At 65.1% G+C, this 224,782-nt stretch carries 211 protein-coding genes, 1 pseudogene and 1 riboswitch (1 of these 213 cut by a window edge); of the genes and pseudogenes, 105 read left to right on the top strand and 107 right to left on the bottom strand.

The genetic code is table 11. The features are described 5' to 3' along the window. The 4 genes in view from glgX to AC1RQP_RS07860 are tightly spaced (at most 11 nt apart) and all read right to left on the bottom strand, a layout consistent with a single transcriptional unit that may run on beyond the window. Positions 1–43, bottom strand: the start of a protein-coding gene (glgX, locus tag AC1RQP_RS07875; protein WP_492936530.1) for a glycogen debranching protein GlgX. Its footprint begins 2,036 nt before the window's first position; the window shows 43 of its 2,079 coding nt (coding positions 1–43); it begins with the start codon at positions 41–43; its stop codon lies off the left edge, out of view. A gap of 3 nt (positions 44–46) precedes the next feature. Next, complete coding sequence (gene glgB / locus AC1RQP_RS07870; protein WP_492936529.1) at positions 47–2,185, bottom strand: 1,4-alpha-glucan branching protein GlgB; 2,139 nt, start codon at positions 2,183–2,185, stop codon at positions 47–49. Further along, entirely contained in the window at positions 2,178–5,471 is a 3,294-nt protein-coding gene (gene treS / locus AC1RQP_RS07865; RefSeq protein ID WP_492936528.1) for a maltose alpha-D-glucosyltransferase, read from the bottom strand. The genes glgB and treS overlap by 8 nt, the downstream gene beginning before the upstream one ends. 11 nt (positions 5,472–5,482) lie before the next feature. Continuing rightward, positions 5,483–7,429 carry a maltotransferase domain-containing protein gene (locus tag AC1RQP_RS07860; RefSeq protein WP_492936527.1) on the bottom strand — a complete coding sequence of 649 codons (1,947 nt, stop codon included), beginning with the start codon at positions 7,427–7,429 and terminating at the stop codon, positions 5,483–5,485. 205 nt (positions 7,430–7,634) lie between these two features. Between AC1RQP_RS07860 and malQ the strand changes: the two genes are divergently transcribed. Both malQ and AC1RQP_RS07850 read left to right on the top strand, forming a co-directional pair. Continuing rightward, on the top strand, positions 7,635–9,596 hold the full coding sequence (gene malQ, locus AC1RQP_RS07855; protein ID WP_492936526.1) for a 4-alpha-glucanotransferase: 1,962 nt from the start codon (positions 7,635–7,637) through the stop codon (positions 9,594–9,596). Between the two features lie 30 nt (positions 9,597–9,626). Continuing rightward, entirely contained in the window at positions 9,627–11,426 is a 1,800-nt protein-coding gene (locus tag AC1RQP_RS07850; protein WP_492936525.1) for a glycoside hydrolase family 15 protein, read from the top strand. A 189-nt stretch (positions 11,427–11,615) separates the two neighbouring features. Here AC1RQP_RS07850 and AC1RQP_RS07845 read toward each other — a convergent pair whose 3' ends face one another. From AC1RQP_RS07845 to AC1RQP_RS07820, 6 genes are read right to left on the bottom strand one after another with little or no spacing between them, the layout of a single operon-like run. Beyond that, positions 11,616–12,428, bottom strand: coding sequence for an HAD family hydrolase (locus tag AC1RQP_RS07845; protein WP_492936524.1), 813 nt, complete (start codon positions 12,426–12,428; stop codon positions 11,616–11,618). Then, positions 12,425–12,967 (bottom strand): gluconokinase, encoded by a 543-nt coding sequence (locus tag AC1RQP_RS07840; protein WP_492936523.1) that lies wholly within the window; start codon positions 12,965–12,967, stop codon positions 12,425–12,427. Before AC1RQP_RS07840 ends, AC1RQP_RS07845 begins: the two co-directional genes overlap by 4 nt. Next, the gene (pgl, locus tag AC1RQP_RS07835; RefSeq protein ID WP_492936522.1) at positions 12,954–13,703 is read right to left on the bottom strand and encodes a 6-phosphogluconolactonase; all 750 of its coding nucleotides are present in this window, start codon (positions 13,701–13,703) and stop codon (positions 12,954–12,956) included. The genes AC1RQP_RS07840 and pgl overlap by 14 nt, the downstream gene beginning before the upstream one ends. Beyond that, complete coding sequence (gene zwf / locus AC1RQP_RS07830) at positions 13,703–15,214, bottom strand: glucose-6-phosphate dehydrogenase (RefSeq protein ID WP_239626683.1); 1,512 nt, start codon at positions 15,212–15,214, stop codon at positions 13,703–13,705. Before zwf ends, pgl begins: the two co-directional genes overlap by 1 nt. Positions 15,215–15,251: 37 nt before the next feature. Continuing rightward, positions 15,252–16,250 (bottom strand): phosphogluconate dehydrogenase (NAD(+)-dependent, decarboxylating), encoded by a 999-nt coding sequence (gnd, locus tag AC1RQP_RS07825; RefSeq protein ID WP_492936521.1) that lies wholly within the window; start codon positions 16,248–16,250, stop codon positions 15,252–15,254. A 13-nt stretch (positions 16,251–16,263) separates the two neighbouring features. Then, positions 16,264–19,113, bottom strand: a complete 2,850-nt coding sequence (locus tag AC1RQP_RS07820) for a bifunctional transaldolase/phosoglucose isomerase (protein ID WP_492936520.1) — start codon at positions 19,111–19,113, stop codon at positions 16,264–16,266. Between the two features lie 187 nt (positions 19,114–19,300). On the opposite strand from AC1RQP_RS07820, the gene AC1RQP_RS07815 reads away from it, so the two are divergent. The 4 genes from AC1RQP_RS07815 (at position 19,301) to AC1RQP_RS07800 (ending at position 24,834) form a co-directional block, all read left to right on the top strand. Then, the gene (locus AC1RQP_RS07815; RefSeq protein ID WP_492936519.1) at positions 19,301–19,585 is read left to right on the top strand and encodes a hypothetical protein; all 285 of its coding nucleotides are present in this window, start codon (positions 19,301–19,303) and stop codon (positions 19,583–19,585) included. Between the two features lie 462 nt (positions 19,586–20,047). Next, on the top strand, positions 20,048–21,991 hold the full coding sequence (locus tag AC1RQP_RS07810; RefSeq protein WP_239626676.1) for a PrkA family serine protein kinase: 1,944 nt from the start codon (positions 20,048–20,050) through the stop codon (positions 21,989–21,991). Between the two features lie 30 nt (positions 21,992–22,021). Next, positions 22,022–23,299 (top strand): YeaH/YhbH family protein, encoded by a 1,278-nt coding sequence (locus tag AC1RQP_RS07805; protein WP_239629379.1) that lies wholly within the window; start codon positions 22,022–22,024, stop codon positions 23,297–23,299. After that, a complete protein-coding gene (locus tag AC1RQP_RS07800) occupies positions 23,296–24,834 on the top strand; it encodes a SpoVR family protein (protein ID WP_492936518.1) in 1,539 nt (512 codons plus the stop codon). The genes AC1RQP_RS07805 and AC1RQP_RS07800 overlap by 4 nt, the downstream gene beginning before the upstream one ends. Before the next feature lie 231 nt (positions 24,835–25,065). On the opposite strand, the gene AC1RQP_RS07795 is transcribed toward AC1RQP_RS07800, so the two are convergent. From AC1RQP_RS07795 to AC1RQP_RS07770, 6 genes are all read right to left on the bottom strand, one after another. After that, complete coding sequence (locus AC1RQP_RS07795) at positions 25,066–25,497, bottom strand: DUF1801 domain-containing protein (protein ID WP_492937115.1); 432 nt, start codon at positions 25,495–25,497, stop codon at positions 25,066–25,068. After that, positions 25,497–25,715, bottom strand: coding sequence for a hypothetical protein (locus AC1RQP_RS07790; RefSeq protein WP_492936517.1), 219 nt, complete (start codon positions 25,713–25,715; stop codon positions 25,497–25,499). The genes AC1RQP_RS07795 and AC1RQP_RS07790 overlap by 1 nt, the downstream gene beginning before the upstream one ends. 42 nt (positions 25,716–25,757) lie before the next feature. After that, entirely contained in the window at positions 25,758–26,189 is a 432-nt protein-coding gene (locus AC1RQP_RS07785) for an SRPBCC family protein (RefSeq protein WP_492936516.1), read from the bottom strand. Beyond that, entirely contained in the window at positions 26,186–26,509 is a 324-nt protein-coding gene (locus tag AC1RQP_RS07780) for an ArsR/SmtB family transcription factor (protein WP_028177515.1), read from the bottom strand. The genes AC1RQP_RS07785 and AC1RQP_RS07780 overlap by 4 nt, the downstream gene beginning before the upstream one ends. 468 nt (positions 26,510–26,977) lie before the next feature. Next, on the bottom strand, positions 26,978–27,427 hold the full coding sequence (locus tag AC1RQP_RS07775) for a DsrE family protein (protein WP_492936515.1): 450 nt from the start codon (positions 27,425–27,427) through the stop codon (positions 26,978–26,980). 40 nt (positions 27,428–27,467) lie between these two features. Further along, entirely contained in the window at positions 27,468–28,091 is a 624-nt protein-coding gene (locus tag AC1RQP_RS07770) for a hypothetical protein (protein ID WP_239626646.1), read from the bottom strand. 307 nt (positions 28,092–28,398) lie between these two features. Between AC1RQP_RS07770 and AC1RQP_RS07765 the strand changes: the two genes are divergently transcribed. Both AC1RQP_RS07765 and AC1RQP_RS07760 read left to right on the top strand, forming a co-directional pair. Continuing rightward, a complete protein-coding gene (locus tag AC1RQP_RS07765; protein ID WP_492936514.1) occupies positions 28,399–29,928 on the top strand; it encodes an SUMF1/EgtB/PvdO family nonheme iron enzyme in 1,530 nt (509 codons plus the stop codon). Between the two features lie 118 nt (positions 29,929–30,046). Beyond that, a complete protein-coding gene (locus AC1RQP_RS07760) occupies positions 30,047–30,496 on the top strand; it encodes a DUF4399 domain-containing protein (protein WP_239626642.1) in 450 nt (149 codons plus the stop codon). On the opposite strand, the gene AC1RQP_RS07755 is transcribed toward AC1RQP_RS07760, so the two are convergent. From AC1RQP_RS07755 to pqqA, 10 genes are all read right to left on the bottom strand, one after another. Next, on the bottom strand, positions 30,497–31,552 hold the full coding sequence (locus AC1RQP_RS07755) for a 2-oxoacid:ferredoxin oxidoreductase subunit beta (RefSeq protein ID WP_239626640.1): 1,056 nt from the start codon (positions 31,550–31,552) through the stop codon (positions 30,497–30,499). 130 nt (positions 31,553–31,682) lie between these two features. After that, a complete protein-coding gene (locus AC1RQP_RS07750; protein ID WP_239626638.1) occupies positions 31,683–33,530 on the bottom strand; it encodes a 2-oxoacid:acceptor oxidoreductase subunit alpha in 1,848 nt (615 codons plus the stop codon). Further along, a complete protein-coding gene (locus AC1RQP_RS07745; protein WP_492936513.1) occupies positions 33,500–35,299 on the bottom strand; it encodes an FAD-dependent oxidoreductase in 1,800 nt (599 codons plus the stop codon). Before AC1RQP_RS07745 ends, AC1RQP_RS07750 begins: the two co-directional genes overlap by 31 nt. Positions 35,300–35,538: 239 nt before the next feature. Further along, complete coding sequence (locus AC1RQP_RS07740) at positions 35,539–36,216, bottom strand: hypothetical protein (protein WP_492936512.1); 678 nt, start codon at positions 36,214–36,216, stop codon at positions 35,539–35,541. A 152-nt stretch (positions 36,217–36,368) separates the two neighbouring features. Continuing rightward, positions 36,369–37,355 carry a prolyl aminopeptidase gene (gene pip / locus AC1RQP_RS07735; RefSeq protein WP_492936511.1) on the bottom strand — a complete coding sequence of 329 codons (987 nt, stop codon included), beginning with the start codon at positions 37,353–37,355 and terminating at the stop codon, positions 36,369–36,371. Then, entirely contained in the window at positions 37,345–38,526 is a 1,182-nt protein-coding gene (gene pqqE, locus AC1RQP_RS07730) for a pyrroloquinoline quinone biosynthesis protein PqqE (RefSeq protein ID WP_492936510.1), read from the bottom strand. The genes pip and pqqE overlap by 11 nt, the downstream gene beginning before the upstream one ends. Then, a complete protein-coding gene (gene pqqD, locus AC1RQP_RS07725; RefSeq protein WP_126255155.1) occupies positions 38,523–38,834 on the bottom strand; it encodes a pyrroloquinoline quinone biosynthesis peptide chaperone PqqD in 312 nt (103 codons plus the stop codon). Before pqqD ends, pqqE begins: the two co-directional genes overlap by 4 nt. A 10-nt stretch (positions 38,835–38,844) precedes the next feature. Further along, complete coding sequence (gene pqqC / locus AC1RQP_RS07720; RefSeq protein WP_492937114.1) at positions 38,845–39,600, bottom strand: pyrroloquinoline-quinone synthase PqqC; 756 nt, start codon at positions 39,598–39,600, stop codon at positions 38,845–38,847. A 20-nt stretch (positions 39,601–39,620) separates the two neighbouring features. Continuing rightward, positions 39,621–40,550, bottom strand: a complete 930-nt coding sequence (gene pqqB / locus AC1RQP_RS07715; protein ID WP_492936509.1) for a pyrroloquinoline quinone biosynthesis protein PqqB — start codon at positions 40,548–40,550, stop codon at positions 39,621–39,623. 135 nt (positions 40,551–40,685) lie between these two features. Further along, on the bottom strand, positions 40,686–40,766 hold the full coding sequence (pqqA, locus tag AC1RQP_RS07710; RefSeq protein WP_007595659.1) for a pyrroloquinoline quinone precursor peptide PqqA: 81 nt from the start codon (positions 40,764–40,766) through the stop codon (positions 40,686–40,688). 248 nt (positions 40,767–41,014) lie between these two features. On the opposite strand from pqqA, the gene AC1RQP_RS07705 reads away from it, so the two are divergent. The 5 genes from AC1RQP_RS07705 (at position 41,015) to AC1RQP_RS07685 (ending at position 45,011) form a co-directional block, all read left to right on the top strand. Further along, positions 41,015–41,272 carry a DUF6894 family protein gene (locus tag AC1RQP_RS07705; protein WP_028177529.1) on the top strand — a complete coding sequence of 86 codons (258 nt, stop codon included), beginning with the start codon at positions 41,015–41,017 and terminating at the stop codon, positions 41,270–41,272. Between the two features lie 205 nt (positions 41,273–41,477). Continuing rightward, positions 41,478–42,878, top strand: coding sequence for an amidase family protein (locus AC1RQP_RS07700; RefSeq protein WP_492936508.1), 1,401 nt, complete (start codon positions 41,478–41,480; stop codon positions 42,876–42,878). A 2-nt stretch (positions 42,879–42,880) separates the two neighbouring features. Further along, positions 42,881–43,357, top strand: coding sequence for a glutathione peroxidase (locus AC1RQP_RS07695; protein WP_239626623.1), 477 nt, complete (start codon positions 42,881–42,883; stop codon positions 43,355–43,357). An 11-nt stretch (positions 43,358–43,368) separates the two neighbouring features. Then, entirely contained in the window at positions 43,369–43,611 is a 243-nt protein-coding gene (locus AC1RQP_RS07690) for a DUF3297 family protein (RefSeq protein WP_029674077.1), read from the top strand. 230 nt (positions 43,612–43,841) lie between these two features. Further along, on the top strand, positions 43,842–45,011 hold the full coding sequence (locus tag AC1RQP_RS07685) for a mandelate racemase/muconate lactonizing enzyme family protein (RefSeq protein WP_492936507.1): 1,170 nt from the start codon (positions 43,842–43,844) through the stop codon (positions 45,009–45,011). A gap of 182 nt (positions 45,012–45,193) precedes the next feature. Here AC1RQP_RS07685 and AC1RQP_RS07680 read toward each other — a convergent pair whose 3' ends face one another. Next, positions 45,194–46,546, bottom strand: a complete 1,353-nt coding sequence (locus AC1RQP_RS07680) for a malonyl-CoA decarboxylase (protein WP_492936506.1) — start codon at positions 46,544–46,546, stop codon at positions 45,194–45,196. A 203-nt stretch (positions 46,547–46,749) separates the two neighbouring features. After that, positions 46,750–47,625, bottom strand: a complete 876-nt coding sequence (locus tag AC1RQP_RS07675) for an AraC family transcriptional regulator (protein WP_492936505.1) — start codon at positions 47,623–47,625, stop codon at positions 46,750–46,752. 50 nt (positions 47,626–47,675) lie between these two features. On the opposite strand from AC1RQP_RS07675, the gene AC1RQP_RS07670 reads away from it, so the two are divergent. Together AC1RQP_RS07670 and AC1RQP_RS07665 are read left to right on the top strand one after the other, a co-directional pair. Further along, positions 47,676–48,848 (top strand): MFS transporter, encoded by a 1,173-nt coding sequence (locus AC1RQP_RS07670; RefSeq protein WP_239626615.1) that lies wholly within the window; start codon positions 47,676–47,678, stop codon positions 48,846–48,848. A 304-nt stretch (positions 48,849–49,152) separates the two neighbouring features. Then, entirely contained in the window at positions 49,153–51,420 is a 2,268-nt protein-coding gene (locus AC1RQP_RS07665; RefSeq protein ID WP_492936504.1) for a cation:proton antiporter domain-containing protein, read from the top strand. 205 nt (positions 51,421–51,625) lie between these two features. Here AC1RQP_RS07665 and AC1RQP_RS07660 read toward each other — a convergent pair whose 3' ends face one another. The 6 genes from AC1RQP_RS07660 to AC1RQP_RS07635 all read right to left on the bottom strand — a co-directional run bounded on the left by AC1RQP_RS07660 (position 51,626) and on the right by AC1RQP_RS07635 (position 60,545). Further along, a complete protein-coding gene (locus AC1RQP_RS07660) occupies positions 51,626–54,784 on the bottom strand; it encodes an efflux RND transporter permease subunit (RefSeq protein WP_492936503.1) in 3,159 nt (1,052 codons plus the stop codon). Positions 54,785–54,797: 13 nt separating this feature from the next. Next, positions 54,798–55,991, bottom strand: coding sequence for an efflux RND transporter periplasmic adaptor subunit (locus AC1RQP_RS07655; protein ID WP_492936502.1), 1,194 nt, complete (start codon positions 55,989–55,991; stop codon positions 54,798–54,800). 273 nt (positions 55,992–56,264) lie between these two features. Continuing rightward, positions 56,265–57,260 carry an NAD-dependent epimerase/dehydratase family protein gene (locus AC1RQP_RS07650; RefSeq protein WP_492936501.1) on the bottom strand — a complete coding sequence of 332 codons (996 nt, stop codon included), beginning with the start codon at positions 57,258–57,260 and terminating at the stop codon, positions 56,265–56,267. A gap of 66 nt (positions 57,261–57,326) precedes the next feature. Beyond that, a complete protein-coding gene (locus tag AC1RQP_RS07645) occupies positions 57,327–58,397 on the bottom strand; it encodes a hypothetical protein (protein ID WP_492936500.1) in 1,071 nt (356 codons plus the stop codon). Between the two features lie 99 nt (positions 58,398–58,496). Then, on the bottom strand, positions 58,497–59,990 hold the full coding sequence (locus tag AC1RQP_RS07640; RefSeq protein WP_492936499.1) for a flavin-containing monooxygenase: 1,494 nt from the start codon (positions 59,988–59,990) through the stop codon (positions 58,497–58,499). 105 nt (positions 59,991–60,095) lie between these two features. After that, on the bottom strand, positions 60,096–60,545 hold the full coding sequence (locus tag AC1RQP_RS07635) for a cupin domain-containing protein (protein WP_061027189.1): 450 nt from the start codon (positions 60,543–60,545) through the stop codon (positions 60,096–60,098). 188 nt (positions 60,546–60,733) lie between these two features. On the opposite strand from AC1RQP_RS07635, the gene AC1RQP_RS07630 reads away from it, so the two are divergent. Further along, positions 60,734–61,759: an AraC family transcriptional regulator gene (locus AC1RQP_RS07630; RefSeq protein ID WP_492936498.1), complete on the top strand. Its 1,026-nt coding sequence runs from the start codon at positions 60,734–60,736 to the stop codon at positions 61,757–61,759. Between the two features lies 1 nt (position 61,760). Here AC1RQP_RS07630 and AC1RQP_RS07625 read toward each other — a convergent pair whose 3' ends face one another. Then, positions 61,761–62,402, bottom strand: coding sequence for a cupin domain-containing protein (locus AC1RQP_RS07625; protein ID WP_492936497.1), 642 nt, complete (start codon positions 62,400–62,402; stop codon positions 61,761–61,763). A 218-nt stretch (positions 62,403–62,620) separates the two neighbouring features. On the opposite strand from AC1RQP_RS07625, the gene AC1RQP_RS07620 reads away from it, so the two are divergent. The 10 genes from AC1RQP_RS07620 (at position 62,621) to AC1RQP_RS07575 (ending at position 74,208) form a co-directional block, all read left to right on the top strand. Next, positions 62,621–64,312: a peptide ABC transporter substrate-binding protein gene (locus tag AC1RQP_RS07620; protein ID WP_492936496.1), complete on the top strand. Its 1,692-nt coding sequence runs from the start codon at positions 62,621–62,623 to the stop codon at positions 64,310–64,312. 27 nt (positions 64,313–64,339) lie between these two features. Further along, positions 64,340–65,290, top strand: a complete 951-nt coding sequence (locus AC1RQP_RS07615) for an ABC transporter permease (protein WP_492936495.1) — start codon at positions 64,340–64,342, stop codon at positions 65,288–65,290. A gap of 2 nt (positions 65,291–65,292) precedes the next feature. Next, on the top strand, positions 65,293–66,168 hold the full coding sequence (locus tag AC1RQP_RS07610; protein ID WP_131869642.1) for an ABC transporter permease: 876 nt from the start codon (positions 65,293–65,295) through the stop codon (positions 66,166–66,168). Positions 66,169–66,208: 40 nt separating this feature from the next. Then, complete coding sequence (locus AC1RQP_RS07605; RefSeq protein ID WP_492936494.1) at positions 66,209–67,537, top strand: NAD(P)/FAD-dependent oxidoreductase; 1,329 nt, start codon at positions 66,209–66,211, stop codon at positions 67,535–67,537. 13 nt (positions 67,538–67,550) lie between these two features. Next, a complete protein-coding gene (locus tag AC1RQP_RS07600; RefSeq protein WP_492936493.1) occupies positions 67,551–68,477 on the top strand; it encodes a 2-hydroxyacid dehydrogenase in 927 nt (308 codons plus the stop codon). 201 nt (positions 68,478–68,678) lie between these two features. Continuing rightward, the gene (locus AC1RQP_RS07595; RefSeq protein ID WP_492936492.1) at positions 68,679–70,547 is read left to right on the top strand and encodes an ABC transporter ATP-binding protein; all 1,869 of its coding nucleotides are present in this window, start codon (positions 68,679–68,681) and stop codon (positions 70,545–70,547) included. A 350-nt stretch (positions 70,548–70,897) separates the two neighbouring features. Further along, on the top strand, positions 70,898–71,401 hold the full coding sequence (locus tag AC1RQP_RS07590; protein WP_492936491.1) for a DUF305 domain-containing protein: 504 nt from the start codon (positions 70,898–70,900) through the stop codon (positions 71,399–71,401). Positions 71,402–71,410: 9 nt separating this feature from the next. After that, on the top strand, positions 71,411–72,865 hold the full coding sequence (locus AC1RQP_RS07585; protein WP_492936490.1) for a YncE family protein: 1,455 nt from the start codon (positions 71,411–71,413) through the stop codon (positions 72,863–72,865). A gap of 42 nt (positions 72,866–72,907) precedes the next feature. Then, a complete protein-coding gene (locus AC1RQP_RS07580) occupies positions 72,908–73,438 on the top strand; it encodes an RNA polymerase sigma factor (RefSeq protein WP_239626582.1) in 531 nt (176 codons plus the stop codon). Beyond that, positions 73,435–74,208, top strand: a complete 774-nt coding sequence (locus tag AC1RQP_RS07575) for an anti-sigma factor family protein (protein ID WP_492936489.1) — start codon at positions 73,435–73,437, stop codon at positions 74,206–74,208. The genes AC1RQP_RS07580 and AC1RQP_RS07575 overlap by 4 nt, the downstream gene beginning before the upstream one ends. Positions 74,209–74,229: 21 nt before the next feature. Here AC1RQP_RS07575 and AC1RQP_RS07570 read toward each other — a convergent pair whose 3' ends face one another. Further along, positions 74,230–75,453 (bottom strand): polyhydroxyalkanoate depolymerase, encoded by a 1,224-nt coding sequence (locus AC1RQP_RS07570; RefSeq protein WP_492936488.1) that lies wholly within the window; start codon positions 75,451–75,453, stop codon positions 74,230–74,232. A 157-nt stretch (positions 75,454–75,610) separates the two neighbouring features. Between AC1RQP_RS07570 and AC1RQP_RS07565 the strand changes: the two genes are divergently transcribed. Then, positions 75,611–76,267 (top strand): glutathione S-transferase family protein, encoded by a 657-nt coding sequence (locus AC1RQP_RS07565; RefSeq protein ID WP_028179881.1) that lies wholly within the window; start codon positions 75,611–75,613, stop codon positions 76,265–76,267. Positions 76,268–76,546: 279 nt separating this feature from the next. Here AC1RQP_RS07565 and AC1RQP_RS07560 read toward each other — a convergent pair whose 3' ends face one another. After that, on the bottom strand, positions 76,547–76,771 hold the full coding sequence (locus AC1RQP_RS07560) for a hypothetical protein (protein WP_024339451.1): 225 nt from the start codon (positions 76,769–76,771) through the stop codon (positions 76,547–76,549). Between the two features lie 184 nt (positions 76,772–76,955). On the opposite strand from AC1RQP_RS07560, the gene AC1RQP_RS07555 reads away from it, so the two are divergent. Then, a complete protein-coding gene (locus AC1RQP_RS07555) occupies positions 76,956–77,309 on the top strand; it encodes a hypothetical protein (protein WP_492936487.1) in 354 nt (117 codons plus the stop codon). Positions 77,310–77,318: 9 nt separating this feature from the next. Here the strand turns inward: AC1RQP_RS07555 and AC1RQP_RS07550 are convergent, their stop codons facing one another. After that, positions 77,319–78,422, bottom strand: a complete 1,104-nt coding sequence (locus tag AC1RQP_RS07550; protein WP_492936486.1) for a mandelate racemase/muconate lactonizing enzyme family protein — start codon at positions 78,420–78,422, stop codon at positions 77,319–77,321. On the opposite strand from AC1RQP_RS07550, the gene AC1RQP_RS07545 reads away from it, so the two are divergent. From AC1RQP_RS07545 to AC1RQP_RS07520, 6 genes are all read left to right on the top strand, one after another. Further along, entirely contained in the window at positions 78,421–78,582 is a 162-nt protein-coding gene (locus tag AC1RQP_RS07545; RefSeq protein ID WP_492936485.1) for a hypothetical protein, read from the top strand. The two genes, AC1RQP_RS07550 and AC1RQP_RS07545, sit on opposite strands and share 2 nt — an antisense overlap. Positions 78,583–78,594: 12 nt before the next feature. Then, on the top strand, positions 78,595–79,440 hold the full coding sequence (locus tag AC1RQP_RS07540; RefSeq protein WP_492936484.1) for a GyrI-like domain-containing protein: 846 nt from the start codon (positions 78,595–78,597) through the stop codon (positions 79,438–79,440). Positions 79,441–79,682: 242 nt separating this feature from the next. Further along, positions 79,683–80,621: an SMP-30/gluconolactonase/LRE family protein gene (locus AC1RQP_RS07535; RefSeq protein WP_492936483.1), complete on the top strand. Its 939-nt coding sequence runs from the start codon at positions 79,683–79,685 to the stop codon at positions 80,619–80,621. Between the two features lie 199 nt (positions 80,622–80,820). Next, complete coding sequence (locus AC1RQP_RS07530) at positions 80,821–81,414, top strand: GNAT family N-acetyltransferase (protein WP_492936482.1); 594 nt, start codon at positions 80,821–80,823, stop codon at positions 81,412–81,414. Positions 81,415–81,628: 214 nt separating this feature from the next. Beyond that, positions 81,629–83,275 carry a GMC family oxidoreductase gene (locus AC1RQP_RS07525; protein WP_492936481.1) on the top strand — a complete coding sequence of 549 codons (1,647 nt, stop codon included), beginning with the start codon at positions 81,629–81,631 and terminating at the stop codon, positions 83,273–83,275. Between the two features lie 12 nt (positions 83,276–83,287). Next, positions 83,288–83,734, top strand: a complete 447-nt coding sequence (locus tag AC1RQP_RS07520; RefSeq protein WP_492936480.1) for a hypothetical protein — start codon at positions 83,288–83,290, stop codon at positions 83,732–83,734. A 985-nt stretch (positions 83,735–84,719) separates the two neighbouring features. Here AC1RQP_RS07520 and AC1RQP_RS07515 read toward each other — a convergent pair. Next, positions 84,720–85,562 carry an AAA family ATPase gene (locus AC1RQP_RS07515; RefSeq protein ID WP_024339458.1) on the bottom strand — a complete coding sequence of 281 codons (843 nt, stop codon included), beginning with the start codon at positions 85,560–85,562 and terminating at the stop codon, positions 84,720–84,722. Between the two features lie 106 nt (positions 85,563–85,668). Further along, positions 85,669–85,914, bottom strand: coding sequence for a GlsB/YeaQ/YmgE family stress response membrane protein (locus AC1RQP_RS07510; RefSeq protein ID WP_028179892.1), 246 nt, complete (start codon positions 85,912–85,914; stop codon positions 85,669–85,671). Between the two features lie 164 nt (positions 85,915–86,078). Between AC1RQP_RS07510 and AC1RQP_RS07505 the strand changes: the two genes are divergently transcribed. The 3 genes from AC1RQP_RS07505 (at position 86,079) to sseA (ending at position 88,786) form a co-directional block, all read left to right on the top strand. Then, positions 86,079–87,254 carry a vWA domain-containing protein gene (locus AC1RQP_RS07505; RefSeq protein ID WP_492936479.1) on the top strand — a complete coding sequence of 392 codons (1,176 nt, stop codon included), beginning with the start codon at positions 86,079–86,081 and terminating at the stop codon, positions 87,252–87,254. A 126-nt stretch (positions 87,255–87,380) separates the two neighbouring features. Then, positions 87,381–87,794 (top strand): rhodanese-like domain-containing protein, encoded by a 414-nt coding sequence (locus AC1RQP_RS07500; RefSeq protein WP_492936478.1) that lies wholly within the window; start codon positions 87,381–87,383, stop codon positions 87,792–87,794. A 137-nt stretch (positions 87,795–87,931) separates the two neighbouring features. Continuing rightward, positions 87,932–88,786: a 3-mercaptopyruvate sulfurtransferase gene (gene sseA, locus AC1RQP_RS07495; RefSeq protein ID WP_492936477.1), complete on the top strand. Its 855-nt coding sequence runs from the start codon at positions 87,932–87,934 to the stop codon at positions 88,784–88,786. Between the two features lie 58 nt (positions 88,787–88,844). Here the strand turns inward: sseA and AC1RQP_RS07490 are convergent, their stop codons facing one another. Beyond that, complete coding sequence (locus AC1RQP_RS07490) at positions 88,845–89,633, bottom strand: hypothetical protein (protein WP_492936476.1); 789 nt, start codon at positions 89,631–89,633, stop codon at positions 88,845–88,847. A gap of 367 nt (positions 89,634–90,000) precedes the next feature. Between AC1RQP_RS07490 and AC1RQP_RS07485 the strand changes: the two genes are divergently transcribed. Further along, entirely contained in the window at positions 90,001–91,185 is a 1,185-nt protein-coding gene (locus tag AC1RQP_RS07485) for a L,D-transpeptidase (RefSeq protein ID WP_492936475.1), read from the top strand. 57 nt (positions 91,186–91,242) lie between these two features. On the opposite strand, the gene AC1RQP_RS07480 is transcribed toward AC1RQP_RS07485, so the two are convergent. Further along, positions 91,243–92,205, bottom strand: coding sequence for a D-2-hydroxyacid dehydrogenase family protein (locus AC1RQP_RS07480; protein WP_492936474.1), 963 nt, complete (start codon positions 92,203–92,205; stop codon positions 91,243–91,245). A gap of 129 nt (positions 92,206–92,334) precedes the next feature. Further along, positions 92,335–92,550: a hypothetical protein gene (locus tag AC1RQP_RS07475; RefSeq protein WP_028179899.1), complete on the bottom strand. Its 216-nt coding sequence runs from the start codon at positions 92,548–92,550 to the stop codon at positions 92,335–92,337. Positions 92,551–92,783: 233 nt separating this feature from the next. On the opposite strand from AC1RQP_RS07475, the gene ettA reads away from it, so the two are divergent. Continuing rightward, positions 92,784–94,433, top strand: coding sequence for an energy-dependent translational throttle protein EttA (ettA, locus tag AC1RQP_RS07470; RefSeq protein ID WP_492936473.1), 1,650 nt, complete (start codon positions 92,784–92,786; stop codon positions 94,431–94,433). A 7-nt stretch (positions 94,434–94,440) separates the two neighbouring features. Beyond that, positions 94,441–95,667, top strand: a complete 1,227-nt coding sequence (locus AC1RQP_RS07465) for a lytic murein transglycosylase (RefSeq protein ID WP_492936472.1) — start codon at positions 94,441–94,443, stop codon at positions 95,665–95,667. A gap of 80 nt (positions 95,668–95,747) precedes the next feature. Here the strand turns inward: AC1RQP_RS07465 and AC1RQP_RS07460 are convergent, their stop codons facing one another. Then, positions 95,748–96,032: a hypothetical protein gene (locus tag AC1RQP_RS07460; RefSeq protein ID WP_028179902.1), complete on the bottom strand. Its 285-nt coding sequence runs from the start codon at positions 96,030–96,032 to the stop codon at positions 95,748–95,750. A 215-nt stretch (positions 96,033–96,247) separates the two neighbouring features. Beyond that, positions 96,248–96,568 carry a hypothetical protein gene (locus tag AC1RQP_RS07455; protein ID WP_239626549.1) on the bottom strand — a complete coding sequence of 107 codons (321 nt, stop codon included), beginning with the start codon at positions 96,566–96,568 and terminating at the stop codon, positions 96,248–96,250. A gap of 131 nt (positions 96,569–96,699) precedes the next feature. Here AC1RQP_RS07455 and AC1RQP_RS07450 point away from each other — a divergent pair, with 131 nt between their 5' ends. The 3 genes from AC1RQP_RS07450 to bfr all read left to right on the top strand — a co-directional run bounded on the left by AC1RQP_RS07450 (position 96,700) and on the right by bfr (position 98,065). Further along, the gene (locus AC1RQP_RS07450) at positions 96,700–97,008 is read left to right on the top strand and encodes a hypothetical protein (RefSeq protein ID WP_239626547.1); all 309 of its coding nucleotides are present in this window, start codon (positions 96,700–96,702) and stop codon (positions 97,006–97,008) included. A 163-nt stretch (positions 97,009–97,171) separates the two neighbouring features. Continuing rightward, a complete protein-coding gene (locus tag AC1RQP_RS07445) occupies positions 97,172–97,444 on the top strand; it encodes a (2Fe-2S)-binding protein (protein ID WP_028182392.1) in 273 nt (90 codons plus the stop codon). Positions 97,445–97,576: 132 nt separating this feature from the next. Next, the gene (gene bfr / locus AC1RQP_RS07440; RefSeq protein ID WP_024339472.1) at positions 97,577–98,065 is read left to right on the top strand and encodes a bacterioferritin; all 489 of its coding nucleotides are present in this window, start codon (positions 97,577–97,579) and stop codon (positions 98,063–98,065) included. Between the two features lie 117 nt (positions 98,066–98,182). Here the strand turns inward: bfr and AC1RQP_RS07435 are convergent, their stop codons facing one another. Then, complete coding sequence (locus AC1RQP_RS07435) at positions 98,183–98,785, bottom strand: MSMEG_1061 family FMN-dependent PPOX-type flavoprotein (RefSeq protein ID WP_492936471.1); 603 nt, start codon at positions 98,783–98,785, stop codon at positions 98,183–98,185. A 173-nt stretch (positions 98,786–98,958) separates the two neighbouring features. Next, on the bottom strand, positions 98,959–99,312 hold the full coding sequence (locus AC1RQP_RS07430; RefSeq protein ID WP_454644191.1) for a hypothetical protein: 354 nt from the start codon (positions 99,310–99,312) through the stop codon (positions 98,959–98,961). Positions 99,313–99,594: 282 nt separating this feature from the next. On the opposite strand from AC1RQP_RS07430, the gene AC1RQP_RS07425 reads away from it, so the two are divergent. Together AC1RQP_RS07425 and AC1RQP_RS07420 are read left to right on the top strand one after the other, a co-directional pair. Beyond that, positions 99,595–99,864, top strand: a complete 270-nt coding sequence (locus AC1RQP_RS07425; protein ID WP_239626542.1) for a DUF2277 domain-containing protein — start codon at positions 99,595–99,597, stop codon at positions 99,862–99,864. 94 nt (positions 99,865–99,958) lie between these two features. After that, on the top strand, positions 99,959–100,174 hold the full coding sequence (locus AC1RQP_RS07420; protein ID WP_239626541.1) for a hypothetical protein: 216 nt from the start codon (positions 99,959–99,961) through the stop codon (positions 100,172–100,174). Positions 100,175–100,183: 9 nt separating this feature from the next. Here AC1RQP_RS07420 and AC1RQP_RS07415 read toward each other — a convergent pair whose 3' ends face one another. Further along, positions 100,184–100,699: a collagen-like triple helix repeat-containing protein gene (locus AC1RQP_RS07415; RefSeq protein WP_492936470.1), complete on the bottom strand. Its 516-nt coding sequence runs from the start codon at positions 100,697–100,699 to the stop codon at positions 100,184–100,186. Between the two features lie 158 nt (positions 100,700–100,857). On the opposite strand from AC1RQP_RS07415, the gene AC1RQP_RS07410 reads away from it, so the two are divergent. After that, positions 100,858–101,127, top strand: a complete 270-nt coding sequence (locus AC1RQP_RS07410) for a hypothetical protein (RefSeq protein ID WP_492936469.1) — start codon at positions 100,858–100,860, stop codon at positions 101,125–101,127. Positions 101,128–101,136: 9 nt separating this feature from the next. Here AC1RQP_RS07410 and AC1RQP_RS07405 read toward each other — a convergent pair whose 3' ends face one another. Further along, a complete protein-coding gene (locus AC1RQP_RS07405; protein WP_492936468.1) occupies positions 101,137–101,382 on the bottom strand; it encodes a helix-turn-helix domain-containing protein in 246 nt (81 codons plus the stop codon). 338 nt (positions 101,383–101,720) lie between these two features. Next, positions 101,721–102,488: an SDR family NAD(P)-dependent oxidoreductase gene (locus AC1RQP_RS07400; RefSeq protein WP_492936467.1), complete on the bottom strand. Its 768-nt coding sequence runs from the start codon at positions 102,486–102,488 to the stop codon at positions 101,721–101,723. Between the two features lie 111 nt (positions 102,489–102,599). Here AC1RQP_RS07400 and AC1RQP_RS07395 point away from each other — a divergent pair, with 111 nt between their 5' ends. Further along, complete coding sequence (locus AC1RQP_RS07395) at positions 102,600–103,085, top strand: J domain-containing protein (protein WP_492936466.1); 486 nt, start codon at positions 102,600–102,602, stop codon at positions 103,083–103,085. A gap of 74 nt (positions 103,086–103,159) precedes the next feature. On the opposite strand, the gene AC1RQP_RS07390 is transcribed toward AC1RQP_RS07395, so the two are convergent. The 3 genes from AC1RQP_RS07390 to AC1RQP_RS07380 all read right to left on the bottom strand — a co-directional run bounded on the left by AC1RQP_RS07390 (position 103,160) and on the right by AC1RQP_RS07380 (position 104,446). Further along, on the bottom strand, positions 103,160–103,411 hold the full coding sequence (locus tag AC1RQP_RS07390) for a hypothetical protein (protein ID WP_492936465.1): 252 nt from the start codon (positions 103,409–103,411) through the stop codon (positions 103,160–103,162). Positions 103,412–103,653: 242 nt separating this feature from the next. Further along, positions 103,654–104,010, bottom strand: a complete 357-nt coding sequence (locus tag AC1RQP_RS07385) for a twin-arginine translocation signal domain-containing protein (protein WP_492936464.1) — start codon at positions 104,008–104,010, stop codon at positions 103,654–103,656. Positions 104,011–104,062: 52 nt separating this feature from the next. Further along, positions 104,063–104,446 (bottom strand): RidA family protein, encoded by a 384-nt coding sequence (locus AC1RQP_RS07380; protein ID WP_492936463.1) that lies wholly within the window; start codon positions 104,444–104,446, stop codon positions 104,063–104,065. Positions 104,447–104,919: 473 nt separating this feature from the next. On the opposite strand from AC1RQP_RS07380, the gene AC1RQP_RS07375 reads away from it, so the two are divergent. Next, complete coding sequence (locus tag AC1RQP_RS07375; protein ID WP_061879483.1) at positions 104,920–105,354, top strand: hypothetical protein; 435 nt, start codon at positions 104,920–104,922, stop codon at positions 105,352–105,354. A gap of 90 nt (positions 105,355–105,444) precedes the next feature. Here AC1RQP_RS07375 and AC1RQP_RS07370 read toward each other — a convergent pair whose 3' ends face one another. The 3 genes from AC1RQP_RS07370 to AC1RQP_RS07360 all read right to left on the bottom strand — a co-directional run bounded on the left by AC1RQP_RS07370 (position 105,445) and on the right by AC1RQP_RS07360 (position 107,749). Continuing rightward, a complete protein-coding gene (locus tag AC1RQP_RS07370) occupies positions 105,445–106,140 on the bottom strand; it encodes a glutathione S-transferase family protein (RefSeq protein WP_492936462.1) in 696 nt (231 codons plus the stop codon). 136 nt (positions 106,141–106,276) lie between these two features. Beyond that, positions 106,277–106,927 (bottom strand): glutathione S-transferase family protein, encoded by a 651-nt coding sequence (locus AC1RQP_RS07365; RefSeq protein ID WP_492936461.1) that lies wholly within the window; start codon positions 106,925–106,927, stop codon positions 106,277–106,279. A gap of 312 nt (positions 106,928–107,239) precedes the next feature. Next, positions 107,240–107,749, bottom strand: a complete 510-nt coding sequence (locus AC1RQP_RS07360; protein ID WP_492936460.1) for a mismatch-specific DNA-glycosylase — start codon at positions 107,747–107,749, stop codon at positions 107,240–107,242. Positions 107,750–108,113: 364 nt separating this feature from the next. Here AC1RQP_RS07360 and AC1RQP_RS07355 point away from each other — a divergent pair, with 364 nt between their 5' ends. After that, complete coding sequence (locus AC1RQP_RS07355) at positions 108,114–108,617, top strand: GTPase (protein ID WP_492936459.1); 504 nt, start codon at positions 108,114–108,116, stop codon at positions 108,615–108,617. Positions 108,618–108,707: 90 nt separating this feature from the next. Here the strand turns inward: AC1RQP_RS07355 and thiC are convergent, their stop codons facing one another. The 6 genes from thiC to AC1RQP_RS07325 form a co-directional block, all read right to left on the bottom strand. Continuing rightward, a complete protein-coding gene (gene thiC / locus AC1RQP_RS07350; RefSeq protein WP_492936458.1) occupies positions 108,708–110,606 on the bottom strand; it encodes a phosphomethylpyrimidine synthase ThiC in 1,899 nt (632 codons plus the stop codon). Between the two features lie 184 nt (positions 110,607–110,790). Then, positions 110,791–111,399, bottom strand: coding sequence for a thiamine phosphate synthase (locus tag AC1RQP_RS07345; protein ID WP_492936457.1), 609 nt, complete (start codon positions 111,397–111,399; stop codon positions 110,791–110,793). Further along, positions 111,386–112,168 carry a thiazole synthase gene (locus tag AC1RQP_RS07340; RefSeq protein WP_492936456.1) on the bottom strand — a complete coding sequence of 261 codons (783 nt, stop codon included), beginning with the start codon at positions 112,166–112,168 and terminating at the stop codon, positions 111,386–111,388. Before AC1RQP_RS07340 ends, AC1RQP_RS07345 begins: the two co-directional genes overlap by 14 nt. A 192-nt stretch (positions 112,169–112,360) precedes the next feature. Beyond that, positions 112,361–112,558, bottom strand: coding sequence for a sulfur carrier protein ThiS (gene thiS / locus AC1RQP_RS07335; protein ID WP_492936455.1), 198 nt, complete (start codon positions 112,556–112,558; stop codon positions 112,361–112,363). A gap of 24 nt (positions 112,559–112,582) precedes the next feature. After that, on the bottom strand, positions 112,583–113,605 hold the full coding sequence (locus AC1RQP_RS07330) for an FAD-dependent oxidoreductase (RefSeq protein WP_492936454.1): 1,023 nt from the start codon (positions 113,603–113,605) through the stop codon (positions 112,583–112,585). Beyond that, positions 113,593–113,721, bottom strand: a riboswitch (TPP riboswitch). Its footprint overlaps the gene before it by 13 nt. Positions 113,722–113,922: 201 nt before the next feature. Then, complete coding sequence (locus AC1RQP_RS07325; RefSeq protein WP_492936453.1) at positions 113,923–114,465, bottom strand: transglycosylase SLT domain-containing protein; 543 nt, start codon at positions 114,463–114,465, stop codon at positions 113,923–113,925. A gap of 231 nt (positions 114,466–114,696) precedes the next feature. Here AC1RQP_RS07325 and AC1RQP_RS07320 point away from each other — a divergent pair, with 231 nt between their 5' ends. Further along, positions 114,697–114,912 carry a hypothetical protein gene (locus AC1RQP_RS07320; protein WP_028178064.1) on the top strand — a complete coding sequence of 72 codons (216 nt, stop codon included), beginning with the start codon at positions 114,697–114,699 and terminating at the stop codon, positions 114,910–114,912. 6 nt (positions 114,913–114,918) lie between these two features. Here the strand turns inward: AC1RQP_RS07320 and AC1RQP_RS07315 are convergent, their stop codons facing one another. Together AC1RQP_RS07315 and AC1RQP_RS07310 are read right to left on the bottom strand one after the other, a co-directional pair. Continuing rightward, the gene (locus tag AC1RQP_RS07315; protein ID WP_492936452.1) at positions 114,919–116,241 is read right to left on the bottom strand and encodes an ATP-binding protein; all 1,323 of its coding nucleotides are present in this window, start codon (positions 116,239–116,241) and stop codon (positions 114,919–114,921) included. Positions 116,242–116,252: 11 nt separating this feature from the next. Continuing rightward, positions 116,253–116,993 (bottom strand): response regulator, encoded by a 741-nt coding sequence (locus tag AC1RQP_RS07310; protein ID WP_061877526.1) that lies wholly within the window; start codon positions 116,991–116,993, stop codon positions 116,253–116,255. Between the two features lie 180 nt (positions 116,994–117,173). On the opposite strand from AC1RQP_RS07310, the gene AC1RQP_RS07305 reads away from it, so the two are divergent. Together AC1RQP_RS07305 and AC1RQP_RS07300 are read left to right on the top strand one after the other, a co-directional pair. Then, on the top strand, positions 117,174–117,734 hold the full coding sequence (locus AC1RQP_RS07305; protein ID WP_492936451.1) for a hypothetical protein: 561 nt from the start codon (positions 117,174–117,176) through the stop codon (positions 117,732–117,734). A gap of 226 nt (positions 117,735–117,960) precedes the next feature. Then, a complete protein-coding gene (locus AC1RQP_RS07300; RefSeq protein WP_239626505.1) occupies positions 117,961–118,482 on the top strand; it encodes a PRC-barrel domain-containing protein in 522 nt (173 codons plus the stop codon). Between the two features lie 108 nt (positions 118,483–118,590). Here AC1RQP_RS07300 and AC1RQP_RS07295 read toward each other — a convergent pair whose 3' ends face one another. The 7 genes from AC1RQP_RS07295 to AC1RQP_RS07265 all read right to left on the bottom strand — a co-directional run bounded on the left by AC1RQP_RS07295 (position 118,591) and on the right by AC1RQP_RS07265 (position 127,037). Then, positions 118,591–119,421: an ABC transporter permease gene (locus tag AC1RQP_RS07295; RefSeq protein ID WP_492936450.1), complete on the bottom strand. Its 831-nt coding sequence runs from the start codon at positions 119,419–119,421 to the stop codon at positions 118,591–118,593. Next, the gene (locus tag AC1RQP_RS07290) at positions 119,418–120,680 is read right to left on the bottom strand and encodes an ABC transporter permease (RefSeq protein WP_239626502.1); all 1,263 of its coding nucleotides are present in this window, start codon (positions 120,678–120,680) and stop codon (positions 119,418–119,420) included. The genes AC1RQP_RS07295 and AC1RQP_RS07290 overlap by 4 nt, the downstream gene beginning before the upstream one ends. Before the next feature lie 268 nt (positions 120,681–120,948). Further along, positions 120,949–122,007, bottom strand: coding sequence for an ABC transporter substrate-binding protein (locus AC1RQP_RS07285; protein ID WP_239626500.1), 1,059 nt, complete (start codon positions 122,005–122,007; stop codon positions 120,949–120,951). A 64-nt stretch (positions 122,008–122,071) separates the two neighbouring features. Further along, positions 122,072–123,211, bottom strand: a complete 1,140-nt coding sequence (locus tag AC1RQP_RS07280; protein WP_239626499.1) for an ABC transporter ATP-binding protein — start codon at positions 123,209–123,211, stop codon at positions 122,072–122,074. Between the two features lie 133 nt (positions 123,212–123,344). Further along, positions 123,345–124,913 (bottom strand): DUF4403 family protein, encoded by a 1,569-nt coding sequence (locus AC1RQP_RS07275; RefSeq protein WP_239626497.1) that lies wholly within the window; start codon positions 124,911–124,913, stop codon positions 123,345–123,347. Between the two features lie 237 nt (positions 124,914–125,150). Then, positions 125,151–125,789: a Vgb family protein gene (locus AC1RQP_RS07270; protein ID WP_492936449.1), complete on the bottom strand. Its 639-nt coding sequence runs from the start codon at positions 125,787–125,789 to the stop codon at positions 125,151–125,153. A 27-nt stretch (positions 125,790–125,816) separates the two neighbouring features. Then, positions 125,817–127,037, bottom strand: a complete 1,221-nt coding sequence (locus AC1RQP_RS07265; protein ID WP_492936448.1) for a helix-turn-helix domain-containing protein — start codon at positions 127,035–127,037, stop codon at positions 125,817–125,819. A gap of 147 nt (positions 127,038–127,184) precedes the next feature. On the opposite strand from AC1RQP_RS07265, the gene AC1RQP_RS07260 reads away from it, so the two are divergent. Beyond that, a complete protein-coding gene (locus AC1RQP_RS07260; RefSeq protein WP_492936447.1) occupies positions 127,185–127,979 on the top strand; it encodes a DUF899 domain-containing protein in 795 nt (264 codons plus the stop codon). Further along, a complete protein-coding gene (locus tag AC1RQP_RS07255) occupies positions 127,976–128,254 on the top strand; it encodes a hypothetical protein (protein ID WP_239626490.1) in 279 nt (92 codons plus the stop codon). Before AC1RQP_RS07260 ends, AC1RQP_RS07255 begins: the two co-directional genes overlap by 4 nt. A gap of 51 nt (positions 128,255–128,305) precedes the next feature. Here AC1RQP_RS07255 and AC1RQP_RS07250 read toward each other — a convergent pair whose 3' ends face one another. Both AC1RQP_RS07250 and AC1RQP_RS07245 read right to left on the bottom strand, forming a co-directional pair. Then, a complete protein-coding gene (locus tag AC1RQP_RS07250) occupies positions 128,306–128,800 on the bottom strand; it encodes a GNAT family N-acetyltransferase (RefSeq protein WP_492936446.1) in 495 nt (164 codons plus the stop codon). Beyond that, complete coding sequence (locus tag AC1RQP_RS07245) at positions 128,797–129,282, bottom strand: Lrp/AsnC family transcriptional regulator (protein WP_028178078.1); 486 nt, start codon at positions 129,280–129,282, stop codon at positions 128,797–128,799. Before AC1RQP_RS07245 ends, AC1RQP_RS07250 begins: the two co-directional genes overlap by 4 nt. Before the next feature lie 132 nt (positions 129,283–129,414). Between AC1RQP_RS07245 and AC1RQP_RS07240 the strand changes: the two genes are divergently transcribed. Then, entirely contained in the window at positions 129,415–129,810 is a 396-nt protein-coding gene (locus AC1RQP_RS07240) for a nuclear transport factor 2 family protein (protein ID WP_492936445.1), read from the top strand. Here AC1RQP_RS07240 and AC1RQP_RS07235 read toward each other — a convergent pair. Both AC1RQP_RS07235 and AC1RQP_RS07230 read right to left on the bottom strand, forming a co-directional pair. Further along, complete coding sequence (locus tag AC1RQP_RS07235) at positions 129,807–130,247, bottom strand: c-type cytochrome (protein ID WP_492936444.1); 441 nt, start codon at positions 130,245–130,247, stop codon at positions 129,807–129,809. The genes AC1RQP_RS07240 and AC1RQP_RS07235 overlap by 4 nt on opposite strands. A gap of 97 nt (positions 130,248–130,344) precedes the next feature. Next, positions 130,345–131,061 carry a L,D-transpeptidase gene (locus AC1RQP_RS07230; RefSeq protein WP_492936443.1) on the bottom strand — a complete coding sequence of 239 codons (717 nt, stop codon included), beginning with the start codon at positions 131,059–131,061 and terminating at the stop codon, positions 130,345–130,347. A 273-nt stretch (positions 131,062–131,334) separates the two neighbouring features. Between AC1RQP_RS07230 and AC1RQP_RS07225 the strand changes: the two genes are divergently transcribed. The 6 genes from AC1RQP_RS07225 to AC1RQP_RS07200 all read left to right on the top strand — a co-directional run bounded on the left by AC1RQP_RS07225 (position 131,335) and on the right by AC1RQP_RS07200 (position 136,928). Then, a complete protein-coding gene (locus AC1RQP_RS07225) occupies positions 131,335–132,387 on the top strand; it encodes a glycosyltransferase family 4 protein (RefSeq protein WP_492936442.1) in 1,053 nt (350 codons plus the stop codon). A gap of 33 nt (positions 132,388–132,420) precedes the next feature. Further along, complete coding sequence (locus tag AC1RQP_RS07220) at positions 132,421–133,110, top strand: class I SAM-dependent methyltransferase (protein WP_492936441.1); 690 nt, start codon at positions 132,421–132,423, stop codon at positions 133,108–133,110. Positions 133,111–133,376: 266 nt separating this feature from the next. Continuing rightward, positions 133,377–134,036, top strand: a complete 660-nt coding sequence (locus tag AC1RQP_RS07215; protein ID WP_492936440.1) for a hypothetical protein — start codon at positions 133,377–133,379, stop codon at positions 134,034–134,036. Between the two features lie 742 nt (positions 134,037–134,778). Beyond that, on the top strand, positions 134,779–135,474 hold the full coding sequence (locus tag AC1RQP_RS07210; RefSeq protein ID WP_492936439.1) for a transglutaminase-like domain-containing protein: 696 nt from the start codon (positions 134,779–134,781) through the stop codon (positions 135,472–135,474). Between the two features lie 61 nt (positions 135,475–135,535). Then, complete coding sequence (locus AC1RQP_RS07205) at positions 135,536–136,363, top strand: AraC family transcriptional regulator (RefSeq protein WP_492936438.1); 828 nt, start codon at positions 135,536–135,538, stop codon at positions 136,361–136,363. A gap of 130 nt (positions 136,364–136,493) precedes the next feature. Further along, the gene (locus tag AC1RQP_RS07200) at positions 136,494–136,928 is read left to right on the top strand and encodes a VOC family protein (protein ID WP_492936437.1); all 435 of its coding nucleotides are present in this window, start codon (positions 136,494–136,496) and stop codon (positions 136,926–136,928) included. Between the two features lie 91 nt (positions 136,929–137,019). Here AC1RQP_RS07200 and AC1RQP_RS07195 read toward each other — a convergent pair whose 3' ends face one another. Further along, positions 137,020–137,352 carry a PRC-barrel domain-containing protein gene (locus AC1RQP_RS07195; RefSeq protein ID WP_492936436.1) on the bottom strand — a complete coding sequence of 111 codons (333 nt, stop codon included), beginning with the start codon at positions 137,350–137,352 and terminating at the stop codon, positions 137,020–137,022. Positions 137,353–137,413: 61 nt separating this feature from the next. Here AC1RQP_RS07195 and AC1RQP_RS07190 point away from each other — a divergent pair. Next, positions 137,414–137,683, top strand: a pseudogene (locus AC1RQP_RS07190) (glutamine synthetase); the annotation flags it as partial. A 631-nt stretch (positions 137,684–138,314) separates the two neighbouring features. Here AC1RQP_RS07190 and AC1RQP_RS07185 read toward each other — a convergent pair. The 7 genes from AC1RQP_RS07185 to AC1RQP_RS07155 all read right to left on the bottom strand — a co-directional run bounded on the left by AC1RQP_RS07185 (position 138,315) and on the right by AC1RQP_RS07155 (position 143,623). Continuing rightward, positions 138,315–139,028, bottom strand: a complete 714-nt coding sequence (locus tag AC1RQP_RS07185) for an ABC transporter ATP-binding protein (RefSeq protein WP_239627985.1) — start codon at positions 139,026–139,028, stop codon at positions 138,315–138,317. Further along, complete coding sequence (locus AC1RQP_RS07180; protein WP_492936435.1) at positions 139,021–139,788, bottom strand: ABC transporter ATP-binding protein; 768 nt, start codon at positions 139,786–139,788, stop codon at positions 139,021–139,023. Before AC1RQP_RS07180 ends, AC1RQP_RS07185 begins: the two co-directional genes overlap by 8 nt. Continuing rightward, positions 139,781–140,725, bottom strand: a complete 945-nt coding sequence (locus AC1RQP_RS07175) for a branched-chain amino acid ABC transporter permease (protein ID WP_028179512.1) — start codon at positions 140,723–140,725, stop codon at positions 139,781–139,783. Before AC1RQP_RS07175 ends, AC1RQP_RS07180 begins: the two co-directional genes overlap by 8 nt. Continuing rightward, on the bottom strand, positions 140,722–141,639 hold the full coding sequence (locus AC1RQP_RS07170; RefSeq protein ID WP_036042790.1) for a branched-chain amino acid ABC transporter permease: 918 nt from the start codon (positions 141,637–141,639) through the stop codon (positions 140,722–140,724). Before AC1RQP_RS07170 ends, AC1RQP_RS07175 begins: the two co-directional genes overlap by 4 nt. Before the next feature lie 293 nt (positions 141,640–141,932). Then, complete coding sequence (locus tag AC1RQP_RS07165; RefSeq protein WP_239627990.1) at positions 141,933–142,151, bottom strand: hypothetical protein; 219 nt, start codon at positions 142,149–142,151, stop codon at positions 141,933–141,935. Position 142,152: 1 nt separating this feature from the next. Then, entirely contained in the window at positions 142,153–142,812 is a 660-nt protein-coding gene (locus tag AC1RQP_RS07160; RefSeq protein WP_492936434.1) for an acyl-homoserine-lactone synthase, read from the bottom strand. Positions 142,813–142,894: 82 nt separating this feature from the next. After that, a complete protein-coding gene (locus AC1RQP_RS07155; RefSeq protein ID WP_239627994.1) occupies positions 142,895–143,623 on the bottom strand; it encodes a helix-turn-helix transcriptional regulator in 729 nt (242 codons plus the stop codon). A 167-nt stretch (positions 143,624–143,790) separates the two neighbouring features. Here AC1RQP_RS07155 and AC1RQP_RS07150 point away from each other — a divergent pair, with 167 nt between their 5' ends. The 9 genes from AC1RQP_RS07150 to AC1RQP_RS07110 all read left to right on the top strand — a co-directional run bounded on the left by AC1RQP_RS07150 (position 143,791) and on the right by AC1RQP_RS07110 (position 152,918). Beyond that, positions 143,791–143,967, top strand: coding sequence for a hypothetical protein (locus AC1RQP_RS07150; protein ID WP_492936433.1), 177 nt, complete (start codon positions 143,791–143,793; stop codon positions 143,965–143,967). 371 nt (positions 143,968–144,338) lie between these two features. Next, positions 144,339–145,277, top strand: coding sequence for a LysR family transcriptional regulator (locus tag AC1RQP_RS07145; protein WP_239627995.1), 939 nt, complete (start codon positions 144,339–144,341; stop codon positions 145,275–145,277). 132 nt (positions 145,278–145,409) lie between these two features. Beyond that, on the top strand, positions 145,410–146,288 hold the full coding sequence (locus AC1RQP_RS07140; protein WP_492936432.1) for a shikimate dehydrogenase: 879 nt from the start codon (positions 145,410–145,412) through the stop codon (positions 146,286–146,288). 56 nt (positions 146,289–146,344) lie between these two features. After that, positions 146,345–147,475 (top strand): ABC transporter substrate-binding protein, encoded by a 1,131-nt coding sequence (locus AC1RQP_RS07135; protein WP_492936431.1) that lies wholly within the window; start codon positions 146,345–146,347, stop codon positions 147,473–147,475. A gap of 215 nt (positions 147,476–147,690) precedes the next feature. Further along, positions 147,691–148,566 (top strand): branched-chain amino acid ABC transporter permease, encoded by an 876-nt coding sequence (locus tag AC1RQP_RS07130; RefSeq protein ID WP_239628000.1) that lies wholly within the window; start codon positions 147,691–147,693, stop codon positions 148,564–148,566. After that, positions 148,563–149,561 carry a branched-chain amino acid ABC transporter permease gene (locus AC1RQP_RS07125; protein WP_492936430.1) on the top strand — a complete coding sequence of 333 codons (999 nt, stop codon included), beginning with the start codon at positions 148,563–148,565 and terminating at the stop codon, positions 149,559–149,561. Before AC1RQP_RS07130 ends, AC1RQP_RS07125 begins: the two co-directional genes overlap by 4 nt. Continuing rightward, the gene (locus AC1RQP_RS07120) at positions 149,558–150,301 is read left to right on the top strand and encodes an ABC transporter ATP-binding protein (RefSeq protein WP_492936429.1); all 744 of its coding nucleotides are present in this window, start codon (positions 149,558–149,560) and stop codon (positions 150,299–150,301) included. The genes AC1RQP_RS07125 and AC1RQP_RS07120 overlap by 4 nt, the downstream gene beginning before the upstream one ends. A gap of 11 nt (positions 150,302–150,312) precedes the next feature. Next, positions 150,313–151,050, top strand: a complete 738-nt coding sequence (locus tag AC1RQP_RS07115) for an ABC transporter ATP-binding protein (RefSeq protein WP_492936428.1) — start codon at positions 150,313–150,315, stop codon at positions 151,048–151,050. Next, positions 151,047–152,918: a bifunctional sugar phosphate isomerase/epimerase/4-hydroxyphenylpyruvate dioxygenase family protein gene (locus tag AC1RQP_RS07110; RefSeq protein ID WP_492936427.1), complete on the top strand. Its 1,872-nt coding sequence runs from the start codon at positions 151,047–151,049 to the stop codon at positions 152,916–152,918. The genes AC1RQP_RS07115 and AC1RQP_RS07110 overlap by 4 nt, the downstream gene beginning before the upstream one ends. 175 nt (positions 152,919–153,093) lie before the next feature. Here AC1RQP_RS07110 and AC1RQP_RS07105 read toward each other — a convergent pair whose 3' ends face one another. Further along, entirely contained in the window at positions 153,094–154,266 is a 1,173-nt protein-coding gene (locus AC1RQP_RS07105) for an ABC transporter substrate-binding protein (protein ID WP_492936426.1), read from the bottom strand. Between the two features lie 323 nt (positions 154,267–154,589). Between AC1RQP_RS07105 and AC1RQP_RS07100 the strand changes: the two genes are divergently transcribed. Then, complete coding sequence (locus AC1RQP_RS07100; RefSeq protein ID WP_492936425.1) at positions 154,590–155,852, top strand: NAD(P)/FAD-dependent oxidoreductase; 1,263 nt, start codon at positions 154,590–154,592, stop codon at positions 155,850–155,852. A gap of 165 nt (positions 155,853–156,017) precedes the next feature. Here the strand turns inward: AC1RQP_RS07100 and AC1RQP_RS07095 are convergent, their stop codons facing one another. From AC1RQP_RS07095 to AC1RQP_RS07085, 3 genes are read right to left on the bottom strand one after another with little or no spacing between them, the layout of a single operon-like run. Then, a complete protein-coding gene (locus AC1RQP_RS07095) occupies positions 156,018–157,229 on the bottom strand; it encodes an ABC transporter substrate-binding protein (protein ID WP_492937113.1) in 1,212 nt (403 codons plus the stop codon). Positions 157,230–157,288: 59 nt separating this feature from the next. Next, the gene (locus AC1RQP_RS07090; RefSeq protein ID WP_061879696.1) at positions 157,289–157,612 is read right to left on the bottom strand and encodes a 2Fe-2S iron-sulfur cluster-binding protein; all 324 of its coding nucleotides are present in this window, start codon (positions 157,610–157,612) and stop codon (positions 157,289–157,291) included. Positions 157,613–157,622: 10 nt separating this feature from the next. Next, positions 157,623–158,831: a cytochrome P450 gene (locus AC1RQP_RS07085; protein ID WP_492936424.1), complete on the bottom strand. Its 1,209-nt coding sequence runs from the start codon at positions 158,829–158,831 to the stop codon at positions 157,623–157,625. Between the two features lie 83 nt (positions 158,832–158,914). On the opposite strand from AC1RQP_RS07085, the gene AC1RQP_RS07080 reads away from it, so the two are divergent. Continuing rightward, positions 158,915–159,421, top strand: coding sequence for a MarR family winged helix-turn-helix transcriptional regulator (locus AC1RQP_RS07080; protein ID WP_492936423.1), 507 nt, complete (start codon positions 158,915–158,917; stop codon positions 159,419–159,421). 408 nt (positions 159,422–159,829) lie between these two features. Here the strand turns inward: AC1RQP_RS07080 and AC1RQP_RS07075 are convergent, their stop codons facing one another. After that, a complete protein-coding gene (locus tag AC1RQP_RS07075; protein WP_492936422.1) occupies positions 159,830–161,680 on the bottom strand; it encodes a feruloyl-CoA synthase in 1,851 nt (616 codons plus the stop codon). A gap of 150 nt (positions 161,681–161,830) precedes the next feature. Between AC1RQP_RS07075 and AC1RQP_RS07070 the strand changes: the two genes are divergently transcribed. Both AC1RQP_RS07070 and atzF read left to right on the top strand, forming a co-directional pair. Beyond that, complete coding sequence (locus AC1RQP_RS07070) at positions 161,831–162,337, top strand: MarR family winged helix-turn-helix transcriptional regulator (protein ID WP_492936421.1); 507 nt, start codon at positions 161,831–161,833, stop codon at positions 162,335–162,337. A gap of 195 nt (positions 162,338–162,532) precedes the next feature. Continuing rightward, positions 162,533–164,338 (top strand): allophanate hydrolase, encoded by a 1,806-nt coding sequence (gene atzF / locus AC1RQP_RS07065; protein WP_492936420.1) that lies wholly within the window; start codon positions 162,533–162,535, stop codon positions 164,336–164,338. A gap of 128 nt (positions 164,339–164,466) precedes the next feature. Here the strand turns inward: atzF and AC1RQP_RS07060 are convergent, their stop codons facing one another. From AC1RQP_RS07060 to ugpB, 10 genes are all read right to left on the bottom strand, one after another. After that, positions 164,467–165,189 carry a GntR family transcriptional regulator gene (locus AC1RQP_RS07060; protein ID WP_239628033.1) on the bottom strand — a complete coding sequence of 241 codons (723 nt, stop codon included), beginning with the start codon at positions 165,187–165,189 and terminating at the stop codon, positions 164,467–164,469. Beyond that, the gene (gene hpxZ, locus AC1RQP_RS07055) at positions 165,186–165,581 is read right to left on the bottom strand and encodes an oxalurate catabolism protein HpxZ (RefSeq protein WP_492936419.1); all 396 of its coding nucleotides are present in this window, start codon (positions 165,579–165,581) and stop codon (positions 165,186–165,188) included. Before hpxZ ends, AC1RQP_RS07060 begins: the two co-directional genes overlap by 4 nt. Before the next feature lies 1 nt (position 165,582). Further along, the gene (locus AC1RQP_RS07050; protein WP_492936418.1) at positions 165,583–166,977 is read right to left on the bottom strand and encodes an AtzE family amidohydrolase; all 1,395 of its coding nucleotides are present in this window, start codon (positions 166,975–166,977) and stop codon (positions 165,583–165,585) included. Between the two features lie 7 nt (positions 166,978–166,984). After that, positions 166,985–167,164, bottom strand: coding sequence for a DUF4089 domain-containing protein (locus AC1RQP_RS07045; protein WP_492936417.1), 180 nt, complete (start codon positions 167,162–167,164; stop codon positions 166,985–166,987). A 22-nt stretch (positions 167,165–167,186) separates the two neighbouring features. Next, entirely contained in the window at positions 167,187–169,010 is a 1,824-nt protein-coding gene (locus AC1RQP_RS07040) for a dipeptide ABC transporter ATP-binding protein (protein ID WP_492936416.1), read from the bottom strand. A gap of 325 nt (positions 169,011–169,335) precedes the next feature. Next, complete coding sequence (locus AC1RQP_RS07035) at positions 169,336–170,235, bottom strand: ABC transporter permease (protein ID WP_239628040.1); 900 nt, start codon at positions 170,233–170,235, stop codon at positions 169,336–169,338. Between the two features lie 215 nt (positions 170,236–170,450). After that, a complete protein-coding gene (locus AC1RQP_RS07030; protein WP_035677556.1) occupies positions 170,451–171,464 on the bottom strand; it encodes an ABC transporter permease in 1,014 nt (337 codons plus the stop codon). A 115-nt stretch (positions 171,465–171,579) separates the two neighbouring features. Beyond that, on the bottom strand, positions 171,580–173,202 hold the full coding sequence (locus AC1RQP_RS07025; RefSeq protein WP_492936415.1) for an ABC transporter substrate-binding protein: 1,623 nt from the start codon (positions 173,200–173,202) through the stop codon (positions 171,580–171,582). A gap of 233 nt (positions 173,203–173,435) precedes the next feature. Then, complete coding sequence (locus AC1RQP_RS07020) at positions 173,436–174,488, bottom strand: aminoglycoside phosphotransferase family protein (protein WP_492936414.1); 1,053 nt, start codon at positions 174,486–174,488, stop codon at positions 173,436–173,438. Positions 174,489–174,541: 53 nt separating this feature from the next. After that, complete coding sequence (gene ugpB, locus AC1RQP_RS07015) at positions 174,542–175,864, bottom strand: sn-glycerol-3-phosphate ABC transporter substrate-binding protein UgpB (protein WP_239628045.1); 1,323 nt, start codon at positions 175,862–175,864, stop codon at positions 174,542–174,544. Positions 175,865–176,068: 204 nt separating this feature from the next. Between ugpB and AC1RQP_RS07010 the strand changes: the two genes are divergently transcribed. From AC1RQP_RS07010 to AC1RQP_RS06975, 8 genes are all read left to right on the top strand, one after another. Continuing rightward, positions 176,069–177,064: a TRAP transporter substrate-binding protein gene (locus AC1RQP_RS07010; protein ID WP_239628047.1), complete on the top strand. Its 996-nt coding sequence runs from the start codon at positions 176,069–176,071 to the stop codon at positions 177,062–177,064. A gap of 6 nt (positions 177,065–177,070) precedes the next feature. Beyond that, positions 177,071–179,149, top strand: coding sequence for a sensor histidine kinase (locus AC1RQP_RS07005; RefSeq protein ID WP_239628048.1), 2,079 nt, complete (start codon positions 177,071–177,073; stop codon positions 179,147–179,149). Continuing rightward, positions 179,119–180,864 carry an ATP-binding response regulator gene (locus tag AC1RQP_RS07000; RefSeq protein ID WP_239628050.1) on the top strand — a complete coding sequence of 582 codons (1,746 nt, stop codon included), beginning with the start codon at positions 179,119–179,121 and terminating at the stop codon, positions 180,862–180,864. The genes AC1RQP_RS07005 and AC1RQP_RS07000 overlap by 31 nt, the downstream gene beginning before the upstream one ends. 10 nt (positions 180,865–180,874) lie before the next feature. After that, entirely contained in the window at positions 180,875–181,609 is a 735-nt protein-coding gene (locus tag AC1RQP_RS06995) for a response regulator (protein WP_239628051.1), read from the top strand. Positions 181,610–181,921: 312 nt separating this feature from the next. Continuing rightward, a complete protein-coding gene (locus AC1RQP_RS06990; protein ID WP_197968692.1) occupies positions 181,922–182,533 on the top strand; it encodes a sigma-70 family RNA polymerase sigma factor in 612 nt (203 codons plus the stop codon). A gap of 478 nt (positions 182,534–183,011) precedes the next feature. Next, positions 183,012–183,986, top strand: coding sequence for a hypothetical protein (locus AC1RQP_RS06985; protein ID WP_492936413.1), 975 nt, complete (start codon positions 183,012–183,014; stop codon positions 183,984–183,986). 273 nt (positions 183,987–184,259) lie between these two features. Next, positions 184,260–184,853 carry a L,D-transpeptidase gene (locus tag AC1RQP_RS06980; protein WP_239628057.1) on the top strand — a complete coding sequence of 198 codons (594 nt, stop codon included), beginning with the start codon at positions 184,260–184,262 and terminating at the stop codon, positions 184,851–184,853. A gap of 130 nt (positions 184,854–184,983) precedes the next feature. Further along, a complete protein-coding gene (locus AC1RQP_RS06975) occupies positions 184,984–186,021 on the top strand; it encodes an amino acid ABC transporter substrate-binding protein (RefSeq protein ID WP_239629431.1) in 1,038 nt (345 codons plus the stop codon). Positions 186,022–186,504: 483 nt separating this feature from the next. Here the strand turns inward: AC1RQP_RS06975 and AC1RQP_RS06970 are convergent, their stop codons facing one another. Continuing rightward, positions 186,505–187,644, bottom strand: a complete 1,140-nt coding sequence (locus AC1RQP_RS06970; RefSeq protein WP_492936412.1) for an acyl-CoA dehydrogenase family protein — start codon at positions 187,642–187,644, stop codon at positions 186,505–186,507. 126 nt (positions 187,645–187,770) lie between these two features. Beyond that, positions 187,771–188,970: an acyl-CoA dehydrogenase family protein gene (locus tag AC1RQP_RS06965; protein ID WP_492936411.1), complete on the bottom strand. Its 1,200-nt coding sequence runs from the start codon at positions 188,968–188,970 to the stop codon at positions 187,771–187,773. Between the two features lie 135 nt (positions 188,971–189,105). Here AC1RQP_RS06965 and AC1RQP_RS06960 point away from each other — a divergent pair, with 135 nt between their 5' ends. Together AC1RQP_RS06960 and AC1RQP_RS06955 are read left to right on the top strand one after the other, a co-directional pair. Continuing rightward, positions 189,106–189,651, top strand: coding sequence for a carboxymuconolactone decarboxylase family protein (locus AC1RQP_RS06960; RefSeq protein WP_239628066.1), 546 nt, complete (start codon positions 189,106–189,108; stop codon positions 189,649–189,651). An 89-nt stretch (positions 189,652–189,740) separates the two neighbouring features. After that, a complete protein-coding gene (locus AC1RQP_RS06955) occupies positions 189,741–190,235 on the top strand; it encodes a VOC family protein (RefSeq protein WP_239628069.1) in 495 nt (164 codons plus the stop codon). A 225-nt stretch (positions 190,236–190,460) separates the two neighbouring features. On the opposite strand, the gene AC1RQP_RS06950 is transcribed toward AC1RQP_RS06955, so the two are convergent. Together AC1RQP_RS06950 and AC1RQP_RS06945 are read right to left on the bottom strand one after the other, a co-directional pair. Next, positions 190,461–191,696, bottom strand: a complete 1,236-nt coding sequence (locus AC1RQP_RS06950) for an MFS transporter (RefSeq protein ID WP_492936410.1) — start codon at positions 191,694–191,696, stop codon at positions 190,461–190,463. Positions 191,697–191,908: 212 nt separating this feature from the next. Next, on the bottom strand, positions 191,909–193,156 hold the full coding sequence (locus tag AC1RQP_RS06945) for an MFS transporter (RefSeq protein ID WP_492936409.1): 1,248 nt from the start codon (positions 193,154–193,156) through the stop codon (positions 191,909–191,911). Between the two features lie 224 nt (positions 193,157–193,380). Here AC1RQP_RS06945 and AC1RQP_RS06940 point away from each other — a divergent pair, with 224 nt between their 5' ends. Next, on the top strand, positions 193,381–195,450 hold the full coding sequence (locus tag AC1RQP_RS06940) for a prolyl oligopeptidase family serine peptidase (RefSeq protein WP_492936408.1): 2,070 nt from the start codon (positions 193,381–193,383) through the stop codon (positions 195,448–195,450). A 247-nt stretch (positions 195,451–195,697) separates the two neighbouring features. On the opposite strand, the gene AC1RQP_RS06935 is transcribed toward AC1RQP_RS06940, so the two are convergent. Next, positions 195,698–196,369, bottom strand: coding sequence for a DUF938 domain-containing protein (locus tag AC1RQP_RS06935; protein WP_239628075.1), 672 nt, complete (start codon positions 196,367–196,369; stop codon positions 195,698–195,700). A 231-nt stretch (positions 196,370–196,600) separates the two neighbouring features. Here AC1RQP_RS06935 and soxX point away from each other — a divergent pair, with 231 nt between their 5' ends. The 11 genes from soxX (at position 196,601) to AC1RQP_RS06880 (ending at position 206,428) form a co-directional block, all read left to right on the top strand. Beyond that, positions 196,601–196,951 carry a sulfur oxidation c-type cytochrome SoxX gene (gene soxX / locus AC1RQP_RS06930; RefSeq protein WP_492936407.1) on the top strand — a complete coding sequence of 117 codons (351 nt, stop codon included), beginning with the start codon at positions 196,601–196,603 and terminating at the stop codon, positions 196,949–196,951. 25 nt (positions 196,952–196,976) lie between these two features. Continuing rightward, positions 196,977–197,468 carry a thiosulfate oxidation carrier protein SoxY gene (soxY, locus tag AC1RQP_RS06925; protein WP_492936406.1) on the top strand — a complete coding sequence of 164 codons (492 nt, stop codon included), beginning with the start codon at positions 196,977–196,979 and terminating at the stop codon, positions 197,466–197,468. Between the two features lie 15 nt (positions 197,469–197,483). Further along, entirely contained in the window at positions 197,484–197,795 is a 312-nt protein-coding gene (gene soxZ, locus AC1RQP_RS06920; RefSeq protein WP_492936405.1) for a thiosulfate oxidation carrier complex protein SoxZ, read from the top strand. Next, entirely contained in the window at positions 197,795–198,658 is an 864-nt protein-coding gene (gene soxA, locus AC1RQP_RS06915) for a sulfur oxidation c-type cytochrome SoxA (RefSeq protein WP_239628085.1), read from the top strand. Before soxZ ends, soxA begins: the two co-directional genes overlap by 1 nt. Then, positions 198,655–198,960: a hypothetical protein gene (locus AC1RQP_RS06910; protein WP_239628087.1), complete on the top strand. Its 306-nt coding sequence runs from the start codon at positions 198,655–198,657 to the stop codon at positions 198,958–198,960. Before soxA ends, AC1RQP_RS06910 begins: the two co-directional genes overlap by 4 nt. A 54-nt stretch (positions 198,961–199,014) precedes the next feature. Beyond that, positions 199,015–200,766, top strand: a complete 1,752-nt coding sequence (gene soxB, locus AC1RQP_RS06905) for a thiosulfohydrolase SoxB (protein ID WP_239628089.1) — start codon at positions 199,015–199,017, stop codon at positions 200,764–200,766. Continuing rightward, complete coding sequence (locus tag AC1RQP_RS06900) at positions 200,763–201,221, top strand: DsrE family protein (RefSeq protein WP_239628091.1); 459 nt, start codon at positions 200,763–200,765, stop codon at positions 201,219–201,221. Before soxB ends, AC1RQP_RS06900 begins: the two co-directional genes overlap by 4 nt. Positions 201,222–201,512: 291 nt before the next feature. Next, complete coding sequence (locus AC1RQP_RS06895; protein ID WP_239628093.1) at positions 201,513–202,550, top strand: MBL fold metallo-hydrolase; 1,038 nt, start codon at positions 201,513–201,515, stop codon at positions 202,548–202,550. 83 nt (positions 202,551–202,633) lie between these two features. Then, positions 202,634–202,807, top strand: a complete 174-nt coding sequence (locus AC1RQP_RS06890) for a hypothetical protein (protein ID WP_239628095.1) — start codon at positions 202,634–202,636, stop codon at positions 202,805–202,807. A gap of 483 nt (positions 202,808–203,290) precedes the next feature. After that, on the top strand, positions 203,291–204,499 hold the full coding sequence (locus AC1RQP_RS06885) for an MFS transporter (RefSeq protein ID WP_492936404.1): 1,209 nt from the start codon (positions 203,291–203,293) through the stop codon (positions 204,497–204,499). A 213-nt stretch (positions 204,500–204,712) separates the two neighbouring features. Then, positions 204,713–206,428: an N-acyl-D-amino-acid deacylase family protein gene (locus AC1RQP_RS06880; RefSeq protein ID WP_492936403.1), complete on the top strand. Its 1,716-nt coding sequence runs from the start codon at positions 204,713–204,715 to the stop codon at positions 206,426–206,428. Between the two features lie 58 nt (positions 206,429–206,486). Here the strand turns inward: AC1RQP_RS06880 and AC1RQP_RS06875 are convergent, their stop codons facing one another. After that, positions 206,487–207,824: an MFS transporter gene (locus tag AC1RQP_RS06875; RefSeq protein ID WP_492936402.1), complete on the bottom strand. Its 1,338-nt coding sequence runs from the start codon at positions 207,822–207,824 to the stop codon at positions 206,487–206,489. Positions 207,825–207,967: 143 nt separating this feature from the next. On the opposite strand from AC1RQP_RS06875, the gene AC1RQP_RS06870 reads away from it, so the two are divergent. From AC1RQP_RS06870 to AC1RQP_RS06855, 4 genes are read left to right on the top strand one after another with little or no spacing between them, the layout of a single operon-like run. Next, positions 207,968–208,621 carry an ABC transporter ATP-binding protein gene (locus AC1RQP_RS06870; RefSeq protein WP_492936401.1) on the top strand — a complete coding sequence of 218 codons (654 nt, stop codon included), beginning with the start codon at positions 207,968–207,970 and terminating at the stop codon, positions 208,619–208,621. Next, positions 208,618–211,080, top strand: a complete 2,463-nt coding sequence (locus tag AC1RQP_RS06865) for an FtsX-like permease family protein (RefSeq protein WP_492936400.1) — start codon at positions 208,618–208,620, stop codon at positions 211,078–211,080. The genes AC1RQP_RS06870 and AC1RQP_RS06865 overlap by 4 nt, the downstream gene beginning before the upstream one ends. After that, on the top strand, positions 211,070–212,152 hold the full coding sequence (locus AC1RQP_RS06860; protein ID WP_492936399.1) for a lipocalin-like domain-containing protein: 1,083 nt from the start codon (positions 211,070–211,072) through the stop codon (positions 212,150–212,152). The genes AC1RQP_RS06865 and AC1RQP_RS06860 overlap by 11 nt, the downstream gene beginning before the upstream one ends. 27 nt (positions 212,153–212,179) lie before the next feature. Next, on the top strand, positions 212,180–212,566 hold the full coding sequence (locus AC1RQP_RS06855) for an MAPEG family protein (RefSeq protein WP_492936398.1): 387 nt from the start codon (positions 212,180–212,182) through the stop codon (positions 212,564–212,566). Between the two features lie 97 nt (positions 212,567–212,663). Here AC1RQP_RS06855 and AC1RQP_RS06850 read toward each other — a convergent pair whose 3' ends face one another. The 3 genes from AC1RQP_RS06850 to AC1RQP_RS06840 all read right to left on the bottom strand — a co-directional run bounded on the left by AC1RQP_RS06850 (position 212,664) and on the right by AC1RQP_RS06840 (position 218,526). Continuing rightward, complete coding sequence (locus AC1RQP_RS06850) at positions 212,664–213,854, bottom strand: ABC transporter substrate-binding protein (protein WP_239628108.1); 1,191 nt, start codon at positions 213,852–213,854, stop codon at positions 212,664–212,666. 305 nt (positions 213,855–214,159) lie between these two features. Next, a complete protein-coding gene (locus AC1RQP_RS06845; RefSeq protein WP_492936397.1) occupies positions 214,160–217,324 on the bottom strand; it encodes an efflux RND transporter permease subunit in 3,165 nt (1,054 codons plus the stop codon). After that, positions 217,321–218,526 carry an efflux RND transporter periplasmic adaptor subunit gene (locus AC1RQP_RS06840; RefSeq protein ID WP_492936396.1) on the bottom strand — a complete coding sequence of 402 codons (1,206 nt, stop codon included), beginning with the start codon at positions 218,524–218,526 and terminating at the stop codon, positions 217,321–217,323. Before AC1RQP_RS06840 ends, AC1RQP_RS06845 begins: the two co-directional genes overlap by 4 nt. 494 nt (positions 218,527–219,020) lie before the next feature. On the opposite strand from AC1RQP_RS06840, the gene AC1RQP_RS06835 reads away from it, so the two are divergent. From AC1RQP_RS06835 to AC1RQP_RS06820, 4 genes are all read left to right on the top strand, one after another. Then, positions 219,021–220,175, top strand: coding sequence for an iron-containing alcohol dehydrogenase (locus tag AC1RQP_RS06835; RefSeq protein ID WP_492936395.1), 1,155 nt, complete (start codon positions 219,021–219,023; stop codon positions 220,173–220,175). An 18-nt stretch (positions 220,176–220,193) separates the two neighbouring features. Continuing rightward, positions 220,194–221,744 (top strand): AMP-binding protein, encoded by a 1,551-nt coding sequence (locus AC1RQP_RS06830; protein WP_239628115.1) that lies wholly within the window; start codon positions 220,194–220,196, stop codon positions 221,742–221,744. Positions 221,745–221,951: 207 nt separating this feature from the next. Beyond that, positions 221,952–223,550 (top strand): ABC transporter substrate-binding protein, encoded by a 1,599-nt coding sequence (locus AC1RQP_RS06825; protein ID WP_239628117.1) that lies wholly within the window; start codon positions 221,952–221,954, stop codon positions 223,548–223,550. Between the two features lie 42 nt (positions 223,551–223,592). Next, a complete protein-coding gene (locus AC1RQP_RS06820; protein WP_194390406.1) occupies positions 223,593–224,540 on the top strand; it encodes an ABC transporter permease in 948 nt (315 codons plus the stop codon). Positions 224,541–224,782 lie beyond the last annotated feature (242 nt).

Here is a 224,782-nt window from a genome sequence, read left to right as displayed (position 1 = left end):
AGCTTGCGCCGAGGCGTGCGGGCGATCCACCAGTCAGACGCATCAGTCAGCTTTCCGGAACGAGGAAGATCGCAGCGAGCGGTGGAATGGTGAGGCGGAGCTCGCCGTTCTCGGCAAGAACTTCGCCGATATTCCCGACATTGCTGCCGCCATAATGGGCGGAATCCGAGTTGAGCACTTCCTTCCACTTGCCGCCAAGGGGCACGGGAACGCGATAGTTCTGGTAGACGTTCGGCGAGAAGTTGACGATCACCAGGCACCGCGCGTGCTCGTCGAATCCCTTGCGCAGCCAGGCGAACACGTTGCGGTTGGCGTCATCGGTGACCAGCCATTCGAAGCCGGCCTGGTCGCAGTCCATCTGGTGCAGCGCCGGCACCGCGCGATAGAGCCGGTTGAGATCGCGGATCAGCGCCTGGACGCCGGAATGGGACTTGTATTCGAGCAGGTGCCAGTCGAGCGACTGGTCGTGATTCCATTCGCGGCTCTGCGCGATTTCCGCGCCCATGAACAGCAGCTTCTTGCCGGGATGGCCGAACATGAAGCCGTAATAGGCGCGCAAATTGGCGAAGCGCTGCCACTCGTCGCCGGGCATGCGGCCGAGGATGGAGCGCTTGCCGTGCACGACCTCGTCATGCGACAGCGGCAGGATGAAGTTTTCCGAGAAGGCGTAGTGCAGGCCGAACAGGATCTCGCCGTGATGGTGCTTGCGGTGGATCGGATCCTTGCTGATGTAGCTCAGCGTGTCGTGCATCCAGCCCATGTTCCACTTGTAGCCGAAGCCGAGCCCGCCGAATTCGACCGGGCGCGAGACCTGCGGCCAGGCGGTGGACTCCTCGGCGGCGGTGGTCGCCTGCGGGAAGCGGGCGAACACTTCCGTGTTGAAGCGGCGCAGGAAGTCGATCGCCTCGATGTTCTCTCGGCCGCCATACTGGTTCGGAATCCACGCGCCGGGGGGCCGGCTGTAGTCGAGATAGAGCATGGACGCGACCGCATCGACGCGCAGGCCGTCGATCGCATAGCGCTCCAGCCAGAACAGCGCATTCGACACCAGGAAGTTCGTCACTTCGGTGCGGCCGTAATTGTAGATCAGCGTGCCCCAGTCGAGGTGGCGCCCCTGCAGCGGGTTGGCGTGCTCGTAGAGCGAGGTACCGTCGAAATGGCCGAGCCCGTGCGGGTCATCGGGGAAATGACCGGGCACCCAGTCGAGCAGCACGCCGATGCCTTCGCGGTGGCAGGCATCGATCAGTGCCGCAAACTCGTCGGGTGTGCCGAAGCGGCTGGTCGGCGCATAGAGTCCGGTCGGCTGGTAGCCCCACGAGCCGTCGAAGGGATGCTCGCTCACGGGAAGGAATTCGAGATGGGTGAAGCCCATGTCGCGGGCGTAGGCCGGCAGCTGCTCGGCCAGCTCGCGATAGGTCAGCCATTCATTGTCGTTCTTGCGCCGCCACGAGCCGAGATGGACCTCGTAGATCGACATCGGCGCCGACAGTGAATTGATGCCGTCGGGCGCCGGCCGCGGCCGCGGCAGGTGCGCTTCGTCGAACACGATGGACGCCGTCTTCGGCCGTACCTCGCTCGCGAATGCCAGCGGATCGGACTTCAGCGGAATCAGATGACCATGCGGGCCGATGATCTCGAACTTGTAGTGATCGCCGGTCTTCGCATGCGGGATGAACAGCTCCCAATAGCCGCTGCCGCGCACCCGCATCGGATGGCGCCGACCGTCCCAGAAGTTGAAGTCGCCGACCACGGACACGCGGCGCGCATTCGGCGCCAGCACCACGAAGCCGATGCCGTCGACGCCGTCGAGCTGCACCGGATGCGCGCCGAGCTTGTCGTAGAGGCGCTGATGCGTGCCTTCGCCGAGCAGGTACAGATCAAAATCGGTCAGGATCGGCGGAAAACGGTAGGCATCCTCGAACTCGAAGACGTCGTTGCCGAACTTTGCGCGAAGCTGGTAATGCTTCGAGCCATTGGGCAGGGCGCCGATGAACAGGCCAGCGTCGTGGACGCGGTCGAGCGGGGCGACCTCGCCATGTTCGCCGACCGCCTCGACGTTGACGGCCTCGGGTAGAAACGCGCGCACCACGCTTCGACCACCCTCGGGATGCAGCCCGAGATAGTGGAAGGGATCGGAATGGCGGCCCTCGATGATCGCATAGGCCTCGGCAGGCAGTTTAGGCATGGGCTTCGCTCTCGGCACTGGACAGAATGCGAAGCAGTCCGGTCAGCGGCGCATGCAGCCCCTCAGGCCGGTAGGACAGCTCGTACTCTACTTCGTTGAATGCGTGATCAAGCAGGAAGAACCTCAACAGGCCTTCCGCGGCTCGCCGATCTTCCGGCCATAACCGCCGATCGGTCATGGTTTCGTGATAGGCCGACAAGAAGGTCGCGGTAGCACGCTCGCGCCATTCGTCGAGCGCCGCCGTGAGCCGGCCCTGCTCGTCGGAGCCGCCCTTGAGCGCGCGATTGAGGGCCGTGTCAATCGAAACTTCAATCGAGTGGATCAGGCCCGCGACGTCGCGCGCCGCCGGCGCCTTGCGCCGCTTGTCGGCCAGCGGCACACGCGGATCGCCGTCGAAGTCGATGATGAAGATATCGTCCTTCACGATCAGAGTTTGCCCCAGGCGGAAGTCGCCATGATGACGGATGTTCAACCCGCCGATCCCGGAAGGCAATAGCGCATTCAGTCGGTCGGACAGGCTCGCACGGGCCTCCGCGAGCTGATCGATCAGCGGGCGGTCCGCCTCCCGCAGTCCGTCGCGGCTCTCGGCCAGCCGGTCCAGAACCCGTTCGGCGCGTGCTTTGAGGTCGGATACCTGGCGCCTGATGTATGCGGAGCCGATCGGCTCCGGAGCGAGATCGTCCGGCTTTGCCGCCGCGAGAGCGACATGCAGCTCGCCGAGCCGCCGGCCGATCTGCGCGACGAAGTGCAGGTAAGGCGCCTGCTCCTGGGTCTCGCGGAGCTTCTCGCCCGCCGGCAACACGCGCTGCTCGTCGATATAGCGATCGAGATACCCCGTGGTCACGGTCCAGCCGTCGCCCTGGTTCTCGACATAGGCGTGCAGCACGCCGAGCGCGCTGCGCTGGTCACCCTCGACCAGTTCGACGCTGCCGAGCAGCGCCGGCGTATTGGCGAAGCGCGCGACCTCCGTGAGATAGTAGCCGATCTCGATCTCGGGGCTGATGCCGCTTTCGAGCTGGCGATAGATCTTGGCGACGTACTGGTTGTCGACCAGTGCGGTGCTGTTCGACTGCTCGATTGCGCGGATGCGTTCGGGCTCCTTGATGGTGTAGTCGGCGAAACGGCTGGTGGGCTTGAACTCCAGCCGCAGATTGTTCTCTTCGACCACCAGGTGCTGCGACAGATTGCGCAGGAACAGGCCGATGAAGATCTGGTCGGTCGCGACGTCGAGCAGCGTGCCCTCGCGTGCGCCCTGGCGCACGGCAGCGAGCGCCCTGGGATTGAAGCGCTCGCGGTCGAAGCGGACCCATTCGATCTGCAGCGGCAGAACGTAGCGCGCGGCCGCGTCCCCTTGCCCGGTCTCGAAGAACGCGATCCAGGGCCTGTTGTCGCCGATGTCGCAGAACGGCACCGCCGAGGTCAGCGCGGTCTTGATCTGCTTGGGATTATGCTCGGGGTACCACCGCGTCCGTGACAGGAATCCCGGCAGCACGTCGCGCTCGAACACGCCGCGCTCGCGGGCGAGGGAGACCCAGTTCGAATTCACCGGCACGACCAGCGTTTCGAACTCCGGCACCGCGCGCGGCGTCACCGGCTCGGACTTGTCGCGTTCCAGCAGCTGGAACCAGTAGAAGCCGTAGGGCCCGAGCGTGATCATGTAGGGCAGTTCGCCGATCGCAGGGAAGCGCGTGCGGCCGAGCATCTCCTGTGGGACGCGGTCCTTCCATGGTGACAGGTCGAGCTCGGTCGCCTGCGCGGCGCGCGAGAGATTGGCGACGCAGAGGATCACCTCGTCGCGGTATTGCCGGACATAGGCCAGCACGGCGCGGTTGGCCGGGCGGATGAAGGTCATGCTGCCGCGGCCGAAGGCGAGCGTCGACTTGCGCACGGAGATCAGCCGTTTGGTGGCGCTGAGCAGCGAGGACAGGCTGCGCGACTGCGCCTCCACGTTCACGGATTCATAGCCGTAGACGGGATCCATGATCAGCGGTGCGTAGAGGCGGGCCGGGTCGCAGCGCGAGAAGCCGCCGTTGCGGTCCGGGCTCCACTGCATCGGCGTGCGCACGCCGTTGCGGTCGCCGAGATAGATGTTGTCGCCCATCCCGATCTCGTCGCCGTAATAGATGATCGGCGTGCCCGGGAACGACAGCAGCAGCGAGTTCATCAGCTCGATCTTGCGGCGGTCGTTGTCCATCAGCGGCGCAAGGCGCCGGCGGATGCCGACATTGATGCGCGCGCGCGGATCGTTGGCGTAGGTGGTCCAGAGATAGTCGCGCTCGACGTCGGTGACCATCTCCAGCGTCAGCTCGTCATGGTTGCGCAGAAACAGCGCCCATTGGCAGGTCGCGGGAATATCCGGCGTCTGGCGCAGGATGTCGGTGATCGGGAAGCGGTCCTCCTGCGCGATCGCCATGTAGATGCGCGGCATCAGCGGGAAATGGTAGGCCATGTGGCATTCGTCGCCGCGGCCGAAATATTCCTGCACGTCCTCCGGCCATTGATTGGCCTCGGCCAGCAGCAGCTTGCCCTTCGAATACGCGTCGAGCTCCTGGCGCAGCCGCTTGATGATGGTGTGCGTCTCGGGCAGGTTCTCGTTCGAGGTGCCCTCGCGCTCGCAGAGATAGGGAATGGCGTCGAGCCGGAAGCCGTCGACGCCGGCATCGAGCCAGCGCTTCATCACCTGGATGATGGCGCTGACCACGCGCGGATTGTCGAAATTGAGGTCCGGCTGGTGCGAGAAGAAGCGGTGCCAGTAGAACGCGCCGGCCTCGGGGTCCCAGGTCCAGTTCGATTTCTCCGTGTCGGTGAAGATGATGCGCGTGCCCTGGTATTTCTGGTCGGTGTCGCTCCAGACATACCAGTTGCGGGCGCTGGAGCCCGGATGGCTGCGGCGCGCGCGCTTGAACCATTTGTGCTGGTCCGAGGTGTGGTTGACGACGAGCTCGGTGATGACGCGCAGGCCGCGCTTCTGCGCTTCCTGGATGAAGCGCTTGAAATCCTTCATCGTCCCGAAATCGGGATTGACCGAGCCGTAATCGGCGATGTCGTAGCCGTCGTCGCGGCCGGGCGAGGGGTAGAACGGCAGCAGCCACAGCGCCGTGACGCCGAGCTCCTGCAGATAGGGCAGCTTCTCGGTCAGTCCGGCGAAGTCGCCGATGCCGTCATTGTTGCTGTCGGCGAAGGCCTTGACGTGGAGCTGGTAGATGATGGCGTCCTTGTACCACAGCTCATCCACGATCTCGGCAACCTCGGCCTTCTTGGTGTCGACGGAAGACAGAACATTCATGGCGTGAACCTTTACGCCAGGCAGCGGAACAGGAGCGCCGGATCGCGGTCGGGATCAATACGCAACCTGATCCCGCCCCATTCGATGCGGGACCGTTCGCCGGTGAGAAGGTCTTCGAGTGCCGTCACATGGTGGCGCCGTCCACCGGCGTCAATGGTGACGTCGCCGAGCGGCAGCCAGCATTCACGCACATGACGCGAGAGCGCGATAACGATGACGACAGTGTTGGCCGGATCAGCCGCCTCCTTCGCGAAGGCGATCGTCTCGCCGTCCTCGATGCCGAGGAAGCGCAGATTGGCCGTCTGCTGCAGCGCCGCGTTCTCGTTGCGGACGCGGTTGAGCTCGGCAATGTAGGATTTGATGTTGCCGGGCTTGTCCCAGTCGCGCTGCCTGATCTGGTACTTCTCGGAATCGAGATATTCTTCGCGGCCGGGAATCGCTTCATGCTCCAGCAGCTCGAATCCGCCAAAGATGCCGTAATTGCCCGAGAGCGTCGCCGCCAGCGCGACGCGCGACTTGAATGCCCAGGCCTCTCCGCTCTGAAGGTGATAGGGCAACAGGTCGGCCGTGTTGACGAACATGTGCGGACGATAGAAGTCGCGTTCGGGATAGCGCGTCAGCTCGCCGAGATATTGCTCCAGCTCCCACCGCGAGGTGCGCCAGGGGAAATAGGTAAAGGACTGCGCAACGCCGAGCTTGGCGAGGCCCTTCATCAGCTTCGGCCGTGCGTAGGTCTTGGAGAACAGGATCACCTCGGGGTGACGGTGGCGGATGTCGCGGATCAGCCACTCCCAGAATGCAAGCGGTGCGGTGTCGTGATTGTCGATGGCGAAGATGGTCACGCCATGGTCGATCCAGAACAGCATGGCATCGCGAAACGCGTTCCACAGGCCGGCCCGATCCACCGAGCCGAAATCGGGGATGACGATGTCGGAATAAGGGCCGTCCGCCGTCCGGACCGAGCGGTCCGGCCGCCATTTGAACCATTCCGGATGCTGCGTCAGCCAGGGATGGTCCGGCGAGCACTGCACGGCGAAGTCGAGCGCAAGCTCGAGGCCGTATTCGAGGCAGGTCGCAACCAGCGCGCGGAAATCCTCGATCGTGCCGAGCTCGGGATGCAGGGCATCGTGGCCGCCCTCGGCCGAGCCGATCGCATAGGGCGAACCGGGATCGCCGTCACGCGCCACCGGCGCATTGTTGCGGCCCTTGCGGCGGGTATGGCCGATCGGGTGGATCGGCGTGAAGTAGAGCACGTCAAAGCCCATGGCGGCGATGTCAGGCACGCGCGCGATGCAGTCGCGCAGCGTCCCATGCCGGCCCGGCAATGCGCTCTGGCTGCGCGGCATCATCTGATACCAGGCGCCGAAGCGCGCCTTGTCGCGGTCGACCGTCAGCGGGAAGAGCTCCGAGCGCGTCAGGTCGGGCCGGGACTGGCTCTCGGCCATGGCTTCGCCGAGCTCGGTTGCGAGCAGCGAATTGACGTCGCCGTTCCTGAGATAATCCTCGCACTGCCTGATGATGACCGCCGCTGCGTCCTGTCGCGCGCCATGCGCCTTGGTCAGGAGTCCGGCGCCCTCGATCGCATCGAGGCTGACATCGGCTCCCGCGCGCTGCTTGCGCGCGACCGCGTGAGACCAGGTGGCGAACTCATCGGTCCAGGCTTCGATCGCGTAGACATATTGGCCGGGCTCAACGGGCGTGAACGCACCGGACCAGCGGTCATTGCCGTGATGGGTCATCGGTTCGCTCCGCCATTCGCGCTCCTGCTCGCGGCGCCAGATCAGCGCGGCAGCGATCACGGCGTCGCCGCCGCGATAGATGTCTGCCCAGACCTCGACCGGTTCGCCCACGATCCGCTTCACCGCGAAGCGGCCGCCATCCACCGAGGGATAGACGTCCTCGATCAGGAAAGCGCTGCCGGCTGCGGCACTTTCGACAGTTTGAATTGTCTTGTTCACGGTGATGCCATTGACAAGAAAGCAGGGGCCCGTTTCCCTTGTCGGGAACCTACGCTTGATACCTATATAGAAAGCCGCTTGTGTGTCATTAGTTCCCCCCGGGAACGGCAGGCATGACTCGTGAGTTGAGCCCGACTAACGTCTTCCGCGACCTCGTTAAAATCGATGCCCTTGGCCAAACAATGGCCTGCAAGCTGCGTGCCGAATGGATCTTTTAGCTCAAGCCCGGATCAAGGGCGTTCAGTCCGAATTCGTTGACGCCCTCGGCAAGCTGCGCATCACCGCGCCCGAGGCGCTCAAATCCATCCTCGATGCCCTGCCGGAGAGGCGGGTCTACCGCTTCGTCAGCGGGCCGGTCGTGGTCCGCGCATTGGGACATCCGCGCACGGAATTGGCGGCGATCGGCGCGCCGCCGCTGCAATGGAAAATCCTTGGCAACGGCAATGTGATCGCCCAAGGCGAGACGCGCGAGCCCGTCATCGCCTGGCCCGCCGGCCTGGCGCTCGGGTACCACCGCTTGACGCTGACCGATGCCGAAGGCGTGACGGAAGAGGTGCCGATGATCGTGGCGCCCGAGCGCGCCTTCGGCGGCGATTTTGACCGCGGCTGGCTGCTCGCCGTCCAGCTCTACAGCGTCCGTTCGGACCGCAACTGGGGCATCGGCGACTTCACCGACCTCGCAGGGCTGGTCCGGCTTGCCAAGCAGCTCGGGGCCGACGGCGTCGGGCTCAATCCGCTGCATGTCCTGTTCGACGACCACCCGGCCGATTGCAGCCCCTATTCGCCGAACAGCCGGCTCTTCCTCAACCCGCTCTATATCGACGTCGAGGCGATTCCCGAATTCTCGGCAAGCCTCGTGCCCGGCGCGGCGGCGACGGCCGCCCGCCTGCGCGAAGGTGACCGCGTCCCTTATGCCGACATGGCGGCGTTGAAATGGCGGGGTCTTCGCACCGCCTTTGACAGCTTCGTGACAAGCGCGAGCGAGGCGCGCCGCAAGGCGTTTAACGCCTTCCGTGCCGCCCGCGCGCCGCTGCTGTCCCGCTTTGCCTGCTTCGAGGTGCTGCGCCATCGCTTCAACGCCCCCTGGTGGGAATGGCCGGTGGAATGGCAGCAGCCGAATGAGGCGAAATGCGCCGAGCTGCGCAATGGTCCGGACAAGCGCGAGGTCGAGTTCGTCGAATTCGTGCAATGGACCGCCGATAGCCAGCTGCATGCTGCCAAGGAGCTCGCCAGCCGGCTCGGCATGCGGGTCGGGCTCTATCTGGATGTCGCCGTCGGCGTGCAGTCCAACGGCTTCGATGCCTGGAACGAGCAGACGGCGATCTCCCGCCATCTCGCCGTCGGCGCGCCGCCCGACGTGCTCAACACCATCGGCCAGGACTGGGGTCTCGCCGGCTTCAACGCCGGGGGGCTCGAAGCGCAGTCGTTCGTGCCGTTCGCGGACATGCTCGCAGCGTCGATGCGCCATGCCGGCGCCATCCGGCTCGATCACGTGCTCGGCCTGAAACGGCTTTATCTGGTGCCGCGCGGCTTCAAGCCCGACAACGGCGCCTATGTGCAGATGCCGTTCGAGGCGCTGCTGGCGGCCGTGGCGCGCGAGAGCGCGGCCCATCAATGCATCGTGATCGGCGAGGACCTCGGCACCGTGCCTGAAGGTTTTCGCGAGATGATGCAGGATTTCGGCATCTGGTCCTATCTCGTCATGATGTTCGAGCGCGACGATGCCGGCCATTTCCGCAATGTCGACCACTACAGGCCCAATGCGCTGGTCACGCTGAACACGCATGACCTGTCGACCTATGCCGGCTGGCGCTCCTTCAGCGACCTCAAGATGAAGCGCTCGCTCGGGCTCGATCCCGGCGAGAACGAGCAGGCGCGCTGGGATGCGCTCGGCAGGCTCGACGAGATCCTGCGCCAGAACGGGATTCGAGCGAACGACCTCTATTCGGTGCTCGCCTTCCTGTCGCGCACGCCGTCCCGGCTGCTCGCGGTGTCAATGGAAGACCTGCTGGGCGTGATCGACCAGCCCAACATTCCCGGCACGATCGACGAGCACCCGAACTGGCGCCAGCGCCTTCCTGTTGCCCTCGACAAGATCGCGTCCAGGATCGATCTCGCGGCCTTGAAGGCCGCGACGCGGGAACGTTCATTGCCCGGCGGGAGTTGAACGGCCGGGGTTTCCCAGGGTTGCACGACATTGTCTCAGAGGATCGAGGACTATGCGCTGATCGGCGATTGCGAGACCGCGGCGCTGGTCGGGCGCAACGGCTCGATCGACTGGCTGTGCTGGCCTGCCTTCGATTCCGACGCCTGCTTTGCCGCCATCCTCGGCACGCCCAAGAACGGACGCTGGCTGATCGCGCCGAGCGAGACGGAGAACCGCATCACGCGGCGCTATCTCGGCAATACCCTCATTCTCGAAACGCGTTTCGAGACGAAGAGCGGCACCGTCGCGCTGATCGACTTCATGCCGCCGCGCGGCAAGGCGTCGGACATCGTGCGGCTGGTCCGCGGCGTCAGCGGCACCGTGAAAATGCGGATGGAGCTCGTCATCCGCTTCGGCTTCGGCGTGGACATTCCCTGGGTGCGACGGATCGACCATTCCTTGATGGCCATCGCCGGCCAGGACATGACGGTGTTGCGCACGCCGGTCGAGACCCGCGGCGAGGACCTGACCACCGTCTCCGACTTCGAGGTGAAGGAAGGCGAGACCGTGCCCTTCGTGCTGACCTACGGCCCCTCGCATATCGAGCCGCCCGGGTCGATCGATCCGGAGGTCGCTCTCCAGGAGACCGAGAAGTTCTGGCAGGACTGGTGCAGCCATTGCACCCGCGACGGCGAATACCAAGATCTCGTCTTGCGCTCGCTGATCACGCTGAAGGCGCTGACCTTCGCCCCGACCGGCGGCATCGTCGCGGCACCCACCACCTCCTTGCCGGAAAAGCTCGGGGGCAGCAGGAACTGGGACTACCGCTTCTGCTGGCTGCGCGACGCCACCTTCACGCTGCTGGCACTGATGAACTCGGGCTACACCGAGGAAGCCTTGGCCTGGCACAATTGGCTGCTGCGCGCAGCCGCGGGTTCGCCGGCGAACATGCAGATCATGTACGGCATCTGGGGGCAGCGGCGGCTCTTGGAATGGGAGGCGGGCTGGCTCGACGGCTACGAGGGCGCCCAGCCCGTGCGGGTCGGCAACGCCGCGCACGCGCAGCTCCAGCTCGACGTCTATGGCGAGTTGATCGATGCCTTTCACCAGTCGCGCATGGCCAAGCTCCAGCTCGACGACGAGACCTGGGCGCTGGAATGCGCCGTGCTCAATCATCTGGCCGAGGTCTGGGACCGGCCCGATCACGGCATCTGGGAGCGGCGCGGACAGCCCCAGCACTACGTCTTCTCCAAGGTGATGACCTGGGTCGCATTCGATCGCGGCATCAAGAGCGCCGAGACCTTCGGCTTCAAGGCGCCGCTCCTGCATTGGCGCACCTTGCGCGATGCGATTCATCGCGACGTCTGCAACAGGGGCTTCGATGTGGAGGAGAACGCCTTCGTCGAATCCTACGGCTCGAAGCTGCTCGATGCCAGCGTCCTGCTGCTGCCGGCCGTCGGCTTCCTGCCGGCATCGGATCCGCGCATCCGCGGCACCATTGCTTCCGTCGAGACATGCCTGATGCGCGACGGCTTCGTGCTGCGGCATGATCCGCGCGAGCTGCCGGCGGACCAGCCGCCGCTCGAAGGCGCGTTCCTGGCCTGTAGCCTGTGGCTCGCCGATGCCTATGTGCTGTCGGGCGATCTCGACAAGGCGCAAGCCTTGCTCGATCGCGTGGCCGGGATTGCCAACGACGTCGGCCTGCTGGCCGAGGAATATGATTCAGTCGCACGGCGCCAGACCGGCAATTTCCCGCAGGCGCTGACCCACATCGCGCTGATCAACACGGCGCAAAATCTGTCGGCGGCAAGGCAGGAGAGCGAGAAGGCGGCGGTGCAGCGGTCGAAGTAAGCTGGTGCTCCGAGGGAGGTGCGCTCCCTCTCCCGCCTGCGGGAGAGGGTTGGGGAGAGGGTATCTCCACTCGCGAGACCCCCCAAGAGGAGAGAACCCTCACCCGCCGCGGCGCGGCGACCTCTCCCGCAAGCGGGAGAGGTTACAGCGAGCCCGCGGCTTGATCCGCCCGTTCAAGGCCAATTAGCTCTAGCCCACCCCGTTCCGCTTCAGGATCATCTCCATCGCCTCGGCAAAACCGTCCTGCTCATTGCTCGCGGTGACGTGGGTGGCCTGGTCCTTGACGTTGTCGGCGGCGTTGCCCATGGCGATCGAGGTGCCGCTGACGCGGAACATGGCAAGGTCGTTCTGCATATCGCCGATGGTGGCGACCGCGTCGGTGGCGATGCCGAGGCGCTTTGCCATGGCCTCGACGAAGGTGCCCTTGTCGAACCCGGGTGGGGTGATGTCGAGATAGTAGGTCTGCGAGCGCACCGCGGTGGCTTCGCTGCCGAGCGCCTCCTGCATCGCCTTCTCGCAAGCCGCGAGCCCGGCGGCATCGGCACTGGCGCCGACGATCTTGCAGGCGCTCGAAAGGTAGGGCGAGAAATCGGACACGATGGTGGGGTCGGCACGGATCGTGTGCTGCTCGTGGGCGACGTAGCTGCCGCTGGGATTGTCGATCAGCCATTTGTCGGTGGTGAAGAGCCAGATGTCGGCGCCGAATTCGCGGAGGATCTGCAAGGACCGCTCGGCCGCGCTCGCGGGGATCAGGTGCTGCTCGACCGGCCTCATCTCGGGATCGACGATCGAGGAGCCGTTGAAGGGACCAACCGGCAGCCACAGCGCCAGCGGCTCGATCAGGAAGCGCATGCCGATCGCGGGGCGGCTGGAGGTGATGGTGAAGCCGATGCCGGCCTGGTGCAGCCGCTGCACCGCGCCTCTCGCGCGCTCGGTCAGCGTCTTGTCCTTGGTCAGCAGCGTGCCGTCGACATCGGAGACCACGAGTGAGATTTGCGTCATGGCAGGACCTTGGGTATTGCGCTGCCCAGCTTCAATTGGCGCACCACGCCGTCCACGATCGCTTCGACGGATTCGTCGATCGAGACGGTGACGACGTGCTCGCTGGCCTCGGGCGGCTCCAGCGTGTTGAATTGGCTCGCGAGCAGCTCGGGCGGCATGAAGTGCCCCTTGCGATGGGCCAGCCGTTCGGCGATCAGCTCCTTCGTGCCCTTCAGGAAGACGAAGCGAACGTCGTCGCGACCGCGCAGCAGCACGTCGCGATAGCCGTGCTTCAGCGCCGAGCAGGCGATGATGACGTGCTCGCCGCGTCCGCACACGCGCGCGATCTCGTCGGCGATGGCGTTCAGCCAGGGCCAGCGGTCTTCGTCGGTGAGCGGATGGCCGGCCCGCATCTTCTCGACGTTGCTGGCGGGATGGAAGCTGTCGCCGTCCTCGAAACGCCAGCCGAGCCGCTCGCCGAGCGCCTTCGCAACCGTGCTCTTGCCCGAACCCGACACGCCCATCACGATCAATGCACAAGGTGCTTCAGCGCGGCCCACGAATTTCCTCCGGAAGCGCGGCCTGGTCGACCAGCCAGACGGTCTCGCCATTCGAGCGCGCGCGCAAGGCCGGCAGATTCTCGCCATTGAGGAGGCGCGTCAAGATCGGTCGCTTGTCGTGCCCGGCAATCTCGAACAGCATCTCGCGGCAGGAGGCCAGAACGGGCAGGGTGAGCGAGACCCGCGGCACGAAGGGCGCGACATTGGCCTTGGCGACGCCGACGACCCAGCGCCGGGTCTCTTCGATCTCGGGATAACCCGGAAATAGCGAGGCGGTGTGGCCGTCCGGCCCGGCGCCCATCAGGACGAGATCGAACAGCGGGCGCTGCGGATCGAGCCGGTCTGCGCCATAGAAGGCCTGCAGCTCGTTTGCATAGGCGTCCGCGCTGGCATCCGGAGTCTCGGCCGTGGTCGGAATCGGGTGGATGTGGCCGGCGGGCGCATTGCGATCGAGAAACGCCGCACGCGCGATCGCCATGTTGTTGAGGGGATCGCTCTCGGGCACGAACCGCTCGTCGCCGATGAACCAGTGCACGCGGTCCCACGGAATCCGGCCGCGCCAGGCTTCGCTGCCGAGCAACTGATAGAGCTTCTTCGGGCTGGAGCCGCCGGTGAGGCAGATCGCGATCCGTCCGGGATTGGCCGCGAGCCGCATCATCACCCGTTCGGCCGCGGCGCGGGCAAGAGCTTCGGCATCAGCTTCGACGATCAGCTTCGGCTGGTCGGCCGCCGCCATCACGAGTACTTCCGCCAGCTTCGCCCGTCGCGCCGCAGCAGCTCATCGGCGCAGGCGGGGCCGTCGCTTCCGGCTTCATAGGTTTCGATGCCGTTGGTGCCGGCGCTTGTCCAGGCGTCCAGGAACGGCTGCACCGCCTGCCAGCCGGCCTCGACGCCGTCGGCGCGCTGGAACAGGATATTGTCGCCGATCATGCAGTCGTAGATCAGCGTTTCGTAGCCGGTCGAGGGATCGACGCGGAAGTAGTCGCCGTAGCGGAACTTCATCTCGACGCCGTCGATGGTGATGCTTGGCCCCGGAATCTTGGCGTTGAACTGCAGCTCGATGGTCTCGGTCGGCGCGATGCCGATGGTCAGGAAATTCTGCGACAGGCGGTCGATGTCCGTGCCTGAGAACATCGACAGCGGCGCCTGCTTGAACTTGATCGCGACTTCCGTGCGCTTGTGCGCCAGCGCCTTGCCCGTGCGCAGATAGAACGGTACGCCGGCCCAGCGCCAATTGTCGATCATCAGCTTGAGCGCGACATAGGTCTCGGTGGTGCTGCCGGGCTTGATGTCCGCGGTCTTGCGGTAGTCCGGAATCTCCTCGTCGCCGATGCGGCCGGCGAGATATTGCGCGCGCACCGAGCTCCTCAGCGCTTCCTCCCGGCTCGGCCGCTGGATCGCGGTGAGCACCTCGGCCTTCTCGGAGCGGACCGAATGGGCATCGAAGCGCGTCGGCGGCTCCATCGCGACGAGGGACATCAGCTGGAACAGATGGTTCGGCACCATGTCGCGCAGTGCACCGGTGGCATCATAGAAGCCGCCGCGATGGCCGACGCCGAGCTTCTCCTCCACCGTGATCTGGATGTGGTCGATGTGGTTGCGATTCCAGATCGGCTCGAACATGCCGTTGGCGAAGCGCAGCACCAGGATGTTCTGCACCGTCTCCTTGCCGAGATAGTGATCAATCCGGTAGATCTGGTGTTCGTCCATGATCTTCAGGAGCTCAGCGTTGAGCGCGCGGGCCGAGGCGAGATCGGTGCCGAACGGCTTCTCGATCACCAGCCGCCGCCAGGCGCCGTTCTCCTTCATCAATCCGGTGCGGCCGAGCTCCCGCGCGGTCGGCGCGAATGCGGCCGGCGGAGTCGCGAGGTAGAACAGGCGGTTGCCGCCGGTGCCTTGCGAGCACTCCAGAGAATCCAGATGCTCGCGCAAGCGGTCGAACGACGGCGGGTCCTTCGGATCGGCCTCGACGAAGGTGACGCATTGCAGCAGCTGCCTGGCGATGTCATCGTCGACAGGCCGCGTCGCAAATTCGCGCAGGCCCTTCATCAGGCCGTCGCGCAGCTCGTCATCCGACTGGCTCTTGCGGGCGACGCCGACGACGCAGAATTTTTCCGGCAACAGATTCTCGGCCGCCAGATTGTACAGCGATGGCATCACCAGCCGATGGGTCAGGTCGCCGGTCACGCCAAAGATGACGAAGGCGCAATTTTCCGGCTTGCGCTTTGGCTGCGGGTCTTTTGTCACGAATGGTCGGCCTTCGCTTGTTACGTCCTGCTTGATCTCATTTGGGCTTCGCCGCGCCCGGCTGCTTCGGCTCCTTGTGGCCGCCGAACCCTGCACGCATCGCAGAGAGAATTTTTTCGGCGAATGTGTGTTCCTTGCGGGAACGGAAACGTGTGTAGAGCGCCGCGGTCAAGACTTCGGCCGGCACCGCCTCGTCGATCGCAGCATTCACGGTCCAGCGGCCTTCGCCGGAATCCTCGACGAAGCCTGAATATTCCGACAGCTGCGGGCTGTCGGCGAGTGCAGTCGAGGTGAGGTCGAGCAGCCAGGACGGAATCACGCTGCCGCGCCGCCACACTTCGGCGATGTCGGCGAGATCGAAATCGTAGCGGTGATCCGCCGGCAAGGCCTCGATATTGGCATTCTTGAGAATGTCGAAGCCTTCGGCATAGGCCTGCATCAGGCCGTATTCGATGCCGTTGTGGATCATCTTGACGAAGTGGCCGGCGCCCACCGGACCGGCATGGATGTAGCCCTGCTCGATGCGGGGATCGCGGCCCTCGCGTCCCTCGGTGCGCGGAATGTCGCCGGCGCCGGGCGCGAGCGCGGCGAAGATCGGATCGAGCCTGTCGACCACCTGCTTCTCGCCGCCGATCATCATGCAATAGCCGCGGTCGAGGCCCCAGACGCCGCCGGAGGTGCCGACGTCGACATAGTGGATGCCGCGCGCCTTCAATGCTTTGCCGCGGCGGACGTCGTCCTGCCAGAAGGTGTTGCCGCCGTCGATGATGACGTCGCCGGGCTGCATCACGCCCGCGATCGTGTCGATCGTCGTCTCGGTGATGTGTCCCGCAGGCAGCATCACCCAGGCGGTGCGCGGCCGCTCGAGTTTCGAGACGAACTCTTCCAGCGTCGCCGAACCTGCCGCACCGTCGGCGGCAAGGCCGGCGACGGCCTTGGCGTCCTTGTCGTACACCACGGTCGAATGTCCCTGTCGCATCAGGCGGCGAACGATGTTGCCGCCCATCCGGCCGAGGCCGATCATGCCGAGTTGCATGTGAGAGATTCCCTTAGTTCAGCGCGTCGTTGAGCGCCGCATTGAGCGCCGCGAGGCCTTTCTTGACTCCGCCCTTCAGGTGCACACGCAGCGCACGCCGGCCGCGTTCGGTGAGCACGTCGAAATCGCCGCGTGCCTGCGCCGCCTTGATGACGCCAAAGCTGGCCTTCTGCCCCGGCACCGGCAGATCCCTGGCATCGTCAGCCGTGATCTGGAGGAACACGCCGCTGTCGGGGCCACCCTTGTAGGCCTGTCCGGTGGAGTGCAGGAAGCGCGGTCCGAACTCGGCGCAGGTCGCGACGTGCCGCTTCTCGCGCACTTCGAGCCGCATGGCCTGGAGCGCGTCGATCGTCGCCTTGTCACGCGCGATATAGCCGAGCAGGGCGACATAGTCGCCATGGTTCGAGCGGGAGAGATGCGCCTTCAGCCAGGAGGTGAGGTCGCCATTGGCGCCGGCGGCGCGCAGTGCGGTGGCGTTGGCTTCGTCGGTGTAGAGATCGGCCTCGTCGGTGCTGACCACCGGCTGCTCTTCCGGCAGCGCGCCGGTCTTCTCGAACGCGGCGGTGAGCTCACGGGTCTTGATCTTGGCCGCTTCCACGTCCGGCTGGTCGAACGGGTTGATGCCGAGGATCGAACCCGCCACGGCGGTTGCCATTTCGAAGCGGAAGAACTCCTGGCCGAGATGCTCGATCGACTTCATGACGATGCGCACGACGGGATGGCCCGCCGCCTCGATCGCGGCAAGCTTGGAGTCATGGGCAGCGTCCGCTTCGCCGTCGACACGGATGTCGATGAAGAACCGGTCGTTGCCATAGACGCTGGGATCGCCGAGCGGCTCACCCTCGATCGGGATCAGGCCCTTGCCTTCCTTGCCGGTGGACTCCGCGATGAGCTGCTCGGCCCAGGCGCCGAAATCGGCGATCTTCTTCGACGCCAGGATCGTCACCTTGTCGCGGCCCTCGAGGCCCGCGAGGCCCATGGCGAGGCCAAGCTGCACGCACGGGTTCTCGGAGGGCGGCACGTCCGGCCCGCAGGAGCGGGCCATCGCCAGCGCATGCTTGATGAAGGTCTTGACGTCGACGCCCGCGGTCGCCGCCGGCACGAGGCCGAAGGGCGATAGCACCGAATAGCGGCCGCCGATCGAGGGCTCGCCATGGAAGATGCGGGCATAGCTCAGCTTCTTAGCCGCCTTCTCCAGCGACGAGCCGGGATCGGTCACCGCGATGAAGCGATGGCCGGTCTTCACCTTCGGCCCGACGGCCTCGGCAACCCGCTCATGGAAATAGTCCTTCATCGCGTTCGGCTCTGTGGTGCCGCCGGACTTGCTGGAGACGATGAACACGGTGTTGGCGATGTCGATCTTCGCCTCCATCGCCCGCACCTGCGCCGGATCGGTGGAATCCAGCACATGCAGTTTCGGGAAGCCGGGCTTCTTGCCAAAGGTCTCGGCCAGCACCTCGGGCCCCAGGCTCGATCCGCCCATGCCGAGCACGACGGCATCGGAGAATTTCTGGCCCTTCACGCGGCCCGCATAGTCCTCGTAATCGGCAATGTCGGCCTTGGCCGCGCTGTCGAGCCAGCCCAGCCATTTGTCCTCGTCCGCACCGGTCCAGACCGACTTGTCGCGCTGCCACAGCCTGCGGATCTTGGCGGCCGCCCGCCAGTCCTCGGTGCTCTTGGCCACGGCTTTGCCCAGCCCGTCGCCGAGCGAGAGAAGCTGGCGGTCGAGTGCGGGCCCGAGCACGACCGCGCGCTTGTGCGCGACGGCGCCGTAGAGCTTGTCGGCGGCATCCGCAAACAGCTTGACGCCGTCCTTGACCAGCTCCTCGGTGATCGCCTCGAGCGAGATGCCGGAGCGCTCCAGCTCCTCCAGCACGCGCCTTGCGTCCTCGATGTTCTCCTCCAGGCTGTCGCGCGGCTTGCCATGGTCGCGGAACGCATCCAGCGTCGCCGGCGGCACGGTGTTGATGGTGTTGGGACCGATCAGCTCCTCGACGTAGAGGACGTCGCTGTAATCCTTGTTCTTGGTGCCGGTGGAGGCCCACAGCATGCGCTGCGGCCTGGCGCCCTTGGCGGCGAGCTTCTCCCAGCGGGGACCCGAGAACAGGCGCTTGTAGTCCTGATAGGCGAGCTTGGCATTGGCGATCGCGACCTTGCCCTTGAGTGCGGCGAGCCGTTCCTTCTCGGACGGATCGTTGGCGCGCGCGATCTTCTCGTCGAGCTGCTTGTCGACCACCGAGTCGATGCGGCTGACGAAGAAGCTCGCCACGCTCGCGACATGCGAGGGGTCACCGCCGCCTGCGACGTATTTTTCGAGGCCGGCGATGTAGGCTTCGGCCACCTCGAGGTATACCGCCTTGGAGAACAGCAGCGTGATGTTGATGCTGATGCCGTCGCCGATCAGCTGCTCGATCGCCGGCAGGCCCTCCGGCGTTGCCGGCACCTTCACCATCAGGTTCTTGCGACCGACGTCCTTCCAGAGTCGCCGCGCCTCGGCGACCGTGCCGGCGGTGTCCATCGCGAGATAGGGCGAGACCTCCAGGCTGACATAGCCGTCGCCGCCCTTGAGGCGGTCATAGACCGGGCGGAGCACATCGGCGGCGTTCTGGATGTCCTCGACCGCGACGGCCTCGAACAGGTCGGCCACGTTCCGGTCGCCGCGCTTCAGCGCCTTGCCGATCGGGGCATCGTATTCGTCGGAGCTGCCGATCGCCTTCTCGAAGATCGACGGATTGGAGGTGACGCCCTTGACGCCGTCGGTGTCGATCAGCCGCTTCAGGTCACCCTTGGCGATGAAGCCACGGGCCAGGAAGTCCAGCCAGACCGCTTGTCCGTGCTTTTCCAGTTCTTTGACGGGATTCATGATGCTTATTTTCTCCAAGCCTGCGGACGAGGGGGTTTCCGCGCCGGTCCTGACGCGCTATCCTCTAGCTTACATGCTCCCGGGAGGGAACCAATCAAGGGTATGTGCGTCATACCCTCCGGTGTAACTCCGTCGCGATCATGGCGATCCAGGCGGGTGTTGTGATGTCGTGTGGCCGCGAAGGGCCATGCTGAAAACACATGTTCCCCGTCATGAAGATTTGGCGCTGGCCGTTGCCGACAGCCAGCGATGGGGTGCGTCTGCGGTCAGCGCCGACGGATTGCGTGATCTCAAATTCCAGTCGATGCGCGACGCGACTGCGGCTGCTGGTCGCGACGGGCCTTGCCATGATCTTGCTCAGCGCAAGGCTTGCCATCGACTGGTGGGATGGTCTCAGCGACGACGAGACGACGATGGCAATGTCGGCATCGCGCCGACATTTCGGTTGAAGCATGCCGCAGCCGCGGGATGATCGCATCGTCATCCGGTCGGAGGGCCTGGCGACCGATTTTGATACACTGCTGCGCGCTTGCCGCGACTGTCACGCTGCCAGCAGCCCGCGCACTGCATTGCAGCAGGAAGATGAACGCGGTCCCCAAGGCTCGGCGTACAAGGCTTCGCCGTACAAGTGTCATAAGATCGCCGCGCCCGGATCGCTATGCTGCATTGCCGGATGGACGTATCCCCGGGAATGCCCGGATGTTGCGACCGAGTGACATTTTCTGGAAATGAGCCAATATAGACAAAGATTCGCACAAATTACAGGCATGTGCCTGTTCGTAACTCAGAGAGTGCCTACGTTGTGCGTTGCGTCGAGTTGGCACCCGGGTGTCCAATGATCGTCATGTGCTCACGCTGATTCGAAACGGCCTGAGGAACGGTCCGGTAACTGCTTTCGTTTCAGCTTGTAGCGGAACTCACGCGGAGAGGGATCATGTACAACGATTCTTTATTCAACGCTTTCGCTCGGTCGTTCGAGGCGAGAAGCCAGCACGACATGTCGATGGCGGAATATCTGGAGTCGTGTCGAAGCGATCCCATGAAATACGCGAACGCGGCCGAACGACTGCTAGCGGCGATCGGTGAGCCCCAGACGATTGACACGGCCAAGGACCCACGCCTTGGCCGTATTTTTTTGAACCGCACGATCCGCACCTATCCGGCCTTCGCCGGCTTCTACGGTATGGAGGAAACGATCGAGCGCATCGTCGGTTTCTTCCGTCATGCGGCGCAGGGCCTGGAGGAGCGCAAGCAGATCCTTTATCTGCTCGGCCCGGTCGGCGGCGGCAAGTCCTCGCTCGCCGAGCGGCTGAAGTCGCTGATGGAAGTGCATCCGATCTACGTGCTCAAGGCCGGCGACGAACTCTCGCCCGTGTTCGAAAGCCCGCTCAGCCTGTTCGATCCCGATCAGCTCGGCCCGATGCTGGAAGAGAAGTACGGCATTCCGCGCCGTCGTCTCACCGGCCTGATGAGCCCATGGTGCTACAAGCGGCTCGAGGCCTTCGGTGGCGACATTTCCCAGTTCCGGGTCGCAAAAATCCAGCCGTCGCGGCTGCGCCAGGTCGCGATCGCCAAGACCGAGCCCGGTGACGAGAACAACCAGGACATCTCCTCGCTGGTCGGCAAGGTCGACATCCGCAAGCTCGAGACCTACGCCCAGAACGATCCCGACGCCTACAGCTATTCCGGCGGCCTCAACCGCGCCAACCAAGGCGTGCTCGAGTTCGTCGAGATGTTCAAGGCGCCGATCAAGATGCTGCACCCGCTGCTGACCGCAACGCAGGAAGGCAACTACATCGGCACCGAGAACATCGGCGCGATCCCGTTCACCGGCGTCATCCTGGCGCACTCCAACGAAGCGGAGTGGGCGAGCTTCAAGGCCAACAAGAACAACGAAGCCTTCATCGACCGCATCTGCGTCATCAAGGTGCCGTACTGCCTCAGGGTCACCGAGGAGCAGAAGATCTACGAGAAGCTGATCCAGGGCTCCGAGCTCGCGGCTGCGCCCTGCGCACCCTCGACCCTGGAGACGCTGGCGCGGTTCTCGGTGATGTCGCGGCTGCGCAAGCATGAAAACTCCACGATCTACGCCAAGATGCGGGTCTATGACGGTGAAAGCCTGAAGGAATCCGATCCGAAGGCGCGCAGCGTCCAGGAATATCGCGATGCCGCCGGTGTCGATGAGGGCATGGACGGCGTCTCCACCCGCTTCGCCTTCAAGATCCTGGCCGCGACCTTCAACCACGATCCGCAGGAGGTCGCCGCCGACGCCGTGCATCTGATGTACGCCCTGGAGCAGTCCATCAAGCGCGAGCAGTTGCCCGAGGAGGTCGAAAAGCGCTATCTCGAATTCATCAAGGCGGATCTGGCACCGCGTTATGCCGAGTTCATCGGTAACGAGATCCAGAAGGCCTATCTCGAATCCTACTCGGATTATGGCCAGAACCTGTTCGATCGCTACGTCGACTATGCCGACGCCTGGATCGAGGACCAGGACTTCAAGGATCCCGACACCGGCCAGCTGCTCGATCGCGAGCTTTTGAACCAGGAGCTGACGAAAATCGAGAAGCCGGCGGGGATTGCCAACCCCAAGGACTTCCGCAACGAGGTCGTCAAATTCTCGTTACGGTCGCGGGCCCAGAACGGCGGCAAGAATCCGACCTGGACCTCCTATGAGAAGATTCGCGATGTGATCGAAAAGCGGATATTCTCCCAGGTCGAGGACCTGCTTCCGGTCATCTCCTTCGGGTCGAAGAAGGACGGCGAGACGGAGAAGAAGCACGGCGAGTTCGTGGCACGCATGGTGGAGCGCGGCTACACCGAGCGTCAGGTTCGCCGGCTCGTCGAATGGTACATGCGCGTGAAGCAGGCCGGTTGAGGCGCCTGGGAGGCGAATGGAAAAGTGCCCATCCACATCATTGACAGGCGCCTGAATCCAGGCGGCAAGAGTCTTGAGAACCGTCAGCGGTTCTTGCGTCGGGCCAAGTCCCTGGTGCAGGGCGCCGTCAAGAAGACCTCGCAGGAACGCGACATCAAGGACGTCCTGGAGGGTGGTGAGGTCACGATTCCGCTCGACGGCATGCACGAGCCGCGCTTCCGCCGTGAAGGCGGAACGCGGGACATGGTCCTGCCCGGCAACAAGAAGTTCGTCGAAGGCGACTATCTGCAGCGCTCCGGCCAGGGCAGCGCCAAGGATTCCGGTCCCGGCGAAGGCGACAGCGAGGACGCCTTCCGCTTCGTGCTCAGCCGGGACGAGTTCGTCGATCTCTTCCTCGACGACCTCGAGCTTCCGGATCTCGCCAAGCGCAAGATCGCGCAGACCGAGAGCGAGGGCATCCAGCGCGCCGGCTACACCATGTCGGGCTCGCCCGCCAACATCTCGGTGAGCCGGACGGTGAAGCTCGCGCTTGCGCGCCGCATCGCGCTCAAGCGTCCCCGCAAGGACGAGATCGAGGAGCTGGAAGCCGCGATCGAAGCATGCACGGACGAGGACGAGCGCGCGGAGCTGGTCGCTCAGCTGGAAAGGCTGAAGGCGAAGTCCAAGCGCATTCCCTTCATCGATCCGCTCGACATCCGCTACCGGCGCTTCGAGACGGTGCCGAAGCCCGTCGCGCAGGCCGTGATGTTCTGCCTGATGGACGTCTCCGGCTCGATGTCCGAACACATGAAGGATCTGGCAAAGCGCTTCTACATGCTGCTCTACGTGTTCCTGAAGCGCCGCTACAAGCATGTCGAGATCGTCTTCATCCGCCACACCGACCGCGCCGAGGAGGTGGACGAGCAGACCTTCTTCTACGGCCCGGCTTCGGGCGGCACGCTGGTCTCCAGCGCGCTCCAGGCGATGCATGAGATCGTGCGCGAGCGCTTCAACCCGTCGGACTGGAACATCTACGCCGCGCAAGCCTCCGACGGCGACAATTCCTATTCCGACGGCGAGCTCACGGGGCTCCTGCTGACCGAGAAGATCCTGCCGGTCTGCCAGTTCTTTGCCTATCTCGAGGTCGGGGAAGCAGGCGGCAGCGCCTTCGATCTCTCCGACTCCTCGCTTTGGACCCTCTACGAGCGCCTGCGCAACAACGGCGCACCGCTCTCGATGCGCAAGGTCTCGGAGCGCAGCGAGATCTTTCCGGTGTTCCACGACTTGTTCCAGCGCCGCGAAACTGCCCAGGAGAAGACTGCTCCATGACGGAACGATTGTTCGAAGGCGCCGATTGGGATTTCCACACCTTGCAGCGCATCACCGATGCCTGCGAGGAGGTGGCGCTGAAGGATCTCGGGCTCGACGTCTATCCGAACCAGATCGAGGTCATCACGGCCGAGCAGATGCTGGACGCCTATTCCTCGGTCGGCATGCCCTTGTTCTACAAGCACTGGTCGTTCGGCAAGCACTTTGCCTTCCATGAGGCGTCCTATCGCAAGGGCCTGATGGGGCTCGCCTATGAGATCGTGATCAATTCCTCGCCCTGCATCTCCTATCTGATGGAGGAGAACACGGCGACGATGCAGACGCTGGTGATCGCGCACGCGGCCTTCGGCCACAACCATTTCTTCAAGAACAATTATCTGTTCAAGCAGTGGACCGATGCCGACGGCATCCTGGATTATCTCGACTTCGCCAAGAACTACGTCATGCAGTGCGAGGACCGCTACGGCCGCATCGAGGTCGAGCGCACGCTCGATGCCGCGCATGCGCTGATGTCGCACGGCATCGACCGCTATCCCGGCAAGAAGAAGCTCGATCTGCGCGCCGAGGAGAAGCGGGCAGGGCGCCGCCGCCAGCACGAGGAGGAGGTCTTCAACGATCTCTGGCGCACGGTGCCCAAGGGCGTCGCCAAGAGCCGGTCGACGCTCAGCATCGAGCGCCGCCGCAAGCTGCTCGGCCTGCCGCAGGAGAACCTGCTCTATTTCCTGGAGAAGAGCGCGCCGCGGCTGGCGCCCTGGCAGCGCGAGCTCTTGCGCATCGTCCGCCACATCGCGCAATATTTCTATCCGCAGAGCCAGACCAAGGTGATGAACGAGGGGACGGCGACCTACGTCCACTATCGCATCATGACCAGGCTGCACGAGCAAGGTCGCCTCACCGACGGCAACTTCCTCGAATTCCTGGGATCGCACACCAACGTGGTGTTCCAGCCCGAGTTCGACGACCCGCGCTTCTCGGGCTTCAACCCCTATGCGCTCGGTTTTGCCGTGATGCAGGACATCGAGCGCATCGTCACCAGGCCGGAAGACGAGGACCGCGAATGGTTCCCGGACATCGCCGGCAAGGGCGACGTCATGGGCGTGCTGCGCGACGTCTGGGCCAATTATCGCGACGAGAGCTTCATCGGCCAATTCCTGAGTCCCAAATTGATGCGGCACTTCCGCATGTTCCATCTGCACGACGATCCCGAGGAGCGCGCCGGCATCCGCGTCGATGCCATCCATGACGAGCGCGGTTTCCGCCGCGTCCGCCGCGAGCTGGCGCGGCAGCACGATGTCGGCTTCATCGACGCCAACATCGAGGTGGTCGACGTCGATCTGTCCGGCGACCGCCGGCTGATCCTGCATCATCACGTCATCAAGGGCTCCCAGCTCAACGAGACCGACGCCAAGCGCGTGCTCCAGCATCTCGCCGATCTCTGGACCTACGACGTCGCGCTGATCGAGGTCGATGCCAACGACAAGGTCCTGCGCGAATACGTCGTGAGCCCGCGTCCGATTCCCGCCGCGGTGGCCTGAGGCGGCTGGCTCTGCGGGCACTTGATGATTGAGCTTCAGCTCGCGCTCCGATGAAAGGTGCGCTCCCTCCCCCGCTTGCGGGGGAGGGCTGGGGAGAGGGTATTTCCGCAGTGGGACTCCCCCAGAGGAGAGAACCCTCTCCCGGCGCTACGCGCCGACCTCTCCCGCAAGCGGGAGAGGTTAAGGCCCGCCCGCGGCTACCAAGAGCGATCAACGTCAACCTATTGCGCTCTACGCCGGTTGCTTCCTGCTCGGCTTCTTCTTCGACGCGTTCAGCTTCACCGCGGCGCGGATCAGCGCCTTCAACGCCTTCTCGTTGATGGTCTCGCCTTCGCGAATATCGATCGCGCGGCGCACATTTCCATCGAGGCTGGAGTTGAACAGGCCTGTCGGATCCTCCAGCGCCGCGCCCTTGGCAAAGGTCATCTTCACCACTTCCTTGTAGGTCTCGCCGGTGCAGATGATGCCGTCGTGCTCCCACACGGGAACGCCGCGCCATTTCCACTCTTCGACCACATCTGGGTCGGCCTCCCTGATCAGGCCGCGGATCCGCCCCAGCATCTCGCCGCGCCAGTCGCCGAGCTCCTTGATCCGGCCGTCGATCATCCTGGAAGGCGATGCCGCATTCGCGTCCTTCGCGCCAGTCTTCTTCGCCGTCTTCATCATCGCGCCTCGTTCACGCGGGTGCCGCGGCGGACATAGGGCAGCGCGAACAGATAGAGTCCGGTCGCGAGCAGCGGAATCAGCGGCACGAGCGCGAGGAAGCCGATCCACACGGCCTGAACCTGCATGATCATCGCCACGATGTTGGCGATGACCGCGAGCGTGAAGGCCATCGACAGCCAGCGATGAATCTGCCGAATCCACATATGCGTGCTCATTGGGTCCTCCCTTGCAACCGATTGGAACTGGCGCCGGCGGAGCTAGCCTGCCCGCGCCAGCACGTCGTCCAGCCTTGCCAAAAACTGCTTCCAGCCGGCATGCGCGCCGCCGAAAGCCTGCTTCTGCGTCGGGCTGAAGCCCGCCTGCTCGACGCGCAAATGCGTGCCAGTGTTCGTCGGCGTCAGCGTGAAGGTCACAACGCTCTTCAGGTCGAACGCGGCGTCCTCATGGGAGAAATTCCAGGTGTAGGCGAGCGTCTTCTGCGGCTCGATGGTGAGCACCTCGCAGTCCAGCACGCCGCCCCATTCGCCGCGCAGGTTGAAGCGATGACCGACGGTCGGCTTGAAGTCGTTCTTCATCAGCCATTCCTCGATCAGATGCGGCTGCGTCAGCGCGCGCCAGATCCGTTCAGCCGGATAGGCAAATTCGCGCTCGATGACGACTGAACGCTTCTCGGTCGCGGTTTGGGTCATTGGTCCATCCTCTTCAGGAGATCGTCGAGCGCGTCGAGCCGGTTCTGCCAGAAGCCGGCCATCTGGCCGGTCCAGTCGATCAGCGGATTGAGCGCACCGGGCCGCGCGCTGTAATGGGTCTGCCTTCCCTCGTGGCGGTCGCGCACCAGGCCAGCCTGCTTCAAGGCGCCGAGATGTTTCGATACAGCCGGCTGGGACACGCCAGATCGCGCCGTCAGTGCCCCGACCGTCTGCTCCCCTTCGCGGCATAGCCGCTCGAAGATTGCCCGCCGGGTCGGATCCGCGAGCGTCCGGAACAGGAGGTCGTGAGTGGCAGACATAGATCCATAACTCGTAGGTTATGATTTAATTCATAACCGTGGAGTTATGGGTAAGTCAAGTGGGACTGGCGGCGCTGGTAGCTTTGAAGCGAAAGGCATCCGCGGGCTGCTCTTACCTCTCCCGCTTGCGGGAGAGGTCGGCGCGCCCGGTCGATGCGCAGCATCGTCCCGTGCGCCGGGTGAGGGCTCTTTCTTTTAGGGGCCTGTCCCATTGCCGAGACACCCTCTCCCCAACCCTCCCCCGCAGGCGGGGGAGGGCAATCGCATATGAATATTGCAGAGGTCGTCATGCCCGGGCTTGTCCCGGGCATCCACGTTCTTTGTGCTGCGTGGAAAGGCGTGGATGGCCGGGACAAGCCCGGCCATGACGCTGTGGAAACAGTCGGTACCCATAGCCACGTCTCATATGCGATAGCCCTGCGCAGGCGGGGCAGGGAGCGCACCCCTCTCGTGGCAAGTGCAGTGACTTTAAGGCCGCAGATACAAATACCCCTGCGACTGCAATTCGGCGAGGCGGACCACGCCGCCGTTCTCCGCGCTGACGAAGCCAGGCAGCAGCTCCTTCAGCGTCACGTTCTGCGCCTTCATGGTGTTGCCGCAGGCGGCGAGCTCGACGCCGTCCTTGGAGAACGCGCCGACACGCCTGCTGACATCGGGATTGGCCTGCGCGGCGTGAAACGCCTTCAGCGCCGGCCCGTGGATCACCAGCGCGAGGGTCACGTGCTCGGGACCACCGACGCCATCGATGTGGTTCTGGATGTTGCCGAGCACGAAACTGACCTTCTCAGCATCGTTGAGATGATAGACGACCTTCAGCTTGTTGCCCGTGCCGGCTTCCGTCGCAGCTTTCGCGCTGGAGGCGCCCAGCGCCGCGCCCAGGGCCGAGACGGCGCTCCACAAGATGTTCCGTCGGTTCATGGCGATCTCCTTCGGCTGCACTGAGCTCGCGCGACAGATATCACTTGTGGCGCAGTGCGGCGAGCTCCTTGCGGTCGGTCACGAGCGAGGCGCACTCGCTGTTGTCGGTGCGGTCGAGACGGAAAATCTTGTCGTCGGCGCCGGCGACCAGCGATTGCTCGGCGTCGTCGTCTGGCTTGTTGTTCTGCCAGACCCTGATCCGCTCGAGGCGGACGATCGCGGACTTGTTGTCCTTGGACAGAGCCACTTCGATGCCGCCGCCTTCGCAGTCCACGCCGCAGCCCAGGCGGACCTCGTCCCCCTGGCTGAGAAGCACCGCGTGGCTGCCGCACGAGCCGCTGGAGTCGAAATCGCCGGAGCGATGGCGATAGCGAAAACCCAGACGGAAGGAATTGCGCAGCTGCTTGTCCTCCTTGTCGGTTTCCGCCGAGATCAGCAGCTTCATGGAAGCCACCTTCTGCTTGGGGTGCCGCGCCAGATGCTCGGCATCGTAGCGACGGACGAAGCAGGCATAGGACTTGACGCCGGGCGTCCCCGCATGGAGCCGCGCATTGAAGGCGTCGGCTTCGGCCTTTGTGGTCTCCCGGACCTTGTCGGCCTCATCGGCGTGGGCGACGCCGGTCAGGGCAGCGAAAGCCAGGGCAGCAATGAGGAAGAGCTTCATGTGACGACCTTATCGCAGCACAATAGAATCGCTGTCCGTTAGACGCCCGGCAGATGCACCGCGTTCAACGTTCGCACGTCGCGCGTGTAGCCGCGTTTCAGGGGACACGGGCCAGCAGGCTCCGGCCGCGCCTTAGTCATTGCTGCGATCAAGAAGGTTCAATGGATGCAGCGCCTTGGTCCGACGGAACCCGACGCCGGCGATCGCTGCGACATTGTCTCGGTTCGTCAATGTGATAGCCTTCACAGACGGCCGCCTTTGGCTGTCGTAAGCTGGGGCTGCCTCGCAGTTTCTGGAGTCCCCCCGCATGGGCGAAATTCGCAACTTCAGATCCGGAAGTCAGGATGAGCCGCCGTCGCACAGCGGAGTGCCTCGTCGACTCGCCGCGATCATCGTCGGTGACATCGCTTCCTACAGTCGGTTGATGCAGGCCGACGAGGAAGGCACGCATGTTCGCGTCAAGCGGATCGAGCGGGATCTCATCCAGCCCAGCATCATCGAGCACCATGGAAGCCTGGTGAAGACGACCGGCGACGGCTTCATCGCCATCTTCGACAGTCCCGTGGAGGCCGTTCGATGCAGCATCGTCATCCAGCAGAATCTCATCGGCCGCAACGCCTCGCTTCCCAAGCATTCCCGGCTCGAATATCGGATTGGCGTCAATCTCGGCGATGTCATCGTGGAGCCGGACGACATCTATGGTGACGGCGTCAACATCGCCACGCGTATCGAGGGCATCGCGGAACCGGGGCAGGTCTACATCTCCGGCGCGATCTACGAACAGATCAAGCACAAGGTCGTGTGCGGCTATGAGTCGCTCGGCGATCGCAAGGTCAAGAACATCACCGATCCCGTGCGCGTCTATCGGGTGCTGCCGGATGCCGATGCCGTCGGCAAGACAAGAAGCCGGCGCGAGAACACGCTGATCTTTCTGCTGGGCATCACGCTGCTCGTCATTGCCGCCGGCGCACTCTGGTATTTGCTGGCACAGCCTCAGGGCAGGGTGGGCGAGCAGGTCGCAACGCCCGCCGCTTCTCCGGCGCCGTCCCCGGTCCCGCAAGCTCCGCCGCGCGAAGCGGCGACGCAGGCGCCGCAACCATCTCCCTCCTTGGCTTCGGCGCCTTCATCGCCCGCGCCGGCGCCAAGCGCGTCCGCGACGCCAGTGCGCGAGCCCGAAATGGTCGCCATTCGCGGCGGCAGTTTCGCGATGGGAAGCAATGATGATCCGACCGAGCGTCCCGTCCACCAGGTCACGGTCAAGCCGTTCTCGATCGGAAAATATCCGGTGACGGTGCGGGAGTGGAACGAATGCGCGGCTGCGGGCGCGTGCGGTTTCACCGCGACCGGCAAGGACGATGCGCCGGTCAGCAACGTGAGCTGGACCGACGCGCAGCAATATGCCTCCTTTCTGTCGCAGGCGACGAAGAAGCAGTACCGGCTCCCAAGCGAGGCCGAATGGGAATATGCGGCCCGCGGCGGAACGCAAACCAAGTATTGGTGGGGCGACAAGCTCCAGCCGGGCATGGCCGGATGCAAGGACTGCGGCGACCTCGCCGCCGAGCAGCCGGCGAAGGTCGGCAGCTTCAAGCCCAATCCATTCGGGCTCCACGACATGGGCGGCGGCATCGACCAGTGGGTCGAGGACTGCTGGCACAAGAACTATCAGGGTGCGCCGGTCGACGGTTCGGCATGGACGAGCGGCGACTGCTCATCGCATGTCCTGCGCTCGGGCTCCTGGAAGAACGATTCGAGATACGTGCGGCCGTCCAATCGCGATGGCTACGATACCAATGTCCGTTATCCCACGCATGGATTCCGGATCGCGCTCAGTCCCTGACGCATGATCCGGAAAAGCGTGCAGCGCTGTTCCGAAAGGATCATGCTCAAACAATAACCTAAAGCGCGATGACGATTCTTCCTGGTCGCATCGCGGTTTTTGAGCTGGAGTAGGTTTGATGAAGATCATTTGCTGCGCCGCGCTGGCGGCGGCGCTCGCATTGCTGCCGGGCACGGCTTACTCTCAGGGCAAGACCGCTCCCAAGGACGCGAAGCTCTATTTCATCACGCCGCAGGACGGGCAGAAGATCCGGGGTGGATTCTGGGTCCGGTTCGGCCTGCGCAACATGGGCGTGACGCATGCCGGCGACGACTACCAGAACGCCGGTCATCATCATTTGCTGGTCGACGTCAACGCTCCCATCGATCCCAAGGAACCGATCCCGCAGGACAAGTCCCATCTGCATTTCGGAGCCGGGCAGACCGAGACTCTTCTCGAGCTTCCGCCCGGCACGCACACGCTGCAGCTGGTGCTCGGCGATGCGAAGCACTATCCATTCGAGCCGCCTGTCGTGTCCGAGAAGATCACCGTGCGAGTCAGGCAGCCCGTTTCGGTCCGGCGCCGATGATCACCGCAGGCTGGCGTTGAACTTGTCCAGCACCGCCGAGCCCGGGCACAGCGAGTCCGCCTCGAGGCTGTTGAGCGGCGTCTCGACCGTATTGAGATGCTCGTGCATGTCGTCTGCGTCGGGATCGACATAGAGCAGGCCGGTGACGATCTGGCCCTTGGCGGCGTGCTTCTGCAGGAAGGTCATCGCCCCCAGGCGGTCATGCGGATCGTAGTCGGCATCGATCTTGCGCAGCGCAATCCTGCTGCCGTCGTGCTGCTCGACCACCTGCACCGTGCCCGGCGCGTAATCGACGGCGATCGGATCGCGGCCGACCAGCACGTCGAGCCGGTTCACCGCGTCGTTGTGCTCCCGGACATAGTCGAAGCTCTTGGTCGAGCCGGCGTGATTGTTGAAGGCGATGCAGGGGCTGATGACGTCGATGAAGGACGCGCCCTTGTGGCGGATCGCGGCTGCGATCAGCGGCACCAGCTGGGTCTTGTCGCCCGAGAACGAGCGGGCGACGAAGGTGGCGCCGAGCTGCAGGGCGATGGCGACGAGGTCGATGGCGTTGTCGGTATTGGTGACGCCCTTCTTGCTCTTCGAGCCGCGGTCGGCGGTCGCCGAGAACTGGCCCTTGGTCAGGCCGTAGACGCCGTTGTTCTCGACGATATAGGTCATGTTGACGGCGCGCCGGATCGAATGCGCGAACTGGCCGAAACCGATCGAGGCGGAATCGCCGTCGCCGGAGACGCCGAGATAGATCAGGTCGCGGTTGGCGAGGTTGGCGCCCGTGAGCACGCTGGGCATACGGCCGTGCACGGAGTTGAAGCCGTGCGAATTGCCGAGGAAATAGTCCGGCGTCTTCGACGAGCAGCCGATGCCGGAGATCTTCGCCACCCGGTGCGGCTCGATCGAGAGCTCGTAGCAGGCCTCGATGATCGAGGCCGTGATCGAATCGTGGCCGCAGCCGGCGCACAGCGTCGAGATCTTGCCCTCGTAGTCGCGATGCGTGTAGCCGAGCTCGTTCTTCTTCAGGCCCGGATGATGGAATTTCGGCTTTGCGATGTAGGTCATGCGAGCACCCGTAGTCCCAGCCTCGTCATGGCCGGGCTTGTCCCGGCCATCCACGTCCTGGCCGGAGAGAAGAAAGGCGTGGATGCCCGCGACAAGCGCGGGCATGACGGCGGAGAGAGAGAATCGCGTGTCATGACACGGCCTTGCGGAGCGGGGTCACCTTGAGGTGATCCTGGTGGTCGCCAATGGCTTTTGCGATGAAGCGGGCGGTGATCGGAGAGCCGTCGTAATGCACGATCGGCACGAGGCGGACGGGATCGATGCCGTTCTCGTTGACGATCAGCTGGCGGAGCTGGCTGTCGCGGTTCTGCTCGACCACGTAGACGAAGTCGTGCTCGGCGAGAAAGCTCGCGACGCTCGAATGGAACGGGAAGGCGCGGATGCGCAGGCGGTCGAGCTGATGCCCGCGGGCCTCGAGCAATCCGATCGCCTCGTCCATCGCCGGCGAGGTCGAGCCGAAATAGATCACGCCATATTTGGTCGGTCGTTCCGCATTGGCCTGAAGCGGCCGCGGCACGAGATCCTGCGCAGTCTCGAACTTGCGCACCAGGCGCTGCATGTTGTCGGCGTAGACCGTGCCTTCCTCGGAGTAACGCGCATAGCGATCACGCGAGGTGCCGCGGGTGAAGTAGGAGCCCTTGGTCGGATGGGTGCCGGGATAGGTGCGGTAGGGAATGCCGTCGCCGTCGACGTCGAGATAGCGGCCGAAGTCGCGCCCCTCTTCCAGCATCTGTGCGGTCATGATCTTGCCGCGGTCGTATTGCCGGGCGTCGTCCCATTTCAGCGGACGGCAGAGCCGGTGGTTCATGCCGATGTCGAGATCGAGCATCAGGAAGATCGTGGTCTGGAGCCGTTCGGCGAGATCGAAGGCGGCCGCCGCGAACTCGAACGCCTCGGCGGGATCTTCCGGGAACAGCAGCACATGCTTGGTGTCGCCGTGCGAGGCATAGGCGCAGGCGATGATGTCGCATTGCTGGGTGCGGGTCGGCATGCCCGTGGAGGGGCCGGCACGCTGGATGTTCATGATCACGGCAGGGATCTCGGCGAAATAGGAAAGGCCGATGAATTCCGTCATCAGCGAGATGCCGGGGCCCGAGGTCGCGGTGAAGGCGCGGGCGCCGTTCCAGGACGCGCCAATGACGATGCCGATGGAAGCCAGCTCGTCCTCGCCCTGCACGATCGCGTACTTCGCCTTGCCCGTCTCCGGATCGTGCCGGTACTTCTTGCAGTGGGCGGTGAAAGCCTCCGCCACCGACGAGGACGGCGTGATCGGGTACCAGGCGCACACGGTCGCGCCGCCATAGACCGCGCCGAGCGCGGCGGCGCTGTTGCCTTCGATGAAGATGCGGTCGCCGACCTTGTCGGACTTCTTCACCCTGAGCCCGATCGGGCATTTCAGGTTCTGCAGCGCCCAGTCGCGGCCGAGATGCAGCGCGTGGACGTTGGAGGAGAGCAGCTTCTCCTTGCCCTTGTACTGCTCGCCGATCAGCTGCTCGATCAGCTTCGGGTCCATGTCGAGCAGCGCACTGAGGCTGCCCAGATAGATGATGTTCTTGAACAGCTGGCGCTGGCGCGGATCGGTGTAGGTCGAATTGGTGATCGCGGTCAGCGGCACACCGATCACGGTGATGTCGTCGCGGAATTTGGTCGACGGCATCGGCTTGGTGGAATCGTAGAACAGATAGCCGCCGGGCTCGATGCCGGCGACGTCCTTGTCCCAGGTCTGCGGGTTCATCGCCACCATCATGTCGACGCCGCCGCGGGCGCCGAGATGGCCGGCTTCCGTCACCCGCACCTCGTACCAGGTCGGCAGGCCCTGGATGTTGGAGGGGAAGATGTTGCGCGGGGACACCGGCACGCCATGGCGCAGGATCGCGCGGGCGAACATCTCGTTGGCGCTGGCCGAGCCCGAGCCGTTGACGTTGGCGAAGCGGACGACGAAGTCGTTTACGCTGCTGATCGGCTTTTTGTCGGACATGTCGAACCTGCGTAGGTCATCTCGATCAAATATTTCTGCATGTCCCAGGCGCCGGTGGGACAGCGCTCGGCACATAGCCCGCAATGCAGGCAGACATCCTCGTCCTTGACCATCACCCGCCCGGTCTTGAGGTCGCTGGAGACGTAGAGGTCCTGGTCCGGATGGAGTGAAGGCGCCTTCAGGCGCTGGCGCAGGTCGCTTTCCTCGCCGTTGCCCGTAAAGGTGATGCAATCCATCGGGCAGATGTCGACGCAGGCATCGCACTCGATGCAGAGCGAGGTGGAGAACACCGTCTGTACGTCGCAGTTCAGGCAGCGATGCGCTTCGCCGAGCGCGAGCTTGACGTCGTAGCCGAGCTCGACCTCGGCGCGGATGTCCTTGAGCGCGACGACCTTGTCGCGATGCGGCACCTTGTAGCGCTTGTCGACGGAGATGTCGTTGTCATAGCTCCATTCGTGGATGCCCATCTTCTGCGAGGAGACATGCACCTCCGGCAGCGGCCGCTCGCTGATATCCTCACCCGAAAGCATCTTGTGGATCGACAGCGCGGCGTCATGGCCGTGCGCGACCGCCCAGATGATGTTCTTCGGGCCGAACGCGGCATCGCCGCCGAAGAACACCTTCGGGTTGGTCGAGACGAAGGTGTTCGGATCGACCTTGGGCATGTGCCATTTGTCGAACTCGATGCCGCAATCCTGCTCGATCCAGGGGAAGGCATTCTCCTGGCCGACCGCGACCAGCACGTCGTCGCAGGGAATGGTCTGATCGGGGTCGCCCGAAGGCACGAGGTTACGGCGGCCTTTGGCGTCATATTCGGCTTTGACGTGCTGGAAGGTGACGCCGATGAGCTTGCCGGCGACCTGCTTGAATGCCACCGGCACCATGTAGTTGAGGATCGGAATATCCTCGTGGATCGCGTCCTCCTTCTCCCACGGCGAGGCCTTCATCTCCTCGAAACCGGAGCGCACGATCACCGTGACTTTCTCGCCGCCGAGGCGGCGCGCGGTTCGGCAGCAATCCATCGCGGTGTTGCCGCCGCCGAGCACGATCACGCGCTTGCCGATCTTGTCGACATGGCCGAACGACACGTTGGCCAGCCATTCGATGCCGATATGGATGTTGCCGGCGGCTTCCTTGCGCCCGGGAATGTCGAGCTCGCGGCCGCGCGGCGCGCCGGAGCCCACGAAGATGGCGTCGTACTTCTCCGCGAGCAGCGCCTTCATGCTGTCGATGCGGTGGCCGCCCTTGAAGTCGACGCCGAGACCCAGGATGTAGCCGGTCTCCTCGTCGATCACGGAGTTGGGCAGGCGGAATTTCGGGATCTGCGTGCGCATCATGCCGCCGGCTTCCGGATCGGCATCGAACACCGTGCAGTGATAGCCGAGCGGCGCGAGATCGCGCGCCACCGTCAGCGAAGCGGGACCGCCACCCACCAGCGCGACACGCTTGCCGTTCTTCGGCGCGGGCCGCGGCAGGCGCTGCCTGATGTCGTCCTTGAAGTCCGCGGCGACCCGCTTGAGGCGGCAGATCGCCACCGGAGTCTCCTCGACGCGTCCGCGGCGGCACGCGGGCTCGCAGGGACGGTCGCAGGTGCGTCCCAGGATTCCGGGAAACACGTTCGACTTCCAATTGATCATGTAGGCGTCGCTGTAGCGGCCTTGTGCGATCAGTCGGATGTATTCGGGAACGGGGGTGTGCGCAGGACAGGCCCATTGGCAATCGACCACTTTGTGAAAGTAGTCGGGGGCCGCGATATCGGTCGGTTTCATTCCTACCCTGTCCGCGCAGGCTCAAAGACCCCGCGGCCTTTTTTGTTTGAGCTTGGCGGACGCTTAACGCGTCTCGATCTGGTTTCTGAATGACGTCATTGGGTTAGCTTATTAGAACCGTTCCGAAGTACAACGGCAAAGTTGCGCGATCATCGCCTTTCATGGGAGCTGCGCGCGCAGAGCATTAACGCCCGCGCGCAGCATGTGCGGTGCAATATATTGCGTTGCGGATGACTGCCTCAGCCGCGGGCGATATCGCTCTTCGCGAGGTCCCACATCAGGCAGTAGGTGCCGACCGAGATCGGAAGCGGGAGGGGCGCAGCAGCGGGACCGGTGAAGCGCTCGGCGATCACGGCCGAGACTGCGCCGACATGCGTGCCGTCGATCAGCACGAACCAGTCGCGCGCGCCTTCGTTACTCGTCGCCGGAATTCCTGCCGTCGCACCCGACAATTCGGGCTCGCTTTCGAGCAGATGCATCGAGATGATGCCGTCGCACTTGTCCGGCGCCAGCTTCTCTTGCAGCGCATCACGCCAGGACGTGGCATTGTCGGGCGTCGGCCGCAGCCGCACCAGGCCGAGCGCTGCGCCTCGTCCGGTGCCGTTGCTGATGGTGATGCGCGCGACGACGCGCAGCATGTCCTTGAAGCGCGCCATGGTCTGCCGCGACCAGTCGGTCGGGTTCGCGAGCCGCGCCCGATAGGCGGGGCTGTCGAGCACGTCGAGCGTCGCGGTCGAGTACAGGCAGAGATATTTGGGATTGGCGGCATGCGCGACATAGCGCCGCGCTTCGAGGAACCCCTCGATCGCGACGCGCTCTTCCAGATGCTCGCGATCGTACCAGCGGTTGAAATCGGCCTCGTCGGCTGCGTCGATATTCATCGACGTCAGCAGCATGCCTTTCGCGGCGAGCGGCATTTTCTTGTTGTCCTTCCCATGCGAACCCAGACCCTCATGGTGAGGAGGCGCGTAATCGCCGTCTCGAACCATGCAGGCCCCGCTGCTGCATCTCGGCCTTTCATCCTTCGAGACGCGCTCTCCGAGCGCTCCTCAGGATGAGGAGATAGACCCTAATGCCCGATCTTCGATGCGAGGTCGGCGATCGACTTCATGACGGCATCCCTCACGCCGCCATCATAGAGCGAATGTCCGGCCTCTTCCACGACGCGAATCTCGGAACCCGGCCAAACTTTCGCGAGCGCCTGGGATGTCCCGGGAGGACACAACAGGTCATAGCGGCCCTGTACGATGATGCCGGGAATGCCGGCGAGCCGATGCGCGTTTCGCAACAGCTGGTCTTCGCTCATGAAGCTGTCGTTGACGAAATAATGCGCCTCCATGAAAGGCGTCGCCGGCAGTGTGCGCCAGACGTTCAGCGCGGCGAGGTCCAGCCGGGTCCGTGCTGGCTTGTGCTCGGACAGGGTGCGTTCAACGTCGTGCCAGGCCCGCGCCGCGGGACCGTGCACGGCAGGATCGGCATCCAGGATACGGCGCCAATAGGCGCCCACCGGTTGCTCGCGCTCTTCCGGCGGCAGCACGCTCAGAAAATCCTCGTAGAGCGCGGGATAGAACTGCGACAGGCGCGTGGTGAAGGCCGTCTCGACCTCCGCCCGCGTGCCGAGGAACGTGGCGCGCAGCGCGATGCCGGAGACGCGCTCCGGATGCGCCTCGGCGTAGGCCAGCGCCAGCGTCGCGCCCCAGGAGCCGCCGACCAGCATCCAGCGTGTGATGCCGAATTTCTCGCGGATCTTCTCCATGTCCGCGACCAGATGCGCCGTGGTGTTGTGCGCGCGCGATCCCTTGGGCCGGCTGCGGCCGCAGCCGCGCTGGTCGAACAATACGGCGCAGAAACGATCAGGGTCGAACAGTCGGCGATGGTCGGGCTGGCAGCCACTGCCCGGCCCGCCGTGCAGATAGACCGCAGGGATTCCGTCAGCGCGGCCGACGCTCTCGACATGGAGCTCGTGGCCGTCGCCGACATCGAGCATCTCGGAGGTCAGCGGCGCAAAGGGATCAGCACGTTTGACCGCGCTGGCCGCGTCGGCGTCAGGCATCATTCTCGGATTCCAGAGTGCCGCCGGCGAAATTGCGATAGAGGAAACGGTTTGTCTCGCCCTCGGCCTCGCGCTCGGCCTGCTTGAAGATCGTCTCGTGCAGCGGCGACAGCGCGCAGGCCGGATCGGTATTGGCGGCGTCCCCGGTCAGCGCAAAGGCCTGGCAGCGGCAGCCGCCGAAATCGATCTCGCGGAATTCGCAGGATTTGCACGGCTCCTTCATCCAGCCGGTGCCGCGATAGCGGTTGAAGGCCTCCGAGTTCTGCCAGATCCAGGCGATCGAATGGTTGGAGCGCACGGATTCGAAGTCGAGCCCGGTGATGCTCTCGGCGGCGTGGCAGGGCAGCACCTTGCCGGCGGGCGAGATGTTGAAGAACTGCCGGCCCCAGCCGCCCATGCATTTCTTCGGCCGCAGCGCGTAATAGTCCGGCACGACGTAATCGATCGTCAGCCGGCCCTTCAGCCGTTCGCGTGCCTCCTCGACGATGCGGGTGCACTCGTCGAGCTGCGCCACGGTCGGCATCAGCGCGGCGCGGTTCTTCAGCGCCCAACCGTAATATTGCACATTGGCGACCTCGAGCCGGTCGGCGTCGAGGTCGAGCGCCATCTGGACGACGTCAGGGAGCTGATGCAGGTTCTGCCGATGCATCACCGCGTTCACGGTGAGCGGAAGATCGAGCTCGCGCGTCCACTTCGCCACTTCGAGCTTCTTGCGGTGGCCGCCCCTGTAGCCGGCGACGCGGTCGGCGAGGCCTTCCTCGATGCCCTGGAAAGAGATCTGCACGTGGCAGAGCCCGGCATCCGCGAGATCGCCGAGCTTCTCGCGCGTCAGCAGCACGGCCGAGGTGATCAGGTTGGTGTAGAGGCCGGCGTCGCTGGCGTGCTTCACCAGCTCGACGAGGTCCTTGCGCGCGGTCGGCTCGCCGCCGGAGAAATGCACCTGGAGCACGCCGATCTCGGCGAGCTCGCTCAAGACCTTCTTCCACTCCCCGGTGGTCAGCTCCTTGGCCGAGCGGTCGAGCTCGACCGGGTTGGAGCAATAGGGGCATTGCAGCGGGCAGCGATGGGTGATTTCGAGCAGCACCGCGAGCGGGATGCCGAAGGTCTCCGCCGTCGAGCGCTGCTTCTCCAGCACCGCGAGGCTGTCGCTGGGTGGGATGGTCACGTCGCTCATGACGTCTTCTCCCTGATCTCGGTGAGAAAGCCCTTGTCCGCGAGGTCCTGCAGCATGACGATGACGTCGGCCAGGATCGCCTCGCGGGGAGCTGCGTATTTCGCCGCGAGCTGATCGGAGACGTCGCCGACACTGCGCTTGCCGTCGCAGAGCTGCAGCACCTCGACCGCGATCTCGTCGGGCGCCAGCACCCGTTCCGGCGCCAGGATCACCCAGACCTTTCGGGTCTCGTCATATTTCAGCTTGGCATGCCGCGGCAGCACGGGGCGGCTTGCCTCGCTGACGCTGATGTTCCGCGGCCCGGCCATCGCTAGTCCTTCAGTTCGCTTTGGGCACGAACGCGCCCGGCGGAATGTGGCCCTCGACATAGGCGTGCTGGAGCGCATCCAGCTGCACCCACAGCACGTTGGTCTTGAAGATCAGCGCATTGCAGACGGAGGCGCGCTCCTCCGGCGTCCTCGCATGCGTCTTGACATAGTCCAGCGCGAAATTGGCATCGCGCGGCGCCTGGGTCAGGCGGCGCTTGAAGTAGCTCATGATGTCGGGGTTGACGAAATCGTAATGCTCCAGCATGCCGGCGATGCGCTCTTCATGCAGGTTCGGCGCGAACAGCTCGGTGAGCGAGGAGGCGATCGCCTCCAGCGGGCTCTTCTCGCGGCAATAGTGGACGTAGGCTTCGACGGCGAAGCGCGTCGCCGGCAGGATGCCTTCGGTGGATTCCACGTAGGCCGTATCGAGCCCGAGCCCTTCGGTCAGCTTCAGCCAGCGCTCGATGCCGCCCTCGCTGCCGACATCGCCGTCATGGTCCTCGATGCGATGGCGCCATTCCAGGCGGGTGGCGCGGTCGCGGAAGCGCGAGATCACCACCGCGTCCTTGATCGGGATCGTGCTCTGGTAATAGTAGCGGTTGAGCGCCCAGGCCTGCACCTGGCCCTTGTTCAGCTTGCCGCCATGCAGCAGCTTATGGAACGGATGCAGGCTGTGATAGCGCGTCGCCCCGATATGGCGCAGCGTCGCCTCGAGCTCATCGGCGCTAGTGAGCCTGATGTCCTTGCCGATCGAGAGCGCGGTCATTCCAGTCAGTGATGCGGCGTTCACAGCACGATCTCCGTTCCGTCAGCGGGTATCTGCCAGCCCGCCTGCTCGGCGGCCTTGCGCTCGGGCGAGCCGGGCAGCAGCGCCGGATTCGAGTTATTGATATGCAGAAACAGCTTCCTGTCGATATTGAGGTCGGCCAGCCGCGCGATCGCGCCGTCGTCGCCTGACATGGCGACATGTCCCATGCTCTTGCCGGTCTTGTGACCGAGGCCGGCCCTGATCATCTCGTCGTCGCGCCAGACCGTGCCGTCGAAGAACACCAGCGCGGCGCCGTCGATCTCGGCCTTGAGCGCGTCGGTCACCTCGGCACAGGCCGCGATGAAGTAGAAGCACTTGCCCGTCGCCTTGTCGGTGATCGCAAGGCCAAGCGTGTCGCCGTCGCCGCTCTCGCCGCCCGGATGCACCTTGCCTTCCAGATACCAGGCCGACTTGCCCGGCACCGCGAAGGGCAGCACCTCCAGGCCGGAGCGCGTACCATCCGGCAGGCGGGGCTCGAACGGCTCGCGGAGAGCGATCGGCTGGCGCCGCACGTTCTTCTCATTCAGCACGTTGAAGATGCTGTTGCTGGCGAGGATCGCCAGCACCTTCTCGTGCGCATAGACCGTAAAGGGCGAGCCTTCGCGCATCGACAGCAGGCCCGCCACCGCATCGACTTCACTGTTGGTCAGGATCACGCCCGCAATCGGCGTGTGACGCAGCGCGCCCGCCTTGGGGTGCAGCTGTGGCGTGGCATTCAATTGCTGCCGCAGGTCGGGGGAGGCGTTGATCAGGAACCAGTGCTCGCCGTCGCCGCTGAAGGCGACCGAGGCCTGGGTCCTTTGCAGCTCGTGGCCGCCGCTACGGGCCGCTCGGCAACCCTCGCAGCCGCAATTCCATTGTGGAACTCCGCCGCCGGCCCCGGCGCCCAGGACGACGACGCGAAGCATGATCCGTCTCCTGGAGGTAAGGTCGCGAGGTGGATCTCAGGCCCCCACACAAATCCTGTCTTCCGGAAACGTATCGTGACCGAAAGAACTCGGGGCGAAAGATCCACCTGCGCGGAACGCAATCTCACCAACCGCTTACTTGCGGGTGGCGCTCACATACATGTTGATTTCCATGCCGCAGGGCACTTCGACGATCTTCGGGGCTTTCCAGGCCATTTCGGCTCTCCATATTCGCGAATTCGGGACGTATCCGCCCACCCGTTAGACTAATGCTGGCGGAGAACTTCGCCAGTGAAATTTTCCCGAGAAGGTCATGCTGCGCCGCGAAAAATGCTGGGGGAACTTCACTTCTGAAGCGCTGCCTTGCGTCAGACGCATTCGGTCGCGAACCCTGCCCTGATAAAGCTGTTTGTGGAGTGCAGTGCAGCTTCAATCCGATACAGGCGAACCAACTGGATCTCGATATGCCCAGATACTTCTTCAACACCCGTATCGGCGACGAGCTGATCGTGGACCCCGACGGCGAGGACCTGCGCAACCCCGACCGCGCCTGGGAGGTCGCCCGCCAGATGATCCTGGAGGTGGTGAAGTCCGAGGGCGCACAGCCGGCGCTGCTCGAGGCGGTCATCGAGGTGACTGACGATGATGGGGAGATCGTGCTGGAGTTTCCCTTCACCGAGGCGCTGCTCGACATCCCCGACCAGTCCGCGACAAGGCATTGAAACCCCGCTCTCTCCCGTCACTGCGAGCGTAGCGAAGCAATCCAGACTGCCTCCACGGAGGGGGTCTGGATTGCTTCGTCGCAAGGGCTCCTCGCAATGACGGAGAATGTGGCGTCGTCCCGCGCCAGCCTCCTCACCCCCGCGAAATCCGCATGGCTTTGCCGCGTTCCCGGCGCTAAAAGACGCCGATTACACGGAGCAAGCCATGCAAGATCTCTGGCGCCTCTCGGCCGCCGACCTCGCCACCCTCGTCAAATCCAAAAAGGTGTCCGCCAGGGAGGCCGCGCAGGCCGGCCTTGCGCGCCTGGATGCCGTCAATCCCCGGCTCAACGCGGTGATCGATCACCGGCCGGACGATGTCCTCAGGCAGGCCGATGCCGTCGATGCCGCCATCGCCCGGGGGGAGGACCCCGGTGTGCTCGCCGGCGTGCCCGTCACCATCAAGGCCAATGTCGACCAGGAAGGCTTTGCCACCACCAACGGCCTGAAGCTCCAGCGCGACGTCATCGCGCGCGAGGACAATCCGGTGGTCGCCAATTTCCGCAAGGCCGGCGCCGTCCTGCTCGGCCGGACCAATTGCCCGGCCTTCTCCTACCGCTGGTTCACCACCAATCTCATTCATGGCGATACCAAAAACCCGCGCGACGCCGCGCTGACGCCGGGCGGCTCCTCCGGCGGCGCCGGCTCGGCGGTCGCGGCCGGCATCGGCCACATCGCCCACGGCACCGACATCGCCGGCTCGATCCGCTATCCCGCCTATGCCTGCGGCGTGCACGGCCTGCGCCCGACGCTCGGCCGTATCCCCGCCTTCAACCCGGCGCTGCCGGAGCGCCCGATCGGGCCGCAGATCATGGCGGTGTCGGGACCCCTGGCGCGCACCGTCAACGACATCAGGATTTCGCTCGAGGCGATGTCGGCCCGCGACGTCCGCGATCCATGGTTCGTGCCGGTGCCGCTGCAAGGCCCCGCGCGGGACAAGCGCGCCGCGCTCTGCCTCAACCCTGGCGGTCTTGCCACCACGCCGGAGGTGAAGGCCGCAGTGAGCGATGCCGGCAAGCGGCTGGAGCGCGCCGGCTGGACCGTCGACATCATCGAAGACACGCCGCCGATGCGCGAGGCGGTGGAGTGGCAGATCAAGCTCTGGCTCGGCGACGGCTATGAGGCGCAGCTGGAGATGGCCGAGCGCGAGGGCGATCCCGGTGCGCTGGCCTGCCTGCGCGGCAACCGCGCCAGGGTCACGCCGATGGACCAGGCGAATTTCGCCAAGGCGCTGACCCGAAGAGCCGCGCTGACCCGCGAATGGATGTTGTTCTTCGAACAATATGCGGTGCTGCTGACGCCGGTCTCCGGCGAACTGCCGTTCCCGGACCATCTCGACCGCAAGGACGACGAATCCTTCAAGCGGGTGTGGGAGGCGCAGCTGCCGCAGATCGCCATTCCCTTCATGGGCCTGCCGGGCCTCGTGGTCTCCACCGGGCTCGTCGGCAAGGCCCCGGTCGGCGTGCATATCGTCTCCGGCCGCTACCGCGAAGACCTCTGCCTGCTCGCGGGCGAAGCGATCGAGGCCGGCGGCGTGCCGCCGTCGCCGATCGATCCCGTGGGCTAGCGATGACCGCCATCTACGACTTCAAGGCCAACTCGCTTGCCGGCGAGGAGGTGCCGATGAAGCGTTTCGAGGGACAGGTGCTGCTGATCGTCAACACCGCGAGCAAATGCGGCTTCACGCCGCAATATCGCGGCCTCGAGGATCTCCACCGCGATCTCTCGCCGCGCGGCTTCTCCGTGCTCGGCTTTCCCTGCAACCAGTTCGGGGCGCAGGAGCCGGGGCAGGCGAGCGAGATCCAGGAGTTCTGCTCGACCCATTACGACGTCACCTTTCCCCTGTTCGAGAAGATCGACGTCAACGGGCCGCAGGCGCATCCGTTGTACGACTACCTGAAACGCCAGCGATCCGGCCTTCTCGGCGCCTCCATCAAATGGAATTTCACCAAATTCCTGGTGGACCGTGCCGGCAAGGTGGTCGCACGCTACGCGCCGACCGCACGGCCCGAAGGATTGCGGCAGCAAATCGAGACCCTGTTGTGAGCGAGACAATCATGAGCGACGAATTTCCGGACCGCCTGTCGGTCGACCCGAACAGCCCCTATTACAACGCGGACATTCTGGCGCGCGACGTCGGCATCCGCTTCAAGGGCATCGAGAAGACCAATGTCGAGGAATACTGCATCAGCGAAGGCTGGGTCCGCGTCACCGCCGGCAACGCCAAGGATCGCCACGGCAATCCGCTGACCATCAAGGTGCACGGGCCCGTGGAGCCGTATTTCAGGGATAAGAAGTGACGGCGAAGCCGTCACTGCAATGAAGGGGCGCGACGCGTCCAAATGCATATCCGTCACCCTGAGGTGCTCGCCTCTTCGGCGAGCCTCGAAGGGCGACGGCCCGGCTGCACCTCGGCCGTTCATCCTTCGAGGCTCCCGGCGCGATGCTTTTGCATCGCGCCACTCGCACCTCAGGATGACGGGGGAAACAGTCCGACGAAGTTCCTCTCGACCACGAAGGCTGAACAACCATGTCCGTCCGCATCGTCGACGTCAGCGAAATCACGAAACCGATCTCGTCCCCGATCCGCAACGCCTATATCGACTTCACGAAGATGACGACGAGTCTCGTTGCGGTCGTCACCGATGTCGTGCGCGACGGCAAGCGCGTCGTCGGCTACGGCTTCAACTCGAACGGCCGCTACGGGCAGGGTGGCCTGATCCGCGAGCGGTTCGCCGCGCGCATCCTCGAGGCCGATCCGAAGTCGCTGCTGGATGCGGCCGGCGGCAATCTCGACCCCGACAAGGTCTGGGCTGCGATGATGACCAATGAGAAGCCGGGGGGTCACGGCGAGCGCTCGGTCGCGGTCGGCACCATCGACATGGCGGTGTGGGACGCGGTGGCGAAGATCGCCGGCAAGCCGCTGTTTCGCCTGCTCGCCGAACGTCACGGCCTGACCGCCAATCCGCGCGTCTTCGTGTATGCCGCCGGCGGCTATTACTATCCCGGCAAGGATCTCTCGATGCTGCGCGGCGAGATGCGCGGCTATCTCGACCGCGGCTACAACGTCGTGAAGATGAAGATCGGCGGCGCGGGAATCGACGAGGACCGCACCCGCATCGAGGCGGTGCTGAAGGAGATCGGCAACGCCGCGCAGCTCGCCGTCGATGCCAACGGCCGCTTCGATCTGGAGACCGCGATCGCCTACGCAAAGATGCTGCGCGAATATCCGCTGTTCTGGTACGAGGAGGCCGGCGATCCCCTCGACTACGCGCTGCAGGCCGCGCTCGCCGAGTTCTATCCGGGCCCGATGGCGACAGGCGAGAACCTGTTCAGCCACCAGGATGCCCGCAACCTGATCCGCTACGGCGGCATGCGTCCCGACCGCGACTGGCTGCAATTCGACTGCGCGCTGTCCTACGGCCTGTGCGAATACCGGCGCACGCTCGAGGTGCTGAAGACCCACGGCTGGTCGCCCAGTCGCTGCATCCCCCATGGCGGCCACCAGATGTCGCTCAACATCGCAGCCGGCCTCGGTCTCGGCGGCAATGAAAGCTATCCCGACCTGTTCCAGCCCTATGGCGGTTTCCCGGACGGCGTCCGCGTCGAGAACGGCCACATCACCATGCCGGAGCTGCCAGGCATCGGCTTCGAAGGCAAGTCGGATCTCTACAAGGAGATGAAGGCGCTGGCGGAGTAGCGTTGGGACCTCGGGCAACGGCAGCATCAAATACACCGCTGTCATGCCCCGGCTTGACCGGGGCATCCAGTACGCCGCAGCGGATCTAGCGAGAGCAAGCTCTCCGATGTCGGCCTCTGGAATACTGGATCGCCCGGTCAAGCCGGGCGATGACACCGTCTTTGGAACGCCGTCTCAGCCCCCTACGACAACCGCATATCCAGCAACCGCCGTCCTTCGCTCTTCAGCAGCTTCTTCACGGCGCTCGACGCAACCACCTCGCCGTCGTTGGCGTAGGCCTCGTGGTTCTTCTCGATGTCGTCGAGACGGTAGAGGTAGTTGACCATGATGCCCGCCGATTCGCGGATGCCCTTCGGCGAGAGGTCTCCGAGCCAGTTGATGCGCTCGAGCCTTGCGCCGTTGCCGAGATGGAAGCGCGCGACGGAATCGATCAGCCGGCCCTTCGGCGTACGTGCCTTGAGGAAGTAATGCGCTGCGAGCGGCTCCAGCACGCTCCGCAGCAGCGCGGCCGTCTCGGGGCTCTCGAACCATTTGGGCTCGTCGAGACGCTTCAGCATCCCGCGGTCCTCGTCCGACAGCGGCAGGTCCTTGTCCTGCTTCACCCAAGCCATGAAGCCCGGCACCGGCGACAGCGTCACGAAGGTGTCGAGCTTCGGCAACTCGCGGCGCAGCTCTTCCACCACCTGCTTGATCAGGAAGCTGCCGAAGGAGATGCCGCCGAGGCCGCGCTGGGTATTGGAGATCGAATAGAACACGGCGGTGCGCGCGCGCTCGATCGGCAGGTACTGGCGGTCGACCGCGAGCAGCGGCGCGATGGCGCCCGGGATGGTCTCGGTCAGCGCCACCTCGACGAAGATCAGGGGCTCGTCGACCATCGCGGGATGGAAGAACGCGTAGCAGCGGCGGTCGACCGGATCGATGCGGCGGCGCAGATCGTCCCAGTCGCTGATCTCATGCACGGCTTCGTAGCGGATGATCTTTTCGAGGATGTTGGCCGGGGTCGACCAGTCGATCCTGCGCAGCACGAGAAACCCCCTGTTGAACCACGAAGAGAGAAGGTGCGAGACGTCGCGGTCGAGCGCGGCGAGATCGGTGTGCCCGTTCATCATGCCGAGCAGATCGGCGCGCATGTTGACGAGATCGCCGGTGCCGCCGGGCGCACGGTTGAGGCGGCGGATCAGCTCCTGCCGCCGCGGCTCCGAGGCGAAGTGCAACGAGCTCGCGTCCTCGTCGCTGGGCTCGGCGCGCCATTTTTCGATCGCCCTGGACAGGCGCTCCCGATCGGGGCCGAAATCGCGCACCAGTCCCTCGAAGAAGGCGCGGCGTCCTGCCGCATCCAACTCCCGGTAGATGTCGAGCACCTCACGCGCCATCGCGGTGCCGGAGGCTTCGCCCCGGCCCGACAGCAGCGCATCGCAAAGCTCGATCAGCCCATCGGCGTCCCGCCTGGTATCGGCGGAGTCCCCACGGCGAAGCAGCGTGCGGCCGCGCTCGGAGATGGTGGCGAGCAGGTCGGAGAAGAAGGCATTGGCCATCTGGGCTTTTCGATTCCAGGTTTGTGCGTTGCGGAAGTTTACACAAGATTTGCGCGGAAGCCGATCACAATCAAGCGGGGGAATTTGGCAACTTCAGTTGGGCGGTGCGTTTCGAGAATGCCGACATGTCCGCGAGGCTACCACACCAAAGCTGTCATGCCCCGGCTTGACCGGGGCATCCAGTACGCCGCAGCTTCTCGGTTCTAGCCGCGCCGTCTCTGGAATACTGGATCGCGCGCCTTCGCGTGCGATGACACGGAGAGTGTGGCAAACTCCGTCGGCGTGCGCCCCGTCACCTGACGGAACGCAGCCGAGAATGCCGGCACGCTGGCATAGCCGAGCTGGGTGGCGAGCTGCTTCACCGACACGGTCGCATCCGTCGACAGGCGCTGGATCGCGGAGGCGATGCGGGCGCGCTGGCACCAGGTCTTGAAGCTCAGCTGCGTCTCGCTCGAGAACAGCCGCGACAGCGTGCGGGCGGAGGTTCCGACCTCGCGCGCCAGCGTGTCGATATCGTGCAGGCCGGTGGGGTCGTCGAGCACGATCATGGCGGCGCGGCGGCAGCGCGGCTCGCGCGGCAACGGCACGAAGGTGGCGGAATCCTCGGCCTGGTGCAATTCCAGCATCACCAGGCGCACCAGCAGCTCGGTCCGCTCTTCCGTATTGCGCGCGTCGAACAGCGCCAGGATCGCCTGGTTCAGCAGCGGCGACACCCTCACCACGAATTCCCTGGTCAATCCCTCATAGCGCTTCTCGCGCTTGAGCCAGGGCAGGTCGAAATACAGCGTGCGCATCTCGATGTCGGCGAGCAGGTCGATGGCATGTTGAAGCCCGGCCGGCACCCAGACCGCGCGGTCCGGCGGCACCAGCCAGCGTCCCCCCGGCGTCGTCACCTGCATCGTGCCCTTGGCCGCATAGATCAGCTGCGCCTCGCGGTGCAGGTGCGGTTCGATCCGCATGCCCCTGGGATAGTCGCGCGCGACCAGGTGCACGCCCGCAGGCGAGCGGTGATTGCTCCGGACCTCCCGCAGGATTGGCGTTTCCAAGATTGGCGTTTCCAAGACAGTCATTGGCAGCATCCCGTCATGGGCACGACATATAACTCATTTCGGAGCAGGAGAGGATTCGTATGAACAGCCCAAGCCGGGTCATCGCTTTCGTCAACGCAGGCCATTTCATCGACCATTATTCGATGCTGATCTTCGCCGCCGCGGTCATCATCATGGGCCCGGCGCTCGGCATGGCCTATTCGGAACTGCTGCCTTACGCGACGCCGGGCTTCGTCGCCTTCGGAGCGGGCTCGCTGCTGACCGGCTGGCTCGGGGACCGCTGGAGCCGCCGTCACATGATGCTGATCTTCTTCGTCGGCATCGGCGCCTCCATGATCGCGGTCGGCTTCGTGCAGACCCCGGTGCAGCTCGGCGCGGCGCTGCTCGCGATCGGCATCTTCGCCTCGATCTATCACCCCGTCGGCACCGCCATGATCGTGTCCTATGCCGACCGGCTCGGCCGCGAGATGGGCATCAACGGCGTCTGGGGCAATCTCGGCGTTGCCTCCTCCGCACTGGTCACTGGTGTGATCGGCCAATATCTCGGCTGGCGCTTTGCGTTCATCGTTCCCGGCGTGGTCACCGTCCTGATCGGCGTTGGCTTCGCGATGAGCGTCGTGCACGAGGATCGCAAGGGCTCGAAGCAGGCGGCAGCCCAGGCGCGAGTCGCCAGGCAGGACATGTGGCGCGTGATCCTGGCGCTGCTGATCGTCGTGATCGCGATCTCCACGACCTTCAACGCCGTCACCGTCGCGCTGCCGAAGCTGTTTGCCGAGCGGCTCGCGGACCTGACCAGGAGCCCGGCGCTGCTCGGCGTCATCGCCGCCTGCGTCTACGTGTTCGGCGCGATGACGCAGTACACGATCGGCCGGCTGCTCGACCGCTATTCGCTGAAGACGGTGGCGCTGCCGCTGTCCTTCATGCTGGCGCCGTTCCTGTATCTGGCCGCCAGCCTGAACAACCTGCCGCTCATCCTGGTGTCGATCGGCATCGTCATGGGCGCGTTCGGACAGGTCACGGTCAACGACGCCATGGTCGGCAAGTACACCACCGAGGAGTGGCGCTCGCGCGCCTATGCGGTGCGCTATTTCGTCGGCTTCACCGCGGCCGGCGCGTCGGTCGGCCTGGTCGCCTGGCTCTACGAGCAGGGCGGTTTCGTCACCATGCTGCACGCCTTCGCCGCGCTCTGCCTGCTCGCGATCGCGGCCGCGATCATCCTGCCGCGCGAGATCCGGACGCCGCAGGCGGTGTGAAGGGACACCGCTCTCGTGTCCCGGACAAGTCGCTGCGCTCGCAATGACGGAGGATGAGGCGGGGCCCATCACGCATGCCACCCATGATGCCATTCTGCCAGTGTTTTGCCCGACGGCGCAAGTCACTTCGGCAAGGCCGAAATTTTCGCGAGGTTTTTCAACCCCATCCCTACTGTGCATGGGGTTGTTCTCGCACTTTTCGTTTTTGACGCCGCCGTGCGCGGCGGAACCGGCGCCGCCTTCCGCGGGTTCTGTCCCTGTGGCGCCCCGACGCCGGGGCGGATGAAGGGGGAAAGACACCTGCATGCCATGGCGCCTGCTCCGACCGGTCGTCCTCGTCCCCGCGGCGCTTGTCCTCACCACCCTTGCGGCCAGTGCCGAAGCGGGCAAATCGGCCGGCCCGTCGGAATTCCTCCTGATCGTACAGATCGTCCTGCTGATCGCGGTCGGCCGCGGGCTCGGCGAGGTCATGCAGCGGATCGGTCAGCCCTCGGTGATCGGCGAACTGCTCGCCGGCATCATCCTCGGGCCCTCGCTGTTTGGCTGGATCTGGCCAGAGGCGCAAGCCGCGATCTTCCCGAAGACGCCCGAGCAGAAGGCGATGATCGACGGCATCGCGCAAGTGGGCATACTGCTGCTGCTGTTGCTCACCGGCATGGAAACCGACCTCAAGCTGGTCCGGAAGGTCGGCAGGGCGGCGATCGCGATCTCGATCGCCGGCATGGTCGTGCCCTTCGCCTGCGGCTTTGCCCTGGGTGAATTCCTGCCGGACGCGCTGCTGCCCAATCCGCAGGAGCGCCTCGTGGCCTCGCTGTTCATGGGCACCGCACTGTCGATCTCCTCGGTGAAGATCGTCGCCGTGGTGGTACGCGAGATGAACTTCATGCGCCGCAATGTCGGGCAGATCATCGTCGCGACCGCCGTCATCGACGACACCATCGGCTGGATCATCATCGCGGTCATCTTCAGCCTGGCCTCGCACGGCACGCTCGATCTCGCCTCGGTGGCGAAAGCCGTGCTGGGAACGCTGGCCTTCCTCGCCGTCAGCTTCACCATCGGACGCCGCCTGGTGTTCCTGCTGATCCGCTGGGCCAACGACAATCTCGTCAGCGCGGCGGCCGTCATCACGGTGATCCTGCTGTTGATGAGCGTCATGGCGATGATCACGCATCTGATCGGCGTCCACACCGTGTTGGGCGCCTTCGTCGCCGGCATCCTGGTCGGCGAGTCCCCGATCCTGACGCGGCAGATCGACGAGCGCCTGCGCGGGCTGATCTCGAGCTTTTTCATGCCGGTGTTCTTCGGCCTCGCCGGCCTCAGCGCCGATCTCTCGGTGCTGCGCGATCCCAACCTCCTGATGCTCACCGGCCTGCTGGTGGTGATCGCCAGCGTCGGCAAGTTCGGCGGCGCCTTTGTCGGCGGCACCGCCGGCGGCTTGAGCTATCGGGAGTCGCTAGCACTCGCCAGCGGCATGAACGCGCGCGGCTCGACCGAGGTCATCATCGCCACCATCGGCCTCTCCATCGGCGTGCTCAGCCAGAACCTGTTCACGATGATCGTGACCATGGCGATCGTGACCACGATGGCGATGCCGCCGATGCTGCGCGCGGCGTTGGCGAGGCTCCCGATGAACGAGGAGGAGAGGGAGCGGCTGGAGCGCGAAGAATTCGAGAAGCGCGGCTTCGTCGCCAATCTCGAGCGCCCCTTGCTGGCAGTGGACGAAAGTGTCAACGCCAGCTTCGCCGCCTACATCGCGGGCCTGATTGCCGGCATGCGCGGCCTGCCGATCACCGTGCTGCATATCGGCCAGCGCGCCAAGGAACAGGGGAAGGGACGCGGCGAGGAGGAAAGCCACGAAGCCGTGGTGAAGAAGGCCGCCGAGACGGTGTCCGTCAAGGGTGACGGAGACACCGGCAACGTCGATGTCGTCACCCGTGCGAGGCAGGCGGAGCTCGGCGCGACCATCGCCGACGAAGCGCGCAAGGGCTTCGATCTTCTGGTCGTCGGCATCGACAGGGTGACCGCGACCAAGGACCGCTTCGACCGGAGGATCGACGACATCGCCGCGGCGTTCGAAGGACCGCTCGCGATCGTCGCGGCCAAGGGCAAGCACCTGAAGCAGCCGATGCCCGACGCGCTCAACATCCTCGTTCCCGTTTCAGGCAGCGGCGTCTCCAAACGCGGGGCCGAGGTGGCGGTGGCGCTGGCGCAGGCCGGATCGGGTTCGCTCCGGGTGATCTATGTGGCGACGACGCGGGACAAGGGCGCGCAGCGCGGGGTCTCCCGCGGGCTGAGCCAGGAGACGGGCATCCTCAAGGACACCAGCGATCTCGCCGCCCGCTACGACGTCGACATCACCACCACGCTGCGGGTGAACCGGGCGCCGGAGGCAGCGATCCTCCGCGAGATCGATACCACCGACGTCGATCTCGTCGTCATGGGCGTCGACCGCATCCAGGCCGATCACCTTTCCTTCGGCGGCGTCGCCGACGCCGTGCTCAGGCAGTCGAAAGTGTCGGTGCTCCTGGTGTCGAGCGGCGAGGCGCGGCAGGCACCGGCGGAGAGGGCTTGAGTCCGCTGTGCGGGTGATGTGCTCCCTCTCCCGCTTGCGGGAGAGGGCGGGGGAGAGGGTGTCTCCGCGTTGGGACACTCCCCCAGGGGAGAAAACCCTCACCCGGCGCACGGGACGAAGCTTCGCTTCGCCCGGACGCGCCGACCTCTCCCGCAAGCGGGAGAGGTTACACCGCGATCGCGGCGCCGCTACTCCAAACCAACGCTTACGACTTCACCTCCGCCACCGCCTGCGCCTTCGGCGCCTTCTTCGACGCCCGCCAGTTCTCGAAGCGCTGCACCACCACGAAGAAGGCCGGCACGAACAGCACCGCGAGGCAGGTAGAGGCCAGCATTCCCGAGAACACGGTGATGCCGATCGACTTGCGCGCGCTGGCGCCGGCGCCGGTGGCGAGCACCAGCGGCACCACGCCGAGGATGAAGGCGAAGGAGGTCATCAGGATCGGACGGAAGCGGGCGCGCGCGGCTTCGATGGCGGACTCCATGATCGGCTTGCCCTCGCGGCCGTGCAGTTCGAGTCCGACCTCGACGATCAGGATGGCGTTCTTGGCCGACAGCGCGATCAGCAGGATCAGGCCGATCTGGCAATAGAGGTTGTTGTCGATCTTGAGCCCGGAGAGGATCAGCATCGGCCCGAGCAGCGACAGCGGCACCGCGAGGATCACCGAGATCGGCGCGTACCAGCTCTCGTACTGACCGGCGAGCACGAAATAGACCAGCAGCATGGCGAGGCCGAACACCCAGTAGATCTGGTTCGAGACCGCCTTCTCCTGATAGGACATCGCGGTCCATTCATAGCCGGTGCCCGGCGGCAGCGTCTTGTCCGCGATCTCCTCCATCAGCTTCAAGGACTGGCCGGAGGAGTAGCCCTGTGCCGGCAGGCCGATCACGGTCGAGGACGGATAGAGATTGTAGAGGCTGATCAGCGACGGGCCGGTTGCCGGTGTGATCTTGGCGACGGTGCCGATCGGGATCATGTCGCCGTTCGAGTTGCGCACCTGCATGTTGGCGATGTCGCGCTCGGTGACGCGGAACGCCGGATCGGCCTGGGTGTAGACCTGGAACACGCGGCCGAACTTGTTGAACTGGTTGACGTAGGACGAGCCGAGATAGGTCGACAGCGCCGAGAACACCTGGTCCGTCGTCACGTGCAGGGTCTGGGTCTTGACGCGGTCGATCTCGACGTTGAATTGCGGCACCGACGAGCGGAACGAGGACTGCACGCGCTGCAGCGCGCTCTGGCTCTGGCCGTTGCTGACCATCGCACTGGTGATCGCCTGCAGCTTGGCAAAATCGCTGTTGCCGTCGCGCAGCTCGACCTGCATCGAGAATCCCGCGGCGTTGCCGATACCCTGGATCGGCGGCGGCGGCAGCACGATCGTGCGCGCCTCCATGATCGTCGCGAGCTTGTCGTTCAGTCCATAGACCAGCGAGCGCAAATCCTCGCCGGGCCCTTTGCGGGCGTCCCAGTCCTTCAGGATGATATAGGCGACGCCGGCATTGGCGAGGCTCGCGCTGTTGTCGAGCGCCGAGATGCCGGCGATGGTGATGACCTGCTGGACTCCGGGGGTGTCCTTGATGATCTCGCTCGCTCTGTCGAGCACCTTCTGGGTCCGCTCCAGTGCGGCGCCGTCGGGCAGCTGCACGGCGGCGATCAGATAGCCCTGATCCTCGATCGGCAGGAAGCCGGTCGGCACCCGCGACAGGCCGTAGGCGCTGGCTCCGATGATCAGCAGCGCGAACGCGACCGAGATCGTGGCATGTCTCACGAGGAAGGTGATCAGCCTTGTATAGCCGCGCTCGACGCGGTCATAGACCGCGTTGAAGCCGCGATAGAAGAAATTGCGCTGCTCCGGCGGCACTGCAGGCCGCAGCCAGAGCGCGCATTGCGTCGGCTTCAAGGTCGCCGCGTTGATGGCGGAGAGCAGCGCGGTCGCGGCGATCACCAGCGCGAATTGCGAATAGATGCGTCCGGTCAACCCCGCGAGGAACGAGGCCGGCAGGAACACCGAGATCAGCACCAGGGTGATGCCGACGATCGGCGCGAACAGCTGGTCCATCGCCTTGATCGCGGCATCGTGGCCGTTCATGCCCTGCTCGATGTTGTGCGCGGCGCCCTCGACCACGACGATGGCGTCGTCGACCACGATGCCGATCGCGAGCACGATCGCGAACAGCGTCGACATGTTGATGGTGAAGCCGAGCGCCGCCATCGCGGCGAACGCGCCGATGATGGTGACCGGCACGGTGGTGGCCGGCACCAGCATCGCGCGCCAGTCCTGCAGGAACACGAGGATCACGACCAGCACGAGCAGGCCGGCCTCGATCAGGGTCATGTAGACCTCGTGCACCGAGGCCTCCACGAACTTGGTGGTGTCGAACGGCGTGTCGTACTTGATGCCTTCCGGAAAGCGCTTGGCGAGCTCGGCCATCTTCTTCTCGACGGCCTGCTCCACCTGGAGCGCATTGGCGCCGGGTGACTGGAAGACGCCGATGCCGACCGCCGGCTGCTTGTTGAGCGAGAAGATCTGGCTGTAGGTCTGCGCGCCGAGCTCGACCCAGCCGACGTCGCGCACCCGCGTGACATCGCCGTTGGCGCCTGACTTGACGATGATGTTCTCGAACTGGCCGACGTCGTCGAGCCGTCCGTTGACGTTGAGCGTGTACTGGAACGCCTGTCCCGGCGGTGTCGGCGGCGCGCCGACCTGGCCGGCCGAGACCTGCTGGCTCTGCTGCTGGATCGCCTGGATCACGTCCTGCGGCACCAGCCCGCGGACCTGCAGCTTGTTCGGATCGAGCCAGACCCGCATCGAATACTGGCCGGCGCCGAACACGGTGACGTTGCCGACGCCGGGGAGGCGGGAGAGCTCGTCGCGGATGTTGATGGTGGCGTAGTTGCTCAAGTAGAGGCTGTCGTACCTCGCATCCGGCGAGGTCAGCGTCACGAACAGCAGGATCGAGGTCGACCGCTTCTGCACGGTGACGCCCTGGTTCTGCACCGCCTGCGGCAATTGCGACAGCGCGCTGGAGACGCGGTTCTGCACCAGCACCTGCGCGAAGTTGAGGTCGGTGCCGATCTTGAAGGTCACGGTCAGCGTGTAGGTGCCGTCGGAGCCGCTGTAGGACTGCATGTACAGCATGTCCTCGACGCCGTTGACCTGCTGTTCGATCGGCAGCGCGACGGTGTCGATCACGGTCTTGGCGCTGGCGCCGGGATAGCGCGTGGTGACCTGCACCGTCGGCGGCACCACGTCGGGATATTGCGCGATGGCGAGGTTGAACAGCGCGACTCCGCCGATCAGGACCATCAGAAGCGCGATGACGTTCGAGAGGACCGGCCGCTCGATGAAGAATTTCGAGATCATGGCTGGCAGCCCCTCACTTGGCCGAGGCCTGAGACTGGTCGATCTTCGTCGCTTGCGGGTCGATCTTCTGGCCCGGGATGACGCGCAGCAGCCCCGCGATCACCACGCGGTCGTCCGGCTTCAAGCCGCTTTCGATCACGCGCAGGCCGTTGTCGACGGGGCCGATCTGCACCATGCGCTGCTCGACGACGTTGTCGCCGTTGACCACCAGCAGATAGCGGCCGCCCTGGTCGCTTCCGAGCGCGGTGTCGGGAACGAGCAGGGCGTCCTTCTCCTGGTCGAAGGGCACGCGGACCCGGACGAAATAGCCGGGCAGCAGCAGCCGCTTGTCGTTGGGAACGAGGCCGCGGACCGCCAGTGTGCCCGTCGACTGGTTCAGGGTCGGCGCAACGTAGTCGAGCTTGCCTTCATGCGGATAGCCGGTGTCGGTCTGCAGTCCCAGTTGAACCGGGATTTGCTTCATATTGGCGGGAGTCAGCCCACGGCGAGCGGCCTCGGCGCGGATGCGCAGCACGTCCTGTTCATTGACGGTAAAGTTCACATAGATCGGGTCCATCGCGACGATGGTGGCGAGCTGGGTCGGCGAGGAAACGCCGACGAGCTCGCCGACCGAGACCATATGGGCGCTGACGACGCCGTCGAACGGCGCCGTCACCTTGGTGTAGCCGTAATTCACCTCGGCGAGTTTCGTATTGGCCTGGGCCTGCTGCAGATTGGCCTGGGCATTGTCGCGGTTGGACGTGGAGGTGTCGAGCGTGGCCTGGGAGACGGCCTGGCGCTGCACCAGCTCGGCCTGCCGCTTGTAATCGGCTTCCGCCTGCCGGAGCGAGGCCTGCGCGCCGGCCTCGGCCGCCTGCGCCTGCTCGAGCTTGAGCTTGTAGGTCTCCGGCTCGATCGTGAACAGCTGGGTGCCCTGCTTGACGAAGGCGCCGTCCTGATAGTCGATCGTTTGCAGAAAGCCCTGCACGCGCGCGACCAGATCGACGCTCTTGATCGGTGCGGTGTTGCCGGTGGCCTCGATGTAGCGCGTCACCGCACGCTGCACCGGCGTCGCGACGTCCACCTTGGGCGGGGGCGGCGCCACGAACGCGTTCTTGTCCTCGCAGCCGGCGAGCACGGCCATGGATGCCGCGATGGCCAGTCCCCGCCCGATATGTCGCCACACTCCATTGCGCCGTGTGGGAGATGCGGGATTCGCTGAGGTCATTCGGTGGTCCCCGATGAGTGTCTGTCGGTGCGGCAGGCTAGCAACAAATGACTGGCCGTGGAACACCATAGCCATGGCAGTCACCGGCCTTGCAAGGTGCAGTGTGGCCGACGGCAGATTTGTTTTGTCGTCACAGACCGCTTCGCACTGGGTGCACGATCGACCCCAATTGCATCAAAGGCGCGACGACGACCAGCGGCACGCCGCGCAAGGCTCACGACAATAATGGTTGACTTACCCATCGGGATGGCATGGTCCATCGGCGCGATGGGGCTAGATCCGGGTCGCAGCCGCCCCTTGCGCATGCCAGGCCGCAAGTACGTCCCGCTCCTCATCGGCGGTAAGCCCGATGACCGGACCGTTGCTGGCGTTGAGCCAATGAAGGGTGTCGTGTGCGGTGACCGCGACCGGTCGCGAGATCAGTCCGGCCGCGCGCGCCGGCGAGGTGTCGCGTGTCAGGAATCCGGCGAAGTCGGGCAGGGGCAGCCACATCGGCAATGACCGCGGACCTGCCCAGCGCCGCACGTCGTGCGCTTCGAGGAAGGTGCGATCGACCCAGGTGAAGGTGCATGATGCGTTCAGCGCGGATGCGCACTCGGCCAGGAATTCGCCGCGTGTGCGAATTGGCCCGATCCCATCATAGATTCCGGTGAGGCGAATCTCTGCCGCATGCATGATCCATTGCGCGAGATCGCGCACGTCGATGAACTGGACGGCATCCTCCGGCGATCCCGGCGCCAGCACCTCGCCGCCGCGTGCCAGCCGCGCCGGCCAGTAGGCGAACCGCCCGGTCGGGTCTTCCGGCCCGGCGATGAGGCCGGCCCGGCAGATGAAGGCGTCGTTGCCGACCGCTTGTTCGCAGGCGACCTTGGCGGCGCCGTAGATTGCGTCGGTGCTGTGCGCGATCTCCGCTGAACTGGGCTCGCGCAGCGGCGCGGTGTCGGCGCGTTGCCCCGGAATGCGGTTGTCCGCATACACACTGATCGTCGACACGAAGGTCCAATGCACGCCCGGCCGCTTCAGGGCGGCGACCGCGCGGCGGACCTGGCCGGGATAACGCGAGACATCGACCACGGCGTCGAATGTCTCGCCCGCGAGCGGCGCAAGACCGTCGGCGACGTCGCGATCGATCCGTACGAAGCGCGTGCCCGCGGCAATCGGCCCCGCAAGGCCGCGGGCAGCGCAGGTCACGTCATGGCCGGTCGCGCAAGCATGGCTTGCGATCGCCCGTCCGAGAAACTGGCTGCCGCCGAGAATGAGAACGCGCATGTAACGGTCCGTGTCTCCGATGAGATCACGAGACTACAACGTCAGGTGGCAGTTGCAACGGATCCATCAGCGCGGCCTGATCTCCGCGTATTTCGCCATCGCGCGCTCGAACTTCCGGTTGAACAGCCACATGGCAGCGAGGATCTCGCGGTAGCTCGCCGAGGTGCGCGCCCGGTCGGCCTGTCCGAAGGCAAAGATGCTGTTGTTGCGCAGGTGCTTCATGATCGTGGGGCTGGACACCCTGTAGTTCAGGAGATCGCCCGATTTGAGCGCGGACCTGGTCGGGGTCGGCACGATCTGGATCAGCTCGAACAGCTTCATCTGGTCGATCGGGTCAGGCAGCGTCTTCACGATTCCAGGGATCTCGCGGAACAGCTCAGCGTGCGCGTTCATCAGGCCGTCGCGCACGTTGGTCCAGTGGTTGAAGCGGTGATCGGTGCCGCGGGCCCGGGCCTCTTCCCTGTCGTCGCGCGCGCTCAGCCCCGGATCGATCGCGGCGATATCGCCCTTGATGGCCTCCCATTTCCGGTGGCCGTTGCGGTCTTCGGAGGGGCCGGTCTGGAAGCTGCCCATATAGGTGTTCGAGCGCGCGTTGCGGACGTTCTGCTTGCCATTGGTTTCCGCAAAGAACAGCCCGAGGCTGATGCGGCCCGCAGTCTCGGCATGTTCAGGCGCAAGCCCCTTGGCGCGCGCGATCGTAACGGCGAGATCGACCACGTCCCTGAAGGGCGTTGGCGAGTCCTGCGCGCTGGCAGGCGGTGCCTCCATGATGTCGAACAGCTTTCCATATTCGTCGACCAGCGGCTCGATGTCGGCATCGAAATAGGCGGGAGGAATCTCGAACTTGTTGCGCCGGCCGATCCGCGACGGCATGGCGTCAGTGAGATCCTTGTAGGTACTGATCACGGCGACGCGCGCGAGGTAGAGCGCCTGTCCCGGCAGGTTCGGCAGCGGCTGCTTCGCCTCGATCTGGCGCCGTCGCTCGGCGAGGATGGATTTGAAATCGCCGAGCGCGCGATCGTAGGCGGCAAGTGCCTCCGCTTGCCTGGCCGTGAGCGCGCTCTGTCCCATGGCAGGCGCCGCGAGAAGCAGGGCAAGCACGGCGACAATCGCGGCGGCGTGACGTCTTGGTTCCATCGCGGGCTCCCGGGCCGGCCGATTCGGCAGCGGGAATCGTAGGCAATACGGGCTGGTCTGGCGAGCCGCGACTTCGGGTCGGCGCCAACCCGCCAGCCGTCACGCCGTCACCGGGTACTCCGGCGCGGAAGCCAGGAACTTGGCATATTCATCGGCGTCCGGAGGCAGGAAGCGGCCTGCGAGACCGCCGCGCTTCTGGTTCTTCGCGCCGATGTCGGCCATCAGCTCGTCGAAATGACGGTAATGATAGGGCGCGACGCACAGGCCGCCATAGACGCCCGCGGCCGGCCGCTCGACGCGCTTGAAGTGCAGCATCATCTCGATGTTGTCGCGCATCGCTTGCGCCGTCGGCTGGTTGGCGAGCTGGCCGTCGGCATAACGCACCAGCCAGTTGGCGGCGAGGTCGGCGCAGAGCACGGTGCAGAACGACGAGTTGAAGCCGACGAAACCGAGCTCAGGCAGATCGGGATTGGCGATCAGGCGATAGAGCCGGTACTGTCCGTCGGCATCGACCAGCTTCTGCCTGTAAGCTTCGGGAAGGAAGGGCACGCCGAGCTTGTAGCCGATCGCGAGCACCGCGACGTCGGCACCGACGCGCTCGCCGCCGCTCATCACGATGCTGTCGCCTTCATAATGGTCGAACGTGCCGAACACCGCCTTGATGCGGCCGTCGGCGACCATCGGATAGAAGCCCGGCGTCGCGATCGGCACCGAGCAGTTGACGCCGTCCTCGATCCGGTCCTTCGGCACCATCTTGCATTGCTTGAGCTTGAGCTGCGCCTTCAACAGGCTCTCCAGCCCGCGCCAGTTCGCCCAGACCAGCGGCGCGGCGAGGCGGTGCGCGAGCCGCGCCATCGGGCCGATGCCCCAGCCCGGAAACATCTCCTCCTGCGCGCGGATGTAGAGGATGCGCTTGAAGTTCACGAGGCCGCCGATGAAATAGGGAATGCGCCAGACCGGCTCGCGCATCACGATCGTCACCTCGCGCGCGCCCGATTTCACCGCGTTCACGGCGATGTCGGTCGCCGACTTCGAGCCGCCGAGCACGACGACGCGGCGTCCCTTCGCCAGCGTCGGATCGCCGTATTTCGACGAATGCAGGATCTGGCCGCCCTGTGCGAGAAAGCCGTCCTCGCCGGGGCAATGCAGCTCGCGTGGCTCGTTGAACTGTCCGGTGCAGATCGCGACGAAATCGAAATCCTCGCTCGTGCTCGTGCCGTCCTTGTCCTTCAGGGACAGCGTCCAGCCCGGCTTGCCGTCGGCGCGCCGTTCCATGCCGGCGACCTCCGTGTTCAGGCGCAGCATGCGATCGAGGCCAAAGCTCCTGGCGTAGTCGGCGAGATAGGCATGGACCTGCGGTCCGGTCGGCCATTCCGGATAGGCGTCCGGCATGGCGCGATCGGTGTAGCGGTAGAGCTCCTTCGGGCTCTGGGTCTGCACGTCCGGGTAGGAGCGCGCCGGCTCCCAGACGCCGCCAAGATCGCCGCTGCGCTCGACGATGGTGACGCGGTGGCCGCGGGTGGAGAACGCCTTTGCGGCGGCAAGTCCGGAGACGCCGGCGCCGATCACGCAGACTTGCTTGGGGTTGACCATGGGATGGCTCGCAATCACTGTGTTTCGCGCAAGCGGCCACGTTCGGCCGCAAGGCGCGGCCGGCCGAGCTGCAAGCAGATGAAAGTGGACGAGAAGGCGGATCGCCTAGTCGTTGGCCTCGGGCGGCAGGAAGTCGACCTCGTGCAGCGCCGAGATGCGCACGACCTCGGCGGGGTCGGTCAGATTGTGCAGCTGTTCGAACAGCGCCTCCAGCTTCTGCATCGGCGAGACCCAGAACAGCGCGCGGCACGGCTTGTCGGACTTGTTGAAATAGCCGTGGGGGATGCCGCGCGGCATGCGGACGAGGTCGCCGGCATGGGCCTTGACCCATTGACCGTCCAGCTTGAGGTCGAGCGTGCCTTCCTGCACCAGGATGAACTCGTCCTGGGTCGGATGGATGTGCACCGGCACGAACTGGCCGGGATCGCTGTTGGTTTCGAACGCGAAGGTGGAGTCTGTGACGGCCTTGGGGAAATAGACCTGGCCCAGGATATTCCAGCTCTTCCCGCCATAGCCCGTGCCGTTTGCAGTAATGCCCTTTTCGAGTGCAGTCATGCTCGCCTCCTGATGGATTCCGGCGGGGACGGAGCATCGGCCAGCCAAGGGCCGCCTGTCTATCCGCTAAACGAATCCGGATGCGGCTGTTGCCATGCAGCACGACGATAAGGTGGACGCGGCCCTTTTCGTCCGCCGGGAACTATTATAGGCTTAAAATAATTCCCGGGCGCGAAGCATGGTCGACGATGTCCGCAGCCGAGCTGGAAACGAGCGCAAGAGCCTCTGCAGCCGAACGGCTCGCGGACTTCGCCCGCGTCACCACGGATGATGTCGACGAAGCGGCCGAGCAGATCGGGCGCATCTTTTGCCCGCACGATCTCAAGCCCGCGCAGGCGCGCGCCGCCGGCTTCTCCGCCCAGCACAATTGCGCTGCGTTCGACGGCTTTTCGATCAACTACGTGGCCTATGGCGGATCGGTCGGCATCGATCCCGGCTGCCTCGAGCGCTTCTTCCTGGTGCAGGTCCCGCTTGCGGGCTCCGCCCGCATTCGTGCCGGCGTCAGCGAGCTCGACGTCGCGCCGGCCCGGAAAGCGTCGTTGCTGTCGCCGACCGTCCCGACCCGGATGATCTGGGCCGACTGCGCCCAAGCGATCCTGCTGCTCGACCGCCGCCTGGTCGAGCAGCGCGCTGCGGCGCTGTCGGGCAGGGCGACCGGGGTGGTCGAGTTCGATCCCGCGATCGACCTGGAGGCGCCGTCCGGGCGGGCCTTGCAGACCAGTCTCGCCGGGCTGATGACGCTTGCCGAGCGTCTCGGGCCATCGGGAAGGCTTTCGCCGGCCGCGATGGCCGATTGGCGCGAGCTGCTGCTCGATCATCTCCTCAACGGGCAGCGGCATGGCCTGTCGGATGCGATCAGGACGTTCTCAGGGCAGGCCGAGCGCCTGCCGCGTGCGCTCCGCGTTGCGCGCGACCATCTGGCGGACAATGCCGGCGAGCCGCTCGATCTCGCGCAACTCGCCTGCGTGTCCGGCATCGGCATCCGCGCGCTCCAGCTCGGCTTCCGCCGTCACTTCGGCGTGCCCATTTCGCAGATGCTGCTCGACATGCGGCTCGCCGGCCTCCACGCCCGCCTCGCGCAGGCTTCCGCCGGTGTCTCCATCACCGACCTCGCCTTCGATCTCGGCTTCACCCATCTCGGCCGCATGGCCGGCGCGTACCGCGAAAAATTCGGCGAGACGCCGTCGGCAACGCTGCGGCGAAGGATGAGCTGATTTACCGATCTTGCGACTTCGTCCCGCGATCTTCGCGCAGCGTCGTCACCCAGATCACGCGCGCCGCCTGCTGGGTCGGATTGTCGAACATGTGGGGCACGGTGCTCGGAAAGCGGAAACTGTCGCCGGCTTCCAGCACATGGGCCTGGTTGTCGAGCCACAGCCGCAGGCTGCCCGAGAGGATGTAGCCCGCCTTCTCGCCGGTGTGCTGCAGGAAGTCGGTGCCGGAGGAGGCGCCGGGATTGAGCGTGAGCTCGTAGAGCTCAAGCTGGCCTTTGCCTTCCGGGGTCAGTGCTTCCTTGACGACACCGCTGGCGGTGAGACGCAGCAGCCGCCGGTTGGTCTTCCGCACGATGTAGCGCGGCACGTCGGCGGGATCGCTGCTCTCGAAGAAATAGGAGATGGGAACGTCGAGCGCGATGCTGAGCAGGCGCAGCGTGCGGATCGACGGCATGGCGCGCGCGCGTTCGAGCTGGCTGATCATGCCGGTGGAGAGGCCGGTCTTGTTGGCGACGTCCTGGATCGAGAGGCCGGCGCGCTGCCGCAGCAGCCGCACGGTTTCACCCAGACGCTGGTCGACCGCGTCATTGGGCTCGGCCGTCGCGAGATCCTTGGGGCCGTTCGTACCGCCGCGACCGTCCATGTCGCTCTCCCAATGCATCATCTGCCCGCAACCGTATCGGTCGGAGCTTCAGTCCGAGTGAAAAGATTGCGCACACTAGCAATCTGATTGACAGTTGTATTTAGTCGTGATGAAATTTTGGCACAATAATTTAGAAGCACTAAAGCCCACTCCTGTCCCTTTTGCCGGGGTCTCGGGGGCGCGGGAGACGGTGCCGCGTGCGACAACGGAGAGTGGTCATGGCAGGCGACACCGGCAAGCTCGGCGTTGGGGCACTGCATCTCGGCATTCCGAATCGCCGTCAATTCTTCCAGCTCGGCGCGGGAGCCGCGGCGGGATGGACGCTTTCAGGCAGCGCCTTCGCGCAGACCGAACGACCCACCAATCCGCCGGACAAGCCGCGCGGCCAGGTGATCGCGGCGCTGTCGCAGGAGCCGACCGTCTTTCATCCCTTGATGCCGGGCATCGAGGTCGACCAGGGCGTCTGGTGGCAGGTGTTCTCGCTGCTCTGGTTCATCGATCCCGCCGGCAATTTCGTTCCCGACCTCGCTCGCGAAGTCCCGACCATCGAGAATGGCGGCCTGTCGGCCGACGGCCTGACCTGGAAGATCAAGCTGCGCAACGACGTGAAATGGCATGACGGCACGCCGTTCACGGCCGAGGACGTGAAATTCTCGCTCGAGCTGATCAACGATCCCAATTTCCGCGCGCGCAGCCGCGTCGGCCACAGCCTCGTCAAGGACATCAAGGTCGTCGCGCCCGACGAGATCCATTGGCGCATGGAAGCGCCCTATTCGCCCTACATGTCGATCCTGGGATCGCTGACCTTCATCGTGCCGAAGCACATCCTGGAGAAGGTGTCCGATCCGAACGCCTCGCCGTTCCACAACGCGCCCGTCGGCACCGGGCCGTTCCGCTGGGGCGAGCGCGTGCCCGGCGACCACATATTGCTCAATGCTCACGCCGGCTATCACGGCAAGGGACCTTACGTCGAACGCGTGGTCTTCAAGTACATTCCCGACCTCACCGTGCTCTACACCCAGTTCCGCACCGGCCAGGTCGATTACACCGGCCTGCAAGGCATCTTGCCGAACTTCGTGCAGGAGGCGAAGACGCAGAAGGGCCGCAAGGTCTTCGTCTCCTCGACCTCGTCGGTGGAGCATATCGCGCCCAATCTGGAGTTCGGTCCCTTCGCCGACCGCGCCGTGCGCGAGGCGCTCTACCTCGCCATCAACAAGCAGGCGATCATCGATGCGCTCTATTACGGCCTGCCGACGCAGACCGAGAGCTTCGTGCCGCAGCAGGCCTGGTCGTTTCAGCAGGGACTGCCGCAGCACAAATACGATCCCGCCAAGGCCAATGCGCTGCTCGATGCGGCAGGATGGGTCCGCGGCTCCAGTGGCATTCGTGAGAAGGGCGGCGTCAAGCTCGAATTCACCAACTCGACGACGTCGGGCAATGCGGTGCGTGAGCAGACCCAGCAGCTGCTGATCCAGGACTGGCGCGCGATCGGGGCTGCGATGCGCGTCAACAACATGCCGGCGGCCGTGATCTGGGGCGAGTTCTGGCAGCAGTCGAAGTTCAACTCGGTACTGGTCTCCGTCAACTTCATGCTGGGCAGCGACCCCGACGTGACGCCGCGCTTCGGCTCCGGCGCCATTCCCGCCAAGGGCGGCCGCGGCTACAACACCTATCAGTACAAGAATCCCGAGGCCGATCGCCTGCTCGCCGACGGCGCCAGGCAGTTCGATCTCGCCCAGCGCAAGACGACCTATGGCGACCTGCAAAAGCTGATCCGCAACGACCTTGCGATTCTGCCCATGTTCCAGGGCTTCATCGCCGAAGGCGTGAAGGAAGGGCTGCAAGGCTTCCGTCCCAACATCAACACCTCGATCAACTGCTGGAACATCCGCGAATGGTACTGGGCCTGATGTCTCAGGCACGCTGGATCGCCTGAGATGGCCCGTTACGTCGTCAACCGCCTGGCGCAGGCGATCATGTTGCTGGTGATCGTCTCGGCGATCGGCTTTGCCATCCTGCATCTGGCGCCCGGCGGTCCGCTGTCGCAGTTCGCCGTCTCCGGACAGATGACGCAGGAGGATCTCGACCGCGTCACCAGGCAGCTCGGGCTCGATCGCCCGGTGCCGATCCAATATCTCGACTGGTTCGGCCGCATGGTACGGGGCGACTGGGGGCGCTCCTATCGCGACGGCGAGGCGGTGCTGTCGGTGATTTCCTCGCATCTCGGCGCCACGCTGGAGCTGATGGCGACGGCGACGGTCATCGCGGTGCTGCTCGGCTGCTGGATCGGCGTGCTGGGTGCGCTGCGCCGCTACTCGCTGTTCGACACGCTCGCCACCGTCGGTGCCATGATCGCGCTGTCGATTCCGACCTTCTGGTTCGGCCTCGTCACCATCTACGTCTTCTCGGTGAAGCTCGGCTGGCTGCCGGCCGGCAACAGGCAGACCATCGGCGACGGCTCCTTCCTCGACCTGCTGCATCATCTGATCGCGCCGGCAATGGTGCTGGCGCTGGTCGAAACCGCGATGTGGGGCCGCTTCATGCGCTCCTCCATGCTCGAGGTGATCAACCAGGACTACATCCGCACCGCGCGCGCCAAGGGCATGCCCGAGTGGCGCATCCTCACGGTCCACGCGCTTCGCAACGCGCTGCTGCCGATGATCACGGTGGCTGGCTTGCAGTTTCCGACGCTGCTCGGCGGCGCGCTGGTCGCCGAGACCGTGTTCACCTGGCCCGGCATGGGCCGGCTGTTCCTCGATTCCATCGGCTATCGCGATTATCCCGTGGTGATGGGCATCCTGATGTTCTCGGCGACCATGGTGCTGATCGGCTCCCTGCTCGCCGACATTCTCTATGCCGTCGTCGATCCGCGCATCCGGGTGGGCTAGCGATGACGGCTGCGACCATCTCCACCGTTCAGCTCGCGCCCGGCCAGGCCGCGTGGCGTCGTTTTCGTCGCCACCGGCTCGCGCTCGCGGGCGCGGTGATCATCCTCGTTCTCGTGCTCGGGTCGGCGTTCGGCCCTTATCTGCTGCCGTTCGACGACACCTATATCGACATCATGAAGCGCTTCGCGCCGCCGCTGTCGGGCGCGCATATCCTTGGCACCGACGAGCTCGGCCGCGACGTGCTGGCGCGGCTGATGATGGGCGGTCGCGTCTCGCTCTCGATCGGCATCGTCGCGATGGTGATCGCGATGGCGGTCGGAATTGCCGTCGGCGCCTTCGCCGGCTTCTATGGCGGCGTGGTCGGTGCGGTCCTGATGCGGCTTGTCGATGCCGTGCTGTGCTTTCCGACCATCTTCCTCCTGCTGGCGCTGGCCGCGCTCACCGAGCCCGGCCTCGTCACCACCACCGTGCTGATTGCGGCGACGGCCTGGATGGCCGTCGCTCGCGTCGTCGAGGCCCAGGTGCGGTCGTTGCGGGAACGCGAGTTCGCGGTCGCCGCGCTCGCCTTTGGCTCGTCGAACCTGCGGATCATGTTCCGCGAGCTGGTGCCCAACGCGATCGCGCCGATCGTGGTGGCGGCGACGCTGAACGTCGCGAAAGCGATCCTGCTCGAATCCTATGTCAGCTATCTCGGCTACGGCATCCAGCCGCCGGCCGCGAGCTGGGGCAACATGCTCAACAACGCGCAGATCTATCTCACCAGCGCACCCTGGCTCGCGATCGCGCCGGGCCTCGCCATCACGCTCGCGGTGACCAGTTTCAACTTCCTCGGTGACGGCCTGCGCGACGCGCTCGATCCGCGCATGAACATCCCATGACGAGCAAGACCTCGATCGAACTGAACTCCAGGAGTGCCCCATGTCCCCGCCGCTCAACCGTATCAACAGCGACGAGCGCTTGCCGCAGCAGGCGGATGTCGTCGTCATCGGCGGCGGCGTCATCGGCGTCTCCGCGGCCTATCATCTCGCGAAGAAGGGCCATTCGGTCGCACTGGTCGAGAAGGGCCACGTCGGCGGTGAGCAGTCGAGCCGCAATTGGGGCTGGTGCCGGCAGCAGGGCCGCGCCCGCGAGGAAATCCCGCTCGCGCGCGAGGCGCTGCGGCTCTGGGAGGACATGCAGAACGATGCGGGCGTCGATGCCGGCTTCCGCCGCACCGGCGTGCTGTTCCTGACCAAGAGCAAGGACGAGCTCGCAAGCTGGGAGCGCTGGGCCGCGGTCGCGCGCGAGATGCAGGTCCACTCCACCGTCCTGACGCCGGCGGAGGTCGCCGAGCGCATGCCTGATAATACCGACACATGGGTCGGCGGCCTGCACACGCCGAGCGACGGCCGCGCCGAGCCGTCGATGGCCGTGCCCGCGCTCGCGGCCGCCGCGCGCAAGCACGGCGTCACCATCCATCAGGGCTGCGCGGCACGCGGGCTGGAGACGCAAGGCGGCCGCGTCAGCGCCGTCGTCACCGAGAAGGGCACGATCCGCACCCAATCCGTTCTGCTGGCGGGCGGCGCTTGGTCGTCGCTGTTCTGCCGCCGCCATGGCATCGAGCTGCCGATCGGTCTCGTCAACGCCACCGCCTGCCGGACCACGCCGGGGCCGGAGATCACGTCGGGCGCGCTCGGCACCGATTTCTACTGCATCCGTCGCCGCCTCGACGGCGGCTTCACGCTGGCGCTGCGCAACCGCGGCACGGTGGAGCTATCGCCGGATCTGTTGCGCTACGCCTGGACCTTCTGGCCGACCTATCAGCATCGCAAGACCGGCCTGAAGCTGTCGTTCGGCAAGTCGTTCTTCGACCAGCTCATGCGCGGCACGAATTGGAGCTTCGACAAGCCGTCGCCGTTCGAGGCCGAGCGCGTGCGCGATCCCGCGCCCGACATGTCGCTGGTCAATTCGGCGCTATCAGCGCTGATCAAGTCGAATCCGGAATTGAAGGACATCGAGATCGCGGAAGCCTGGGGCGGCACGATCGACTGCACGCCGGATACGATCCCCGTGATCTCGGCGGTCGATGCGCTGCCGGGCTTCTTCCTCGCCACCGGCTTCTCCGGCCACGGCTTTGGCATCGGCCCCGCAGCCGGCAAGCTCGCCGCCGACATCGTGACCGGCGCGACGCCGCTGGTCGATCCCGCCGCCTACAGCCACAAGCGCATGATCGACGGCCGTCGGCTCGCGCCGGTCAGCCCGTTCTGAGGACGTTAGCTGCATGACGGTTCTCTACAAGGCCAACATGGTTCGCGGCGCCGAATGGGCGCGCTTCTTCGCGGAGCGCGCGCCCGACGTGCCGTTCCGGCTCTGGCCCGACATCGGCAATCCCGCCGACGTCCGCCATCTGGTGGCGTGGGTGCCGCCGGATGACATTGCGGCGACCTTTCCCAATCTCGAACTGGTCTTCTCCGTCGGAGCGGGCGTCGATCAGTTCGATACCACGAAAGTTCCGGCGCATATTCCGCTGGTCCGCATGCTGGAGCCCGGCATCGCCGAGACCATGGTCGAATACGTCACCATGGCTGTGCTCGCGCTGCATCGCGATCTCCTGGATTTCATCGACCAGCAGAAGCAGCAGGTCTGGCGCGAGATCCGGATCACGCCGGCGAAGCGGCGGCGTGTCGGCGTGATGGGACTGGGCCAGCTCGGCCAGGCCGTGCTCGAACGTCTCAAGGCGTTCGGCTTTGCGCTATCGGGGTGGAATCGTTCGCCGCGCGAGATCGAAGGCGTCACCTGCTACGCGGGCGCGGATACTCTGCCGGAGTTTCTGGCGCGGGCCGACATTCTGGTCTGCCTGCTGCCGCTGACGGATCAGACGCGCGGGATTCTCAATGCCGACCTGTTCGCGCGCCTGCCGCGCGGGGCAGGGCTCGTCAATGTCGGCCGTGGCCCGCATCTCGTCGAGGCCGATTTCCTTGCTGCACTCGACAGCGGCGCGCTATCCGGCGCGGTGCTCGACGTCACCGATCCCGAGCCGCTTCCGCCAGGCCATCCGTTCTGGAGCCATCCGCGCATCCTGCTGACGCCGCACAATGCCAGTATGACGACGCCCGACACCGCCGTCGATTTCGTGCTCGACGTCATCGCCCGTCACCGCCGCGGCGAGGAGCTGCCGGGGCTCGTCGATCGCAGTCGCGGCTACTGAGGGCGCGATAATGATGGGAATATCGGTGCAGCCACGGACTCGGTTCACCTCTCCCGCTCGCGGGAGAGGTCGGCGCGAAGCGCCGGGTGAGGGCTCTTTCCTCTTGGGGGGGCTCGATTGCGGAAGCACCCTCTCCCCAACCCTCCCCCGCAAGCGGGGGAGGGGGCGCACCTCCTCCGCGGCACGCGCCAGGACCATCGCATGAACACCGACGCCAGCAGATCCGGCCAAGTCGTTGTCGAGTCGCAGGCCCCCGTGCTGTCGGTCTCCGGCCTCACCACCTCCTTCATGATCGAGCGGCGATGGATTCCCGTCGTGCGCAACGTGTCATTCGACGTCGCGCCGCGCGAGACCGTGGCAATCGTCGGAGAGTCGGGCTCGGGCAAGAGCGTCACCGCGCTCTCGATCATGCGGCTGATTCCGCAGGAGATCGGTCGCGTCGAGGGCCGCGTCATGTTGGCCGGCCGCGACCTGCTCGCGCTGCCCGAGGCGAGCATGACCAGCATTCGCGGCAATGACGTCGCCATGATCTTCCAGGAGCCGATGACGAGCCTCAATCCGGTGCTCACCATCGGCTTCCAGATCGCCGAGGCGCTGATCCAGCATCGCGGCCTGTCGCGCGCGGCCGCCGAGGCGGAAACCATCCGCCTGCTCGATCGCGTCCGCATCCCCGCAGCGAAATCCCGCTTCCACGAGCATCCGCATCGCTTCTCCGGCGGCATGCGCCAGCGCGTGATGATCGCGATGGCGCTGGCCTGCAGGCCGAGGCTGTTGATCGCGGACGAGCCGACCACCGCGCTCGACGTCACCATCCAGGCCCAGATCCTCGAACTGTTGAAGGAGCTTCAGCAGGAGGAGGGGATGTCGATCCTCTTCATCACCCACGACATGGGTGTGGTCGCCGAGATCGCCGACCGGACCGTGGTGATGTATGGCGGGCAGGCGGTGGAGATCGACGCGACCCCGCGGATATTCGCCGCACCCTCGCATCCCTACACCAGCGCGCTGCTGGCGGCCGTGCCGCGTCTCGGCTCGATGGATGGACGGGCGCGGCCGATGCGGTTTCCGATCGTCGACAAGGTGACGGGGACTTCGGACCAGCCGGTGGAGACGCCCGACACCGTTTCGACGGCCGAGCGGCCGTTGCTGGAAGTCTCGGGCCTCACCACGCGTTTCCCCATCCGCTCCGGATTGTTCGGCAAGGTCTCGGGCCGCGTCCACGCGGTCGAGAACGTCTCCTTCACCTTGCGCGCCGGCGAGACGCTGGCGCTGGTCGGCGAATCCGGCTGCGGCAAGTCGACGACAGGGCGCTCGATCCTGAGGCTGCTCGAGCCGGACAGCGGGACGGTCCTGGTCGACGGCGAGAACGTGCTGGCCATGAACGGCCGAGCCTTACGCGATTTTCGCAAGCAGATGCAGATCGTGTTCCAGGACCCGTTCGCGAGCCTCAATCCGCGCATGTCGGTGGGAACGGCGATCGCTGCGCCCTTGCTCGCCAACGGGCTCGCCTCGGCGGCGCAGGCGCGGGAGAAAGTCGCCGACCTGCTCGTTCGCGTCGGCCTGACCGCCGACATGGCGGCGCGCTTCCCGCACGAGTTCTCCGGCGGCCAGCGCCAGCGCATCTGCATCGCGCGTGCGCTCGCGCTCGGGCCGAAGCTGATCGTCGCGGACGAAGCTGTCTCCGCGCTCGACGTCTCGGTCAAGGCGCAGGTCGTCAATCTGATGCTGGACCTCCAGGCCAGCATGGGCCTCGCCTATCTCTTCATCTCCCACGACATCGCGGTGGTCGAGCGCATGAGCCATCGCGTCGCGGTGATGTATCTCGGCGAGATCGTCGAGATCGGCCCGCGCGCTGCGGTGTTCGGCGATCCGCAGCATCCTTATACGAAGAAGCTGATGGCCGCCGTGCCGGTGCCCGACCCGTCGCGCCGCGGAGTCCGGCGCGAGGCCTCGAACGACGAGATCACAAGCCCGGTGCGCGCACCGGACTACCAGCCGCCGATCCGGCAGTACCGCGAGGTCACGCCGGGCCATGTCGTTCAGGCGTGGGGCGAGGAGTGGTCGGCCTGAGGCGTGAAGGCGCGGAGCACCTCGAGACTTCACTTCACCATCTCTTCCAACTGCGGTTTTCCGCGCCGGCAACGCTGACGTTTATGTGATCGAACTTCCTGGCGATCCCTTAGCGTTTGTAACACCTGCATTTTCCAGCCTACGACCCGTCGCTCCGGAATTTCTGAGTGCGCCGATGGAATAGGACGTGCGCCGGCACGTCCTACTTCTCAGTCCCTGCTGCTGGGATGACCACCATCGGAGACGGCAAAAATCTTGAAGCGGTAGACGGAATAACAGGCGTTGCAAGACGTCACACCCTCAATACACCCGCGGAGTTCAAAATGCACAGGTCAGGGTTTCGCAGCGTCATGACGGCGCTCATTGGCAAGGTTCGGCGACCGGGTCTCGCCGCAGCTGCATTCGGCGCGCGGCTGCTGCTCGCCTTTGCGGTTCCGTCATTGCTCCTTGCTCACGAAAGCCATCCGGTCGAAAGCCATCCGACGGCGCTCAACGCCGACGAGAGTGCGTTCCTCAAGGAGAACGATGCCGCCATGACGAAGATGATGAACGACATGGCGGTGAAGCCGACCGGCGACATCGATCGCGATTTCGTTGCCATGATGAACCCGCATCATCAGGGCGCCATCGACATGGCCGTGATTGAACTGCGCTACGGCAAGAACGAGCAGCTTCGGCGAATCGCGCAGGAGATCATCGTCGACCAGATGCAGGAGATCGCAGCCATGAAGCTCGCGATCGGCGAGCCCGTGACCGATACCGCCCCCGCGCCGACCCAGCCGCAGCTCGTCCCGCCGGCGCAGGATCACCATTCGGACATGCAGTTGAACATGCCCGCCGGAACGAAACACTAGGAGCCAGACATGAAAACCTTGAAGACACTTTTCTTGGCGGCCACAATGCTGGCGACCAGTGGCGCCGCGTGGGCCGGCCAAGCTCCGGGCGCACTGGCCTCGCCCGATCTCCCGATCGGCCATCATGACCGTGTCTACGCGGCCGAGCAGTTCTCGAACACGGTCTCTGTGACGGATCCCGTCGACAACAAACTGCTCGGCGTGATCAGGCTCGGTGATCCTCAGCCCGGCAACTTCAGCCCGCTCTACAAGGGCCAGGTGCTCGTCCACGGCATGGGCTATTCGCCCGATCACCGCACACTCGCAGTGGTCTCGATCGGCTCGAACTCGGTGACCTTCATCGATACGGCGAGCAATGCCATCAAGCATGTCACCTATATCGGCCGCTCGCCGCATGAGGCGTTCTTCACGCCTGACGGCAAGGAGGTGTGGGTTACCGTACGCGGGGAGAACTACATCTCCGTGCTCGATGCCGGAACCTTCGAGGAGAAGGACCGCATCACGACGCCGAGCGGCCCCGGCATGCAGATGTTCTCGCCGGACGGCAAGTACGGCTATATATGTTCCTCCTTCAATCCGGAGACCGACGTCGTCTCGGTCGCCGAGCACAAGATCATCGCCAAGGTGAAGCAGGAAAGCCCATTCTGTCCGAACATCGCGGTGACGCCGGAAGGCGACCAGGTCTGGTTCACGCTCAAGGACATCGGCAAGACCCAGGTATTCAACGCCAGGCCGCCGTTCGATCCAATCAAGACGATCGACACCGGACCGATTACCAATCACGTGAACTTCGCCCATACGGCGAAAGGAACGTTCGCCTACGTCACCGTGGGTGGATTGAACGAGGTCAAGGTGTTCAGCACGGGCGACTTTTCGCAGGTCGCAACCATCCCGGTCGGCAATCTTCCACATGGCGTGTGGCCTTCGGGTGATGGCACGCGCGTCTATGTCGGGCTGGAGAACGCAGATGCGCTGGCCGCGATCGATACTGCGACCAACAAGGTCATCGCCAACGTCCCAATCGGGCAAGCGCCGCAGGCGATCGCCTATGTGCCGAATGCCGCGCCCGATCCCGATGACCGCCAGAACCTGCAGGCCCTCGGCGTCGCCGGCCAGGTCGCGCACCTCGCGCTGGCGCCGAAGGAAGGAGGGAGGGCCGGCAGGGTGCCGACTACCGTATCGCTGTTCGATCAGGGTCTGGTTCAGATCCTGCAGGCCTCCGTCACCGGACTTCAGCCAAAGCAGAAATATGTGCTGGCGCTCGCCAGGCATGAAGATGGTAGCGGCTCGTTGCAGCCGCTGGCTGCTTTCATGACCAATCCGGCGGGATCTGCTATTGTCAACGCCACAGGCCCGATCCGTCAGATCGTCGAGCCAAACTCCAGGACGGACAGGCGATATTTGGTCATTGCGTCCGGCGATGCGGCAATGCCGGGCAAGCCGGTCCAGATCGAGTCTCGATAGCGTTCATTCTGAAGACAACAGAGAGAGCAGGCGGAACGCGCGATGCAGGACATGCTGGTTCAGGTCGAGCCGCTGATCCCCGCGCTCCGCCGCTACGCGCGCTCGCTCGTTCGCGATCGTGTGGCCGCCGACGATCTGGTACAGGATTGCCTGGAGCGCGCGGTCAGTCGCTGGTATCAGCGGCGCGATGGCAATGTCCGCTCCTGGCTGTTCTCCATACTGCACAACCTCGCAGTCGATCAGTTTCGCCGATCGGCGTCGCGCGGCAGCCACGTTCCGATTGACGAGAGAGACGAGAACGAATTCGGCGAGGCTGCTGCACAGGAGCAGAAGCTCATGTATCAGGATGTGCTGAACAAGCTCGCGAAGCTCCCGAGGGATCAGCAGGCGGTGCTTCTGCTCGTCGCGGTCGAGGACTTGTCCTATGCGGATGCTGCCAAAGTGCTCAACATTCCCGTGGGTACGGTGATGTCGCGGTTGTCCCGTGCGCGAGAAAGGCTGCAGCAGGAGCTTGAACGACCGTCCATCGGCGCTGCAGGCAACATCGTGTCAATCCGGAGCGCGAGAGAATGAGCCATCGTCCGATCACGGAAGATGATCTCCATGGCTATGTGGACAGGGTCCTCGAGCCGGAGCGGCAGGCAGAGGTCGCTGCATATCTGAACGATCATCCGGATGTCGCCAGGCGCGCGGCCGCCTTTGCCAGCCAGCGCGAGCTGTTGCGCGCGGCGCTCGCGCCTGTTGCCGAGGAGCCGTTGCCCGCAGAGCTGAATTTGTCGCGTATCATCGAGCGGCGGGCTCGAAGGCCGTCCTTCGTGCCCTGGGCCGCGGCGGCGCTTCTGCTCTTGAGCATTGGCGGCGTCGGCGGCTGGTCCATGCGCGGTGCGCTCCAGCCGTCGCCGAGCGGACTGGCTGCGCTCGGGCAGGAGGCGGCGTCCACCTACAGCGTCTACGCACCGGATCGCGTCCGGCCCGTCGAGGTTCGCGCCTCCGACAGCGCCGAGCTCGTGCACTGGGTCTCTGACCGGCTGCGCCGGCCGGTGAAGGTGCCGGACCTTGCAGCGTCAGGCTATCGGTTGATGGGAGGTCGCGTTGTTGCCAGCCCGCATGGTCCGGCGGCCATGTTCATGTATGACGATGACCGTGGCAGCCGGATCGTCGTGCTGATCCGGTCCATGAGCAGGGCGGATCAGAATGCGCCCATGACGCATCAATCGCAGGGCGACGTCGGAGGCTATACCTGGGCCGACGACGGGCTGGGCTATAGTCTGGTTGGCCGTGCCGCTCCTGAATCGCTGAAGCCTATCGCAGATGCGGTTCGGAGACAGTCCCGTCCAATCTGAACGCCGTGTCGCCGCTCGCGCTCACGAGTTCACGTGCACGAAATCGCGCAGCAGCGGGTAGATCTCGTTGTTCCAGCGCTTGCCGGAGAACACGCCGTAATGGCCGACGCCGGCCTGCATGTGGTGGACGCGCCGATAGGCGCGAACGCCGGTGCAAAGGTCCTGGGCGGCGAGGGTCTGGCCGATCGAACAGATGTCGTCCTTCTCGCCCTCGACCGTCATCAGGCCCATGCGGCTTACGGCTTTGGTATTCACCGGGCGGCCGCGATGCATCAGCTTGCCCTGCGGCAGGAGGTGCTCCTGGAACACGTCGCGCACGGTCTCGATGTAGAATTCCGCAGGAAGATCCATCACCGCGAAATATTCGTCGTAGAACGTCTTGATCGTCGCGGCCTTGTCCTTCTCGCCCTTGGCGATGTGGTTGGCGAGGTCGAGATGCTGCTTGATGTGACGCTCGAGATTCATCGAGACGAAGGCCGTGAGCTGCACGAAGCCCGGATAGACCTTGCGCAAGGCGCCGCGGCATTGCACCGGCACGTAGTTGATCAGGTTCTGCTCGAACCACTCGATCGGCTTGCTCTTGGCGAACTCGTTGACCCTGGTCGGCTGGATGCGGGTGTCGATGGGACCTGCCATCAGCGTCAGCGTCGCCGGGCGCGAGGGGTGATTGCCCTCGCACATGATCGCGGCGGCCGCGAGCGCCGAGACGGACGGCTGGCAGATCGCCACCATGTGCGGGCGCGGACCGAGTTGTCCGAGGAAGTCGATCAGGTGCTCGGTGTAGTCGTCGAGCCCGAAGCGGCCCTCGCTGCGCGGAATGTCGCGCGGATTGTGCCAGTCGGTGATGTAGACGTCGTGGTCCTGGAGCAGTGTCTTCACGGTGCCGCGCAGGAGCGTGGCGAAGTGGCCGGACATCGGTGCCACCAGCAGCATGCGCGGCTGCTCGCCGACGCCGTCCTTGCGGAAATGCAGCAGCGAGCCGAATGGCGTCGCATAGGCGATCTCCTCGGTGACGGCGATCTCGCGGTTGCCCACCATCACGCTGTCGATGCCGTAGGCCGGCCGGTGGTAGGTGAGGGTGGAGCGCGAGATCAGCTCCAGCGCGGCCGACAGCCGGCCGACGACCTGGTCCGACATGCCCTGCGGCACCAGGTTGAGGAATTTGAGCGCCGACGAAGCCCCTGCGCGCCATGGCGCCGTCAGGTCCATGTGGTTTTGAAAGGCCTGATAATACATCGACATCATGCTGAAACGCCCATCCCGTCCCGTGCTGCTATGCAATAAGGACGCCAGACGGCGGTCTGGACCGTCGCAGAATTGGCACGTCGCTTGCTGCTCAGACCCATGAAAAGTTCAGGCCACGGGCACGTCCGGGCTGATGTCGGGACCAGGGAAGGGCCATATGGCGAAGGCGACACTGACCATCAGCAGCAAGAACTACTCGTCCTGGTCGCTGCGTGGCTGGCTGCTGACGAAATTCTCCGGGCTCGATTTCGAGGAGATCGTCACCGCCCCGGACGATGCGTCGGCACGCGCCGAGATTTTGCTGCTGTCGTCGTCGATTCTGGTGCCGTGCCTGCGGCACGAGGGCGCCGTGGTCTGGGATACGCTGGCGATCGCCGAATATCTCGCCGAGCTGATGCCGGACGCCGGCCTGCTGCCGGCCGACCGCATCCAGCGCGCCCATTGCCGCTCGATCTCAGGCGAAATCCATTCCGGCTTCACCACGCTGCGCGCCTCGCTGCCGGTCAACCTGAAGGGACACTTTCCGGGCTTCAAGATCTGGTCGCGGGCGCAGGCCGACATCGACCGCGTCTCCTTCATCTGGCGCGACTGCCTGGAGAAATCGGGCGGCCCCTTCCTGTTCGGCGCGCGGCGCACCATGGCGGATGCGATGTACGCCCCGGTGGTGACGCGCTTTGTGACCTATGACGTCAAGCTCGAGCCGCGCCTGAAGGCCTATGCCGATACCATCATGGCCATGCCGGAGATGCAGGAATGGATCGCTGCGGCGCGGGAGGAGCCCGCCGAGATCGAGGAGCTCGAGGTCGAATATTAGGCAGGTGTTGCGCCGTCCTGCCTGTTTCGGGGGCGGTGCCCTCGCCCGGCGGCCCCACAGCGATGCCTTTGCTGCGATTAACCTTTGGCGCCGGTGACAGGCCGGGCCCATCCCGCATGCTGCGCAGATATTGTGCGCGCCCGCACAGCCGCATCGACATCTAGCCGTGAACAGCTGCGTACGCGGCCTTTCCGCTGATTCGGACGTGATTCGTTCGGGCCGCGTTCCGAAGGTTAAGGCGGAGCGCGGCGCCGTCGCATTTTGAAACAGAAACCGCGCTCAGGCGGCCCCGCGCTGCTTCACGCGCGGCAGGCGCCAGCCGATGACGGTTGCTTCGACCGCGATGCCGGCCTCGTGGTTCTGCCAGCGTCCCTCGACGTAGCGGCAGGCGAACGGCAGTTGATATGTTCCGCTGTGATCCTCGCAGAGCACTTCGAGTGGCAGGCCCGGCGGTGGTTCTCCGGCTCCGTCGAACTCCGCCAAACGTCTGTCGCGCGTTGCCATTCCAAAAATCTCCCCTAAACAAAGCCGCGGAAAGAGTGCCCACTTCTTCCGCGTGCGGATCATCGTTCCCCATCCCTGGGAACAGACGCAAGCTCAACGCGAGAATGCGGTACGAGTGTGGTAGCGTCACGCTGCGGCGCGCAAACGGCGCACATTGCTGTGATCGATCGGACGAGGAACCTGCATGCTGCTTCGAAACACCGGCATTTGTTTCGCGATGTTGCTGCTCGCAGCGCTGGCGCCGCTGCCGCTCCGCGCGCAGGACGTGCCCGGGATCGAGATCTGCACCGTCGAGAAGACCATGGAGCGGCGCACCAGCTGCCTCCAGAGCAATGTCGATTTCCTGCAGAAGACGATCGCCAAGCTCGCCCTTGATCATCAGCAGAAGCTGGATGCCGCCAATCGCCAGATCGACACGCTGAAGTCGAGCCTCGCCGGCTTGCAGAAGACGCTCGGCGAGCTTCAGGCCGCGCAGGCGAAGGCCGCCGAGGATCTGAAGAAGAAGCAGGATGCGCCGCCGAAGGACGCCGCGAAATAAGCGCGCCGTTCACGCGACGCGATAGCGCTCCATCACGGCACGATCGGGGTCGTAGCCGAGCCCGGGGCCTGAGGGCACCGCGACATGGCCGGTGGCATCGACATCGGCACGTCCGCCCCAGAGGCAGGCCTCGCGCTTGAGATAGAACATCTCGACCAGCCCGTCGTCGCGCGTTGCGAGCAGATGCAGCGTCGCCAGCAGGCCGGGACCGAAGTAAGGGGAGTGCGGCACGATCTTGACGCCGAGCCGATCGGCCAGGCCTGCGACCTTCAGGAATTCCGTGATGCCTCCGACCTTGATGACCGAGGGCTGGGCGTGGCTGACCGCGCCCGCCTCCATCATCTGGCGGAATTGATATTCGGTGCAGGCATTCTCGCCGGCGGCGACGTCGAGCCCGCCCTTGCTGCGGACGTCGGCAAGCGTGGCGAAGTCTTCCGGTGGCCAGACCGGCTCCTCCAGGAACATCGGCTGCGCCTCCCGGCATGTTTTCGCAAACGCGATCGCCTGTTCGCCAGTCAACGGACAGTTCATGTCGACCATCAGCGGAATGGCTGGCCCGATCGCCTCGCGCGCGGCGAACACTGCAGGGGCCGTGGTCTCGTGCAGCTTGATCGCGCCATAGCCGAGCGCGAGCGCCTTCCTGCATTCGGCGGCGATGTTGTCGGGCGAGCCGATCCGCAGGAGGCTCGCGTAAGCCGGAATGGCCGTGCGCCTGATCTCGCCCAGCAGGCGATGCACCGGCACGCCTTTGACCTTCGCAGCCAGGTCCCACAATGCGATATCGAGCCCGGAGATCGCGAACATGGTGATGCCGTAGCGGCCGAACAGATGCAGATTGCGCTGGATCTGTTCCATCACCGCGGGAATGCCGGCAGCATCGGGCACCTTCAGCCCGCGGGCCTGCGGCGCGATCATCTCCTCGACGGCGCTGCGCGTGGTGCGCGGGCAGACATAGGCGAAGGCATCGCCCCAGCCGGTCAGCCCGGCATCGGTCGTGACCTCGACGAGGACGATGTCGAGCGCGGAAATCGCGGAAGCACCCTGGCGGAAGCTTGCGACACCGGCGTCATAGGGGATGCGGATATGGTGCGCCCGCACATCGGTGATTTCCATGACCCGGTTCCTCTTTCTCGTGAGCGGTTTCAACGAGTGTAGCCACGAACAGCAGGGCGTTGCCAGCGACGATTGCCGGGCTATCGTCATGCGAAGGACAGCAATGCCGATCAAGCAGAGCGGCAGAGACCGGCGCATCATCGCCGCGCTTCGAACGTGAGCCTGAACCGTCATGAATCCAGCCCAGCGCGCACTCTGGTATATCGAGAGCCATCTGGCCGAGCCGATGACGCTCGACGAGATCGCGGCGATCTCAGGCGTGTCGCGGTTCCACATCGTGCGTGCGTTTGCCGCAGCCACCGGTTTTCCGGTGATGCGGTACGTGCGCGCGCGGCGGCTGACGGAGGCGGCGCGCAGTCTCGCAAAGGGCGCACCCGACATCCTGTCGCTGGCGCTGGAGGCGGACTACGGCTCGCACGAAGCCTTCACCCGCGCGTTCCGCGACCTTTTCGGCACCACGCCCGAAGCGGTGAGGGCGGCAACGTGCGTGAGTCACCTCGAGCTTCAGGAGCCGATCCTCATGAATTCCACCATGCTCGACCATCTTGCCCCACCGCGTTTCGAGATCGCAAAGGCCTTCCTCGTCGCCGGCCCCGCCGAGCGCATCTCCTGCGACAACGGCGCCATGATCCCCGGTCTTTGGCAACGCTTCCATCGGGAGGTCGCCGACATCCCCGCGCGGGCCGGCCAAGGAAAAATTCAAGTCGCCTATGGCGTCTGCTGCAACGGCGATGACGCCGGCAATTTCGATTATATCGCCGGGGTCGAGGTCGCCGATTTCTCCGACCTGCCGCGCCGCTTCGGTCGCATCCGCATTCCCGAGCAGCGCTATGCCGTGTTCACGCATACCGAGCACGTCGCTTCGATCCGGCGCACCGTGAACACGATCTGGAATCAGTGGCTGCCGGCATCCGGTCTCAAAGCCGCGGACGCGCCGAATTTCGAGCGCTACGACGAGACGTTCGATCCTGCAACCGGCAATGGCGGTTTCGAGATCTGGTTGCCGGTGAGGGAATAGCATGATCCGGACCCGAAGGGCCGCGTTAGCGTAAAGTGTGCAGCGGTTTTCCGAAAGGATCATGCTCGAACGAGGACGCAAGGCGCGATGACCTTCATCGCGCTTTGCAGCGCAACGCTGGCATACCGTCCGGCTTGCTTGGCAAGCCTTGGCGACTTTGTCATAACCGCAGGCAAATCTTGCCTGCGGAGCCCGTGCCGGACATCCCGTGCAAGCCATAACAAGCAGCCGGGAGGGTCCCAATGTCGAATGCCACGACCAACATCCGCGTTCTCGCCACCGACCTCGAATTTCCCGAAGGCCCGGTCGTGATGCCCGACGGCTCGGTGGTGCTGGTGGAGATCCGCGGCCAGCGCCTGACGCGCGTCTATCCTGACGGCCGCAAGGAGATCGTCGCCAAGATTCCGGGCGGTCCGAACGGCGCCGCGCTCGGCCCCGACGGCAAGATGTACATCTGCAACAATGGCGGCTTCTCCTGGATCCCGACCCGCAACATGATCATGCCGGGACCGCAGCCCGACGATTATCTCGGCGGCGCGATCCAGCGCGTCGACCTGCAGTCCGGCAAGGTCGAGACCGTCGTGAGCAAGTGCGGCGCGCATGATCTGCGCGGGCCGAACGACCTCGTCTTCGACAGGCAGGGTGGCCTCTGGTTCTCCGATCTCGGCAAGCGCCGCGCGCGCGAGATGGACGTCGGCGGCATGTATTACCTCAAGCCCGGCATGAGCGAGATCGTGGAGGTCGTGCACGGGATCCTGCCGGCCAACGGCATCGGGCTGTCGCCGGACGAGAACACCGTCTACATCGCGGAGACGCCGACGGGGCGGCTCTGGGCCTATGAGCTCTCCGCGCCGGGCACGCTCAAGCCCCGCGACGTGATCTACCGCGGGGAGCGGGGAAAGCCGATCTGCGGCCTCGGCGGCTACCAGATGTTCGATTCGCTCGCGGTGGAGGCGGGCGGCAATGTCTGCGTCGCGACCCTCGTCTCCGGCTGCATCTCGGTGATCGCGCCCGACGGCACCCTGGTCGAGCAGGTTCCGACCGGCGACCGCGTCACCACCAACATCGCCTTCGGCGGCCCCGAGCTGAAGACCGCTTACATTACCCTGTCCGGCAAGGGCGAACTGATCGCCATGGACTGGCCACGCGGCGGTTTGCCGCTCAATTTCCTAAACAAGTAAACGGTGCTAGTGACCGTCGTTGCGAGCGAGGCAAAGCAGCTTTCAGACCCTCACCCTGAGGAGCGCGCCCTTGGCGCGCGTCTCGAAGGGCGAGGCCACAGCCGGGCCTTCATCCTTCGAGACGCGCGTTCCGCGCTCCTCAGGATGAGGATCTGGCGTCTGGATGCCTCGCTGCACAATGACGAAGGAGAGACTTTCAATGCCCTGGCCTGATCCCATCACCCTGCGCGGACAGCACGCCCGTCTGGAGCCGCTGTCCCATCAGCATCGCGAGGGGCTGGTCGAGGCCGTGAGGGACGGCGAACTCTTCAAGCTCTGGTACACTGCGGTCCCGACGCCTGAGGGCATGGCGAAGGAGATCGACCGCCGCCTGGGGCTCCAGGCCGCGGGCTCGATGCTGCCGTTCACCGTGTTCGACGCCGGCGGCAGGATCGTCGGCATGACCACCTACATGAACATCGATGCCGCCAACCGCCGCGTCGAGATCGGCTCGACCTGGTACGCAAAGGGCGCGCAGCGCGGCCCGCTCAACACGCAGTGCAAGCTTTTGCTGCTGCGCCACGCCTTCGAGACGCTGGACTGCATCGCGGTCGAGTTCCGCACCCATTTCTTCAACCACCAGAGCCGCCGCGCCATCGAGCGCCTGGGCGCCAAGCAGGACGGCATCCTGCGCAGCCACCAGATCGCGCCGAACGGCACGCTGCGCGACACCGTGGTCTACAGCATCACCGCCGCCGAATGGCCGACGGTGCAGGCGCATCTGGAATTTCAACTCAGCGACAAGCCGCGCTAGTCATGATGTGCCCCGATCTTGCCGCGAGCTCGATCACCTCTCCCATAGGGAGAGGTCGCGCCGAAGGCGCGGGTGAGGGGACCGGTCTCTCGTGGGACCTAACTCCCCTCACCCGATTTGCTGCGCAAATCGACCTCTCCCCTACGGGGAGAGGTGTCAGCGTGCGCGGCTGCAATTCATTCAATCTCACGACACGCTAGAGGCGGCCGGCACCATGGACAGATTCGATTACGTCATCGTCGGCGCGGGCTCTGCCGGTTGCGTGCTCGCCAGCCGGCTGAGCGAAGATCCCAACACCAGCGTCTGCGTGCTGGAGGCTGGCCCGAGGGACTGGCATCCCTACATCCATCTGCCGGCGGGCTTCATCAAGACCTTCCACATGAAGAGCATCAACTGGGCCTATCAGCAGGAGCCGGGGCCCTGGACCGGCGGGCGCAGCATCTACGCGCCGCGCGGCAAGACGCTCGGCGGCTCGTCCTCGATCAACGGCCACATCTACAATCGCGGCCAGCGCATGGATTTCGACACCTGGGCGCAGATGGGCAATCGCGGCTGGGGCTATGCCGACGTGCTGCCTTACTTCCGGCGGCTGGAGAAACGCGTCGGCGACGGCGAGGCGCTCTATCGCGGCAGGGAGGGCAGCCTCACGGTCACCACCATGGACTGGCGCGATCCGCTCTGCGAAGCCTTCATGGAGGGCGCGGTCTCGCTCGGCATTCCCCGCAATCCCGACTACAACGGCAAGACGCAGGAAGGCGTCTCCTACTGCCAGCGCACTATCAACAACGGCCTGCGTGTCTCCGCCGCGACCGCGTTCCTCAAGCCGGCGATGAAGCGGCCGAACGTGCACGTGCACACGCATGCGCACGCCACCGAGATCATCTTTGAAGGCAAGCGCGCCGTCGGCGTGCGCTACATGAAAGGCGGCCGCAGCGGCCAGCCTGTCGAGGTGCGCGCCAACAAGGAGGTGATCCTCTCCGGCGGCAGCTATAATTCGCCGCAGCTGTTGCAGCTCTCCGGCATCGGCTCGCCGGATCTGCTGCAGCAGCACGGGATCGCGGTGCGCCACGCGCTCCCCGTCGGCGAAGGCCTGCAGGACCATTACGCCCCGCGCACGGTCGCGCGCGTCAAGGACATCAAGACCATCAACGAGCTCCGCCGCGGCCTCTCGCTCTGGATCGAGGCGCTGAAATGGGCGACCGCGCGCCGCGGCCTGCTGTCGCTGTCGCCGACCATGGTCTACTGCTTCTGGCACTCCGGCGAGAGCGCGGAGAGCTCGGATCTCCAGCTCACCTTCACGCCCGCGAGCTACAAGGAAGGCGTGCAGGGCCAGCTCGAGGACGAGCCCGGCATGACGGTGGCCTCCTGGCAGCAGCGCCCGGAGAGCCGCGGCTATGTCCGCATCCGCTCCTCTGATCCGTTCGCGCCGCCGATCATCCAGACCAACTATCTCGACGCCGAGCTCGACCGCCGCGTCGTCGTCGGCGGTATGAAGCTGGCACGGCGCCTGCTGAAATCCGCGCCGCTCTCCCCCTATTACGCCTACGAGGATTTCCCCGGCCCCAACGTCAACACCGACGACGAGTTCCTGCACGCCGCCACCGAGCGCGGCACCACCACCTTCCACCCCGGCTGCACCTGCCGCATGGGCCCGGCCGATTCCACCTGGGCCGTGGTCGACGACCAGCTCCGCGTCCACGGCCTCGAAGGCCTCCGCGTCATCGACGCCTCCGTCATGCCGCGCATGATCTCGGCAAACCTCAACGCCTCTACCATGATGATCGCCGACCGCGCCTCGGACCTGATCCGCGGCAAGGCACCGATGGAAGCCGCGAGGATTCCGGACACAGCGGTGGCGTGAGGGCACAGCCGGGTGACTAGCTTCAAAGAGAATCTCTTCCAAGCGCTGCGGCAGCACGGCTTTGCACCGAGCGGCCAACTGATGCGTTTCTTCGGGGGTGACGTAGTAACGCTTGTCGAAGTTCAGAAGGGGTTTGGATCTCAGTGGTTTGTCAATGTTGGCTTTTGGCTGCGCCGATTGGGGACTTCGGAGCCCAAGCGCATTGAACGTACACACCTGTATTTCAGGTTAGAGAGGTTGTTTCCTGAACATCGGGAGGTCATCCTTGGCGCCGGTGATATGAGCGATACAGCCCAATCCGAAGCGCATAGCGCGTTGGTACGGCTGCTCGACCGAGAGATCGCGAGCAAACTTAAAGGTTTGGGCACTGAGCAAGGGCTCGTCGAAGCCTATGGCGCCGGTCGTCTCAACGTCGGTCTCGTTACCCAGGCTGCCCGGCAATCGCTTTCGAGGGTGTGATTGTGTCGTTGCCTTGGCGGTGACGCCTGCGGACCCGGTGCACGGGCCTTGCTGGCGCTTTACCTATCCCACACGCGACCCGTCGGGCAAAACACCCTGACACGCCGTCAACCCCCTCCCGCGAAAATATTCCACTTTACCGAAATTCGGAATTACGGCATACATCGACACAGCCCGGCCCACGAAGAGGGGCGGTTCGCGAGTCGTTCGAAACGCGGGCCGGGTTGCGGTGGACGCGACAGCGTCGTGCACGAGATGGGACGGGCAGGGCGGGTAGTCCCTGTGAGCCCGCAATCCGCGTGCGGACGAGCGGCGCTGAGCGCGTACGGCAAAACCGTGTGGTCCTGGCCGTCGTTGCTACGGTCAAGCCTTCCGCGGAGATGTGCGCGAGCCCAACCGGGCAGACGGCATCGTCAATTCGCGGGGCGAGGGAGGCCAGAAGGAATTCGGCTCCCGGGAGAGCGCGGCATAAGCCGTCCGACCATCGCGCAGGGAAGGCCGTGTGTTCGGCACCACCTGTATGCTGCTGTGCGGTTTTCTGCGTGTGCCTTTTGCGCAGCAGACCGTGGGTGCGAGGTCAGCACCCGACCTTCCCTGCGCCCTCTTTTCTTCGGAGAGCGAGGAATGACGCAAAGCTCGGGCGACATGCGCTGCGAGAATGCAAGCGTGCGTCTGCGATTCAAACTGCGAATGGAAAGAGCGAAGTTGTTCGCCTCACACTGCGTCATTGCGAGCGGAGCGAAGCAATCCAGAATCTCTCCGCGGAAAGATTCTGGATTGCTTCGTCGCAAGGGCTCCTCGCAATGACGAGTTGGAGGCGGACGTGCGCCAAACTCCGCTCTCATGCCCCGGACGCAGCGCAGCGTCTCTTCGACGGTGCGCTGCCGAGCCGGGGCCCATCTCTGCGAGCGGGCCGTGCCGCCTTCTGGGTCCCGGCTCTGCGCAGCAACGCTTGCGCGTTGCAACGCGTCCGGGACACGAGAACTCACACTTCCCTTCGGCTCAAGAACGCCAGCCGCTCGAACAGATGCACGTCCTGCTCGTTCTTGAGCAGCGCGCCGTGCAGCGGCGGGATCAGCTTGCGCGGGTCGCGCTCGCGCAGCTGCTCGGCGCTCATGTCTTCGTTGAGCAGCAGCTTGAGCCAGTCCAGAAGCTCCGAGGTGGACGGCTTCTTCTTCAGGCCGGGCACCTCGCGCACCTCGAAGAAGATGCGCAGCGCTTCCTCGACGAGGCGCTTCTTGATGCCGGGGAAGTGGACGTCGACGATGCGGCCCATCGTGTCGGCGTCGGGGAACTTGATGTAGTGGAAGAAGCAGCGGCGCAGGAAGGCGTCCGGCAGCTCCTTCTCGTTGTTGGAGGTGATCATCATGATCGGGCGCTGCTTGGCCTTGATCGTCTCGCCGGTCTCGTAGACATGGAATTCCATGCGGTCGAGCTCGAGCAGGAGGTCGTTGGGGAATTCGATGTCGGCCTTGTCGATCTCGTCGATCAGGAGCACCGGGCGCTGCTCGGCGGTGAAAGCCTCCCACAGCTTGCCGCGCTTGATGTAGTTCTTGATGTCGGACACGCGCGCGTCGCCGAGCTGGCTGTCGCGCAGGCGCGAGACCGCGTCGTATTCGTAGAGGCCCTGCTGCGCCTTGGTGGTGGACTTGATGTGCCAGGTCAAAAGCGGCGCGTTCAGCGCCTTCGCCACTTCCTCCGCCAGCACCGTCTTGCCGGTGCCGGGCTCGCCCTTCACCAGGAGCGGGCGCTCGAGCACGATCGAGGCATTGACGGCGACCTTGAGATCGTCGGTCGCAACATAGTCCTTGGTGCCGGTAAATTTCATCGCGCGTCCTTGTTGGTCGTCGTCGTGAGGCAATGCCAATTTCGTTGCCTTGGTCACGACAAGCGAACGGCCGCGCATGGCGGCCGTTCCTGGTTCGGTCAGGCTTTCAGACCCGTTTTATCAGCGAAAGGATGACCAGCACAATCACCGCGCCGATCGTGGCGTCCACGATGGCGCCGACCGTGCCGGTGGCGAGCTGGATGTGCAGCTGGGGCAGCACCCAGCCCGCAACCAGTGCGCCGATGATGCCGACGACGATGTTGCCGACCAGCCCAAATCCCGCCCCGTGGACAATCTTGCCCGCGAGCCAGCCTGCGATCGCGCCGATGATGAGCGCTGCGAGAATTCCCATTGCAAACGTCCCCAAAACAACCCCGAGAGAAGGGCAATTCTAGAGCAAAAAGGCGTCGGGTCCACGTTGAATTGGTTCGCCGACGCGCGTAGTTCACCTCTCCCGATGGGAGAGGTGAAGCGGCGCCCCTTGACGTTCGCCACCCGACGGGCAATCTGTCAGCCATGTTCCTGCAATTCTTCACCTCTCTGCGCGACGCGCAGGTCCCCGTGACGCTGCGCGAATACCTCACGCTGATGGAGGCGCTCGACGCCGACCTGGCGGACTACACGGTCGAGAATTTTTACTACCTGTCCCGTGCCTCCCTGGTGAAGGACGAGCGCAACCTCGACAAGTTCGACCGCGTTTTCGGCACGGTGTTCAAGGGGCTCGAAAGCCTGCTCGAGGCCATGGACAAGGCGGAGATCCCCGAGGAGTGGCTGAAGAAGCTCGCCGAGAAATACCTGACAGAGGAAGAGAAGAAGCAGATCGAGGCCATGGGCTGGGACAAGCTCATGGAGACCCTGAAGAAGCGCCTCGAGGAGCAGAAGGGCCGGCACCAGGGCGGCTCGAAGTGGATCGGCACCGCCGGCACCTCGCCGTTCGGCGCCCATGGCTACAATCCCGAGGGCGTGCGCATCGGCCAGGAGAAGAACCGCAACAACCGCGCCGTGAAGGTGTGGGACAAGCGCGAGTTCAAAGACCTCGACGGCAATGTCGAGCTCGGCATCCGCAACATCAAGGTGGCGCTGCGCCGTCTGCGCAAGTTCGCGCGCACCGGCGCGCCCGACGAGCTCGATCTCGACACCACCATCCGCGAGACCGCCAATCACGGCTATCTCGACGTGCACATGCGCCCCGAACGGCGCAACGCGGTGAAGCTGCTGGTGTTCTTCGACATCGGCGGCTCGATGGATGCGCATATTGAGCAGGTCGAGGAGCTGTTCTCGGCGGCGAAGAGCGAGTTCAAGCACATGGAGTATTTCTACTTCCACAATTGCCTGTATGAAGGCGTGTGGAAGCAGAACAAGCGCCGCTTCACCGACCGCACGCCGACCTGGGACGTGCTGCACAAATACCCGCACGACTACAAGGTCGTGTTCGTCGGCGACGCCTCGATGTCGCCTTACGAGATCATGGTGCCCGGCGGCTCGGTCGAGCACGTCAACGAGGAGCCTGGCTCGGTCTGGCTCGATCGCATCATCCGCACCTATCCGCACAGCGTGTGGCTGAACCCGGTGCAGCAGAAGCATTGGGACTATTCGGAATCGACCACCATCATCCGCCGCATCTTCGCGGGCCGCATGTTCCCGATCACCATCGAGGGGTTGGAAGGCGCGATGAAGGAATTGACGCACTAGCCGTCATTCCGGGGCGCGCGCAGCGCGAACTACGGTGCGCAGTTGCGCACCTGAGAATCTCGAGGTTCCGGGTTCGCTCGCTTCGCGATCGCCCCGGAACGACGAAAGAGAAAGAAGGGAAGACACATGCCCCAGACCATCACCCGCGGCATCAAGGCGCTGATCGACGAGGCCAATGCCGAGATCGAGACCCTCACCGCCAAGGACGCCATCGAGATCTCCAAGAACGGCGATGTCGTCATCGTCGACATCCGCGACCCTCGCGAGATCGAGCGCGACGGCCGTATCCCCGGCGCTTTCGCCTGCACGCGGGGCATGCTGGAATTCTGGATCGATCCGCAGAGCCCGTACGCAAAGCCGATCTTCCAGGAGGACAAGAAATTCGTCTTCCACTGCGCCGGCGGCCTGCGCTCCGCGCTCGCGGCGAAGACCGCGCAGGACATGGGCCTCAAGCCCGTCGCCCACATCGCCGGCGGCTACGCCGCCTGGCGCGACGCCGGCGGTCCGACGGAAGCGTGGGTGCCGAAGAAGAAGGGGTGAGGGGGCACCTCCCTCGCCTCACATACTCCGTCGTGCCCGGGCTTGACCCGGGCATCCACGTCTTCGCCACAGGACAGAACGCGGATGGCCGGGACAGGCCCGGCCATGACGACCGAGACAATTGCCGGAGCATGCCAATGACCGCCACCGACCCCCTCGTCTCCACCGAATGGCTCGCCGCGCACATGGGCGACGCCAACGTCAAGATCCTCGACGCCAGCTTCAAGCTGCCGGGCGTCTTGCCGCTGCCGAAGGACGACTATCTCGCCGCGCACCTGCCGGGCGCGGTATTCTTCGACGTCGATGCGGTGTCGGATCATTCCAATCCGCTGCCGCACATGTTTCCGAGCGCCGAGCAGTTCGGCCGCGATGTCGGCAATCTCGGTATCGGAAATAGCGATACCGTCGTGATCTACGATGCCGGCGGCTGGGTCGCGGCGCCGCGCGCGTGGTGGATGTTCCTGTCCTACGGCCATGGCAATGTGCGCATCCTCAATGGCGGCCTGAAGAAGTGGCGTGCCGAGGGCCGCCCCGTGGAGAGTGGCGAGGTGAAGCCGAAGCCTGCGACCTTCAAGGCCAGCTATGATTCAAACCGCGTGCGCAGCATGCAGCAGCTGATCGCCAATGTCGAAAGCCGCAAGGAGCAGGTGATCGACGCGCGTGCCGCCGACCGTTTCGAAGGCCGCGCGCCCGAGCCGCGTCCGGGCATCCGCTCCGGGCACATCCCCGGCGCGCGCAACGTGCCCTACAACCTGCTGTTCGATGCCGCGACCGGCGAGATGAAGCCGCGCGAGGAGCTGCGCGCCGTCTTCACCAACGCCGGCGTCAAGCTCGATGCGCCGATCGTCACGAGCTGCGGCTCCGGCGTCTCCGCCGGCGTGCTGACGCTCGCGCTCTATCGGCTCGGCATCACCGACACCGCGCTCTATGACGGCTCCTGGTCGGAATGGGGCCAGGCCGGCGGCCCGGCCATCGCGACCGGCCCGGCGTAACGCCAGGACGACAGTGCGCCCCCTCGCCCCGCAAGCGGGGAGAGGCGAAGGAAGGGAGTCAGCGCGTGCGCGCGGTCGTCGTTGTCGCGAAAGCCGGCTGTGGCTGTCCAAACGGATCGAGCCGTTGCTGCAACTGCTGAGGCGGCGGACGCCGCACCACGCGGGGCCGCTTCTTCACCTTCGCCTTGCGCTGCGTCGCCTTGGCGTCGGATGCGCTGCCATCCGCCTTGTTGCTCTCGGCCTTGGCCTTCGCCGGCGCGTCCTTCACGGCTGAGGTTGCGGGGTCGTTCAGCGCGGCCACGTTTGACGAGACGACATCAGCCGCCGAGGAGGCAAGCGCGGCACCGGGATCAACCTGCACCGGCTCGCTGGCGGCAGGCTTGGCCTCGGGGATCGAGGCCGTGGTGTCGGCGGGAGTGAGCGTGTCAGCGGTGCTGAGCGTGTCCGTCGGCGCTGGCGCTTCGGCTTCCGTCGTCGTCTCGGGCTTGGCCGGCTCAGGGGCCGGAGGCGAGGCTTCAGTGACCTGCGGCTGAGGGGCAGCCTCGCTCGTCAGCGCGGCAACCTGCTCGGGCCCGCTCACCGGCAGCCCGATCGTCGGCACCCGGTCGCGGAGTGACGGTGCGGGATCGGCCGCGATCTCCGGCTCCGCCCGTAACGCCGCGAGCACCGGCTGAGCCGGTTCGGGCACTTGCGCAAACACCTGCTCCTGCGGGCCATTCCGCCAGGAGGGGTTGCTGACATATTGCTGATGGGTCGCCCGCAGCAGCGCGGCGGCTCCTAGGCCGAACACCAGGATGGAGGTTGACAGCAGGATCGCGGCAAACAGGAAGCGAAAGCCGGGAAGCATCGAGCGATTGCGAATTTCCGCCCCGGCGGCGAGGTGGCCAGGGCCAAAGAGCCATCTGAACGCGGTGACGGTACTGATTGCCGCGTTCGCCACGCGGGATCGGAGCTCGGAAAGGTGGCGAATCAGGCTGATTCGACCATATCGCAACGATCCCGCGTCGTTCCGCTAAAATCGCGGCCGAATAACACGGCAGTTGATGGCGCAATACGATTTCAGTCCCGTGATGCAACGGGGCAACGGTCGTCTTGCGGATCACAAATCGGCAAATCCGGCGCAAATAGGCCTGATATGTCTTGAATGTGCCGCTATCTTCCGTCATCTGGCCGTTAACGGTCCGATCGGGCTTCGGGACTATACAAGAGCGATGATGATCAAACACTTTCTGACGATATGCGCTGCCGCAACAGTCGCTGCGGCGGGAACCTCGCTCGCTCAGGCTCAGAGCTATCCGGTCCAGCAGGCGCCGAGCTATGGCGCCCCGGCCGAATATCGGCCCGGTGACCGCACGCCGAATTTCGACGCACTGGACGAAGACGACGACGCGATGCCGCAGGCCTCGCTGCCGCCGCCCGGCCCAGTCGACGATCCGCGCTACGGTCGCCCGGTCGGCGCGCCCCCGGTCTATTCGGCCGCCCCGCAGGGTCCGGTGATGTCGCCGGATGATCCCCGTTATGGTCGTCCGGCTGGCGCTCCGCCGGTCTATTCGGCGGCCCCCCAGGGGCCCGTGATGTCGCCCGACGATCCGCGCTACGGCCGCCCCGCCGGTCCGCCGCCCGTGATTTATGCCAATCGTCCAGGGCAGCAGGCGCCCGCCAATGATGGCCTGCGTCCGCCCGAGGCGGTCGGTGGTCCCGCCGCGACCGGAACGGTCGATGCCGCCCAGCCGCCCGTCGGCGCCGACGGCCGGCCGATGACATTGGCCGCGCTACCGCCCGAGGAGCAGCCCGATGCTGCGCCGGTGCAGCTGCCGCCGAACCTGCGCCGCCAGGAGGTCGCGTTCCAGACCAAGGAGCCAGCCGGCACGCTCGTGGTCGATACGTCCAATACCTATCTCTATTACGTGCTCGGCAATGGCCGTGCGATCCGCTACGGCGTCCGCGTCGGCCGCGACGGTTTCACCTGGACCGGCGTGCAGAAGATCACCCGCAAGGCCGAATGGCCGGATTGGCATCCGCCGACCGAGATGATCGAGCGTCAGCCCTACCTGCCGCGCTTCATGGCCGGCGGCCCGGGCAATCCGCTTGGCGCCCGCGCGATGTATCTCGGCTCGACCGTCTACCGTATCCACGGCACCAACCAGCCCTCGACGATCGGCAAGTTCGTCTCCTCCGGCTGCATCGGCATGCTCAACGAGGACGTCTCCGACCTGTTCGATCGCGTCAAGGTCGGCACCCGCGTGGTGGTGCTGCCGGGTGGTCCGCCACCGGGAACGGCGACCGCCTCCGCTGCGCCGACGCCGGGAGCTGCATCCGTCGCGGCTCAGGCCGGCCCGGTCCCCGGCACCCAGCCGACGGTCGTACCGCCGCTGCCCGCGCCGGTCACCGTGCGCTGAGCGCTTCGTCCCTACCAGATTGCAGAAGGGGCGTGCCGTCGGCGCGCCCTTTTCATTTCAGGCCAGCCTGCGCGGCAGCTCGCCGCCCCTGGCGAAGGCGTCGATCGCCTCGACCATCTGGCCGTAATGGATGCGCAAGCCGTCCGCGGTGGCGTAGCCGAGGTGTGGCGTCAGCACGAGGTTGTCGAGCTTGCGGAAGGGATGGTCGACCGGCAGCGGCTCGACCGAGAACACATCCAAGCCGGCGCCTGCGATCCTCCTCTGCTGCAACGCTTCGAGCAGCGCCTGCTCGTCCACGATCGGCCCGCGCGCGGTGTTGACGAGAAAGGCGGTCGGCTTCATCCGCGCGAGATCGGCAGCTCCAACCAGCCCGCGCGAACGCTCGCTGAGCACCACATGGATGGTGACGATGTCGGCCTTGGCGAACAGCTCCTCCTTGCTGGCGTAGCCGACGCCGGCTTCCTTGCACTTCTCCGGCGTGAGGTTCGGGCTCCAGGCGATCACGTTCATGCCGAACGCCTTCGCAATGCCCGCCATCTTGCTGCCGAGCTTGCCGAGCCCGACGATGCCGAGCGTCAAGCCCTCGATCTCGACGCCGGCAAAGCTCTGCCAGGGCTCGCCGGCATGCATGCGTGCATTCTCGCGGCCGATGCCGCGGGTCAGCTCCAGGATCAGGCCCATGGTGAGCGGCGCCGTCGGGTCGCGCGAATATTGTGTGCCGCCGATGGCGATGCCGCGCGCTTTCGCGGCCTCCATGTCGATCGAAGCGTTGCGCATGCCTGACGTCAGCAGCAGCTTCAGCTTCGGCAGGCTCTCGAACAGGCTCTTGGGGAAAGCGGTGCGCTCGCGCATCGCGCAGATGATGTCGAAGTCCGCCAGTGCGCTCGCCGCGGCCTGCTCCGAAACGAAGGGGTGGCTGAACACGGTGACGTCGACCCGGTCGGACAGTTTCGGCCAGTCGGCGACGTCGAGGGCGAGGTTGAAATAGTCGTCGAGAATTGCACAGCGCAGCCGGCTCATCAGCGTTCATCCATGGCGAGAGATGACGGCGCAGGCGGGCACCGTCGTCGGAGCCCGGCCATGGTTGCGCGCAATCACACCCGTGCGCAAGCAGCTGACGACTTCAAAAGTCCGATAGGAAGGAGACGCTCAGAGATCGCGGGGCTTCAGGCGGAACGGCGCATCCATGCCGTGCTTGGCGCGCCAGGCGGGACCGGGTCCACGCATGTAGTGCAGTTCGGGCCGGTAGGGATTGAAGGCGGTGGCGAAGAAGCGCTTCCAGAAGCCCTTGACCTCCGAAACGAACCCGAAGACGTGGCCGGCTCCTGCCGGAACAGGATGAGAATGCGTCTCGATCAGAGCCATGATGCGGCCTCGCTGTGCTCCCGTTCATTCTGGCGGGTGGCGCTGTTTCCGCGCGAAACCGAGCTTTCGGCCTGATTTATTAAAAGATAGTTTCAATTGTCCGGATTGGCGTCCGGATGGTGTCCATTCCGTATTCATCCGTGGTGAACGGACGGAAAACATTGCCCTTTTGGGGCGGGATCGTTACATCGGCGGCAAGCAAATTTCCTCAAATCGAAGGTGTCACGGGACCGATGGCGCGCCAGTTCATCTATTTCATGCAGGGCCTGACCAAGAGCTACCCGACCCGGAAGGTGCTCGATAACATCCACCTGAGCTTCTACCCCGACGCCAAGATCGGCGTGCTCGGCGTCAACGGCTCGGGCAAGTCGACGCTGCTCAAGATCATGGCTGGCCTCGACAAGGAGTACACCGGCGAGGCCTGGGTCGCAGAGGGCGCCCGCGTCGGCTATCTCGAACAGGAGCCACAGCTCGATCCCAAGCTGTCCGTGCGCGAGAACGTCATGCAGGGCGTCGCCAAGCAGAAGGCGATCCTCGATCGCTACAACGAACTCGCGGTCAACTATTCCGACGAGACCGCCGACGAGATGACCAAGCTCCAGGACGAGATCGAGGCCCAGGGCCTCTGGGATCTCGACAGCAAGGTCGACCAGGCCATGGACGCGCTGCGATGTCCGCCCGACGATGCCGACGTGACCAAGCTCTCCGGCGGCGAACGCCGCCGCGTCGCGCTGTGCAAGCTGCTGCTCGACCAGCCCGAACTCCTGCTGCTGGACGAACCGACCAACCATCTCGACGCCGAGTCCGTGTCGTGGCTGGAAGGCCATCTGCGCAACTATCCCGGTGCGATCCTGATCGTCACCCACGACCGCTACTTCCTCGACAACGTCACCGGCTGGATCCTCGAGCTCGATCGCGGCCGCGGAATTCCCTACGAGGGCAACTACTCGTCCTGGCTGGTGCAGAAGCAAAAGCGCCTGGAGCAGGAGGGACGCGAGGACGCGGCGCACCAGAAGACGCTCGCCCGCGAGCAGGAATGGGTCGCGTCTTCGCCGAAGGCGCGCCAGGCCAAGTCGAAGGCACGCTATCAGCGCTACGAGGAGCTGCTCAAGAAGGCGAGCGAGAAGCAGACCCAGACTGCGCAGATCGTCATTCCAGTCGCCGAGCGGCTCGGCGCCAACGTGGTCGATTTCGAAGGCCTCAGCAAAGGTTTTGGCGATCGCCTCCTGATCGACAATCTCACGTTCAAGCTGCCGCCCGGCGGCATCGTCGGCGTGATCGGCCCGAACGGCGCCGGCAAGACCACGTTGTTCAGGATGATCACCGGCCAGGAGAAGCCGGACGCAGGCACGATCACTGTCGGCGAGACCGTGCATCTCGGCTATGTCGACCAGTCGCGCGATGCGCTCGACGGCAAGAAGACCGTCTGGGAGGAGATCTCCGGCGGCAACGAGCTGATCCTGCTCGGCAAGAAGGAAGTGAACTCGCGCGGCTATTGCTCGGCGTTCAACTTCAAGGGCGCGGACCAGCAGAAGAAGGTCGGCGCGCTCTCCGGCGGTGAGCGCAACCGCGTTCATCTCGCCAAGATGCTGAAGTCCGGCTCCAACGTGCTGCTGCTCGACGAGCCGACCAACGACCTCGACGTCGACACGCTGCGCGCGCTCGAAGAGGCGCTGGAGGACTTCGCCGGCTGCGCCGTCATCATCAGCCACGATCGCTGGTTCCTCGACCGCATCGCGACCCACATCCTGGCCTTCGAAGGCGACAGCCATGTCGAATGGTTCGAGGGCAACTTCCAGGACTACGAGAAGGACAAGATGCGCCGCCTCGGCCAGGACAGCATCATCCCGCACCGCGTGAAGTACAAGAAGCTGACGCGGTGATGGCGGCATGATGCGGCGGGCGCTCATCGCTGCGGTGATCGTGGTCACCTGCGGCTGGTCGTCCGCCCGCGCAGCAGACGCCGCCTTCACGCAATTCGTCGCCTCGCTCTGGCCGGAGGCGCAGACCGCGGGCGTCTCGCGCGCGACGTTCGAGCGAGAGACGCGCGGGCTCGAGCCTGATTACAAGCTGCCCGACCTGCTTCTGCCGGGCCGGCCTGCGACCGGCGCGCCGTCGCAGGCCGAGTTCGTGCAGGTGCCGGCCGATTACGTCAGGGAAGCGTCGATCGCGCGGCTCGCCGGCGAGGGGCAGCGGCTGCTGCAAAAATATCGCACCGCGCTGACCGAGATCGAGAAAAGCTCCGGTGTGCCCGCTACCGTGATGCTCGCGATCTGGGGCCGTGAGACCGATTACGGCCGCTACACGCTGCCTTACGATCTCGTGCGCGTGCTGGCGACGCAAGCCTATGTCGGACGTCGCAAGGACCAGTATCGCAACGAGTTCATCCTCTCGCTCAAGATTCTCGGCGAGGGCGTGGTGACGCGCAAGGACATGCGCTCGTCCTGGGCCGGCGCCACCGGGCTGACGCAGTTCCTGCCGTCGGAATATTACAAGCATGGCGTCGACTTCGACGGCGATGGCCGCATCGATATCTGGCACTCCGTGCCGGATGCGCTGGCCTCCGCCGCGCAGCAGCTCGTCAACAAGGGCTGGCAGAGTGGCCTCCGTTGGGCCTATGAGGTGCAGGCGCCCGCGAAGGTCGATTGCACCACGGGCGTACCGGAGGTGACGAAGCCGATCGGTCAATGGCTGCGCGAAGGCTTTGTGCCGGTGCGTGGCCAGAAACTCGGTGCCGCGGAGCAGGCGCAGCAGGCCTCGCTGCTCCAGCCCGAAGGCATCTACGGCCCGTCGTTCCTGACCACGAAGAACTACTTCGTCATCAAGGAATACAATTTCTCCGATCTCTACGTGCTGTTCGTCGGGCATCTCGGCGACCGCATGACCAGCCCGCTGCCATTCGCAACGCCCTGGTCGGCTTCGAAGCAGTTGCGCACGAAAGACGTCGAGACCATGCAGCGCGAGCTGACGCGCATCGGGCTCTACAAGGACAAGATCGACGGCAAGGCCGGCATGCAGACGCGCGCCGCGCTCGGCGCCTATCAGAAGTCGGCGGGCCTCAAGGTCGATTGCTGGCCGAGCGAAGAGGTGCTGCGCTCGATCCAGGCGGGGCGATAGCGCAGGACCAAAAGAAAAAACCCGGCCGATGGTCTCGGCCGGGCTTCGATCGCGGCGCTTGCGAGCGCCGTGCGATCAGATCAGTAGCAGACGCGAACCGGGCGAACGACCCAGCCATAACCGTCCCAATAGCGCTGGCGCTGCCAGTAGCAGGGCGGGGGCGGCGGGCCGGGCTCGGCCACGTAAACGGGACCACCATAGGCCGGACGGCTCGACGCGATGGCGCCGCCGACGATCGCGCCGCCGATCAGGCCGGCCGCGATGCCGGCGCCAATGTTGTCACCGGCCTTGGCGGGCGGGGTGGCGGTCACCAGCGATCCGGCGACTGTCGCAACCGTGAGGGCAGCAACTAAAGTCTTCTTCATGCTCTTGGCTCTCCTGGGAGATGGACTTCCCCTGTAAGGGATGGCCCGGGTTTCAAAGGTTCACGCACACTCTGATGGAATTTGGCCTTGCGGTTAGGAAGCGCGCAAATGGTCAATCCACGGTAAACGCACACGGAGCTGTGACGAGAAAAAGCGGTCTTTTTCGGGCTCCGAGATGAACGGCGCATCCGTAGTGCGCCGGTTAAGCGCGCGCCTCAGCCACAAACTCTGACGCGGCGGACGCGCCAGGCATAGCCGTCCCAGAAGCGCTGCTTCTGCCAGACGCAGTTGCCGTAATAGTCGTCGGCGACATAGCCCGGACCGGGGGCGTAGTAGCGGGGCGGATAATAGCCCGGTTGGTAATAACCGGGACCTGGTCCGTAATAATACGGAGAGGCCAGTGCGCCACCGACGATGGCGCCGCCGATGATCCCGGCCGCCACGCCCGCCGCGACACCGCGCTGGGCATGGGCGGGTGTGCCGGCCGTCAGGGCCAGAGTGAGGACGGCAGCGACTGCCAGGAGCGACTTCTTCATGCGCTTGACCTTATCACACGTGGGAACTCTTTGGGGCGCAAAGTTCCATACTTCGCTTGAATGATCAATGAACGGCCCCTTTGCCGGAGACGACCAACCGGCATGGGCCCCAGTTTCATCAGGAGACGCTGATGGGCAACGTGATGGTCAATGCATTGATTGCTGCCGGGGTCGTCTTCGCGATCGGCTACGGCTGGATCGCTCACCTCCAGAACCGGGGCCGGCGGCGCACGCGTGTCGGGGCCGGAGGTAATGGCGGTGGTAGTGGCGCCGACACCTACATGGGGACAAGCGACGGCTTCTCGTTGGGAAGCTGGTTCTCCAGCGACCGTTCGGGGAGCTCGACCGACGGCGGCAGCTGTTCCAGCAGCGATGGCGGCAGCAGTGGCGGGGACTGCGGAGGTGGCGGCGATGGTGGTGGAGGCGGTGGCGGCGACTAGCGTCGCCACAATCTTGATCAACCGCAACACCTGGTTTTTAGAGCCGTTCTAGGCTGATTGCCGGGCTAGTTTGGAATAGCTTCAAATACCGCTTTTTCCTTTTGCATCCGGCCGGCCCGTTAAATATCGATGATGGCGCATCACCGAAGGGCCTGCCGCTTCCATGATCGTTTGTTCCTGTAACGTGCTGAGCGATGAAGACATCCGCGCCGCCGTCGCCGAGTCCGACGACGCCGTGCGCCATGCCAAGCAGGTCTATGGGTGTCTCGGCTGTAGCGCCGAATGCGGTCGCTGTGCCCGGACCATCAAGACCATCATCGACGAAGCGCTTGGCCCCTGCGCCCAGTCTTGCTGCGCCGGCTGTCCCCATGGCCACACCGTCGCCGCCAATGACGAGACGGCCGAACCCGCCCAGTTCGCCCTCGCAGCCTGCTGAAAACTTCCGCATCCTCAGCTGAGCTTTTCCCCGGCTGCGTCCGCGTAGCCGGTTGCCGGCATGCGCAAACTCATTTAGAAACATTCTAAATTCGGTTTAGGGCCGATTTGGACTGCAAAGCTGGAGTGAACCATGCAGGGCGACGCGAAGGTCATCGACTATCTCAACAAGGCACTGCGTCATGAGCTGACTGCGATCAATCAGTACTGGCTGCACTACCGCTTCCTCGACAATTGGGGCCTGCTGGACATGGCCAAGGTCTGGCGCAAGGAGTCCATCGAGGAGATGGAGCATGCCGACAAGCTCACCGCGCGCATCCTGTTCCTCGACGGCTTTCCGAACATGCAGGTGCTGGATCCCCTGCGCATCGGCCAGAACGTCAAGGAGATCATCGAATGCGATCTCGCCGCCGAGATGAGCGCGCGTGCGCTCTACCAGGAAGCGGCGACCTACTGTCACGGCGCCAAGGACTACGTCACGCGTGACCTGTTCGAGAAGCTGATGAGCGACGAGGAGCACCACATCGACTTCCTCGAAACCCAGCTCGACCTCATTGGTCGCATCGGTCTCGAACTCTACACCCAGAAGCACGTCGGCGGGCTCGAGGGCGAGGGGCACTAGTTCGGCTCTGGCGGCGCACTCCACGCTCCGCCGTCGCCAAACGAGCTGGTCATCGGTTCCGGATCGGCGCTCCGCTTCGTTGCGCTTGTCCGGGACGACACCGTGATTGTTGATCGCCTACAGCTGCGTCTTGTACCGAGCCTCTACGATCTCCTGGCTCTCCGGTTCGCCCAAGCCCGTCTGGTCGTGGATGACCTCGACGATGCTCGGCATCACCGAGCGCTGTACCTTCTCGGATAACCAAAGCTTCGAGCGCATCAGCGCCTTGCCGCAGTGGAAATAGACCTCGCTGACCGCGACGTTCAGCACCGCGCGGGGCGGCTTGCCGAACTCCACCATGGCGGCGAGCAGATCCGGATCGGCCGACAGCGTGCCGCGTCCGCCGACGCGCAGCGTCTCGTCGATCCCCGGCACGAAGAACAGCAGCTGCACGAAGCCCGAGCCCTCGACGACGTTCCGAAAACTGTCGATGCGGTTGTTGCCGGAGCGGTCGGGCATCAGCAGCTGGTTGGGACCGGCGACGTGGACGAAGCCGATGCCGCCGCCGCGCGGCGAGGCGTCGACACTGCCGTCCGCGCCCGAGGTCGCGAGCACGCAGAACGGCGACATCTCGATGAACTTCCTCGCATGCGCATCGATCGCCGGCCGCGCTTTCGCGATCACGCGCGGGGTCGGCTTGGCGTAGATGGCGGCGAGGTCTTCGGCGCTAAGATCGGTCAACGGCGTGCCTCCGCTTCAACTCGGCCCAAAGCTACCCGACCAGGGCGCATTCAGCCAACGAAATCCAGCGCGCAAAAGCATGATCCGGAGAAGTGCGCAGCGGTTTTCCGAAGAGATCATGCTCAAACAACAACCTAAAGCGCGATGACGATTCATCCTATTCGCATCGCGCTTTAGACTGCATCCGCCGGCACGAAGCAACTGATGATGATGGCGCCGCGATGGTGGACGTACCACACCACGGCCTGGCCGACCGGATTGCCGCGGTCGCGGATGATGGCGCGCGCGGGCACCTCCATCCATTGTCCGTCGATCGGCACCCAATAGGCGCCGCCGCGCACGTCGTATTCGGTGCGATGGCCATCGGAGATATCGCAGCAGGGCACGCCGTTCGGAGCGATCACGCTCTTGAACCAGGCGCGGATATCGGGCGGGACGTGGTCGTATTGGCCGTTGTCGAACGCGAACGCCGCGCTCGTCAGCGCTGTCGTTGCAGCCAGCCAGACGCACAGTGCCAGCCTGTGCATGCGATCCTCCTCATCGCGTATCATGCCATCGGCACGCGATTGTCCCGCGCGCCGATTCGCATCGTCGGCGCAATTAAGCCCGAGCTGTCGGCGCAATGCATGCTCAAATAATACGCTGCGCCGGGGCGCCGCACATGATGCGTTGCGAGATGAGACAGCTTGTGGCGGTGCGCAGCCACGGAGTTGATCGGCATGGTGCGATGGAACTTCGCAGAAGCGCGAAGGCCGATGTAGCATTTCGGCGCAGACCTTCGTCTTCAAGAAAACGTCGGGAGAGAGTGCATGTGCCGCAACATCAAGACGCTGTTCAACTTCGAGCCGCCGGCGACGGAGGACGAGATCCACGCCAGTGCGCTGCAGTTCGTACGAAAACTGTCCGGTTTCAACAGGCCGTCGCAGGCGAACGAGGCGGCGTTCGAGCGTGCGGTGGCGGAGGTCGCGGAGGCCGCACGAAAGCTCCTGACGTCGCTGCATACCCATGCGCCGGCGCGCGACCGAGAGGTCGAGGCGGACAAGGCGAGAGAGCGCTCGCGGCTGCGCTTCGGTTCGTGAGCTCGAACGGCGCACTCCGTGACCTGGCTCACGGTATCTGCTGCCTCAGCTTGCGAGGGTGTCGGCCGGGGTTTTGACCGCCCGGAGCACGACCATGAGCTGCCCCCTTCTTCCCTTGAAAGCAGGTGCCATCGTCTTCACGCTGCTGTGGACTGCGTGGATGATGTGGTGGAGCGGCTCGTTCTCGAGCGCGAACATGGTCATCCTCGCCCTGTGCGGCGCGGCGGTCGGCTACCTCTGGTATCGCGCGATGCGCTGGCAGTTCGAGCGCATGGGCATGTTGCCGCGAGACGAGGATCGGCCGAAATAGATGCGTCTGCTAGGCCTTGTCGCCGTGCTTCTTCTTCTTCTTTTTCTTCTTGTGGTCGTCGCCGTCATCGCTCTTGTCATCGACGATTGTCTCGTCTGGCTCCTGGACGGCGGCCGCGAGCGCTTCGCGCTCAGCGGCTTCGCGCTCGCGCTGGCGGCGGCGTTCGTCCCAGGCGTCGAAGAGCTGGTCGAGCCACGGCAGCACTTGCTCGATCGACGGCAATTGGCCGGGCGGACCTGGTTCGCCGCGCGGGCCTTGCGGCCCCGCCGGCCCCTGTGGCCCGGCAGGTCCCGGCGCGCCGGCTGCGCCGCGCGGGCCGGCTTCGCCCTGCTTGCCTTGCGGACCGGGTTTGCCGGGCGGGCCAGCCTTTCCGACCGGCCCCGGCTTGCCCTGCGGTCCGGGCTTGCCGCGCGCTCCGTCCGGGCCGCGCCGGCCCGGATGGCCCTGCGGCCCCGGCCGCCCCGGCTCGCCTTGCCGCCCGCGCGGACCCTGAGGTCCCTGCCGTCGTCCCTGATCGTCTGCCACGCCACCGCTCCCTTGACCGGAAGCAAGCTACTTAGCGGCCTTTGACGACAGCAGCAATTCTGCCCGCGCATCGTGTCAGGCTTGATCAACATCAATCGTCGGGGTGAGCCGCCATGTCATCGATCGCGCACGGCCACACCGCTTGCGAGGAGCGACCGATGCGTGCAGCGTGGAAAGTCTTTTGCCTGTTCGCTGTCGTTCTCGTCGTCGCGCTCGGCCTCGCTCAGCTGCTGGTGCCTGATATCGTGCCGGTCGGATTCGCCGAGGAGCCGCAGCCGTTATGGGCCGTCATGACGGCGTTCCTGCTCCGCGCGGTCGAGCTGATTGCCGCCTCGGTCGCGATGATCGCGCTTGCGGTCATCGCCGGCGTGTATCTGCGGCACGAGCTGCGCCGCTTGCGGCGCAGCTCGCCATCGCGGGCGGACTGATGTCGCCCGCTAATCCTGATAGGCAGGCACGTCGATGCCGGAGGCAGCGTAGATCCTGATCTTGTTGCGCAGCGTGCGCACCGACAGGCCGAGCACGCGCGCTGCGCGCGTGCGGTTGCCGTCGCAGCGTGCGAGCGTCTGGAGCACGAGCTCACGCTCGACCTCGTCGACCGTGGCGCCGATCAGAAGCGGAACGATCTGGTTGGGAGCAAGAAATTGCGCGCCCGGCTCGGACGCGACATGAACAGTGGTCATCAACACACCTCCCGATCAACGCCGCTTCCATCATTGGAAGCGGATCGAGAACCAACGACCCCCAAGCCGTAATTTCACGGTGGTCCTGTTTGGTTAATGAAGGGTTAATCGGGAGCGAGCCCACCAATTGACCCCAGGAATGCCGCGAAGCCGCCGCGATTGGCGCAGGATGCATCGCGATGCGGACCTATCTCGCGCGACAAGTACGGCGTCATCGTCCGCGGAAGCGGACGATCCAGTACGCCGCGGCCCCTCGTGGGATGTTTGGCGTCTCTGGAATACTGGATCACCCGCCTTCGCGGGTGATGACACCGTGCATGTGGTGAAAGCGTTCTCCCTCACACCGTGCGGTACCCGCCGTCCACCATCACGATCGTTCCGGTGACGTAGGCCGACAGGTCCGACGCCAGGAAGATCGCGGGGCCGACGATGTCCTCGGGCTTGCCGGTGCGCGCCAGCGGGGTGTGATCGAGGAAGGCCTGCACCAGCGCCGGATTGGTCGCGCGCACATTGGCGTTGATGTTGGTCTCGATGAAGCCGGGACCGATCGCATTGACGCGCACGCCTTCCTTGCCGAGCTCGGCGGCGAGCGCCTTGGTGAAGCCGAGCACGCCGTGCTTCGAGGTCGTGTAGGCCGCCGAGCTCGGCGTGCGCAGATGGACGAAGGACTGGATCGAGCCGATATTGACGATGCGGCCCTTGCTCGCGCGCAAGGGCGCGAGGAACGCCTGCGTCATGTTGAAGACGCCGTTGAGGTTGAGCGAGATGATGTCGTTCCAGTCCTTCGCCACCGTCTCCGTCTCGGCGGTGAAGGCGTTGCGGCGGGTGATGCCGGCATTGTTGACGAGGATCGAGACCTGTCCGACCTTGCCCTCGACCTGCCTGGCTAGGGCAAAGCAGTCCTCGCGCCGGGTCACGTCGAGCGGAAAGCTCTCGGCCTTGCCGCCCGCTTGCCGGATCTCCCGAGCCGCTTCCGCGACCGTCTCGGCGTTGACGTCGAGCAGCACGACCTGTGCGCCCTCGCGCGCGTAGCCGGCGGCGATCGCCCGGCCGATGCCGGAGCCGGCACCCGTGACGACGGCGATGTGGTTTGCGAGCAATGCCATGACATATTCCTCCCGGTTTCTTTTCGAAGTTTCACGAAAAGCTAACTCGAAATTAAGGGGGCGGAAACGGCGGCCTTGGCATACTGATCCTGATTGCTAAACGTTGCGCGCATGATGGAACGGCTCGACTCCTGGAAACTCGCCCTCGAACGGCTGCGGTCGGCGCACGCGCCCGATTGGGCCGAGGCGGGCCGGCTCGTCGCCGAGATCGTGCGGATGAGCAGCGACGTCACGCTGCGCCAGGCCGCCGAGCAGGCGTTGCCGGTGCTGCGCCAGGCCGCGGACAATGACGACCACGGCGTGACGCTGGCGGCGCAGCGCCGTCTCGGCGTGGTGCTCGAGGTCGTCCACGATCTGACAGCCCCGCGCTTCGGCCGCCGCAACGCCATGCCAAAGCAGATGTCCAGGGAGGACCGTGCCCGCAAGGTGCTCGGCCTGCCGCTCGCGGTGCAGCTCACCTGCGAGGACATCAACCAGGCCTATCGCCGCGCCGCCAAGGGCATGCATCCCGACCGGGGCGGCAGCGCGCAAGGCTTCATCGACCTCGCTGCCGCGCGCGATCTCCTGATCCATCCCGGCGCGCACAAGGACGCGTGAGTCGTTCACGCCGCACAAAAAACCGGACAGGGACGCTGGCGTCCTGCCCGGCTCTTCGTTCGTCGATCGAATTGTTACCAGGTGCACTGGCCGTTCTTGAGCGCGGCGTCCTTCATGGCGAGGGCGTCGATGAAGGTCGGCACGCTCGCGCTGGCGCGGTGGTAGCCGGCCGGCCACGGCGTGGTCGGGATGCTCTCGTCCCAGATCTGGCAGAAGCCGCTGTCCTGCCAGCGGATCAGATGATAGCTGGCCTCCGCTGGGCTCGCGGCGGCGAAGGCAGTGACGGCAAGACCGATGGCTGCGCACAGCACGGAAATACGACGCATGATCAGCTCCTCAAAATGAAAGACGTGATGCACCTCCCGACAATGACGGGAGGGGGTGGCGCGGGACGCTTTGGGGGATGCGCCCCGGACAAGATGTGAGTAGTTCCGCCGGCCGGTCAGGTTCAAAATAGCCGCTGCGGGAAATACGCAATTTGAACAGATTCTGCAAAAGAGAAGGGCGGACCGTTCGCGCGGTCCGCCCCATGAAAACTCATCCGTAAACGCGATCTGTCGCGTCGGGCTCAGAGCGTGCAGCGGCGCTCGGCGCGCATCTTGATCTGGACGTCGGACGCCTCCTGGAAGGTCGGGAACGGCTTGCTGACGACCTTGTAGGTCGACGCCCCGAACTGGAACGGCTTGTACTGGAGGTCCTCGTTCCAGACCTGGCAGATGCCGGAGTTGTCCCAGCGGATCACGTAGTAGCCGACCTTCGCGGACGCGGGCACGGCGAACACGGAACTGGCGATACCGGCAACGGCACAGAGCGCGAGAGCGCGACGCATGAAATTTCTCCTTGTGGGGGAAGTGAAGTGGGACCCGAAAATTCGTGCGGTAAAAGCAGGTCCTTTGCAAGCCGGGGAGCGGCCGCTCACGGACATGTCAGATGCGACCGCGCATTTGGTCTGGCCGCGTGCCCGGCCAGCCACACGCTCACTTCGAAAGCGACGCCACCGCCTCGATCTCGATCAGCATCTTCGGATCGGGCAGGGCCTGCACCACGCAGGTCGTGCGCGCAGGATAGGGCGGCGGGCCGAAGGCGCCGGCATAGAGCGCGTTCATGGCGGCGACGTCGGCGGCACGGGTCAGGAGCACGTTGACCTTGACGAGGTCGCGCACGCTGGCGCCGGCCTCGCCCAGCACCCGCTTGATGTTGACCACGACGTTGGCGAACTGGGCCTCGAAACCGTCGGGCAGCGCGCCATTGGCATCGAAGCCGGGAATGCCCGAGACGAACAGGAGATCGCCGACGCGCGTCGCAAAGGACAGCGGCGGCGCCTTGACGTGCGGCGGGGGCGCGAAATGCTGGATCGGCATGGGATCACCTCGGAAGCGGTCGCTGACGCCGAAGCGTAGCGGCAGGCGGGGGACGCTCAAAACAAAAAATGCGAAAACAACCCCATGCACAGTAGGGATCGTGCAGAGATCATTGGGCTTTTCAGAATTCGGGAACGGCGAACTATCCGCTTGCTCCGTCGGGCAAAACAGGGGCAGAATGGCATGATGGCCACGGTCAGTGCGCAGTGCTTCGCCTCTCGCCACGCGCAGCCCGAACGTTGTGAGAGGACGGGCCATCTGCCCCGTCATTGCGAGGAGCTCTTGCGACGAAGCAATCCAGGCTGGCTCCGCGGAGAGATTCTGGATTGCTTCGCTGCGCTCGCAATGACGCGGAATGAGGGCTCTCCGAGTGCACAGCCGCACCCCATCATGTTGCCGCCCCGATCGATGGGGTAAGTTCGCTACGTCTGATTCGCCAATCCTGCCTTGAAAAATAGCCTCCGGAGACATCCATGAAGCTCGCATCCACCCTTCGCGCCGCACTGGTCGCCATCGCCGCCCTGGCCGGCCTCTCGACCGCCGCGCGGGCCGACAGCGGCTTCGTGACGCTGACGATCTACAAGGCGGGCTGGATCATCGGCGGCTCCGGCGGCTCGGGCGTGCTCAACTTCCGCGGCCGCTCCTATGCGCTCTCGACCGGCGGCCTCGACTACGGCCTCGTGTTCGGCGGCTCGAAAACCGTGCTGCGCGGGCGCGTCTCCAACATCAACCGCCCCTCGGACGTCGCCGGCGTCTACGGCGCGGCGGGTGCAGGCCTTGCCGTCGGCCGCGGCGCCCGCGCCATCGTGCTGACCAACCAGAAGGGCGCGGTGCTGGAACTGACGGGTCACCAGGTCGGGTTGATGGCGAACGCGGATCTCAGCGGGCTCGCGATCACGATGCGGTAGGGCGCGGCCCGCCTCACTTCGTAGCCCGCATGAGCGACAGCGACATGCGGGTCAACGCTCGGCCCCGGATGTCGCTGTCGCTCATCCGGGCTACACTCCGCTCACCATCGCATGAATCCGCTCGCAATGCGCGACGAGATTTTCGTGCGCATCGACGAAGGCCTTCAGCGGCGTCGGGATCGGAAAATAGTAGATGTTGGCGACGAAGCCGTAGATGCCGGCATCGACGCTGGTCGGCGCCGCGCCGTGGACGAAGCCCGCGGCCGGCACGATCTCCGCCAGCACCTGCAGATCGGCAAGCCCCCGCGCGTAGGCCTGCTCGGGCGTGTAGCGGCCGATGCCCTGGTGGTGATAGCGCTGCGCGTTGTACGCCTTCGCCTTCTCGAACCCTTCCGCATTGATCTGCGGATGCTGCGCGATGAAGCCGTCGCGGAACGCGGGATAGAAGCGCTCGTCCTTCCAGCGCGAATACGACATCACCCAGTAGAGATCGTCCAGCATGCGCGTGACCAGATGATCGGTGCGGCGCTGCGCCGCCGGCAGCGCGGCATCGATGCCGAGCCGATATTTCGCGACGGCATGCGCGATGATCGTTTCGCTGTCGCCGATGGTCTCGCCGTCGTCGACGACGTAAGGCAGCTGCCCGCGCGGCGCGGTGGAGGCATCGAAGATGTGCTCCTGCACGAACGGCACGCCCGCGAGCTTCAGGAAGGCATAGACCTTGAGGCCGTAGCCGTTGTTGTCGGCGACGCCGAAGAGTTCCGGGTAGGAGTAGAGGGTCAGCATCGGCGCGCTCCTCCGTTTGGGGGGAGCCCAGAATGCAGGGGGGCCGAAATGGATGCAATGCCCGCCCGGAGCCCCATGAGCGGAAGCGAGATGTGGGTCGCCTGCTAGCCCCGGATATCGCTTGCGCTCATCCGGGCTACGAACGCGATGCAGCGGTGAACACCGCCAACTGTGCCTCGAACGCACGCCTGAACGCCGGCCGCGCTTCGCCGCGGGCGACATAGGCGGCGATATTGGGATATTCGTCCAGCAGGCGAGATGTATTCAGCCGGCGCAGCACCGTCACCATCATGAGATCGCCGGCGCTGAACGCGCCGTCGAGCCAGTCGGCACCGCCGAGGCGGCGGGACAATTCGCCGAGCCTGATGCGGACGCGGTCCTGCAGCAGGGGCAAGCGCTCCGCGTACCAGCTCCTGTCGCGTTCGAGCAGCATGGCCATGCCGAGCTCGACGATCGGCGGCTCCAGCGTGTTCAGGGCCGCGAACATCCACGCGATCGCACGCGCCCGCGCGTTCGGCTCAAGCGGCAGCAGCCCGGCATGACGCTCGGCGATGTGGAGCACGATCGCGCCGGACTCGAACAGCGCGAGATCGCCATCCTCATAGGTCGGGATCTGCCCGAACGGATGCAGCGCAAGATGCGCCGGATGCTTCATCTCTTCGAACGAGACGAGGCGAACGCCGTAGGGCTGGCCGACCTCTTCGAGCGCCCAGCGAACGCGCATGTCGCGCGCCTGCCCGCGGCCGCGATCGGGCGAGCTTGCGAAGGCAGTGATGGTGGGAGGCATCTGGCGGCTCCTGGTTGATCGTGCTTTGCACCGGAGGACGAACGGCCGATGCGGATTCCGACACGAGCCCAATGGACGATCTCGTAGCCCGCATGAGCGGCAGCGACATGCGGGTCGCCTGCTGGTCCCGGATGTCGCTTGCGCTCATCCGGGCTACGCCACCTCACCCTGCGCAGGTCTGCAGGATGGGTAGAGCGCAGCGAAACCCATCGCCGGGTCTGCGGTCCAGTCGGCGTTTGGTGCGATCGCACGGGTGCACCTGTTGCTTCGGCTCAGCTGATGGGTTTCGCTGCGCTCTACCCATCCTACAAACTACGCAGCGATCCACGCCGCCAGCTCTCGCCACGGCCCAATCGTCCAATGCCCGGACGCCGCGCCGGACGGCGACGGCAGCACGAACACCTCCGGCAGGCTCGCCTCGCGCTTCTGCCGCCCCAGCACAATCCCGCTCGACGGCTTGCCGTAGAACAGGCTCGCCGCCTTCTTGCTCGTGAACGCAATCGTCCGCGGCCGGTACTTTTCGATCTTCGCCCTGAACCCCGGCACGTCGATCGTCTCCGCCGCGATCTGGTGATCCATCCCGGCGCCCGACTTGGAGAGATCGGTGAAGCCGATCCCGAGCTCGATCAGGCTGGCGAACTCGCCCGGCTGATAGCGCCGCGGCGTGATCCCGGCCTCATGGATCGCGCGCCAGAAGCGATTGCCGGGATGGGCGTAGTAGTGCCCGAGCTCCGCCGAGCGCGTCGAGGCGGCGGTGCCGACGAAGACGAGGCGGAGGTTGGGAAGGAGTTGGTCGGGGAGGCGGTGGAGTGTTCGCGGCATCTTCTAAAAGCTGGCTGGGCGGACTCTTGGAAGGTTTCGTTCTGGGCGAACGGTAGAGCAACGGAGTCTGGTGCTCTGCGGCTTGCTAATATGAGCGTTATAGTTGTATTTTCTAGAGAGGGCGAAAAAGCTGCCGCTCAACTAGTTAGCTATGGATGGTGACGCTTTTCAAAGTGGTCATGCTTGAGGGGTTCTCGTCGAAGTGCTGTGACAAGCCAGAAATCTATGCGGCCTTGTCGCTTCGCTCACCCGGCCTGCGCTTGTTAAGCGCAGGCGGCTTTACGCGCGACTTGTCAGACATTGTCGGTTGAGTGTTATTAATAGGTAAATCAAAAATTGTATCAAAACGTTGATGGGGTAATTTATGTCAGATCGACTTTTCGTAAGTGTGCTCGGACGTCGCAACTCTGGCAAAAGCCGCACTTGGAATGATCTGTTCGGGGCCACGGTGCATACCGGAAAGCACCCGCGCATGTTGGAATTGCAGCGAGGAGAATGCGTCGAGGTATTTCTGATCAGTGGCTCGAACGAAGAGCGTCAACAATACGCTGGCGACGTACTGGACGGTCAGCAGGCCCGGATCATTCTTTGCTCGATGCAATACACGGACGCCGTGTTCGACACCATCAAGTATGTGGAAGACAATGACTTCTGGATTTACGTCCAATGGCTCAATCCGGGCTATAGCGAGCCTGACCGACAATATTCCGACTATCTTGGGATTGCGAACCGCCTCATATTCAACAGCGGAGCAACGCTTGCCGTTCGTTCCGGGAAAAGCGATCCTCCGACCAGCCGAGTTCGCGAACTTAAGGAGTTCATCTACGGTTGGGCCAAGTTTCGAAATCTGATTGTTCCGTGCCCGTGAACTGCGCCGCTCACACGCGGTAATGAGACGCATCTAGGAAAGCCGAGCAACTCGCTCGGCTCTCCCAACCTTGTGCGATGGGCGAGAATTTCACAACACCCGATTGCTCTCCTTCACCTTCTCCGCATCCAGATACAAGCTCTCGCCCATCTCCTTGAACTTCGCGCTCATCCTGGCCATGCCGTCCTCGGCCGTGCCGCTGATCGACATGCCCACGCTGTTCGGATCATTCAGCGTCGCGGCGTAGTCGCGCACGTCCTGCGTGATCTTCATCGAGCAGAACTTTGGGCCGCACATCGAGCAGAAATGGGCGACCTTGTGGGCTTCCTTCGGCAGGGTCTCGTCGTGGAAGTTCTTGGCCGTGTCGGGGTCGAGGCCGAGGTTGAACTGGTCGGTCCAGCGGAATTCGAACCGGGCGCGGGAGAGGGCGTCGTCGCGCAGTTGCGCGGCGGGGTGGCCCTTGGCGAGGTCGGCGGCGTGGGCGGCGATCTTGTAGGTGATGACGCCGGTCTTGACGTCGTTGCGGTCTGGCAGGCCGAGATGCTCCTTCGGCGTGACGTAGCAGAGCATGGCGCAGCCGAACCAGCCGATCATGGCTGCTCCAATGCCTGACGTGATGTGGTCGTAGCCCGGCGCGATGTCGGTGGTCAGCGGTCCGAGCGTATAGAACGGCGCCTCGCCGCATTCCTTGAGCTGCTTGTCCATGTTGATCTTGATCTTGTGCATCGGCACGTGGCCGGGGCCTTCGATCATAACCTGGCAGCCCTTGTCCCATGCGATCTTGGTCAGCTCGCCGAGCGTTTCGAGTTCGGCAAACTGGGCGCGGTCGTTGGCATCCGCGATCGAGCCCGGGCGCAGGCCGTCGCCGAGCGAGAACGAGACGTCATACTTGCGCATGAGGTCGCAGATCTCGTCGAAATGCGTATAGAGGAAGCTCTCCTTGTGATGCGCCAGGCACCACTTCGCCATGATCGAGCCGCCGCGCGAGACGATGCCGGTGACGCGGCTGGCGGTGAGGTGGATGTATTGCAGGCGCACGCCGGCGTGGATGGTGAAATAGTCGACGCCCTGCTCGCACTGCTCGATCAGGGTGTCCTTGTAGAGCTCCCAGGTCAGCTTGACGGGATCGCCGTTGCACTTCTCCAGCGCCTGGTAGATCGGCACGGTGCCGATCGGCACCGGCGCGTTGCGCAGGATCCATTCGCGGGTGGTGTGGATGTTGCGCCCCGTCGAGAGGTCCATCACGGTGTCGGCGCCCCAGCGGATTGCCCACACCATCTTCTCGACCTCTTCCTCGACCGACGAGGTCACCGCGGAGTTGCCGATATTGGCGTTGATCTTGGTCAGGAAGTTGCGGCCGATGATCATCGGCTCGAGCTCGCTGTGGTTGATGTTGCAGGGGATGATGGCGCGGCCGCGCGCGATCTCGTCGCGGACGAATTCCGGCGTGATGAAGGCGGGCACCGAGGCGCCGAAGCTCTCGCCGTCGGCGAGCGCTGCCTCGGCGCGTTCGAGCTGCTCCTTGCGGCCGAGATTTTCGCGCGCGGCGACGTAGATCATCTCCTTGGTGATGATGCCGGCGCGGGCGAATTCGAGCTGGGTGATCTTGTGGCCGTCGAGGCTGCGTAGCGGCTTGTGATAGGCCGAGAAGGCGCGCGCGGCCTTGTCGGTCGAAAGGTTGCCGTTGTCCTCCGGCTTGATCTGGCGGCCCTCATATTCCTCGACGCCGCCGCGCTCCAGCACCCATTGCTTGCGGTTGCGCGGCAGGCCGGCGTTGACGTCGATGGTCACGGACGGGTCGGTGTAGGGGCCGGAGGTGTCGTAGACCGGCAGGTTCGGCTCGCCCGCGCCCTCGGAGAGGATGATCTCGCGCAGGGGCACGCGCAGGTCGGGCGCAGCGTCGGGCGTCGCGAAGATCTTGCGCGAGGAGGGAAGGGGGCCGGTGGTGACGGCGGGCACGGTCTTGTCGGGGTTGGAGCGGATGTTCATGGGGATCCTCCGGTTCAATTTTGTTGTGCGATGTCTGATCTCGTCATCCTGAGGTGCGAGCGTTGCGGCGCGTCCGCGCCGCAACGAGAGCCTCGAAGGATGAACGAGCCGGGCCGTCGCCCTTCGAGGGCCGCTGAAGAAGCGGCCACCTCAGGGTGACGGGACGAAGAAGAGCGGACCTGCATTATGCGGCCTCCTTGGATAAGCCAAGCCATTGCCGCACCCGCGCGTCGGGATCGGCGTTCTGGGTGACGTCGCTGACCACCGCGATCGAATCCGCGCCGGCGGCAAAGATCTCTGCGGCGTGCTCGAACTTGATGCCGCCGATGGCGACCAGCGGGATGTTGCCGATGCGCTTCTTCCACTCGGTGATTTTTGGAATGCCCTGCGGTTCGAAGCGCATCGCTTTGAGCGTGGTGAAGAAGATCGGGCCGAGCGCGACGTAGTCGGGCTGGGCTTCGAGCGCGGTCGCAAGCTCGTCGTCGTCGTGGGTGGAGATGCCGAGCTTGAGGCCGGCCTCGCGGATCGCCTTGAGGTCGGCCTCAGTGAGATCCTCCTGGCCGAGATGCAGATATTCTGCGCCGGCGACGACCGCCGCGCGCCAATAGTCGTTCACCACCAGCTTGGCTTGCGTTCCCTTCGTGATCGCCAGCGCGTCGCTGACGATCTGCAGCGCCTGGGAATCGTCGAGCTCCTTCGCGCGCAGCTGGATGGTGCCGACGCCGAGCTTGGTCAGGCGCTCGACCCATTGAAGGCTGTCGACGACGGGATAGAATCGATCAGGATACGGCATGCCAGAACGGGGTCCCAACGACAGGGGTGGAGGGGGAGGCGAAATCGCGGGCGTTCATCAGCCCGGCTTCATAAGCGGTGCGGCCGGCATCACAGCCGAGGCGGAAGGCGTTGGCCATGGCGACGGGATCGGCGGCCTTGGCGATGGCGGTGTTGAGCAGCACGGCGTCGTAGCCGAGCTCGAGCGCCTGGGCCGCGTGGCTCGGCGCGCCCAGGCCGGCGTCGACCACCAGCGTGATGTCGGGCAGCCGGTCGCGCAAGAGCTTCAGCGCGTCGCGGTTGGTGATGCCCTTGGCGCTGCCGATCGGCGCGGCCCACGGCATCACCACCTTGCACCCCGTTTCGACCAGGCGGCTGGCGACCGAGAGATCCTCGGTGCAATAGGGGAACACTTCGAAGCCGTCCTTGACCAGGATGCTGGCAGCTTCGACCAGGCCGACGACATCGGGCTGCAGCGTGTCGTTGTCGGCGATAACTTCGAGCTTGATCCAGTTCGTGCCGAACAGCTCGCGCGCAAGTTTCGCGGTGGTCACGGCCTCGCGCACGGTGCGGCAGCCGGCGGTGTTCGGCAGCACGGTGACGTCGAGCTCGCGGATCAGCTTCCAGAACGCATCGCCAGTCTTGCCGCCGGCGGATTCACGCCGCAGCGACACCGTGACGATGTTGGCGCCGGAGGCGCGGATCGCGTCCTGCATGATCGCGGGCGAGGGATAGAGCGCGCTGCCGACCAGGAGGCGGGAGGCGAAGGTCTTGCCGTAGAAGGTCACCATGGCTTCAATTTCCTTGTTGGCGACAGGCGAGGACCGTCATCCTGAGGTGCGCGCTCTTGCGCGCCTCGAAGGATGACAGCCGCGTGTGTGGCCATCCTTCGAGGCGAGCCGAAGAGCGGCTCGCACCTCCAGCGACGAGCGCTACGCGCTCGCGCGGGGATGACGACGGAGTTCGTGGCGGCAAGTCTCACCTCACCCTCCCTGCCGCGGCGTGATGATCTCGATCTCGTCGCCGGCCTTCAGCGGCGTCTCGGCCCAGCGGCTTTTCGGCACGACGTCGTAGTTCAGCGCGATGGCGAAATGGGTGCCTTCGTAGTCGAGCTCGTTGAGCAGCGCATCGACGCTGGCGGAAGTCACCTCGCGCTGCTCGCCGTTGACGATCACAAGCATTGGACGATCACCAGCATTGCACGATCACCCGCATTGCATCACCTCATTGTCGATCTGTCCGCGCTGGACATAGGCCAGCGTCAGCTCGGCAAGCGCTGGCGCGATCAGGAAGCCGTGGCGGTAGAGCCCGTTGACGCTGATCTTGCCGCCACGGATGCCGATGCGCGGCAGGTTGTCGGGATAGGCGGGCCGCAGGCCCGAGCCGAATTCGAGGATGCGGGCCTCGCCGAACGCCGGATGCACGGTATAGGCCGCGCCCAAAAGCTCCAGCGCCGAGCGCACGCTGACGCCGGTGTCTTCGGCCTCGATCGAGGTCGCGCCCAGCATGAACAGGCCCGCCTCGCGCGGGATGACGTAGAGCGGCCAGCGCGGATGGATCAGCCGTACCGGGCGCGCCAGCTGCACCTCACTGGTCTCGATCAGGATCATCTCGCCCTTGACGCCGCGAAGCTCCGGCTGCTCGTCGCGGGCACTGATGCCGCGGCAGTCGATCACGATGCCCTCGGGATCCTTCGCGAGGTCGTTTGCAGTGACGTCGCTGGAAAACTTGATGGTGCCGCCGGCGGCGCGGATGCGCTCATGCAGCTTCGGCAGCACGCGGCGCGGCTCGACATGGCCCTCGGCCGGGAAGAACAGCGCGTCGCGGAAGCGTCCCTCCAGCGAGGGCTCCAGCGCGGCGAGGCCGGCGGCGTCGAGCCGCTCGTGGCCCTCGGTCATGCGCGCGAAGCGCTCGAAATCGTTACGCTCGCGCGGATGGGAGACGACGAGCGAGCCGTTGAAAGGCGTGTCGGGCAGCTCGCGCCGCCAGATGTCGAGCGAGCGCAGCCCGAGGCGGCTGATGATGGGTTCTGCGACCTCGGCCTCGCAATAGGGCGCGAGCATGCCGCCGGCCCAATGGCTGGTGGCGTCCGTCATCGCCTCGTCACCGCGCTCGTGCAAGGTGACGGCGTGACCGGCCTGTGCGAACAGCAAGGCCTGCCAGGCGCCCGCAATGCCTGCGCCGATGATGGATACCGGGGAATCCGGTCGCTTGGTGGTCTGCAACATCCCTGTCCCTTCGCCGGCATGACCCGGATCAGGTTCAAAGGGTCACCGCGGTCCTGGGCAGGATTGCCCATTTAGCGGTATCTCAGCTCCTCCTCGGAGCACCCCTCGGAACGGTGCTAATGTATGCCAGTGGCGGGCGGTGTCAACGCGTGTTGGCCCGGAACCTCAGTGTCCGTGCCCCGGACGAGATGCAGCGCGCCGCCCTTTGCGGCGTGGTGCGTCGCAGAGCCGGGGCCCAGGGCTGGAGCGCGAGGTTGCTGGGTCCCGGCTCTGCGCAGCAGCGTTGCACGCTGCAGCGCGTCCGGGACACAAGAAGCTTATTTCAAGGCCTGCGCCCGCGCGTTGCGGAAGCCTTGTGCGAGCTTGCGGCGCGGCGCGGTTCCGAACATCGGCTGCGGATTGCCGTTCGGCTCCAGCCAGCTCTCGTTGCTGGCCTGCTGCACGATCGCCTGTTGCTGCTCCTGTCGCTGGCGCTTTGCAGCGTAGTAATAGCCGCCCGCGAAATAACGCACGGCTCGGGCATGATCGCCGTTGGCGGCGCGATAGGCGCCCGCGAGGTATTTGACCGCATAAGTGAGATTGGTGTTGGGATCGCGCAGGCCGGCGGCATCGCCGGTGTAGCCGACCCCGCGGGCGGTCGCGAGCTTGATCTGCATCAGCCCGATGGTGCCGCCACGGCCGACGAGGTGCGGCTGGTAACGGCTCTCGCGCATGATCACGCGGTGCACCAGCGTTTCCGGCACGCCGTTGGCGCGGGCATGGGCCGCGACCATCTCGGCATATTCGGCTTCGCCGGCGAATGCAGCCTGCGGCAAAATCAATCCGGCCGCGAGCAACGCGGCAACGCGTAAAATTTTCATCAGTTATTCCCGACTTGCCTGCGCCCGGCTGCTGTTAGGCAACCCGAACGCGGCGATGATGTGACCAAACGACGCCGTTAACGTTTTTGCGGTGCCGTGCCGCCGTTACGACTCAAAGCTGGCGTAATTGGGCTTCCGGGGCGGATGACCCCCGCTCGCGACAGCACGCCTGTCTATTCGTGCCGGCTCGCGAAAGCGAGCACGCAAGCGCTGCAAATCGGGAGAGGTGCCATGACAAAAGCCAGCCTCGTCAGTGCACACACCGGCGACATCCCCAGACACAACCCTTGCGCCCAGTGCGGCACGCCGATCGCGCAGCCCGATTGGATCGAGCCGGGCGAGGGGCGCGTCTCCTACCTCTGGACCTGCCGCGCCTGCAATTATCGCTTCGAGGCGGTGGCAATCTTCCCGCATGAGGCTGTCGAGCACCCACCGCTCGCGGCGTGAGGTGCGTCAAGCCGCGAGCCGCGGCTCCTGCCAGATCGGCAATCGCATCCGCACGATCAGGCCATGTGGCTCGCGGTCGTGCAGCGACAGCTCGCCGCCATGGGTGATCGCGATCGCGCGCGCGATCGAGAGGCCGAGCCCGAAGCCGGTGGACTCGTCCATGGTGCGCGCGTCGTCGCCGCGCACGAACGGCTCCAGCATCTCCTGCTTGCGCGCATCCGAAATGCCGGGGCCGTCGTCCTCGACGTCGATGACGAGCGTCGTGCCCGAGACGACGAGGCGGATCGTCACCTCGGCACCGAAGCGCACCGCGTTCTCGACGAGGTTGGTGACGCCGCGATGCAGATCGTCGGGCCGCGCGGCGGCGGTTGCGGACGCCGGCCCGTCGTATCGCACGACATGGCCCATGTCGCCGAACTGGTCGGCGATGAGCTGGAGCGTGCTGGCGATGTCGACCAGCGTCAAGGCCTCGATCTTGCGATCGTTGCGCAGCAGCGACAGCACCGATTCCAGCATCGAGCGCATCTGGTCGAGATCGATCAGCATGCGCCTGCGATTGCCCTCGTCCTCGATGAACTCGGCACGCAGGCGCAGCCGCGTGATCGGCGTGCGCAGATCATGGCTGATCGCGGCCAGCATCCGCGTGCGATCCGCCATCAGCCGCGCGATCCGCTCCTGCATGCGGTTGAGCGCACGCGCGACCTGGCGGATCTCTTCCGGGCCGCGCTCGGGCAGCGGCTCGGAGGTGCGGTCGAGACTGAAATTCTCGGCGGCCTTGGCGAAGGACGACAGCGGCCTCGTCAGCGTACGCGCCGCCCACAGGCCAAGCACGGTGACACAGATGAAGGCCGTCATCAGCGCCGTTAGCCAGGGCGCGCCCCAGAACATCGGCCGCGGGCCGCCATCGACACGGGCTGCGATCATCGTGCCGTCGGGCAATTCGATGCCGACGCGGCGCGCATTCCCGTCCGGGGCGAGCTGCGCCGCCTTGAAGCCCGGGGGGAGGTGGCGGCGCATCCCGCGCAGGTGCGGACTGTCGCTCGTCTCGACGGTCGCGGTGCCGGGTGCCAGCATCTCGATGCCGAGCCTGGGAAAGGCGCGCGCCAGATCGGCGACGAGGCGCGGCCGCTCGCTCGCCTCGGCCGCGCCGAGCAGCAGTGCGGCATCGGTCAGTTGATGGGCGCCGTCCGGCGGCGTCTCCTGGCGGTCGGGCCGACCGATCAGGAAAGCGGTGGTGACGACGAGATGGAGCGCGACAGTCGACGCCAGCACCAGCGCGGCGATCTGCCCGCCGATGCCGTTGAGGTGGAAGAACCCGGGCGGCTTCATCTTCGGCGCGCTCAGCCGCTCAGAGGCGTCGCGACCGCTTCCGTCCTCGGCGTGAACAGGTAGCCGCCGGAGCGCACCGTCTTGATGAGGGTGGGGTCGGCCGGATTGGGCTCGATCTTGCGGCGGATGCGGCTGACCAGCACGTCGATGGAGCGCTCGAACGAGCCGGCGTTGCGTCCCTGCGTGAGATCGAGCAGGCTGTCGCGCGACAGCACGCGGCCCGGCCGCTCGCAGAACGTCCTGAGCAGATCGAACTCGGCGCTGGTCACCGCGACGCGCGCGCCCTCCGGATTGCGCAGTTCGCGCAGGCGCAGATCGATGCGCCAGCCTTCGAAGGCGAGCGTGCTCGCGCCTTCGACCGCGCTCGCTGCCTGCGCCGCGGCCTGGCGGCGCAGCACCGCGTTGATGCGGGCGAGCAGCTCGCGCGGGTTGAACGGCTTCGGCAGATAGTCGTCCGCGCCCATCTCGAGGCCGACGATGCGGTCGACGTCCTCGCCGCGCGCGGTCAGCATGATGATCGGCGTCTGCGATTCGGCGCGCACCTTGCGGCACAGGCTGAGACCGTCCTCGCCGGGCAGCATGACGTCGAGAATGATGAGGTCGACGCGATGGTCGGCCATCGCCCGCGACATCTCGCGGCCATCGCTCACGGCGGTGACGTTGCAGGCGTTGCTGCGCAGATATTTCGCAATCAACGCCCGGGTTTCGCGGTCGTCCTCGACGACCAGGATGTTGGGATTGGGGATGGCCATGCGATTTGTTTGACCAAGATTCGGGCCAAATGGCGAATATTTTTGTTTCGATTTGTTTCTGTTCGGCTGCCTGAAACGAGCGGCAATCGACGGATGGTGGAGCGGCAAGACTGCGTTAAGGCCGTTAACCATACCGTGGCGTGGTCGGCGACGAAACCCCGCAACAACCACGGAGCCATCATGACCTCGATTTCGGCGGCCTCCGCCGGCAGCTATCAATCGCCGCTCCAGCGGCTTCAGCAGGAATTGCAATCGCAAGTCTCCACCGGCACGATCTCGTCGTCGGACCAGTCCGCGCTCTCGACGGCGCTGACCGATATCGACACGGCGCTCCAGCAGAGCCGATCGAGCGAGCAGTCGAGCGGCGCGCCTCCCTCCAAGGAGGAGATGCAGTCGAAGATCGACGACCTCATCTCGAACGAAGTGTCGAACGGGACGCTGACCTCCGACCAGGCCGAGGAGCTGAAAAGCGTGTTTCAATCCGCCTTCGCGGGCGGCGCGGGTGGACCGGGTGGCGCAGGCGGCCCGCCGCCCGGCCCACCGCCGGACGACGACTCTTCGGATTCGACGACGACGGACTCGACGAGCAGCAGCTCGACGGACCAGACCACGGCCGAGATCCTCCAGCAGTTCCTGCAGGCGCTGCAACAGTCGCAATCGTCGGCATCGTCCTACGGCGCCAACGGCAGCTCATCGAGCAGCTCGGATTTCTCCGCGCTCCTGATCGACTTCAAGAGCTGACCTGAGCGAGTTGAGGTCGGGCGCGGTCCTCGCCGCGGTCATGCGTTACCCAGGGCGCACGATTGTCGGCGGGGAACCGTGCATCGCAAAATGTTCCTGAGTGACGCAGGAACAATAGTTGTGGCTCCCGCTCGCGCATTGCGCGACGAAATTGCGGCGCGCAAGGAACTGCAAGTGATCAGCGCTGTTCTTCCCGCACGAGTTTTCAGTGAAGGAGAGGACAAACATGCTGACGAAATCGATCGCCGCCGGCCTTGCCGGCACCGCACTTCTTGCAACCGTCGCGTTCGCGCAATCGCCGACCGCCACCACCGACAAGGCGCCGACCGCGGCCGCCACCACGACATCCACGACCGCGACGGGCCAGTGGCGTACGTCCAAGATGGACGGCCTGAAGGTCTACAACGAAGCCAACGAGAACATCGGCACGATCAATGATCTGCTGATGGACAAGAGCGGCGCCATCAAGATCGCCGTGATCGGCGTCGGCGGCTTCCTCGGCGTGGGCGAGCATCTGGTCGCCGTGCCCTATGAGAAGCTGAAGTTCGTCAACGAGGCCGTCGCCTATACCGGCACGAGCGCCAAGCCGGGCGCGACCACGACCACCACCACCGGCGCTGCGACCGGCACCGACAGGCCCGCTGCGACCACGACGTCGTCGACGTCGAAATGGTATCCGGACCACGCCGTGTTCAACGCCAGCAAGGACGAGCTGAAGAACATGCCCGAGTTCAAGTACTCGGAGTAATGCGGCTCGCGTAACTGCCTGGACGAAGCGCGCCCGGTTCTCACTGGGCGCGCTGTCGAGTCTTTTCGCCATCGCGAGCAGCGCGCGACGAAATTGCGACGCCGCCGTTCAGGCCCCGCTGCCCTTGAGCCGCTCGTTGCGCCGGCGCAGGCCTTCCAGGGTGGCGAGGAGGATGATCGAGACCGTCGTCAGAATCACCGCCGCTGCCGTGATGGTCGGGCTGATGTTCTCGCGGATGCCGCTGAACATCTCGCGCGGCAGGGTGCGCTGCTCGGGGCCCGCCATGAGCAGCACGATCACCACCTCGTCGAAGCTGGTCGCGAAGGCGAACAGCGCACCCGACGCCAGGCCCGGCAGGATCAGCGGCAGGATCACGCGGCGGAACGCCTGAAGCGGCGAGGCGCCCAGCGAGGCGGCGGCGCGTGCCAGATTGGTGTCGAAGCTTTGCAGCGTCGCACCGACCGTGATCACCACGAAGGGCGTCGCCAGCGCGGTGTGGGCCAGGATCAGGCCGAGATAACTGCCGGTCAGCCCGATTGGTGCGAAGAAGAAATACAGGCCGACCGCGGTGATGACCCCGGGCACGACCACCGGCGACAGCACGAAAGCCAGCACGAGCGGTTTGAACCGGCTCTTCCACTGCGCCAGCCCCAGCGCGGCCGTCGTGCCAAGGACCATGGACAGCGCCGTCGAGGCGACGCCGATGATCATGCTGTTCTTCAGCGAGTTCATCCAGCGCGGCGAACTGATGAAATCGTCGTACCAGCGCAAGGAGAGGCCTGGCAGCGGATAGGTGAGGTACGAGCCCGAGCTGAAGGACAATGGCATGATCGCCAGGATCGGCGCGATCAGGAAGACGAACACCAGCGTGGAGACGATGATCGTCGCGGTCCACGCGATGCGCTGGCTGGGTGTGCGGAGGGAGGGGCTATCGCTCAATTCTTCATGCCTCCCGTGACCTGCTGTCCCTGCACCAGCTTGCCGTAGACGAGGGCGAGCAGAACGGTGGCCAGCAGCAGCACCGCACCCAAAGCCGAAGCGAGGCCCCAATTGGCCGTCTCGGTCGTGTAGAGCGCGATGAAGTAGCTGATCATCTGGTCGGCGGCGCCGCCGACGAGCGCCGGCGTGATGTAGTAGCCGAGCGCCAGGATGAAGACGAGCAGGCTTCCCGCGCCGATGCCGGGCAGGGTCTGAGGCAGGTAGATGCGCAGGAAGGCCGTGGCCGGCGGCGCACCGAGCGAGGCCGCGGCACGCATGTAGGCAGGCGAGATCGCCTTCATGCTGCTGTACAGCGGCAGGATCATGAACGGCAACAGAACGTGGGTCATGGCCACGCAGACGCCGAAGCGGTTGTAGATCAGGCGCAACGGCTCGTCGACAATGCCGAGCCACAGCAGGCTGTCGTTCACGACTCCCTTGCTCTGCAACAGGACGATCCAGGCGCAGGTGCGGACCAGAAGGGACGTCCAGAACGGCAGCAGAACGAAGATCATCAGCAGGTTCGACCGGGCCGGCGGCAACGTCGCCAGGAGGTAAGCGACCGGGAAGCCGAGGATCAGGCAGAGTACGGTGACGCTGAGGCTGATGATGAAGGTGCGGGCAAACAGGCTGCGATAGATGGCCTGGTCCGGCGGGGCCGCGACGATCGCGCCGTCCACGTTCCGCGTCAGGTCGAGCGCCGCCAGCAGGTAGAAGCTGGTCAGTGGACCGCCGGCGTCCTTGATCGTCGTCCAGGTGGTGCGTTCGCGCCAGGCCGGGTTGATCCTGCCCAGCGTCTCCTTGGCCGTCCCTCGCTCCGGCTCCGCCTTCAGATTGCGGGCCGTGCCGGTCAGGATCGTGCGGAAGCCGTTCAGCGCGTAGTTCAGCCGCTTGGCTGCGATGGCGATGGTGCCGGAGGCGCGCGCCGCCAGGATGTCGCTTGCCAGCGCGGTGTAGGCGTTTTCGTCCGGCAGGTCCTTGCCGTCCCACGCGGCGAGCGCAGCCAGGGTGTTCGGCAGAACCTGACGGACCTCGCGGTCGTCGACCGCACGCCACAGCATGCCGGCGATGGGCCCGGCGAAGGTGAAGAGCAGGAAGACGAGAAGCGGTGCTACCAGCGCCAACGCCTTGACCTGGCGTGTCCGCTCGGCGCGCTTCAATCGGCGCTTGAGCGGCACCTCGGTCGACGTATCGGCGCCGGTCAAGAGTGCATCCGTCATGGCATGAGCCCTTTTGAACGGACATCACTCGCCAATTCGTGCAGGGCAATCGCATGCGGTCTCTTGGCGCGGCCTGAGCGAGCGCCTCGTCCTTCGAAACGACCGCTTCGCGGTCTCCTCAGGATGAGGCTCCACGGCATCGGTGTCTGTGAAGTCGTTGCCGCACACTCAACCCTTATCCTGAGGAGCCCGCCTAAGGCGGGCGTCTCGAAGGATGGCCGCAATGAAACTGCTTTCCATGTGCGCCGCACGCGGGTGCTGCCGCGTGCTATTTCGCCGCCCATTTGTTGAAACGCTCGGTCAGGCGGTCGATGTTCTCGAGCCAGAAGGCAACGTTGATCTCGACCGCGTTCTTGATGTTGTCAGGCGCGGTCGGCAGATCCTTCAGGACGGCGGCTGGGAGCCGTCCGGCCGCATCCTTGTTCGAAGTGCCATAAGCAATGTTCTCCGACAGTTTTGACTGGTTCTCCGCCTTGCCGACGAAGTCCAGGAACTTGTAGGCCGCGTCCTTGTTCGGGCTCCCCTTCAGGATGACCCAGCTGTCGAGGGTGAACAGCGCTCCGTCCCACACCATGCCGAAATTCTTCTTCTCGTTCTTGTTCGCGGTGTCGATGCGGCCATTGTAGACCGAGGTCATCGCCACCTCGCCGGAGGCGAGCAATTGCGGCGGCTGGGCACCGGCCTTCCACCACACGATGTCGCCCTTGATGGTGTCCAGCTTCTTGAAGGCGCGATCGATACCTTCGTCGGTCGCCAGCACCTTGTAGACGTCCTTCGGCGCGACGCCGTCGGCCATGAGGGCGATTTCGAGCGTGGTCTTCGGGCCCTGACGCAAGGCGCGCTTGCCCGGAATCTTCTTGGTGTCGAAGAAGTCGGCCCAGCCGCCGGGGGGCTGCTTCAGCTTGTCCTTGTCGTAGCCGAGAACGAAATCGTAGAGGATGGCGCCGACGCCGCAAGGGTTGACCGATGGCGGGATATAGGCGGCCTCGCCGCCGATCTTGGAATAATCCAGCTTCTCGAACAGGCCTTCCTCGCAGCCGACCGCCAGTTCGTCGCTCTCGACCTGGACGACGTCCCAGGTGGCGGCACCGCCCTGCACCTTGGCGCGCAACACGCCGACGCCGCCGTCCCAGGACTCGTCGTTCATGGGAATCCCGGATGCCTTCTTGAACGGCTCGAAATAGACCTTCTTCTGCGCATCCTGATACGCGCCGCCCCACGACACGACGGTGAGGTCGCGTGCTTGCGCAACCGTCGCCAGTGCAGCGCTGGCGCTCAGTGCCGCGACCAAGCCCAGAGCCGTCTTGCCATTCTTGCGCTTCAGCATGGTCTTTGTTCCTTCTTCATGTGAGTTGCATTGAGGTTGGTCGATGCAGATCCGTTCGCGTGGATCAGGCGGGATCGAGGGCCAGGCAGTCCTCCGGGCGGAACGTGACGAAGACGTCTTCGCCAGGCCTTAGGCTGCCATGTCTCAGGCTGCCATGTCTCAGGCTGTCATGCGCGCCCGGCTGAAGCTTGACCATGAACTCCCCGTTGCCGGCGACGTCGAGCACGGCCAGCGCGTGGTCGCCGAGATAGATGGTGTTCTGCACCCTTGCCGGCAGCCGGTTCGGTCCCTCGCCGGAGCCGTCGTCCAGGACAATGGCGACGCGCTCCGGCCGCACCGACAGGGAGGTCGATGCGCCCGCGCCTGCGACATTGATCGCCCGAGCGGTCACGGTGCCGCCAGCCGTCAGCGCGACGCGGCAATAGCCCTTGTCGACCGCTTCGACGGTGCCGGGGAGCACGTTGTTCTCGCCGATGAAGTGAGCGACGAAACTGTTCACCGGATGCTCATACAGCGCATCGGGCCTGTCGATCTGCTGCACGATGCCATCGTTGAACACGGCGATGCGGTCTGACATGGTGAGCGCTTCACTCTGATCGTGGGTGACGTAGACGATCGTGATGCCCGTGGTCTCGTGCAGTTGCTTGATCTCCAGCTGCATCTGCTCCCGCAGGCGCTTGTCGAGGGCGCCAAGGGGCTCGTCCATCAGCACGAGTTGCGGATTGAAGACCAGCGCGCGGGCCAGCGCCACGCGCTGCTGCTGGCCGCCGGAGAGCTGACCCGGCCGCCGGTGCGCCAGGCTTTCCATCTTGATCATGCGCAACGCTGCCCTCACGCGCTCCTGCACTTCCGCCTTGTTCGTCTTGCGAACGGACAGCGGGAAGGCGATGTTCTCCGCGATCGTCAGGTGCGGAAACAGGGCGTAATTCTGGAACACCATGCCGATGTCGCGCTTGTGCGGCGGCACGTTCTTGATCGGGCGGTCCGCGAGATAGATCTCGCCATGGGTCGGCACCTCGAAGCCGGCCAGCATCATCAGCGTCGTCGTCTTGCCCGAGCCCGACGGGCCGAGCAGGGTGATGAACTCGCCCTTCCTGATGTCGAGATCGAGGTTCTTCACCACGAGATGCTCGCCATCATAGGTCTTCTGAATGCCGGAAAAGCGTACCAGTGCCGGCGCAGGTGTGACCATGCCGGCTTCCATGTCGTCCTCGCGTTATCAGCTACGTTGCTGCCACGACCTCGTCCGATGTCGCGAGGAACAGCTTAGCATCCTCGGGCGAGAATGCCAGCGGCGGAAGCGGCGAAGGCGCGTGCGGGTCCGGAATGAAGGCGCGCTACATGCCCGACAGCTTCGTCACGAACACGTTCAGCGAGCCGCCGGCTTCCGCGACCACGCGGAGGGTCTTGGAATCGAAGGCGATGTCGGCGAGCGTCAGGCTGTCGATTTTGGCCTCGACCTTGAGGCCGTCCTCGCTCTTCTGGTAGTCGGCGATTGCGGCCGCGATCTTCTCGCGGGCGTTCGCAGCGATCGGCTTCAGATCGAGCGTTGCCCGCTGCAACAGCGCCTGCTGCAGCTGCGGCACCACCGCGCGCGCGGCAGCGCCCAGCAGGCCGAAGGCGGCCTCGGATTCCACCGCGAGTTCGATGTCGTCGAGCCGCAGCGTCTGCCGTGCCTGGTCGAGAATCGGCCGGCCCCAGATGTGCACGGTCGCCTCGGCGCCGAGCCCGAACCAGCTCTTCTTCTCCTTGGCGCGCACCAGAAGCGAGATCAGCAGCCGGTCGCCCGAAGGGGTCACGTTGGCGCTCTTGACGGTGACGTCGACCGGGCCGGAGCCGTCCTCGGGATAGGTGCGGCCGACCATCTGCGCTGCGATCAGCTTGTTGATCTCGGTGAAAGGTACGTCGATCGGCACGCCGATGCTCACACCGGTGCCGGTCGGCGGTACGATCGAGATCTTGTCGGGAAACGGACACTCCGGCTTGGTCGCCGTCGAGGTGACACGTGTCTCGGCCTCGAGGCCGAGCAGCAGCGTCACGGCCTGCGCATCGACGCGCGGCTGCGCCGCGATCGCGCGCACCGGCTTCATCTCGAGCCAGAGCGGCGGCAGCGCGGCCGAGGAGCCCGAGCCTTGCAGCGGAATCGAGCGGCACGCCTTGGCCCATTGCACCCTGGCGTTCTCCCGCAGCGAAGGATCGTTGCGGATGCGTTCGGCGACCGCGTTGATCTGCTCGCCGACCGTCTTGTCGATCAGCGGCTTCACCTGCGCCGGCACGTTGACCTTGGCGCCGGCGACCGCGAGATTGGTGTCGCCGAGATTGACCTGGGCGCCGAGATTGGGCTCCAGATGCCAGGCGGCCGCGAGCTTCGGGCGCGAGGTGACGACCACGTTGCCCTTGATCTCGGCGCTGGCGTTCAGGTTCTTGATGTTGACGGCGCCGATCCGTTTCGCCGCGTCACCGCCGAGCACGCTGCCGAGCGCGTCGCCGAGCGCGCCCGTGGCTTTCGACGACAGCGACCCCGTCACGTTCAGCCTGCCGCTGAGCGGCGTCGAGATCGTCAGCACGTCCTTGTCTCCGGCAGCCGCCATCGGGCCGCGCGCGGCGGACCAGCCGATATCGGCGTTCTCCAGGATTTGCGAGATCGGGTTGTCGGCCTTGCCGGCGAAATTGCGCGGCGCGGCCTTCTCGGCCTGCTCGCGGATCGCAGATATCGCGATGGCGACCGGCGCGATGACGATGGAGCTCTTCGACGCCGGCGGCAGCGGCGGCAGTTGTGCGACCGGCGGCGCCGAGTTCGTCGCGTGCGGCGACAGGAAGTCCATCGCCTTCAGGCTGATGAAGAACGACGCCGCGAGCACAGCGAGGCCGATCAGGATGGTCTTCAGATTCAACGTCGGTCGCATCAATCCCCCAAGCAGCCCCGGCGGGATTCTACAGGGCGGGCGAAGAGGGCGCTAGAGCGCACAGGTGGGGTGGAATTGGGGCGAACAGGTTAACGGCCGCGAACGCGCCGCTACCAGGCGTTCAAGCATTGCGAGGCTAAGGCGCGATGCGATCGGGATGAATCGTCATCGCGCCTTAGGCTGTCGTTTAAGCATGAACGATCCGGAAAACCGCTGCGCACTTTTCCGGATCATGCTTTAGCCGCGCCGAGGACGGCGGATCGCCCTCACATTGCCGCGATTGCCGCCGCCGCAGAAGAAGCGGTCGCCGCCGTCGGATTCCAACCCCGACACCACCGTCCCGGCGGGCAGGTCGAGCTGCTCCAGCACCTTGCCCGTATCAGGGTCGATCCGTCGCACATCGCTCTCCTCGCCCTCCCAGGTGCCGTGCCAGAGCTCGCCGTCGACCCAGGTCACCCCGGTCACGAAGCGCTTGCTCTCGATGGTGCGGAGAACCTTTCCCGTTTCGGGATCGACCTGATGGATCTTGCGCTCGCGATATTGTCCGACCCAGAGCGAGCCCTCGGCCCAGGCAAGGCCGGAATCGCCGCCGCCGCCGGGCGCCGGAATGGTGCTGAGCACCTTGCCCGAAGCGGCATCAATTTTCTGGATGCGATCCTCGGCGATCTGGAACAGGTGCCGGCCGTCGAACGCCGTTCCCGCATGCGCGGCGACGTCGATGGAGCGCGCGATCTTGCCGCTGGCCGGATCGACGGCGTTCAACCTGTCGCCGGATGCGAACCAGACGTGCCTGCCGTCATAGGTGACGCCATGCACGGTCTCGACGCCTGGAAAGGGCCCATACTCGGTGACGATCTCGGCGGCTGAACGTTTCATGTGCTCGATCCCTGTGCTGCGCGCATCCTACGTCTTCAGGAGCGGGGTGGGGAGTAACAAGCCTGTCGGGAAACCCGGAACGGGCGGCGTCATCCAGCGGCGCGCCCGTCCGTGTCCGAAGCACTGCACCTTGTGCGACCGCGCCAGCTCGTCGAGCGCCCGCTGCACTGTGCGCGGACTGATCCCAAGCGCAACTGCGAGCGCCGAGCTCGACCATGGCTCGCCGTCGGCGAGAAAGGCCAGCACGGCCGCGTGCTTCTCCTCGAGGGGCCGAGCCAGCACGAGGACGTCGCGCGTCTTCCGCGGCGTCAGCACAAAGCCCGGCTTCGTCGCGCTGATTTCGGCCAGTGGCTTCAGCTTGGTGCGGAGCCGTCCGATCTCGACGCGCAATCGCGCGCGGTGCGACTCATCGGCGTGCCTTGCGTGAAAGGCGCCTGATATCAACGCCTCTCGCGAGACGTCCGCGGGCCATGCCTGCGCGAGCAGGCGAGCGAGCGCGAACAGCACCGGCCGCGTTCCGAGCGGCACGACGACGCCTTGCTTGCGCACGACATGATGGAAGGTGTCCACGACGAGCGCCGTCGAGGTCGCCAGCCTTTCGACCTCTCCGAGCAACAGCGGGTGCTCGCTGCCGCGCGTGATCAGGCGCGCTGCCGGCGTGTCGAGCATGAGGCTCGCGCTGTCGACCTCCGCCAGGAGCGCCGGGATTTCGGCCAGCCGCGCTGCGTGAGCCGCGCGGCTGAGTGCCGTGCGCGCCTCTTTCGTTCTGAGCCGCCTGATCGCGATGCCGGCGACCACGAGTTCGCGGACGACCTGGGACGCGGGCGGGAGCGGCGCAGGACGGACCTCGGCCAGGGTGTGCTCGGCCTCGTCGAGGCGCCCGACCAGTAGGAAACGGCGCGCCTCGATATGGCCCGCATGGGCGGCATTGGCGAGATCGCCATGGTTTTCCAGCGTCGCGCGTGCCGCTGCGAGGGTCTTCACCGGCCAGCTCAGATCGCGCGAGACCAGCGCAATCTCGGCTTCGGCCACCACGCATCTTGCGCGTGCCACCGCCTCGCGCGGACCGAAGCGGCGCGCGGCGCTTCGCAGCAGCGTCTTGGCCTTGGCGAGATCGCCGAGCTGCGCCATCGCGATGCCGCGCAGCGCGAGCGACGGCGCATCGTTGCGCAACGCAACGCGGTTCAGCGCGCCGAGCGGATCGCCGGCTTCGAGCGCGCGCGCGGCGGCGGTGATCAGCGACTCCATGTCAATCCCGCCACACTTGTTACTCCCACCGCGCGGCTGTCCGGTGCCAGAAATCGCTGACGGCCGACGATGTGCGGCGAGGGACGATCGGTTCCGCGACCGTCAAGGTGCGGCGGAGCTTCGCCCAGGCAAGGGAATTGGAGGACCATGATGAATTCAGCAGACAACGCAGCGACGCACGGAAAGACCGCCATGCAGACACCGCCGGTGGTGTCGCCGCAGGACTGGGAGGCAGCCCGTCAGCAACTGCTCGTGAAGGAAAAGGCGCATACCCGTGCTCGCGATGCCCTGGCCGCCGAGCGGCGTCGCATGCCGTGGATGGCGGTGGACAAAACCTATGCGTTCGAGGGGCCCGGCGGCAAGCTCGGCCTGAGCGACCTGTTCCAGGGCCGGCGGCAGCTGATCGTCTACCGCGCGTTCTTCGAGCCCGGCGTGTTCGGCTGGCCCGATCATGCCTGCCGCGGCTGCTCCATGGTGGCGGACCAGGTCGCCCATGTCGCGCACCTCAACGCCCGCGACACCACGCTCGTCTTCGCCTCGCGCGCGCCGCAGGCCGAGATCGTGAGGCTGAAGCGGCGGATGGGCTGGACCATGCCGTGGGTCACCATCACCGACAGCTTCGATGCCGATTTCGGCGTCGGCGAATGGCACGGAACGAACGTGTTCTACCGCGACGGCAACCGCATCTTTCGCACCTATTTCGTCAAGAGCCGGGGCGACGAGCAGATGGGCGGCACCTGGAACTATCTCGACATCACGCCGCTCGGCCGCCAGGAGGTGTGGGAGGACTCGCCGGAGGGCTATCCGCAGACGCCGACCTACAAATGGTGGAACTGGCACGACAGCTACACCGAAGGCGCCGCGCCCGACAAAAAATGGGTCGAGATCTCGGACGCCGGCGAGAAGGCCTTTCGCGAGGAGGCCGCGGGGGAACGGAAATGACCGGTCCGGCCAGCGCGGCCCCCGGCGCCGGCCACGACGGCGCCGCGACCGCGGGTCACCTCGCCCGATGGCTCGCTCTGGCGGCCACGCCGACCTTCGCGATCATGGCGCTGCTGACCGCCGTGCTCGCCGGCGGTCCGGCGGACGCGCTCTGCTCCGCCGGACCAGGTTCCGCGCTGGGCGGAATGGTGCCGATGTATCTGTTGATGAGCGCGTTTCACGCATCGGCGTGGCTGCGGCAGATTGCGGGGCGAAGGCACGCCGCGCGTCAGTAGGTGCGGATGACTCCGGCACAAACAAGCCCCGGTCTCGCCGGGGCCGCATCGTCACGAGCCTTGTCCGCCGAAGTGCAAGGCCATCAGGATCTCATCGTAGTATCGTCCGTCCTGCTTCAGCGCCTTCACCTCGCGACCGTATTCGACGAAGCCGTCGGCGTAGAGGCGCAAGGCGGCCTCGTTCTCGCTGACGACTGCGAGTTGCAGCTGTTCGACACGGGTCGCAGCGTGCGCCGCGATCGCGTCGACGAGCCTCCGGCCCGTACCGGATTTGCGCGCCTGCGGCCGCACATACATGCCCCAGAGCGCCGCCTTGTGCTCAGTCTTTGCGCCGTCCACGCGGTGAAAGCCGGCAACGCCCACGAGGTCCTGGGCGCAGAAGGCGCCGAAGACGTCCGATGTCGTGAGGCGCTCCTCGAACCAGGCGAGCGGCTTTCCCTGCTCGCGCGAGAGCGTGCTGGAGTAGGCCTCGGGATGCGCGGCGAGCGCCTCCAGCCTGATCTCGCGGTAGAGCGAGGCGTCGGCAGGCGTCAGCAGTTTGATCATGGCCAGGACAGATGCGCCAGCGGCAGGGGCGCGTCGGCCTTGAGAGTCTGGATCGCGATGCTGCTGCGGACCTCTCGCACAATCGGCAGGTTCAGCAGCTTGTCGACAAGGAAGCGCTGATAGTCCTCGAGCTCGGGCACGACGATCTCGAGCAGGTAATCGGCCTCTCCGGCGACGAGGTGGCAGGCAACGACCTCGGGCATGGCGACGACGGTCCTCTCGAAGCTCAGCGCCTGGTCGTTGGCGTGGCCGCTGATCTTGACGCCGAGAAAGGCCGAGAAGCCGAGCCCGAGACGGCCACGCCGCAAGGAGGCGCGATAGCCGTCGATATATCCCTCCTGCTCCAGTCGCCGCACGCGCCGCAGGCATGGCGATGGCGACAAGCCGACCCGGTCCGCCAGCTCGATATTGCTCAGTCGTGCATTGGTCTGGAGTTCGGTGACGATGCGCCGGTCGATCGCATCCAGCTCGCATTTTGGCATGAACCGCATCCCATTGGATCAAGAAGGGCACGATGTTGCGCCCGAGCCGTCGAGATTAGCCCAGTTCGCAAGGACATGCCTCGGCTTTCCATGGGATGGAGTGCTCCGATCCTGCCAACAATGGAGTGAACCATGACCGAAGGCCCGACTCTCGCGCCCCTGCTGGAGGCTGTCGACCGTTACTTCACGCTGATGTACGACAGTGATGTTTCGCAGTTCGACCGCGTTTTTGCGCCGACTGCGCAGCTCCATGGAATTCGCGACGCGGAATTGCGGATATTGCCGGTTCGCGACTACAGAACCCTGCTGGCGTCGACCCCTTCGCCAGAATCCAAGGATGCACCGCGGCTTCAGGAAGTATTGCTGATCGACGTGGTGTCGCCGGCGCAAGCACTCGTGAAGGTCCGGGTTCGGATCGATGTGCTCCAGTATGTCGACTATCTGGCGTACCACCGCATCAATGACAGCTGGTTGATCACGGCGAAATCGTTCCACGTCGAGCGACGGTATGAGCCAACGGGCACCTAGCGCCGTTCCTGTTGGCTTCCGGTCGATTGCAGATACGCAAACACCTTGCCCGCTTCCTCCGCCGAGACGCCGCCATAGGGCTGCATCTTGTGGCCCGAGACGACCTCGTCCGGCTTGACCATGAAGCGGGTGAGCTTGTCCTGGTCCCAGGCGAAGCCCGCTTCCTTCATCGACGAGGAGTAGTTGTAGTCCGGCAGCGAGCCGGCCTTGCGTCCGACGATCTTGTTGAGGTTGGGACCGAGCCGATTGTCGCCCTCCTTCATGGAGTGGCAGGTGCGGCAGGAGTTGTTGAAGGCCTGCTGGCCGGTATCGTCACTCGCTGGTTGCTGCGCGAGCGAGAAGGGCGCGGACAACAGCAGCGTCAGTGCCCCGGCGCCGATCGCGTGCACCCACGCTTTTGACGAACGTTGCAGCCGGGGTTGCATTTGCGCCTCCATCGGGGATCGCGCCGCAGCAGGCGCGTCGGGATGTCGAGGGCAAACAAAGACGGCCCCGGCCGGTTCCGGGGCCGCTTGCGTCACAATGTCCGGTCGCTCAGCGCGTCGCCGTGCCGAGCTCGGCCCTGCGTTCGGTCATCGGCAGCACGATCACCTTGGTGCCGATATTGACGCGGGAATAGAGGTCGGTGACGTCTTCGTTGGTCAGGCGGATGCAGCCTGAGGAGACGCGCTTGCCGATGGTGTCAGGCGCATTGGTGCCGTGGATGCGGTAGATGGTGCCGCCGAGATACATGGCGCGGGCGCCGAGCGGATTGCCGGGACCGCCGGCCATATGACGGGGCAGATAGGGCTGGCGGGCGATCATCTCGGGCGGCGGGGTCCAGTCCGGCCATTCCGCCTTCCGGCTCACCGACTGAATGCCGGACCAGGTGAAGCCGTCGCGGCCGACGCCGATGCCGTAGCGCAGCGCCTGGCCGTTGCCGAGCACGTAATAGAGATAGGTGTTGGGCGTATCGATGATGATGGTGCCCGGCGCCTCGCGCGTCGCATAGGAAACGGTCTGGCGGCGGAAGCGGGCCGGCATCTCGACCGCGTCCTGATCTTCCGACGGCGCAGCCTGGTAAGGCGTTGCCTGATAGGGTTGATAGGGCTGGATCGGCTGCGGCGCGGCCATTGGCGGCAGCGGCTGGAAGAGAGGGAAAAGCTGCGCGGGCGCGGCGTTGGCTGCGCCTGTCAATGAGATTGCGGAGATCGCGGCTGCACTGAACGCAACGGCGCGCGAAAACGTCTTGAACGTATCCAGATTGAACATTGGTCGCCCCTGTTTGCTCGGTGTTTCTGCTCACCGCGGCACCGTTTCGGTGCTCCGTTGCCTCAAGTCTTAACGGCGAAACGTTTCGGGACATTTGCGCGGAAAACCGAAAACGGTTTCGTCGCGGAAAGGATTGTTTCATGACAGTTTCGTGGCTCCGCGCGCCCGTTAACGAACAAAACAGCACGCCGACACTTCTGTGACGTCACACGCCTGAAATATCCTTCGTTGATGGTCGATGCCTGAGAATCATCAAACTCTCGGAATTTCCCCATGCGGGTATTAATCGCGACTGACGCCTGGCATCCGCAGGTCAACGGTGTGGTGCGGACGCTGACCTCGCTGGCGAACGCGGCCAAGGCCCTCGACGTCGAGATCGACTTCCTCACGCCGGACGGCTTTCCGTCCTGGCCGCTGCCGACCTATCCGGGCCTGCGCATCGCGCTGCCGGGCGCCAAGGAGATCGCGCGGCGGATCGAGCGGGCGGCGCCGGACGCGCTGCACATCGCGACCGAGGGCCCGATCGGCTGGGCGGCACGGGCCTATTGCCGCCGCAACCGGCTCGCCTTCACCACCTCCTACACGACGCGCTTTCCGGAATATGTCGCGGTGCGGACCGGTATCCCGGCCGCCGTCGGCTATGCGGTGCTGCGCCACTTCCACGATGCCGCCGCCATGACGATGGTGGCGACGCCCTCGCTGCGGCAGGAGCTGTCCGAGCGCGGCTTCAAGCGGCTCGGCTTCTGGACGCGCGGCGTCGACACCGAACTGTTCCATCCCGATTCTCCGGCCAGGCTCGACCTGCCGCGGCCGATCTTCATGACCATGGGCCGCGTGGCGGTGGAGAAGAATCTCGAAGCCTTTCTCTCGCTCGACCTGCCCGGCACCAAGGTCGTCGTCGGCGACGGCCCGCAGAAGGCGGCGCTCGAAAAGAAGTACCCCGACGTGGTCTTCCTCGGCGAGAAGAAGGGCGCGGATCTGACCGCGCATCTCGCCGCTGCCGACGTCTTCGTCTTTCCGAGCCTGACTGACACCTTCGGCGTGGTGCAGCTCGAGGCGCTCGCCTGCGGCACCCCGGTTGCGGCGTTTCCGGTGACGGGTCCGAAGGACGTCATCGCCGATCACCCGATCGGCGCGATCGACCACGACCTGCGCACCGCGTGCCTGCGCGCGCTCACCATGTCGCGCGAGACCTGCCGCAATTTCGCGCTGGAGCGCTCCTGGGAGAACAGCGCGCGCCAGTTCGTCGGCAATCTCACCTCTCTTCAGCCCAGCCGCGCCTTGCGTGCCTCGCCTCGCATGGCGCGGCGGCCGGTGCGCAGCTGATCGTCAATTCGAACCACAGTGAGAACCTCATCGATGGCTAAGATCATGAACCTTGACGGCACGCAGCAGCTCGACCTCACCCGTGGCACGGTCGAGCAGGCCTATGACCGCTGGGCGCCCGTCTACGACCTCGTGTTCGGCGGCGTGTTCGCCAAGGGGCGGCAGGCCGCGATCGCGGCCACCAACAAGATCGGCGGCCGCGTGCTCGAGGTCGGCGTCGGCACGGGCATCTCGCTGCCGCTCTATGCCCCCAACCTTCGCATCTTCGGCACCGACATTTCGGAAGCGATGCTGGACAAGGCGCGCCGCCGGGTGAAGGAGCAGAAGCTGAAGAACGTCGAGGGACTCGCGGTGATGGACGCCGAGAAGCTCGAATTCCCCGACAATTCCTTCGACGTCGTGATGGCTCAATACGTCGTGACGGCCGTGCCGAACCCGGAGAAGGCGCTCGACGAATTCGTCCGCGTGCTGCGCCCGGGCGGCGAGCTGATCATCCTGACCCGCGTCAGCGCCGATGCCGGCATGCGCCGCTTCATCGAGCAGAGGCTCCAGCCGGTGGTGCGTCCGCTCGGCTTCCGCACCGCCGAGTTCGCCTGGTCGCGCTATGCGAAGTGGCTCTCCGGCGCGAACGGCATCGAGCTCGCCGAGCGCCGCCTGATCCCGCCGCTCGGTCACTTCTCGCTGGTGCGCTTCCGCAAGGTCGACGTCGCCAAGGCGGCTTGAGTTCTTGCTCCTCATGGTGAGGAGGCGCGCAAGCGCCGTCTCCCGGACGATGCTTCGCATCGCTCGGAGAATCATGAAGGCCCGGCTGCTGCAGCTCGGCCTTCATCCTTCGAGACGCGCGCAAGAGCGCGCTCCTCAGGATGAGGGGAGAGAGTAACCCGTGCGTCATCGCGCCGCTGCGCATCGTCACATGACAAAATGATGATGTCACACGGCCTACATCGAATCCCTGTAATCCCGTACCCGAAAGCATTTTGGGGGAGAGCATGATCAAGAATTATCTCGAGCAGCTGCGGATCCAGCGCTGGGACGACCATCGCTACTATCACCACAGCCGCATCAATCAGAGCCTGCACTTCGTCAGCGCGCTGAGCTTCCTGTTCGCCTATGTCTGGTTGTTCATCGACCCCGTGGTCTCCGCGCTGGTCGGCTGGCTGATCTCGATGACCTCGCGTCAGGCCGGACACTTCTTCTTCGAGCCGCACGATTACGACCACATCAACCATGCGACGCACGAGTACAAGGAAGAGATCAAGGTCGGCTACAACCTGCAGCGCAAGGTGGTGCTGATGGCGATCTGGGCGCTGTCGCCGCTGGTCCTGCTTGTCGATCCGACGCTGTTCGGCCTGTTCACGCCCTGGGCGAGCGCGACCGACTTCATGCGTCAGGTCGCCAAGATCTGGCTCGTGGTCGGCGGCGGCGGCCTGTTGTTTCGCACCGTGCACCTGTTCTTCATCCGCGACGTCGAGACCGGCCTCGTCTGGATGACCAAGATCCTGACCGATCCGTTCCACGACCTGATGCTCTATCACAAGGCGCCGCTGGCGCTGATGCGCGGCGAGCTCATGGATCCGGGCCTGCACCTCAATCCCGAGCATACGCTGGGCCTGATCGTCGAGCCCACACTCGAAGAGCGGCACGCCTGAGCGCGCCGCGTACGCAAGACACTCCGATGTCTGATGGTTGCGTCATGCCCGGCCTCGCGCCGGGCATCCACGTCTTGGGGGCGGCTTCTTCGCCTCTCCCCGCTTGCGGGGAGAGGCCGGAGCGCATCGCAGATGCGATCCGGGTGAGGGGGACTCACCGCGGGGGCGCTGCCAGCGGGGCGTGCGCCAACTCTCGTCGCGCGCGCGGAGAGTACCCCTCACCCCAACCCTCTCCCCGCAAGCGGCAGGGCAATCGCATATGGATTTCACGGGGATTGTCCGCTGGCTTGCTCCGCCTCTCCCGCTTGCGGGAGAGGCCGACGCGCTCGCAGAGCGCGGCGGGTGAGGGCTCTCGCCACGCAGGGACGTCCTCAGTTAATCTCAATAATCCCAGCGCGGAGACACCCTCTCCCCAACCCTCCCCCGCAAGCGGGGGAGGGAGCCTAGTGCCGATGCCGCCGCACCGTGCGCACCATATGCGATTGCCCGGCCGCAAGGGGGGAGGGAGCGCAGCTGAGCGCGCTGAAGCACTTCGCATCCCTTTTCGTTCCGTAAATGGACGATATGAAGAGCAACCAACTTCAGGGCTTCAATAACGACCTCCACCGACGTCACCACTTCCATGTTCGAGCGGATCGGCGGCAGCGCTGCGATCGAGGCGCCCCAGCGCAATTCGAACGCGCACCATGCACCCGTATCGTGTGATTTGAGTTCCGCGGCGACTGCCTGCTAAACTCCAGACATGACCGACATCCTTCCCGATACGATCCGCCGTCTCTACACCGATCCCGGTGAGTATATCGACAGCGATCATCCCACCGTGCAGCAATTCGCGAACGACGCGGTGCGCGCGGATGCGAGCGCGCGGGAGAAGGCTCGCGTGCTCTACAAGGCGGTGCGCGACGGGATCCGCTACAACCCCTATGTCAGCATGCGCGTCGCCGAGACTTTTCGCGCATCGAGCGTCCTCGCCGCCGGACAAGGCTATTGCGTCGGCAAGGCGTCACTCTATGCGGCCGCGTGCCGCGTCCATGGCATTCCCGCCCGTGTCGGCTTTGCCGATGTGAAGAACCATCTCACCACCGAGAAGCTGCGCGCGAGCATGGGCACCGACATCTTCACCTGGCACGGTTTTACCGAGGTGCATGTCGACGGCGCCTGGCGCAAGGCGACGCCCACATTCAACGATACGCTCTGCGCCAAGGTCGGCGTGGTCCCGCTCGATTTCGACGGCCACACCGATGCGCTGCTGCACCCCTTCGACGGCGAAGGCCGTGCCTACATGCAATACGTCAACGACCGCGGCAGCTATCACGACGTGCCTGCGAAATTCCTGATGCGCGAGATGGCGCGCGACTACGCCAACATGCAGGGCGAGGATCTGTCCGGCCGCGACATGGAGCGTGAGGCGGAAGCGCGGCAGAGCACGGTGCTGTAGCGATACACTTGGACGGGCGCCATCGCGACGCTATGCTGGGCGCGAACGAGCGAGACGCGCGATGGACGCAACTGCCGATGTCATCCGTCGATCTGCCTCACCACGCCTTGCGCGGCTGGTCTCCAGCATCTCGTTCTACCGCGAGCGCGGCCTCGGCCTGGCCGCCTTCCGCCACGCCGCACCGCTTGCGCTTCCTCTGCTGGTGAACTTGGGAACGCCCTTCCGCATTGCGCTCGGGCAGCAACCGGATGCTGCCGACGCTCGGCCGAGTTTCGCGGCGGGTCTCTTTCCCGGGCCGGTCCTGATCGAATCCGACGGCCGCGCCGAATGCGTTCAGGTCGATTTCACGCCGCTCGGGGCGTATCGCTTCTTCGGAGGAGCCGTGCCCGATTTGACCGCCCGCATGGTCGGCCTTGACGACATTCTGGGACGGGATGGTGAGAACCTCCGCGCCAGGGTGGCCGAGGCGGTCGGCTGGCGGCGGCGATTCGAGATCGTGGAAGACTTCGTGCTTCGCCGCGCCGTACACGAGCCTTCGCCAGCGGTAGCTTTCGCCCTGGAGACGCTCTGGAGACGCGCAGGCGCGATCAGGATCGCCGCCATCGCCTCCGACATCGGCTGGAGCCGCAAGCATCTCACGCGTCGCTTCCACAACGAGATCGGCGTTCCGCCAAAGACGCTGGCCCAGATGCTGCGCTTTCATCGGGCCTGTGCGCTGGCCCGGACGAACGGCGCAGGCGGCTGGGCCACAATTGCAGCAGACGCCGGCTATGCGGACCAGGCGCATCTTGCTCGCGATTTCCGGATATTCAGCGGCGAGACGCCGACCGGATGGGCCGCGCGGCTCGATGTCGTCGATCCACGCCTGATGCGGGACGGCGGGGGCTAGCGCCAGGACGGCGCGAGGCAACGGTCAAGTCCCATTTGTTCAAGCCGGCCGCCATGATCCGAACTAGGGTCGGCGTCGCAGCAAGCTTGCAAGGACTTGCGCCGAACTTGCACCGAATTTGGAGAATTTCATGAACCAGCCGAACGGCTACGAAGCACCGCGCCTCTACCACACCTTGCGCTGCAAGGACGCGGAGGCGATGATCGCCTGGCTGAAGAACGTTCTCGGCTTCGCCGAACGCGTGGTGTACCGCAGGGAAGACACGGTCATTCACGCCGAGCTGGCGTTCGGATCGTCGATTCTCATGCTGGGGGCGCATCGCGACGACGCCTACGCCAAGCGGGTTGGTGACATCAGCGGCCGGCGGACAGATGCCGTGTATCTGGCTGTTGATGATCCCGACGCGCTCTACGAGAAGGTGAAAGCCGCTGGTGCGAAGATCGAAATGGAGCCCTACACAACCGATTATGGCAGCCGCGATTTCGCCGCGCGCGATCCGGAGGGCAACCTCTGGAGCTTTGGCACCTATTGGCCCAAAGTCGGCGAAGAGCCGCTCGCCGGATAACCGGACGATCACGTCAGACGCGGCTCGACGGCCGCGGTTCGAGCCCCGCCAGCCCGTGCCGAGAATGCGGGCTGCCAGGCCGGCTTACCCGCTAGATCGACCAGTAATGCGGATGCGGGTAGGACCGCGAACGGTCGCCCCAGTCGAACGCATCGCCATCGAACTCGCACGGGCCGCTACTGAGTTCGTCCAGCGTCAACTCGATCCGGAACGCCTCGCGGCTTGGGTCGTATTTCAGCGCGTTCCACTGGAGAGGGTAGTGATGATGGGTGCCAAGCAGTCCACCGGTCTTGATCACGGCATAGGCAACCATTCCACTCAGCTTGTCGAGCATCAGCCGTTCGATCGTGCCGAGCTTCGTCCCGTCGCGTCCATAGACGGCGACACGCTCCACGCGATCGCTGGGAACCATGGTATGGTGCATGGCGTCCTCCCTGTTCTCTCATGCTTGGAGCCATTATAGCACCGGCTTCGAGACAACGGGAATGCAGCTACAGATTCTCTCGGGTCTCGACGGCGTCGACCGCAAGCTCGACCCCGGCCCCTCGGCGGACACGCCCTACGAGACCAAAGCGCCGCCATTGCCGAAATCATTGCGCGATGCGGTCGCCGCGCTGAAGGACGATCCCTTCTTCCGCGAGAAGCTCGGGGCCGAATTCGTCGACTACTACACCCACATCAAGAACGCCGAGATCGATCGCTTCCTGTCCGAGGTGACGGACTGGGAGCATCGCGAGTATTTCGAGATGTTTTGAGCAAGTCCGGCCCAATCCGGCATCGATGGCTTATTCCAGCCGAATCGTGTCGACGCGCCGGCACGGAACACAATGGTAGGCGTGCTCCGAACGGAGCATGACGATTCCCGGCAGCGTCGCCAGGAACTTCATTGGCCGCCTGCATCTCGAGCAGATGAGGATCGGCGGATCATCTTCACGATCGGAACTCATTCGACAACCAAGTCTGAAGCGCCGCACGATACTGCCTCGCCGCGCGCGCTTCATCTCGGGAGAACTACCGGCTTCTATCGGAATCCGGGCCGGCCTCAAGCCGAGGGCATTACTTCACGCTCCCGTGAGGCGACTTCTTCCGGAATGTTCCGACGACATTGCGCCACTCCGGACGAAGCCATTTCCTCATTCCGCGAAAAACGCCGGAAAGACACGCGGCCTATAACTTCCTTCCATGATCAACAACGGAGTTCGGTCATGTGGGATCAATTTTTCAGCCTGATCTATCGCTTGTCCTGTCGGACCACCCTGATCGAGATCGGCGCGCACCGCCTCGCACGTTAGTCGGGCGCTGCAGCGAATTGGGTAAGATCGATTGACCAGATGACGGGGAATGCGAGGCGCTGGCATTCCGCTGCTCACCTCGCGCGAGGAAGCGCTAAATTCCCAGATATTTGTGCTGCAGATCCGGCTCGGCCACGAGTTCGTCGGACGTGCCGCTCCATACCGTCCTGCCGCGCTCGATGATGTAGTGGCGGTCGCAGATGCGGGCGAGGTGGTCGACGTTCTTATCGACGACCAGGATCGACTGTCCCCGGCTCTTGAGCAGCGACAGGCAGCTCCAGATCTCCTCGCGGATCAGCGGCGCAAGGCCCTCGGTTGCCTCGTCCAGAATGAGAAGCTTCGGGTTGGTCATCAATGCGCGGCCGATCGCGAGCATCTGCTGCTCGCCGCCGGAGAGCTGGTTGCCCATATTCGACGCGCGTTCGGCGAGGCGCGGAAACAGCACATAGATTGCGGCGAGCGTCCAGGGATTGCGGCTGCCGAAGCGGTCGGCGGCGGCCGCCACCAGGTTTTCGCGCACGGTGAGGTTCGGGAAGATCTGGCGCCCCTCCGGAACGAGGCCTACGCCGAGCTTTGCAATCCTGTAGGACGGAAGCTGACGCACCTCGGCGCCAGCGAAACGGATCGCGCCTGCGCGCGCCGGCGTCAGGCCCATGATGGAGCGGATGGTGGTGGTCTTGCCCATGCCGTTGCGGCCCATCAGCGACACCATCTCGCCCGGCTTGATCGACAGCGACAGGCCGAACAGCACCTGGGACAGGCCGTAGCAGGTCTCGATGCCTTCGACGTCGAGCAATGTGTCAGCCATGATGCGTCACCACATGCTGATCGCCGAGATAGGCGCGCCTGACGTCTTCGTTGGCCCGGATCGAGGCCGGATCGCCGGAGGCGATGACGCGGCCATAGACCAGCACCGAGATGCGATCGGCCAGCGCGAACACCGCCGGCATGTCGTGCTCGACCAGCACGATCGACACTTCCTTCCGTAGCTCCTGGAGCAGCTTCACCATGCGCTGGGATTCGGTGACGCCGAGGCCGGCCATCGGCTCATCCAGCAGCAGCAATTTCGGCTTGCTGGCGAGCGCGACGGCAAGCTCCAGCTCGCGCCGCTCACCATGGCTGAGCCTGTTCACCACGACGTCGGCGCGATGCGCGAGCCCGACGCGATCGAGCGCCGCATGGGCGGCATCGCGCAGGCCCTTTTCCTTGCGCGCGTTGGCAAAGAAGCGGAACGAGGTTCCGGCATGCGCCTGTGCCGCCAGCGCGACGTTGTCGGCGGCGGTGAAGTCGAGCAGCAGCGAGGTGATCTGGAACGAACGCGCGAGCCCGAGCGCACAGCGGCGATAGGCCGGCAGATCGGTGATGTCGCGGCCACCGAGCAAAACGCTACCGGAATGCGGGGAGAGATGTCCGGTGAGCTGACTGATCAGCGTGGTCTTGCCGGCGCCGTTCGGACCGATGATGGCGTGCAGCTCGCCTGCCGCGACGTCGAGCGAGACGTGATCCGTCGCGATGATGCCGCCGAAGCGACGCACCAGCTTTTCGACGCGGAGCAAGGGTTCAGCCACGGCCAGCCCTCCCCAGCGCGCCCATGATGCCGCCGCGGCCGAACAGGACGATCAGCAGCAGCAGCGGACCCATGATCAGCGCCCAATATTCGGTGATCTGGGACAGGAACTCTTCCAGCAGCAGGAACACCACGGCGCCCATGACGGGGCCGAACAGCGTGCCCATGCCGCCGAGGATCACCATCACCATGAGGTCGCCGGAACGCGTCCAGTACATCACGGCCGGGCTGACGAAATCGGTGTTGTTGGCGAGCAGCGCGCCGGCAAGGCCGCACATGGTGCCGGAGATGACGAAGCAGACCAGCTGGTAGCGCTTGGCCGGGAAGCCGATCGCCTGCATGCGCTGCTCGTTGGAACGCAGGCCCTGCACGACGAGGCCGAAGCGCGAATTGACGATGCGCCAGATCAGGAAGATGACGCCGAACAGGCAGGCAAGGCAGAGATAGTAGAACTGCACGCGATTGCCGAGATCGATCAGGCCGGAGAAGTCGCTGCGCTTGTAGATGGTGAGGCCGTCGTCGCCGCCGTAACGCGCCAGCCCCGAGGCGACGTAATAGGCCATCTGGGCGAAGGCAAGCGTGATCATGATGAAATAGACGCCGCGGGTGCGAAGCGAGAGCGCGCCGATCACGAGCGCGTAAATGGCGGAGGCGGCGAGCGCGACCGGAAACTGGATGAAGCCGCTTCCCACGCCCTCCTGAGCGAGCATGCCGACCGCGTAACCGCCGATGCCGAGATAGGCGGCGTGACCAAAGCTCATCATGCCGCCAAAGCCCATGATGAGGTTGAGGCTCGCAGCCGCCAGCGCCAGGATGATGATGCGGGTGAACAGCGTCAGGATGAAGATGTTGCCGGAGAGCTGCGAATAGAGCGGCAGCAGCACGAGGCCCGCCAGCAAAAGGGCCGTGACGGCCTTGCTCACCGTGAAAGCCTTCATCGACGATTGGCCGGAAACAGCCCCTCCGGCCGCACCACCAGCACGATCGCCATCAGGAGGTAGATCAGCATGGACGACAGCGCCGGCGCGGCGGTGGAGGCAGCGGCGCCGCTCAGCACCTGCCGCAACAGGTTCGGCAGGAAGGCGCGGCCGAGCGTGTCGATCATGCCGACGAAGATCGCGGCGAGGAACGCGCCGCGGATCGAGCCGATGCCGCCGATCACGATGATGACGAAGGCGAGGATCAGGATGTTCTCGCCCATGCCGATCTGCACGGTCAGGATCGGCGCCTGCATCAGGCCGGCAAGGCCCGCGAGCGCGGCTCCCAAACCGAACACCAGCGTATAGAGCAGCTTGATGTTGATGCCGAGCGCACCGATCATCTCGCGATTGGAGGCGCCGGCCCGGATCAGCATGCCGATGCGGGTACGCATCACGCCGAGATAGAGCAGCAGCGCGACCAGCAAAGCCACCACGATGATGGCGAGGCGATAGGCGGGATAGTGAATGCCGGGCAGGATCGGCACAGGCACGGTGAGCCAGGCCGGCAGCGGCAGCGCAAGGCCGGCCGGCCCCCAGATCAGCCGCACGGCTTCGTTGAAGAACAGGATCAGGCCGAAGGTTGCGAGCACGTGGTCGAGATGGTCGCGGCCGTAGAGATGCCGCAGCGCCGTCACCTCCAGCACGATACCGAGCACCAGCGTGGCCCCTAGCGCCATCAGCGCGCCGAGCAGGAAGCTGCCGGTCCAGGCCGCAAAGGTCGCGGCGAAATAAGCCCCCATCATATAGAGCGAGCCGTGCGCGAGGTTGACGAGATCCATGATCCCGAACACCAGCGTCAGGCCGGCGGCGAGCAGGAACAGCAGCAGGCCAAACTGCAACCCGTTCAGGAACTGTTCGACGACAAGCAGCATCAAGACTCTTTCAGGCGCACGCAGCGTCGCGCCGATGTTCGAACAATGTCGCCATCAGTGAAAGAGCTCCCCCTGCCTCTTCAAGGCCGAAAAATGGGTAATGGCAGTATCGTTCCGAGGCAAGAGCGATTCGACATCAAACATGCACTTTGTTGCATGCCGATGCATGCGATCGAGATCGACACTGCAAGAAGGCTGCCGCGCAGGCTGGGGCAACCTGCCGCACCCAAGCGATCACCCTCTCGCCGGCGGACGGACGAGAGGGTGCAGATTTGTCGGAGTGCAGGGGACGTCTAGTGCGATGTCATCTGCCGGGGCAGATCATCGGGTTCGGCGAGCCCGCCGTTGGCCGTCGTGGCTTCGAGCGCTGCCATCCGGAACAGATAGGCGAGCGTCGCCAACCCGGCGTCTTCCGCCATCTGCGCCAGCTCGAGCGCCATATCGGACATGTAGCCGAGATTTTCGTCCTTCGTTTGCGCCATGATCTGGCTGTCCCGCATCATGTTCGACATCTCAGGCGCTCTTTCGTTGCGCGGCAGCGAAGCCGCAGAGGTTGGCACGGGCGACGGCATCCAGTCGCGGGCCGTCTTGCTGCACGACGGAAGCCATGCCGATCCGATCATGCAGGGCATCGAGAGTCTCGCGGCGAATGTCGATGGTCGCCGCCATGGTCCATGCGTTCTCCACCAGGGCCGGCAGGCCGAGCGGCGTGACGACGAACCCGGCCTCGTGGAAGCGCGGCAGCCACCACGTCTCCATGATCGCGCTGACCTGCGCGATTCCCTGATCGAGGCAGAATTCCTGCACCGCCGCCATCAGTTGCAGGTTGAGCGCGCCGTCGCGGCGATCGCGCACAACGAAGTAGCGCGACCATTCCCAGACCAGCGGATCCGCGGGGCAACCGCGGACCGCTGCCAGATGCGGGAACACCTCGCTCATCATCGAAGGCTTGGTGGTCGGGTAGAGCCGATGACCGCCGACGACGCGGCGCTCTTCCAGCGCCAGCAGATAGACGGTGTCCTCGTCATCATAGGAATCGATCTCGCGGCCATCCGGCCTGCGCAGCGTCTCCCAGCGCCGCTCCTCGACGAAAATGTCGTGACGCAGCCGGAAATGCTGCTCGATTACATCCTCATAGAGGTGGTGATTTGCGGAGGAAATTGCGTGAATCATGAAAACCCCCATTCATCCTCAATGGAGGCAGACTCCGCGAAAAGACGCAGATTCGATATTGGGAAATTTCCCAGTGAGGCGCCTAGGGAGCGATGATCTTGTTGCGAATCGCCAGCGCCACCGCATGCGTACGGTTGACGGCGCCGAGCTTGCGCGCGGCGGTTGCAAGGTGCTCTTCGGCGGTACGCTGCGTGATGTGCAGGATCTCGCCGATCTCCCAGGCCGATTTCCCCTGCGAAGCCCAGGCGATCGCCTCGCGCTCGCGCCGAGTGAGGCGCGTGGACGGATGCGGCACCGGCTCAAGCAGACGACGAATGTGGTCGTAGCCATACATGGCCATCAGGTGCAGCGCCGGCTTGCTGCGGGCATTGAGGTCGAGATGGACCCCGCCAAGCGAGACCGCGGCCTCGTAGCCCGTGAGCCCGTGGATCGGCACGATGAAACCGCGCGACATGCGAAACTCGCTGGCGCGATTCATCACCTCGGCTGCGTTCGGCTCGAGCTCGGCGTCATAGGGGGCTTCCGACCACTCGAACGGATTGACCGACTGCCGGCAGAGCCGCACCACGGGATCGTAGCGGTCGTAATTGTTCTCGGTATAGAGGCTGAACCATCCCGCCGGCCAGCGCTTGGCAAGCACCATCTGTGCAAACCGCTGGTCGGGATTCGGCAATCCCGTCACGATGATGGTTTCGAAGCCGAAGCGACCAAAGGCCGCTTCGAGCGCATTCATGGCGTCTGGTACCTCGCGGTAGGTCTGCAGGCCTTCAATGAAGTCGAGCGCCTCCCGGCCATATTCTACGGCGGACATCGGTGCGTTTCCTGACCCTCGCCGCTTCCGTATAGCACGTATCTGCGAACTGCCTCAAATGGCTGTGGCCGTAGTTTCCCGGTGCCCATCTGCTCCGAAGATTTAAACTACTTGTGGCAGAATTTGCGCCGCGATACACCTGAAACGTCTGAAGCGGGAAACCAATGATGGAAGACGAGGACATCGCCCTCAACAGCGTGCTCGGCCTGGAATTGAACCGCGTGTTTTTTGCCGTCCGTGAAACGGCGAACAAGCAGAAGATCATCGAGTTCGCGCGCAAGGTGCTGCAAAGCGAGCACGCGGAGGCGGCCGAGAACGCATCGCCCGAGGGCCCGGCGAGCTAGAACGCAATTGCAGCAGACGACGCCGATGCAGCGGATCGCGCGACGATGCCGCCTCTCCATCTGACCGCGCGGATTTTAGTCGAAACTCTCTGGCTGAAAATTTGGTTTCCCTTCTCCCCTTGTGGGAGAAGGTGGCGCGAAGCGCCGGATGAGGGGTCTCTCTCCGCGAATCCAACTCCCATTTGAAGTCGCGGAGAGAGACCCCTCACCCGTCTCGCCGCTACGCGGCGAGCCACCCTCTCCCACAAGGGGAGAGGGCAGAGTCTGCCGCCTCCGTCCACATCGACGCACTTGCCGCTGGATGACCTCGCATCTCTCGTGAGATGATCGCCGCCGCGATCTCTTGTCGATGCCAGGGACATTTCAAGGCCATGATGACGCTACGCCAGGTTGAGGTCATCCGTGCCGTGATGGTGACGGGCACCATCGGCGGTGCGGCGAAGCTGCTCAACGTGTCGGCGCCGGGGATCAGCCGTCTGGTCAAGTATACCGAGCGTTCGCTCGGCATCCGCTTCTTCCAGCGCCAGAACGGACGCTACTTCCCAACGCCGGAAGCCGAGAACATCTTCGAGCAGATCAACGGGGTCTACAAGAAGGTCGACGATCTCTCCGAGATCATCTCGAAGATCGGCCGCGGCGGCCTGTCGGAGCTGCGCATCGGCTCGGTGCCGAGCATCTCGCAGGTGATGGTGCCGCGCGCGATCGAGCGCGTCCGCCGCCGCTATCCCGATCTCGGCATCGACATCAACATCCTCAAGCTCGAGGAAGCCATCGACTATCTCCTGCTCGGCCGCGGCGAGTGCGTCGCGATGAGCTACCGGCTGGAGCATTCCGGGCTCGACTTCATGCCACTCGCCTCGGGCGAGCTCTATTGCATCGTGCCGCCGGGTCACGAACTCGCCGGCCGCAAGCAGGTCTCGGCCGCCGAGATCACCCGCTATCCGCTGATCGGCATCGACCCGAACGATCCCTATGGGCGGATCATGGCCGAGATCTTTGCGCGCAACCGGCTCGACTACAACATCTCCATCCGCGCGCGCTTCGGCACCACGGTCTGCGCGCTGGTGAAGGCGGGGCTCGGCATCGCCATCATCGACCAGTTCACGGTGGCCCATGGCGGCTATCCGGGGATCGAGCTCTTGAAGATCACGGAGCCGACACGGTTCGACACCTATGTCGCAGTGAAGCGCGGCGCGCCGCTGTCGCTGCATGCCGAGTATTTCATCGAGTCCCTGCGCACCGAGATGCGCGCGGTCGAGCCGTCCCGCGGCAACGGCAAGACCGTTTCGGCACGGGGCCGGAAGAAATAACATGATGTTAGGTTTGCCGGATAAAAGGGTAATTGTGTTAGGCGGAGGAAAGACTATCGTCGCAGCTGGAATTGCGCGGTTTTCCCCGCTAATGGCCGGGACCGGACGCTCCCAACCAGACGATGGCGAACCATGTCGAAGCGCGGATACGCCGCCAGCAAGAAGCTTCTCACCGGCCTGATCGGCGCGCCGATCGCGCATTCCGCGTCCCCTGCCATGCATGAGCGCGCCGCCGAGGCGCTTGGCCTGCGCGGTCATTACCAGCTCATCGAGGTCGCCGGCGCCGACGCGGCCGGGCTCCGCATGATGCTCGAAGGCGTGCGGCGGCTCGGCTTCGCCGGCGTCAATGTCACCTACCCGTACAAGGAGGCCGTGGTCCCGCTTCTCGATGCGCTTGCGCCGGGCGCAGCCAGCATGGGAGCGGTCAACACCGTCGTCGTCGGAGATGGCCGGCTGACCGGCCACAACACCGACACCACGGGTTTCGCCCGGGCGGTGGCGCCACTGCTTGCGCCGTCCGGCAATGCCGTCGCGGTGATTGGCGCCGGCGGCGTTGGCAAGGCCATCGCGTTTGCGCTGGCGAGCCTGAAAGTCGCCGACATCCGCATTTTCGACAGCGAGCCGGCGCGCGCTGAGAAACTCGCCGGGCTGCTCGCCGGGCAAGGCGGCGCGAGGGTGGCTGGAAGCGTCGAGGATGCGCTCGTTGGCGCGACCGGTCTCGTCAACGGCACGCCAGTCGGCATGCTGCCGAGCCGCGACACGCCGGTACCGGCGGCGCTGCTCAGGGCGGACCTCTGGGTCGCCGACGCCGTCTATTCGCCGCTGATCCCGCCGCTGCTTGCCGCAGCGCGAGAGAAAGGCGCTCGGATCATGACCGGGCGCGAGCTCGCGATCTACCAGGCCGCGGACGCCTTCGAACTGTTCACCGGCCTTGCCCCATCGACCGAGATCATGGGAGAGGCTTTTGATGCCGTGATGGCTGCGCGCAGCGCCGCCTATCAGGCAGCTTGAGGCAAAGCGGCCGGACACAAGGCCGCTTGCAAAATTCGAAACGGGAGGAGAGGACGATGAAATCAACGCTATTGGTGGGCGCGCTGTTCACCATCATGACCGCAACGAGCGCCCACGCCCAGGCGATCAAGCTCGCCAACGTCGCCGAGCTGTCCGGCGGCGGCGCCACCGTCGGCACCAACTGGAAGAACGGCATCGACCTCGCGATCGAGGAGATCAACGCCAAGGGCGGCGTGCTCGGCCGCAAGCTCGAGGTCACCCACGCCGACTCGCAGTCCAACCCCGGCGTCGCCCGCGCGCAGGTGCAGAAGGCGCTCGACGCCGAGCCCTATGTGCTGCTCGGGCCCGGCTATTCCGGCTCGGTGAAGGTCACCGCGCCGCTCGCCGCCGAGGCCGGCATCGCGCAGATCATGGGTGGCGAGGCCGCCGAGCTGACGCAACAAGGCAACAAGTACCTGTTCCGCACCTCGTTCGGCCAGCAATCCTCGATGCCGAAGGTCGCGAAATACATCCACGACGAGATGAAGGCGAAGTCGGTGGCCGTGGTCTGGGTCAACAACGATTTCGGCCGCGGCGGCCGCGACGTCGTCATCAAGGAGCTCGACCGGCTCGGCTCGAAGGTGGTCGCCGATCTCTCGACCGAGGCGGGCCAGGCCGATTTCGCGGCCGACGTCGGCAAGATCAAGGCCGCCAACCCGGACGCCGTGTTCGTGTATCTCAATGAAGAAGAGAGCGCGCGCATCCTCAAGGAGCTGAAGCGCCAGGGCGTCACCGTGCCGCTGATGGGCGAGACCACGCTGATCGGCCAGAAGGTGATCGAGCTCGCCGGCGATGCCGCCAACGGCGCGCGCGGCCATGTCGGCCTCACCACGGATGCCCCGGTCGATTTGATCAAAGCGTTCCGCGAGAAGTTCTCCAAGAAGTACAATTACGTGCCGGACCACAACGGCCTGAAGGGCTATCTCGCCGTCTATATGGTGAAGGCCACCACAGAGAAGATGGGCAAGGTCGACCCCAAGAAGTTCGCCGACACGCTGCACGGCCTGACCATCAAGGCCGCCGACGAGCCGGGCATCCTGATGGACGTCACCTTCAGCGATACCGGCGACATCGACCGTCAGAGTTTCCTGGTCGAGGTGGTCGAGGGCAAGCAGGTGGTGAAGCAGGTGCTGCCGAAGGTGAAGTGAGGCTTTCGCCTCTCCCCCGGACGCGGGGGGATATCTCTCCTCTCCCTCTCCCCGCTCTTCGCGGGGAGAGGGTCGGGGTGAGGGGCTGCTTCCGCGAGTCCAACCGTTAGCGAATTCGCGGAGGCAGCCCCTCACCCCGCCCTCTCCCCGTAAGCACGGGGAGAGGGAGACGAAAGAGCGGGGCGAGGGAGAAGACAGAACGGCGAGAGGGAAAAATGTCCAACCTATTCGATCTACTGGTCGCAGGGCTCGCCACCGGCGCGATCTACGCGCTGGTCGCGGTCGGCTTCACGCTGCTGTGGCAGACCTCGCAGACCATCAATTTCGCCCAAGGCGAGTTCGTGATGCTGCCGGCGTTCCTGATGCTGGCGGCGATGCATGTGGGCGCGCCGTTCTGGCTCGCCATCATCCTCGGGATCCTGCTTTCGATGATCCTGCTCGGCCTCGCCTTCAAGCTGCTTCTGGTCGACCCGATGATGCGCCATGGCGTGCTGCCGCTGGCGATTGCGACGATGGCGCTCGCGATCGGCATCAAGGAGGCCGTCAAGCAGTTCTACAGCGCGGAAGCCTCGCCCTTCCCCTCGATCGTGCCGACCGGCGACATCTCCATCCTCGGCCACGCCGTCTCGCTGCAGAGCATCGGCGTGCTCGTCGTTGCCATCCTCGCCGTTCTTGGACTGACGACGCTGCTCAACCGCACCTCGCTCGGGCACCAGATGCAGGCTGCGGCGCAGAACCCGACGGTGGCGCGCATCATCGGGGTCCCGGTCGAGCGCATGATCCTGCTGACCTTCCTGATCAACGCCTTCCTGGTCGCGCTGGCTTCGCTCTTGATCACGCCGATTTACCTCGCAAAATTCTCCTCCGGCGAGGTCCTGGGCCAGGCCGCCTTCATCGCCGCGATCGTCGGCGGCTTCAATCAGGTGCGCGGCGCGATCGCCGGCGGCCTCCTGATCGGCGTGCTCGACAATCTCGCGGCCGCCTACGTCTCGACCCAGTATCGCGCCGCCGTGCCGATGCTCTTCCTGATTGTCGTCATCCTGTTGCGGCCGCAGGGCTTGCTTGGCCGTGCCGAGGAGCGCACCGTATGAGCGGATTCGCCAAACCCCTGAAGATCGCGCTTGGCCTTGCCGTCATCGCCGGCCTGATCATCGTCCCCATCAACTTCAACCGCTACGGCCTGTTCATCCTCAGCCAATGGGCGGTGATGAGCATCGCCGCGATGGGACTCAACCTCACGCTCGGCTATGCCGGCCAGGTCTCGCTGGCGCAGGGCGCCTTCGTCGGCATCGGCGCCTATGCGGCGGCGATCATGACGACGCATGGTTGGCCCCTGCCGGCGGCGATCGTGGTCGCGATCGTCCTGAGCTTCGCGGTCGGCTGGGTGCTCGGCTATCCCGCGCTGCGCGTGCAGCACCACTACCTCGCCTTCGTCACGCTCGCCTTCTCGACCTTGGCCTTCCTGGTATTCCGCAACGAGAGCTGGCTCACCGGCGGCATCTACGGCATCTCCAACATCCCGCGTCCGCACGTCTTCGGGCTGGCGACCAACAAGCCGCTGCCGTTCTATTATGTGTGTCTCGCCTCGCTTGCGATCGTGTCGCTCGCGATGTGGTGGCTGATCCGCTCGCCGTGGGGCCGCGCCTTCATGGCACTGCGCGAGAATCCGCTGCGCGCGCAATCGCTCGGCATCGACACACGGCGCTACACGCTGATGGCGTTCGCGATCGGCTCGGCACTCGGCGGCGTCGCCGGCGCGCTCTATGCGCCGCTGACGCAGTATATCGACCCTGTTCCGTTCAACCTGTCGCTCTCGCTCGACCTGCTGATGATGGTGATCGTCGGCGGCGCCGGGTTCTATTTCGGTCCCTTCCTGGGCGCCATGATCGCAGTGCTGCTGCCGGAATGGCTGCGCTTCACCGAAGGCTATTATCTGATGCTCTACGCCGTCGCCGTGATGCTGCTGCTGATCTGGTCGCCGACGGGCATTCTGGGAATCCTCGACCGCTATCTCGCCGAACGCCGTACCAAGGCGGCCTCCGCGCTGCGCGCCGTCGCGAAATCCCGCCTGGAGACGGCGCAATGAGTGCGGTCCTCGAAGTCACGGACATCAAGAAGAACTTCGGCGGCATCAGCGCCGTCGGCGGCGTCTCGTTCGACGTGCGCGAGGGCGAGATCCTCGGCCTGATCGGCCCGAACGGCTGCGGCAAGTCGACCCTGTTCAACTGCATCCTCGGCCAGCTCACCCCGAGCGGCGGCGAAGTGAAGCTTGACGGGCGGGTCGTCACCGGCCTGCGTCCGTCCGAGCTCAACAAGCTCGGGGTCAGCCGCACCTTCCAGCTGCTGCAGGTGTTCCCGAAGCTCTCGGTGCGCGAGAACCTGATCCTCGCCGGGCAGGAGCACCAGGGCAACATGGCCTCGCGCCTGGTCGGCCGCTCCGATGCCGGGCTGACCGACGCCGCCAACCAGATGATCGGCTTCTTCAAGCTCGATCATCTCGCCGACGAGCCGGCCGGTGGTCTCTCCTATGGCCAGCAGAAGCTGCTCGATGCCGCCATGGCCTTCATGGGCGGACCACGCCTGGTGCTGCTCGACGAGCCCGCCGGCGGCGTCAACCCGTCGATGCTGGCGGGCCTCAAGGACCGGCTGGTCGCGATCAATCGCGAGAAGAACGCCACCTTCGTCGTGATCGAGCACAACATGGAGTTCGTGATGTCGCTGTGCTCGCGCGTGATGGTCATGGCGGAGGGCAAGGTGCTGGCGATGGGCCGGCCGGACGAGGTACGCAAGAACCCCGCCGTGATCGACGCCTATCTCGGACATTAGGAGAGCGAGCCATGAGCGATCCGATCCTCTCGGTTCACAATCTCGTCGGCGGCTACGGCAAGATGACGATCCTGAACGGCACCACCTTCACCGTGCCGCAGGCGACCATCACCACCATCATCGGCCCGAACGGCGCCGGCAAGTCCACCGTCTTCAAGGCGATCTTCGGCCTCTTGAAGCTGCGCGAGGGCAAGATCAGCTTCGCGGGTCGCGACGTCACGAATTTGAGCCAGCGCGCGCTGCTCAATGCCGGCATCTGCTACGTGCCGCAGGGGCGCAACATCTTTCCCGAGCTGTCGGTGCGCCACAATATCGAGCTCGGCGGCGTCGCCGCCGACAAGGGCCTCGACCTGCCCAGGCGGATCGAGGCGGCGCTCGACCTCTTCCCCGCGCTGCGTCGCAAGTCTACGCAGCAGGCCTCGACGCTGTCGGGCGGCGAGCAGAAGCAGCTCGAGATTGCCCGCTCGCTGCTGCTCGAGCCGAGACTCGTGCTGATCGACGAGCCCTCGATCGGCCTGTCGCCGCTGATGGTGCAGCAGACCTTCGATATCCTCAGGAGCCTGCGCGACCGCGGCGTCACGATCCTGATGATCGAGCAGAACGCCCGCTCGGCGCTCGAGATCTCGGACATCGGCATCGTGCTCGAGCTCGGCCAGACCCGCATGGTCGATGACGCAAAGCGCATCCTGAATGACCCGCGCATCGGCCAGCTCTTCCTCGGCGGAGCGATGGAGGAGAGCGCGGCATGAACAAGCGCTCGATCGCGACGGTCTCCCTCTCCGGGGCCCTCGACGAAAAGCTCCGCGCCATCGCAGCCGCCGGCTTCGACGCGGTCGAGATTTTCGAGAACGATCTGCTGTCGTTCGGCGCAGGCCCGCGCGACATCGCAAAGCTCTGCCGCGATCTCAATGTCGAGATCTGCGCATTCCAGCCGTTCCGCGATTTCGAAGGCATGCCGGAGCCCCAGCGTACGCGCAATTTCGCACGCGCGATGCGCAAGTTCGATCTGATGCAGGAGCTTGGCACCGAACTGCTGCTGATCTGCTCCAACGTGTCGCCCGCCTCGCTCGGCGGCATCGACCGCGCCGCGGACGATTTTCGCGAGCTTGGCGAGCGCGCCGCCAGGCGCGGCTTGCGCGTCGGCTACGAAGCGCTGGCCTGGGGCCGCCATGTCAGCGACTATCGCGACGCCTGGGAGATCGTGCGCCGCGCCGATCATCCCGCGATCGGCGTCATCCTCGACAGTTTTCACGCCCTGGCGCCGGGCTTTCCGACCCGCGCGATCGCTTCGATCCCCGGCGACAGGATCTTTCTGGTGCAGCTTGCGGACGCGCCAAAGCTCGAGCTCGACATCCTCTCCTGGAGCCGGCACTTCCGCTCCTTCCCCGGCCAGGGCGACCTGCCGGTCGCCGAGTTCATGGCCGCGATTGCGGCGACCGGCTATGCCGGGCCGCTGTCGCTGGAGATCTTCAACGACCAGTTCCGCGCCGGCTCGGCGGCGCAGACCGCGATCGACGGGCTGCGCTCGCTGATCCTGCTGGAGGACCAGCTCGCACCGGACTGGCCGAAATTTGCCGGCGAGCCGCTGGCGCCGAAGGCCGGGAGCCGCGGCACCGGCTTCGTCGAATTCGCCGTCAACGAGACCAAGGCGAGCGAACTCGGCCGCCTGTTTTCGCAGCTCGGTTTCCGCAAGACCGGCCAGCACCGCAGCAAGGCGGTCGAGCGCTGGTCGCAGGGCAAGGTCGAGCTCGTCATCAATTGCGAGACCGACGGCTTTGCCCATTCGCACTACGTCACGCATGGTCCCGGCGTCTGCGCGATTGCGCTCGATGTCGACAATGCCGGTCTCGCCATGCAGCGCGCCGAGACGCTGAAGGCGCGGACCTTCTACCAGCCGGTCGGGCCGGGCGAGCTGGAAATTCCCGCGATCCACGGCGTCGGCGGCAGCCTGCTCTATTTCCTGGACCAGGCCGGCAAGAACTGGGACACCGATTTCGAGCCCGTCACGAGCGATGCAAGCACGGACGCGCTGCTCGCCGTCGACCACATCGCGCAGTCGATGCCCTATGACGAGATGCTGTCCTGGCTGTTGTTCTACACCGGCATCCTCGATCTGAAGCGGCTGCCGCAGATGGAGATCGTCGACCCCAGAGGCCTCGTGCAGAGCCAGGCCATCATCAACGGCGACGAAAGCCTGCGTTTCGTGCTCAACGGCTCCTCAGCCAACCGGACGCTGCCGGCGCGCTTCATCTCCGAGTTCTTCGGCTCGGGCGTGCAGCACGTCGCGTTCGCGTGCCGGGATATCTTTGCGACCGTTGCCGCGATGCGCAAGCGCGGTGCGGACTTCCTGGATATCCCCGAGAACTACTACGACGATATCGAGGCCAAATACGACCTCGCACCCGAACTGATGGCGCAGCTGCGCGCCAACTACATCCTCTACGACCGCGAGGGCGACGGCGAATTCTTCCAAGTCTACACCCACATCTTCGACGAGCGGTTCTTCTTCGAGATCGTCGAGCGACGGAGCTATCAGGGCTTTGGCGCGGCCAACGCCGCCATCAGGCTCGCAGCGCAAGCCCGCGAGGTGAGGCCGATGAGCATGCCGCGGGTGTGACGGTCTTTCCCTCTCCCCTTGTGGGAGAGGGTGGCTCGCCGCGAAGCGGCGAGACGGGTGAGGGGTATCTCTCCTCACGAACGATCCCGCGAGTGGAGAGAGCCCCTCATCCGGCGCTTCGCGCCACCTTCTCCCACAAGGGGAGAAGGGGCTACGTCGCGCGTGGCTGCAATTGTTACTTCATCTTGCACTTGTCGTGGAAGCGATCCTGGTCGTTCTCGACAATGGTGGCGACGGTCTTCAGCGCGAGCTGGCCGTCGGCGTCCTTGACCACGTCCTGGAGATAGAAGTTCTGCACCGGGATGTGGTTGTTGCCGAACTTGAACGCGCCGCGCACCGACTTGAAGTTGGCCTTCTCCATCTCCGCCTTCATCGCGTCCTTCTTGCTGGTGTCGCCCTTCACCGCGACCAGCGCGCTGTTGATGAGCTGGGCGGCGTCATAGGACTGCGCACCGTAGAAGGTCGGGCGCAGGCCGGGATACTTCTTGCGATAGTCGGCGACGAAGCGCTTGTTCTGCTCGTTGGGGAGGTCGTTGACCCATTGCTGCGCGCCGGGCACCCCGAGCGCGTTCTCCTTCTGGAGCGGCAGCGACAGCTCGTCGATGGTGAAGGCGGTGTAGAGCGGCATCGTGCTCTTCAGTCCGGCCTGCGCATATTGATTGAGGAACTGCACGCCGGCGGCACCGGGGTAGAACACGAAGATCGACTCGGCGCCGGAGGCGCGCGCCTTGGAGAGCTCGGCGGAGAAGTCGAGCTGGCTCGGCCACACCGTGTATTCCTCACCCACGACCTGGCCCTTGAAGGTGCTCTTGACGCCGGCCAGCATGTCCTTGCCGGCGGCGTAGTTCGGGCCGATCAGGAACACCGACTTGACACCCTTCTGGTTCATGTAGGTGCCGACCGCCTGCGGGGTCTGGTCGTTCTGCCAGGAGGTCGAAAACACGTAAGGCGAGCACAGCTCGCCCGCGAGCTGCGACGGTCCGGCATTGGCCGAGATCAGGAAGGTCTTCGAATCGACCGCGGTCTTGAGCGAAGCGAGCAGCACGTTCGACCAGATATAGCCGACGATGAAGTCGACCTTGTCGGACTGCACCAGTTTCTCGGTCTTCTGCTTGCCGACGTCGGGCTTCTGCCCGTCGTCCTCGTAGATCACCTCGACCGGCTTGCCGTCCATCTTGCGTCCGAGATGATCGAGCGCGAGCTCGAAGGAATTGCGCATGTCGTTGCCGATCACGGCGGTCGGGCCGCTGAAGGTCGAGACGAAACCGATCTTGATGGTGTCGCCGGCGAATGCCTGATTTGCCAGCACCAGCGCCGCTGCGCCTGCCAGCCAAAATGCCGTCCTCATAACCACTCCCCTCCTTATATATTATCGGTCCCGGAAACGGATGATCGCCGCTCCGGGCCTGTTTCTATTGAACGCAAAATCTGTCGAGCCGCCAATGGCTCAGCGCCCGCCCTGCACCATATTTCGCCTCAATCAGCGATGGCAAGAAATATAATTCTACTCACTTCGGCCGAGGCCAGCCCAGGGCCGGTCCGGGGCTGCGGCGCTTTTTCGCGCCAGATCGATACATCAGGCCTATGCGGCGATTGATGACGGTTATTGGACCGCGGCGCCCAAACCGCACTTAAATGAAGGTGAGCAGCAGCTAGATTCGAGGGTGCATCATGGCCGCAAATCCCCATCGCGTCGTCATCGTCGGCGCCGGCTTCGGCGGGCTGGAAGCGACCTACCGGCTTGCGGGCGCGGGCGTCGAGATCACGCTGATCGACCGCCGCAATCATCATCTGTTCCAGCCGCTGCTCTACCAGGTCGCGACCGCCTCGCTTGCGACCAGCGAGATCGCCTGGCCGATCCGCCATCTCATGCGCGATCGCCGCGATGTGACGACGCTGTTTGCCACCGTGAGCGGCGTCGACACGGCGCGTCGCTGCGTGCTGATCGACGACGGCAGTGAGGTGCCCTACGACACGCTGGTGCTCGCCACCGGCGCGCGGCACGCCTATTTCGGCCATGACGAATGGGAGCAGTTCGCGCCCGGCCTGAAAACGTTGGAGGATGCGACCACGCTGCGCCGGCATATCCTGGTGGCGTTCGAGCGCGCCGAGCGCGAGACCGATCCGGAGAGGCGCGCGGCGCGGATGACCTTCGTCATCGTCGGAGCCGGCCCGACCGGCGTCGAGCTCGCCGGCACCATCGCCGAGATGGCGCATCACACCCTGCCGGGCGATTTCCGCAACATCGACACGCACAAGGCGCGCGTCGTGCTGATCGAGGCGGGCCCGCGCGTGCTCGCAGGATTTCCGGACGACCTTTCGGCCTATGCCCAGGCCTCGCTGGAAAAGATCGGCGTCGAGGTCGTGCTCGGCCAGGCCGTCACCGAGATCAATCGCGAGGGCGTCGTGTTCGGCGGCAAGCTGCTCGAGGCGAAGACCCGAATCTGGGCCGCCGGCGTGCGCGCTTCGCCCGCGGCCGAATGGCTGGGCGCCCCCAGCGACCGTGCCGGGCGCGTGCAGGTCGAAGCCGACCTGACCATTCCCGGCCATCCCGAGATCTTTGCGATCGGCGACACCGTCAGCATTAACGCCTGGAACGGCAAGCCGGTGCCCGGCATCGCACCGGCCGCCAAGCAGCAGGGCCGCCACGTCGCCGAGACCATCAAGGCGCGCCTGCGCGGCGCTGCGACCGGCCCGTTCCGCTACAAGCATGCCGGCAGCCTCGCCCAGATCGGCAAGCGGCTCGCGGTGATCGATTTCGGCCGCATCAAGCTGCGCGGCGCCATCGCATGGTGGATCTGGGGCATCGCCCACATCTACTTCCTGATCGGCCTGCGCCACCGCCTCAGCGTCGCCCTCAGCTGGCTCTGGATCTACGCCCGCGACCAGCGCGCCGCGCGGTTGATCACGCAGGGATCAAGCAAGGTGGTGTAGTTTTTTCCTTCTCCCCTTGTGGGAGAAGGTGGCGCGAAGCGCCGGATGAGGGGTTCTTTCCACTCGCACGATTGCCCATGAGGAGAGAACCCCTCACCCGGCTTCGCTTTGCGAAGCCACCCTCTCCCACAAGGGGAGAGGGTGCAGTTGCGCGCTTGGCTATAGCTACTTCACGAGCTCACATCCGCCTTCCGTCAGCGGACGGAAGGCCTGGTCGGCGGGAATCGTCGAGACCAGCTTGTAGTAGTCATATGGATATTTCGACTCCTCCGGTTTCTTCACCTCGAACAGATACATGGGGTGCACGACGCGGCCGTCCTGGCGGATCGTGGTGTCGCCGAACAGCTTGTCCTTGCCGCTGAACTTCTTCATCTCGGGCACGACGTTCCTGGCATTGTCGCTGCCGGTGGCTGCGACCGCATTGAGATAGGCGAGCGTGGAGGCGTAAACACCGGCCTGATTGCCGCTCGGCATCTTGCCGTTCATTCCGGGCCGGGCGGCGAAGCGCTTGGCGAAGGCGCGGGTGTCCTCGTTCATGTCCCAATAGAAGGCTTCCATGAGCTGGAGCCCTTGGGCGACCTTGATGCCCATGCCGTGGATGTCGTTGATGAAGAGCAGGAAGGCGACGAGCTTCTGGCCGCTCTGCTGGATGCCGAACTCGGCGGCCTGCTTCACCGCGTTGATGGTGTCGCCGCCGGCATTGGCGAGCCCGATCACCTGCGCCTTGGAGCTCTGTGCCTGCAACAGGAAGGACGCGAAGTCGGAAGTGCCGAGCGGATGCTTCGAGGAGCCGAGCACCTTGCCGCCGTGTCCTTCGATGTACTTCTGCGCCTCCGCCTCGATGCCCTTGCCGAGCGCATAGTCCACCGTGAGGAAATACCAGTCCTTGCCGCCGCGCGACATCATCGCGGCCGCCGTGGTGTTGCCGGTCGCCCAGGCGTCATTGACCCATTGGATGGTGTTGGGCGAGCAGGCCTTGCCGGTGAGATCCGAGCTTGCGGTCGAGGACGCCAGGAACGTCATGCGGCTGTCGCGCAGCAGGGCATTGATGGAGAGGCCGACGGCCGAGTTCGGCACGTCGACGATGGCATCGACGCCTTCGACGTCGAGCCATTTGCGGGCGATGGCATTGCCGACATCGGCCTTGTTCTGGTGATCGGCATAGACGATCTCGACCTTGATGCCCTTGCCGCCGCCGTTGAAATCCTCCGCTGCCATGCGCGCGGCCTCGACCGATCCCATGCCGTTGGTGTCCTGGAAGATGCCGGAGATGTCGTTGAGCACGCCGATGCGCACGACATTGTCCGATATCTCGGCATTCGCCGCGCCGGTTACCAGGCTCGCGGCCAGCGCGAGCGTCCATTTCAGACATTTCATCATTTCCCTCCCCTGTTTGGTCGATTGCCGCGCCGGTCTCTGCCGGCGCGTTTGAAAAGTCAGACCTGCCGTTCGGGCAACCTCAGCACCAGCCCATCGAGTGCGGGCGTGATCTTGATCTGGCAGGACAGCCGGCTGTTCGGCCGCCGCTCGCTCGCGGTGCCGTCGAGCAGCGCGTCTTCGTCATCCGCCATCGCGGGCAGGAGTGCGAGCGAGCCGTCGTCGACATACACATGGCAAGTGGCGCACATGGCGTTGCCGCCGCATTCGGCCAGGATGCCGTCGAGACCGTGGCGGGTCGCGGCCTGCATGGCACTCTCGCCGTCGCCGGTCTCGACGCGGTCGGACTTGCCGTCGGGATGAATGAAGGTGATGGCGGGCATGAGCTCCTCGTCAGGCCGGGGTGATGGTGACAGGCAGGCTGTCGAGCCCGCGCAGCGTGTTGTTGAAGCGGCGCTTCGGCTCGCCCGTGATCTCGATCTTGGCGATCCGCCGGGCCAGCGCCGTCAACATCACCTCGCCTTCGAGGCGGGCGACGAGCTGGCCGACGCACATGTGGATGCCGGAACCAAAGCCGACATGGCCGGAGGTGCGGCGGGTGATGTCGTAACTGTCGGGCTCGTCCCAGCGGCGGGGATCGCGATTGGCGGCGGCGAGGAACATCAGCACCTTCTCGCCCTCGCCGATCTGCGCCCCCGACAACTCGACCTCGCGCGTCGTGGTGCGGAAGAAGGTCTGCACCGGACTTTCGAAGCGCACGGCTTCCTCGAAGGCGCCGCGGGCGAGCGTGAGATCCTCGCGCAGGCGCTGCCATTGATCCGGGAAACGGGCGAGGCAATAGACCGCGGCCCCGATGCCGTTGACGGTGGTGTCGAGACCGGCCGACAGCAGTGAGCGCACCAGGAGCGGCGCTTCGGTCGCCGTGATGGCGCCATCGTCGACCTGCGCATGAATGCAGGCCCCAAAGCCGCCCGGCGCCAGGTTCTCGCGCTGGCACTGCTCGGCGACATAGGCCTGGTGCGGTGCCGAGCGTTCGATCGCCTCCTGGCGCAACTGGTTGGGTGGACCGAAGGCGTTGAACACCACGCTGGCATAGGGAATCAGATGCTCCCGCCCCTCCGGCTTCAGGCCGAGCGCATCCGGAAAGATCGAGAGCGGATAGGCTTCCGCAAGATCCGTGATCGCATCGAAGCTGCGCTTCTCCAGCAGCGCATCGACCCGCGCCTCGGCCGCTGCGGCAAAGCGATCGCGGACCTGCTTCATCACGGTGGGCGACAGCACCTTCGACAGCACGGCGCGGGTGCGGGTATGCGCCAGCGGATCGGCCTCGAGGATCAGGCTCGGCGGCCGCCACGGCGTCTCCTTCTTGAAGTCGGACAACCCGACGCCGCGGCTGGAGCAGAAGGTCACGGGATCGTTGAGAACGGCATGGACCTCGGCGTAGCGCGCGACGGCGTACACGTTCCATCTGTCGAGATAGACCACGGGGCCCGCTTCCCGCAGCAGTTCATGCGTGGGGTAGGGGTCGGCAAAAAACTTCATGTCGAAGGGATCGACGTCGAGATGCGGAATGCCTGATTCAGCGGGGCCGGATGCGGTCATGGAAGACCTCCCTCATTTTGATCTTGTGAAAGGGGAGCGCATGCCCTTAGGTCAGCGGGCCCGCCGCGAGTCAGAAACCCGATATGCCGCCGTCCTCGACCAGAGTCCGCCAGAAGCCCGCGCCCACGGATGTGGGACCGACGCTCGACCTCGACCGTTACGTCCCGGCGTTCATCACCTTCATCGCCAACAAGCTCTCGAACAGCGCGACCGCGTTCTATCAGAAGCAGTTCGGCGTCAACGTCACGGAATGGCGGATCATGTCGCTGCTGGCGATCGAACCCGGCATTCCGGCCTCGCGAATCTGCCACGTCATCGGCTTCGACAAGGGGCCGGTAAGCCGGACGCTGGCAGGACTGGAGAAACGCGGGCTGGTCTCGATCCGCACCGATCCGAACGACGGCCGCACCCATTCGATCTCGCTGACGGCGAAGGGGCGCGCCACGCACGACAAGGTGATCGTCGCTGCGTTCGAACGTGAGCGGCGGCTGCTGTCCTGCCTCAGCAAGGACGAGCGCGAGGTGCTGATCGAACTGCTGCGCCGGCTGCACGAAAATCTCGGCGCGGTGACAGGCAGCACCGAGGTCTGACAGGTCGCGCGCGGGGCGCAATCTCCTGTCAGCTCCGGGCATGCGCCGGCATTTGCCGGCGGCACCACTTCTGCCGCGCATTGTTTCCTCCAGAAAAGACGCGGCGGTTTGTTCGCCGTCATCCGTGCCTGGAACGGTTCGCATAAATTAGTTGCTTAGGCAACAAAAGAATCGGAAATATGTTGCGGCAGGGTGGCTGGGCTAGTTTACGGGCCTGGATCCCCGTGTCCCGGACGCGCTGCAGCGTGAAACGCTGCTGCGCAGAGCCGGGACCCATGCGGCCGCGCTGCACTCGGATAGATGGGCCCCGGCTCTGCAGCGCATCACACCGGACGATGCTTCGCATCGCCGGGGCGCTGCGCTGCGTCCGGGGCACGAGAGCTTCCGAGTGGAGAGAACCTCTACTCCTTACGGACCAACCCACTCCGCCGACGCATCATCGTTCAGCCGCGCCACCGCATCGGCCCGGCGCGTCAGCACGGCGCGCTGATTGATATAGCCCTTGTCGGTGATCTCGCCACCGTCGACGGACGGCGGGTCGGCGAGCAGCAGCGCGCGCGTGGCGTGGCCGGAGGAGTTGCCGCTCTGCTGTTTCAGCCTCGCCAGGCCCTGCGCGATCGCGGTTCTGACCTTGTCATGCGCCAGCACGTCGTTCACAGCGGCCGTCTCGGGGAGCCCGGCATGGGCACGGCAGGCTGCGATGTTCGGAAACACCAGGAAGCGCACCTCGTCGCCGCCATGGCCGGTGACGACGATGTCCTGCGCGAGCGGCGCCAGCGCGGCGATGCCGGCGACGCGCAGCGTGCCGACACTGACCCAGGTGCCGGAATTGAGCTTGAAGTCTTCGGCAACGCGGCCGTCGAAGAACAGGCCGCGCTCTGGCCTGCTCGCATCGGCAAGCTTCACTGCATCTCCGATCAGATAAAACCCCTCCTCGTCGAACGCCTGCCTGGTCAGCTCCGGCGCCTTCCAGTAGCCCGGCGTGACGTTGGGGCCGCGCACGCGGACCTCCAGCTTGTCGCCGGAGCCGACCAGCTTCAATTCGGTGCCGGGAATGGGCACGCCGATGTTGCCGGAGCGTTCGGCGAGGAAATGACAATCGGTGGCGAGCGGCGAGGTTTCGGTCGAGCCCCAGGCCGAAACCATCGGCAGCGGACGGCCGACGGTCTCGATGGAGAGCTGCTTCAGGGCATCCCAGAGATTCTGCGGCAGCGCGGCGCCGGCATAGAAGGCGAATCTCACCTCGCCGAAGAAGCGGCGGCGCAGTTCTTCGTCGCTGCGCAGCGCCGCGATCAGCATGTCGAAGCCGCGCGGCACGTTGAAATAGACCGTCGGCATCACGCTCTTCAGATTGGCGAGCGACGTCGCGAACAGGCCGGGGGCAGGCTTGCCGCCGTCGATATAGAGCGAGCCGCCATTGCGCAGGACGAGGTTGAAATTGTGGTTGGCGCCGAAGGTGTGACTCCAGGGCAGCCAGTCGAGGATGACGAGATTGCCGGGGCCCTCGTCGAGAAAAGTCCAGGTCTGCGCCTTGGCTTGCTGACTGGAGGTCAGCATGCGCTGGGTGTTGATGACCGCCTTGGGCGTGCCGGTCGAGCCTGACGTGAACAGGAGTTTCGCGACCGTGTCCGGCGTGAGCGCGGCAAAGGCCCTTGCGACGTCGGGCGTCTCGGGCGTTGCCGCAACGGTGCGGAAGGCGAGTGCGCCATCGTCATTGGCATTGCCGCTGACGATCTGAGCCTGGTGCAGCGGCTCGATAGCTGCGAGCGCTGCCGCGAATGGCTTGGTCGCGGAGACGTAGATCGCGCCCGGCTCGAGCAGCGCAATCATGCTCTTGAGCTTGTCGAAGTCTCTCGACATCAGCGAATAGGCGGGCGAGATCGCGGCCGAGGGCACGCCCACATGCTGGGCGGCAAGCGCGAGCAGCGCGTGATCAATGCTGTTGTCGGAGAGGATCGCGAGCGGGCGCCCTGCGCAAAGACCCTGCGCCAGGATCCAGGACGCGGCGGCGCGCACCTTCCGCAACGCCTCGGCATAGGTGACGGTGATCCAGGGCGCTTCGACATTGCCGCGTTCGGCCAGGAAGATCGCATCGGGCGTTCGCCGCGCCCATTGCTCCAGCCAGTCGCCGACGCAACGGGCGCCATCGCGCAACGGATCCGGCGATCGCAGCACGATGCTGCCGTCGGCGCGTTGCTCTGCGATCGTCCTTGGTGTTGCGAACAGGCCTGCAACGTCACCGTCTGGGGCGACTGTCATGTGTTTCCTCCTCCGCCCGGATATGGGATCGGCCGCAGCCTCGTCCGGGCCGCTTTGGTCATAATGTTGGGCATGGCAATTGTTGTCGTCAACAACAATCTTTCTCTCGAGGCCGCGAGGCGCTAGGGTTGCGCGACAGGAGAGACCGACGTGACAGCCAGCGCAGCCCGGGCCGACAGCCGCCCCTCCCCACGCAAGCGCGCCGGCAACGGCGCCGCACCTCGCGACGTCGCCGACGACGTCGGCCTCGACGCACTGGCCGGCCACGCCGGCTATGCGGTGCGGCGCTTCCAGATCTGGATCTTCCAGGACTTCATCAAGACGCTCGGCGAGGTCGACATCCGGCCGACGCAATATTCGGTGCTGACGGTGATCGGCGCCAATCCGGGCCTGTCGCAGATGGCGGTGGCCAAGCGCCTCGGCATCGAGCGCGCCCGGCTGGTGCATCTGCTCGACAGCCTCGAACAGCGCAAGCTGGTGAAGCGGATCAGGTCGAAGGAGGATCGGCGCTCCCATGCCTTGCACCTCACGGCGCAGGGTGAGACCGCGCTGGCGAAGTTCAAGCGGCTCGCGGCCGAGCACGAGCGGCACGTCGAGGCGAAGATCGGCAAGGAGAACCGGGCGCACCTGCTCCGGATCCTAGCCGGCTTCACCTGATCTCGACCCGCCCATGATTTAGGCAAATGCACGTCACGGGTCGCCAACGCGTCCGCTCACGCGCCTGCCGAAATATCCGCCAACCCGCTGATTTTACGATAATATCCGAAGAAATCGTCCTGCCCGGATAATGTACACAATGGCACATCGCTTGCTTCACTCCAGGTGAGGACATATTGCCGGAGTTTTGTCGCCATGGGGGCTGAGCAGCCTGAAACGATCGCCGCGATTGTGGCCGCGCACCGCGCGGGCACGCTGACGCCGGCGCAGACGGTCGCGCGGGCCTATCAGCGCATCCGCGACCACGATGACCCCGCCGTGTTCATCAGCCTGCGCGACGAGAAGGACGCGATCGCGGAGGCCGAACGTCTCGCCACGAAAGACGCCACCGGCCTGCCGCTCTATGGCGTGCCGGTCGCGGTGAAGGACAATATCGACGCGCTGGGCTTTCCGACCACGGCCGCTTGCCCGGCCTTCTCGTACACGCCGGCGCACGATTCGACTGCCGTGGAGCGCCTGCGCGCCGCCGGTGCCATCATCATCGGCAAGACCAACCTCGACCAGTTCGCAACCGGTCTCGTCGGCGTCCGTTCACCCTACGGCATTCCCAGAAACTCGATCCGCGAGGATCTCATTCCCGGCGGCTCGAGCTCGGGCTCGGCGGTCGCCGTCGGCGCCGGGCTGGTGCCGCTGTCGCTCGGCACCGACACCGCCGGCTCCGGCCGCGTGCCGGCGATGCTCAACAACATCGTCGGGCTGAAGCCGAGCCTCGGCATGATCTCGACCGCGGGTCTGGTACCGGCCTGCCGCACGCTCGACTGCATCTCGGTGTTCGCCTTGACGGTCGACGACGCCGCCCTCGCGCTGTCGGTGATGGCGGGGCCGGACAAGGCCGATCCGTTCTCGCGCGACCGGCCGCTTGGCGCGATCACGCCGATGCCGGCAAACTTGCGCCTGGGCGTGCCGCGCAAGGGGCAACTGATCTTCTTCGGCGACAAGAACGCGGAAGCCGCTTACGGCGATGCACTGAAGCGATGGACTGCGCTTGGCGCCACATTGGTCGAGTTCGACCTCGAGCCGTTCTACGAAACGGCGCGGCTGCTGTATGAGGGCCCCTGGGTCGCCGAGCGATACCTCGTGATCAAGGACCTGCTCGCCTCCGCGCCCGACACGATCCATCCCGTGACGCGCGAGATCACCGCCGCCGGCGCGCGGCTGACGGCGGCGGAAACCTTCTCCGCCCTCTATCGCCTGCAAGGGCTTCGCAAGATCGCCGAGCGTACGTTCACCAATATCGACGCGCTGGTGCTGCCGACGGCGCCGACGGCCTATACGACCGCACAGGTGCTCGCCAACCCGATCGAGCTCAACAGCCGTCTCGGCACCTATACCAATTTCGTCAACCTGCTCGACCTCTGCGGCCTCGCCGTACCCGCATCGATGCGCAGCGACGGCATTCCGTTCGGCATCACCCTGCTCGCGCCCGCAGGACGCGATGCGATGCTCGCCAGCATCGGCCGCGCCTTCCATGCGGATACCCAGCTGACCGTCGGCGCGAGGGGGACGGCGCAGCCGCCGCTCGCAGTGCTCGCTACCGGCAGCAGCGACGAGATTCCCATCGCGGTCGTCGGCGCGCATCTGTCCGGCATGGCGCTGAACGGCGAACTGACGGCGCTCGACGGGCGCCTGATCGAGGTCACCAAGACCGCGCCGGACTACAAGCTCTATGCGCTGCCGACCACGCCGGCCAAGCCGGGCATGCTGCGTGTCGCGGCCGGCAAGGGCACCGCGATCGAGCTCGAGATCTGGTCGCTGTCGCCATCCGCCTTCGGCAGATTCGTCAACGCGATCCCGGCACCGATGGCGATCGGCACCGTTCGCCTGGCGGACGGCCGCAGCGTGAAGGGGTTTCTCGTCGAGCCGGAGGTGCTGGGCGAAGCGCGAGACATCACTGCGTATGGCGGCTGGCGGAAGTTCATGGCAGAAGCTGCGACGGGGTGATCGGCCTCGTGTCCCGGGCGCAGCCGTAGGGTGGGCAAAGCGAAGCGTGCCCACCATCTTCATCAACTAGGAAACACGTGGGCACGGCGCTTTGCGCCTTTGCCCACCCTACGGCACCGCGTGTGCGGCTACACCGACACCGCGTAGATCTCGTACTCCCCGCGCACCAATTCGATATGCGCGCGCATCGCCGCTGCCGCACCTTGCTTGTCGCCGCGCATGATGGCGACGACGACGCGATCGTGCTCGGCATGCGACTTGGCGAGACGGCCGAGATTGCGGAACTGGGCGCGGCGAAACGGCTGCACCCGGACGCGGGTGGCGAGCGTGATCTCGGCGATGTAGCCGTTCTGCGAACCGGTATAGATCGCGTTGTGGAAGCGCTCGTTGACCTCGTGGAAGCGCTCGGGATTGCCGGTGTAGCTCAGCACCCGCAGCTCCTCGTGGATGGCCTCCAGGCCGTGACGCTCGGCCGCCGACATGCGTTCGGCGGCAAGGCCTGCGCACAACGCCTCGAGCTCCGCCATCGCCTCGAACATGCCTTTCAGCCGCTCGACGGATGGCTGCGCCACCACCGCGCCGCGATGGGGCCGTGCCTCGACCAGCCCGCTCGCCACCAGCTGGCGCAGCGCCTCGCGCACCGGGGTGCGCGAGACGTTGAAGCGCCGTGCGATGTCGGTCTCGTCCAGCGGGGAGCCCGGCGCCAGCATCCCGCGCACGATCTCGTCGGCAAGTTGAAGACGCAGCTCCTCGGCGCGCGTGACCTTCTGCACCGATGGCAGTGCCCGGTCGACGCGGGGCACCACCGGCTCGGCCGGCAATGTTCCCCGCGGAAGATCATCAAGCGTCATACGGTCTCTTTCGGCTCGTCGATGATGCTGACATGGGCCGCGACGACGCGCCAGCCCTCCGGGAAGCGAATCCACGTCTGCATCTGCCGGCCGACCTTGCCGGGCGCCGTGTCGCGATAGAACAGGGTGGAGGCCACGGCCGTGTCGCGGCCGTAGCTGGTGATCACCGTCTTTGCGGTGCGCCGGTTCAGCCCGACCGGCGAGCGTGCGGCGCGGAAGCCGGAGATCGCCTCATAGCCGTAGAGGTTCTCGCCGATGCCGTAGCGCAGCGTGCGGGGATCGTTGCGAAAGAGCTCGCCGAGGACGGCGACGTCGTTGCTGACGAGGGCCTGCTCATAGCGCTCGAACGCGGCTCTGACTTCCGCGATCACCTCGGGGAGATCGATCTCCATCTCAAAATCCTCTTGGCGCGGGCGCAGCAACGACGCCCATCTTCTCCAATGCGTGCGCGACGCGCAGCGCAATGTCCTCGCGCCAGGGCGCACAGATGATCTGCACGCCGATCGGCAGCGGCTCGAGCGGCACCGGCACTGCAACGACCGGCAGGCCGATGAACGAGATCGGCTGGGTGTGGATGCCGATATTGGCGCGCACCGGCAACTCGACACCGTCGAGGTTGAAATTCACCTGGCCGAGCTTTGGCGCGGTGCAGGGCGTCGCCGGCGCCAGCAGCACGTCGACCGTTTTGAAGATCTCAGCGAGCTGTGCGCGATACCAGCGGCGGAATTTCTGCGCGCGATCGACCAGCGGCGCCGGCACCATGGCGCCCGCGATCAGCCGGTCGCGCACCGCGGGATCGAAATCGTTCGGGCGCTTGCGCAGACGATCGAGGTGCAGCGAGGCGCCTTCGGTGGTGGTGATGACGTAGGCGGCCGCGCGGGCGCGCGAAGCTTCGGGCACCTCGACCACACGCGTCGCCCCAAGCGCCTTGGCAACGCGGCTGACGGCTTCGACTGCTTCCGGAAACACGTTCTTCTGGAAGTGACCGCCGGCAACGGCGATGCGCAGATCCGAGACCGGATTGGCGAGCAGCGGCAGCGTCGGTTCCAGCCCACGCGTGGTGCAGGCGGCATCGTCCGCATCCGGCCCCTGCATCACGTCATAGGCGAGCGCGAGATCGGTGACGGAGCGCGCGAATGGACCGAGATGATCGAGGCTCGCCACGAACGGGAACGACCGCGCCCGCGACAGCCGGCCGTAGGTCGGCTTGAGGCCAAAGATGCCGCAGAACGACGACGGCACGCGGATCGAGCCGTTGGTGTCCGAACCGAGCGCGAGCGGAACCAGCGCGCCGCCGACGGCGCTGCCCGAGCCGCCCGACGAACCGCCGCTCATCCGCGTGGTGTCGTGCGGATTGCGCGAGGGGCCGTCGTGAACATTCTCTCCGGTGAAGTCGTAGGCGTATTCGCCCATGTTGAGCGCGCCGACGAGAACGGCGCCGGCCGCCTCCATCCGCTCGATCAGCGCCGCATCGCGCTTGGCGGGTGCGAGGTCGCGGTTGATCTTCGAGCCCGCGCGGGTGGGCAGGCCTGCGACGTCGAACAGGTTCTTCACCGCGAACGGCACGCCGGCGAGCGGGCCGACTTTCTTTCCCGCCGCGATATCGGCGTCGATCGCGCGTGCTTTCGCGCGGGCACGCTCGGCGGTGACGTCGGTAAAGGCGTTGAGGATGCCGTCATGCTGCTTGATGCGCGCGAGCGCGGCTTCGGTGGCATCGAGCGCGGACATCTTGCCGCCTGCAACCGCACTCGCGATCTCGGCGGCCGTCATCTCTGGCTTGGCGGTCATGGCAGCATCAGGCCGTAAAGACGGGCGCCGGCTCGGTCTCGTCCGGCAGCGCGAATTCGTCGACGAGGCGGGCGAGCCGCAGCGAGACCTCGAGGTTGGCGCGCACCGCGGGCCTCCAGGCCTCCTCGATCGGCAGCGCCAGCGCTTTCGATACGGCGTCGATATAGTCGTCCAGGGGTTCGGCCATCACGCTCTCAAACAATGCGCTCTTAGTGTGTCTGCAACGGCGGATGCGGGATCGCCGTCAGCAGCTCCTTGGTGTAGTCGTCCTGCGGATCGCTCAGGACCTGCTCGGACGAGCCTTCCTCGACGATTCGACCCGTCCGCATCACAATGACACGATCGCACAACAAGCGCACCACATTCAAATCATGCGAGACGAACAGATAGCTCATACCTAGCCGCGCCTTGAGGTCCTGCAGCAGATTGAGCACCACGGCCTGGACCGAGACGTCCAGCGCCGCCGTCGGCTCATCCAGGATGACCAGCTTCGGATGCAGGGCAATGGCCCGGGCGATGCCGACGCGGGCCTTCTGGCCGCCGGACAATTGGTGCGGGAAGCGGTCGAGCAGGTTGTGCGGCAGGCCGACCATGGTGGCCAGCTCCTCGCAGCGGGCGCGCAGCGCGTCGCGCCCCTTGATGTCACCCAATTGCATGATCGGGTCGGCGATGGCGCGCGCGGCGGTGAAGCGCGGGTTGAGGCTGTCGGTCGGATCCTGGAACACCATCTGGATGCGGCTGCGCTGCGGCAGGCGGGCAAAGGCCGATGGCGCGATGCCGGAGATCGCCTCGCCGTCGAACTGGATCAGTCCGGAGGTCTGGTCAAGCAGGCGCATCACCATCATCGACGTCGTCGATTTGCCGCAGCCGGATTCGCCGACGAGGCCGACGCTCTCGCCATGGCCGATCGAGAAGCTGATGCCGTCGACGGCGCGGAACACGTCGGGCTCGACCGGCGGCTTGCGGCGGAACAGTTTTCCGAGCGTGGCGGTCTCGCCCTGGCGGGGATATTCCTTGACCAGCTTGTCGACGAGGAGGAGGGGGGTCTTCTCGCTCTCCACGTTTGCAGGGTGAGAGGGACTCTCCGCGAGCACGATGCTTGGAGAGTTCCCCTCACCCGCCGCGCTCTGGGGCGCAATTGCGCTCCCGAGCGCGGCGGCCTCTCCCCGCGTGCGGGGAGAGGCGAAGGGAACCGCCGCCGCGGGTTCATCTTCCGGCAGCAGATCGCGCAAGTTCACGCCGAGCCGCGGCGTCGCGCGCATCAGCTTCTTGGTGTAGGGGTGCTGCGGATTGGCGAAGATGTCGGCGGCGTTCGCGGTCTCGACCACCCGGCCCTTCTCCATCACGACGACACGGTCGCAATAGGCGGCGGCGAGGCCCAGGTCGTGCGTGATCAGGATGGTCGACATTGCGCGGCGCTTCGTCAGTTCGACGATCAGGTCCATCACCGCCTTCTGCGTGGTGACGTCGAGGCCGGTGGTCGGCTCGTCCGCGATCAGGAGCTGCGGATTGCAGGCGAGCGCGAGCGCAATGACGACGCGCTGGCACATGCCGCCCGAAAGCTCGAAGGGATAGGCGTGGTAGCGCTCGCGCGGGCGGGCGATCTTGACCTGCTCCAGCGCCTCGATCGCCTTCTCACCGTGATCGGCCACCTGGGCCTGCTGCACATGGGTGCGCAGCACGTCCTCGATCTGGTCGCCGACTTTGCGGATCGGGTTCAGCGCCGCGCGCGGGTTCTGGAAGATCATCGAGACTTCGCGGCCGCGCAGGTCGCGCATCTGGTCCTCGGTCGCGGCCTTCACGTCGATGCCGGAGAACATCACCGAGCCCTCGGCGATCCGACCGGCGCGGTCGAGGATGCGCATCACGGCATAGGAGGTCACCGACTTGCCGGAGCCGGACTCGCCGACGATGGCGAGCGTCTCGCCCTTGGCGACGGAGATGTTGACGTGCTGCACCGCCTTCACGATGCCGCGGCGGGTGGTGAACTCGACGGTGAGGTCCTGGACGTCGAGCAGAGGCTGGGCGGTCATGAGGGCCTCCGCATCAAAAAGGTCGAAAACAACCCCATGCACAGTAGAATGAGATTGATTTCATTGGGGAATTTCGGACGCAGATTTGCGCGTGAGGGAGGCACCGCTCTCTCATTCCCTCCCCCCTTGCGGGGGAGGGGCAGGGAGAGGGGTGCAACACGGGGATTCTCTCCGCATGCGAACACCGCGGCATCCGGATCACCAACACCTCTTGCTGGGCTACCCCCCTCCCCAGCCCTCCCCCGCAAGGGGGGAGGGAGCGATAGAGAGGTGCCCTCCTCACATCCGAGTTTCACGTTGCTTGCGCCGCAAGGAAGACCAGCCATCACGTCCTCCGCTGGGGATCGACGATGTCGCGCAGGCCGTCGCCGAGGAGGTTGAAGCAGAACACGGCGATCATCAGGGCAAGGCCGGGGAACAGCGCGATCCACCATTCCCCTGAAACCATGAAGCCCGCGCCTTCAGCAACCATGATGCCCCATTCGGCGGTGGGCGGGCGGACGCCGAGGCCGATGAAGGACAGGCCCGCGGCGTTGAGGATGGCATAGCCCATGGTCAGCGACATCTGCACGATCATGATCGGCATGATGTTCGGCAGGATGTGCACCAGGAGGATGCGGAATTCGCCATTGCCGGACAGGCGCGCCGCCTGCACGAAGCCGGCGTTGCGGCGCACATTCGCCTCCGCACGCGCAACACGGGCATAGAGCGGGAAATTCACGATCGCGGTGGCCAGGATGATGTTCTGCACGGTGTTGCCGAGCGCTGCGACGATGCCCATGGCGAGCACGAACAGCGGGAACGCCATGATGGTGTCGGCGATGCGGCCGACGATGCGGTCGGTCCAGCCGCCGAAATAGCCGGCGGCGATGCCTGCGAGCCCGCCCATCAGGAATACCAGCGCGACGGATGCGACCGCAATGAAGACGTCGAGCCGGGTCGCGACGATGACGCGACTGAAGATGTCGCGCCCGAGCTGGTCGGTGCCGAACCAGTGCGCCGCCGACGGCGGCTTCAGAGCCGCGGCGGTATCGGAGGCGAGCGGATCATACGGCACCACATAGGGGCCGAAGATCGCGGCGGCGAGGATCAGGATCAGCAGCGCGAAGGCGAAGCCCGTGACCTTGTTCTCGCCGAGCACGTAGCGGGTCTGCTCGAGGATCGCGACCAGGCCGGACGTGCGCGCGGGACCGGCGGGTTCAACAGCAGGCGCAACGGAGCTCATGGCTTCACTCCTGGAGCTTCATGACTTTGGGTGGCGAGCTTGGAGTTGGCTTCACCTCTCCCGCTTGCGGGAGAGGTCGCGCCGGCGGCGCGGGCGAGGGCTTTCTCCTCTTGGGGGTTCTCGACCGCGGAGAAACCCTCTCCCCAACCCTCCCCCGCAAGCGGGGGAGGGAGCGCACCGTCCGCGTGATTCGCATCGAACGCGATCATGGTCGGCTACCCCTCCAACCTGACGCGCGGATCGATGACGCCGTAGAGAATGTCGATCACGAGGTTGAGCAGCACGTACATGACCGCCATGGTCAGCACGAAACCCTGCACCGGTGCGAAGTCCGACGAGATCAGCGCTTCCACGGCATAGGAGCCGATGCCGGGCCAAGCGAAGACTTTCTCGACGAGCACGTTGGCCCCCAGCAGGAACGAGAACACCATGCTGAGCGTGGTGATGACCGGCAGCATCGCGTTGCGGAAGGCGTAGGTGACGATCACGGTTGCGGGCGACAGGCCGCTGGCGCGCGCGGTGCGGACGAACTCGCTGGCGAGCACCGCCAGCATCGAGGCGCGCGTCATGCGCGCGATCGGCGCCAGCGAGAAGATCGCGAGCGTCGTCGCCGGCAGGATCAGCTGGCTCAGCGCCGAGCGGAATGCCTCGACGTCGCGCGCGAGCAGAGTGTCGATCAGGTAAAAGCCGGTCACCGTCGGCGGCGCGCTGTAGAACACGTCGAGACGGCCGAGCGGCGCCGGCGACCAGCCGAGCCGGAAATAGAACACATAGACCAGCACGAGGCCGGTGAAGAACACGGGGAGCGACACGCCGGCCGTCGTCGTCACCCGGCAGAGATGGTCGATCCACGATCCCGGCCGGGTTGCCGCCAGCACGCCGAGCGGAATGGCGATCGCGATCGAGACGAAGAGGCCGAGCAAGGTCAACTCGGCGGACGCCGGCAGGCGGTTGCGGATTTCGGCCGCGACCGGCTGGCCGGTGGTGAGCGAGTTGCCGAAATCACCATGGGCGAGGTCGTTGGCATAGCGGAAGAACTGCTCGACCAGCGGCTTGTCGAGGCCGAGTTTTTTCCGGATCTGCTCGACCGCTTCTTTCGTTGCGGCAGGGCCGGCGAAGTACGCCGCCGGGTCGCCGGGCAGCGCGCGCGTCAGCAGGAAGGTGACGATGACGACGCCGATCAGCGAGGGAATCGCGAACATCAGGCGCTTGCCGATCATGGTCAGCATGGGGCTCGCTCCGCTCGCGCGAATGGCGAATAGCGAATGGCGAATGGATTTTCACCGCCGACAGCCTGCATTCGCCATCCCCTGTTCGCTACTCGCCACTCGCCATTCGCTTCTCTCACCCCTTCGCCATCGCGCGATAATCCAGGCGGCGGTGGAACCAGTATTGGTAGCCGCTGATGTTCTTCTGCATCGCGACGTTGACGAAGGGCTGGTACAGCGGGATGCGCGGCAGGTCGGCGTAGGCGAGATCGACGAAGCCCTTCACGTCCTTGTCGTAGGTCGCCGTGTCGCCGGTGGCAGCGGCCGTGCGCGCGCCATCGATCAGCTTGTCCATCTCCGCCGACTTGTAGCTCATGGTGTTGAAGACGGAATTGTTGCCGTGATAGCACCAGTAGAAGAAGTATTCGGGATAATCGAGCCAGCCCGAGAACACGTTGGTGAAGAGCGGCATCTCCTTCTTGTTCAATTCAGTGCGCCAGTTGGCGCCGGGCACCTTGTTGATGGTGGTCTTGATGCCGAGCTGGGCGAGCGATTCCTGCACCAGCACGCAGAGCGGCTCGTTGACGCCCGCGAAGTTGAGGTCGAACGAGATCGTGGTCTCGAAGCCGTTGGCGTAGCCGGCCTCCGCCAGCAGCGCCTTCGCCTTCTCCATGTCGGTGTTGAACTTGTGCGGCTGCGGCCAGGCGACTTCGGTCGGCTTGTCCTTCGGCGCGCCGAACATGGGGTTGCCGAGCCCGAACAGCACGGCGTCCATGATCTTCTGATACGGCATCGCATAGGCCATCGCCTGGCGCACCTTCGGATTGTCGAAGGGCGGCTTGGTCACGTTCATGCCGATATACTGGATGCCGTTCGAGAACGGCAGCGACACCACGTTGAGCTTGCCGCTCGCCTTCATCTCCTGGAAATCCTTGAACGGCAGCTCATAGGAGATGTCGGCGTCACCACGTTCGAGCAGCGCGCGGCGGTTGCCGGCCTGCGGCACCATGCGCCAGATCACGCGCTTGATTTTCGGCAGGGGACCGCCGACCCAGTCGTCGTTGCGCTCCATCACCACTTCGGTGCCGGCGGTCCACTTCACCACCTTGTAGGCGCCGGAGCCCGCGGTCTGCTGCTTGGTGAATTCGAGACCCCAGGGATCCTTCTCGCTGGCGTTCTTCTTCACCAGCTCGGAATTGACGATGCAGGGCACGATGACGGCAAGATCGGGTATCGTGAGCTTGTCCTTCTTCAGGAAGTCGACGCGCACGGTGTGATCATCGATCACGACGAACTGCTCGGGCTTTGTCAGCGAGCCCGCGCTCATCTGGAAGGTCGGGAAGCCGCCGACGCTGACGGCGCGGTCGAGCGACCATTTCACGTCCTTGGCGGTGACCGGCGCGCCGTCGTGGAATTTGGCATTCTTCTTCAGCTTGAAGGTGACCGACATGTCGTCGATCTTGAAGTCCTCGGCGAGCTCGCCCTTGAACTTGTCGCGGTCGTAATAGGGCACCCCGCCCGGACCGCTCTTCATCTCGTGGCTGATCAGGCGGTCGTAGCAATTCCAGGACACCTCGTAGCCGGGCACGTTGGTGCCGATGCCATGGATGTCGAGATTGTTGGGGCCGCCCTCCGAGACGATCAGCAGCGTCTCCGAGCGGGCATCGGCCCTGGCGGAGGAGATCACGGACGGCATGGCCGGAAGCGCCGCTCCGGCGGCCAACCCGGAAACGGATTTGAGGAAATCGCGGCGCTTCATGAAATTGCTCCAACACAACGTTTTGGTTGGAACCTCTTTCGCAAGGTTCGTGCCAGAGCTTAACGAGGTATTACCCGCGGATTAACATGCTGATTCCAATCATGTTCTGCCATTTCTGGCGGAAGTTGAAGGGCGCGACCAAGCCCTCTTATTGCATACAAAGAGAGACGATTGCTCAAAATATAGGCTAACAAATGGAGGAGCCCATTTGGAAGGCGGGAGGCGCGGCGTACTCACCCTGGCCAGATCAGATCCTGAAGCTCGACCAGGTCCGCCGCCCTCTCCTGCCAGCCTTCGATGCAGATGTGGCTGTTGAGGTCGCTGGCGCGGTGCAGCAGCATCAAGGCCATCAAGCGGCGCTTGAGCGCGAAATCGAGCTTCGTATAGCCAAAGCCTTCGAGCAGGCTCTTCACCCGGCCCGGCCGTCCCGCCGCCATGAAGGCGCTGGGGCCGAGCAGGTCGTAGTCGCGCCATCCCGCGAGCACGTCGCCGAAGTCGAACAGGCCCTTGAGCGACCATTGGCCGTCATCGCAGGCGAGCAGGAAGTTTTCCGGAATGTATTCGCCGATCAGGATCACCGGCGGCGCATCCATCGGAATCAGCTGAGCCGCATCGCGCAGGAGATCGTCGAGACCGGCGAGGAATTTCGGCGCAAGTCCGAGACGTGTGTGCCGGGCCTTGCAGCCCTGCATCTGCCGACGCATGAAGTCGTCCCAGCGCGGCTCGATCTGCGCGAGCGCGCCGAGCGGGGCGCGCTGCACGGAAGCGATGGTCTCGCCGATCTGGCGCAGCACGCGCTCCTTCTGGTCTTCCGGCAAATGCGGCCAGACCTCCGAGCCGAGCGTGCCGGCAAGGCGCGTGATGATCAGATAAGGCCAGCCGTCGCGCTCGCCCTCCGCCACGATCTCGGGAATCGGCAAATGCAAGCGGCCGGCAAGCTGCGACAGCGAGGCGCGCTCGGAGACGAATTGCGCGCGCAGCAGCGGCGGGAAGATCTTCAGGATCAGATTGTCACCGAGGCCGACGACGAGATTGGTGCCTGTCGCAAACACAAGCGGCGCGCCGACATCGAGACCGTGGCGGCGCGCGATGTCGAGCGCGATCGGCAACCATCGCGAGGACGCCGAGCGGAAGGCGCGAAAGCTTTCCGCATCGGTGAGGTGAGGAAGCGTCATCGACATCGCGCGCACAGTAGGTTTGCGCTCGTCATGCCCGGGCTTGTCCCGGGCATCCACGTTCTTCGTGCTGCGTGGCAAGTCGTGGATGGCCGGGACAAGCCCGGCCATGACGCTGTGGAAAGGTCTCGCGCTCCGGTCAACGCCAAGCTTCTATCCTGCTTCTACCGATCCGGGCTTGCGCGCTCGAACTGGCGCAGCAGCTTGTTGCCGCGCTCGACGGCGGAATCCAGTGCGGCTTGCGCGCTCTTCTGGCCGGAAAAGGCCTGCTCCAGCTCGTCCTCGATGGCGCCGCGGATCAGAATGAAGGAGCCGAGCCGGATGCCCTTGGAGTTCTCCGTCGGCGGATGCAGCGTGATCTGCTCGAACGAGATCGCCGAGCCCGGATTGCGCTCGTAGAACCCCTGCGACCGCGTCAGCTCGAAGGCGGCGCGGGTCACGGGCAGATAGCCGGTGTTCTGGTGCCAGGCGGCCTGCACGGCGGGTTGCGACAGATAGGCAAAGAACCGCGCCACGCCCTTGTATTCCTGGCGGGGACGGTCGCGCAGCACCCAAAGCGTGGCGCCGCCGATGATCGAGTTCTGCGGCGCGTCCTTCACGTCCGGCCAGTACGGCATTATGCCGTAGCCGATCTCGAACTTCGAATTCGCCTTGATGTCGGCACGCGTCGCCGAGGAGCCAATGAAGATGCCGCATTCGCCCTTCTGGAAGCGCGGCTCGGCTGATTGCCCGCGGCCGCTGTAGTCGAACAGCCCAGTCTTCTGCCATTCCGCGAGTTGGGCAACGTGCTTGACGAGAAGCGGATTGTTGATGGTCAGTTCGGCATCAAGCCCGGCAAACCCGTTGGCTCGCGTCGCCAGGGCCAGATTGTGGAAGGCGGAAAAATTCTCGACATGGACCCAGGACGGCCAGGACGTGGTGAAGCCGCAGGCCGCGCCATGGTCGCGCAGGCGCTTTGCGGCCGTCCCCAATTCCGGCCAGGTCTTCGGCGGCGCCTCCGGATCGAGGCCCGCCCCACGGAACATGGTCTTGTTGTAATAGAGGATCGGGGTCGAGGAATTGAACGGGAAGGACAGCAGATTGCCGGCCGCATCGGTGTAGTAGCCGGAGACCGCGGGCAGGTAATCGTCGAGCGAGAACGGCTCGCCCTGGTCCCGCATCAGGCTGAACACCGGATAGATCGCGCCCTTGGCCGCAGTCATGGTGGCGGTGGCCACCTCGTTGACCTGGACGATCGCCGGCTGGCTGCGCGAGCGGAAGGCGAAGATCGCGGCCGTCACCGTCTCGGTGTAATTGCCCTTGTAAGCCGGCACGATCCGGTAGTCGGACTGCGAGGCGTTGAAGTCGGAGGCGAGCTTGTCGAGCTGCCGGCCGAGCTCGCCGGACATGGCGTGCCACAGCGCGATGTCCGTGGCGGCACGCACAGGCGCGGCCAATGAGAGAGCCGCAAGGGCGGCGACGAGCTGCAAAAGGCGCAGTGCTGACATCACGGTGGCTCTTCCCTTGCCGCACGCCGGAAGGCGGCTGCCTTGCTTAAGGCGCGGCATTGGCGGTTTCAACCGGGAACGAGCGCCGGCCGCGCCGCACAATTCGGCCCCGCGGAACCGGCGGGATGGCCTTCCCCCGACCATCTGCTAGATTGCATTGAACCTTTTCCTTCCACCATAGACTCCACCACCGAGGGGTTGAGTGTGTCAGTGCTGAACCGTGCCGAATCTTCGCGGACCGGGGTGATCTTCGTCGCGCTTCTGCTGGCCGTCTGGACGACGGGCGCCGTTGCGCGCGAATTTCGCGCCGCCGACACTCAGGCCGAGAATTACCCGACCGTCCAGGCGCTGCGCTACATGGGCGCCCTGATCGCCGAGCGCAGCGGCGGCCGGCACGAGATCAAGGTGTTCCACTCCCGTCAGCTCGGCGAGGAAAAGGAGACCATCGAGCAAACCCGGGCCGGCGCGATCGACCTCAACCGGACCAACGTGGCGCTGATCGGCAATTTCGTCCCGGCGATGAACGTGCTCGCGATGCCGTTCCTGTTCCGGTCCATCGAGCACATGCAGAACGTGCTGGACGGGCCGATCGGCAGCGAGATCTTGAACAGTTTCGAGCCCTACGGCTTCGTTGGACTCTGCTTCTACGATTCGGGCGCGCGGTCGATCTACAATGGCGTCCGCCCGGTCCGAAGCGTCGCAGATCTCCAGGGATTGCGGATCCGGGTGCAGCAGTCGGAGTTGATGAGCCAGATGATGCGCGCGCTCGGCGCCGAACCGGTCGAGCTGCCCTACGGGCAGGTGCTCACCGGGCTTGCCAACCACCTGATCGACGGCGCCGAGAACAACTGGCCATCCTTCGTGACGACGGACCATTACAAGCATGCCGGCCACTACACGCTCACCGAGCACACGATGAGCCCGGAGGTGCTGGTGATCTCGCTGAAGGCCTGGCAGAGCCTGTCGCCGGACGACCGGATCATCTTCAGGGAGGCCGCGCAGCGCTCCAGCCGCTTCATGCGCGAGAAGTGGCGCGACCTCGAGGAACAGTCGCAGCGCAAGGCGCAGGACGCGGGCGTGACCATCACCAAGGACATCGACCGCAAGCCGTTCGAGGCGGCGATGGCCGCCATCTACGCCAAGGCCGGACGCGATCCTGCGGCGGCCGCGCTGATCGAACGCATTCGCAAGGTGGAGTGAGGCCTGTTGGCTGCACTTGGACATCACGAACACGCGGACAGGCCGCCCGGCCCGATCGGGCAGCTGCGCGCGCGGCTCGTCGGCGTGCTGCGGGCGGTGCCGATCCGCTGGCGCATCCTGTCGATCGCCGCGCTGAACTCCGCCGTGGTCGTGGTGCTGGTGGCGATGATCTGGAACGGCGCGCAGGTGCTGGGCTCGGCCTGGCACGACGTGCGCCAGGTGCGCGAGTCCGACCGGATCCTGGCGCTGCTCGAAAGCGAGACCGGACGCCTCCAGAACCTGATCCACCGCTATATCAACCAGCCGAGCCCGGACCTGTTCGCCGAGATCCTCCTGCTGCGCGAGGCGGTGCTGGGCACACTGACCAACCGCGCCGCCAAGGACCCGATGCTGTCGGGCTCGGTCGAGGAGCTGGAGCGCACCACCGATCGCTTCCTCAACGGTTTCGGCGAGCTGCGCAGCGTGCAGGCGACGATCGCCAAGACCTATGAGGAGCAGGTGCAGGGCCCGGCCAGGGACATGGCCGGCCTCTACTCCATCATCGAGGGCGCCACCGGCCATCGCGACGCGCTGATCTGGCCCTCGCTCGGCAAGTCCCGCGAGGCCTTCACCGCGATGCTGGTGGCGGCCAATTCCTACTACCTGTCGCAGTCATCGGGCGCCGCCGACGACGCGCGCCGCAACACCGAGACGATCGAGAAGACCATCCCGGTCATGATCGATCTCGCCGACAACGACCTCCAGAAGATGGCCCTGCGGCGGCTTGCGGCCCGCACCATGGCGCTGCGGGAGGGCTTTGCCAAGCTCTCCGAACAGCTTGCGAGCCGCACCGAGCTGCTCCGCAACACCATCGACGCCAGCCAGGCCGAGGCGATCGGCGCCATCGACGACCTCTCGAGCAAGATGCGCCAACGCGAGCAGAAGGCGCAGGAGACCTTCGACCGCACGCTGGGAGATATTTCCCGGCGGGTGCTGTCGATCGCGGTCATCTTCCTCGGCATCATCCTCACCGCGGGCGTCTTGATCGCACTGTCGATCCGCCTGCCGCTGCAGCAGATCATGACCGCGATGCGTGCGATCACGCTCGGCGACCTCGATCGCGAGGTGCAGGGCACCAAGGCGCGCGACGAGGTCGGCGCCATGGCGCGCGCGGTGGAGGTGTTCCGCGAGAACGCGATCGCCAAGCGCGAGACCGAGGACGAGCTGCGCGCCTCCAAGGAGAAGGCCGAGAGCGCGCTGCTCGAGCTCAATACCGCGCAGCAGAATTTGATCGATGCCGAACGGCTGGCGGCGCTCGGCGGCCTGGTTGCCGGCGTCGCGCACGAGGTCAACAACCCGATCGGCATCAGCCTCACGGTGGCCTCCAGCCTGGCCCGGCGCACCGAGATCTTCGAGGCCCAGCTCAAGGGCGAGGGCGGCCTGCGCCGGTCGCAGCTGGAGGAGTTCGTGCAGTCCTCACGCGACGCCTCGCAGCAGCTCGTCGCCAACCTCCAGCGCGCCGGCGAGCTGATCCAGTCGTTCAAGCAGGTTGCGGTGGATCGCTCGCATATCGAGCGGCGGCAATTCTCGCTCAGCGAAGCCACCGACCAGATCATCGCCAGCCTGCGCCCGGTGCTGAAGCGGTCGCCGATCACGCTTCAGGTCGACGTGCCCGAGGGGCTGCTGCTCGACGGCTATCCCGGCTCCTACGGCCAGATCCTGACCAACCTGTTCCTCAACGCCGCCAACCACGCCTTCGCCGACGGGCGCGCCGGCACGATCGCGATCTCGGCGCGGCCGCGCGGGACCGACGACATCGAAATCAGCTTCGCCGACGACGGCGCCGGCATGACCCCCGACGTGCAGCGCCAGGCCTTTGACCCTTTCTTTACCACCCGGCGCAATGAAGGCGGCACGGGACTCGGCCTCCATATCGTCTATAACCTCGTCACCCAGCAGCTCGGCGGCCGCATGGTGCTGGAATCCAAGCTGGGACAAGGCACCACTTTTCGCATTATCATCCCCCGGGTCGCCAAGGGCGGCACGCAAAGCACAGAAAGTGACGGATCTTCGCAATGGCCGAACAGGACGATGTCCTCCACCTGATCGACGATACCGGTACCGCGTCGGAGGATAGTAACGCCCGGAAGTGGAAGATCGCCGTCATCGACGACGATCCGGCCGTGCATGACGGCACCCGTTTTGCGCTGTCCGACTACAGCCTCAACGGCCAGAGCCTGGAGATCCTTTCGGCCTATTCCGCAGCGGAAGGCCGCAAGCTGATGGCCGAGCACGGCGACATCGCCGCCGTGCTGCTCGACGTCATCATGGAGACCGACGTCGCCGGCCTCGAACTGGTCGAGTTCATCCGCAACGAGATCAGGAACGAGACCGTGCGCATCATCCTGCGCACCGGCCAGCCCGGCCAGGCGCCGGAGCGGCGCGTGATCGTGCAGTACGACATCAACGACTACAAGGCCAAGACCGAGCTCACCGCCGACAAGCTGTTCACCTCCCTGACCGCGGCGCTGCGCTCCTATCAGCAGCTCGAGCGCATGGTGCAGACGCGGCGCGGGCTGGAGATCATCATCGACGCCGCTTCGACGCTGTACGACTTCAAGTCGATGCAGCGGCTCGCCGAGGGCGTGCTGACCCAGCTCGCCTCGCTGCTCAACGTCGACTGCGCCGGCATCCTGGTCCTGCGCGACAATGGCGGCGTCGATCCCGAGCTCTCGGTGCTCGCCGGCAGCGGCTGCTACAGCCGCTTCATCGGCACCACCACGTCGAAGGCGCTCGATCCCGACCTGCGCGAGATGGTCGAGGCCGCGTTCCAGCGCCGCAAGAACGAATTCGCCGACCACCGCAGCGTGATCTATCTGCGCACCGGAAGCGGCCGCGAGGTCGTGGTGCTGCTCCAGGCCGAACGCGAGCTGTCGGAGACCGACCGCTCGCTGGTCGAGATCTTCTCCAGCCGGCTCTCGATCGCCTTCGACAACGTGATCCTCTACCAGCAGCTGCAGGACGCCAACACCCAGCTCGAGGACCGCGTCGCCCAGCGCACCCGCGCGCTGATGCAGGCCAACCGCCGGCTCTCGGCGCAATGGCTGCGGCTGCAGCGCGCCAACGGCTTCAAGAACGAGATTCTGGGCACCGTCGCGCACGACCTGAAGAATCCGCTCGGGGTCATTCTCGGCCGCACCGAGATGCTGAAGGAGCTGATCTCGACCGGCGCCTCGGAAAGCGGCGTGGTCGCCCAGGTCGACCACATTCGCGACGCCACCAAGCGCCTGACCACGATGGTCGATCACCTGATCTCGGATGCGATGGCCGATGCCTTCGACATCACCATCCGCCGCGAGCCGGTCGACGTCGCCGCGCTGGTCAAGGAGGTTGCCGAAGCCAACCAGCCGCTCGCCGTCAACAAGCAGCAGACGATCAGCGTTGCCGCGCCGGCCAACATGGTCACCATGTGCGACACCGACCGCATCCGCGAGGCGATCGACAATCTCATCAGCAACGCCATCAAATACTCTCCGATCGGCGGCAAGATCGACGTGGTCGTCAGCCATGAGGGCCGCGACACCACCGTCCGCGTCAGCGACGAGGGTGCCGGCCTGTCGCCGGAGGATCTCGGCCGCCTGTTCGGCCGGTTCCAGCGGCTGTCGGCAAAACCGACCGCCGGCGAGAGCTCGACGGGGCTTGGGCTCTCCATCGTCAAGCGTATCATCGACATGCATGGCGGCGAGGTAACCGCCGACAGCGACGGCCCCGGCAAGGGATCGACCTTCACCATCACCCTCCCCGCGACTGAAACGCCGTGATGCAAAGCCCATGACCCAAAGCCAGCACATCATGATCGTCGACGACGAGGCCCCGGCCCGGGAGATGGTCGGCGATTACCTCAAGATGCACGGCTTCACCGTGACGCTGTGCGACGGCGGCAAGAGCTTGCGCGCCGCGATCCAGGGCAGCATGCCCGACCTCGTCGTGCTCGATCTCAACATGCCCGAGGAAGACGGGCTCTCGATCATTCGCGACCTCAAGAGCCGCATCAACGTGCCCGTGATCATGCTCACGGCGACCGCGAGCCCGATCGATCGCGTCGTCGGACTCGAGCTCGGCGCCGACGATTACGTGGCCAAGCCCTGCGAGCTGCGGGAGCTGATGGCGCGCATCCGCTCGGTGCTGCGGCGGAGCGTGCCGGCCAAGGCAGCAGTGCCCGAGGCGGCGGCGAAATCGGACAAGGAGCAGCTGGTGCGCTTCGGCACCAAATGGCTCGATCTCGAAGCGCAGGCCTTGCGCGACGACGAGGGCAACGAGCATCCGCTGACGGCCTCCGAGTTCGGGCTCCTCAAGGTGTTCGCGGCCAATCCGAAACGCGTGCTGTCGCGCGAGCGCCTGCTGGAATTGGCCAATGCGCGCGACGCCGAGGCCTTCGACCGCGCGGTCGATCTCCGCATCATGCGCATCCGCCGCAAGATCGAGCCCGACCCGGCCAAGCCGGCCGTGATCCGCACCATCCGCGGCGGCGGCTATTTGTTCTCGCCGGCCGGCGAGAAGGCGTAGGGACGTCATTCCGGGACGCCCCGAGGGCGCCCCCGGGAATCACGGCGAGGCCGGACGACACCGAACGCAACAGCCAGAAATACGTTCCCGGCGCCTCCGCTCAGCCCCAAATTCCCACTCCCGTATTTTCCGCACGTTGAAATTCCACGTCTTTTTGGCCCGAATGTTTCGTCGCGGCCGCTGCGACGAAACAATTTGGCGGCGCACGAAACCATTTTCTCCTTTTCGTGCAGACATCCCGAAACGTTGGCTGATTAACACTTCGGCCTAAGGAAACGCCGCTCGGTTGCGGCGCTACGGGGAGCCAAGTCAATGCCGAACGTCATCGCCATCAACGCCCAAGCCAGCCAGAGCATCATCGCCGCTCAGGCGACCTCGGACGACATGCTCCTCGAGAGCATTGCCGACGGCAACCGGACGGCGATGCACATCCTCTATTGCCGGCACAATGTGCGGGTGTACCGCTTCATCCTGCGCATCGTGCGCGATGCCACCACGGCGGAAGACCTGGTCAGCCAGGTGTTTCTGGATGTGTGGCGGACCGCCGGCCAATTCCAGGGGCGCTCGCAGGTCTCGACCTGGCTGCTCTCGATCGCCCGCTTCAAGGCGCTGACCGCGATGCGCCAGCGCCGCTTCGAGGACATCGACCAGGAAGATGTGCGCCAGATTGCCGATGGTGCCGACACGCCGGAGACTTCGCTCGACCGCAGCGACACCAGCGCCATCCTGCGCGCCTGCGTGCAGAAGCTGTCGCCTGCGCATCGGGAGATCATCAACCTCGTCTACTATCACGAGAAATCGGTGGAGGAGGTCGGGCAGATCATCGGCATCCCCCAGAGCACGGTGAAGACGCGGATGTTCTATGCCCGCAAGCAACTGGCCGATTTGCTTAAGTGTGCCGGCGTCGATCGTTTCGCCGCCTAACTCCAATCAATTCAATGGGATAGGGCCGCAGCGCAGGCCCTGTCCCCGGACACGGAAGTGTTACCGCCGACGAAACAATTGAAACAAAGCGCAACATCAGGCGGAAAAACTTCACTCCTATAAAGTCCCCATACGGTTTCGTTAAACCTCCCAAGGACCTCCAGCGACCCGGACGATGCCCCCGTCCGGGTCGTTTTGTATTTGGGGGAGAGCGCACCGTCGGCGTGGCCGGGGGGCGCGTCCATCCTGCCACTCGGCTTCGGCGTCCTAAGGCGCGACGCGATCAGGATGAATCGTCATCGCGCTTTAGGTGGTTGTTTAAGCATGATCTTTTCGGAAAACCGCTGCGCACTTTTCCGGGTCATGCTTTTAGCTGCTGAACGTGAACAGCTGACACCGGCATCATCTGTCGCCCTTGTTGCTTGACTCCGCGGACCGGTCCGCTGAGTTTCGCGAGCGACGGAATCAACCGCCCGCGATGGACGACGCGACCACCAGCACCGACATCCGCCTTCGTGAAGGCGCCTCGATCGCCCAGCGGCTGGTGATGTCCGGCTTTGCGGCCGCGGTTGCGCTGTGCTTCACGCCGGGCCTGTTCACGCGCGACATCCTGGAAATCGCGATCTCCGTGGTCGCGCTGCTCGTGGGGGCGGGCTTCGTCGTCGGCATCATGATGGCGCCGGCGGTGGTGTGGATCATCACACCGAGCGAGATCCTGATCGGGCAGCAGCGTCCGTTCGGAAAGCTCCGCACGCGGGTCGTGCCCAAGGACGACATCAGGGAATTGCAGGTTCCCGGCAGCAAGAGGGTGAAAGCCCGTTTCCAGCTGGCCTTCACGCTGGCCTCGGGGGAACGCCTGACGTCCCCGCCGATCTCGGACGTCACGCATGTGCATGACACCGTGACCCGGATCGCCACGCAATTCGGCGTTCCCAATGTCGAGGCACCCCGCAATCCGCTCGATGCCAGCAATCCCGAGATGCATCTCGGCGAAGCCATCGAGCCGTTTCCGGCGCGGGAGATCTACGTCGTTGCGCTGATCGCGGTCGCCGTGAGCGCCGTTCCCTATGCCTACAAGCTCTGGCGCGGCCTGCCGCCGGGCCCGATCGACATCGCGCTGTTGCCCGCCGGCGCGATCGCGGCGTTCGTCGTCTACAGATACGCCAACCTCGTCACCGGTGCCTTCTGGATCATCCGGCCTGCCGACATTCGCGTCGAGCGCCTGTGGGGCGACGGCAGCCTGCGCGCGGACCATATCGAGGGGCATGAGGTGAAATCGATCACCGTCGAGCGCCGCGGCCGCTCCGAGGACGAGCACTGCATCGTCGTGATCCGGTTGCACTCGGGGCGACGATTTCGCAGCCCCCGTATCGGGTCGCGGGCCGAGGCGCGCGCCGTGGCCACGGAGATCGTGCGCCGCCTGGAAATTGCGCCGGAGAGCAACAAGATCTAGCTGCACCAAGCGCCAATTATCGAAGTCGATCTCCCCGCGACCTCCGTCGGAGTCTCTCCCGGTGGCAAGCGGGAGAGGAGCGCAGTACCGCCTCGCCGCGACAATCTATGCTTTTCGCGCCATCCCCTGTTCGTGGCATTGCTCCGGCCCGTCAAAAAGCCAAAGTATTCTCGTGACATACCAGGGCGGCGCGCCATCAACTTGCCACGAACTTGCCCCTCAGGTTTGATGGTTCATGATTGATTTGCGCTGTGGCAGCGGGGAGAGCTTTACATGACGGATTTTCGTCGCCTGACCGGGATGTTTGTGGCTGCGATGGGCCTGATTCTGTCGACGCCACAAGCTTTCGCCCAGCAGCCGGACCGCGGGGACGAGCCGGGACTGGTCGCCGATGACGGCTACCAGCTCGAGCCGGAATGGCAGAAGCAGGTGGTCTACTTCCGCACCACCGAGCCGCCGGGAACGATCATCGTCTCGACCGCAGAACGGCACCTCTATCTGGTGCAGCCCGGCGGGCGCGCGATCCGCTATGGCATCGGCGTCGGCCGCGACGGTTTCCAGTGGCAAGGACTGGTGACCATCACCAACAAGAAAGAATGGCCGGACTGGACGCCGCCGCCGGAGATGATCCAGCGCCAGCCCTATCTGCCGCGCTTCATGGCCGGCGGCCCCGGCAATCCGTTGGGGGCCCGCGCCATGTATCTCGGCACCACGGTCTACCGCATCCACGGCACCAACCGCCCCGACACGATCGGCACCAAGGTGTCTTCCGGCTGCTTCCGCCTCGTCAACAATGACGTTGCCGATCTCTATGATCGCGTTCCTGTTGGCACCAAGGTCGTCATCCGGCAGAAGCCCGAGCTCTAAAGCTTATCGTCCGAGCATGATCTTTTCGGACGGCCGCTTCGCGCTTCGCGCTCACGCCGCCCTCCGAATCCGGATCATGCTCTCCGTCCTCGCCTGACTCCTTTTCCCGGTTTTTCGAGAGAGCAACATGATGCGCACTTTTCGTGGCGGCCTGCTGATCGGGCTCGCCATCGCCGTGCTGGTCGCCGTCCTGGCCATCATCTATGAATTCTACGACACCCGCACCTTGAAGCGCACCGTTCGCCGGGGCGAAGTGCTGTGCGGCGTCAACAAGGGCCTGCCGGGCTTCTCGATCCCCGATGACAAGGGCAACTGGACCGGCTTCGACGTCGATTTCTGCCGCGCGGTCGCCGCCGCGATCTTCAACGATCCGGGCAAGGCGAAGTTCGTTCCGCTCGACGCCAATGAGCGGTTCAAGGAGCTGCAGAGCCGCAAGGTGGACATCCTCTCGCGCAACACGACCTGGAGCATGGCGCGCGAGCTCGACTACGACCTGTATTTTCCGGCCGTGGCCTATTACGACGGCGTCGGCTTCATGGTGCTGCGCTCGCGCAACAAGGAGACCTCGCTGGACCTGACAGACAGCAAGGTCTGCGTGCAGAGCGGAACCACGACGACGCTCAACGTCGCCGATTACTTCCGCGTCAACAACATGAAGTATGAAGAGGTGAAGTTCGACAAGCTCGACGACGTCGTGAAGGCCTACGACACCGGCAAGTGCGACACGCTCTCGGCCGACGTCTCCCAGCTCTATGCGCTGCGGCTGAACCTCTCGAAGCCCGGCGACCACATGATCCTGCCGGACATGATCTCCAAGGAGCCGCTCGCCCCCGTCGTGCGTCAGCGCGACGACGACTGGATGATGATCGTGAAGTGGACGCTGTATGCCATGATCAACGCCGAGGAGCTCGGCGTCACCTCTGAGAACATCGACGAGGCCTTGAAGTCGAAGAAGCCGGAAGTGATGCGCCTCGTCGGCACCGAAGGCCGTTACGGCGAGCAGCTCGGCCTCACCAAGGACTGGGCCGCCCGCATCATCCGCCACGTCGGCAATTACGGCGAGATGTACGACCGAAACATCGGCGAGAAGTCCAAGCTGAAGATCCCCCGCGGCATGAACCAGCTGTGGAATGCCGGCGGCGTGCAGTACGCACCGCCGATGAGGTAAGGCGACGGTCTCTCCACCGTCATTGCGTCGATAGTGCTAACAACACGTGCGGTGCGTTCCCTCCCCCCTTGCGGGGGAGGGCAATCGCATATGAATTACACGGGGACCGTCTGCAGGCTTGCTCCGCCTCTCCCGCCTGCGGGAGAGGCCGACGCGCTCGCAGAGCGCGGCGGGTGAGGGCTCTCGCCGCGCAGGGACGTGTCCTCAGTTGTTCTCAATAATCCCGGCGCGGAGACACCCTCTCCCCAACCCTCCCCCGCAAGCGCAGGGCAATCGCATTTGAATATTGCAGAGGTCGTCATGCCCGGGCTTGTCCCGGGGCATCCACGTTCTTTGTGCTGCGTGGAAAGGCGTGGATGGCCGGGACAAGCCCGGCCATGACGCTGTGGAAACAGTCGGTACCCATAGCCACGTCTCATATGCGATAGCCCTGCCCGCAAGCGGGGGAGGGAGCGCAGGGTACCGTGTTACACGAGCAACTGCTCAATACCCCCGCGCGCGCGCCAGCTGCTCGGTGTGGTAGTTGGCATCGCCGAACAATTCCTCGCACACCCGCGCGCGCTTCATGAAGAAGCCGATGTCGAACTGGTCGGTCATGCCCATGCCGCCATGCATCTGGACGCCTTCCTGCACCGCGCGCGTGGCGGTGGTGCCGGCGCGGGCTTTCGCGACCGCGACGGCCGAGGCCGCCTTGGCGACGTCGCCATCCAGGGCCTGCAGCGCCTTCATCACCGCGGCGCGGGTGATCTCGATGTCGACATAGAGCTCGGCGGCGCGGTGCTGGAGGGCCTGGAATTCGCCGATCAGCTTGCCGAACTGCTTGCGGCTCTTCAGGTACTCGACGGTGCGGCCGAACACCTCCTCGCTGAGACCGACCATTTCGGCGGCGACCGCGCCGCGGCCGATATCGAGCACGCCTTCGAGCAGATTTGCGCCCTGATCGACCTCGCCGAGCACGCTGTCGGCATTGACCTCGACATTGACGAATTCGATCCGCGCCGCATTGTGCGCATCGACCATGATGGTGCGCTCGATCGCGACGCCCTTCGCCGCGGGGTTCACCAGGAACAGCGTCAACCCCTCGCGCTCACCGGCGGCGCCCGTCGTGCGCGCGGCGACGATCAGGAGATCGGCGACGTGACCGTCGACCACGAGGGCCTTGGCACCGCTGAGCTTGAACCCGTTGCCGGCGCGCACGGCCTGCAGGCCGGTGTGGAGCGGACGGTGCTTGGCGCCCTCGTCGATTGCGAGCGTTGCGAGCAGCGACCCGCTTGCGATCTTCGGCAGATATTCCGATCTCTGCGCGGAGTTACCGCCGCGGTTCAGCGCCGAGGCCGCGACCACGCTGGTGGCGAGGAAGGGCGATGGCATCAGGGTGTGGCCGATCTCCTCCATGACGACGCCAGCTTCGACATGGCCGAGGCCACTGCCGCCAAATTCTTCAGGCACCAGAAGACCGGCAAAACCCATCTCGGCAAAGGAATGCCAGAGCTCCTTGGAGAAGCCGGTGGGGTCCTTGCTGTCGCGCAAATGACGCAGGTGCGACACCGGAGCCTTGTCGCTGATCAGCCCGCGCGCGCTGTCGCGGAGCATCGATTGTTCTTCGGTGAGGACGAGGGCCATGTGCAAAGTCTCTGATATCGCGTGGAATGCATATTGTTGGTGTCATTCCGGGGCACGCGAAGCGTGAACCCGGAATCTCGAGGTTCCGGGTTCGTCGCTTCACGACGCCCCGGAACGACGACGGAGTCAGGCCCCCGGCAGATCCAGGATGCGCTTGGCGACGATGCCGAGCATGACCTCGGACGTGCCGCCCTCGATCGAGTTGGCCTTGGTGCGCAGCCAGGCGCGCGGGCGGGCGCCCTGCTTGGAGCGCTCGCTCTCCCATTCCAGCGCATCGACGCCGCCGGCCGACATCAGGATCTCGTGGCGGCGCTTGTTGAGCTCGGTGCCGTAATACTTCATCGCCGACGAGAACGCCGGATGCGCCTGCCCGGCCTTGGCGAGATCGACCGCGCGCTCGGCGCAGGCCGCGAGCGCGGCTTCATCGACGTCGAAGCGCGCGATCTGGCCGCGCAGCATGGCATCGTCCAGCCTGCCCTGCCCATCGGTGCCGACGGAGTCCGCCGCGATCTGGCCGAGCGGCCGGCCGACGCCGCGCTCGCCCATCCCTGAGATCATCGCGCGCTCGTGCTGGAGCAGATATTTTGCGACGTCCCAGCCACGGTTGATGGTGCCGATCACGTGCGACTTCGGCACGCGGACATTGTCGAAGAAGGTCTCGCAGAACGGCGAATAGCCGGAGATCAAAAGGATCGGCTTGGTCGAAACGCCCTTCGAGGTCATGTCGAACAGGATGAAGCTGATGCCGTCATGCTTCTTCGCAGTGGGATCGGTGCGCACCAGGCAGAAGATCCAGTCGGCATAATTGGCGTAAGACGTCCAGATCTTCTGGCCGGTGATGATGAAGTCGTCGCCGTCGCTCTCGGCGCGGGTCTGGAGCGAAGCGAGATCGGAGCCGGCGTTCGGCTCGGAATAGCCCTGGCACCAGCGGATCTCGCCCGCCGCGATCTTCGGCAGATGCTCCTTCTTCTGGGCATCGTTGCCGTATTTCAAGAGCGCCGGCCCGAGCATCCAGATGCCGAAGCTCGACAGCGGCGGGCGCGCGCCGATCTTCGCCATCTCGGCGCGCAGAACCTTGTGCTCGGCCGCGCTCAGGCCGCCGCCGCCATACTCCTTCGGCCAGTCGGGGACGGTCCAGCCCTTGTCGCGCATCCGCTCGAACCAGATGCGCTGCGGCTCCGACGAGAATTTTGCGTTGCGTCCGCCCCAGAACACATCGGCATCCGACGTCGCGGGCTTGCGCATTTCCGGCGGGCAATTGGCTTCCAGCCAGGCGCGCGTCTCATCGCGGAATGTTTCGAGATCGGCGGTCTCAGTGTCGCTCATGGTCGTTTCCATCAATCAAAAAGACTTGTTGGGCACGACTCTGGGCCAAGCCCCCGCGGAATTCAACCACTTCCGCAATTCGCAGTCGGCTATAGTCACCCTGCGGCGAGCCTTGAAAACAAAGAGGAAACGACAATGCGCCTGAAGCTTCTTTCGCCTGGCGAAATGAACGAGAGCCAGCGGCAGACCTATGACGAATCGATTGCCGGTAAGCGCGGCAAGCCGCCGGCGCCGATGATGGCCTGGCTCAACAGCCCGGAGATGGCGCGTCACGCGACGCGGCTCGGCGAGGTCATGCGCTTCGACACGATATTCCCGGCAAAGCTCTCGGAGATCGCGATCCTGGTGACGGCGCGGCACTGGACCGCGCATTACGAATGGTACGCGCATAAGCGCCTCGCGCTTGCGGGCGGCATGAAGCCCGAGATCATCGACGCGATCCGCGACCGCCGCACGCCCGAGTTCGACGATCCCAAGGGGAAGATGATCTACGACGTGGCGAAGTCGTTGCATGAGGGACACGGCGTCGAGAAGGGGTTGTATGATGAGGCGGTGAAGCTGCTCGGTGAGCGCGGCGTGGTCGAGGTCATCGGGCTGTGCGGCTATTATACGCTGGTGTCGATGACGCTGAACACGTTCGAGTTCGGCCTGCCCGAGGGCGAGGTGTCGGAGCTGAGCTAGTTTCCCATCGGGAAACGATGGGTTTCGAGATGAGCAATGGCGCTGTCCCGAGGGCCGCCCTATCTGGAGTTCAGCAACGGAGCATTCCCATGTCGCAAAGTCCCGCCGTCGCCGCCGGCACAAGGATCGGCCACGTCCACCTCAAGGTCGCCGATCTCGATCGCGCGCTCGGCTTCTATTGCGGCGTGCTCGGCTTCGAGCTGATGCAGCGCATGGGCTCGGGCGCCGCCTTCATCTCCGCCGGAGGCTATCACCACCACATCGGACTCAACACCTGGGAAAGCAAGGGCGGCTCGCCGCCGCCGCCCGGCACGACCGGGCTGTTTCACACCGCAATCCTCTATCCGACGCGGCCGGCGCTGGCCGATGCCTTGCACCGCGTGCTCACGGCCGGGATTGTGCTGGATGGGGCGAGCGATCACGGCGTCAGCGAGGCGCTGTATCTGCGCGATCCCGACGAGAACGGCGTGGAGCTGTATTGGGACAGGCCCAGGGAGCAATGGCCGTTCGGGCCGGACGGGAAGCTTGCGATGTTCACCAAGCGGCTGGATGTCGAGGGATTGCTGAAGCAGCGGGAGGGGTGATCTCCGCTCTCTCCTCGTCATTGCGAGCGTAGCGAAGCAATCCAGAGCCTTTCCGCGGAGACAGCCTGGATTGCTTCGTCGCAAGAGCCCCTCGCAATGACGGAGTATGTTGAGGCGGCGTCGCGCCTTCGTACAGGTGCCGTAGGGTGGGCAAAGCGGAGCGTGCCCACGACCCTTGCGAGTCATGAGAAATCGTGGGCACGGCGCTTCGCGCCTTTGCCCACCCTACGAGAGCTTCGCTTTTGGCCTCCCCCGCACCATGATCAGCGCCGCGGCCATCACCTCCAGCGCGATGCAGAGGTAGAACGGCAGCGAATAGCCGCCGGACCAATCGCGCAAGGCCCCGACGACGCCCGGGCCGAACGCGTAGGTCACCTGGTTGATCGCGGTATTCAAGCTGATCAGCACGCCGAACGCGGCACTGTCGAACTCCTGCTGCACGATCAGCGACGGCAGCGTGATGAGGTTGCCGACCGAGAAGCCGAACAATGCGCAGGCCGCGATCAGCACATAGTCATTGTGCAGGTTGATGACGACGAGAAGGGCCGCCGCCTGGCTGAGGAACGACAGCGCGGAGGCGAGGCGCTGGTTGAGGCGGTCGATCACCAGCGAGAACAGCACGCGGCCGACCACCGCCATCGCCGTCAGCACCGCGACGGCGACGGCGGCGCGCTCGCGACCGATTACGGGGTCGAGGAACGAGATCAGGTGCACGATGAAGCCCACCTGGGCGAACAGCACCAGGGCGAAGGCGATCGTCACCGTGAGGAAGCCGACGTCACGCAGCGCCCATGCGCGGATCTGCGCCGAGGATTGCGGCTTGGCCTTCGCCGTCGCGTGCCAGCCATGACGATCGGGCGGGCGGCCGACGAGAAGGAGGATGACCGGCAGCAGCAGCACCAGCATGGCGCCGGCAGCGGCATACATCGCGCTGGCGAAGCCGACATGGCCGATCAGCGTCACCAGCAGCGGCACGCCCACGATGCCGCCGAAGCTGGCGCCGTTCAGCGCGAGGCTGATCGCCATGCCGCGCTTGTGGTCGAACCACAGGCTGATCGTGTTGGTGATCATGGCGAGACTGGTGCCGGCCCAGCCGAAGGCGAGCACGGCGTTCGCGAGATAGAGCTGCCAGGGCTCGCGCACCGCGCCGATCGCGACCGCGGCCGCCGCCATCGCCAGCGTGCCGGCAATCAGGCAGAGGCGCGGACCGTATTTCCGGACGGCTTCGCCGACGAAGACGACCAGCAGTGCGCCGAACAGATAGAAGAACGTCGTCCCTGCGGAGATCAGCGTCGTCGGCCAGCCCCGCGCGCGCTGGAGCTCGGCGACATAGACGCTCTGGCCGTAGAAGCCGAGACCCCAGCCGAAGGTGGCGAGCAGGAAGCAGACGGCGACGATGCGCCAGCCTTCGTAGCGGAGGGAGGATTCGTCGATCGTGGGATGTTGAGGATTATCAAGCATTGCCGCTTACTCCGTCATGCCCGGGCATAGCCGTCTGAAGGACGGCGTCGCTTCCGCTCGCCTATGCCCAGGCATCCACTCTCTTCCTTCGACGTCGCAAAGACGTGGATGGCCGGGACAAGCCCGGCCATGACGACATCTAACTAACCCTCACCAGAAAATCACTTCGACGGCGATCGAAGCATCAACGCTGCTGACAGCCTCCCGCCAACCTAGACCGCGTCAGGAAACTCGCCCATCGCCGCGTCCAGCCGCGCCTTGCGGCGGCGAACCCAGGAGACCAGCGAGAGCGCGGCAAGGCCCAGCGCGACAGGCGGGAACACCACCAGGTTCACCGCCGACCAGCCGTAATTGGCGAGCAGCTGCCCGGAGGAGAACGAGCCGATCGCCATCATGCCGAACACCAGGAAATCGTTGAAGGCCTGCACCTTGTTGCGCTCCTGCGGCCGGTGCGTCTCCAGCACCAGCGCGGAGGCGCCGATGAAGGAGAAATTCCAGCCGACGCCGAGCACGATCAGCGTCGCCCAGAAATGCATCGCGGTGAGGCCGGAGAGGCCGATACCGGCGGCGCCGGCTTCCAGCAGCAGGCCGGCGGCCACGACCTTCGGCGCACCGAAGCGGGCGATCAACGTGCCCGTGAAGAAGCTCGGTCCGTACATCGCGACGATGTGCCATTGCAGGCCGAAATTGGAATCGGACACGCTGAGGCCGCACAGCTTCATGGCGAGCGGCGCCGAGGTCATCACCAGATTCATCATGGGATAGGAGATGACGCCGCACAGCGCCGCCGCGATGAAGCGCGGCTGGGTCACGATGGTGAGCAGCGGCCGGCCGCCGTGCAGATCGGCCGGCGCGGGCTTGGGCATGTCGACGCCGGCGACGATGCCCATCGCGACCAGCGCCACGGCGGCCTGCACCAGGAAGCTGAAGGCGAACAGATAGGGCTGCCAGACGTCCATGGTCCATTGCACGAGCTGCGGACCGAGCACGCCGGCGAACACGCCGCCCGCCATCACCCAGGACACCGCCTTGGGACGGTAGGCCGCGCTGGCGCCGTCGGCGGCGGCGAAGCGATAGGACTGCGCCACGGCGCCGTAGAGGCCGCCAAGGAAGGTCGCGACACAGAACAGCGCGAACGAGCCGTGCAGGATCGCGAACGAGCCGAGCAGGCCGGTGAGCGTGCCGAGGCCCGTGCCGATGACGAAAGCCACGCGGCGACCGAAGCGACGCGAGATCGCGCCGGTCGGCAGCGTGCCCGCAGCGAGTCCCACCACATACATCGAGATCGGCACGGTCGCGAACGACATGTCGGGCGCGAGCGTCGCGCCGACAATCGCGCCGGTGGCGAAGATCACCGCGGAGTTGGCGCCGGTCAGCGCCTGCGCGGCGGCAAGGCGCACCACATTGGCACGCACGCGGGCATCGTCGGCGATCTCATTGACTGCAGTCACGTCCAGCATCGAAATTTTTCCGCCCCAAGGGACTTTCAAGGGCTCACGAGGGCTGTTGATTCCCGGCACTATGGAGGGGCGTGGGAAGGCGGGCAACCGGCGCAAACGGGCGCAGGCCATGTCTCTGACGCAATCGGACGGATGATAGCGGGCCGCCGCGCTTGACGGCTTGCGCTCGATCAAATCCTATCCGCCGCGATTTCCAAGAGCCTCGGTCCCCAGGAGTTTCGTTCATGTCCGTCGACGACAGGCCCACGCTCAGCGCTCCCGACGACGATCCCTGGCTGTGGCTGGAGGAGATCGAGGGCACGCAGGCGCTCGATTTCGTGGAGCGGCAGAACAGCCTGACGCTCGCCGCGTTCGGCGGAGCGGCTTTCGCCCGCGACCGCGACATCCTCGCGGCGATCTACGACCGGCCGGACAACATTCCCTATGTCAGCCGGCGCGGCAACGACCTCCACAACCTCTGGAAGGACGCCAGCAACCCGCGCGGCCTGTGGCGGCGAGCCACGCTGGCGGAATTTCGCAAGGCCGATCCGGCATGGGAGACCATGCTGGATATCGACCGGCTCGCCGCGAGCGAAGGCGAGGACTGGCTGCTCGGCGGGATCGCCACGATGGCGGGAAGCTCGCGGGCGATCCTGAGCCTGTCGCGCGGCGGCAGCGACGCCGTTACCTTGCGGGAATTCGACCTCACCACGAAGAGCTTCGTGGCGGACGGCTTCACGCTGCCGGAAGCCAAGGGCAGCGTCGACTGGCTCGATGCCGACACGCTGCTGCTGTCGAGCGCCCATGGCGAGGGCATGGCGACGAGTTCGGGATATGCGCGGACGGTTCGCCTGTGGCACCGAGGCCAGCCTGTCGATCAGGCGCAGGTGATCATCGAGACCGCGGCCGATCACATGACGATCCATGGCAGCGCCGACGACACCGGCGCGGCGCCGCGGGTGTGGATCGTCGACCAGATCGACTTCTTCAATCACGCGATCCGGCTGCGGGATGCGGCGGGCACGACGACGAAGCTCGATCTGCCGACCGGAATCTGGATGCAGGCGCATGGCGACTGGTTCGCGATGAAGCTGCGCAAGGACTGGACGGTCCAGGGCCGGACCTATGTCACCGATACCGTGCTCGGCATCTCGCTTTCGGCTTTCCTGGCCGGCAGCCGCGATTTCGCGGTGCTGTTCGAGCCGGCACCGCGGCGCGCGCTGCAGGGCTTGTTCTGGGCCGCCGGAAAGCTGGTGCTCTCGATCCTCGACGAGCTCAAGCCGCGCTTCGAGATCTGCACGCCATCCGCGACGGGCTGGGGCCGCGAGACGCTTCCCGGCCTGCCGGGAATCGGCGTCGTCGACGTCTGGCCGCTCGATCGCCATCCCTCCGAAAGCAATGGCGACCTGCTCGCCAATGTGCAGGACCCGCTCACGCCGCCGTCGCTGCTGTTGATCGAGCGCGGCATCGCCAGCCCGACCGCGCTGAAGCAGGCGCCGAAGACGTTCACCGCCGACGGCCTCGTGGTGACCCAGCACGAGGCGATCTCGATCGACGGCGAGCGTATTCCCTATGTGCAGACCGGGCCCGCCGGGGAGACCGGCGATGCGCCGGTCTATATGAGTGCCTATGGCGGCTTCGGACTTGCGGTGAAGCCGTACTACAACGCCTCGCTCGGCAAGCTGTGGCTGGAGCGCGGCGGCACGACGGTGCAGGCGAACTTGCGTGGCGGCGGCGAGTTCGGCACGCGCTGGCACGATGCCGGACGGCTGGCCGGCAAGAAGCTGTCGCACGACGATTTCGCCGCGGTCGCGGCCGATCTGGTCCGCCGCGGCGTGACGCAGCCGAAGCGCATCGCGGCGCAGGGCGGATCGAACGGCGGCATCCTCATCACCAACATGCTGGTGCGCTACCCCGAGCGCTTCGGCGCTCTGTTCTGCACCATCCCGCTGATCGACATGCGCCGCTACACGAAGCTGCTCGCGGGCGCGAGCTGGATCGCGGAATATGGCGACCCCGACAAGCCCGAGGAATGGGAGTGGCTGAAGACCTATTCGGCCTATCACAACGTCAGGCCCGGGCAGGCCTATCCGCCGATCCTGATCGCGACCACGCGACGCGACGACCGCGTCCATCCCGGCCATGCGCGCAAGATGGCCGCCAAGCTGCAGGCGATGGGCTTTGAAGCCTGGTTCTACGAGCCCGCTGCCGGCGGCCACGGCTACGGCAAGGACAACAAGGAACGCGCCGGCTTCGAGGTGCTCGGCTTCCGGTTCTTGAAGGAGAGGATCGGGTGGAAGGACGGCGAAGTGTAGTCGTGATCCCGCCTCAAGCCTCTGATCGCATCGCGACGTAAGCCGGCCACCACTCTCTCATTCCCTCCCCCTTGCGGGGAGGGGCAGGGAGAGAGGTGCCACACGGGGACTCTCTCGATGTACGCGCGACATGATCGGAGATGGTTAGACCTTTTGCTGGGCTACCCCTCTCCCCCGCCCTCCCCCACAAGGGGGGAGGGAGCGCAGCGCCGTTGCGGCGCGCACCCGGGCCCAAGCCAGCAACGCCTCAGCGCGCAAACACCAGCGTGAGATTGTTCGCGGGCATATCGATGGTGTCGACGAGATGAAGGCCCGTGCCTTTTGCCAGTGTCTCGACATCGCTGATATCGCGCACGCCCCAATCGGGATTGCCTTCGCGCAAGGAAGTGTCGAACACCGCATTGCTGAGCGCGGTGTGTTTGCCGTCGCGCTTGAAGGGGCCATAGAGGAACAGCTTGCCGTCGGCGCGCAGAAAGCGACCGGCGCCGGCGAACAGGCCTTCGGCCACGGCCCAGGGTGCGATGTGAATGACATTGGCGCAGAACACGGCCGCGAGGTCAGTCGGCCCCTGCCCGCTCTTCATCTCCGGACACCAGTCGGGATCGGTGAGATCGATCCGCAGGGGCGAGCGGATGTTCGGCAGGCCCGCATGCACGCGCCAGGCTTCGATGCTCTTGAGATGGCGCTGGTTGAGGTCGCTCGGCCACCAGATCAGATCGGGCGCGTGGCGGGCGAAATGAACCACGTGCTGGCCGGTTCCGCTGCCGAGTTCCACCACGTTGCCGGTGCAGCCCGCGAGATACTTTTCCAGCGCGGCCCAGATCGGTTCGTGATTGCGATGAAAGGCCGGCGCATCGAGCCGGCCATCCGGCTCGACCCGTCCGCCATCCCTGCCAAATTCGACGACATAGTCAGCCAAGTGACGTCCCCAATAATGTGAAGCAGAAAACACGGTTTCAGGACCAGAACGGCCCCGAGAATAATTTGCTAATTCCAGTCGATCCGATGAACGAACCATCTCATCGGTTGCAATGCGCGGGATATTAACTCCATTTTGCCGCGTGCATAGTCTTGATTGTCAGGCGATGCCCTTTGTGCTTTTGAACAATTCCGCAAACGAGATCATCGAGATACCGCTCCGGACGATGCCTTGACCGTCTTTCCTTGCAAGCCCGCCCTGCTGGTTGCGCTGGCCCTTATCGCCGGCGCGGCCCCGGCGCGGGCGCAGTCCAACGTGGCCGCGGGCGAGAAGCTCGCCTTCGACCGCGGCAAGGGCAATTGCCTGACCTGCCACGTCATCAAAGGCGGTGATCTGCCGGGAACGATCGGACCGGAACTGAGGGACATCAAGGCCAAATACCCCGATCGCAACGAGCTGTTCGCCATCATCTTCGACGAGACCAAGCGCAATCCGCAGACCATGATGCCGCCGTTCGGCCGCAACCGGATTTTGACCGAACAGGAGATCAACGCGATCGTTGATTTCCTGCAGACCCTGTAACGGCCGGCTGCCCAGGAGAGTTGAGATGACCACGACCACGAAGCCTCGTCCGACGCGGCGCCTGATCCTTCAGGGCGCAGCCTCCGTCGTGCTGCTCGGCCTCGGCAATCTGCCGTTCGGCGCCGCTCCCGCGCGCGCCGCAGCCAACGACAAATATCCGGAAGAGGCGTTCAAGCAGAAGAACGAGGCCGACGCGATCAAGGCACTCTATGGCAGGACCGCGGAGCCGTCCGACAAGGTCAAGCTCGACGCGCCGGAGATTGCCGAGAACGGCGGCGTGGTGCCGATCTCGGTGACGACGTCACTCGACAAGGTCACCTCGATCTCGTTCTTCGTGGCCGAGAACCCGAACGCGCTCGCGGCAAGCTACAAGATTCCCGAGGGCACGATCCCTGCTGTCGCCAACCGGCTGAAGATGGCCAAGACCACCAAATTGACCGCGATCGTGGAAGCCGACGGCAAGCTCTACAGCGCGACCAAGGAGGTCAAGGTCACCGTCGGCGGTTGCGGCGGTTAAGCGAGGCAGTTCGACATGGCATCCAGCATTCGCGTGCGCGCGACATCCAACGGCGACATCACCGAGGTGCAGACGCTGATCCAGCACCCCATGGACACCGGCCTGGTCAAGGATTCCAAGGGCGAGCTGATTCCAGCGCACTTCATCCAGGAGCTGAAGTTCGAATGGAACGGCAAGGACGTCTTCGTCGCCAATTGGGGCACTGCGGTCTCCAAGGACCCCTACGTCAAGTTCAGCTTCAAGGGCGCCAAGAAGGGCGACGAGCTCAAGATCTCCTGGACCGACAACAAGGGTGCGTCGGATACGACGACCGCGAAGATCGCGTGATGAAACAGCGCGCCACTGTTCTGCTCGGCTCAGCGTTCGTCGCACTCGCGGCGCTTGCTTTCGCCGCAACGCGTGTCGTCGCCGCCGACAAGGTCGATCCCGTCGCCGATGCCAAGGCGTTCCAGAACTTCTTCTTCCAGAAGTTTCCGAACGTGAAGCATGAGGATTTCGTCAACGGTCCTTATTCCATGAACGAGGACATGAAGCGGCAGTGGCAGGAGAAGGAGGAATTCCCGCCCTACGAGTTCGCGCTCGATGCCGGCAAGGAGATGTTCTCGACCCCGTTCAAGAACGGCAAGACCTACGCCGACTGCTTCCCGAACGGCGGCATCGGCATCCGACAGAACTATCCGTATTTCGACGAGAAGGAAGGCAAGGTCGTCACGCTGGAGCTTGCACTCAACCGCTGCCGCGAGGCCAATGGCGAAGCGCCCTATTCCTACGTCAAGGACGAGATGGCCTCGCTCACCGCCTACATGGCCTACACCTCGCGCGGCAAGCCGATGGACATCAAGATTCCCGACGATCCCCGTGCGCTGGCGGCGTTCGAGAACGGCAAGCGCTATTTCTACACGCGGCGCGGCCAGATGAATTTCTCCTGCGCCAGCTGCCATGTGCAGAGCCCCGGTGAGCGCATCCGCGCCGAGACCCTGGCACCCGCGCTCGGCATCCTCAACGCGATGCCGATCTACCGCTCCGAATGGAGCGGCATGGGCACCACCAGCCGCCGCTTCGTCACCTGCAACAGCCAGACCCGCGCGGTTCCGCTGGAGCCGCAATCGGACGAATATCGCGACGTCGAATATTTCCTGTCCTACGTCGCCAACGGCCTGCCGATCTCGGGACCTGGAGCACGGCCATGAAGCGGTCACTTGCTCTCGCCATGCTGCTCGTCTTGAGCCTTGCGCCATCCGCGCGCGCGGCGAACGAGGCGGACTACAAGGCGGCCTATGCCGCCGCCGAAGCCGCCTCCAAGGAGGCGACCGGCATGCGCAATCAATGGACCGTGACCGTATCTGCGCTGGCAGCAGCGAAGAAGGCTGCCGACGGCGGCGATTTCGACCGTGCGGTTGCCGCAGCCAGGGAGGCCGAGGCGCTGGCGAAGGCGTCGATCTTCCAGGCCACGTCCGAAAAAGAAGCCTGGAAGGCGATGGAAATCCGCTAGACTGCGCCTGAGTGGAATAGTCCGACGATCACGAGAGGCGCGGAGAATTCTTGGATGGCGATCCGCCGCCGCGATTTCCTGAGAAGTGCAGGCCTTGCCGCCGCGACGCTCGGCCTGCCGCGGCTGGCCCGCGGCACCGAGACCGCGAGCATCTACGACATCGAGCGGTTCGGCAACGCGCGGATCCTGCACATCACCGACACGCACGCGCAGCTCAATCCGGTCTATTTCCGCGAGCCCAGCGTCAACATCGGCATCGGTGAGATGGCGGGACGGCCGCCGCACCTGGTCGGCCGCGCCTTCCTGGAGCGGTTCGGCATCCGGCCCGACAGCGCGGATGCCTATGCTTTCACCTGCTTCGAGTTCGAAAAGTCCGCAGGCCGCTTCGGCAAGCTCGGCGGCTTTGCCCATCTGAAGACGCTGGTCGACCGCTTGCGCGCCGATGTCGGCGAGAGGCGCTCGCTTCTTGTTGACGGTGGCGATCTCTGGCAGGGCACGGGGCTCGCGAACCTGATGCAGGGCCGCGACATGGTCGAGGTTGCCAATCTGCTCGGCATCGAGGCGATGACCGGGCATTGGGAATTCACCTATGGCGAGCAGGCGCTGCGCGACAATCTCGAGCGCTTCAAGGGCGAGTTCCTGGCGCAGAACGTGTTCCTGACCGAGGAAGCCGCGTTCAACGACGCCCCCGCCTTCGACAAGGCCACTGGCCGCGTGTTCAAGCCTTCGATGATCAAGGAGATCGGCGGGCATCGCGTCGCGATCGTCGGCCAAGCCTTCCCTTACGTTCCGATCGCGCATCCCAAACGATTTACACCGGACTGGAGCTTCGGCATCCGCGAGGAGGAGTTGCAGAAGCATGTCGATGCCTTGCGGAGCACCGACAAGGTCGATGCCGTCGTCCTGCTGTCGCACAACGGCATGGATGTCGACCTCAAGCTCGCAAGCCGGGTCACCGGCATCGACGTCATCCTCGGCGGCCACACCCATGATGCCGTACCGCAGCCGATTGCCGTGAAGAATGCAGGCGGCACGACGCTCGTCACCAATGCCGGCTCCAACGGGAAATTCCTGGCCGTGCTCGATCTTGCACTCGACAGGGGCAAGGTCAGCGACGTTCACTATCATCTGCTGCCGGTCTATTCCGAGCTGCTGAAGCCCGACCCCGCCATGGCCGAGCTGATCGGCCGGCTGCGCGCGCCGCATGTGAGCGACTGGTCGGAGAAGATCGCAACACCGGATCACCTGCTCTACCGCCGCGGCAATTTCTCCGGGCCCGTCGACGAGATGATCTGCACCGCGCTGCGTGCCGAACTCGACGCCGAGATCGCGCTGTCGCCGGGATTCCGCTGGGGCATCACCGCGCTGTCCGGCCAGGCACTGACCATGGAGGATCTGCTGGCGGAGACCGCGATCAGCTACCCCGAGACCTATGTGCAGGAAATGACGGGAGCCCAGATCAAGGACCTGCTGGAGGACGTTTGCGACAACCTCTTCAACGCCGATCCCTATTACCAGCAGGGTGGCGACATGGTGCGCGTCGGCGGGCTCAGCTACACCTGCACGCCGACAGCCGCGATCGGCAGCCGCATCTCGGAGCTGAAGCTGGGCAGCGGCAAGGCGCTCGGCGCCAGCCACCGCTACAAGGTCGCGGGCTGGGCTTCGGTCAACGGCCAGCAAGGCGCGCCGGTGTGGGACGTCGTCGGCAAATATCTGCGCTCGGGCCGGATGTTGCCGGAGCGGGTCGGCTCCGGCGTCACGCTGAAGGGGGTCGAGGGCAATCCAGGCATTGCAGGACAGGGATGATGCGATCGCAGCTCTTGGCCGCGATGATGCTGACACTGCTCGTCTGGACGGCGGCCCCGCCCGCTCTTGCGCAACAGGTGCCGCTCCAGGACAAGCCGTTCGCCGAGCACAGGGTCGTGCTGCAACTCTCCGACGGCGATGCGAGGAAGCAGGCGCTGGTGCTGAGCGTCGCCAACAACCTCCTGAAGGCCTACGATCCTGACAAGATCGCGATCGAAGTGGTGGCGTTCGGTCCCGGCATCGACCTGCTTCTTGCCGGCAGCGAGCGCCGCAAGCAGGTCGAGAGTCTGATCGCGCAAGGCGTTCGCTTCGACATCTGCCTCAACACCGTCGATACGATCGAGCGGGAAACCGGCAAGCGGCCGGAGTTCATCCCCGCTGCCACGCCGGTGCAGGTGGGGGTCGGACAGATCCTGTTCCTGGCGGAGAACGGGTACACATTGGTGAGGCCGTAGGACTATTCCGTGCCACGGCGTCCCCACGTGCTCAGTGTCATTCCCCGCGAAAGCGGGGAATCCGGTACTCCGCAGCTTCTCCGTATCTCACTTTGGCCTAAGGAATACTGGATCGCCCGCCTTCGGGCGATGACAGCTGGGCGTGAGGCAATGGCATGGCCGACCATCTCCCATACCCGCACCGCAACAAAAATCTTCCAAATTCTCTCGCCCAGGCAGTGAATTGCTTCTCTTTTTTACCCGGAACGTAGTAGAATTCTCGAAACGAGTTCCACTGCCGGACTTCCCGCCATGATCTTCCGCCAGCTCTTCGACAGCGTTTCGGGCACCTACAGCTATCTCCTGGCCAGCCGCGCCGGCGGCGAGGCGCTCATCCTGGATCCCGTGCTGGAAAAGGTCGACCGCTACTGCCAATTGCTGCGCGAGCTCGACCTCAAGCTGGTGAAGGCAGTGGATACCCATCTGCATGCCGACCACGTCACCGGCCTCGGCGAACTGCGCGACCGCACCCATTGCATGACCGTGATGGGCGACCAGACCAAGGCCGATGTGGTGGCGATGCGGGTCGCCGACGGCGACAAGGTGACGATCGAGGGCCTGTCGCTCGACGTGATGTACACGCCGGGTCACACCGACGATTCCTATTCCTATCTGATGGGAGACCGCGTCTTCACCGGCGACACGCTCCTGATCCGCGGCACCGGCCGCACCGATTTCCAGAACGGATCCTCGCGCGCCCAGTATGATTCGATCTTCAACCGCCTGCTCAAGCTGCCGGACGAGACGATGGTGTTCCCGGCGCATGACTACAAGGGCGACACCGTCTCCACCATCGGCGAGGAGAAGCGCTACAATCCGCGGCTCCAGGTGCGCTCGGTGGACGAATATATCGAGTTGATGGCGAACCTGAAGCTGCCCAATCCGAAGATGATGGACGTGGCGGTGCCCGCCAACATGCATGTCGGCCTGCATCAGGAGGAGCTGGAAAAGGAAGGCCGCGCGCTCAGCGCCGTCGAGGCGATTCGCGCGCTCGGCCGGCCCGACATCCTGCTGGTCGACCTGCGCGAGACCAACGAGCGGGTGAAGCACGGCACGCTCGAAGGCGCGCTGCACACGCCCTATCCCTCCGTCGAGGAGAGCCTCAAGCCCGGCGGCATGCTGCGCGAGGTCGCGGCCGCCACCGGCCGCCGTGTGGTGTTCTTCTGCGCCTTTGGCGAACGCTCGGCGATGGCCGTGGCGGCTGCGAAGGAAGCGGGACTTCTCAACACCGCCCATATCGCCGGCGGCATCGATGCCTGGAAGAAGGCGGGCGGGCCGGTGCTGCACTGAACGGCCATCGGCTTGCGATAGGTCAGGCGCCGCAAGCATTTTCCGGATAGGATCGGGTTCAGCATCACCATCCGGGACCAATCATGGCCAAGACTGGCAAGCCGAGCGAGCCGCCCAAGACCACCGAGAACAGGTCGGCGGACGACAAGGCGAAGAAGCCTCTGCCGCCGCGCGAGATCGATGACGACGATTACGAGGACGGCGATATCGCAACACCGAAGCGCGACCGCTACGGGCCGGATGACGATCCGTTGTGAGGGCATGAAGCTGCCTCGCGAACGGTGCGTTCGCTCCCCGGGGGAGGGTTAGGGAGAGGGGTGCCACACGGGGACTCCATCGCTCGCGCAAAAATCTTCTTCGCGACGACGAACACTTTTTGCTGGGCTACCCCCTCTCCCCCACCCTCCCCCGCAAGGGCAGGGCTATCGCATATGAGATGTCGCTATGGGCACCGGCTGTCTCCACAGCGTCGTGGCCGGGCTTGTCCCGGCCATCCACGCCTTTCCACGCGGCACAAGAACGTGGATGCCCGGGACAAGCCCGGGCATGACGACCTCTGCAAAATTCAAATGCGATTGCCCTGCCCGCAAGGGGGGAGGGAGCGCAGTGTGCCACACTGCACTGCCGAGCAATCATCGAGATTGCAGCGCCCGCGCTGGCTGCCATGCGCCTGCGTTCATGGACAGATAACCGCTCTCCCCGATAGTTTGCACCTCCATCGGGAGTGAAACGGAACTGCAATGGTCGACGTTCTCGCCGCACCGCAACAAGGCAAGGCGGACAGTGCGCTGCGCACGCTGACCGGAATCTCGATCGCGCATTGGGTCAGCCATTTCCATCTGCTGGTGCTGCCGATGCTGTTCCCGTTTCTCAAGAGCCAGCTCGGCGTCGGCTATATCGAGCTCGGCTTCGCGCTCACCGTGTTTGCGGTGGTGTCCGGCCTGACGCAGGCGCCGACGGGCTATCTGGTCGACCATTTCGGTGCGCGCAGGATTTTGCTGGCCGGGCTGACGCTCGGCGGGATCGCGCTGATCCTGCTCGGGCTGCACCTCAGCTACGCTTCGCTGATTGCCTGCGCCGTGCTGCTCGGCCTCGCCAACAGCGTCTACCATCCCGCCGATTACGCGATTCTGGCCGAGCACATGGACGAGGCGCGGATGGGCCGCGCCTTCTCGATCCACACCTTTGCCGGCTTTCTCGGCGGTGCGGTGGCGCCGGCCCTCGTCGCAGCGCTCGTCACATTGTCCGGTGGCGCCGGGGCGCTGATTGCGTCCGGCGCGATTGGTGTCGCAGTGGCGCTGCTGCTGATCGTCATGAACATTCCGGACGCCGGCGCGCACAAGAAGAAGCCGGGCGGCGAGAGCGCGCCGAAGCAGGCGGTGATCACGCCGGCGCTGATCACCCTGACCGCGCTGTTCATGCTGCTCAGCCTGTCGGTCGCCGGCATCAACAATTTCGGCGTGGTGGCGCTGATGGGCGGCTACGGCGCCTCTTACTCCGCCGCCAACATCGCGCTGACCGCGTTCCTGGGCGCCAGTGCCATCGGCGTGCTCGCGGGCGGCTTCCTCGCCGACCACACCGAGCGTCACGGCTATGTCGCGGCTGCCTGCTTTGCGGCGAACGCGGCAATCGTGCTGCTGATCGCGCTGGTGACGCTGCCGGGCTGGGCGCTGACCGCCACGATGGCGACCGCGGGCTTCCTCTCCGGCGTGATCGCGCCCTCACGCGATATGCTGGTGCGCAATGCGGCGCCTGCCGGCGCTGCGGGGCGCGCCTTCGGCATCGTCTCCACCGGTTTCAATCTCGGCGGCATCGTCTCACCGCTGCTGTTCGGATGGATCATGGACCAGGGCGCGCCGCATTGGGTGTTCGGCGCGTCCGTGATCTTCATGGTCGCGACGGTGGTGCTGTCGCCGTTCACGGAACGGAAGCCGCAAACGAAGGCGTAGCTACAAACTCAACTGTCGTACCTGCGAACGCAGGGACCCATAACCACAGGGAGCAATCGTCGCGCGAGGTTGGTAACTCCGGGTCTTCGCAAAACATCTGCCTGTGGTTATGGCGACGAACGCAAGCGATCGCGCAGGGGTCCCGGATCTGCGCTTCGCTTGTCCGGGACGACGGATAGAGAAAAGCAAAACAACAAAACGGGAAGAAACACCATGAACACTCCTGATCTCGTGATCCGTGGCGGCACCGTTGCGGACGGAAGCGGCGGCGCGTTGTTCGAGGCCGATGTTGCCATCAGCGGCGGCAAGATCAGCGAGGTCGGGAAGGTCGCAGGCACAGGCCGCGAAGAGATCGACGCGCGCGGCAAGCTGGTGACACCCGGCTTCGTCGACGTGCACACCCATTACGACGGGCAGGTCACCTGGAGCCAGGACATCACGCCGTCCTCACAGAATGGCGTCACCACGGCAATCATGGGCAATTGCGGCGTCGGCTTTGCGCCGTGCAAGCCTGATGACCACACCCGCCTGATCCAGCTCATGGAAGGCGTCGAGGACATTCCGGAGCCGGTGCTGAGCGCCGGCATTCCCTGGGCCTGGGAGAGCTTTCCGGACTACATGGACTGGCTCTCCAGGCGCGATTTCGACATCGATGTCGGTGCGCAACTGCCGCATGCGGCGCTGCGCGTCTATGTCATGGGCGAGCGCGGCGCGCGCCGCGACCCCTCGACCGCGGAGGACAATGCGGCGATGGCGAGGCTCGCGGGCGAGGCGGTACGCTCGGGCGCGCTCGGCTTCTCGACCTCGCGCACGCTCAATCATCGCACCTCGACCGGCGATTTCACACCGACGCTGAAAGCAGGCGAGGACGAGCTCACCGCGATTGCCGGCGCGATGCACCGGCAGGGCCGCAGCGTGCTGCAATTCGTGCTCGACCTCTCCACCATCCACGAGGACCTGCCGATGATGCTGCGGGTCGCAGACTCGACGAAATGCCCGATCTCGTTCTCGATCACGCAGAACGACAAGGCACCGCAGCGCTGGCGCCAGACGCTGGACGAGATAAATGCGGCAGCACGGCGCGGCCTCTCCGTCACCGCGCAGATCGCGGCGCGCCCTGTCGGGCTCCTGCTCGGGCTCGAGCTATCGCGCAACCCTTTCCAGACCCATCCGAGCTACAGGGCGATCGCCCATCTGCCGCTGCAGGAGCGGCTGGCGCGGCTGCGCCAGCCTGATGTGCGCAAGGCAATCCTGAGCGAGACGGCGACCGCGACCGACGATCCGCTGTTCTTCCGTCCCGACTACGACAAGATGTTCCTGCTCGGCGATCCCCCCGACTACGAGCAGCCGCCGGAGAACGCGCTGGGACCGCAGGCGCGCAGGCAGGGGCGTCCGCCGGAAGAGCTCGCCTATGACGCCATGCTGTCGGACGAGGGCCGCGGCATGCTCTACGTGCCATTCCTCAACTATTCCGACGGCAATCTCGATGCAACGCGCGAGATGCTGCTCGATCCGCAATCGGTGCCGGGCCTGTCCGACGGCGGCGCGCATTGCGGCATCATCTGCGATGCGAGCTTCCCGACCTATCTGCTGACGCACTGGACGCGTGACCGCAAGCGCGGCGAGAAGCTCACGATTCCGTTCGTGGTCGCGGCGCAGTCGCGCAAGACCGCGCTCTCGGTCGGGCTCGGCGACCGCGGGCTTATTGCTCCGGGCTATAAAGCTGACGTCAACGTGATCGACTACGACCGCCTGCATCTGCATCCGCCGAAGGTGCATTACGATCTGCCGGTCGGCGGGCGGAGGTTGCTGCAGGATGTGGACGGCTACGACGCGACCATCGTGTCGGGCGTGGTGACACGGCGACATGGCGAGGCGACGGGGCGTCGCCCAGGCAAGCTGATTCGCGGTGCGCAGGGTGTGAATTAGGCGAGACGGGCGCCTTGCTTACCCTCCCCTGGAGGGGGAGGGTAAGAGAGGCATCGCCTTACGTCGGCGACACCACGCCTTTCAGCGCAGCTGCCTGCGGAGTGGCACCGCGCGTCAGCCTGGTCCTCTCCGTGTTCGGCCAGAGCAGCAGCAGGCCGAGCAGGCCGGAGCCGACCATGATCACGGCGTTGATGGTGAAGCCGGTCATGTAGCCGTCGATCGTGCTGCCGGCCCGCTGGATCGTGGCGCCCATCACGGCCGGCGCGATGATGCCGGCGAGCGTGTAGAGCGCACCGTAGATCGCGAGAATCGCGCCGCGCTGCGACGTCGGCGTGAATTCGCCGAGCATGGGCGGGCAGACGACGTAGATCGCGCCGCACAGGCCCGAGCCGACCACAAGCAGCGCGATCTGAAGACCCGCGCCCTGGACATGCGGCATCGTGGCCAGGATCAGCCCGCCGATCACCAGCGGCACCGAACCGAGAACGCCGCGAGCCGCACGGGTGTTGTAGCCGCGCGCCATCATCACCTGCGAGATCCAGCCGGTCAGCATGACGATGGTGGCGCCGAACACCCAGGGCAGGATCGAAATCCAGCCGGCCTGGCTCTGTGAGAAGCCGAGCCCCTTGACGATGAACGGCGTGAACCAGGTCAGGCCGAGCGACAGCGCCCAATAGGCGCCGAAGGTTGCGGCGACGCAGCCGATGAAGGTGCGCGAGGTGAGGAGCTGCAGGTAAGGGATCTTCGGCTCGGCCGCGGCCGAGACTTGCGTGTCCTCCAGCGGCCCTTCCTTGCCGAGCGCGAGCCAGGCCGCAACCCAGATCAGGCCGACGACGCCCAGCGCGCCGAAGGCGTAGTGCCAGGAATGGTTGACGATGATCCAGTTCAGCGCCGGCACCGCGAGGATGACGCCGAAGGCCGAACCCTGCGACAGGATCGCGGTCGGCAGCGTGCGCTTCTCGTCGGGGAACCATTTGTAGATGGCGTGCGCGGCGACCGAGAAGGCCGGGCCTTCGCCGGCGCCCAGCACGATGCGGCAGATCAGGAGCGTGGTGAAGGAGACGGTGCCGACCATCGGAAATTGCGCCAGCGCCCAGATCACGGCCAGAGCAAGCAGCACCCAACGCGTCGGCACCTTGTTGACGATGAAGCCGACCACGATGGCAGAGATCGAGAACAGGAAGAAGAACGAGGACCCGAGCAGGCCGAACTGCTCGGCGCTGAGCTTCATGTCGGTCATGATCGGCACGCCGGCGAGACCGACGACGATCTTGTCTGCGAAGTTCACCACCATGAAGAGAAAGAGGAGAAATGTAATGGTCCAGGCGCCCTTCGGCGTTGCCTTGGATTCCCCTGCCGTCCTGCCCGCCGCCGCCGGCGTTCCCTGAGCACTCATGAATCTCCCCGTATGTCTTTCTGGCACTTTTTTGATTTGGCCATCTTGGAAGCTAACAACGGCTTTGGAGCCAACGCAACGGGCATTTCCGCAGCGAGTGTGCTACGCAGCAATTGTGTCAATTCCGTCCGGCGCCATTCATCGTGCTGAGCATCCGAAATCTTTCCAAGACGTTCTCCTCGGCCGGCGAGCCGGTCCATGTGCTGCGCGGCGTCGATCTCGACCTCAGGCACGGCGAGCGCGTCGCACTGACCGGCGAGTCCGGCAGCGGCAAGAGCACATTGCTGCATCTGATCGCGGGGCTCGATGCCGCCGACGGCGGCACGATCCGGCTGGAGGAGATCGAGGTCACCAAGCTGTCGGATGCGGGACGCGCCAGCTTGCGGCGGGATCGCATCGGGCTGGTCTTTCAGCAATTCAACCTGATCCCGAGCCTCTCGGTCGCCGACAATCTCGCCTTCCAGGCGCGGATCGCCGGCCGGCATGATGGGGCCTGGATCAAGGAGCTTGTCGAGCGGCTCGGACTCGGCAGCCTGCTCAAGCGTTATCCAGAGCAAATATCAGGCGGCCAGCAACAACGGGTCGCGATCGGCCGGGCCCTGGCGACAAAGCCCTCGCTGCTGCTCGCGGACGAGCCGACCGGCAATCTGGACGAAGCCACCGCCGAGGACGTGCTGGCGCTGACGCGCGACCTCGTCGCGCGTACCGGCTGCGGCTTCCTGATGGTGACGCACAGCCTGCATCTGGCTGCGACCCTCGACCGTCACCTCACCCTGCATGCGGGACGCATCGCATGAGGCGCGCGCTGTGGATCCTCGCCGTGCTGCTCAGCCATTGGCGGCGTCACAAGATGCAGTTCGCCACGCTGCTGATCGGGCTGATCGCAGCGACCGCGCTGTGGAGCGGCGTGCAGGCGATCAACCAGCAGGCCCGCAATGCCTATGACCGTGCCGCGGCGACGTTCGGCGGCGTGCGCACGGCGATGCTGGTGGCGCCAAAGGCCGCAACCTTTTCCCAGGAGCTGTTCGTCAAGCTCCGGCGCGCGGGCTGGCCGGTCTCGCCGGTGCTGGAGGGGCGGGTCCAGATCAACGGGCGCTCGGTGCGGCTGCTCGGCATCGAGCCGGTGACGCTGCCGGCCGATGTCGGCAACGCGCCGCGGCTCGGCGCCTCGGATCTGAGCAGCTTCGTTGCGCCGCCGGGCCGGACGCTGGTGGCGCGGGAAACGCTGGCCGACTTGCGCGAGGCGGAAGGCGCGGCGCCGGCGATCAGCAATGGCGCAAGGCTGCCGCCGCTGCGCGTGCTGCCGCAGCTCGTGCCCGATGTGCTCGTGGTCGACATCGGCGTGGCACAGCGCCTCCTCAACAAGCCGGATCAGGTGTCCCGGCTCCTGATCGGCAAGCTGAAGGGCAAGCCGGCGCCGCTGGCCAGCGTCGTTGGCGAGCAGTTGCAGCGGGTCGAGCCGGATGCCGAGACGGAGCTTGAGCATCTCACCGACAGTTTCCATCTCAATCTCACCGCGTTCGGCCTGTTGTCGTTCTTCGTCGGCCTGTTCATCGTCAACTCGGCCGTCGGCCTCGCCTTCGAGCAGCGGCTGCCGATGCTGCGGACCTTGCGCGCCTGCGGCGCCTCGGCGCGGCTGGTCAACACGGTGCTGGTGATCGAGCTGGTGGCACTGGCGCTGATCGCCGGCCTCATCGGGCTCGCTTGCGGCTATTTCATCGCGGCTGCCCTGCTGCCCGACGTCGCCGCATCGCTGCGCGGGCTCTATGGCGCGCAGATTCCGGGGCAGCTCAGCCTGCGAAGCGAATGGTGGCTCGCCGGCATCGGCATCAGCGTTGCCGGCGCGCTGGTGGCGGCCGCAACGAGCCTGATCAAGGCGATCAGGATGCCGGTGCTGGCAACCGCCCAGCCGCGCGCCTGGCAGCAGCGGCAACGCCGCTGGCTGGTCCTGCAGAGCTGTGCGGCCTGCGCCGTGTTCGCGGTCGCCCTGTTGCTGCTCCACTACGGGCAATCGCTGATCGCGGGCTTCGGCGTGCTTGCGGCGCTGATGCTCGGCGCGGCGCTGATCCTGCCGGCCTTCCTCGACATCATCCTGCTCGCCGGCCAGCGCGTCGCGCGTGGCCCGCTTGCGCTGTGGTTCTGGGCGGACAGCCGGCAGCAGCTTTCCGGATTGTCGCTCGCGCTGATGGCGCTGCTGCTCGCGCTCGCCGTCAATGTCGGGGTGTCCACCATGGTGGAGACCTTCAGCCGCACCTTCATCGGCTGGCTCGACGGGCGGCTCGCCGCCGACGTCTACATCAGCGCGTCCGACAATGCGCAGGGCGTTGCGATCCGCAACTGGCTGAAGGAGCGCAGCGACGTCCAGTCGATCCTCTCGGGCGGACGTGCGGAAGCGCAGATTCAAGGCCAGCCGGTCGAGCTGCTGGGCCTGCCCGATCACGCGCTCTATCGCGAGCGCTGGCCGTTGCTGCAAGCTGCGCCCCGCGCCTGGACCCGTCTGGTGCCGGGCAATGCCGCCTTCATCAGCGAGCAGTTGAGCCGCCGACTGAATGTGCGCCTCGGGGACGTGATCGAAGTGCCGGCGCCGGGCGGCACCTGGGAGCTCGACATCGTCGGCATCTATGCCGATTACGGCAATCCCAGGGGGCAGCTTGCCGTGAATGTCGCGGCGCTGATCCGGCAGTTTCCGCAGACGCCGCAGACGCGGATGGGCCTGATCGTCGCAAAGGAGAATATCCCCGGCCTGATCGCGGCCCTGCAGAAGCAGTTTGCGCTCGACGACCGCAGCGTCGCCGACCAGGCGACGGTGAAGGCGGAATCGATCCGCATCTTCAACCGCACCTTCGCCGTGACCTCGGCGCTGAACGCCTTCACGCTCGGCGTCGCCGGCATCGCGCTGCTGACCAGCCTGCTGACGCTGGCGAATTCCCGCCTGCCCCAGTTCGCCCCGCTTTGGGCGATCGGCGTCACGCGGCCGCGCCTTGCCGCGATCGAGCTGACCAAGACGCTCTCGGTCGCATTGTTCACGTCCCTGCTGGCGGTGCCGCTCGGCCTCCTGGTGGCGTGGTGCCTGATTGCGATCGTCAATGTGAAGGCATTCGGCTGGCGACTGCCGTTCCACGTGTTTCCGCTGCAATTGGTCGAGTTGGTCGTGGTGGCACTGCTTGCTTCGCTGGTGGCCGCCTTGCTGCCGATGCTGCGGCTGGCGCGGATGCAGCCGGCGACTCTCGTCAAGGTGTTTGCCAATGAGCGCTGACCGGATCTCGCGGCGCACGTTCGCCGCCGGCATCGCCGCCCTCGCTCTCGCGCGGCACGCCGACGCGCAGGGCTATGCCGGGCTCGGCGAGACCGCCGACGGCTTTGCGAAGGTCACGCCCGGAAGGACATTCACCTTCCCCGCCGATCACGGGCCGCATCCGGAGTTTCGCATCGAGTGGTGGTATCTCACGGCAAACCTGGTCGATGGCAGCGGCGCGGCCTGCGGCCTGCAATGGACACTGTTCCGCCAGGCCGCGCAGCCGGGTCCACAAGGCGAAGGCTGGACCAATCAGCAGGTGTGGATGGCGCATGCAGCGGTGACACGGCCCGACACCCACCGCTTCAGCGAAACGTTTTCGCGCGGCGGCGTGGGGCAGGCCGGCGTGACGGCCAAGCCGTTCGATGCCTGGATCGACGACTGGGAGATGAAGGGCCTTGAACGCACCGACGATCGCACACTGGCACCGCTGACGCTGAAGGCGTCCGGTACCGATTTCAGCTACGCATTGACACTGGAGGCCGATCGTCCGGTGGTCCTGCAGGGCGATGGCGGCTACAGCCGCAAGTCCGAGCGCGGGCAGGCGTCCTACTATTACAGCCAGCCGTTCTATCGCGCGCGCGGCACGCTCACCATCGACGACAGGCCGGTCGACGTCTCGGGCCAGGCCTGGATGGACAGGGAGTGGAGCAGCCAGCCGCTCGATGCCGACCAGACCGGCTGGGACTGGCTGTCACTGCATCTCGCATCCGGCGACAAGCTGATGCTGTACCGGCTGCGGCAGAAGGACGGCAAGGATTATCCGTTCGGCAACTGGATCAGCGCTGCCGGCGAGACGCAGATGATTGCGGGAGGCGACATCCAGATGATGCCGAGCGCCACCGCGGATGTCGCGGGACGCAAGCTGCCGGTGGAATGGCAGATCGCGATCCCCTCGCGATCGTTCTCCATTGCTTGCAAGCCGCTCAATTCCAAGGCCTGGATGGGGACCGGCTTCTCCTATTGGGAAGGGCCGATCAGCTTTGCCGGCTCGCATGACGGCGTTGGCTATCTCGAGCTGACAGGGTATTGAAGCGCGACCTCTTCGAAGGGACTAGCGATGTATCATCTCACCGCCCTCGTCACGCTGCTCGCGATTGCGTTTTACTTCTTCACCTGCATCAACGTGTCGCGCTCGCGTACCGCAACCGGCGTCAAGGTGCCGGCGATGTCGGGCCATCCGGATTTTGAACGCGCGTTCCGCATCCAGATGAACACGCTGGAATGGATGCCGATCTTCCTGCCGGCGCTTTGGCTGTTCGCGATCTACATCAGCGACGCCATCGCGGCGGGCATCGGCGTGGTCTGGATCATCGGGCGCGTCGTCTACTTCGTGGGCTATTCCATGGCGGCGGCCAAGCGCGGCACGGGTTTCGCGATCCAGGGCATCGCCGCCATGGCGCTGTGGGTGGGAGCGCTGGGGGCGGTGGTGTTGCGCATGGTGTGAGAGGCGGGAGGCCGCAACATACTCGGTGTCGTCCCGGACAAGCGAAGCGCCGATCCGGGACAACGGCGGAGTGCGCAGTGGCAGCCTTGCCTCTTCCCTACTTCGTCAGCGGACAGCCGCTTTCCTTGGCGGTGAAGAAGGCCTTGTCGCCGGGGACGGTGGCGAGCAGCTTGTAATAGTCCCACGGCTTCTTCGATTCCGAGGGCTTCTTGACCTCGAACAGATACATGTCGTGGACCATGCGGCCGTTCTCGAGCACCTTGCCGCCTTGGGCGAAGTCGTCGTCGACCGGCAGCTCCTTCAGCTTCTTGGCGACGGCATCCGGATCCTTGGTGCCGGCCGCCTTGACCGCCTTGAGATAGCTCAGCGTCGCCGAATAGGTGCCGGCATGGATCATGCTCGGCATCCGGCCGGTGCGCTTGAGGAAGCGTTCGCCGAGATTGCGCGTCTTGTCGTTGAGATCCCAGTAATAGCCTTCGGTCAGCACGAGACCTTGCGCGGCCTGAAGGCCGAGGCCGTTGACTTCGGCGAGCGTCATCAAGAGGCCCGCGAGCTTCTGGCCGCCGGAGACGATGCCGAACTCGGACGCCTGCTTGATCGAGTTGGTGGTGTCGAGGCCGGCATTGGCGAGGCCCACGATCTTCGCCTTCGAGCTCTGCGCCTGGAGCAGGAAGGAGGAGAAGTCCGAGGAGTTGAGCGGCACGCGCACCGAGCCGACCACCTTGCCGCCATTGGCGGTGACGATCTCGCTGGTGTCCTTCTCCAGCGCATAGCCGAAGGCGTAATCCGCGGTCAGGAAGAACCAGGTGTCGCCGCCGGCCTTGGTCAGTGCGCCGCCAGTGCCGACGCCGAGCGCGCGGGTGTCGTAGGCCCAGTGAAAGCCGTAGGGCTGGCAGGCATCGCCGGTGAGACGCGAGGTCGCGGCGCCGACGACGATGTCGATCTTCTTCTTTTCCTTGGAGAGCTCGTGGATCGCAAGCGCGACCGAGGAGGTCGTCAGCTCCGTGATCATGTCGACGTTCTCGACGTCGTACCAGCGCCGCGCGATCGAGGCGGCGAGGTCCGGCTTGTTCTGATGGTCGGCTGTGACGAGCTCGATCTTCTGGCCGAGCACCTCGCCGCCGAAATCCTCGATCGCCATCCTGGCCGCTTCGACCGACCATTTGCCGCCGTAGTCGGCATAGACGCCGGACTGGTCGTTGAGGATGCCGATCTTGACGCCTTGCGCCGAGACCGGCGCGGCGAGCAACACGGCCGACGCTGCGGCGACCAAAAATGCTGATTTCATTCGTTAAGCTCCCAGTAGTTTTCTGTTTTGAAATCGCGCGGATATTAGTGAAGAACGCCGCGCGTGCCCATCCGTTTCGTGTTGGTCGTTAGTATGGGATTCTGCTCGCCACGTTCTCCGCGGCGTCCCGGACAAGCGCGCCTTAAGCGCGCGCAGATCCGGGACCCATAGCCCCAGGGAAGGGTTTTGGCGAAGACTCGGAGTTGCCGCTGCCCGCGCCAAACCACTCCCTGTGGTTATGGATCCCCGCGTTCGCGGGGATGACAGCGATGGGTGTGGAGACGGCTATGGCCATAGGGGCAGCGTCAGGCGGCCACCTCCGGCTTCTTGTCCCGCCGCCCCTCCGCGAGGTTCCGCACCACCACGTAGAAGATCGGCGTGAACAGAAGCCCGAACAGGGTGACGCCGATCATGCCGAAGAAGACGGCAACGCCGACGGCCTGCCGCATCTCCGAGCCGGAGCCGCTGGAGATCACCAGCGGCAGCACGCCGAGGATGAAGGCGAACGACGTCATCAGGATCGGCCGCAGGCGCAGGCGGCAGGCCTCGATCACGGCCTCCAGCCGCGGCTTGCCCTCGTTCTCGATGTCGCGCGCGAACTCGACGATCAGGATCGCGTTCTTCGCCGCCAGTCCCACCAGCACGACGAAGCCGATCTGCGTGAGGATGTTGACATCCTGGCCCATGATGCGCACACCGATGGTGGCGGCGAGCAGGCACATCGGCACGATCAGGATCACCGCGAAGGGCAAGGTCCAGCTGCCATATTGCGCGGCCAGCACGAGATAGACGAACAGCACGCAGATCGGGAACACGTAGAGGCCGGCGTTGCCGCCAGTGATCTGCTGGTAGGACAGGTCCGTCCACTCGAAAGTGAAGCCGCTCGGCAGCGTGTCGTCCGCGAGCTGCTTGATGGTGTTCAGCGCGGTGGTCGAGCTTACGCCCGGCGCCGGTTCGCCCTGAAGTTCCGACGCCGCATAGAGATTGTAGCGCGCCACGCGGTCGGGGCCGGACACGTCCTTGAACTCGACCACACTGCCGAGCATCACCATGTCGCCATTGGCGTTGCGCGTCCGCAATCGCGCGAGATCGCTGGGCTCTTTCCGGAACGGGAAGTCCGCCTGCGCGGTGACGTGGTAGGTGCGGCCGAACAGGTTGAAGTCGTTGACATAGGTCGATCCGAAATAGGTCTGGATCGTATCGTTGATGTTGGAGATGGGCACGCCCAGCTTCTGCGCCTTGGTGCGGTCGATGTCGACGAAGAGCTGCGGCGTGTTGGCACTGAACGGCGAGAACACCGTCGGAGCGAGCAGCAAGGGCGATTTGCGCGCCGCCGCGACGAGCTCGTCGGTGGCCGCGGCGAGCAGCTCAGGCCCGCGACCCTGGCGGTCCTGGATACGGATGGTGAAGCCGCCGCCGGTGCCGATGCCGGGCACGGCCGGCGGCGGAATCACGATGATGAAGGCGCCCTGGATCGCGGCCAGGCGCTTGCGCAGCTCGACCGTGATGGCGTTCGCAGACAATCCCTTCTTCATCCGCGCCTCAGGCTCGTCGAACACCGGAAACAGCGCGGCCGCGTTGCCGGCCTGCGTGCGCGTAGCGCCGGAGAAGCCGGCGAAAGCGGCAACGCGGATGATGCCCGGCGTATCCAGCGAGATGCGCTCGATCTCGCGGACCACCTCGGTGGTGCGCGCCAGCGAAGCGGCGCCCGGCAATTGCACCGATATGATGACATAGCCGCGATCCTGCGCGGGGATGAAGCCCTGCGGGGTGGTCACGATCAGCCAGCCGGCGCTGCCGATCAGCACGACGTAGATCAGAAGCATCACGACGGAGTGGCGGATCACGAAATTGGCGAGGCCCGCATAGCCGTGCGCCAGACGGTCGAATACGCGGTTGAACACGCCAGTGAAGGCGTTCCAGCCGCGCGCGATGACATTCCAGGCGGCCGGCGGACGCTTCTCTTCGTGCGGCGTGAGGATCTGCGAGGCCAGCGCGGGAGACAGCGTCAGCGAGCAGAAGCAGGAGATCGCGGTCGCAACGGCAATGGTGACGGCGAACTGCTGAAAGAACTGCCCGGAAATGCCGCCGAGGAACGCGGTCGGGACAAACACCGCACACAGCACCAGGGCGATCGAGACCAGCGCGCCGCCGACCTCTTCCATCGTCTTCAGCGCCGCATCGCGACGACTGAGTCCGCGCTCGAGATGGCGCTCGACGTTCTCGACCACGACGATCGCGTCATCGACCACGATGCCGACGGCGAGGACGAGCCCGAACAGGGTCAGATTGTTGATGGAGAATCCGAGCGCCGCCATCACCGCGAATGTGCCGACCAGCGAGACCGGGATCGCGATGATCGGAATGATCGCGGGCCGCCATCCTTGCAGGAATACCAGCACCACGACGACCACAAGCAGCATGGCTTCGTAGATTGTCTTGATCAGCTCGTGGACGGACTGGGCGATGAACTCGGTCGGATTATAGCCGATGTTGTAGTCGAGACCTTTCGGAAAGCTCTCCTTGAGCTTCGTCATGGTGTCGGAGATGCTCTTGGCCGTCGCGAGCGCGTTCGATCCGGGCCGCTGGGTCACCAGCATGGCGACGGCCGATTTGCGCAGCAGGAAACTGTTGGTGGAGTAAGCGAGTGCGCCGAGCTCGATGCGGGCGACGTCGCGCAGGCGCACCGTGCGGCCGTCGGAACCGGCCTTGATCAGGATGTCCTCGAACTGCTTCTGGTCCTTCAAACGTCCGGTGAAGGTGAGGTTCGGCTGGAAGGCGCGGTCCGCGATCGGCGGCTCGGCGATCTGGCCGCCGGCGATCTGGACGTTCTGCGCGCGGATCGCGGCCAATACCTCGGCCGAGGTCAGGCCGAGATTGGCGATTCGATCAGGGTCGAGCCACAGCCGCATCGAATAGTCGCGCGCACCGAAAATCTGGATGTCGCCGACGCCGTCGATGCGCAGCAGCTGGTCGCGGACCTGAAGCAGCGCGTAGTTGGATATGTAGAGCTGGTCGAAGGTGTCGTCCGGCGACAGCATGAACACGACCATCAGGATGTCGGGCGAGTTCTTGCGGGTGACGACGCCGTTGCGCTGCACCTCGTCCGGCAGTTGCGGCTGTGCAATCGCAACGCGGTTCTGCACCAGCACCTGGGCCTTGTCGAGATCGGTGCCGAGCTTGAAGGTGACGGTGATCGTCAACTGTCCGTTTGAGGTCGCCTGGCTGTAGAGATACAGCATGTCCTCGACGCCGTTGATCTGCTGCTCTATGGGAGCCGCGACCGTATCGGACACGGTCTGCGCCGAGGCGCCGGGATATTGCGTGGTGACGACCACGGTGGGCGGCACCACTTGCGGATATTCGGACACCGGCAGCGTGGTGTAGGCGAGCGCGCCGACGATCAGCAGCACAATCGACAGCACCATCGCCAGGATGGGCTGGTTGATGGAGAGGCGGCCGAGATTCATGACTTGCCACCGGCCGGGGTTTGCGCGGTCTGCGGGGCGACCTTGGCACCGACGCGGGCGCGCTGGATGCCGCTGACGATGACGCGATCGTCCGGCTTCAGCCCTTCACGGATCACGCGCAGGCCCTCGTCAAGCGGCCCGAGCACGACAGGGCGCGCCTCGACCGTATCGTCAGGCTTCACCACGAAAACGATCTTGCGGGACTGGTCGGTCGCAACAGCGGCGTCCGGAATCAGCAGCGCCTCATAGGGCGCGCTGGCGATCAGGCGGACGCGGCCGAACTGACCGGGCAGGATCGACAAATCGGTGTTCTTGACCACCGCGCGGCTGCGCAGCGTTCCCGTGGAGACGTCGAGGCGATTGTCGAGGAAGTTGATGGCGCCTTCGTGAGACGGCTTGGTCTCGCCGGCGAGAGACACTTGCACCGGGTTTGCCGTGTCGCGCGAGCTCGGGCGACGGCCTTCGAACCACAGCTTGCTGTATTTGATGAACGTTGCCTCATCCATGTCGAAATAGATGTAGATCGGATCGAGTGTCACGATGGAGGTCAGAAGCGTCGACGTTCCGTTGTCGCTACCCTGCACGAGATTGCCGGGGCTGACGAGATGGCGGCTGACGCGGCCGGTGAGCGGCGCCGTCACATGCGTGAATTCGATGTTGAGCTTTGCGGCCTTCAGCGCTCCTTCCGCCTGCATCTCGGCCGCATGCGCGGCCTGCAAGGCCTGGCGGCGCTGATCCACCACCTGTTCGGAGACGGCACTGGTCTGCACCAGGCTGAGGCCGCGATCGAGCTCGCGCTTGGCGAGCTCCACTTTGGCCCGTGCATCCGAGAGCTGGCCCTCCGCCTGAGCGGCCACCGCCTCGAACGGGCGCGGGTCGATCACGTAGAGCAGATCGCCCTGACGCACGATGGCGCCGTCCGTGAACTCGACCGAGTTGACGAAGCCGCCGACGCGCGGCCGCACCTGCACCTCCTCCACCGCCTCGAAGCGGCCGGTGAACTCGTCCCAATCGGTGACGGTGCGCTTGACCGGTTGGGCGACCGTCACCTGCGCCGGCGGCGGAGCGCCCGCTTGCGAGGTCGGCTGTCCGCAACCGGTGAGCGTGAATGAGGCGGCGAGAAGGCCGACAATGCCATAATGGCGTGGCTGAACGAAATCGTGCCTTTTGACAAGTCGCTCGCTTCCGTCCGGTGCAGTCATCCCAGGTCCTCGCATCAAAGCCGCGCAAAAAGCAGGGTACGCGCCTACCCGCGGGCGACACAAGATGGGTGGAGTTGATGAAATCTTCAAGACGACGAAACGCGCAATGCTCGGCGAGATGTCCTAACCGGATGACGGGTTGACAGGGAGAGGGTCGCGGCATCGTGCGGTCGGTTGATGGATGCCACATCGAAGGTGCCACCCTCCTCTGGAGGGCAGGGCAATCGCATTTGAATATTGCAGAGGTCGTCATGCCCGGGCTTGTCCCGGGCATCCACGTTCTTTGTGCTGCGTGGAAAGGCGTGGATGGCCGGGACAAGCCCGGCTATGACGCTGTGGAAACAGTCGGTACCCATAGCCACGTCTCATATGCGATAGCCCTGCCCTGGAGGGGGAGGGTAAGAAACGGCCAGCGTCTTCGCACATGACGGATGCCGGCCGCTCGGCTAGATTAACCCCACAAAAACAAGACGAATTGTCCGGGGAGGACAGGCGTGCACCAGGGACGTGTCGTTTTCGGCGCGATCGAGGAGGTCGTGTTCGGCCATCCGGCGGCTGAAGCCATCGTCGCGCAGATCGACCGGCTGGGAACGCGCCGCGCGTTCCTGATGGTTTCGGGCACGCTGAACCGGCAGACCGACGAAATTGCGAAGATCACGCAGGCGCTCGGCGAGCGCTGTGCCGGCCTGTTCGACGCCATGCCGGCGCATACGCCGCGTGAGGCGGTGATCGCGGCGACCCAGGCGGCGCGCGAGGCGGGCGCCGACCTCATCGTCACCGTGGGCGGCGGCTCGATCACCGACGGCGCCAAGGCGGTCCAGCTCTGCCTCGCCAACGGCATCGATGATATTGAAGGCATCGAGCGCATCCGCGTGCACAAGGGCGTCGCGCCCGAGATGACCGCGCCAACAGTGCGGCAGATCAGCGTACCGACCACGATCGCCGGCGGCGAGTTCAGCGCGATCGCGGGTGTCACCGAACGCAGTACACATGTGAAGCAGATGCTGCGGCATCCGCTCATCGTGCCGCGTGCGACCATCCTCGACCCCGCCATCACCGTGCACACGCCGGAATGGCTGTTCCTGTCCACCGGCATCCGCGCCGTCGATCATTGCGTCGAGGCGATCTGCTCGCGCGAGACGCATCCCTATGCCGACGCGCAATCGGTGAAGGGACTCGCCATGCTCGCCGATGCGCTGCCGCGGGTGAAGGCCAATCCTGCCGATCTCGACGCGCGGATGGACGCGCAGATCGGCACCTGGCTGTCGATGGGCGCGCTCGCAGCCGGCGTGCCGATGGGCGCGAGCCACGGCATCGGTTACGTCCTGGGCGCGGCCTTCGACGTGCCGCATGGCTACACCTCGTGCATCATGCTGCCGGCGGTGATGCGATGGAATGCGCGCGACAATGCCGAGCGCCAGATGATCGTCGCGGCCGCCATGGGCTATCCCGGCCACGATGCCGCCGATGTGCTCGATGCCTTCATCCGCTCGCTCGGCATGCCGCGCAGCCTCGCTGACGTGCGGGTGTCGCCGCAGCATTTCGATGCCATCGCCGAGCAGGCGATGCGTACGAACTGGATTCCACGTAACCCACGCAGGATCGATGGCCCCGCCGACGTGCGCGAAATCCTGCTTCTTGCCGCCTGATCGAAAGCCGGAGGATCGATGTATACTGGTACGCATGCCCGCCTGCGCCCGCTCCAGCCCGCCTTCATCATGGCGGCGACGGGCGAGACCGTCACCTATCGCGAGCTCGAGGCACGCAGCAATCGGCTGGCGCATCTGCTCCGCAGGCACGGCTTGAGGCGGCTCGATCACTACTCGATCTTCATGGAGAACAATTCGCGTTACCTGGAAGCCTGCGGCGCGGGTGAACGCGCCGGGCTCTACTACACCTGCATCAACTCCTTCCTGACGCCGGGCGAGCTCGCCTATCTCCTCGTCAACAGCCAGTCGAAGATCCTGATCACGTCCATGGCCAAGCTCGACATCGCGCGCGAGGCGATCAAGGCCTGCCCCGACGTCAAGCTCTGCATCGTCGCCGACGGCCCCGGTGAGAGCGAACGTATCGTCGGGCTTGCGGAGGTGACTGCCGAGCTGCCCAGGACGCCGATCGCCGACGAGTGGCTAGGTACCGCCATGCTCTATTCGTCCGGCACGACGGGACGGCCGAAGGGCATCTTGCGGCCCCTGCCGGAAGAGCCGCCGCGGCACAATCTGCCGCTGTTCGATTTTCTGACGAAGCTTTGGCGCTACCGGGAAGGCATGGTCTATCTGTCGCCCGCACCGCTCTATCACTCCGCCCCGCAGGCTGCCGTGAACCTCACGATCCGCATGGGCGGCACCGTGATCATCATGGAGAGTTTCGATCCCGAGCGTTACCTCCAACTCGTCGAGCAATGGGGCATCACCCACACGCAGCTGGTGCCGACGATGTTCTCGCGCATGCTGAAGTTGCCGGAGGAGGTGCGTGGCCGCTACGACCTTTCCTCGCTGGAGATCGCGATCCACGCCGCCGCACCCTGCCCGGCCCTGGTCAAGGACGACATGATCAAATGGTGGGGACCGATCATCCACGAATATTACGGCGCGACCGAGGGCCTCGGCTTCACCGCCTGCAACAGCGAGGAATGGCTCGCCCATCGCGGCACGGTCGGCAAGGTGCTGCTCGGCGATCTCCACATCCTGGATGAGAACATGCGGGAATGCCCGACCGGCACACCGGGCCAGGTCTGGTTCAAGACGGCAACGCCGTTCGAATATTTCAACGATCCGGAGAAGACCAAAGAGGCGCGCTCGGCCGACGGCAGCATGAGCACGGTCGGCGACGTCGGCTATGTCGACGCCGACCGATTCCTGTACCTGACTGACCGCGCGACCTTCATGATCATCTCCGGCGGGGTGAATATCTATCCGCAGGAATGCGAGAACCTGCTGATCACCCATCCGAAGGTTGCCGACGCGGCCGTTTTCGGCGTGCCCAATGCCGATCTCGGCGAAGAGGTGAAGGCCGTGGTGCAACCTGTGCCGGGTGTGGTGCCGGGGCCGGCTCTGGCCGAAGAGCTGATCGCGTTCTGCGCAAAATCGCTGTCGCGGCAGAAGGTGCCGCGCTCGGTCGATTTCGAGAAGGAGTTGCCGCGGCTGCCGACAGGGAAGTTGTACAAGCGGCTGCTGCGGGATCGGTATTGGGGGAACAAGGCGTCCCGGATCGTGTGAGGGCACGCGCCGCAAACAACAGCTGCACAATGCGCCAGGAGCCGCCTCTTCGCACCTGCACTCTCGCATCAGGAGAGAGAAGCCCCGCGGCCATCCGTCATCCGAATTGTCGAGGCGTCCTGCGGCCTTGCGGGTTGCCTCGCTGCACGCGCCTCGCTATCGTCTGACAAACAGGCCGCAAAAGGCCGTTGTCCAGGGAGGATGAGCATGCGGAGCGTGTGGGCGCTCGCCGCAATGGCGGCGCTATCTGTGCTGACGACCTCGACCGCCACGCTCGCCGGCGAGTCCAAGCAGGGCGGTGTCCTGCGGATGTATCACCGCGACAGTCCCGGCAATGCTTCGATCCACGAAGGTGCGACCTACTCCCTCAACGTTCCCTTCATGCCGGTGTTCAACAACCTCGTCATCTACAAGCAGGACGTGGCTCAGAACAGCATGGACAGCATCGTCCCCGACCTTGCCGAGAGCTGGGCCTGGGTGAACGACAACAAGACGCTGACTTTCAAGCTGCGCCAAGGCGTGAAATGGCACGACGGCAAGCCGTTCACCTCGGCCGACGTCAAATGCACCTTCGACATGCTGATGGGCAAGGCGCAGCAGAAATTCCGGCAGAACCCGCGCAAGTCCTGGTACGATCAGGTCGTCGACATCTCGACCAACGGCGACTCCGAGGTCTCCTTCAATCTGAAACGGCCGCAGCCCTCGCTGCTGGCACTGCTCGCCTCGGGCTACACGCCGGTCTATCCCTGCCACGTCTCGCCGGCGGAGATGCGCACCCATCCGATCGGCACCGGCCCGTTCAAGTTCGTCGAGTTCAAGGCCAATGAGTCCATCAAGCTGACCCGCAATCCCGACTATTGGCGCAAGGGCCGGCCCCATCTCGACGGCATCGAGTTCACCATCATCCCGAACCGCTCGACCGCGATCCTCGCCTTCGTGGCCGGCAAATTCGACATGGCCTTTCCGACCGAGGTGACGATCCCGCTGGTGAAGGACGTCAAGTCGCAGGCGCCGAACGCGATCTGCGAGATCGCGCCGACCAATGTCTCGACCAACATCATCGTCAACTCGTCTTCGCCCCCGTTCGACAATGTCGACATCCGCCGCGCCATGGCGATGGCACTCGACCGCAAGGCTTTCATCTCGATCATGTTCGAGGGCCAGGGCGACATCGGCGGCACCATGCTGCCGCCGCCGAACGGCCTGTGGGGCATGCCCAAGGAGATGCTGGAGACCATTCCGGGCTATGGCTCCGACGTGAAGGCCAACCGCGAGGAGGCGAAGAAGCTGATGCAGAAGGCCGGCTACGGGCCGGACAAGCATCTCGCCGTGAAGGTCTCCACGCGCAACATCCCGATCTATCGCGATCCCGCGGTGATCCTGATCGACCAGCTCAAGAACATCTACATCGACGGCGAGCTCGACGTCGTCGAGACCGCGAACTGGTTCCCGAAGGTCGCGCGCAAGGACTACATGATCGGACTCAATCTGACCGGCAACGCCGTGGATGATCCCGACCAGTCGTTCTACGAGAACTATTCCTGCGGCTCGGAGCGCAACTACACCAATTACTGCAACAAGGAGATCGAAAAGCTGTTCGACGTGCAGTCGCAGGAGACCAATGTCGAGAAGCGCAGGAAGCTGGTCTGGGACATCGACAAGAAGTTGCAGGAGGACGTCGCACGGCCCATCATCTTCCACAGCCGCATGGGCAGCTGCTGGCAGCCCTACGTGAAGGGCATCACCATCATGACGAACAGTTCCTACAACGGCTATCGCTACGAGGACGTGTGGCTGGACAAGTAGCGCAGGCCGCGGACGGCTGACGGGCTCGACGGGAGGCGGTGGATGTTTGCCTATCTGGTGCGGCGCCTGTTCCTGATGCTCGTGACCCTGTTCGGGATCTCGATCGTCATCTTCTTCCTGCTGCGCATCGTTCCCGGCAACATCGTCGATATCCTGTTCGCGGCCGCCGGCTATGTCGATCCGGCCGACAAGGCCAATCTGGAGAAGGAGCTCGGCATCGACCGGCCGCTGATCGTGCAATATTGGCACTGGATCAGCGGATTCCTGCGCGGCGATCTCGGCTACTCCTACGTCTCGGAAAAGCCGGCGCTGCAGGAGATCCTGCCGCGGATCCCGATCACGGCGCGGCTCGCCGGCCTCGCGCTCTTGTTCTCGGCATCGATCGGCATTCCGCTCGGCGTCATCAGCGCGGTGAAGCAGGGGACAAAGCTCGACTACGCGCTCCGCGTCGTCAGCCTCAGCGGATTGTCGCTGCCCTCGTTCTGGCTCGGACTCCTGATCCTCACCGCATCGGTGGCGATGTTCGGCCAGATGCCGATCTTCAATCCGAATCCGCAGACCTGGCTCGAAGCATTCGCGACCTACGCCGTGCCGGCGGCCGCCGTCGGTTTCCGCAGCGCCGCGCTGACCATGCGCATCACCCGCTCCTCGATGCTGGAGGTGCTGCGGCAGGACTATATTCGCACCGCCCGCGCCAAGGGCGCCTCCGAAGCGGCGGTGAACTATCATCACGCGCTGAAGAACGCGATCTTGCCCGTCATCACCGTGATCGGCATCGAGGCGGCGTTCCTGATCGGCGGCCTGATCGTCACCGAGACGGTGTTCAACATTCCGGGCGTCGCGCGCTTCCTGGTCGAGGCGATCCGCTGGCGCGACTATCCGATCGTGCAGAATCTCGTGATGTTCATCGCGGTCGTGGTGGTGTTCGCGAATTTCACCGTCGACATGCTCTACGCGGTGTTCGACCCGCGCATCAGATACACGGATTAGCCGCATGATTTATTCTCACAAAGCGTGTGCGCTCTCCTTCACCTCTCCCCGCCTGCGGGGAGAGGTCGGATTGCGCAGCAATCCGGGTGAGGGGGACTCTCCGCGAGCCCAACTCTCACCTCCCCTGCGGAGAGTCCCCCTCACCCCAACCCTCTCCCCGCAAGCGGCAGGGCAATCGCATTTGAATATTGCAGAGGTCGTCATGCCCGGGCTTGTCCCGGGCATCCACGTTCTTTGTGCTG

The organism is Bradyrhizobium sp. GW821-FHT13H06, from assembly GCF_058803975.1.
Note: the sequence above shows the minus strand (reverse complement) of the source record. Positions and strands in the feature narration are given on the sequence as shown.

What these genes read in the sequence shown, in the direction of transcription:
- AC1RQP_RS06865 (WP_492936400.1), top strand. Translation starts at nt 208,618, where the DNA reads ATGAGGCGCGCGCTGTGGATCCTCGCCGTGCTGCTCAGCCATTGGCGG.
- AC1RQP_RS07775 (WP_492936515.1), bottom strand. Translation starts at nt 27,427, where the DNA reads ATGAACCGACGGAACATCTTGTGGAGCGCCGTCTCGGCCCTGGGCGCG.
- AC1RQP_RS07475 (WP_028179899.1), bottom strand. Translation starts at nt 92,550, where the DNA reads ATGGCTCTGATCGAGACGCATTCTCATCCTGTTCCGGCAGGAGCCGGC.
- AC1RQP_RS07025 (WP_492936415.1), bottom strand. Translation starts at nt 173,202, where the DNA reads ATGAAGCGCCGCGATTTCCTCAAATCCGTTTCCGGGTTGGCCGCCGGA.
- AC1RQP_RS07085 (WP_492936424.1), bottom strand. Translation starts at nt 158,831, where the DNA reads ATGACCGCATCCGGCCCCGCTGAATCAGGCATTCCGCATCTCGACGTC.
- AC1RQP_RS07110 (WP_492936427.1), top strand. Translation starts at nt 151,047, where the DNA reads ATGAACAAGCGCTCGATCGCGACGGTCTCCCTCTCCGGGGCCCTCGAC.
- pgl (WP_492936522.1), bottom strand. Translation starts at nt 13,703, where the DNA reads ATGGCGGCGGCCGACCAGCCGAAGCTGATCGTCGAAGCTGATGCCGAA.
- AC1RQP_RS07270 (WP_492936449.1), bottom strand. Translation starts at nt 125,789, where the DNA reads ATGAAACGTTCAGCCGCCGAGATCGTCACCGAGTATGGGCCCTTTCCA.
- AC1RQP_RS07155 (WP_239627994.1), bottom strand. Translation starts at nt 143,623, where the DNA reads ATGTCCGCCGTAGAATATGGCCGGGAGGCGCTCGACTTCATTGAAGGC.
- AC1RQP_RS07535 (WP_492936483.1), top strand. Translation starts at nt 79,683, where the DNA reads ATGTCGAATGCCACGACCAACATCCGCGTTCTCGCCACCGACCTCGAA.
- AC1RQP_RS07225 (WP_492936442.1), top strand. Translation starts at nt 131,335, where the DNA reads ATGCGGGTATTAATCGCGACTGACGCCTGGCATCCGCAGGTCAACGGT.
- AC1RQP_RS07150 (WP_492936433.1), top strand. Translation starts at nt 143,791, where the DNA reads ATGGAAGACGAGGACATCGCCCTCAACAGCGTGCTCGGCCTGGAATTG.
- AC1RQP_RS07645 (WP_492936500.1), bottom strand. Translation starts at nt 58,397, where the DNA reads ATGGAACCAAGACGTCACGCCGCCGCGATTGTCGCCGTGCTTGCCCTG.
- AC1RQP_RS06960 (WP_239628066.1), top strand. Translation starts at nt 189,106, where the DNA reads ATGCGCCTGAAGCTTCTTTCGCCTGGCGAAATGAACGAGAGCCAGCGG.
- AC1RQP_RS07780 (WP_028177515.1), bottom strand. Translation starts at nt 26,509, where the DNA reads ATGTCTGCCACTCACGACCTCCTGTTCCGGACGCTCGCGGATCCGACC.
- AC1RQP_RS07320 (WP_028178064.1), top strand. Translation starts at nt 114,697, where the DNA reads ATGACAAAAGCCAGCCTCGTCAGTGCACACACCGGCGACATCCCCAGA.
- soxA (WP_239628085.1), top strand. Translation starts at nt 197,795, where the DNA reads ATGAAACAGCGCGCCACTGTTCTGCTCGGCTCAGCGTTCGTCGCACTC.
- AC1RQP_RS06840 (WP_492936396.1), bottom strand. Translation starts at nt 218,526, where the DNA reads ATGACTGCACCGGACGGAAGCGAGCGACTTGTCAAAAGGCACGATTTC.
- pip (WP_492936511.1), bottom strand. Translation starts at nt 37,355, where the DNA reads ATGATGCCTGACGCCGACGCGGCCAGCGCGGTCAAACGTGCTGATCCC.
- AC1RQP_RS06975 (WP_239629431.1), top strand. Translation starts at nt 184,984, where the DNA reads ATGCGCACTTTTCGTGGCGGCCTGCTGATCGGGCTCGCCATCGCCGTG.
- AC1RQP_RS07030 (WP_035677556.1), bottom strand. Translation starts at nt 171,464, where the DNA reads ATGCTGACCATGATCGGCAAGCGCCTGATGTTCGCGATTCCCTCGCTG.
- AC1RQP_RS07605 (WP_492936494.1), top strand. Translation starts at nt 66,209, where the DNA reads ATGTCCCCGCCGCTCAACCGTATCAACAGCGACGAGCGCTTGCCGCAG.
- AC1RQP_RS07795 (WP_492937115.1), bottom strand. Translation starts at nt 25,497, where the DNA reads ATGAAGACGGCGAAGAAGACTGGCGCGAAGGACGCGAATGCGGCATCG.
- AC1RQP_RS07800 (WP_492936518.1), top strand. Translation starts at nt 23,296, where the DNA reads ATGACGGAACGATTGTTCGAAGGCGCCGATTGGGATTTCCACACCTTG.
- AC1RQP_RS07705 (WP_028177529.1), top strand. Translation starts at nt 41,015, where the DNA reads ATGCCCAGATACTTCTTCAACACCCGTATCGGCGACGAGCTGATCGTG.
- AC1RQP_RS07220 (WP_492936441.1), top strand. Translation starts at nt 132,421, where the DNA reads ATGGCTAAGATCATGAACCTTGACGGCACGCAGCAGCTCGACCTCACC.
- AC1RQP_RS06945 (WP_492936409.1), bottom strand. Translation starts at nt 193,156, where the DNA reads ATGCTGGACGTGACTGCAGTCAATGAGATCGCCGACGATGCCCGCGTG.
- AC1RQP_RS07575 (WP_492936489.1), top strand. Translation starts at nt 73,435, where the DNA reads ATGAGCCATCGTCCGATCACGGAAGATGATCTCCATGGCTATGTGGAC.
- AC1RQP_RS07115 (WP_492936428.1), top strand. Translation starts at nt 150,313, where the DNA reads ATGAGCGATCCGATCCTCTCGGTTCACAATCTCGTCGGCGGCTACGGC.
- AC1RQP_RS07700 (WP_492936508.1), top strand. Translation starts at nt 41,478, where the DNA reads ATGCAAGATCTCTGGCGCCTCTCGGCCGCCGACCTCGCCACCCTCGTC.
- AC1RQP_RS07230 (WP_492936443.1), bottom strand. Translation starts at nt 131,061, where the DNA reads ATGTTCAATCTGGATACGTTCAAGACGTTTTCGCGCGCCGTTGCGTTC.
- AC1RQP_RS07205 (WP_492936438.1), top strand. Translation starts at nt 135,536, where the DNA reads ATGGACGCAACTGCCGATGTCATCCGTCGATCTGCCTCACCACGCCTT.
- AC1RQP_RS07580 (WP_239626582.1), top strand. Translation starts at nt 72,908, where the DNA reads ATGCAGGACATGCTGGTTCAGGTCGAGCCGCTGATCCCCGCGCTCCGC.
- pqqD (WP_126255155.1), bottom strand. Translation starts at nt 38,834, where the DNA reads ATGGCCGGGCCGCGGAACATCAGCGTCAGCGAGGCAAGCCGCCCCGTG.
- AC1RQP_RS07210 (WP_492936439.1), top strand. Translation starts at nt 134,779, where the DNA reads ATGACCGACATCCTTCCCGATACGATCCGCCGTCTCTACACCGATCCC.
- AC1RQP_RS07265 (WP_492936448.1), bottom strand. Translation starts at nt 127,037, where the DNA reads ATGGAGTCGCTGATCACCGCCGCCGCGCGCGCGCTCGAAGCCGGCGAT.
- AC1RQP_RS07690 (WP_029674077.1), top strand. Translation starts at nt 43,369, where the DNA reads ATGAGCGACGAATTTCCGGACCGCCTGTCGGTCGACCCGAACAGCCCC.
- AC1RQP_RS07615 (WP_492936495.1), top strand. Translation starts at nt 64,340, where the DNA reads ATGGCCCGTTACGTCGTCAACCGCCTGGCGCAGGCGATCATGTTGCTG.
- AC1RQP_RS07255 (WP_239626490.1), top strand. Translation starts at nt 127,976, where the DNA reads ATGACCGGTCCGGCCAGCGCGGCCCCCGGCGCCGGCCACGACGGCGCC.
- pqqB (WP_492936509.1), bottom strand. Translation starts at nt 40,550, where the DNA reads ATGCTTCGCGTCGTCGTCCTGGGCGCCGGGGCCGGCGGCGGAGTTCCA.
- AC1RQP_RS07140 (WP_492936432.1), top strand. Translation starts at nt 145,410, where the DNA reads ATGTCGAAGCGCGGATACGCCGCCAGCAAGAAGCTTCTCACCGGCCTG.
- AC1RQP_RS07405 (WP_492936468.1), bottom strand. Translation starts at nt 101,382, where the DNA reads ATGACCACTGTTCATGTCGCGTCCGAGCCGGGCGCGCAATTTCTTGCT.
- hpxZ (WP_492936419.1), bottom strand. Translation starts at nt 165,581, where the DNA reads ATGGAGATCGATCTCCCCGAGGTGATCGCGGAAGTCAGAGCCGCGTTC.
- AC1RQP_RS06940 (WP_492936408.1), top strand. Translation starts at nt 193,381, where the DNA reads ATGTCCGTCGACGACAGGCCCACGCTCAGCGCTCCCGACGACGATCCC.
- pqqC (WP_492937114.1), bottom strand. Translation starts at nt 39,600, where the DNA reads ATGACCGCGCTCTCGATCGGCAAGGACATCAGGCTCACTAGCGCCGAT.
- AC1RQP_RS07790 (WP_492936517.1), bottom strand. Translation starts at nt 25,715, where the DNA reads ATGAGCACGCATATGTGGATTCGGCAGATTCATCGCTGGCTGTCGATG.
- AC1RQP_RS07120 (WP_492936429.1), top strand. Translation starts at nt 149,558, where the DNA reads ATGAGTGCGGTCCTCGAAGTCACGGACATCAAGAAGAACTTCGGCGGC.
- atzF (WP_492936420.1), top strand. Translation starts at nt 162,533, where the DNA reads ATGGGGGCTGAGCAGCCTGAAACGATCGCCGCGATTGTGGCCGCGCAC.
- AC1RQP_RS07650 (WP_492936501.1), bottom strand. Translation starts at nt 57,260, where the DNA reads ATGCGCGTTCTCATTCTCGGCGGCAGCCAGTTTCTCGGACGGGCGATC.
- AC1RQP_RS06820 (WP_194390406.1), top strand. Translation starts at nt 223,593, where the DNA reads ATGTTTGCCTATCTGGTGCGGCGCCTGTTCCTGATGCTCGTGACCCTG.
- AC1RQP_RS07810 (WP_239626676.1), top strand. Translation starts at nt 20,048, where the DNA reads ATGTACAACGATTCTTTATTCAACGCTTTCGCTCGGTCGTTCGAGGCG.
- AC1RQP_RS06985 (WP_492936413.1), top strand. Translation starts at nt 183,012, where the DNA reads ATGGACGACGCGACCACCAGCACCGACATCCGCCTTCGTGAAGGCGCC.
- AC1RQP_RS07385 (WP_492936464.1), bottom strand. Translation starts at nt 104,010, where the DNA reads ATGTCCGTGAGCGGCCGCTCCCCGGCTTGCAAAGGACCTGCTTTTACC.
- AC1RQP_RS07455 (WP_239626549.1), bottom strand. Translation starts at nt 96,568, where the DNA reads ATGAAGAAGTCGCTCCTGGCAGTCGCTGCCGTCCTCACTCTGGCCCTG.
- AC1RQP_RS07485 (WP_492936475.1), top strand. Translation starts at nt 90,001, where the DNA reads ATGATCAAACACTTTCTGACGATATGCGCTGCCGCAACAGTCGCTGCG.
- AC1RQP_RS06860 (WP_492936399.1), top strand. Translation starts at nt 211,070, where the DNA reads ATGAGCGCTGACCGGATCTCGCGGCGCACGTTCGCCGCCGGCATCGCC.
- AC1RQP_RS07540 (WP_492936484.1), top strand. Translation starts at nt 78,595, where the DNA reads ATGAATCCAGCCCAGCGCGCACTCTGGTATATCGAGAGCCATCTGGCC.
- AC1RQP_RS07740 (WP_492936512.1), bottom strand. Translation starts at nt 36,216, where the DNA reads ATGCCGCTCGCCGCGAAAGGCATGCTGCTGACGTCGATGAATATCGAC.
- AC1RQP_RS07325 (WP_492936453.1), bottom strand. Translation starts at nt 114,465, where the DNA reads ATGAAAATTTTACGCGTTGCCGCGTTGCTCGCGGCCGGATTGATTTTG.
- AC1RQP_RS07635 (WP_061027189.1), bottom strand. Translation starts at nt 60,545, where the DNA reads ATGACTGCACTCGAAAAGGGCATTACTGCAAACGGCACGGGCTATGGC.
- AC1RQP_RS07630 (WP_492936498.1), top strand. Translation starts at nt 60,734, where the DNA reads ATGTCCGCAGCCGAGCTGGAAACGAGCGCAAGAGCCTCTGCAGCCGAA.
- thiC (WP_492936458.1), bottom strand. Translation starts at nt 110,606, where the DNA reads ATGAACATCCGCTCCAACCCCGACAAGACCGTGCCCGCCGTCACCACC.
- AC1RQP_RS07445 (WP_028182392.1), top strand. Translation starts at nt 97,172, where the DNA reads ATGATCGTTTGTTCCTGTAACGTGCTGAGCGATGAAGACATCCGCGCC.
- AC1RQP_RS07315 (WP_492936452.1), bottom strand. Translation starts at nt 116,241, where the DNA reads ATGAAGCCGCCCGGGTTCTTCCACCTCAACGGCATCGGCGGGCAGATC.
- AC1RQP_RS07670 (WP_239626615.1), top strand. Translation starts at nt 47,676, where the DNA reads ATGAACAGCCCAAGCCGGGTCATCGCTTTCGTCAACGCAGGCCATTTC.
- AC1RQP_RS07330 (WP_492936454.1), bottom strand. Translation starts at nt 113,605, where the DNA reads ATGTTGCAGACCACCAAGCGACCGGATTCCCCGGTATCCATCATCGGC.
- AC1RQP_RS07550 (WP_492936486.1), bottom strand. Translation starts at nt 78,422, where the DNA reads ATGGAAATCACCGATGTGCGGGCGCACCATATCCGCATCCCCTATGAC.
- AC1RQP_RS07395 (WP_492936466.1), top strand. Translation starts at nt 102,600, where the DNA reads ATGATGGAACGGCTCGACTCCTGGAAACTCGCCCTCGAACGGCTGCGG.
- AC1RQP_RS07075 (WP_492936422.1), bottom strand. Translation starts at nt 161,680, where the DNA reads ATGACAGTCGCCCCAGACGGTGACGTTGCAGGCCTGTTCGCAACACCA.
- AC1RQP_RS07125 (WP_492936430.1), top strand. Translation starts at nt 148,563, where the DNA reads ATGAGCGGATTCGCCAAACCCCTGAAGATCGCGCTTGGCCTTGCCGTC.
- AC1RQP_RS07680 (WP_492936506.1), bottom strand. Translation starts at nt 46,546, where the DNA reads ATGGCCAATGCCTTCTTCTCCGACCTGCTCGCCACCATCTCCGAGCGC.
- AC1RQP_RS07620 (WP_492936496.1), top strand. Translation starts at nt 62,621, where the DNA reads ATGGCAGGCGACACCGGCAAGCTCGGCGTTGGGGCACTGCATCTCGGC.
- AC1RQP_RS07545 (WP_492936485.1), top strand. Translation starts at nt 78,421, where the DNA reads ATGACCCGGTTCCTCTTTCTCGTGAGCGGTTTCAACGAGTGTAGCCAC.
- AC1RQP_RS06875 (WP_492936402.1), bottom strand. Translation starts at nt 207,824, where the DNA reads ATGAGTGCTCAGGGAACGCCGGCGGCGGCGGGCAGGACGGCAGGGGAA.
- AC1RQP_RS06990 (WP_197968692.1), top strand. Translation starts at nt 181,922, where the DNA reads ATGCCGAACGTCATCGCCATCAACGCCCAAGCCAGCCAGAGCATCATC.
- AC1RQP_RS07260 (WP_492936447.1), top strand. Translation starts at nt 127,185, where the DNA reads ATGATGAATTCAGCAGACAACGCAGCGACGCACGGAAAGACCGCCATG.
- AC1RQP_RS06845 (WP_492936397.1), bottom strand. Translation starts at nt 217,324, where the DNA reads ATGAATCTCGGCCGCCTCTCCATCAACCAGCCCATCCTGGCGATGGTG.
- soxZ (WP_492936405.1), top strand. Translation starts at nt 197,484, where the DNA reads ATGGCATCCAGCATTCGCGTGCGCGCGACATCCAACGGCGACATCACC.
- AC1RQP_RS07820 (WP_492936520.1), bottom strand. Translation starts at nt 19,113, where the DNA reads ATGAATCCCGTCAAAGAACTGGAAAAGCACGGACAAGCGGTCTGGCTG.
- AC1RQP_RS07390 (WP_492936465.1), bottom strand. Translation starts at nt 103,411, where the DNA reads ATGCGTCGTATTTCCGTGCTGTGCGCAGCCATCGGTCTTGCCGTCACT.
- thiS (WP_492936455.1), bottom strand. Translation starts at nt 112,558, where the DNA reads ATGCTTGTGATCGTCAACGGCGAGCAGCGCGAGGTGACTTCCGCCAGC.
- AC1RQP_RS07080 (WP_492936423.1), top strand. Translation starts at nt 158,915, where the DNA reads ATGCCGCCGTCCTCGACCAGAGTCCGCCAGAAGCCCGCGCCCACGGAT.
- AC1RQP_RS07675 (WP_492936505.1), bottom strand. Translation starts at nt 47,625, where the DNA reads ATGCTGCCAATGACTGTCTTGGAAACGCCAATCTTGGAAACGCCAATC.
- AC1RQP_RS07465 (WP_492936472.1), top strand. Translation starts at nt 94,441, where the DNA reads ATGATGCGGCGGGCGCTCATCGCTGCGGTGATCGTGGTCACCTGCGGC.
- AC1RQP_RS07610 (WP_131869642.1), top strand. Translation starts at nt 65,293, where the DNA reads ATGACGGCTGCGACCATCTCCACCGTTCAGCTCGCGCCCGGCCAGGCC.
- AC1RQP_RS06910 (WP_239628087.1), top strand. Translation starts at nt 198,655, where the DNA reads ATGAAGCGGTCACTTGCTCTCGCCATGCTGCTCGTCTTGAGCCTTGCG.
- AC1RQP_RS06980 (WP_239628057.1), top strand. Translation starts at nt 184,260, where the DNA reads ATGACGGATTTTCGTCGCCTGACCGGGATGTTTGTGGCTGCGATGGGC.
- AC1RQP_RS07040 (WP_492936416.1), bottom strand. Translation starts at nt 169,010, where the DNA reads ATGACCGCCCAGCCTCTGCTCGACGTCCAGGACCTCACCGTCGAGTTC.
- AC1RQP_RS06950 (WP_492936410.1), bottom strand. Translation starts at nt 191,696, where the DNA reads ATGCTTGATAATCCTCAACATCCCACGATCGACGAATCCTCCCTCCGC.
- AC1RQP_RS07410 (WP_492936469.1), top strand. Translation starts at nt 100,858, where the DNA reads ATGCGTGCAGCGTGGAAAGTCTTTTGCCTGTTCGCTGTCGTTCTCGTC.
- AC1RQP_RS07560 (WP_024339451.1), bottom strand. Translation starts at nt 76,771, where the DNA reads ATGGCAACGCGCGACAGACGTTTGGCGGAGTTCGACGGAGCCGGAGAA.
- AC1RQP_RS07370 (WP_492936462.1), bottom strand. Translation starts at nt 106,140, where the DNA reads ATGCTGACCCTCTACTCCTACCCGGAACTCTTCGGCGTCGCCGACAAC.
- treS (WP_492936528.1), bottom strand. Translation starts at nt 5,471, where the DNA reads ATGAATGTTCTGTCTTCCGTCGACACCAAGAAGGCCGAGGTTGCCGAG.
- AC1RQP_RS07555 (WP_492936487.1), top strand. Translation starts at nt 76,956, where the DNA reads ATGCTGCTTCGAAACACCGGCATTTGTTTCGCGATGTTGCTGCTCGCA.
- AC1RQP_RS07505 (WP_492936479.1), top strand. Translation starts at nt 86,079, where the DNA reads ATGTTCCTGCAATTCTTCACCTCTCTGCGCGACGCGCAGGTCCCCGTG.
- ettA (WP_492936473.1), top strand. Translation starts at nt 92,784, where the DNA reads ATGGCGCGCCAGTTCATCTATTTCATGCAGGGCCTGACCAAGAGCTAC.
- AC1RQP_RS07305 (WP_492936451.1), top strand. Translation starts at nt 117,174, where the DNA reads ATGACCTCGATTTCGGCGGCCTCCGCCGGCAGCTATCAATCGCCGCTC.
- AC1RQP_RS07280 (WP_239626499.1), bottom strand. Translation starts at nt 123,211, where the DNA reads ATGGAAGCCGGCATGGTCACACCTGCGCCGGCACTGGTACGCTTTTCC.
- AC1RQP_RS07365 (WP_492936461.1), bottom strand. Translation starts at nt 106,927, where the DNA reads ATGCCTCCCACCATCACTGCCTTCGCAAGCTCGCCCGATCGCGGCCGC.
- pqqA (WP_007595659.1), bottom strand. Translation starts at nt 40,766, where the DNA reads ATGGCCTGGAAAGCCCCGAAGATCGTCGAAGTGCCCTGCGGCATGGAA.
- AC1RQP_RS07100 (WP_492936425.1), top strand. Translation starts at nt 154,590, where the DNA reads ATGGCCGCAAATCCCCATCGCGTCGTCATCGTCGGCGCCGGCTTCGGC.
- AC1RQP_RS06995 (WP_239628051.1), top strand. Translation starts at nt 180,875, where the DNA reads ATGACCCAAAGCCAGCACATCATGATCGTCGACGACGAGGCCCCGGCC.
- AC1RQP_RS07345 (WP_492936457.1), bottom strand. Translation starts at nt 111,399, where the DNA reads ATGCCGTATCCTGATCGATTCTATCCCGTCGTCGACAGCCTTCAATGG.
- AC1RQP_RS07355 (WP_492936459.1), top strand. Translation starts at nt 108,114, where the DNA reads ATGTCAGATCGACTTTTCGTAAGTGTGCTCGGACGTCGCAACTCTGGC.
- AC1RQP_RS06895 (WP_239628093.1), top strand. Translation starts at nt 201,513, where the DNA reads ATGATCTTCCGCCAGCTCTTCGACAGCGTTTCGGGCACCTACAGCTAT.
- AC1RQP_RS07240 (WP_492936445.1), top strand. Translation starts at nt 129,415, where the DNA reads ATGACCGAAGGCCCGACTCTCGCGCCCCTGCTGGAGGCTGTCGACCGT.
- malQ (WP_492936526.1), top strand. Translation starts at nt 7,635, where the DNA reads ATGGATCTTTTAGCTCAAGCCCGGATCAAGGGCGTTCAGTCCGAATTC.
- sseA (WP_492936477.1), top strand. Translation starts at nt 87,932, where the DNA reads ATGACCGCCACCGACCCCCTCGTCTCCACCGAATGGCTCGCCGCGCAC.
- soxB (WP_239628089.1), top strand. Translation starts at nt 199,015, where the DNA reads ATGGCGATCCGCCGCCGCGATTTCCTGAGAAGTGCAGGCCTTGCCGCC.
- gnd (WP_492936521.1), bottom strand. Translation starts at nt 16,250, where the DNA reads ATGCAACTCGGCATGATCGGCCTCGGCCGGATGGGCGGCAACATCGTT.
- pqqE (WP_492936510.1), bottom strand. Translation starts at nt 38,526, where the DNA reads ATGAGCGACGTGACCATCCCACCCAGCGACAGCCTCGCGGTGCTGGAG.
- ugpB (WP_239628045.1), bottom strand. Translation starts at nt 175,864, where the DNA reads ATGTCAGCACTGCGCCTTTTGCAGCTCGTCGCCGCCCTTGCGGCTCTC.
- AC1RQP_RS06885 (WP_492936404.1), top strand. Translation starts at nt 203,291, where the DNA reads ATGGTCGACGTTCTCGCCGCACCGCAACAAGGCAAGGCGGACAGTGCG.
- AC1RQP_RS07515 (WP_024339458.1), bottom strand. Translation starts at nt 85,562, where the DNA reads ATGAAATTTACCGGCACCAAGGACTATGTTGCGACCGACGATCTCAAG.
- AC1RQP_RS07760 (WP_239626642.1), top strand. Translation starts at nt 30,047, where the DNA reads ATGAAGATCATTTGCTGCGCCGCGCTGGCGGCGGCGCTCGCATTGCTG.
- AC1RQP_RS07285 (WP_239626500.1), bottom strand. Translation starts at nt 122,007, where the DNA reads ATGCTGAAGCGCAAGAATGGCAAGACGGCTCTGGGCTTGGTCGCGGCA.
- AC1RQP_RS07035 (WP_239628040.1), bottom strand. Translation starts at nt 170,235, where the DNA reads ATGAGCTCCGTTGCGCCTGCTGTTGAACCCGCCGGTCCCGCGCGCACG.
- AC1RQP_RS07090 (WP_061879696.1), bottom strand. Translation starts at nt 157,612, where the DNA reads ATGCCCGCCATCACCTTCATTCATCCCGACGGCAAGTCCGACCGCGTC.
- AC1RQP_RS07500 (WP_492936478.1), top strand. Translation starts at nt 87,381, where the DNA reads ATGCCCCAGACCATCACCCGCGGCATCAAGGCGCTGATCGACGAGGCC.
- AC1RQP_RS07425 (WP_239626542.1), top strand. Translation starts at nt 99,595, where the DNA reads ATGTGCCGCAACATCAAGACGCTGTTCAACTTCGAGCCGCCGGCGACG.
- AC1RQP_RS07000 (WP_239628050.1), top strand. Translation starts at nt 179,119, where the DNA reads ATGGCCGAACAGGACGATGTCCTCCACCTGATCGACGATACCGGTACC.
- AC1RQP_RS07250 (WP_492936446.1), bottom strand. Translation starts at nt 128,800, where the DNA reads ATGATCAAACTGCTGACGCCTGCCGACGCCTCGCTCTACCGCGAGATC.
- AC1RQP_RS07160 (WP_492936434.1), bottom strand. Translation starts at nt 142,812, where the DNA reads ATGATTCACGCAATTTCCTCCGCAAATCACCACCTCTATGAGGATGTA.
- AC1RQP_RS07275 (WP_239626497.1), bottom strand. Translation starts at nt 124,913, where the DNA reads ATGCGACCGACGTTGAATCTGAAGACCATCCTGATCGGCCTCGCTGTG.
- AC1RQP_RS07695 (WP_239626623.1), top strand. Translation starts at nt 42,881, where the DNA reads ATGACCGCCATCTACGACTTCAAGGCCAACTCGCTTGCCGGCGAGGAG.
- bfr (WP_024339472.1), top strand. Translation starts at nt 97,577, where the DNA reads ATGCAGGGCGACGCGAAGGTCATCGACTATCTCAACAAGGCACTGCGT.
- AC1RQP_RS07640 (WP_492936499.1), bottom strand. Translation starts at nt 59,990, where the DNA reads ATGGTCAACCCCAAGCAAGTCTGCGTGATCGGCGCCGGCGTCTCCGGA.
- AC1RQP_RS06855 (WP_492936398.1), top strand. Translation starts at nt 212,180, where the DNA reads ATGTATCATCTCACCGCCCTCGTCACGCTGCTCGCGATTGCGTTTTAC.
- AC1RQP_RS07380 (WP_492936463.1), bottom strand. Translation starts at nt 104,446, where the DNA reads ATGCCGATCCAGCATTTCGCGCCCCCGCCGCACGTCAAGGCGCCGCCG.
- AC1RQP_RS06880 (WP_492936403.1), top strand. Translation starts at nt 204,713, where the DNA reads ATGAACACTCCTGATCTCGTGATCCGTGGCGGCACCGTTGCGGACGGA.
- AC1RQP_RS06825 (WP_239628117.1), top strand. Translation starts at nt 221,952, where the DNA reads ATGCGGAGCGTGTGGGCGCTCGCCGCAATGGCGGCGCTATCTGTGCTG.
- AC1RQP_RS06850 (WP_239628108.1), bottom strand. Translation starts at nt 213,854, where the DNA reads ATGAAATCAGCATTTTTGGTCGCCGCAGCGTCGGCCGTGTTGCTCGCC.
- AC1RQP_RS07420 (WP_239626541.1), top strand. Translation starts at nt 99,959, where the DNA reads ATGAGCTGCCCCCTTCTTCCCTTGAAAGCAGGTGCCATCGTCTTCACG.
- AC1RQP_RS07510 (WP_028179892.1), bottom strand. Translation starts at nt 85,914, where the DNA reads ATGGGAATTCTCGCAGCGCTCATCATCGGCGCGATCGCAGGCTGGCTC.
- AC1RQP_RS07245 (WP_028178078.1), bottom strand. Translation starts at nt 129,282, where the DNA reads ATGCCAAAATGCGAGCTGGATGCGATCGACCGGCGCATCGTCACCGAA.
- AC1RQP_RS07195 (WP_492936436.1), bottom strand. Translation starts at nt 137,352, where the DNA reads ATGCACCATACCATGGTTCCCAGCGATCGCGTGGAGCGTGTCGCCGTC.
- AC1RQP_RS07095 (WP_492937113.1), bottom strand. Translation starts at nt 157,229, where the DNA reads ATGAAATGTCTGAAATGGACGCTCGCGCTGGCCGCGAGCCTGGTAACC.
- AC1RQP_RS07050 (WP_492936418.1), bottom strand. Translation starts at nt 166,977, where the DNA reads ATGACCGCCAAGCCAGAGATGACGGCCGCCGAGATCGCGAGTGCGGTT.
- AC1RQP_RS07235 (WP_492936444.1), bottom strand. Translation starts at nt 130,247, where the DNA reads ATGGAGGCGCAAATGCAACCCCGGCTGCAACGTTCGTCAAAAGCGTGG.
- AC1RQP_RS06965 (WP_492936411.1), bottom strand. Translation starts at nt 188,970, where the DNA reads ATGAGCGACACTGAGACCGCCGATCTCGAAACATTCCGCGATGAGACG.
- AC1RQP_RS06955 (WP_239628069.1), top strand. Translation starts at nt 189,741, where the DNA reads ATGTCGCAAAGTCCCGCCGTCGCCGCCGGCACAAGGATCGGCCACGTC.
- AC1RQP_RS07490 (WP_492936476.1), bottom strand. Translation starts at nt 89,633, where the DNA reads ATGCTTCCCGGCTTTCGCTTCCTGTTTGCCGCGATCCTGCTGTCAACC.
- AC1RQP_RS07045 (WP_492936417.1), bottom strand. Translation starts at nt 167,164, where the DNA reads ATGGCCGAACCCCTGGACGACTATATCGACGCCGTATCGAAAGCGCTG.
- AC1RQP_RS07170 (WP_036042790.1), bottom strand. Translation starts at nt 141,639, where the DNA reads ATGCTGCTTGTCGTCGAACAGTTCCTGAACGGGTTGCAGTTTGGCCTG.
- AC1RQP_RS07750 (WP_239626638.1), bottom strand. Translation starts at nt 33,530, where the DNA reads ATGTCCGACAAAAAGCCGATCAGCAGCGTAAACGACTTCGTCGTCCGC.
- AC1RQP_RS07200 (WP_492936437.1), top strand. Translation starts at nt 136,494, where the DNA reads ATGAACCAGCCGAACGGCTACGAAGCACCGCGCCTCTACCACACCTTG.
- AC1RQP_RS06890 (WP_239628095.1), top strand. Translation starts at nt 202,634, where the DNA reads ATGGCCAAGACTGGCAAGCCGAGCGAGCCGCCCAAGACCACCGAGAAC.
- AC1RQP_RS07685 (WP_492936507.1), top strand. Translation starts at nt 43,842, where the DNA reads ATGTCCGTCCGCATCGTCGACGTCAGCGAAATCACGAAACCGATCTCG.
- AC1RQP_RS07185 (WP_239627985.1), bottom strand. Translation starts at nt 139,028, where the DNA reads ATGGCTGACACATTGCTCGACGTCGAAGGCATCGAGACCTGCTACGGC.
- AC1RQP_RS06830 (WP_239628115.1), top strand. Translation starts at nt 220,194, where the DNA reads ATGTATACTGGTACGCATGCCCGCCTGCGCCCGCTCCAGCCCGCCTTC.
- AC1RQP_RS07665 (WP_492936504.1), top strand. Translation starts at nt 49,153, where the DNA reads ATGCCATGGCGCCTGCTCCGACCGGTCGTCCTCGTCCCCGCGGCGCTT.
- AC1RQP_RS07135 (WP_492936431.1), top strand. Translation starts at nt 146,345, where the DNA reads ATGAAATCAACGCTATTGGTGGGCGCGCTGTTCACCATCATGACCGCA.
- AC1RQP_RS07655 (WP_492936502.1), bottom strand. Translation starts at nt 55,991, where the DNA reads ATGACCTCAGCGAATCCCGCATCTCCCACACGGCGCAATGGAGTGTGG.
- AC1RQP_RS06970 (WP_492936412.1), bottom strand. Translation starts at nt 187,644, where the DNA reads ATGGCCCTCGTCCTCACCGAAGAACAATCGATGCTCCGCGACAGCGCG.
- AC1RQP_RS07105 (WP_492936426.1), bottom strand. Translation starts at nt 154,266, where the DNA reads ATGAGGACGGCATTTTGGCTGGCAGGCGCAGCGGCGCTGGTGCTGGCA.
- AC1RQP_RS07765 (WP_492936514.1), top strand. Translation starts at nt 28,399, where the DNA reads ATGGGCGAAATTCGCAACTTCAGATCCGGAAGTCAGGATGAGCCGCCG.
- AC1RQP_RS07480 (WP_492936474.1), bottom strand. Translation starts at nt 92,205, where the DNA reads ATGAGCCGGCTGCGCTGTGCAATTCTCGACGACTATTTCAACCTCGCC.
- AC1RQP_RS07020 (WP_492936414.1), bottom strand. Translation starts at nt 174,488, where the DNA reads ATGGCCGGGCTTGTCCCGGCCATCCACGACTTGCCACGCAGCACGAAG.
- AC1RQP_RS07340 (WP_492936456.1), bottom strand. Translation starts at nt 112,168, where the DNA reads ATGGTGACCTTCTACGGCAAGACCTTCGCCTCCCGCCTCCTGGTCGGC.
- AC1RQP_RS07600 (WP_492936493.1), top strand. Translation starts at nt 67,551, where the DNA reads ATGACGGTTCTCTACAAGGCCAACATGGTTCGCGGCGCCGAATGGGCG.
- AC1RQP_RS07310 (WP_061877526.1), bottom strand. Translation starts at nt 116,993, where the DNA reads ATGGCCATCCCCAATCCCAACATCCTGGTCGTCGAGGACGACCGCGAA.
- AC1RQP_RS07360 (WP_492936460.1), bottom strand. Translation starts at nt 107,749, where the DNA reads ATGCCGCGAACACTCCACCGCCTCCCCGACCAACTCCTTCCCAACCTC.
- AC1RQP_RS07430 (WP_454644191.1), bottom strand. Translation starts at nt 99,312, where the DNA reads ATGCACAGGCTGGCACTGTGCGTCTGGCTGGCTGCAACGACAGCGCTG.
- AC1RQP_RS07300 (WP_239626505.1), top strand. Translation starts at nt 117,961, where the DNA reads ATGCTGACGAAATCGATCGCCGCCGGCCTTGCCGGCACCGCACTTCTT.
- AC1RQP_RS07770 (WP_239626646.1), bottom strand. Translation starts at nt 28,091, where the DNA reads ATGAAGCTCTTCCTCATTGCTGCCCTGGCTTTCGCTGCCCTGACCGGC.
- AC1RQP_RS07460 (WP_028179902.1), bottom strand. Translation starts at nt 96,032, where the DNA reads ATGAAGAAGACTTTAGTTGCTGCCCTCACGGTTGCGACAGTCGCCGGA.
- AC1RQP_RS07585 (WP_492936490.1), top strand. Translation starts at nt 71,411, where the DNA reads ATGAAAACCTTGAAGACACTTTTCTTGGCGGCCACAATGCTGGCGACC.
- AC1RQP_RS07815 (WP_492936519.1), top strand. Translation starts at nt 19,301, where the DNA reads ATGCTGAAAACACATGTTCCCCGTCATGAAGATTTGGCGCTGGCCGTT.
- AC1RQP_RS07215 (WP_492936440.1), top strand. Translation starts at nt 133,377, where the DNA reads ATGATCAAGAATTATCTCGAGCAGCTGCGGATCCAGCGCTGGGACGAC.
- AC1RQP_RS07130 (WP_239628000.1), top strand. Translation starts at nt 147,691, where the DNA reads ATGTCCAACCTATTCGATCTACTGGTCGCAGGGCTCGCCACCGGCGCG.
- AC1RQP_RS07375 (WP_061879483.1), top strand. Translation starts at nt 104,920, where the DNA reads ATGAAGCTCGCATCCACCCTTCGCGCCGCACTGGTCGCCATCGCCGCC.
- AC1RQP_RS07660 (WP_492936503.1), bottom strand. Translation starts at nt 54,784, where the DNA reads ATGATCTCGAAATTCTTCATCGAGCGGCCGGTCCTCTCGAACGTCATC.
- AC1RQP_RS07755 (WP_239626640.1), bottom strand. Translation starts at nt 31,552, where the DNA reads ATGACCTACATCGCAAAGCCGAAATTCCATCATCCGGGCCTGAAGAAG.
- AC1RQP_RS07290 (WP_239626502.1), bottom strand. Translation starts at nt 120,680, where the DNA reads ATGACGGATGCACTCTTGACCGGCGCCGATACGTCGACCGAGGTGCCG.
- AC1RQP_RS07745 (WP_492936513.1), bottom strand. Translation starts at nt 35,299, where the DNA reads ATGAAACCGACCGATATCGCGGCCCCCGACTACTTTCACAAAGTGGTC.
- AC1RQP_RS07530 (WP_492936482.1), top strand. Translation starts at nt 80,821, where the DNA reads ATGCCCTGGCCTGATCCCATCACCCTGCGCGGACAGCACGCCCGTCTG.
- AC1RQP_RS07625 (WP_492936497.1), bottom strand. Translation starts at nt 62,402, where the DNA reads ATGGACGGTCGCGGCGGTACGAACGGCCCCAAGGATCTCGCGACGGCC.
- AC1RQP_RS06900 (WP_239628091.1), top strand. Translation starts at nt 200,763, where the DNA reads ATGATGCGATCGCAGCTCTTGGCCGCGATGATGCTGACACTGCTCGTC.
- AC1RQP_RS07595 (WP_492936492.1), top strand. Translation starts at nt 68,679, where the DNA reads ATGAACACCGACGCCAGCAGATCCGGCCAAGTCGTTGTCGAGTCGCAG.
- AC1RQP_RS07590 (WP_492936491.1), top strand. Translation starts at nt 70,898, where the DNA reads ATGACGGCGCTCATTGGCAAGGTTCGGCGACCGGGTCTCGCCGCAGCT.
- AC1RQP_RS07450 (WP_239626547.1), top strand. Translation starts at nt 96,700, where the DNA reads ATGGGCAACGTGATGGTCAATGCATTGATTGCTGCCGGGGTCGTCTTC.
- AC1RQP_RS07565 (WP_028179881.1), top strand. Translation starts at nt 75,611, where the DNA reads ATGGCGAAGGCGACACTGACCATCAGCAGCAAGAACTACTCGTCCTGG.
- glgB (WP_492936529.1), bottom strand. Translation starts at nt 2,185, where the DNA reads ATGCCTAAACTGCCTGCCGAGGCCTATGCGATCATCGAGGGCCGCCAT.
- AC1RQP_RS07060 (WP_239628033.1), bottom strand. Translation starts at nt 165,189, where the DNA reads ATGACGCTTGATGATCTTCCGCGGGGAACATTGCCGGCCGAGCCGGTG.
- soxY (WP_492936406.1), top strand. Translation starts at nt 196,977, where the DNA reads ATGACCACGACCACGAAGCCTCGTCCGACGCGGCGCCTGATCCTTCAG.
- AC1RQP_RS07525 (WP_492936481.1), top strand. Translation starts at nt 81,629, where the DNA reads ATGGACAGATTCGATTACGTCATCGTCGGCGCGGGCTCTGCCGGTTGC.
- AC1RQP_RS07785 (WP_492936516.1), bottom strand. Translation starts at nt 26,189, where the DNA reads ATGACCCAAACCGCGACCGAGAAGCGTTCAGTCGTCATCGAGCGCGAA.
- AC1RQP_RS07570 (WP_492936488.1), bottom strand. Translation starts at nt 75,453, where the DNA reads ATGATGTCGATGTATTATCAGGCCTTTCAAAACCACATGGACCTGACG.
- AC1RQP_RS07175 (WP_028179512.1), bottom strand. Translation starts at nt 140,725, where the DNA reads ATGAAGGCTTTCACGGTGAGCAAGGCCGTCACGGCCCTTTTGCTGGCG.
- AC1RQP_RS07845 (WP_492936524.1), bottom strand. Translation starts at nt 12,428, where the DNA reads ATGACGCAAATCTCACTCGTGGTCTCCGATGTCGACGGCACGCTGCTG.
- AC1RQP_RS07400 (WP_492936467.1), bottom strand. Translation starts at nt 102,488, where the DNA reads ATGGCATTGCTCGCAAACCACATCGCCGTCGTCACGGGTGCCGGCTCC.
- AC1RQP_RS07145 (WP_239627995.1), top strand. Translation starts at nt 144,339, where the DNA reads ATGATGACGCTACGCCAGGTTGAGGTCATCCGTGCCGTGATGGTGACG.
- AC1RQP_RS07165 (WP_239627990.1), bottom strand. Translation starts at nt 142,151, where the DNA reads ATGTCGAACATGATGCGGGACAGCCAGATCATGGCGCAAACGAAGGAC.